The sequence below is a fragment of the Streptomyces sp. KM273126 genome, assembly GCF_004337435.2.
Classification (GTDB): Bacteria; Actinomycetota; Actinomycetes; order Streptomycetales; family Streptomycetaceae; genus Streptomyces; species Streptomyces acidicola.
The window spans coordinates 2353677-2584362 of record NZ_SJXB02000002.1 but is presented as its reverse complement, the minus strand read 5'-3'; the positions used below and the strand labels follow the sequence as shown (position 1 = coordinate 2584362).

The 230686-nt window shown below is 69.9% G+C and carries 197 protein-coding genes and 15 pseudogenes (2 of these 212 only partly in view); 109 read left to right on the top strand and 103 right to left on the bottom strand.

Translation table 11 applies throughout. From position 1 onward, the window contains the following. Positions 1-661: the start of a PQQ-binding-like beta-propeller repeat protein gene (locus tag E0500_RS42075; RefSeq protein ID WP_165935234.1), read on the bottom strand. It extends 1193 nt beyond the left edge of the window; 661 of the gene's 1854 nt are visible here — the first part of the coding sequence; its start codon is at positions 659-661; the stop codon falls past the left edge of the window. Next, positions 655-1239, bottom strand: coding sequence for a hypothetical protein (locus E0500_RS42070; protein WP_181587418.1), 585 nt, complete (start codon positions 1237-1239; stop codon positions 655-657). Before E0500_RS42070 ends, E0500_RS42075 begins: the two co-directional genes overlap by 7 nt. A gap of 614 nt (positions 1240-1853) precedes the next feature. Between E0500_RS42070 and E0500_RS42065 the strand changes: the two genes are divergently transcribed. The 3 genes from E0500_RS42065 (at position 1854) to E0500_RS42055 (ending at position 4570) form a co-directional block, all read left to right on the top strand. Then, positions 1854-2012 (top strand): hypothetical protein, encoded by a 159-nt coding sequence (locus E0500_RS42065; protein WP_165935233.1) that lies wholly within the window; start codon positions 1854-1856, stop codon positions 2010-2012. A 175-nt stretch (positions 2013-2187) separates the two neighbouring features. Next, positions 2188-2682, top strand: a complete 495-nt coding sequence (locus E0500_RS42060; protein ID WP_131571391.1) for a polyketide cyclase — start codon at positions 2188-2190, stop codon at positions 2680-2682. Positions 2683-3556: 874 nt separating this feature from the next. Next, positions 3557-4570, top strand: a complete 1014-nt coding sequence (locus E0500_RS42055) for a hypothetical protein (protein WP_309505317.1) — start codon at positions 3557-3559, stop codon at positions 4568-4570. Positions 4571-4894: 324 nt separating this feature from the next. Here the strand turns inward: E0500_RS42055 and E0500_RS42050 are convergent, their stop codons facing one another. The 3 genes and pseudogenes from E0500_RS42050 to E0500_RS45660 all read right to left on the bottom strand — a co-directional run. Continuing rightward, on the bottom strand, positions 4895-5452 hold the full coding sequence (locus E0500_RS42050; protein ID WP_131560312.1) for a TetR/AcrR family transcriptional regulator: 558 nt from the start codon (positions 5450-5452) through the stop codon (positions 4895-4897). Positions 5453-5462: 10 nt separating this feature from the next. After that, entirely contained in the window at positions 5463-6044 is a 582-nt protein-coding gene (locus E0500_RS42045; RefSeq protein WP_131560310.1) for a sugar O-acetyltransferase, read from the bottom strand. Positions 6045-6188: 144 nt separating this feature from the next. Continuing rightward, positions 6189-6284 (bottom strand): annotated as a pseudogene (locus E0500_RS45660) (fluoride efflux transporter CrcB); the annotation flags it as partial. A gap of 1309 nt (positions 6285-7593) precedes the next feature. Here E0500_RS45660 and E0500_RS42035 point away from each other — a divergent pair. Together E0500_RS42035 and E0500_RS42030 are read left to right on the top strand one after the other, a co-directional pair. Then, a complete protein-coding gene (locus E0500_RS42035; protein ID WP_131560320.1) occupies positions 7594-8475 on the top strand; it encodes a diacylglycerol kinase family protein in 882 nt (293 codons plus the stop codon). A gap of 255 nt (positions 8476-8730) precedes the next feature. Then, positions 8731-9246 (top strand): DUF4232 domain-containing protein, encoded by a 516-nt coding sequence (locus E0500_RS42030; RefSeq protein WP_165934889.1) that lies wholly within the window; start codon positions 8731-8733, stop codon positions 9244-9246. A gap of 274 nt (positions 9247-9520) precedes the next feature. Here E0500_RS42030 and E0500_RS42025 read toward each other — a convergent pair whose 3' ends face one another. Beyond that, positions 9521-9688: a hypothetical protein gene (locus tag E0500_RS42025; RefSeq protein ID WP_165934888.1), complete on the bottom strand. Its 168-nt coding sequence runs from the start codon at positions 9686-9688 to the stop codon at positions 9521-9523. 197 nt (positions 9689-9885) lie between these two features. On the opposite strand from E0500_RS42025, the gene E0500_RS42020 reads away from it, so the two are divergent. Further along, positions 9886-12846: a family 16 glycoside hydrolase gene (locus E0500_RS42020; protein ID WP_399120955.1), complete on the top strand. Its 2961-nt coding sequence runs from the start codon at positions 9886-9888 to the stop codon at positions 12844-12846. Between the two features lie 223 nt (positions 12847-13069). On the opposite strand, the gene E0500_RS42015 is transcribed toward E0500_RS42020, so the two are convergent. Continuing rightward, entirely contained in the window at positions 13070-13750 is a 681-nt protein-coding gene (locus tag E0500_RS42015) for a GntR family transcriptional regulator (protein ID WP_131560302.1), read from the bottom strand. A gap of 109 nt (positions 13751-13859) precedes the next feature. Here E0500_RS42015 and E0500_RS42010 point away from each other — a divergent pair, with 109 nt between their 5' ends. The 7 genes and pseudogenes from E0500_RS42010 (at position 13860) to E0500_RS41980 (ending at position 19926) form a co-directional block, all read left to right on the top strand. After that, the gene (locus E0500_RS42010) at positions 13860-15026 is read left to right on the top strand and encodes a mandelate racemase/muconate lactonizing enzyme family protein (protein ID WP_131560300.1); all 1167 of its coding nucleotides are present in this window, start codon (positions 13860-13862) and stop codon (positions 15024-15026) included. 180 nt (positions 15027-15206) lie between these two features. Next, a complete protein-coding gene (locus E0500_RS42005; protein WP_131560298.1) occupies positions 15207-16547 on the top strand; it encodes a cation:dicarboxylate symporter family transporter in 1341 nt (446 codons plus the stop codon). 118 nt (positions 16548-16665) lie between these two features. Beyond that, positions 16666-16933: pseudogene (locus E0500_RS42000) on the top strand (NAD-dependent malic enzyme); the annotation flags it as partial. 84 nt (positions 16934-17017) lie between these two features. Further along, a complete protein-coding gene (locus E0500_RS41995; protein ID WP_131560296.1) occupies positions 17018-17512 on the top strand; it encodes a GyrI-like domain-containing protein in 495 nt (164 codons plus the stop codon). A 94-nt stretch (positions 17513-17606) separates the two neighbouring features. Continuing rightward, a complete protein-coding gene (locus tag E0500_RS44710) occupies positions 17607-17807 on the top strand; it encodes a hypothetical protein (protein ID WP_399120952.1) in 201 nt (66 codons plus the stop codon). Position 17808: 1 nt separating this feature from the next. Further along, positions 17809-18138 carry an SDR family NAD(P)-dependent oxidoreductase gene (locus tag E0500_RS41985; RefSeq protein ID WP_131560292.1) on the top strand — a complete coding sequence of 110 codons (330 nt, stop codon included), beginning with the start codon at positions 17809-17811 and terminating at the stop codon, positions 18136-18138. A gap of 141 nt (positions 18139-18279) precedes the next feature. Beyond that, entirely contained in the window at positions 18280-19926 is a 1647-nt protein-coding gene (locus tag E0500_RS41980; protein WP_131560290.1) for an APC family permease, read from the top strand. A gap of 135 nt (positions 19927-20061) precedes the next feature. Here E0500_RS41980 and fumC read toward each other — a convergent pair whose 3' ends face one another. Then, on the bottom strand, positions 20062-21543 hold the full coding sequence (gene fumC / locus E0500_RS41975) for a class II fumarate hydratase (protein ID WP_131560288.1): 1482 nt from the start codon (positions 21541-21543) through the stop codon (positions 20062-20064). Then, positions 21540-23213, bottom strand: a complete 1674-nt coding sequence (locus E0500_RS41970) for an NAD-dependent malic enzyme (protein ID WP_131560286.1) — start codon at positions 23211-23213, stop codon at positions 21540-21542. The genes fumC and E0500_RS41970 overlap by 4 nt, the downstream gene beginning before the upstream one ends. An 857-nt stretch (positions 23214-24070) precedes the next feature. Here E0500_RS41970 and E0500_RS41965 point away from each other — a divergent pair. Then, a complete protein-coding gene (locus tag E0500_RS41965; protein ID WP_131560284.1) occupies positions 24071-25198 on the top strand; it encodes a peptidoglycan bridge formation glycyltransferase FemA/FemB family protein in 1128 nt (375 codons plus the stop codon). A gap of 54 nt (positions 25199-25252) precedes the next feature. Here E0500_RS41965 and E0500_RS41960 read toward each other — a convergent pair whose 3' ends face one another. Together E0500_RS41960 and E0500_RS41955 are read right to left on the bottom strand one after the other, a co-directional pair. Continuing rightward, entirely contained in the window at positions 25253-26305 is a 1053-nt protein-coding gene (locus E0500_RS41960) for an alpha/beta fold hydrolase (RefSeq protein ID WP_131560282.1), read from the bottom strand. Between the two features lie 221 nt (positions 26306-26526). Then, a complete protein-coding gene (locus E0500_RS41955) occupies positions 26527-27363 on the bottom strand; it encodes an NmrA/HSCARG family protein (protein WP_131560280.1) in 837 nt (278 codons plus the stop codon). Positions 27364-27999: 636 nt separating this feature from the next. On the opposite strand from E0500_RS41955, the pseudogene E0500_RS41950 reads away from it, so the two are divergent. Further along, positions 28000-28420, top strand: a pseudogene (locus E0500_RS41950) (helix-turn-helix domain-containing protein); the annotation flags it as partial. Between the two features lie 548 nt (positions 28421-28968). Here E0500_RS41950 and E0500_RS41945 read toward each other — a convergent pair. From E0500_RS41945 to E0500_RS41935, 3 genes are all read right to left on the bottom strand, one after another. After that, the gene (locus E0500_RS41945; protein ID WP_131560278.1) at positions 28969-29346 is read right to left on the bottom strand and encodes a hypothetical protein; all 378 of its coding nucleotides are present in this window, start codon (positions 29344-29346) and stop codon (positions 28969-28971) included. Between the two features lie 397 nt (positions 29347-29743). Next, entirely contained in the window at positions 29744-31993 is a 2250-nt protein-coding gene (locus E0500_RS41940; protein ID WP_131560276.1) for a hypothetical protein, read from the bottom strand. A gap of 13 nt (positions 31994-32006) precedes the next feature. Then, a complete protein-coding gene (locus E0500_RS41935) occupies positions 32007-32729 on the bottom strand; it encodes a WXG100 family type VII secretion target (RefSeq protein ID WP_131560274.1) in 723 nt (240 codons plus the stop codon). Between the two features lie 410 nt (positions 32730-33139). Between E0500_RS41935 and E0500_RS41930 the strand changes: the two genes are divergently transcribed. Further along, positions 33140-33967, top strand: coding sequence for an SDR family NAD(P)-dependent oxidoreductase (locus E0500_RS41930; protein WP_131560272.1), 828 nt, complete (start codon positions 33140-33142; stop codon positions 33965-33967). Between the two features lie 59 nt (positions 33968-34026). Here E0500_RS41930 and E0500_RS45655 read toward each other — a convergent pair whose 3' ends face one another. Continuing rightward, the gene (locus tag E0500_RS45655) at positions 34027-34290 is read right to left on the bottom strand and encodes a helix-turn-helix domain-containing protein (protein ID WP_399121071.1); all 264 of its coding nucleotides are present in this window, start codon (positions 34288-34290) and stop codon (positions 34027-34029) included. 102 nt (positions 34291-34392) lie between these two features. On the opposite strand from E0500_RS45655, the pseudogene E0500_RS41925 reads away from it, so the two are divergent. Next, positions 34393-34506 (top strand): annotated as a pseudogene (locus E0500_RS41925) (VOC family protein); the annotation flags it as partial. A gap of 29 nt (positions 34507-34535) precedes the next feature. Here the strand turns inward: E0500_RS41925 and E0500_RS41920 are convergent. Then, complete coding sequence (locus tag E0500_RS41920; protein ID WP_037743720.1) at positions 34536-34925, bottom strand: hypothetical protein; 390 nt, start codon at positions 34923-34925, stop codon at positions 34536-34538. 69 nt (positions 34926-34994) lie between these two features. Between E0500_RS41920 and E0500_RS41915 the strand changes: the two are divergent. Then, positions 34995-35908 (top strand): annotated as a pseudogene (locus E0500_RS41915) (IS982 family transposase). On the opposite strand, the pseudogene E0500_RS45650 reads toward E0500_RS41915, so the two are convergent. Further along, positions 35814-36056, bottom strand: a pseudogene (locus E0500_RS45650) (hypothetical protein); the annotation flags it as partial. The pseudogenes E0500_RS41915 and E0500_RS45650 sit on opposite strands and share 95 nt — an antisense overlap. On the opposite strand from E0500_RS45650, the pseudogene E0500_RS41910 reads away from it, so the two are divergent. The 3 genes and pseudogenes from E0500_RS41910 to E0500_RS41900 all read left to right on the top strand — a co-directional run. Continuing rightward, positions 36050-36536: pseudogene (locus E0500_RS41910) on the top strand (MFS transporter); the annotation flags it as partial. The pseudogenes E0500_RS45650 and E0500_RS41910 overlap by 7 nt on opposite strands. Next, positions 36537-37387: pseudogene (locus E0500_RS41905) on the top strand (IS5 family transposase). It abuts the pseudogene before it with no gap. Between the two features lie 515 nt (positions 37388-37902). Then, positions 37903-38619 carry a hypothetical protein gene (locus E0500_RS41900; protein ID WP_165934887.1) on the top strand — a complete coding sequence of 239 codons (717 nt, stop codon included), beginning with the start codon at positions 37903-37905 and terminating at the stop codon, positions 38617-38619. A gap of 683 nt (positions 38620-39302) precedes the next feature. On the opposite strand, the gene E0500_RS41895 is transcribed toward E0500_RS41900, so the two are convergent. From E0500_RS41895 to E0500_RS41885, 3 genes are all read right to left on the bottom strand, one after another. Then, positions 39303-39773 (bottom strand): DUF3291 domain-containing protein, encoded by a 471-nt coding sequence (locus E0500_RS41895; protein ID WP_131560268.1) that lies wholly within the window; start codon positions 39771-39773, stop codon positions 39303-39305. 32 nt (positions 39774-39805) lie between these two features. Continuing rightward, positions 39806-40444, bottom strand: coding sequence for a metalloregulator ArsR/SmtB family transcription factor (locus E0500_RS41890; protein ID WP_131560266.1), 639 nt, complete (start codon positions 40442-40444; stop codon positions 39806-39808). Between the two features lie 463 nt (positions 40445-40907). After that, a complete protein-coding gene (locus tag E0500_RS41885; protein ID WP_131560264.1) occupies positions 40908-41666 on the bottom strand; it encodes a PIG-L family deacetylase in 759 nt (252 codons plus the stop codon). Positions 41667-41847: 181 nt separating this feature from the next. Here E0500_RS41885 and E0500_RS41880 point away from each other — a divergent pair, with 181 nt between their 5' ends. Both E0500_RS41880 and E0500_RS41875 read left to right on the top strand, forming a co-directional pair. Continuing rightward, positions 41848-42213, top strand: a complete 366-nt coding sequence (locus E0500_RS41880; RefSeq protein WP_165934886.1) for a helix-turn-helix transcriptional regulator — start codon at positions 41848-41850, stop codon at positions 42211-42213. After that, positions 42210-42635, top strand: coding sequence for a VOC family protein (locus E0500_RS41875; RefSeq protein ID WP_131560260.1), 426 nt, complete (start codon positions 42210-42212; stop codon positions 42633-42635). The genes E0500_RS41880 and E0500_RS41875 overlap by 4 nt, the downstream gene beginning before the upstream one ends. A 40-nt stretch (positions 42636-42675) precedes the next feature. Here E0500_RS41875 and E0500_RS41870 read toward each other — a convergent pair whose 3' ends face one another. Next, entirely contained in the window at positions 42676-43599 is a 924-nt protein-coding gene (locus E0500_RS41870; protein ID WP_131560258.1) for an RNA polymerase sigma-70 factor, read from the bottom strand. A 104-nt stretch (positions 43600-43703) separates the two neighbouring features. Beyond that, the gene (locus E0500_RS41865; protein ID WP_131560256.1) at positions 43704-44177 is read right to left on the bottom strand and encodes a carboxymuconolactone decarboxylase family protein; all 474 of its coding nucleotides are present in this window, start codon (positions 44175-44177) and stop codon (positions 43704-43706) included. Between the two features lie 236 nt (positions 44178-44413). On the opposite strand from E0500_RS41865, the gene E0500_RS41860 reads away from it, so the two are divergent. Continuing rightward, on the top strand, positions 44414-44806 hold the full coding sequence (locus tag E0500_RS41860; RefSeq protein ID WP_309505316.1) for a DNA glycosylase AlkZ-like family protein: 393 nt from the start codon (positions 44414-44416) through the stop codon (positions 44804-44806). Positions 44807-45022: 216 nt separating this feature from the next. Here the strand turns inward: E0500_RS41860 and E0500_RS41855 are convergent, their stop codons facing one another. The 3 genes from E0500_RS41855 to E0500_RS41845 all read right to left on the bottom strand — a co-directional run bounded on the left by E0500_RS41855 (position 45023) and on the right by E0500_RS41845 (position 50081). Further along, positions 45023-47449, bottom strand: coding sequence for an endonuclease/exonuclease/phosphatase family protein (locus E0500_RS41855; protein WP_309505315.1), 2427 nt, complete (start codon positions 47447-47449; stop codon positions 45023-45025). Between the two features lie 552 nt (positions 47450-48001). Beyond that, positions 48002-49006: a zinc-binding dehydrogenase gene (locus E0500_RS41850; protein ID WP_131560254.1), complete on the bottom strand. Its 1005-nt coding sequence runs from the start codon at positions 49004-49006 to the stop codon at positions 48002-48004. Positions 49007-49151: 145 nt separating this feature from the next. Then, entirely contained in the window at positions 49152-50081 is a 930-nt protein-coding gene (locus E0500_RS41845; protein ID WP_131560252.1) for an NAD(P)H-binding protein, read from the bottom strand. A 245-nt stretch (positions 50082-50326) separates the two neighbouring features. Between E0500_RS41845 and E0500_RS41840 the strand changes: the two genes are divergently transcribed. Together E0500_RS41840 and E0500_RS41835 are read left to right on the top strand one after the other, a co-directional pair. Then, the gene (locus E0500_RS41840) at positions 50327-50716 is read left to right on the top strand and encodes a RidA family protein (protein ID WP_131560316.1); all 390 of its coding nucleotides are present in this window, start codon (positions 50327-50329) and stop codon (positions 50714-50716) included. Positions 50717-50853: 137 nt separating this feature from the next. Beyond that, a complete protein-coding gene (locus tag E0500_RS41835) occupies positions 50854-51834 on the top strand; it encodes an alpha/beta fold hydrolase (RefSeq protein WP_131560250.1) in 981 nt (326 codons plus the stop codon). Between the two features lie 107 nt (positions 51835-51941). Here the strand turns inward: E0500_RS41835 and E0500_RS41830 are convergent. Further along, positions 51942-52720 (bottom strand): annotated as a pseudogene (locus E0500_RS41830) (STM4014 family protein); the annotation flags it as partial. Between the two features lie 351 nt (positions 52721-53071). Between E0500_RS41830 and E0500_RS41825 the strand changes: the two are divergent. Next, positions 53072-53407, top strand: coding sequence for a hypothetical protein (locus E0500_RS41825; protein WP_131560248.1), 336 nt, complete (start codon positions 53072-53074; stop codon positions 53405-53407). A gap of 2 nt (positions 53408-53409) precedes the next feature. Beyond that, positions 53410-54780, top strand: a complete 1371-nt coding sequence (locus E0500_RS41820) for a transglycosylase SLT domain-containing protein (RefSeq protein ID WP_220141826.1) — start codon at positions 53410-53412, stop codon at positions 54778-54780. Between the two features lie 114 nt (positions 54781-54894). Here the strand turns inward: E0500_RS41820 and E0500_RS41815 are convergent, their stop codons facing one another. Further along, complete coding sequence (locus tag E0500_RS41815; RefSeq protein WP_131560247.1) at positions 54895-55353, bottom strand: ribose-5-phosphate isomerase; 459 nt, start codon at positions 55351-55353, stop codon at positions 54895-54897. A 41-nt stretch (positions 55354-55394) separates the two neighbouring features. Further along, the gene (locus E0500_RS41810; RefSeq protein ID WP_131560245.1) at positions 55395-57131 is read right to left on the bottom strand and encodes a dihydroxyacetone kinase family protein; all 1737 of its coding nucleotides are present in this window, start codon (positions 57129-57131) and stop codon (positions 55395-55397) included. A gap of 88 nt (positions 57132-57219) precedes the next feature. On the opposite strand from E0500_RS41810, the gene E0500_RS41805 reads away from it, so the two are divergent. The 9 genes from E0500_RS41805 to E0500_RS41765 all read left to right on the top strand — a co-directional run bounded on the left by E0500_RS41805 (position 57220) and on the right by E0500_RS41765 (position 65618). Continuing rightward, entirely contained in the window at positions 57220-57921 is a 702-nt protein-coding gene (locus tag E0500_RS41805; protein ID WP_131560244.1) for a GntR family transcriptional regulator, read from the top strand. A 33-nt stretch (positions 57922-57954) separates the two neighbouring features. Next, positions 57955-58773, top strand: a complete 819-nt coding sequence (locus tag E0500_RS41800) for a sugar phosphate isomerase/epimerase (RefSeq protein WP_165934885.1) — start codon at positions 57955-57957, stop codon at positions 58771-58773. Further along, a complete protein-coding gene (locus E0500_RS45250) occupies positions 58770-59642 on the top strand; it encodes an NAD(P)-dependent oxidoreductase (protein ID WP_131560240.1) in 873 nt (290 codons plus the stop codon). The genes E0500_RS41800 and E0500_RS45250 overlap by 4 nt, the downstream gene beginning before the upstream one ends. 1 nt (position 59643) lies before the next feature. Beyond that, entirely contained in the window at positions 59644-60621 is a 978-nt protein-coding gene (locus E0500_RS41790; protein ID WP_181587414.1) for an aldo/keto reductase, read from the top strand. Positions 60622-60757: 136 nt separating this feature from the next. Continuing rightward, positions 60758-62083: an ABC transporter substrate-binding protein gene (locus E0500_RS41785; protein WP_131560059.1), complete on the top strand. Its 1326-nt coding sequence runs from the start codon at positions 60758-60760 to the stop codon at positions 62081-62083. A gap of 2 nt (positions 62084-62085) precedes the next feature. Then, on the top strand, positions 62086-63033 hold the full coding sequence (locus E0500_RS41780) for a carbohydrate ABC transporter permease (RefSeq protein WP_131560133.1): 948 nt from the start codon (positions 62086-62088) through the stop codon (positions 63031-63033). A gap of 9 nt (positions 63034-63042) precedes the next feature. Beyond that, complete coding sequence (locus E0500_RS41775) at positions 63043-63954, top strand: carbohydrate ABC transporter permease (RefSeq protein ID WP_131560060.1); 912 nt, start codon at positions 63043-63045, stop codon at positions 63952-63954. Continuing rightward, on the top strand, positions 63951-64562 hold the full coding sequence (locus E0500_RS41770; RefSeq protein WP_131560062.1) for a DUF624 domain-containing protein: 612 nt from the start codon (positions 63951-63953) through the stop codon (positions 64560-64562). The genes E0500_RS41775 and E0500_RS41770 overlap by 4 nt, the downstream gene beginning before the upstream one ends. 12 nt (positions 64563-64574) lie before the next feature. Continuing rightward, positions 64575-65618, top strand: a complete 1044-nt coding sequence (locus tag E0500_RS41765) for a hypothetical protein (protein WP_131560064.1) — start codon at positions 64575-64577, stop codon at positions 65616-65618. On the opposite strand, the gene E0500_RS41760 is transcribed toward E0500_RS41765, so the two are convergent. Then, positions 65601-66296 carry a GntR family transcriptional regulator gene (locus E0500_RS41760; protein WP_131560066.1) on the bottom strand — a complete coding sequence of 232 codons (696 nt, stop codon included), beginning with the start codon at positions 66294-66296 and terminating at the stop codon, positions 65601-65603. The genes E0500_RS41765 and E0500_RS41760 overlap by 18 nt on opposite strands. 141 nt (positions 66297-66437) lie before the next feature. Between E0500_RS41760 and glnT the strand changes: the two genes are divergently transcribed. The 5 genes from glnT to E0500_RS41735 are packed head-to-tail and all read left to right on the top strand — an operon-like array spanning position 66438 to position 71837. Then, a complete protein-coding gene (glnT, locus tag E0500_RS41755; protein ID WP_309505314.1) occupies positions 66438-67796 on the top strand; it encodes a type III glutamate--ammonia ligase in 1359 nt (452 codons plus the stop codon). A 34-nt stretch (positions 67797-67830) separates the two neighbouring features. Beyond that, the gene (locus E0500_RS41750) at positions 67831-68718 is read left to right on the top strand and encodes a glutamine amidotransferase (RefSeq protein ID WP_131560068.1); all 888 of its coding nucleotides are present in this window, start codon (positions 67831-67833) and stop codon (positions 68716-68718) included. Further along, positions 68706-69398: a glutamate synthase gene (locus tag E0500_RS41745; protein WP_131560070.1), complete on the top strand. Its 693-nt coding sequence runs from the start codon at positions 68706-68708 to the stop codon at positions 69396-69398. The genes E0500_RS41750 and E0500_RS41745 overlap by 13 nt, the downstream gene beginning before the upstream one ends. Before the next feature lie 13 nt (positions 69399-69411). Then, on the top strand, positions 69412-70731 hold the full coding sequence (locus tag E0500_RS41740; protein ID WP_131560072.1) for an FMN-binding glutamate synthase family protein: 1320 nt from the start codon (positions 69412-69414) through the stop codon (positions 70729-70731). Then, entirely contained in the window at positions 70728-71837 is a 1110-nt protein-coding gene (locus E0500_RS41735) for an FAD-dependent oxidoreductase (RefSeq protein ID WP_309505313.1), read from the top strand. Before E0500_RS41740 ends, E0500_RS41735 begins: the two co-directional genes overlap by 4 nt. Before the next feature lie 15 nt (positions 71838-71852). Here E0500_RS41735 and E0500_RS41730 read toward each other — a convergent pair whose 3' ends face one another. After that, complete coding sequence (locus E0500_RS41730) at positions 71853-73121, bottom strand: Nramp family divalent metal transporter (RefSeq protein ID WP_131560073.1); 1269 nt, start codon at positions 73119-73121, stop codon at positions 71853-71855. A gap of 12 nt (positions 73122-73133) precedes the next feature. Beyond that, the gene (locus E0500_RS41725) at positions 73134-73874 is read right to left on the bottom strand and encodes a class II aldolase/adducin family protein (protein WP_131560075.1); all 741 of its coding nucleotides are present in this window, start codon (positions 73872-73874) and stop codon (positions 73134-73136) included. 32 nt (positions 73875-73906) lie between these two features. Between E0500_RS41725 and E0500_RS41720 the strand changes: the two genes are divergently transcribed. The 4 genes from E0500_RS41720 to E0500_RS41705 all read left to right on the top strand — a co-directional run bounded on the left by E0500_RS41720 (position 73907) and on the right by E0500_RS41705 (position 79382). After that, a complete protein-coding gene (locus tag E0500_RS41720; RefSeq protein WP_258573799.1) occupies positions 73907-74563 on the top strand; it encodes an XRE family transcriptional regulator in 657 nt (218 codons plus the stop codon). 288 nt (positions 74564-74851) lie between these two features. Beyond that, a complete protein-coding gene (abc-f, locus tag E0500_RS41715) occupies positions 74852-76486 on the top strand; it encodes a ribosomal protection-like ABC-F family protein (RefSeq protein WP_131560079.1) in 1635 nt (544 codons plus the stop codon). An 80-nt stretch (positions 76487-76566) separates the two neighbouring features. After that, the gene (locus tag E0500_RS41710; RefSeq protein ID WP_131560140.1) at positions 76567-78183 is read left to right on the top strand and encodes an ABC-F family ATP-binding cassette domain-containing protein; all 1617 of its coding nucleotides are present in this window, start codon (positions 76567-76569) and stop codon (positions 78181-78183) included. A gap of 146 nt (positions 78184-78329) precedes the next feature. Next, on the top strand, positions 78330-79382 hold the full coding sequence (locus E0500_RS41705; RefSeq protein WP_131560081.1) for a C40 family peptidase: 1053 nt from the start codon (positions 78330-78332) through the stop codon (positions 79380-79382). A 190-nt stretch (positions 79383-79572) separates the two neighbouring features. Here the strand turns inward: E0500_RS41705 and E0500_RS41700 are convergent, their stop codons facing one another. Then, a complete protein-coding gene (locus tag E0500_RS41700) occupies positions 79573-79803 on the bottom strand; it encodes a lipoprotein (RefSeq protein WP_131560083.1) in 231 nt (76 codons plus the stop codon). Positions 79804-80108: 305 nt separating this feature from the next. On the opposite strand from E0500_RS41700, the gene E0500_RS41695 reads away from it, so the two are divergent. After that, entirely contained in the window at positions 80109-81422 is a 1314-nt protein-coding gene (locus E0500_RS41695) for a phytase (protein WP_131560085.1), read from the top strand. Between the two features lie 89 nt (positions 81423-81511). On the opposite strand, the gene E0500_RS41690 is transcribed toward E0500_RS41695, so the two are convergent. Continuing rightward, positions 81512-82168: a response regulator transcription factor gene (locus E0500_RS41690; protein WP_131560087.1), complete on the bottom strand. Its 657-nt coding sequence runs from the start codon at positions 82166-82168 to the stop codon at positions 81512-81514. After that, positions 82165-83376, bottom strand: coding sequence for a sensor histidine kinase (locus E0500_RS41685; RefSeq protein WP_131560089.1), 1212 nt, complete (start codon positions 83374-83376; stop codon positions 82165-82167). Before E0500_RS41685 ends, E0500_RS41690 begins: the two co-directional genes overlap by 4 nt. Before the next feature lie 142 nt (positions 83377-83518). Here E0500_RS41685 and E0500_RS41680 point away from each other — a divergent pair, with 142 nt between their 5' ends. After that, complete coding sequence (locus E0500_RS41680) at positions 83519-85345, top strand: 2Fe-2S iron-sulfur cluster-binding protein (protein WP_181587412.1); 1827 nt, start codon at positions 83519-83521, stop codon at positions 85343-85345. Positions 85346-85400: 55 nt separating this feature from the next. Here E0500_RS41680 and E0500_RS41675 read toward each other — a convergent pair whose 3' ends face one another. Further along, the gene (locus E0500_RS41675) at positions 85401-85997 is read right to left on the bottom strand and encodes a cadmium resistance transporter (protein WP_131560091.1); all 597 of its coding nucleotides are present in this window, start codon (positions 85995-85997) and stop codon (positions 85401-85403) included. 545 nt (positions 85998-86542) lie between these two features. Between E0500_RS41675 and E0500_RS41670 the strand changes: the two genes are divergently transcribed. Further along, positions 86543-86995 carry a hypothetical protein gene (locus tag E0500_RS41670; protein WP_181587411.1) on the top strand — a complete coding sequence of 151 codons (453 nt, stop codon included), beginning with the start codon at positions 86543-86545 and terminating at the stop codon, positions 86993-86995. A 197-nt stretch (positions 86996-87192) separates the two neighbouring features. Here E0500_RS41670 and E0500_RS41665 read toward each other — a convergent pair whose 3' ends face one another. The 11 genes from E0500_RS41665 to E0500_RS41615 form a co-directional block, all read right to left on the bottom strand. After that, positions 87193-88044, bottom strand: a complete 852-nt coding sequence (locus E0500_RS41665) for an endo alpha-1,4 polygalactosaminidase (RefSeq protein ID WP_131560093.1) — start codon at positions 88042-88044, stop codon at positions 87193-87195. Next, positions 88041-88703 (bottom strand): spherulation-specific family 4 protein, encoded by a 663-nt coding sequence (locus tag E0500_RS41660; RefSeq protein WP_131560095.1) that lies wholly within the window; start codon positions 88701-88703, stop codon positions 88041-88043. Before E0500_RS41660 ends, E0500_RS41665 begins: the two co-directional genes overlap by 4 nt. Continuing rightward, positions 88700-89602: an NAD(P)-dependent oxidoreductase gene (locus E0500_RS41655; protein WP_131560097.1), complete on the bottom strand. Its 903-nt coding sequence runs from the start codon at positions 89600-89602 to the stop codon at positions 88700-88702. Before E0500_RS41655 ends, E0500_RS41660 begins: the two co-directional genes overlap by 4 nt. Before the next feature lie 7 nt (positions 89603-89609). Further along, the gene (locus tag E0500_RS41650) at positions 89610-90323 is read right to left on the bottom strand and encodes a nucleotidyltransferase family protein (RefSeq protein WP_131560099.1); all 714 of its coding nucleotides are present in this window, start codon (positions 90321-90323) and stop codon (positions 89610-89612) included. Between the two features lie 41 nt (positions 90324-90364). Continuing rightward, complete coding sequence (locus E0500_RS41645) at positions 90365-91366, bottom strand: GDP-mannose 4,6-dehydratase (protein ID WP_131560101.1); 1002 nt, start codon at positions 91364-91366, stop codon at positions 90365-90367. A gap of 65 nt (positions 91367-91431) precedes the next feature. Continuing rightward, the gene (locus E0500_RS41640) at positions 91432-92850 is read right to left on the bottom strand and encodes a hypothetical protein (protein WP_131560103.1); all 1419 of its coding nucleotides are present in this window, start codon (positions 92848-92850) and stop codon (positions 91432-91434) included. After that, positions 92847-94367, bottom strand: coding sequence for a GT4 family glycosyltransferase PelF (pelF, locus tag E0500_RS41635; protein WP_131560105.1), 1521 nt, complete (start codon positions 94365-94367; stop codon positions 92847-92849). The genes E0500_RS41640 and pelF overlap by 4 nt, the downstream gene beginning before the upstream one ends. 132 nt (positions 94368-94499) lie before the next feature. After that, positions 94500-96629: a hypothetical protein gene (locus E0500_RS41630; RefSeq protein WP_131560106.1), complete on the bottom strand. Its 2130-nt coding sequence runs from the start codon at positions 96627-96629 to the stop codon at positions 94500-94502. Positions 96630-97038: 409 nt separating this feature from the next. Next, a complete protein-coding gene (locus tag E0500_RS41625; protein ID WP_131560108.1) occupies positions 97039-97566 on the bottom strand; it encodes a hypothetical protein in 528 nt (175 codons plus the stop codon). A 388-nt stretch (positions 97567-97954) separates the two neighbouring features. Further along, the gene (locus E0500_RS41620) at positions 97955-99160 is read right to left on the bottom strand and encodes an MFS transporter (RefSeq protein ID WP_131560143.1); all 1206 of its coding nucleotides are present in this window, start codon (positions 99158-99160) and stop codon (positions 97955-97957) included. Positions 99161-99482: 322 nt separating this feature from the next. Next, positions 99483-100907 carry a DUF11 domain-containing protein gene (locus E0500_RS41615; RefSeq protein WP_258573796.1) on the bottom strand — a complete coding sequence of 475 codons (1425 nt, stop codon included), beginning with the start codon at positions 100905-100907 and terminating at the stop codon, positions 99483-99485. 97 nt (positions 100908-101004) lie between these two features. On the opposite strand from E0500_RS41615, the pseudogene E0500_RS41610 reads away from it, so the two are divergent. Beyond that, positions 101005-101644 (top strand): annotated as a pseudogene (locus tag E0500_RS41610) (glucosamine-6-phosphate deaminase); the annotation flags it as partial. 258 nt (positions 101645-101902) lie between these two features. Here the strand turns inward: E0500_RS41610 and E0500_RS41605 are convergent. Beyond that, the gene (locus E0500_RS41605) at positions 101903-102574 is read right to left on the bottom strand and encodes a phosphatase PAP2 family protein (protein ID WP_258573795.1); all 672 of its coding nucleotides are present in this window, start codon (positions 102572-102574) and stop codon (positions 101903-101905) included. Between the two features lie 314 nt (positions 102575-102888). Further along, positions 102889-103398 (bottom strand): hypothetical protein, encoded by a 510-nt coding sequence (locus tag E0500_RS41600; protein ID WP_131560113.1) that lies wholly within the window; start codon positions 103396-103398, stop codon positions 102889-102891. Between the two features lie 170 nt (positions 103399-103568). On the opposite strand from E0500_RS41600, the gene E0500_RS41595 reads away from it, so the two are divergent. After that, complete coding sequence (locus E0500_RS41595) at positions 103569-104246, top strand: response regulator transcription factor (RefSeq protein ID WP_131560115.1); 678 nt, start codon at positions 103569-103571, stop codon at positions 104244-104246. Positions 104247-104250: 4 nt separating this feature from the next. Then, positions 104251-105810 carry a cell wall metabolism sensor histidine kinase WalK gene (locus E0500_RS41590; protein ID WP_131560117.1) on the top strand — a complete coding sequence of 520 codons (1560 nt, stop codon included), beginning with the start codon at positions 104251-104253 and terminating at the stop codon, positions 105808-105810. Between the two features lie 472 nt (positions 105811-106282). Here E0500_RS41590 and E0500_RS41585 read toward each other — a convergent pair whose 3' ends face one another. From E0500_RS41585 to E0500_RS41560, 6 genes are all read right to left on the bottom strand, one after another. Next, on the bottom strand, positions 106283-107188 hold the full coding sequence (locus tag E0500_RS41585; RefSeq protein WP_220141512.1) for a citryl-CoA lyase: 906 nt from the start codon (positions 107186-107188) through the stop codon (positions 106283-106285). Continuing rightward, a complete protein-coding gene (locus E0500_RS41580; protein ID WP_131560119.1) occupies positions 107185-108390 on the bottom strand; it encodes a CaiB/BaiF CoA-transferase family protein in 1206 nt (401 codons plus the stop codon). Before E0500_RS41580 ends, E0500_RS41585 begins: the two co-directional genes overlap by 4 nt. Further along, on the bottom strand, positions 108390-109148 hold the full coding sequence (locus E0500_RS41575; protein WP_131560121.1) for an IclR family transcriptional regulator: 759 nt from the start codon (positions 109146-109148) through the stop codon (positions 108390-108392). Before E0500_RS41575 ends, E0500_RS41580 begins: the two co-directional genes overlap by 1 nt. A 138-nt stretch (positions 109149-109286) precedes the next feature. Continuing rightward, positions 109287-110198: a hydroxyacid dehydrogenase gene (locus tag E0500_RS41570; RefSeq protein WP_131560123.1), complete on the bottom strand. Its 912-nt coding sequence runs from the start codon at positions 110196-110198 to the stop codon at positions 109287-109289. Then, the gene (locus E0500_RS41565; RefSeq protein ID WP_131560125.1) at positions 110191-110772 is read right to left on the bottom strand and encodes an RraA family protein; all 582 of its coding nucleotides are present in this window, start codon (positions 110770-110772) and stop codon (positions 110191-110193) included. The genes E0500_RS41570 and E0500_RS41565 overlap by 8 nt, the downstream gene beginning before the upstream one ends. A gap of 45 nt (positions 110773-110817) precedes the next feature. Then, positions 110818-111594, bottom strand: coding sequence for an IclR family transcriptional regulator (locus E0500_RS41560; RefSeq protein ID WP_131560128.1), 777 nt, complete (start codon positions 111592-111594; stop codon positions 110818-110820). Positions 111595-111742: 148 nt separating this feature from the next. Here E0500_RS41560 and E0500_RS41555 point away from each other — a divergent pair, with 148 nt between their 5' ends. From E0500_RS41555 to E0500_RS41540, 4 genes are all read left to right on the top strand, one after another. Continuing rightward, positions 111743-112729 (top strand): tripartite tricarboxylate transporter substrate binding protein, encoded by a 987-nt coding sequence (locus E0500_RS41555; protein ID WP_181587410.1) that lies wholly within the window; start codon positions 111743-111745, stop codon positions 112727-112729. Then, on the top strand, positions 112726-113367 hold the full coding sequence (locus E0500_RS41550; protein ID WP_181587409.1) for a tripartite tricarboxylate transporter TctB family protein: 642 nt from the start codon (positions 112726-112728) through the stop codon (positions 113365-113367). The genes E0500_RS41555 and E0500_RS41550 overlap by 4 nt, the downstream gene beginning before the upstream one ends. Then, positions 113367-114890, top strand: a complete 1524-nt coding sequence (locus tag E0500_RS41545; RefSeq protein ID WP_131560130.1) for a tripartite tricarboxylate transporter permease — start codon at positions 113367-113369, stop codon at positions 114888-114890. The genes E0500_RS41550 and E0500_RS41545 overlap by 1 nt, the downstream gene beginning before the upstream one ends. 506 nt (positions 114891-115396) lie before the next feature. Next, on the top strand, positions 115397-116266 hold the full coding sequence (locus E0500_RS41540; protein WP_131560131.1) for an alpha/beta fold hydrolase: 870 nt from the start codon (positions 115397-115399) through the stop codon (positions 116264-116266). A 152-nt stretch (positions 116267-116418) separates the two neighbouring features. Here E0500_RS41540 and E0500_RS41535 read toward each other — a convergent pair whose 3' ends face one another. The 11 genes and pseudogenes from E0500_RS41535 to E0500_RS41480 form a co-directional block, all read right to left on the bottom strand. Beyond that, positions 116419-117459 (bottom strand): sugar phosphate isomerase/epimerase, encoded by a 1041-nt coding sequence (locus tag E0500_RS41535; protein WP_181587408.1) that lies wholly within the window; start codon positions 117457-117459, stop codon positions 116419-116421. Positions 117460-117956: 497 nt separating this feature from the next. Beyond that, positions 117957-118955 carry a sugar phosphate isomerase/epimerase gene (locus tag E0500_RS41530; RefSeq protein ID WP_181587407.1) on the bottom strand — a complete coding sequence of 333 codons (999 nt, stop codon included), beginning with the start codon at positions 118953-118955 and terminating at the stop codon, positions 117957-117959. A gap of 13 nt (positions 118956-118968) precedes the next feature. After that, entirely contained in the window at positions 118969-120162 is a 1194-nt protein-coding gene (locus E0500_RS41525; RefSeq protein WP_131572324.1) for a Gfo/Idh/MocA family protein, read from the bottom strand. 51 nt (positions 120163-120213) lie between these two features. Then, positions 120214-121251 (bottom strand): substrate-binding domain-containing protein, encoded by a 1038-nt coding sequence (locus E0500_RS41520; RefSeq protein WP_181587406.1) that lies wholly within the window; start codon positions 121249-121251, stop codon positions 120214-120216. A 17-nt stretch (positions 121252-121268) separates the two neighbouring features. Continuing rightward, positions 121269-122292: pseudogene (locus tag E0500_RS41515) on the bottom strand (ABC transporter permease). After that, a complete protein-coding gene (locus tag E0500_RS41510; protein WP_131567521.1) occupies positions 122289-123845 on the bottom strand; it encodes a sugar ABC transporter ATP-binding protein in 1557 nt (518 codons plus the stop codon). The pseudogene E0500_RS41515 and the gene E0500_RS41510 overlap by 4 nt, the downstream one beginning before the upstream one ends. A 147-nt stretch (positions 123846-123992) precedes the next feature. Continuing rightward, positions 123993-125174: an ROK family transcriptional regulator gene (locus E0500_RS41505; RefSeq protein WP_131567519.1), complete on the bottom strand. Its 1182-nt coding sequence runs from the start codon at positions 125172-125174 to the stop codon at positions 123993-123995. Between the two features lie 541 nt (positions 125175-125715). Beyond that, a complete protein-coding gene (locus E0500_RS44690; protein ID WP_258573794.1) occupies positions 125716-126213 on the bottom strand; it encodes an SMP-30/gluconolactonase/LRE family protein in 498 nt (165 codons plus the stop codon). Further along, a complete protein-coding gene (locus tag E0500_RS41495) occupies positions 126114-126740 on the bottom strand; it encodes a TetR/AcrR family transcriptional regulator (RefSeq protein ID WP_131567517.1) in 627 nt (208 codons plus the stop codon). Before E0500_RS41495 ends, E0500_RS44690 begins: the two co-directional genes overlap by 100 nt. Then, complete coding sequence (locus E0500_RS41490) at positions 126740-127066, bottom strand: non-heme iron oxygenase ferredoxin subunit (protein WP_131567515.1); 327 nt, start codon at positions 127064-127066, stop codon at positions 126740-126742. The genes E0500_RS41495 and E0500_RS41490 overlap by 1 nt, the downstream gene beginning before the upstream one ends. Positions 127067-127685: 619 nt before the next feature. After that, positions 127686-128075 (bottom strand): signal peptidase I, encoded by a 390-nt coding sequence (locus E0500_RS41480; protein WP_131567512.1) that lies wholly within the window; start codon positions 128073-128075, stop codon positions 127686-127688. 132 nt (positions 128076-128207) lie between these two features. On the opposite strand from E0500_RS41480, the gene E0500_RS41475 reads away from it, so the two are divergent. The 3 genes from E0500_RS41475 to E0500_RS41465 all read left to right on the top strand — a co-directional run bounded on the left by E0500_RS41475 (position 128208) and on the right by E0500_RS41465 (position 131668). Further along, the gene (locus tag E0500_RS41475) at positions 128208-128699 is read left to right on the top strand and encodes a hypothetical protein (protein ID WP_131567510.1); all 492 of its coding nucleotides are present in this window, start codon (positions 128208-128210) and stop codon (positions 128697-128699) included. A gap of 228 nt (positions 128700-128927) precedes the next feature. Further along, positions 128928-129497, top strand: a complete 570-nt coding sequence (locus E0500_RS41470; protein WP_131567508.1) for a hypothetical protein — start codon at positions 128928-128930, stop codon at positions 129495-129497. 287 nt (positions 129498-129784) lie between these two features. After that, positions 129785-131668 (top strand): ATP-binding cassette domain-containing protein, encoded by a 1884-nt coding sequence (locus E0500_RS41465; RefSeq protein WP_131567529.1) that lies wholly within the window; start codon positions 129785-129787, stop codon positions 131666-131668. 106 nt (positions 131669-131774) lie between these two features. Here E0500_RS41465 and E0500_RS41460 read toward each other — a convergent pair. Further along, positions 131775-132157 (bottom strand): annotated as a pseudogene (locus E0500_RS41460) (YbiU family protein). Positions 132158-132578: 421 nt separating this feature from the next. Between E0500_RS41460 and E0500_RS41455 the strand changes: the two are divergent. Both E0500_RS41455 and E0500_RS41450 read left to right on the top strand, forming a co-directional pair. Next, positions 132579-132917 carry a hypothetical protein gene (locus E0500_RS41455; RefSeq protein ID WP_258573793.1) on the top strand — a complete coding sequence of 113 codons (339 nt, stop codon included), beginning with the start codon at positions 132579-132581 and terminating at the stop codon, positions 132915-132917. A gap of 35 nt (positions 132918-132952) precedes the next feature. Beyond that, entirely contained in the window at positions 132953-133867 is a 915-nt protein-coding gene (locus tag E0500_RS41450; RefSeq protein WP_165935110.1) for a phosphotransferase family protein, read from the top strand. Positions 133868-133993: 126 nt separating this feature from the next. Here E0500_RS41450 and E0500_RS41445 read toward each other — a convergent pair whose 3' ends face one another. The 8 genes from E0500_RS41445 to E0500_RS41415 all read right to left on the bottom strand — a co-directional run bounded on the left by E0500_RS41445 (position 133994) and on the right by E0500_RS41415 (position 143616). Next, positions 133994-136555, bottom strand: coding sequence for an FtsX-like permease family protein (locus E0500_RS41445; RefSeq protein WP_131567504.1), 2562 nt, complete (start codon positions 136553-136555; stop codon positions 133994-133996). After that, positions 136552-137277, bottom strand: a complete 726-nt coding sequence (locus E0500_RS44680) for an ABC transporter ATP-binding protein (protein WP_131567527.1) — start codon at positions 137275-137277, stop codon at positions 136552-136554. The genes E0500_RS41445 and E0500_RS44680 overlap by 4 nt, the downstream gene beginning before the upstream one ends. 41 nt (positions 137278-137318) lie before the next feature. Next, complete coding sequence (locus E0500_RS44675; protein WP_258573792.1) at positions 137319-137447, bottom strand: hypothetical protein; 129 nt, start codon at positions 137445-137447, stop codon at positions 137319-137321. A 426-nt stretch (positions 137448-137873) separates the two neighbouring features. Next, positions 137874-138854, bottom strand: coding sequence for a ferric reductase-like transmembrane domain-containing protein (locus E0500_RS41435; RefSeq protein WP_131567502.1), 981 nt, complete (start codon positions 138852-138854; stop codon positions 137874-137876). Positions 138855-139019: 165 nt separating this feature from the next. Next, positions 139020-140276, bottom strand: a complete 1257-nt coding sequence (locus tag E0500_RS41430; RefSeq protein ID WP_131567500.1) for an MFS transporter — start codon at positions 140274-140276, stop codon at positions 139020-139022. Then, positions 140266-141492, bottom strand: coding sequence for an ATP-grasp domain-containing protein (locus tag E0500_RS41425; RefSeq protein ID WP_131567498.1), 1227 nt, complete (start codon positions 141490-141492; stop codon positions 140266-140268). Before E0500_RS41425 ends, E0500_RS41430 begins: the two co-directional genes overlap by 11 nt. After that, positions 141489-142577, bottom strand: coding sequence for a pyridoxal-phosphate dependent enzyme (locus E0500_RS41420; RefSeq protein WP_131567525.1), 1089 nt, complete (start codon positions 142575-142577; stop codon positions 141489-141491). The genes E0500_RS41425 and E0500_RS41420 overlap by 4 nt, the downstream gene beginning before the upstream one ends. A 298-nt stretch (positions 142578-142875) precedes the next feature. Continuing rightward, a complete protein-coding gene (locus tag E0500_RS41415; RefSeq protein ID WP_131568854.1) occupies positions 142876-143616 on the bottom strand; it encodes a class I SAM-dependent methyltransferase in 741 nt (246 codons plus the stop codon). A 368-nt stretch (positions 143617-143984) separates the two neighbouring features. On the opposite strand from E0500_RS41415, the gene E0500_RS41410 reads away from it, so the two are divergent. From E0500_RS41410 to E0500_RS41400, 3 genes are all read left to right on the top strand, one after another. Further along, the gene (locus E0500_RS41410; protein WP_165935153.1) at positions 143985-146717 is read left to right on the top strand and encodes a SpoIIE family protein phosphatase/ATP-binding protein; all 2733 of its coding nucleotides are present in this window, start codon (positions 143985-143987) and stop codon (positions 146715-146717) included. Between the two features lie 116 nt (positions 146718-146833). Next, positions 146834-147040 carry a hypothetical protein gene (locus tag E0500_RS41405; protein WP_131568850.1) on the top strand — a complete coding sequence of 69 codons (207 nt, stop codon included), beginning with the start codon at positions 146834-146836 and terminating at the stop codon, positions 147038-147040. 163 nt (positions 147041-147203) lie between these two features. Continuing rightward, the gene (locus E0500_RS41400; protein ID WP_131568848.1) at positions 147204-148676 is read left to right on the top strand and encodes an NUDIX domain-containing protein; all 1473 of its coding nucleotides are present in this window, start codon (positions 147204-147206) and stop codon (positions 148674-148676) included. Positions 148677-148842: 166 nt separating this feature from the next. On the opposite strand, the gene E0500_RS41395 is transcribed toward E0500_RS41400, so the two are convergent. Continuing rightward, positions 148843-148989, bottom strand: a complete 147-nt coding sequence (locus E0500_RS41395) for a hypothetical protein (protein WP_165935152.1) — start codon at positions 148987-148989, stop codon at positions 148843-148845. 307 nt (positions 148990-149296) lie between these two features. Here E0500_RS41395 and E0500_RS41390 point away from each other — a divergent pair, with 307 nt between their 5' ends. From E0500_RS41390 to E0500_RS41380, 3 genes and pseudogenes are all read left to right on the top strand, one after another. Continuing rightward, entirely contained in the window at positions 149297-150034 is a 738-nt protein-coding gene (locus E0500_RS41390) for a hypothetical protein (protein ID WP_131568846.1), read from the top strand. A 407-nt stretch (positions 150035-150441) separates the two neighbouring features. Beyond that, positions 150442-150864, top strand: coding sequence for a class F sortase (locus E0500_RS41385; protein WP_399120920.1), 423 nt, complete (start codon positions 150442-150444; stop codon positions 150862-150864). Positions 150865-150956: 92 nt separating this feature from the next. Then, positions 150957-152095: pseudogene (locus E0500_RS41380) on the top strand (GDSL-type esterase/lipase family protein). Positions 152096-152115: 20 nt separating this feature from the next. On the opposite strand, the gene E0500_RS41375 reads toward E0500_RS41380, so the two are convergent. Next, positions 152116-153132, bottom strand: a complete 1017-nt coding sequence (locus E0500_RS41375) for a YafY family protein (protein ID WP_131568842.1) — start codon at positions 153130-153132, stop codon at positions 152116-152118. Positions 153133-153256: 124 nt separating this feature from the next. On the opposite strand from E0500_RS41375, the pseudogene E0500_RS41370 reads away from it, so the two are divergent. Beyond that, positions 153257-153454, top strand: a pseudogene (locus tag E0500_RS41370) (DNA glycosylase AlkZ-like family protein); the annotation flags it as partial. A 192-nt stretch (positions 153455-153646) separates the two neighbouring features. On the opposite strand, the gene E0500_RS41365 reads toward E0500_RS41370, so the two are convergent. Beyond that, positions 153647-155098 carry a WGR domain-containing protein gene (locus tag E0500_RS41365; RefSeq protein WP_131568840.1) on the bottom strand — a complete coding sequence of 484 codons (1452 nt, stop codon included), beginning with the start codon at positions 155096-155098 and terminating at the stop codon, positions 153647-153649. A 267-nt stretch (positions 155099-155365) separates the two neighbouring features. Between E0500_RS41365 and E0500_RS41360 the strand changes: the two genes are divergently transcribed. Continuing rightward, a complete protein-coding gene (locus E0500_RS41360) occupies positions 155366-156748 on the top strand; it encodes an SMI1/KNR4 family protein (RefSeq protein WP_131568838.1) in 1383 nt (460 codons plus the stop codon). 127 nt (positions 156749-156875) lie between these two features. Here the strand turns inward: E0500_RS41360 and E0500_RS41355 are convergent, their stop codons facing one another. Next, complete coding sequence (locus E0500_RS41355; protein ID WP_131568836.1) at positions 156876-158000, bottom strand: endonuclease/exonuclease/phosphatase family protein; 1125 nt, start codon at positions 157998-158000, stop codon at positions 156876-156878. A 238-nt stretch (positions 158001-158238) separates the two neighbouring features. On the opposite strand from E0500_RS41355, the gene E0500_RS41350 reads away from it, so the two are divergent. The 4 genes from E0500_RS41350 (at position 158239) to E0500_RS41335 (ending at position 160299) form a co-directional block, all read left to right on the top strand. Then, a complete protein-coding gene (locus E0500_RS41350) occupies positions 158239-158637 on the top strand; it encodes an LPXTG cell wall anchor domain-containing protein (protein ID WP_131568834.1) in 399 nt (132 codons plus the stop codon). After that, entirely contained in the window at positions 158634-159257 is a 624-nt protein-coding gene (locus E0500_RS41345; RefSeq protein WP_131568832.1) for a class F sortase, read from the top strand. The genes E0500_RS41350 and E0500_RS41345 overlap by 4 nt, the downstream gene beginning before the upstream one ends. 108 nt (positions 159258-159365) lie before the next feature. Continuing rightward, positions 159366-159857, top strand: coding sequence for an RNA polymerase sigma factor (locus E0500_RS41340; protein ID WP_131568830.1), 492 nt, complete (start codon positions 159366-159368; stop codon positions 159855-159857). Further along, positions 159841-160299: a hypothetical protein gene (locus E0500_RS41335; protein WP_181587400.1), complete on the top strand. Its 459-nt coding sequence runs from the start codon at positions 159841-159843 to the stop codon at positions 160297-160299. Before E0500_RS41340 ends, E0500_RS41335 begins: the two co-directional genes overlap by 17 nt. 71 nt (positions 160300-160370) lie before the next feature. On the opposite strand, the gene E0500_RS41330 is transcribed toward E0500_RS41335, so the two are convergent. Next, the gene (locus E0500_RS41330) at positions 160371-160661 is read right to left on the bottom strand and encodes a zinc-ribbon domain-containing protein (protein WP_131567676.1); all 291 of its coding nucleotides are present in this window, start codon (positions 160659-160661) and stop codon (positions 160371-160373) included. Between the two features lie 29 nt (positions 160662-160690). Beyond that, entirely contained in the window at positions 160691-161752 is a 1062-nt protein-coding gene (locus E0500_RS41325; RefSeq protein WP_131567673.1) for a protein kinase family protein, read from the bottom strand. 116 nt (positions 161753-161868) lie between these two features. On the opposite strand from E0500_RS41325, the gene E0500_RS41320 reads away from it, so the two are divergent. Both E0500_RS41320 and E0500_RS41315 read left to right on the top strand, forming a co-directional pair. After that, on the top strand, positions 161869-162378 hold the full coding sequence (locus E0500_RS41320) for a GNAT family N-acetyltransferase (protein WP_131567682.1): 510 nt from the start codon (positions 161869-161871) through the stop codon (positions 162376-162378). A gap of 380 nt (positions 162379-162758) precedes the next feature. After that, entirely contained in the window at positions 162759-163625 is an 867-nt protein-coding gene (locus tag E0500_RS41315; protein WP_131567671.1) for a putative RNA methyltransferase, read from the top strand. Between the two features lie 93 nt (positions 163626-163718). Here the strand turns inward: E0500_RS41315 and E0500_RS41310 are convergent, their stop codons facing one another. The 4 genes from E0500_RS41310 to E0500_RS41295 form a co-directional block, all read right to left on the bottom strand. Next, positions 163719-164249, bottom strand: a complete 531-nt coding sequence (locus E0500_RS41310; RefSeq protein WP_131567669.1) for a GNAT family N-acetyltransferase — start codon at positions 164247-164249, stop codon at positions 163719-163721. 134 nt (positions 164250-164383) lie between these two features. Further along, a complete protein-coding gene (locus tag E0500_RS41305) occupies positions 164384-166789 on the bottom strand; it encodes an excinuclease ABC subunit UvrA (protein WP_131567667.1) in 2406 nt (801 codons plus the stop codon). A gap of 313 nt (positions 166790-167102) precedes the next feature. Continuing rightward, the gene (locus E0500_RS41300) at positions 167103-167513 is read right to left on the bottom strand and encodes a VOC family protein (RefSeq protein ID WP_152866038.1); all 411 of its coding nucleotides are present in this window, start codon (positions 167511-167513) and stop codon (positions 167103-167105) included. Between the two features lie 5 nt (positions 167514-167518). After that, positions 167519-167968 carry a helix-turn-helix transcriptional regulator gene (locus E0500_RS41295; protein ID WP_131567663.1) on the bottom strand — a complete coding sequence of 150 codons (450 nt, stop codon included), beginning with the start codon at positions 167966-167968 and terminating at the stop codon, positions 167519-167521. 206 nt (positions 167969-168174) lie between these two features. Here E0500_RS41295 and E0500_RS41290 point away from each other — a divergent pair, with 206 nt between their 5' ends. Beyond that, positions 168175-168807: a GNAT family N-acetyltransferase gene (locus tag E0500_RS41290; protein ID WP_131567661.1), complete on the top strand. Its 633-nt coding sequence runs from the start codon at positions 168175-168177 to the stop codon at positions 168805-168807. 54 nt (positions 168808-168861) lie between these two features. On the opposite strand, the gene lpdA is transcribed toward E0500_RS41290, so the two are convergent. Further along, positions 168862-170274: a dihydrolipoyl dehydrogenase gene (gene lpdA / locus E0500_RS41285; protein WP_131567659.1), complete on the bottom strand. Its 1413-nt coding sequence runs from the start codon at positions 170272-170274 to the stop codon at positions 168862-168864. Between the two features lie 447 nt (positions 170275-170721). Between lpdA and E0500_RS41280 the strand changes: the two genes are divergently transcribed. The 6 genes from E0500_RS41280 (at position 170722) to E0500_RS41255 (ending at position 180195) form a co-directional block, all read left to right on the top strand. Then, the gene (locus tag E0500_RS41280) at positions 170722-173040 is read left to right on the top strand and encodes a M4 family metallopeptidase (RefSeq protein ID WP_399120913.1); all 2319 of its coding nucleotides are present in this window, start codon (positions 170722-170724) and stop codon (positions 173038-173040) included. 208 nt (positions 173041-173248) lie between these two features. Then, positions 173249-173716 (top strand): peroxiredoxin, encoded by a 468-nt coding sequence (locus E0500_RS41275; RefSeq protein ID WP_131567655.1) that lies wholly within the window; start codon positions 173249-173251, stop codon positions 173714-173716. Positions 173717-173800: 84 nt separating this feature from the next. Beyond that, positions 173801-176644 (top strand): SpoIIE family protein phosphatase, encoded by a 2844-nt coding sequence (locus tag E0500_RS41270; protein WP_181587398.1) that lies wholly within the window; start codon positions 173801-173803, stop codon positions 176642-176644. A 72-nt stretch (positions 176645-176716) separates the two neighbouring features. Beyond that, complete coding sequence (locus E0500_RS41265) at positions 176717-177943, top strand: hypothetical protein (protein ID WP_131567653.1); 1227 nt, start codon at positions 176717-176719, stop codon at positions 177941-177943. 127 nt (positions 177944-178070) lie between these two features. Next, positions 178071-179435: an FAD-dependent oxidoreductase gene (locus E0500_RS41260; protein ID WP_131567651.1), complete on the top strand. Its 1365-nt coding sequence runs from the start codon at positions 178071-178073 to the stop codon at positions 179433-179435. 139 nt (positions 179436-179574) lie between these two features. Further along, entirely contained in the window at positions 179575-180195 is a 621-nt protein-coding gene (locus E0500_RS41255) for an L-threonylcarbamoyladenylate synthase (protein WP_165935114.1), read from the top strand. Here E0500_RS41255 and grpE read toward each other — a convergent pair. The 3 genes from grpE to E0500_RS41240 form a co-directional block, all read right to left on the bottom strand. Next, entirely contained in the window at positions 180181-180711 is a 531-nt protein-coding gene (gene grpE / locus E0500_RS41250) for a nucleotide exchange factor GrpE (protein WP_131567648.1), read from the bottom strand. The two genes, E0500_RS41255 and grpE, sit on opposite strands and share 15 nt — an antisense overlap. A gap of 2 nt (positions 180712-180713) precedes the next feature. Then, on the bottom strand, positions 180714-182624 hold the full coding sequence (dnaK, locus tag E0500_RS41245; protein ID WP_181587396.1) for a molecular chaperone DnaK: 1911 nt from the start codon (positions 182622-182624) through the stop codon (positions 180714-180716). A gap of 89 nt (positions 182625-182713) precedes the next feature. Next, positions 182714-183673, bottom strand: coding sequence for a LysR family transcriptional regulator (locus tag E0500_RS41240; protein ID WP_131569218.1), 960 nt, complete (start codon positions 183671-183673; stop codon positions 182714-182716). Between the two features lie 84 nt (positions 183674-183757). Here E0500_RS41240 and E0500_RS41235 point away from each other — a divergent pair, with 84 nt between their 5' ends. Both E0500_RS41235 and E0500_RS41230 read left to right on the top strand, forming a co-directional pair. After that, positions 183758-184522: a sulfite exporter TauE/SafE family protein gene (locus E0500_RS41235; protein WP_131569220.1), complete on the top strand. Its 765-nt coding sequence runs from the start codon at positions 183758-183760 to the stop codon at positions 184520-184522. Position 184523: 1 nt separating this feature from the next. After that, complete coding sequence (locus tag E0500_RS41230; protein ID WP_131569222.1) at positions 184524-185072, top strand: hypothetical protein; 549 nt, start codon at positions 184524-184526, stop codon at positions 185070-185072. A 23-nt stretch (positions 185073-185095) separates the two neighbouring features. Here E0500_RS41230 and E0500_RS41225 read toward each other — a convergent pair whose 3' ends face one another. From E0500_RS41225 to E0500_RS41195, 7 genes are all read right to left on the bottom strand, one after another. After that, positions 185096-187114: a GDSL-type esterase/lipase family protein gene (locus E0500_RS41225; protein ID WP_131569224.1), complete on the bottom strand. Its 2019-nt coding sequence runs from the start codon at positions 187112-187114 to the stop codon at positions 185096-185098. A gap of 161 nt (positions 187115-187275) precedes the next feature. Then, entirely contained in the window at positions 187276-189462 is a 2187-nt protein-coding gene (locus E0500_RS41220; RefSeq protein ID WP_181587394.1) for a glycoside hydrolase family 127 protein, read from the bottom strand. 92 nt (positions 189463-189554) lie between these two features. Next, positions 189555-193700, bottom strand: coding sequence for an Ig-like domain-containing protein (locus E0500_RS45245; protein WP_131569226.1), 4146 nt, complete (start codon positions 193698-193700; stop codon positions 189555-189557). Positions 193701-193723: 23 nt separating this feature from the next. After that, on the bottom strand, positions 193724-195691 hold the full coding sequence (locus E0500_RS41210) for a beta-L-arabinofuranosidase domain-containing protein (RefSeq protein ID WP_131569228.1): 1968 nt from the start codon (positions 195689-195691) through the stop codon (positions 193724-193726). Between the two features lie 54 nt (positions 195692-195745). After that, positions 195746-196567, bottom strand: coding sequence for a carbohydrate ABC transporter permease (locus E0500_RS41205; RefSeq protein ID WP_131569229.1), 822 nt, complete (start codon positions 196565-196567; stop codon positions 195746-195748). Positions 196568-196607: 40 nt separating this feature from the next. Next, positions 196608-197576 (bottom strand): carbohydrate ABC transporter permease, encoded by a 969-nt coding sequence (locus E0500_RS41200; protein WP_131569231.1) that lies wholly within the window; start codon positions 197574-197576, stop codon positions 196608-196610. Positions 197577-197698: 122 nt separating this feature from the next. Beyond that, positions 197699-199015: a sugar ABC transporter substrate-binding protein gene (locus E0500_RS41195; RefSeq protein WP_131569347.1), complete on the bottom strand. Its 1317-nt coding sequence runs from the start codon at positions 199013-199015 to the stop codon at positions 197699-197701. Positions 199016-199380: 365 nt separating this feature from the next. On the opposite strand from E0500_RS41195, the gene E0500_RS41190 reads away from it, so the two are divergent. The 12 genes from E0500_RS41190 (at position 199381) to E0500_RS41135 (ending at position 210492) form a co-directional block, all read left to right on the top strand. Further along, positions 199381-200409, top strand: a complete 1029-nt coding sequence (locus E0500_RS41190; RefSeq protein WP_131569349.1) for a LacI family DNA-binding transcriptional regulator — start codon at positions 199381-199383, stop codon at positions 200407-200409. A gap of 130 nt (positions 200410-200539) precedes the next feature. Beyond that, a complete protein-coding gene (locus tag E0500_RS41185) occupies positions 200540-201871 on the top strand; it encodes a polysaccharide lyase family 1 protein (RefSeq protein ID WP_258573791.1) in 1332 nt (443 codons plus the stop codon). A 219-nt stretch (positions 201872-202090) separates the two neighbouring features. Further along, the gene (locus tag E0500_RS41180) at positions 202091-202762 is read left to right on the top strand and encodes a hypothetical protein (protein ID WP_131569351.1); all 672 of its coding nucleotides are present in this window, start codon (positions 202091-202093) and stop codon (positions 202760-202762) included. A gap of 88 nt (positions 202763-202850) precedes the next feature. Next, positions 202851-203483 (top strand): copper resistance CopC family protein, encoded by a 633-nt coding sequence (locus E0500_RS41175; RefSeq protein ID WP_131569353.1) that lies wholly within the window; start codon positions 202851-202853, stop codon positions 203481-203483. Continuing rightward, the gene (locus E0500_RS41170; RefSeq protein ID WP_165935167.1) at positions 203473-205566 is read left to right on the top strand and encodes a cytochrome c oxidase assembly protein; all 2094 of its coding nucleotides are present in this window, start codon (positions 203473-203475) and stop codon (positions 205564-205566) included. Before E0500_RS41175 ends, E0500_RS41170 begins: the two co-directional genes overlap by 11 nt. Then, a complete protein-coding gene (locus E0500_RS41165) occupies positions 205563-206231 on the top strand; it encodes a thioredoxin domain-containing protein (RefSeq protein WP_131569357.1) in 669 nt (222 codons plus the stop codon). Before E0500_RS41170 ends, E0500_RS41165 begins: the two co-directional genes overlap by 4 nt. Before the next feature lie 106 nt (positions 206232-206337). Further along, entirely contained in the window at positions 206338-206793 is a 456-nt protein-coding gene (locus E0500_RS41160) for a DUF3093 domain-containing protein (protein WP_131569359.1), read from the top strand. A gap of 70 nt (positions 206794-206863) precedes the next feature. Beyond that, positions 206864-207556 (top strand): hypothetical protein, encoded by a 693-nt coding sequence (locus E0500_RS41155; RefSeq protein WP_131569361.1) that lies wholly within the window; start codon positions 206864-206866, stop codon positions 207554-207556. Further along, positions 207538-208278 (top strand): DUF1775 domain-containing protein, encoded by a 741-nt coding sequence (locus E0500_RS41150; protein ID WP_131569363.1) that lies wholly within the window; start codon positions 207538-207540, stop codon positions 208276-208278. The genes E0500_RS41155 and E0500_RS41150 overlap by 19 nt, the downstream gene beginning before the upstream one ends. Before the next feature lie 151 nt (positions 208279-208429). Beyond that, complete coding sequence (locus tag E0500_RS41145) at positions 208430-208876, top strand: hypothetical protein (protein ID WP_131569365.1); 447 nt, start codon at positions 208430-208432, stop codon at positions 208874-208876. Between the two features lie 118 nt (positions 208877-208994). Beyond that, entirely contained in the window at positions 208995-209648 is a 654-nt protein-coding gene (locus E0500_RS41140; RefSeq protein WP_131569367.1) for a DUF3105 domain-containing protein, read from the top strand. A 154-nt stretch (positions 209649-209802) separates the two neighbouring features. Then, on the top strand, positions 209803-210492 hold the full coding sequence (locus tag E0500_RS41135) for a class I SAM-dependent methyltransferase (RefSeq protein ID WP_131569369.1): 690 nt from the start codon (positions 209803-209805) through the stop codon (positions 210490-210492). Positions 210493-210525: 33 nt separating this feature from the next. Here the strand turns inward: E0500_RS41135 and E0500_RS41130 are convergent, their stop codons facing one another. The 3 genes from E0500_RS41130 to E0500_RS41120 form a co-directional block, all read right to left on the bottom strand. Then, positions 210526-210981: a PaaI family thioesterase gene (locus E0500_RS41130; RefSeq protein WP_131569371.1), complete on the bottom strand. Its 456-nt coding sequence runs from the start codon at positions 210979-210981 to the stop codon at positions 210526-210528. A gap of 112 nt (positions 210982-211093) precedes the next feature. Continuing rightward, positions 211094-211765, bottom strand: a complete 672-nt coding sequence (locus E0500_RS41125; protein WP_131569373.1) for an enoyl-CoA hydratase-related protein — start codon at positions 211763-211765, stop codon at positions 211094-211096. 44 nt (positions 211766-211809) lie between these two features. Continuing rightward, positions 211810-212409 (bottom strand): TetR/AcrR family transcriptional regulator, encoded by a 600-nt coding sequence (locus E0500_RS41120; RefSeq protein WP_220141510.1) that lies wholly within the window; start codon positions 212407-212409, stop codon positions 211810-211812. A 267-nt stretch (positions 212410-212676) separates the two neighbouring features. On the opposite strand from E0500_RS41120, the gene E0500_RS41115 reads away from it, so the two are divergent. Together E0500_RS41115 and E0500_RS41110 are read left to right on the top strand one after the other, a co-directional pair. Next, a complete protein-coding gene (locus tag E0500_RS41115; RefSeq protein WP_181587393.1) occupies positions 212677-213438 on the top strand; it encodes a class I SAM-dependent methyltransferase in 762 nt (253 codons plus the stop codon). Beyond that, positions 213435-213581: a hypothetical protein gene (locus E0500_RS41110; RefSeq protein WP_165934910.1), complete on the top strand. Its 147-nt coding sequence runs from the start codon at positions 213435-213437 to the stop codon at positions 213579-213581. The genes E0500_RS41115 and E0500_RS41110 overlap by 4 nt, the downstream gene beginning before the upstream one ends. Positions 213582-213661: 80 nt before the next feature. Here the strand turns inward: E0500_RS41110 and E0500_RS41105 are convergent, their stop codons facing one another. The 3 genes and pseudogenes from E0500_RS41105 to E0500_RS41095 all read right to left on the bottom strand — a co-directional run bounded on the left by E0500_RS41105 (position 213662) and on the right by E0500_RS41095 (position 216930). After that, on the bottom strand, positions 213662-214579 hold the full coding sequence (locus E0500_RS41105; RefSeq protein ID WP_131561006.1) for a 5-dehydro-4-deoxyglucarate dehydratase: 918 nt from the start codon (positions 214577-214579) through the stop codon (positions 213662-213664). Positions 214580-214748: 169 nt separating this feature from the next. Beyond that, positions 214749-215639 (bottom strand): annotated as a pseudogene (locus tag E0500_RS41100) (2-hydroxyacid dehydrogenase); the annotation flags it as partial. Between the two features lie 16 nt (positions 215640-215655). Beyond that, entirely contained in the window at positions 215656-216930 is a 1275-nt protein-coding gene (locus E0500_RS41095; RefSeq protein ID WP_131561002.1) for a glucarate dehydratase family protein, read from the bottom strand. A gap of 171 nt (positions 216931-217101) precedes the next feature. Between E0500_RS41095 and E0500_RS41090 the strand changes: the two genes are divergently transcribed. Next, a complete protein-coding gene (locus E0500_RS41090) occupies positions 217102-217896 on the top strand; it encodes an IclR family transcriptional regulator (protein ID WP_131561000.1) in 795 nt (264 codons plus the stop codon). 35 nt (positions 217897-217931) lie between these two features. Here the strand turns inward: E0500_RS41090 and E0500_RS41085 are convergent, their stop codons facing one another. Beyond that, positions 217932-218912 carry a 2-hydroxyacid dehydrogenase gene (locus E0500_RS41085; RefSeq protein WP_131560999.1) on the bottom strand — a complete coding sequence of 327 codons (981 nt, stop codon included), beginning with the start codon at positions 218910-218912 and terminating at the stop codon, positions 217932-217934. A gap of 328 nt (positions 218913-219240) precedes the next feature. Here E0500_RS41085 and E0500_RS41080 point away from each other — a divergent pair, with 328 nt between their 5' ends. The 5 genes from E0500_RS41080 to E0500_RS41060 are packed head-to-tail and all read left to right on the top strand — an operon-like array spanning position 219241 to position 224748. After that, on the top strand, positions 219241-220758 hold the full coding sequence (locus tag E0500_RS41080; RefSeq protein WP_258573790.1) for an ABC transporter substrate-binding protein: 1518 nt from the start codon (positions 219241-219243) through the stop codon (positions 220756-220758). Position 220759: 1 nt separating this feature from the next. Further along, positions 220760-221689 carry an ABC transporter permease gene (locus tag E0500_RS41075; protein WP_131560995.1) on the top strand — a complete coding sequence of 310 codons (930 nt, stop codon included), beginning with the start codon at positions 220760-220762 and terminating at the stop codon, positions 221687-221689. Positions 221690-221703: 14 nt separating this feature from the next. After that, a complete protein-coding gene (locus E0500_RS41070; RefSeq protein ID WP_131560993.1) occupies positions 221704-222663 on the top strand; it encodes an ABC transporter permease in 960 nt (319 codons plus the stop codon). After that, positions 222660-223673 carry an ABC transporter ATP-binding protein gene (locus E0500_RS41065; RefSeq protein ID WP_131560991.1) on the top strand — a complete coding sequence of 338 codons (1014 nt, stop codon included), beginning with the start codon at positions 222660-222662 and terminating at the stop codon, positions 223671-223673. Before E0500_RS41070 ends, E0500_RS41065 begins: the two co-directional genes overlap by 4 nt. Beyond that, entirely contained in the window at positions 223666-224748 is a 1083-nt protein-coding gene (locus E0500_RS41060) for an ABC transporter ATP-binding protein (RefSeq protein WP_131560990.1), read from the top strand. Before E0500_RS41065 ends, E0500_RS41060 begins: the two co-directional genes overlap by 8 nt. A 471-nt stretch (positions 224749-225219) precedes the next feature. Here the strand turns inward: E0500_RS41060 and E0500_RS41055 are convergent, their stop codons facing one another. Continuing rightward, entirely contained in the window at positions 225220-225858 is a 639-nt protein-coding gene (locus tag E0500_RS41055; protein ID WP_131560986.1) for a hypothetical protein, read from the bottom strand. 475 nt (positions 225859-226333) lie between these two features. On the opposite strand from E0500_RS41055, the gene E0500_RS41050 reads away from it, so the two are divergent. The 5 genes from E0500_RS41050 to E0500_RS41030 all read left to right on the top strand — a co-directional run. Beyond that, a complete protein-coding gene (locus E0500_RS41050) occupies positions 226334-226789 on the top strand; it encodes a PaaI family thioesterase (protein WP_131560984.1) in 456 nt (151 codons plus the stop codon). A 366-nt stretch (positions 226790-227155) separates the two neighbouring features. Next, positions 227156-228175, top strand: a complete 1020-nt coding sequence (locus E0500_RS41045) for a sugar ABC transporter substrate-binding protein (RefSeq protein ID WP_131560982.1) — start codon at positions 227156-227158, stop codon at positions 228173-228175. 136 nt (positions 228176-228311) lie between these two features. Then, positions 228312-229169 (top strand): sugar phosphate isomerase/epimerase, encoded by an 858-nt coding sequence (locus E0500_RS41040; RefSeq protein ID WP_131560980.1) that lies wholly within the window; start codon positions 228312-228314, stop codon positions 229167-229169. A gap of 76 nt (positions 229170-229245) precedes the next feature. Beyond that, the gene (locus tag E0500_RS41035) at positions 229246-230442 is read left to right on the top strand and encodes a Gfo/Idh/MocA family protein (protein WP_131560978.1); all 1197 of its coding nucleotides are present in this window, start codon (positions 229246-229248) and stop codon (positions 230440-230442) included. A 25-nt stretch (positions 230443-230467) separates the two neighbouring features. Next, a protein-coding gene (locus E0500_RS41030) for a sugar phosphate isomerase/epimerase (RefSeq protein ID WP_131560976.1) crosses the window boundary here: on the top strand, positions 230468-230686 show its beginning. Its footprint extends 780 nt past the window's final position; only the first 219 of its 999 coding nucleotides appear in the window; it begins with the start codon at positions 230468-230470; its stop codon lies off the right edge, out of view.

Sequence of the window (230686 nt, the reverse complement as noted above, 5' to 3'; positions counted from 1 at the left end):
AAGGGGAAGGCGGCAAACCGAGATCGTCCGGGTCGGATTGCTCGCACGGCGCGAGCGCGGGCTTCCGTTTGCTCCAGGTGACCGCACCGGTCCGCGGAGCAACTCCCGCCAGTCGGCCATCGGCCAATTCGATCGCAGGTCCCGGATCCAGCAGGAAAGGCGTCTGCCCCAGCCAAGCGTCCTCCCTTCCCTTCCGCAGGGCCGGGCTCGCGGTTTTGTGCCACAGTTTTCGTCCGGTCGCGGGATCGTACGCGTTCAGAACAGTCTCGCCGCCCTGCCCGAACCGCTGTTCCACAGCGAGCATCACGCCACCGGAAAACCCGACGAGCGTGAAACGGTCCGCGGAACTGCGCGCGGTGGAGAGAAATCGGCCGTCGCGTGTGTCCACGACGCTCACTGTCCTGCCCTGCGGAATCGCCAGCATCCTGTCGCTCACCGCCGCCGGCAGTTCCGAAACGTCCAATGCCCGTCCAGAGGTTCGGAACGACCACGCCACGTCCAGCGAGTTGGGGCGTTCGAGTGGCCTGCCTGACGTGCCGCCGTCGCTGACCAACAGCCCTACCAGGCCGATGGTGAGCAGGAATCCGCACCCGGCGCGCCAGACGAGGCGCGCACGCTTCGAAACCATTCCGCTCCCCCGTTCGTCGAGATCGGTCAGCATCCCTGTGATGCAGGCAGCCATGGGCAAGGGCGGGGATCCTCGAGCCGGCGGTAGACGCCACCCGTGGACCCCTCGTACACAACCCCATATCGCGCGGAAAAGCCGGTCACCGCGTACCGTCCCCCTCGTGGGGCGGGAACCGGCACGGTGCCGTCCTTCCCGTTCTGCACGTAACGGATGAGCAGTCCGAATTCCCGAGAGCCCTTCTCCGACAAGAAAGTCGCCGACAGGTTGACCTGCTCTCCAGGCTTGAGCGTGACGACCTTTTCCTTGAAGTACTTCTGTGTGGAGTTCTTCCCCTTGAGGAAGACGGGCTCCGGGCTGTCCATGTCCGCGAACAGCTGGATCTTCGACTCTCCCCCGGCGTTCGGTTCGCACACCAGCGTTCCGGCGAGCGGCTCGACGGCGCGGGGCGACTTCGGCTTGATCTCGATCGACGTGACGGTCAGGGAATTCGCACCTCCCTCAAGCGTGAGACCGACGTTCAGTTCGCCGACCCGCGCGCCCTGGTTACGCCGGATGACGGCGTTCACATCGCCGCCGGTCACGAGTTCCGCGCGGTCCTCCGCCGACGACACCTGACGCGGGAGAGCGGTGCATCCGGCCTCGTTCTCCTGCCTCGCGGTCACGACGAACGGCGCCGCTGAAGGGCTCCCCGAGGACGTACCGGCCCCCGCCGGTGCCGGGCTCGGCTCGGACTCACCGCTCAGGCCGAGCAGTTGGAGGGCAACTGCGGTCAGCACGGCACCGATCACGGGGATGCCCGCACCGAGCCAGAGCACCCTCGCATGCCTCTTCCACCACGGCTCGGGCGTCTCCGGTGGCGTTGGCCGCTGCGTACGAGACCGGCTACGCCCACGCAGCGTGGTCCGGTTCCTCAACTCTCCCCCAGTGAGTGACGAGACGGTTCCGACCGCATGTCAGCTGCAGCCCAGAGAAGGATCAGCGGAGGAGCCGACGCGGGCCGGCACTTTCACCAACCTCACACAGCACTACCGCCCCGGCCGCCAAGCCGACCAAGGCGAACAGCCTCCTGGTTCATGGCTTCAAAGCATCTGCCCGAGGAGCTGCAGACCGTACCCGTCCCGGGCAGCCCCGAGCACACGGACTGGCTGCGCCAAATGGGAGCAGCACATCGCCAGCAGGCTCTGAACGCGGTCGACCACAGCGTCCGCCTCTACACCGTGGGGCCGTGCCTACGCCCTCCGACGAGGCTGCCGAGCCCGAGCCCGAGCTGGTACGGGTGCGGGTCCGGCACGTGCGGCCGGTCGACGGTGTCGACTACGACCAGGTCGTCTGGGCCTACCGCCACCCTGCCAGCACCGCGTCAGGCCCCGAGGGCCGTCCGTAACAGCCCGCCGGCAGATGGCCCAGTCCGTCGCGTGCGAGTCGTCGTACGCCAAAACGATCAGCCTGTGGGCAGATTCCGGCGCGGGAGCGGGCGAACCACCTCGTCCTAGCCGCCAACGTGGGTATCAACCTTCGAACACCGGCTAACGGGGATGATGTTGGTGGAGGATGGACGCATGATCGGTGACCGTTGGGGTGTGAGTGACAGCGAGATCTTGCGGTCCTACCCGTGCGACGACTTCGTCACCTCACCCGCGCTGCAGGCGTGGCGGGGCGTGGGTGTCGAGGCGCCTGCCGAAGCGGTGTGGCCGTGGATAGCACAAGTGAGGCTTGCGCCATATTCGTACGACTGGATCGACAACCTTGGCCGCAGCTCGCCTCGCGAGCTGGTCGGCCTTCCCGAGCCTCAAGTCGGAGACAGGTTCACTACCGCTGGCGGGCGCGAGCTGGGCCGGATCGTCTCGGTCGAACCGGGGAACCAGCTGACGGGCACGGTCATGGGCGCCGTTATGTCCTATGTCCTCGTGCCCCAGAATCACGACACGACGCGCCTGCTGCTCAAGGTCGTCATGCAAACCAGCCGCTGGGCGGCCATCGGCCTGTCGATCGGCGATCTGATCATGGCTCGACGGCAGTTGCTGAACCTGAAGCTGCTCGCCGAGCGGCACTAGCTGTTGCGGGCCAGGAGGCTGTTGACGCGAGAGCGACTGCATAGCTTCGAGTCATTCATTCAAAGCGGTTGACAAGGCTGAGTAGCACGGTGGTGATGGTCGATCGGGCGAGTTCAGGGCTGATCGTTCCACGAGCGGCCGCATGGCCAAGTGCGTCCGCGGCGCCTGCGAATGCGATCGCTGCTTCCTTGTCGAGGTCCGCGGCGCCGTCGGCGACTCGTATGGCTTGTCGGCAGATGTCCATGTACCGGTGTTCAGATTCTCGTGGCTTTCTGGAGGTCTGGTGTGCCGACCAGTGGGGCCACCACTCCACTGAGTTCGCCGCCTTGGGAGACCATGCTCGAAACGTGAGCCGTCGCGATCGCTTCCATCCGCTGCAGACGATGGGCTTGGAGATCCCTGCTCTGCCGGCCAGGTATGCGAGTGTGAGCGCGCGAGCCCGAGTGCGAGTGCACGGCCGGTGGCGACATGGCCCGGAAGCGACATCCGTGGGGCGACGAGGTGGCACGGGCGCTGCGCGATGCGGCAGCAACGTTCAAGTGATGCACTGACGCACCGGCATACGAAAAGGCGCGTCCAGGCGCGTACTGATGCCCCTCACCCGGGACATCGTCGCCCTCGCCGCCTGGGCGGGAAACCGTGGGTGGCGGTGACGCGGTCGAAGTCGCGTACCAGGGGCCTGCGCAACGGCCCGGCCCGGGTCCGGCCACCCTGGCAACGAGGCTGGGCCGGGGATGTGTGAGGGTGGGGCGGTGCCGTCCGGGGCTGTGGCGGCGGTCGTGGTGGGCGGGCTCAGCTGAGCCGCGTAAGCGTGGGGGCTGTTGTGAGCCAGGTACTCTATGGCGAGCGGTCATGGAATCCGCTGGCGCGGACTGTGGAGTTGACCGAAGACGGGCTGCGGGTGGGCGGCAGGATCATGCCGCTCAGCGAGTTGAACCTCGGTGCCATGGCCGAGGCGTTCCAGCGGGGGTGCTGGCTCGGGGGCGGCGGGGCCGAGCGGCCGCTGGGGCGGCTGGCGGACGGGGCCGGGATCGTCCCGGTGACCCGCGTCACCGGGACCGCCAAGCCGGTGACGGTGCGGCAGGCAGCCGGGTTCGCCCGCGCGCTGGGGGAGTTGACGGTACGGCAGTGTGGCGGGCCCCAGCGGGTGGCCGCCTTGGCAGCCCAGGCACAGGCCGAGGGCGTGCCGCTGTGGATCGCGCGGCGGTTCGTACCGGGGCCCGCCGGGCCGGTCGCCGTCGCCGTCGACCGGCGTCTGGTGCGCGTGGATGTGTGGGGGCCGCACGCTCCCGTCGTACGCATCCGGGCACCGCACGGCTTCCGCCGGGATGCCGCCGAACCGTCCAAGGGCCTGCATCTGACCGTCGGCGATGTTCCGGCGGGGCTCAGCCTGAAGAAGAAGCTGCGCAAGTCCAAGAGTTCCGTGGAGGTGCGGCTGTCCGAGCGGCACTGGGTGCTGCGGCGGGAGAGTGCGTTCAGTTCGTGGCTGCTGTGCGGTGAGCGGCGTGTCGCCCTGCTGTCGCGTCCCCCGCGTCGGCCGCATCTCGCGCCGGGCACGGTGCTGCTGCCGCTGGCCGATGTGCGGTACGAGAGCCCCGACCCGCTCGATGCCGTCATGGCACACGTCTTCGCCGTCGCATTCGGGCTCGGGGACGCCACAGGCCTGGCGAGGTTCCGACCGGAACGGCGCCCGACGGCGGACGGAGGTGAGCCGATCGCCACTGACGCGGACTGGGACCGCCCCTGGTTCAGCAACCTCGGCAGCGGCAGCGACGACAACGAGCCCGGTGGCGGTGACGGATGGGGCTCGGACGGCGGCGACGGCGGGAATTCCGGTGGAGGCGACGGCGGGGGCGGTGACGGCGGAGGGGGCGGAGGGGGCGACTGACCAAGCGTTCGATAAGGCGCCAACCACCTGTCCGGGTGCCGGGTCTGTGCGTTCGAGTGGTCGCGTGGGAAAGTAACTGCCGCTGCAGTGGACAGAGTTACGCCTCAGGTCGCTATGTCCCGCAGTTGCGTACCGCGCTCTTCACCAGCGACTGGACGACGTTCCGCTGGGGTGGCGGATGGTCGGCCACGTAGTTCAGCTGGGGCCTCGGTGATCAGGATCATCGAGGAGTTCCCGAGCCCGGTGTTGGGGCCGGTGATCGTCATCCAGTTGGGGAAGGCGGTGGCGGTCGCGCCGCGCAGCGACGCCATGCCGCACGGGCGGTCATCGGGACGGTTCGCCGGGGGCGGTGATGCGGGTGATCGCTTCGAGCGTCAGGGAACGGTCGTGGGGCTGACGTGAGAGGGCGCGGTGCAGCGTCAGTCCCTCGATGAGCGCGTCGAGTTGGCGGGCGGTGTCGGGGTCGAAGTGCTTCTCCAGGTGAACGCGGCTGCGGCGCATCCACTCGTGTGTGAGTTCCCGGTAGTCGGGCCGGCGGGCAGCGAGGGTGTACAGCTCCTGCGCGAGCACAAGGTCACGGGCGTCACCCTCGGACACCGCATGGACGAGATCGGCGACCGCTTGCCGGGCCTGGCCGGGATCGGCCGGGGCTGACAGGTGGGCGTCGAAGACGGTGACGATGTGGTCGGTGAACCGGCCGAAGGCCGCGCGCAGCACGTCGTCCATACCGCTGAAGTGGTAGGTCATCGAGCCGAGCGGGACACCGGCGCGTGCGGCGATCTTCCGGTGGGAGAGGTGGCCGATTCCTTCCTCGGCGATGAGGTCGAGGGCGGCGTCGAGGATGCGTGCCCGGCGCTGGGGGTCGGTGTGTCCGGTGGCCATGAGTGCAGGTTCACAGACTCCGCACCACGCGGGCGGGGTTGCCGACGGCGACGACGTTCGCGGGTACGTCCTTGGTGACGACCGCGCCGGCGCCGATGACGGAGTTGTCGCCGATGGTGACGCCGGGCAGGATGATGGCCCCGCCGCCGATCCATACGTTGTCACCGATGACGATCGGCTGTGCCGCCTCCAGCTTGTCGCGCCGCGGCTGCGGCTCCAGCGGATGAGTCGGGGTCAGCAACTGGACATTGGGGCCGATCTGGCAGTCCTCGCCGATCGTGATGGGCGCGACGTCCAGGGCCGTGAGGTTGTAGTTGACGAAGGTCCGCGCACCGATCGTGATGTTGCTGCCGTAGTCGACGTACAGCGGGGGACGCACGTGCGCCTGTTCCCCCAGGGAGCCCAGCAGCTCCTCCAGCAGCGGCTGCGCGGCCTCGGCGTCCTCGGCGAAGGCGGCCTGGTAGCGGGCGGCCAGGCTCACGGCCCGCTGCAGGCGTCGGGCGATCTCGGGGTCGTCGGCGATGTAGAGGTCGCCCGCCTGCATACGTTCCAGGTTGGTGCGCGGGTCCTGGGCGAAGTAGTTCGTCGGCATGCACAGCACCCTACCCACAGAATGTACGAACGTACACTCTGGGTCGTGCCGGCTACCTCGGCAGTGGCCCCGGTCCATCCGAGCGATGTTGGCCACGGCGAAGAGCGTCGCCCCGGTCGCGGTGAGGCGGACGGTCTCGAAGGAGAAGCTGGAGTAGGTGCTCAGTGTCGCCGGCGGCCCCGGCCCGATGAAGTGCTGGAGTGCGGAGGGCACGGTGGCGGCACTGGTGGCTCCGGTGAGGAAGCCGAGTCCGGTACAGGCGGTGAGGTTGACGGCGAACGTGCCCCAGGGGAAGACGGTGCCGGGCCTGGACGGCGCGGTCGGTCAGGTAGCGCAGCGGAGCACCGATGAGGGCACCGGTGGTCACCATGACCCCCGTTCACGCGCCAGCTCCTTGGCGCGCGACCCCGGGGCACGAGGACCATGCACGATGAGCAGGCCCATGACGGCGCTGCCGGTGACGTTGACCCAGAACGCGGTCCACGGAAACGCGCCCGGAATGGTCGTGGGCGCCGCTCGGGGACCGCGCCACCAGAGGCTGTCCCGCCCTCACACGCCCGCCGTTCGCCCCGCTTGAGACCGACCAGCACACCGGTTCCCGTTGGATGTGCCCGATCAGCATTGACCTCAGCGGCTCGGGAAGCTGCTTGCCATGTGCTGTGGTCCATTCGAGGGAGCTGAAGAGTTGGGCCGCGCCGTTCAAGCTGGACCGGGCTCGGAGCCCGCGTGGTGAACGCGGCAAGGATGAGGTCAGGGTCTTCGGTCAGGAGCTGGCCTTGTACCGCCATGTCGTACCACTTCAGGCCGCCGGTGGGCTCCCTGGAGGGCATCCCGGCCCATGCCAGCAGGACGCGAATCCGCTCGATCCCGTCGGGACAGCAGTGCTGGATGAGAGCGGCGAGCCGATCTTTGGCGTCGCGGAGTTGACGTGACCAGGCTTCATGGTCCGACCCGGTGGGTGAGCCACGTCTGCGGCTGCATCGGACAGCTGTGCCCCTCGAAGAGCGCCCGGACATGTGACTCAACAGCCTCCACGGCCAACAGCCATTGCGTCGCCTTCCTGCACAGGGCGAACTATCAGATTGGGCCCCGGGCGATCGAAGCGTGCAATCGCGGCTCTCAGCAGGGACTCGCCACCTTCCTCCTGGGACAGGTCGAATGCCGGGCCGTCCTGATGCCCCCGAGCAGGGCGTGTATCCCACGACTGCAGGGGAGGCCAGTTACCAGGCCGATGAGCCCGGCCGACACCATCGGGCCGCCACCCTCCTACCTGTAGGCGTGGCCACCGCCGCCCTTCCCCGTGACCCGGCCCTCGGGACGCGCCCGATTCGTGTGCGTCTGTCCGGTAAGTCCGCCTTTTCGAGCGCGCCCTCGTGCCACACGGTCCACAACAGGTCAGCGCAGGTGACGGGCTGACCGGGCAACATGGAATGGACATGTTATGAACTGGAAGGGGCGATCCGGCCGAGGCGGCACCGCGACCGACCCGGCGACCGACCAGCCCGGCGCCGTCACCCCGGACCACCTGCCACCGCCCGGAGGTTCACCGATGCGACAGTTCACGGCCGTCGTCAACCCCACCGCGGGCGGCTCCACCGCAGCGGCGGCGCTGCTGCACGTGGGCCGGCTGCTGCGCGAGGCCGGGGCGGAGTTGGAGATCGAGCACAGCCGAGGTCTGGCCCACGCCCAGGACCTCGCCCGTCGGGCCGGCGAGCGCGGCCGGGTGGTGCTCGCGGTGGGTGGCGACGGCATCGCCGGGTGCGTCGGTGGCGCCCTCGGCGGGACCGGCGCGGTGCTCGGGCTGGTCCCCGCGGGCCGCGGCAACGACTTCGCCCGCGCCCTGGGCCTGCCCACCGACCCTGCCGCGCTGGCCGGGGTGCTGCTTCACAACGCCCCGCGACTTGTCGACACCATCGAGGTGGAGTCGGCCGTCCACCACGGCACCGTGGTACTGGGCAGCGTGTACGCGGGCGTCGACGCGCTCGCCAACCGCCACGCCAACAACGCGCGGCTGCTGCGCGGCGCCGCCTCCTACTACGCCGGCGGACTCCGCGCGGTGACCACCTGGCGCGCGGCGGCCTACCGGGTCACCGTGGACGGTCAGCACCACACCCATCGCGGCTACACCGTGGTGGCCGCCAACTCCGCCTACTACGGCTCCGGTCGGGCCATCGCCCCCGCCGCCCGGGTGGACGACGGGCTGCTCGACATCGTGATGATCCGCGAGGCCCCGCGCCGGCTCTTCTTCGCCCTCATGAACGAACTGTCGACCGGCGCCCACGTCAACCGGCCCGAGGTGCGGGTGCTGCGCGGCCGGGAGATCCGTATCGAGGCCGACCGGCCCATGCCCTACGGCGCCGACGGAGAGGTCGAGGCCACCCTGCCCGTCACGGCCAGGGTGCGGCCCGGCGACCTCGCGGTGCTGTGCTGAGCCCGCAGCCGCGAGCCGCCCCCAACACGTTCTGAAACACCGCCTGGGCGACGCGGCCGGAACGGAATGTGCTGGAACACCTCGCCGGAACAGCTGGTTCGCCGAGCGACCGGACAGCCATGGCGCGAGCACCGACTTCGGCGCGGGCCGCGAGTTCTGACTGTTGAACCGCCAAGCGGTGCAACCTTCCGCCGACTACGCGCATCCAACAAAGTGACACACATCCACCCATTCACCCGACAGGGGTGGTATGGCATGTTTCTTCACTCTCGACACCTCTCCCGGCGCGTCGCAATCGCTTCGGCGACCGCACTTCTCACGGGCGGCGCGGCGGCCGGTGCCGCCTGGGCCACGACCCCGGCATCGACCTCGGCCGGTCCGCGCACCTGCACGGTGAGCGACCTGTATGTGTCCATGGGACGCAAGGAGGGCGCCGCGGGCTCGCTGTACTGGCCGATCCGGTTCACCAACACCAGCACCACCGGCTGCGCCCTGCGCGGCTACCCGGGCGTCAGCGTCCTCGACACCACGCATCACCAGATCGGCGCGGCCGCCACCCGTAACGGAGGGGCCGTGTCGACCGTGACTCTCAGCCCCGCCCACTCTGTGTCCGCGGTCATCCGTACCACCAACGGCCCCATCGGCGGGCCCTGCCAGGCCACCGGAACCTATCTGCGGGTCTATCCACCGGCCTCCCGCACCGCGGTCCTGGTGCCGGCCGCCTGGAAGGTGTGCTCCAACACCTTCCAGGTCGCCCCGGTCACCCCGTAGCACACGACAAGTCACCGATGGCCGGGGGGCGATCACCCGACGGGCCACCGGTCCCTGCGAAGCACAGATCGCTGGAAGGCGCCGAAGGATCTCGCGGCTCGCGGCAGAGGCCGTGCTCGCCGGCCAGCGACTCTTTCCCCGTTTCCGGTCAATGGCACGACCGCTCAGCCTCACGGTCGGGGCTTTCCTCGCCAGCTCAGCAGGCCCGTCCGAACTGGCGGGCCGCTGAACTGGCGGGCCGCTGAACTGCGGTCGGCAGGGGCCCCGGTCTGGGTCACAACGTCGGTTCGGGATCGGCCGTGGCGCCCGGGTTGAGCTCAGCGTTGAACCGCTGGTGCAGCTCCTCCGCTGCCACGAGAAGCCGCTCCACGTCTCTTGCCGCGTACCCGTCGGCCTCCAGCTTCCCGCCGTCCCGTCCACATGCAGTGTTCGCCGGCGGCATGGGAGGCATCCCCGCCACTTTGAACTCTCCGATGACAAAGTGTGGACATGTCAAGCGAAAGTCCTTACCTTGACGGCACAAGTTCCGCGCACCCGCAGCAGACCGGAGCGATATCCGGCACGGTCCGGTCCCCGCCTGATGGAGGACCATTGCGCCTACGTCTGTTCCAGCGTGCCCGAAGACACCTCATCCCGCTCATGGCCGGAGGCATCCTGGTCGGCGGCGGCCTCGGGGCCGCGCCGACGGCTTCCGCCGCTCCCTCCGACATCCCGCCGCAGGAACCCGGCATAACCCTGCGCGTGTTCGACGTTCAGACACCCCTGAGCAAGCTGTGCACCCTGAAGCCCGGTCAGACCCCCAACCACGACAAGCTCATGCCGACGGTCGACTGGTCCTCGGCCGCCGACTTCGGCGGGTTCAGCGACAACTTCGTCAGCGAGGCGTCCGGATACCTGGACGTGCCCCGCGACGGCAGCTACACGTTCCGCCTCACCAGCGACGACGGCTCACGGCTGGCCATCGACGACGAGACAGTGATCGACCACGACGGACTCCACGGTGCGGAGCCCAAGGACGGCACGGTCCATCTCTCCGCCGGCCTGCACCCCCTGCGCATCGACCACTTCGAGCGCGACGGCGATCAGCAACTGCGGCTGGCCTGGAAGCCGCCCGGCGAGGACGACTTCGCGGTCGTACCTCGTGAGGCACTGAGCACCGACGCCGGTGTCGTCCGGGTCACCGCTCCCGGCCGCAAGGAGTGCGAGGCGAGCGGCGACTCCCCCGGGGACGGTCTGCCCCTCACCTCCGTACGACCCGACCTGACACTCACCGACCTGCGCCCGGACGGCTTCGAACCGCAGGTCAGCGGCATGGACTGGCTGCCCGACGGACGCCTCGCGATCACCACGTGGGGCGGCAGCGACAACGTTGCTGGAGAGGTGTACCTGCTGGACAATGTCACCGGCCGGACCAGCCGGGACGAGGTCACCGTCAAGAAGGTGGCGAGCGGCCTCCGCGAACCCATGGGGATCAAGTACGTCGACGGTTCGCTCTATGTGTCGCAGAAGCACGAGCTGACCCGGCTCGTCGACAAGGACGACGACGATGTGACCGACGAGTACCGCACGGTCGCCACGTGGCCGTACGGCAAGAACTTCCACGAGTTCGCCTTCGGTCTGCTCTACCGGGACGGCCACTTCTACGTGAACCTTTCCGTCGCCATCAACCTGGGCGGCGCCACCACGGTTCCGCAGCCCGCGCCCGGCCGCGGAGTGACGTACAAGGTCAGCAAGAAGACGGGGCGGATCAGTCCGGTCGCGGGCGGTCTGCGCACTCCCAACGGCATCGGCTGGGGACCCGACGGCAGCATCTTCGCCACCGACAATCAGGGCGGCTGGCTTCCCTCGTCGAAGCTCGTCCAGATCAAGCAGGACCGCTTCTTCAACCACTACACCGAGCCCTCGGGCCCCTTCGACGACTCCCCCGTCACCGAGCCGGTGCTGTGGCTGCCGCAGAACGAGATCGCCAACTCGCCCTCCACTCCGCTGCTCCTGAACAAGGGCAGGTTCGCCGGCCAGATGCTGTTCGGCGACGTCACCTACGGCGGCCTCCAGCGCGCCTACCTGGAGAAGGTCAACGGCCAGTACCAGGGAGCCGTCTTCCGTTACACCCAAGGCCTCGAAGCCGGCGTCAACCGCATCACCATGGGTCCCGACGGAGCGATCTACGCCGGCGGACTGGGCGCCGACGGCAACTGGGGCCAGGAGGGCAAGCTCAAGTTCGGCCTCCAGAAGCTGACCCCGAACGGCAAGAACACCTTCGACATACAGTCCATGCGCGCCGTGCCCGGCGGCTTCGACCTGACGTACACCCAGCCGGTGTCCGCCACCACCGCCGAAGAACTGGCCAAGCACTACCGCGCCGAGCAATGGCGCTACACACCGACCGAGGACTACGGCGGCCCGAAGATCGCCGAGGAAAGCCTTCCCGTGCGCTCGGCCACGCTCTCGGAGGACGGCCGGACCGTCAGGCTCCGGCTGGACGATCTGAAACCGGGACGCGTGGTGCACGTCCGCTCCCCGCGCCCCTTCACCTCGGCCTCCGGTGAACAGCTGTGGAGCACCGAGGCCTGGTACACACTCAACCGGATACCCGGAAAGCAGCCGCCTCCCGCCACCCGGTACGAGGCCGAAGAGGCACGCCTCACCGGCACGGCGGGCATCGACACCGACCACGCGGCCTACTCGGGCAGCGGCTTCGTCGACCGCTACTCCACCGAGGGCAAGGCGGCCACGACCTTCGACGTGACGGTCCCGAAGGCCGGCACCTACGACGTCAACCTGCGCTACTCCAACGGGCCGAACCCGTTCCAGGGGACCAAGTCCCTTTCCCTGTACGTCAATGGGGCCAAGGACCGGCAGACCAAGCTCGCCTCCACCGGCGACTGGGACACCTGGTCGACGCAGACCGAGAGCCTGGATTTGCGCGCCGGACACAACACCATCTCCTACCGGTTCGGCTCCGGCGACACCGGCCATGTCAACCTCGACCTGATCGCCGTCCATCCGCACGGAACCGAGGTCGACCTCTTCGACGGCACGGCGGCCTCGCAGGCCCAGTGGCAGCACACGGACGGCAGACGCCTGAAGTGGCCCCTCACGGACGAGAAGTCGATGGAGGTGTGCTGCGGCGACATCCGCACCAAGGACGCCTACCAGGACTTCCGGCTGCACGTGGAATTCCGGGTGCCGCTCCTCCCGGACGATGTCACCGGGCAGGACCGCGGGAACAGCGGCATCTTCCTCCAGGACCGCTACGAACTACAGATCCTCGACTCCTACGGTGACACCTCGCCGGCCACCAACGAGGCAGGGGCGTTCTATCTGAAACGGGCACCCGACACGAACGAGGCGACGGCGCCCGAGACCTGGCAGACCTACGACATCGTCTTCCGCGCGGCTCGCTACGAGGACGGCCGCAAGGTCGCGGACGCCCGGGCCACCGTGGTGTGGAACGGAAAGAAGGTCCACGACGACGTGACCCTGGACGGACCCACCGCATCAGGCAGAGCCGAGACCTCCGCCGCCGGAGCGATCCGCCTCCAGGACCACGGCAACAAGGTCAGATTCCGCAACATTCGGATAGAGCCACTGGCCTGAGTTTCAGGGCGTGGGTTGGCCGGTCTCCGAGACCGGCCAACCCACTGCCGCATCCCCGGTCCGCCGAGAGGGGTGACGGTGCGGCCGTCCGCGATGGCAAGGCTGACCCGCCGCGCGGGCCCGGCACACCGTCGTTGAGGAAGCGACCGCCGGCGGACGGCGGCCGACCGTCACCGCCATCGAGCGGCGCCTCGGCATCCAGCACGCCGCTTTTCAACCGCCCCTACGCCGACGTGCCTTCGCGGTCTTCGAGGGCGCTGATGGCGGTTGCGGTGAGGCTGTGTGTGATGTGGTCACGCATGAGCTGTGCGGCCTCGGCCGCTTGGCGATTGACGATGAGTTCGACCAGCTGGTGATGTTCTTCCAGGTCGCGGGTACGGGGCTCGTCCCCGGGCGGCAGTTCGAGGCCGAGGCGGCGGTAACGGTCGGATTTGTCCCAGAGGTCGTCCAGCAGACGGATGAGGACGTCGTTACCTGACGCGTGGTAGACCGTCTGATGGAAGGCCCGGTGCGCGGTGAGCGCTTCCTCGCCCCACTGACGCGTGACGGGCAGCAGGTTGCGGACGGCTGCCCGCATGGCGGCAATGTCCGCATCCGTGCGGCGGGTGGCGGCGAGTTCGGCCGCGGTGGGGTCCAGGGAGAGGCGGACCTCGAAGAGCTGGCGCGCCTCGTCGGAGTTCATGGCGGAGACGCGGACGTCCCGGTGGGTCTCGACGGTGACCAGCCCCTCGCTGCTGAGGCGCCGGATCGCCTCGCGCAGGGGTGTGATGCTCATGTTGAGGGACTCGGCGAGGTCGTACTGCGCGAGCCGTGAGCCGGCGGGCAGGCTGCCGGAGAGGATCTGGCCGCGCAGCTCCGCGTAGGCGAGATCGCTCTTGCTCAGGAACTGACTCGGACCGGTCATCGCCCCTGTAATCCCTTTCCAGGTGCTCACGCCCCTTGACAGCTCCCGTCTCGTCGGCTCAGCCTAACACCCGATACATCTTATAAGATATAAGAAAGAGGCCACCGACGTGAAGATCACTAACGTCTACGAGGGGACCGTCCCGATCAGCTCCTCGATCCGCAACGCGTGGATCGACTTCTCCTCGATGGACTGCTCGATCGTCGCGATCGAGAGCGACGTCATCCGTGACGGCAAGCCGGTCGTGGGGTACGGCTTCAACTCCAACGGCCGCTACAGCGCCGGCGAGATCCTGCGCCGCCGCGTCCTCCCCCGCCTGCTGGACGCGGAACCGACAAGTCTGCTGAACGAGCAGGGCGAACTGGACCCCGCCAGGGCGTGGGACGTCATGATGCGCAACGAGAAGCCCGGCGGGCACGGCGAGCGCTCGGTCGCGGTCGGGGTCGTCGACATGGCGCTGTTCGATCTCGCGTCGAAGATCGCGGGCAGGCCGCTGTACCGGTACCTGTCCGAGCGCTACGGCGACGGCAAGCCCGACGACTCGGTGTTCGTCTACGCCGCCGGCGGCTACTACGCCCCGGGCAAGACCATCGCCGACCTCCAGGACGAGATGCGCGGCTTCCTCGACCTGGGCTACGACGTCGTCAAGATGAAGATCGGCGGCGCCGACCTGGCCGAGGACCTGCGCCGCATCGAGGCCGTCATCGACGTTCTGGGAGGCGACGGCTCCCGGCTGGCCGTCGACGTCAACGGCCGCTTCGACCTGGCCACCGCCCTGGAATACGGGCGGGCCATCGAGCCGTACGGGCTGTTCTGGTACGAGGAGATCGGCGACCCCCTCGACTACCGCCTCAACGCCACGGTCGCCGAGCACTACACCGGCCCCATCGCCACCGGCGAGAACCTCTTCTCGCTCCAGGACGCCCGCAATCTGATCCGCTACGGCGGCCTGCGCCCCGACCGCGACACCATCCAGGTCGACCCGGCCCTCTCCTACGGCCTGGTCGAGTACCTGCGCATCCAGGACATGCTGCGCCGGCACGGCTGGTCCTCCCGGCGCTGCGTCCCGCACGGCGGACACCAGTTCTCCCTGCACATCGCGGCCGCCCTCAAGCTCGGCGGCAACGAGTCCTATCCGGGCGAGTTCCAGCCCACCGGCGGCTTCGCCGACGACGCCGTCGTCGAGAACAGCCGCGTCGGCCTGACCGACATCCCCGGCATCGGGTTCGAGGGCAAAGCCGCCTTCTACAAAGTGCTGCGCGACCTGCACAGCTGACCGGCAGGACGGCCGGCAGGACGGCTCCGCACAGCAGCGGGCCTCCTGCCGCCGACCGACGCAGCTGCGTCCATGCGCCACGTACGTCACCGGGGACGCGGGCCGCGTCGCGCCGCGTCCCCGGACACACCCCCCACGGGACAGGGCTACACACGATCGTCGTGCAAGGGAGCACCAACGATGACATCCACTACCGCCGCCGGCCGCCCGCAGCGGTCGCGGCTGAACCGTCTGATACGCGAACTGTGGTTCCAGGTCGTCCTGGCCGCCCTTCTCGGCATAGCCGTCGGCATCGCCGCGCCGGGATTCGGCGAGGAACTCAAGCCGCTCAATGACTGGTTCATCGCTCTGGTCAAGATGATCGTGGTTCCGGTCGTCTTCTGCGTGGTGACCACCGGCATCGCCTCCATGGACAACCTGCGCAGGGCGGGCCGGATCGGCGTGAAGGCGATCGGCTACTTCCTGGTGCTGTCCCTGGCGTCCATGCTGATCGGGCTGGTGGTCGCCAACATCTTCCACCCCGGAACCGGCCTGAACGTCGATCCCTCGACCCTGAACTCGGACGACGTGCCCGCAACCGCCCAGGAGCACGTCACCTTCACCGGCTTCATCTCGTCGCTGATCCCCTCCTCCCTGCTGGGGGCGATCACCGGTGACGCGATCCTGGCCGCGCTCATGGTGTCCATCGTCTTCGGCGTGGCGCTGAACATGGCCGGCGAGGACGGTGCACCGCTGCAGCGCGGCATCCGGGCGCTGTCGGACGTGGTGTTCAGGATCGTGGGCTGGGTCATGCGTCTGGCACCACTGGGCACCTTCGGAGCTCTGGCCACGGTGGTCGCCACCTACGGCGCCGAGAGCCTCAAACAACTCGCCTACCTGATCATCCTGTTCACCGCGACCTGCGTCGTCTACGTCCTGGTCGTGCTCGGCGCCATCATGCGCGCCTGCCGCTTGAGCCTGTTCGCTCTGATGCGGTTCCTCAAGGCCGAGCTGCTCGTCGCCCTGAGCACCTGCTCCAGTGAGGCCGTCCTGCCTCAGCTCGTGCGCAAGCTGGAGATCCTCGGCATCGGCCGGCCCGTGGTCGGCATCGTCATCCCCTCGGGGTTCTCCTTCAACCTGGACGGCTCCGCGGTCTACCTCACGATGGCCTCTCTGTTCCTGGCCCAGGCCCTCGGCATCGACCTGTCCTGGCAGCAGCAACTCGTGATGGTCGGCGTCATGATGCTCACGAGTAAGGGCACCGCGGGCATCGCCGGCGGCGCGTTCATCGTGCTTGCCAGCACCGTCACCGCGGTCGGCCACATTCCCCTGGCCGCCCTCTCCCTGATCGTCGGCATCGACCGCATCCTCAACGAGGGCCGGGTCTTCATCAACGTCCTGGGCAACGCCGTCGCCACCATCGTGATCGGCAAGTGGGAGAACGACTTCGACGCCGGCCAGGCCCGCTCCGTCCTTCATCCCGGCAGCACACCGCCGCCGTCAGCCGACGTCGGCACGGCCAAGGTCGGCGCCGACACCTGACCTGCCTGCCTCCGCATTTCCACATCCCAGCGGCGGTAGCTGCGTGCCCCACGTTCTGCCGCCGCTCCGAACAGACAGATCGCTTCAGACAGCAGACAGATGGATGAGGACAGTCCGCATGTGCGCGCCCAGCGTCTCCTACTCGATCACCATTCGGCTCGAAGTCCCCGCGAGCGGCACCGCCCTCTCAGAACTGACAGCCACCATGGAGGCCCTGGGCGGCTCAGTGACCGCCCTGGACGTCATCTCCTCTGACGCCGAACACCTCAGCCTCGACGTGACCATCGCGGCCACCTCGTCCGCGCACGCCGACCAGATCGTCCAGCCGCTGCGCCGCATCAAGGGCGTCACCCTCGGCAGGTCTCGGGGACCGTACCTTCCTGATGCAAACGCCGGTGACCGAACGATGAGTTCTCGACGCACGCCAGGTCTACACGTCCTCAGTAGCCGTGAACGTGGATGGGAGCGACATGGGCAATCGTGGATCTGACAGCGAGGCCAGGGCCTCGGAGCCGGAGCTTGTGCATCTGGAACCGGCGACGACAGCGGTCATCCGTGGTGTCGTCCCGATGGCCGACCTGCGGGACTTCTTCGACGCTTCCTTCGGCGCGCTGGCCCGGACGATCGAGGTGCAGCGGATCATCGTGCTGAGCCCCGCCTTCGGTCTGTACCGCGGGTCGCCGGGCGAGACCGTGGACCTGGAGGTCGGGTTCGTCACGGACCAGGTGGTGCGGCCGGAAGCAGGGGTCGTGGTGGGTTCGCTGCCCGGAGGCCGGGTGGCGCGGCTGACGCACCGCGGGTCGTTCGACGGTCTCGGGTCCTCCTGGGAACGGCTGCGCTCCTGGATGGGGGCACGGGGACTTTCCGCCGGAGAGGACAGGTGGGAGACCTACGTCACGCAGCCCTCCCCGAACATGGACCCGCGTGACCTGCGTACCGAGCTCAACTGGCCGGTGACGGACTGATCGGCCCGCCGCAGGGATTCGAGAACGGGCTCCGGTGCTTGGACCCCTGCGGCCACCAATCAAACATGGGATGACCACATGTCCAGCAACTCGGGTGGGGCGCAACACGGTCCGTGAAGCGGTGCGGTCCCTGGTGCAGATGGGGAAGCTGGAAGCCCGGCAGGGAGACGGCACCCATGTCCGTTCCCGCAGCGGTGTCGGTGCCGCTTTCGCGCGCACGCTCCGCCACCGTGAGCTGCTGAAGGTGGAACTGGCCGACACCACCGGCGCTGAGCCCAGGGGCAAGCAAACGTGACATGAGTGACCTCTTCGACCTGTCCGGCACCACGGCCGTCGTCACCGGCTCCAGCCGCGGCGTCGGCCTGGCCATCGCCCGGACACTGCTGGCGCAGGGTGCCCGGGTCCTGATCAACGGCTACGACCGCGCCGGGACCGACACCACCCTCAAGGCGCTGCGCGAGCAGTACCCGCATTCTCCCGATGCGCGGCGCCGCGTGACGAGACTGGCCGGCGACGTCACGGACGTCGCCGTCGCGGGGCGGGCGGTTGGTGCGATGGGCCGAGCACCGCATCCGGGTCATGGCGGCGACACGCCGCTGTCCCGCTTCAGCAGCCGCAGTCCTTGACTGCGCAAAGACCCCGGACTGACAAAGTCCTACTTCAGGACCGCTCCGAGGGAGTCCTGCGACGAGCCGCTTCAAAGGCCGGGTCCGCGTCGCCGTGGCACGATGGTTCATGAGCATCACCCTGCTGAGGGGGTGTGGGGCATGGCCACATCGGACAAGGCACCTGCCTCAGGAACCCACCGGCCGGGACTGAGACGCGAGATCGGCTTCATCGGGCTCATCTGGGCGTCAGAGGGGTCGATCATCGGTTCCGGGTGGCTGTTCGGTGCCCAGGGGGCCCTGGCAGCGGCCGGGCCCGCGGCGATCATCTCCTGGGCCATCGGCGGCCTCGCGATCCTGATCCTTGCGCTGGTGCACGCCGAGCTCGGCGGAATGTATCCGGTCTCCGGCGGCACCGCCCGCTTCCCCCACTACGCATACGGAGGGGCCGCCGGCGCGTCCTTCGGCTGGTTCTCCTGGCTGCAGGCGGCCACGGTGGCACCCATCGAGGTGCTGGCGATGATCACGTACGCCCAGCACTACTCCTGGGCGAGCGGCTGGGAGAAGACCGAAGGCGGCGAGCACGTCCTGACCGGCCCCGGCATCGCCGTCGCGGTCGGGCTGATGGCGGTCATCACGGCCGTCAACTTCCTCAGCATCCGCCTGCTGGCCCGCACCAACAGCACGGCGACCTGGTGGAAGGTCGGCGTCCCCCTGCTGACGATCTTCGTGTTCGCCATCGCCCAGTTCCACAGCAGCAACTTCACCGCGGCCGACGGATTCAATCCCTACGGGGCCAAGGGCATCCTGTCCGCCGTCTCCACCAGCGGCATCATCTTCGCGCTGCTCGGCTTCGAGCAGGCCGACCAGCTCGCAGGCGAGAGCTCCAACCCCAAGCGTGACATCCCGCGAGCGGTGATCGGATCGATCGTCATCGGCATCGCCATCTACATCCTCCTCCAGATCGCCTTCCTGGCCGCGCTGCCCGCCTCCCAGATCGGCAGCCACTGGGCCACCTCCGCGTTCAACGTTCTGACCGGACCGTTCGCCCAGGTCGCCACGCTCATCAGCCTGGGCTGGCTGGCCGCGATCCTCTACCTCGACGCCGTGGTCTCCCCCGCAGGCACCGGCCTGATCTACATCACCGCCTCCTCCCGGGTCTCCTACGGCCTGAGCCGCAACGGCTACGTGCCCTCCGCGTTCGAGGCCACCAACCGTCGCGGCGTTCCGTGGGTCGGCCTCCTCACCGCCTTCGTGATCGGCTGCGTCTGCTTCCTGCCCTTCCCCAGCTGGCGCTCCCTCGTCGGGCTGATCACCAGCGCCAGCGTGCTCATGTACGCGGGCGCCCCGCTCTCCTTCGGCGTGTTCCGCAATCGACTGCCCGACGCCCACCGCCCCTTCCGGCTGCCCGGAGGCAGTTGGATGTCGCCACTGGCCTTCATCGTCGCCAACCTGCTGATCCTGTGGTCCGGGTGGACCACCGACTGGAAGCTCGGCGTCGCCATCCTCATCGGCTACGTCATCCTGATCGCCAACCGGGTGTTCAAAATGAACCCCATCGCACCCCAGCTCGACCTGCGCGCCGCCCAGTGGCTGCCCGCGTATCTCGTCGGAATGGGCCTGATCGTCTACCTCAGCGACTTCGGGCCCCTCAAGCACCCGTGGTTCCCTCTGTGGTGGGACATGGGCGTCACCGCCGCCTTCAGCCTCGCCATCTACTACTGGGCCATGGCAGTCGCCCTCCCAGCCGAACAGATTCAAACAATGATCGACCAAGTCGTCGTCCCGGAGGAACAGGACATCCTGTGACCGCACAGCGCATGCCCGCACCGTCCCCCGCAGTCACGACGCCCTGGCCCCTTTGCCCCCACTCGAACGCGCCCGACTCCTCCGAAAGGAGACGGCGCTGACCGAGTATCTCGACCGCCGGGGCCTGGCTTTGTTCTACGTGTGACCGACCATGGCGGCGGGTCGGACGATGCGGTCGAAGTCTTCGGCACTGATGTAACCGGAGGCCAGTGCTGCCGCGCGCAAGGTGGTGTCCTCGTCGTCGGCCTTGTGGGCGATCTCGGAGGCCTTGTCGTAGCCGATCACGGGCGAGAGAGCGGTGACCAGCATGAGGGACCGGTCGACGTAGCTGTCGATCTGGTCCCGGTTGAGCTGGATGCCTTCGACGCAGTACTCGCGCATCTTGGTGCAGGCGTCGCCGAGGATGGTCGCCGCGTGCAGGAAATTGTTGATGATGACCGGGCGCATGGCGTTGAGCTCGAAGTTGCCCTGTGTGCCGGCGAAGGCGATGGCCTCGTCCTCGGACAGTACTTGTATGCAGACCATGACCATCGCCTCGCACTGGGTCGGGTTGACCTTGCCGGGCATGATCGAGGAACCGGGCTCGTTCGCCGGGAGGATGAGTTCGTCGAGTCCGCAGCGAGGTCCGGAGGCCAGCCAGCGGATGTCGTTGGCGATCTTCATCAGTGGCACGGCCAGGGCCCGCAGTCCGGCAGAGGCGCCGACCATGGCGTCCAGGCCGCCCTGCGCGGCGAATTTGTTCTGCGCGGTGGTGAACGGGTAGCCGGTCGCGTGGGCGATGTCGGCCGCGACCTGCTCGCCGAATCCGGGTGGGGCATTGAGCCCGGTCCCGACCGCGGTGCCGCCCATCGCGAGTTCGTACAGGCCCTCGGCGGACCCGGAGACCCGGTCGACGGCTTGTTGCAACTGGTGAGTGTAGCCGGACCATTCCTGCCCCACCGTGAGCGGGACGGCGTCCTCCAGGTGGGTGCGGCCGATCTTCACCACGCCGTGCCACAGCCGTGCTTTGGTCTCGATGGCGCGCTGCAGCGCCCGCACGCTGGGCAGCAGATGCTCCTGGATCTCCTTGACCGCGGCGATGTGCATGGCGGTGGGGAAGGTGTCGTTGGAGGACTGCCCGAGGTTGACGTGGTCGTTGGGGTGGATCGGGGATTTGCTGCCCAGTTCACCGCCGACCAGTTGGATGGCGCGGTTGCTGATCACCTCGTTGGTGTTCATGTTGGACTGCGTACCAGAGCCTGTCTGCCACACGTACAGCGGGAAGTGATCGTCCAGTTCGCCCTCGATGACTTCGTCGGCCACCCGCTGGATCAGGTCGGCCTTCCAGGCCGGGAGCCGCCCGGCGCGGCCGTTGACGGAGGCGGCAGCCTTCTTGACGTGGCCGTAGGAGTGGTAGACCGCTTTGGGCATCCGGTCGTCCCCGATGGAGAAGTGGATCAGGGACCTTTGTGTCTGAGCGCCCCAGTAGCGGTCTGCGGGAACATCGATGGCTCCCATGGAGTCGGTCTCCCGCCGGGTGCCGGTCGCATGCAGTCCGATGGGGAGGTCGAGGATCTTCGGGGCTTCGTCCTGACCGGCCGAACCGGAACGGTTGGCGGCGGAGTGTTGCGGATTCATGCTGCGGCTCCGTCGGCGTAGACGGGCTGCCACATGGCCTCCCGGACAGCCTCCGCGGTGTCGATCGGCTTGGAGGTGGCCACGCCGTCGTCGAGCGCCGCCTTGACCACCGCAGTCGCAGTGATCGCCGAGGACTCCCGAAGGTTGTCCACGGGCGGCAGCAGGGAGGCGCCCGGCCCCGACGGGTCGGCCTGGTGCGCGACAGCCTGTGCGGCGGCGAGCAGCATGCCCGCGGTCACCTGGGACGCACCGGAGACGATCGTGCCCAGACCCAGTCCCGGGTACAGGAGCGCGTTGTTGGCCTGCCCGATCTGGTAGGTCACGCCGCCGTATTCCACGGGCGGGACCGGTATGCCGGTCGCGACGAGCGCCTTTCCCCTGGACCAGGCGATGACGTCGGCGGGCATGGCCTCGATCCGGGAGGTGGGGTTGGAGATCGGGAAGATGACCGGCTGCTCGGTGCCCTCGGACATGGCTTCGACGACCTCGCGTGTGAACGCGCCCTGCACGGTGGAAGTGCCCAGCAGGATCGTCGGCTTGACCCGACGCACCGTTTCCAGCAGTGAGATCGCTTCATCGCGCCTCACCCAGTCCGCGACCTCGGCCGGATCGCGCGCGTAGGGCTGCTGGAAGTCGCGCAGGTCGGTCATGTCCCTGGTGAGGAGCCCCTGCTTGTCGACGAGCCATACCTGGGCGGCGGCCCGTTCCGGAGCCGCGCCGTCGCGGATCATCGCGTCGCGCAGCTGGTCGGCGATGCCCACCCCGGCGGTCCCGGCGCCGAAGACGACAAGCTTCTGGTCGCGCATCCGCACACCGCTGACTTTGACGGCGGACAGGGCGGCGGCCAGCGTGATGGCTCCGGTGCCCTGCATGTCGTCGTTGAAGATCCGGTAGCGGCCGCCGTACTGCTCGAGGATCCGCCGTGCGTTGCTGGGGCCGAAGTCCTCGAAGTGCAGGAGCGCGTTGGGGAACGCGGACGACGCCGTCTCCAGGTATTTCTCGATGAAAGCGTCGTAGTCGGCGCCGCGGACGCGGGGGTGCCGGTTGCCCAGGTACAGCGGGTCGTCCTGCAGCGTTGTGCGGTCCGTGCCGACGTCCAGCGACACCGGAACGACGCGGCGCGGGTCGATGCCTGCGGCCGCCGTGTACACCGCGAGCTTCCCCACCGAGATCTGTATCCCTCCCACGCCCCAGTCGCCGATGCCCAGGATCTGCTCCGCGTCGGTGCACACGATCAAGTCGACGTCCTCGGGTCCGAGTCGAAGCGTGGCAAAGGCCTTCTCCATGTCGTCGGGCCGGTCGATGGACAGGAAGATGCCGCGCGGGCGCCGGTACTCGTGGGAGTACTTCTCGATCGCCTCGCCCACGGTGGGGTCGTAGATGATCGGCAGCAGCTCGGCGAGGTGCTCGGCGAGAACCTTGAAGTACAGGGTTTCGTTGCGGTCATGCAGCTGTTCCAGATACACGTTCTTGGCCAGGTTGCTGCCCTGGACCTCTATCTGCTGATAGGCACGCTGGGCCTGCCGCTCAAGCGTGAGCACTCCGGAAGGCAGGCGCCCGGTAAGGCCGAGAGCATCCCGTTCCTCCGGTGTGAAGGCCACGCCGCGGTTACGCAGCGGATCCACGAGAGCGCTGGGGGTTGCCGGGGTTCGCGCGTGGCTCTCGGTCATGAGGATCTCCCTCTGTGCGAGTGCCGTGCGGGCTCTGGCCGGGGTGACTGCGTGGACTCGCTCCAAGCCACGGCCGCCGGCAAGTCGAAAAGTGTCGAAGGGCGCCGGGGACGCGGTCGTGCGATGCCGATCATGCACACAGCAGCTGTGAACATCGCCGCAAAGGTCGGAAAAGTCGGAAAGCCAGCGAGAGTGCGGCCTTGATCGGAACCCATGAAGGTGGGGCCGCGAGGCCCGGCTGAACTATGGAGGTGTGAGGCTGGCGTCCAGTGTGGGCGGTCGCTCACAAAGGAACCGCTAAGCCGCTCGACGGGCCCGCCACGCCCAACGCGACAGGCGCCTAATCGGTGCCCGGTATGAATTCAGGCTAACTACCAGCCGACGGGCCGCGCGACTTCACTCGTCGACGCGTCGGATGACCAGCACCGCCACGTCGTCATCAAAAAGCTGTGCCCACCGCGGAGGACCTGGACACCACCGTCACCGCCGCAGCCGCCCTCAGCGGCCCCGCCGTCTGCCAACGGGCGCCGACATGGCGTCCGGGAATCCGCTTCGCCTACCTTCCTCGCCGGCCTCGACAACGACCACATCAAGCCCAGACTGCGAAAGCTGCCGTAAGGCGGAGTTCAGGTGTCCGTCAGCGACAGTTCGCCTGGACTGCCGGCCTGGTACACCGAGCCCGACTGGGATACGCAGAGCGAGCGGGGCATCTTCCATCGCGTCTGTGGCGGACCTGTGGGGCGTCACGCCCAGGAATGGCGGCAAGCAGGTGTGGGCGCAGTTCACTGCCGTGAACTCTTGACCCGTCCGGTGATCCCGGGCCCAGGGTGGCCGCCCCGAACAGGAGTACCCAACCCATGACCAGCCTGTACGTGCGGGAGATCACGCGCAAGGAACATCTGGCCCACCTGCGGCTGTCTCCCGACGCGAGCCATCTCCAGATCCCCGAGTGGGGCGAGGTGAAGCCCGACTGGCTGCCGGAGAGCGTCGGCTGGTTCGAGGGCGAGGCGATAATCGCGACGGCGCTCGTCCTGTACCGCCCGCTGCCCGGGATACGACGCTACCTCGCGTACCTTCCCGACGGACCCGCGATCGACTGGCGGACCCCTCGCCTGGAGAGATGGCTGGACCCGCTCGTCGCCCATCTGAAGCGGATCGGGGCGTTCTCGGTGCGGATCGGGCCACCCCTGGTCGTACGTCACTGGGACGCGGCCACCGTGGCGGCGGGTATCGCCGCCCCCGACGTACGTCATCTGCACGATCTGCCTGCGGCCGGCATCGACGGATACGCGCTCGACGCCGCAGAGCGGCTGCGGCGACTCGGGTGGCGGCCGTGCGCGGAGGACGACGGCAGCGGTTTCGGCCTCGGTCAGCCGCGCTACGGCTGCCACATCCCGTTGGCGGGGCGCTCGGAGGACGACCTTCGCGGCTCCCTGGCACCGCATTGGGAACAGTCCTTGCGCACGGCCGAGACGGCAGGCGTCCGTGTCGCGTGGGGCTCGGCCTCCGACCTGCCCGAGTTCCACCGCCTGTACACCGCGACCGCTGCCCACGACGGCTTCAAGGCCCGTCCGTTGAACTACTTCCGGCGCATGTGGAAGGCCCTCAACGCCGAGGACAACGACCGCCTCCGCCTCTACCTCGCCGAGTACGACGGCGAGGTGCTCTCCGCGGCCCTCATGCTCAGCGTCGGCTCCCGAGTCTGGCACTCTTACGCCGCATCCGGCCCCCGGGGGCGCCAACTGAGGCCCAGCAGCGCGCTGTTGTGGCGCATGCTGTGTGACGCACGGGCTGCGGGCGCCGAGACGTACGATCTGCGCTCCATCACCCCTGCCCTCACTGAGGACCGCCTGCTCGGCCGACTCAGCTTCAAGACGGGGACAGGCGGCCGGGCCGTGGAGTACCTCGGGGAGTGGGAACTACCGGTGGGCAGCCAGGGCAAGGTGCTGCAGCAGGCGTTGGGGGTCTACCTCGGGCGCAGGTGACCCTGGCCGCAGCGGTCGTCGTGCATGCTGATGAGCTCTCCGTATCGAACCCGGTCAGAATCCATCGACTTCTACGACAGCCGCTGCGAAGGCCTTCGGGGCCTCCTGCGGAACGTTGTGTCCTACGTCCAGGGTCCGGTGCGCGTATTTGCCTGTGAACTTCTTACGGTAAGCCGATCCGTTTCCCGGAGGTGTGAACGGATCGTGCGCTCCGTCAATGGTGATCGTCGGCACCGTGATGACCGGCGCAGCAGCGAGGCGCTTTTCCAGGGCCTCGTATCGGCGCTCACCCTTTGCGAGGCCGAGCCGCCAGCGATAATTATCGATCACGATACTGACGTAATCCGGGTTATTGAAGGCCGCTGCCGTGCGATCGAAAGTCGCCGCGCTGAACTTCCATGTCGGCGAGTTGAATCGCCACACCAGTTCGGCCAAATCATGTCGATACTTCTCAAGGCCACGCACGCCCCTTTCGGTGGCGAAATAGTATTGATACCACCATGCCCATTCAGTCTTCGGTGGCGTCGGCATCTTATTGGCTTCGACATTCACGATCAGATAGCCGGTGACAGAGATCAGTGCCTTGCAGCGCTTCGGCCAGAGAGCCGCTATGATGTCGCCCGTCCGCGATCCCCAGTCATAGCCGGCGAGGATGGGCTTATCAATCTTGAGGGCGTCCATCAGCGCGATGATATCCACAGCGAAAGCCGACTGTTGGGCGTTCCTGGGTGTTTTACTTGAAAGAAATCTCGTGGTGCCATGGCCTCGCAGATAAGGGACGATCACCCTGTATCCCTTCGCTGCGAGCAAAGGCGTGACCGCGACGTAGCTGTGAATGTCGTAGGGCCAGCCGTGCAGAAGGATGACCGACTGCCCGTTCGCAGGTCCGGCTTCAACATACCCCACGTTCAGATCCCCGGCATTGATCTGCTTCACCGGCCCAAAGGATGCACGCATCGCAGGGTCAACCGTGGGATAAGCCAGCGGTTCGCCCGATTCTGACTGCGCCGGCGAACTACCCCTCATACCGAACTGGGCCGCCACGGCGGCCGCGGCTGCGGCGCCAAGAAGGCGGCGACGGCTGTGCGTGGGGCCGGGCATTTCCATCGGTGAATCTTCCTTGTTCGAGGCAGCGCAGGCAGGGCACGGATGCCGTGGCATCGAGGGAATGATGCTGCAGTCGAATTTGCCTGATGCTCACGGCCGGGGACCTTCATCGGCTGGACCCGGGCTGGAGTTTCTCCTCCGTCATGGAACACCCGCCGGAGTGACGGTGCAACCGTGCGAACCATGCACGCATTGCGCCGTCTGAGTGACCGGTGCGTGGCTCAGCCGAGCTGCTGAGCCCAGTCGTCGAACGTGGTCCAGGAGATCTCAGGGTATTTCTCGTGCAGTGCCGCGATGTCGACGGCATAGCCCTCCTCATTGAGAAAGGCCCACATGGCAACCATGTCGTCGCTGGACCGGCGCCGTAGGTCAAGTGGAGTTTGCACTGCCTCGACCGGCAACCCCAGCGAGCGGGTGAGGACTGCGGCCATGCGCGTGGGCGAGGGTGCGTCGGAGGCAACCTCGATTCGCCGCCTCAGGTGCGCGCCACGGCTGTTGACTGCTGCGGCGACGACGGCTGCGAGGTCTTGGCGGGCCACCTGCTGAAGCGGACGGTCGACGGGAAACGGCAGGACGAGCCGCCCGGCCCGCAGATTCTCCGCGTCCCCCAGCATGTTGTCGTAGAAGTACGTCGGAGCGACGATTGTCCAGTCGTCGCTCTCCTGCCGCAGGGCCTGCTCGATCCGGTACTTGCTGTCGAAGTGGGGAACCCCGGTAGACCTGTCGGCGGAGGCCACCGAGGAGAACACCAGGTGCGGCAGTTCCACCTCTCGGGCCGCCGCGATGATGGTGAGCCCCTGCTCGACCTCGGCCTGCGGGCCTTCCTCGAACGGCGTGGTCACTGCGAATGCGGCGTCCATGCCGTCAAGTGCGGCAACCAGCGAGGAGACATCCCGCAGATCGCCACGGACCACCTCCACACCCACCTTTTCAAGGGCGTGAGCGCGGGTTCCACCCGGGTTGCGGACCACGCCACGAACATCCTGTCCGGCGTCGAGCAGACTGCTTACCACGGCACTCCCCTGACCACCGGTAGCTCCCAGCACCGCTACACGCATGACATCCACTCTCCTAAGTTCGTTCCATTGCGCCGACGACGGACCCCGTACCGTCTCTCAGCGCGGCCTGGGCCCTTAGCAGCAAGATGACACGCTGACGTCGGTTCGCAAGGCGATCCAGAACGCCCCCTTGGCCGCCAACGCTCTCGTGCGCGTGCGCGTGCGCGTGCGCGTGCGCGAGAGCGCGTGGGGTGAGAAGCGCACGACGGGCGAGGCATACGGGGCGGATCCGAAGCGGCACGGGAAGGATCGTGCAGCCAGGCGGGGTGGGGCCGCACAAGGTCATGCCCGGCTCTTCCCGCGAAATGCCCACGGTGGTGCGTCGTTCAGGCACGGGTCGGTGATGCCGTGCGGGCGGGCCAGGGCTTCGATGTCCCATCCGGCGCGGCGGGCGCCGGCACGCCGGCCGCCAGCGAGAACACCGAGCGGGCTGGTGTAGTTGCTGCACACCAGCTGACCACATCCCATCGCGTCATCCGGATCGACCTGCCGGGGCGGCCCAGGCCACCGCCGGGTCCACCGGCGACCGCGCCTCACGTCGGCAGGCGAGCAACGGCCCATCGCCGTCGTCCACGGTGGACGCGCTCGCCCCGAACTCCAGGACCAGCATCACGGCCGGGTGCGGAACCACCCGCAGGCCGCGTCCGGGTCGACCACCTGGCGGCCGAACTCGGATGGAGCCGCAAGCGTCTGTGGTCCCGGTTCCACTCGCACATCGGCCTTCCGCCCAAACGTGCCGCGAAGCTGGTCCGCTTCGACCATGCGGTGCACCGCATGGTCGCGGGTGAAGGCGCGGCCCGAGTTGCGGCGGACGGCGGCTACTGCGACCAGTCCCATCTGCATCGGGACATCATGGCGTTCACCGGCGCAACGCCGGCGACCGTGGTGGACGAGCCATTTCTGACGGTGGACGACCCCGCATGGTCAACCGTGGAAACACCCGCCCAAGCCCTACGTTTCCAGGGACCTCCGCTCGGTTACCGGTACTGACGTCATCTCACGGGGATCGCCGAGAATCCGACATGTGGTTGAGACTCCAGAGTCCGATACATCGTGAGACTGCCGGAGAAGGCCAGGTCAGAGGAGTGGTTTTGTCGACGGGATCCGAGACAAGCCGCGAGACCCTGCATGTGCGAACCTCTCTTCGGAACAGGCTGCGGAACTACGGGCGTTGGTGGCGGAGCGGCACGTGACGGCGGATGTGGCCCTGCGGGCCCGCATCGTGTTGTGTGCCGCTGCGGACCCGCGACCGGGCGATCGCACTGACCAAGACGAACCCGCCGCCGGAATCAGCCGACAGGCGGTTGCACCGGCACCTCACAGCCGTGAGCCTTGGCGGACCGCTCGTCGAACCGCTGCAACGCCGACTGCTGAAGGGCGGGATCAGGTGACGAGTAGCCCTCTCCGCTGATCAAGGTCTCCGAGGTGAAGAAGGCGGTGCCGCCCTGGGCGGGGCATTCCGCGCTGGCCCAGTAGAGCCCGTCCGCACCGTCCGCCGGTCCTGAGAACCTGCCGCTGTCGCCGCGCTTGTACGTCGCCGCGTACCCGTCGTGGGCGAACGGGCCGTAGTACGCGGCCAGCCGGAAGGCAGGTTTCCCCGCCTTGTCAAGGAGGAGGCAGTCCTCGATGGGGCGAGCGGGTCGGCCTCGGCCTCCCGCGTGCCCGTGGCGATGCCCGCGCAGGTGCGGTGGCCTTGCCGGGTACGGTGGCCCCGGAGCCGTCGTAGGCGGCGGGGAAGGGAGCTGCCACGTCCCGGACAGCCTTGCCGTGCTGGGCGTCGCAGCCCGCCCGTGCGGCGGCGTTCACCGCGGTGTCCGTGGCCAGGCCGGCCAGTTGGGCGCGCTGCTGTGACGTGGCCGCCATCTGAGTGTCGCCCAGGTGGCGGACCGTCAGGTTGACCACGACGCTTCCGACGCTCTGCCCGCCGTCGCCGCAGAGCATCACGATCGCGGCCCGGGTCGTTGAGTCGTCGGCGCGAAGCACCCCGCGCCAGCCGTTGCCGAGGGGGGGACACCACCTGACGTCCAGTCGTCGGACATCTGGCGGCCCAGGCCCATGAGGAGCTCTCGGCTCCCGGCCTTCCGGCTGACGACGACGTCCAGTTCGTCGTAATGCGTCTCCGCCGCCTCGCGCCTTGGTCTGACCGAGCACTCCTGCGGCTCTTGGTCCAGCCGGTCCGTGATCACGTCGTCCGAGGTCAGAGTCTGCCTGCCCAGGAACCTCTCCAACCGGGCCTGGGGCATGAGGCCTTCGCAGAGGGCTGCGGACTTGGTGTCCTGCGAGGCCCCGTCCGGCCCTCCGGTGAAGTAGAGCGCGCCCCCCACCACCCCGAGGGCGGCGAGGGACCCGGCACCCACCCGGAGGGCGACGCTCGCGGCCGTCAGTACTCACCTCGCAGGCTCGCCAGGGCGGAACCGCGGTGGGCCAGGTAGCTGATCTCGGCCTCCTGCTTGAGATCACGCTCGGTGTTCTCGGAGATGTTCGCACCCTGGCTGTTGCGGTCCGCCACCCAGGTGTCGATGAGTGACTTGGTGCCCGCGCTGCCCTTGGCCTTCTCCTCCTCCGTGGCGTGCTTGCCCTGGAGGTCGGCCTCCGCCTTGACGTCCTTCGACCAGTCGTAGGTGTCCTGGTCGAGCATGCGCTGGGCGCCGTCGCCCATGTACGGGATCTGGGTCAGCGGCAGGCCGCCCTGGTGGTAGCGGGCCTTCGCCACGTCGTCCGCCCACTGCTTCTTCTCGTCGCGTTGGTCGAGGTACGCGTCGGAGCCGATCGCGTTGTAGGCGCCGAGGACATTGGCGGCGTCGCGCGCAGGGACGTTCCAGTTCTCGTTGTTCCTGCCCGGGTCGCTGGACGCCCGGTCCATCTGGTCGACGGCGTAGACGCGTTCGGCCTCGCGGATCTGCGTGTAGGCCTCCGGGTCGTCGGAGACACCGCGCAGGACACGAATGACGCTGCCCTCCCGGTTGGCGATGTGCGCGTCGTCGCCGCTGCCCAGGATGGTGTTCCGGCCGCGTTCGTCGTCGTACTCGTCCTTGCTGCCCGCGATGATGTCGTGGGTGTCCGCCGTGTAGTCGGACAGGGCGCGGGCGAGCGGCTGTTGCATGTTCTCGGGGATCGAGTCGCCCTTGGCATGGCCCGTGACCTTGCCGTTCTCGTCGACGTCCGTGTCCAGGTATGTGATGGTGTCCTGCATGACGCGGGCCTGGGCCTCGGTGTGGCCCTTGTAGTCGATCCGCTCTTCGCCGGGCTGCGCACCGGTGGTGGCGGCCTCCAAGACCCGGCCGAATCCGGTGCGGCTGTTGGTGGCGTCCTGGTCGTACTGCTCCAGAACTGCCCCGTCGGTGGGGCCGCCGCGGCCACGCACGGACTCGGTGACATGGACCTCGGGCCAGTGACGGTCCTCGTGCAGGTACCACAGCCGGTTCTTGTCCCCGTCCGCCGCCGGGTCGAGATAGCGCGTGGCGGTGTCCGGGTCCTGGCTCATGATGCCGAGCATGTTGTCGACCGGGTCGACGATCTCCATCGGCTCGGGGTCATCACCGCGCCCGATGCTCTGGGACTCGTCCCAGATCTCCGGGTCGTCCTTCTCGGCCTCGATGATGTCGTCGGTCAGACCCATGGTCATGTGCGGCGGGTACTCGCCCTGGTCACCGTGTTTGAGCAGCTCGGTCAGGGTCTGGTAGCCGTACGGCCCGGACGCGTCGTCCTCCGGGCGCTCGGTGCCGAGTTCCCGCATGTCCGCACGCCACTTGTCGGAGAACTCCTTGTTCTCGTTGGCCGCCCCGATGCTGTTGGCGAGCGAGTTCTGGATGCTGCTGTACTTCTGCCGGTCGTCTCCGCTGCCCGACGAGGCCTCCAGGTCCTGGGCCAGGCGCAACGTGGTCTCGGGTCCGAGGTCGTCGAGAAGCATCCGGCTGAACTGGGGGTCTTTCTGGTTGTGGCTCATCAGCCGGTCGAGCTCGTTGAGTTCGGCAGGGGAAAGCTTCTCTCCCTTCTCGTACTTCTTCAGCAGCTTGGACGCGCGCTGTGACTCGTCCTGGTCGACGGACTTGACGGTCTTGTCGTTGAAGCCCTCGTCGCCGCCCTTCCCGGTGTTGCGCCGCAAGGCGTGCGAGGCGGAGATGTCGGCGTTGTCGGCGGCGGCGAGGACGACCGCGATCCTCCCCTCCCAGAACTCGATCTTCATGCTGTTGGTGCTGGGCGCGCCCGGGATCTGGCGGCCGGGAGCTCCGGGGGCGATCGGCTTGTCGCCGTCCGGGTCCGGCTGGGTCAGCGACACGGCGCCGGTGGCGCTGATGGTGATGTTGTCCTTCTTGGCGTCCTCTTTGAGCTGGTGCAGGTCGTTCTTGTACTTCCTCAGCTCGTCGTAGGCGTCCTGGAGGACGGCGCGGATGCCCTTGGCCTCGGTCACCGCGTCGCTGAACTCCTGGTTCGCCATGACGACCTGGGTCCTTGCGTACACATCGGTGCCGTCCAGGCTGGTCCAGCCGGCCTTGTCGAACTCCTTGACGACCTGCTTGTCGTAGGCCTCATCCATGGCGTCGTAGCGGCGGATGTACTCGCTCCAGGCGGCGATAACGCTCTGGATGCCGTCGAGGTCGAGGTGGTAGAGCTGTTCGTAGGCGATCACTGGGCCGGTCCTGTCAGTTGAAGTCGGAAAGGGAGCTGCGGACGGCGTTCATCTCCTGCTCGTTCGCCGACTCCGTGCGCGTGTAGTTCCCGGCGGTCGTGGTACACCGCGTGCCGATCTCCTGACAGAGCTTCTTCAGCTTCGTGGCCTGTTTGTCCCAGCTCTCCATCGTCTTGCTGAGCTCCACGCCCAACTGTCCGCCCCACAGATCACCGCTCAGGGCGCCGACCGCACCCCACATGCGCTCGTCACTGCCGACGTGTCCGTGGTTCTGTACGACGCCCGCCATCTCCGTGGAGGCCTGACCCGCGCGGTTGAGCGCGGCCGGGTCCTGCACGCCGGACATGCCGTTCGTCTGTACACCGCCGGAGCCGCCCCCGGCCGACATGACCTGGATGCCTCCGCTGTCGTTGCCGCCGCCCGTGGTCGCGCGAGGCGCGGGGTCCAGGTCGCGTACGTCAGTGGGGTTGTCGGGAGTGGCGATGCGATGGCCCTGTACCGCGTCGCCGTCTGCCGCCGGAGTGGCCTGCAAGCCGCCGTAGTTGAAGGCGGGATCGCTGCCGGCGTCGGGCGCGGGATCGAAGTCGCGTACATCGGCCTGCGCGGGCGGGTCCGGCGTCTGGTACGCCGTGCGCGGGTCCGGCCCGGTGGCGGGCGCGGTCGGCGCGGATATACGTGGATCCGGCCCGGTGTTCGGCGCAGAAACCGGACGTATGTCGTCGAAGTCAGAACTCACTGGCTACCCCCGTACCCGATGGGATGCCCGCCACGGGCATCCCTCGCATCAAAAGTGACGTTCCATCAGAGCCTACCGATCGGTATGAGCCGCGATCCAGTGAGGGCCTGTGGCGATGGTGCTGACGGAGCCCTGACGGCGTGGTGACCACCCAGGCCCCTGGCTTTCACTCGACGAAGATGTCAGCCTGCGATCTCAATCTTTCCGTTGGCCTCAGCCGGGGCTGTGGACGCGAGCTGCGCACCGCCGACGCGTTGAGTGATGCCATTCAGCAGCGTCCCTGGAAGCACGTTCCCTGATGGGAAGCCGCCGTATCGACGACACCGAGGCACGGAAGATGGCTTGCGCTACCGTGTGGACCTTTCTCCAAGCCCTGAACGCATCCCCAACCGAGGACCAAGGACACTGACTTGTCGAAAACATTCGTGATCACGGGCGGCACAGACGGAATCGGGGCGGCCGTCGCTCGCGCGCTGCTCTTACGGGGAGACCACGCCGCGGTGATCGGAACGAACCCGGAGAAGGCCGCCCCTCTCATCCGGGAGGCGGCCGACGCGCCGGGGAGCGCGGCCTTCTTTCCGGCCGACCTCAGTCTGGTGGCGGACACCCGGCGTGTGGTCGGTGACCTGCTGAAGGTCTACCCGAAGATCGACGGCCTCGTCATGTGCGCGCGCTTCTTCCGGACGTACCGGAGGACGACCTTCGATGGATTCGAGGACAACTTCGCGCTCTTCTACCTGAGCCGCGTCCTGCTCAGCTACGGGCTGCTCAGCGCCTTCGAACAGGCAGACGGCGCGGTCGTCATGAACGTAGCCGGTCCGGGCCACGACACGCCGATCGAATGGGACGACCTGCAGAGCGCCCGGGACTACGACGGGGTGCGGGCCATGTTCATGACCGGACGACTCAACGATCTCCTCGGAGTCACGTTCGCCGAGCGCCATGGCAAGGACGGGACCACATACGTGCTGTTCCACCCGGGGACGACATCTACGGGCTTCGTCGGCGAGTTCGACCCGCCGACGGCGGCGTACATCGAACAGCAGAAGGCACTGGCGAAACCCGCCACCGCTGTCGTGCCTCCGATCCTCCGGCTGCTCGACGATCCGCCCAAGGAACCGCTCACCGCGTTCAACATGTACGACGAACTGAGCATTCACAGCGGCCTCTTCTCGCCGAAGTCGGCGGCTCGCCTCGCGGGCATCACGGAAGAACTGCTGGGTTCAGACGCGAAATGACATGTGCGCTACCGGCACCTTGGACGGCCCCTTGTCCAGCACCGCGAACAGCGCCGCACTCAGCTTGGGCCCGGACGCCGTCCCCTGGGCTTCAGGACCGGCGGTCCCCCGTGCTCCCCTGCCTGGCGCCACCGCTGTACCGACCGCACACTGACACGTAACTCCTTCGCGACCGCGCCAGTGTCGCTTCCCAGGGCGAACAGCTCGGCCGCCTGCGTCCGCTGTGCTCGCGAAAGGCTCGTCGCTCCGCGGTCAGCCCGCCCCCTTGTGGATACCTCACGCCACCGGCCCAGCGGACAACCACCGCTCGTCAGCCACAACATCACGCCAACAAACTCAGTAGTGGTCGTAGCGACCTATGACTTACCGGACGGGGTGGCGCGGCCTCATAGGCTGAGCCCTCGTCCGCACTGTCTGGAGGAGCCATGACCAGTAGGTTGACCGAGTTGGTTGTCGACTGCCACGATCCGGAGCGGCTCGCGGCCTTCTGGTGCGCGGTCCTGGACTTCAAGGTGATCGACCGGAGCGAGGACAAGGTCGCCCCGGTTGTCGAGGTGGCAGCGGGCGGTCAGGCGTCAGGGTCGACTTCGGGGTGCGTGAACCGCACGGGCTTGCCCAGCGACCGGGCGTAGGCGATTTCGGCTCGGGTGCTGTCTCCGATGTAGTCGCCGACTACGAGCACCTCATCAGCGAGCCGGATCTTCGCCCGGTGCAGATCGTCGAGTCGAACCTTCAGCGCCTCGGCCTCGACAGGATCGGACCAAAGTTCGTGCGGCGACTTCATGTCACAGCCCGGTTTGACGACAATCTTTCCGGCTTTGGTCTCCCGCAGATCGGCCTCGTTCATCTCGGTCATGAAGCGGGTGGAGCCGCAGATCACGACGATACGCGGGAGGCTCAACAGCTTCTTCGCGTCGGCGAGCTTCTCCTCGGGGGTGAGCAGTTGCGGGTATGACACTGGTTGCTCCTGGTGGTGTGGTCCAAGCGGGCCTGCGGAGACGAGAACGAGGGTGTCCAAGATCGTTTTGTGACGAACGACGTGGACACCCTCGCGACAGCACTCTATGCGACGACCGACGACATGCTGAAGGAGCATCCCGACCTGGCGCCGTGGCGCCCGCCGGTCGACATTACGCCCAGCCTGAGCGATGCCGAACTGGTCACCTCGCCACGATGCAGGCCATACTCGGCTACACCTCCGAGGCCAAATGGCTCCGCCATGCCCGTGCCCACCTTCGCCACCTCGTCCCCTACCTGCCCCAGCAGCCCGGCTACAACAAGGGGCTGCGCAAGGCCGCCGGTCTGATGCGAAGCGTCAACCGGATCCTGGCCACCACCACCTCGGTGTGGAGCGACGACGTATGGTTCGTGGACTCCACCCCGGTGGAATGCGGCCGCTACCGCGAGACCGTCAAACGCTCCGACCTGGCGGGTTGGGCCGAATACGGCTACTGCGCCAGCCACAGCCGCTTCTTCTGGGGCCTGCGCCTGCACCTGGTCTGCACCCTTCAGGGTCTGCCCATCGCCTTCGCCCTGACCGGGGCCAAGGCCGACGAACGCGAGCCCCTCCTTGACCTCCTGGCAGCCGAATGCGAGCTTCTGCGAGAGCGCCCCCGACAGACTCTCATCGGCGACAAGAACTACTTCGGCCGTGGTTTCGAACGCGAACTGTCCGCGCATGGAGTCCAGTTGCTGCGGCCTGCCCGTAAAGGTGAACGGGAACGGCCTGGCGCAGCCCTGTTCAAGCCGCTGCGACAGGCCATCGAATCGATCAACGAGACCTTCAAGGGACAGCTTGACCTCGAACGGCACCGAGGGCGCACACCCGAAGGTGTCATAGCCCGCGTCATGCAACGCATCCTCGCGCTGACCGCCGCGATCTGGCACAACGACGCCACCGGACAAACCGTCCTACGCTCACTGATCGCCTACGATCACTGACCCCTTGGACTAGATCATCTAGCCGGTGGTCAGGACTCTCAGGCTGGAGCCACACCTGGTAGTCGACGTCGACCCTTCCGACGGTTGGGTGCTGCAGGCGCATGGTTCCCACGGTGCAGTCCGCGACGTCGCCCTTGGCCCACAGACGGCGACCGGTGCGGCCGACTGAAGCTGCTGATGACCGGCGCGGCGGTGTTCGGTGCCGCCTCGGCAGGAGCGGCGTTCGCCCCCGGGCCGGAACTTCTGATCGCCAGCCGGGCGCTGATGGGCGTGGCCGGGGCCACGCTGCTGCCGTCTGCCATTGCGGTACTCAGCGAATTGTTTCCCGACCCGCGCCAACGGGCGAGGGCGATCGGCATCTTCGCAGCCACCTTTGCTGCGGGCTTCGCGATCGGCCCGATCGTCGGCGGACAGTTGCTGAACAGCTTTTGGTGGGGCTCGGTCTTTCTGATCAATCTCCCCGTCGTCGTGCTGTTCCTCGTCTTGGCACTGGTTCTGCTCCGCGAGGTTCGCGCCACGGGTACCGGGCCGCATCGACGTCCTGAGCGTTCTGCTCTCCGCCACGGGCATCCTACTGACCGTCTACGCGATCAAGCACGCTGCCGCCCAGTGGCTGACCGCGGCCCCGATGGTCAGGTGCTCGGCGATCTTGGTCAGCAGGGTGTCCGAGGTGCGTGCTGATCTTGTTCCTGACGACCTGTGGGAGCGGGTGGCTCCGCTGCTGCCCCCTACTCCCGAGCGGCGCCGTCGCCATTCGGGGCGGTTGGGTGTTCCCGACCGAACGGCGCTCGCCGGCGTCATGTACGTGCTCCGGACCGGTGTCGCCTGGCGTGATGTCCCCGCGGAGACCGTGGGCTGCTCCGGGGTGACGGCCTGGTGCCGACTCCGGGACTGGACCGAGGCCGGTGTCTGGCCCCGCCTGCCCGCCGCCCTACTGGGCGAGCTGCGTCGCGCCGAACTACTGGGCCTGGACGACTGTGCCGTGGACGGCTCGCACATCCGGGCTCTCAAAGGGGGGATCACGTCGGCCCCTCTCCCGTCGACCGCGCCCGTCCCGGCTCCAAGCACCACTTGATTGTCGACCGCCACGGAACCCCCGCTCGCTGTCACGCTCCGCAGCGGCAACCGGCACGATGCCACCCAGCTCCTGCCACTGCTGAACGCGATCCCGTCGATCCGGGGTTTGCGGGGACGCCCTCGCCGTAAGCCCCGGCGGCTGTACGCCGACCGGGGCTACGACTTCGACAAGTACCGCCGCCTGCTGTGGAAGCGTGGCATCAAACCCGTGATCGCCCGACGCGGCGCCGCCCACGGCTCCGGACTGGGCAAGGGCACTGGGTGGTCGAGCGGGCCTTCGCATAGCTCCACCAGTTCAAACTGCTCCGCATCCGCTACGAGCGACGCGCTGCTCTCCACCAGCGCCTGCTCGAACTGGCCTGCAGCCTCATATGCCTCCGCCGCCTGCGAACCTCATTCTGAAACGATCAGCAAGGTGCGCGACGAGCTCGCCGCGCCTGCCGGACGCACCAGTCATCGGCGAATGCGCCTCCGCAGAGCCCGCCGCCCCTGACGCTCCGGCCGCCAGCAAGAGCGGCTGTCCTGCGGCCATCCCGCTCCAGCCGCCGCCGGGCAGCCGGGCATGGCATCTGGCAACGCAGGGCTGGGAACGAGAGCCGGGCGCCCCGCGGCCGCACCGGCGGTTTCGTTGAGCGGGCAACCAACCCAGGTCGTTGAGCGGGCAGCCAACCCGGGGCGGTGTGCGCCCAGATGCGAGCCCACCAGAGCCGGACCACAATGGCCGTAAGGGGCTCCCGCCGCACGGGAGTTACTGGGTTTCAAATCGGGCCGCGCCGGACGACGCGGAGCCTTCACCTTCGGTGACCAATGGCAGCAAGCAGCGCCTTCGATATGAGGAGAGCAGCGCCATGAATCGTCCTCTGAGAACACATTCCGGCCCGCCTCGGTGGCCGAGCTACCGCGGTGTTTCCCACCTGGTGGGAGCCAGCCCCAGCGGGGCGGTGACCGTTTACGTCGACCCCAGCCTCGGGCCGCAGGGCATGCAGAACGCGACCGACCTCCTGAGCGACGCCGACCGCGTGTTCAACCTGAACAACACCATCTTCAACACCACCGGCGCGCCGGTCAGCGCCATCGTCTTCGCCCTCGGCGGCGTCGCCGACGGCTCCGGCGGCGCGGACCACGACGGCTGCACCTTCCAAATCGGCGGCGCCATCGAGGTGGACGCCTCCTTCGGCAACTCCGCCCGGGTATCCGGGCTGTTCGAGGCCGAGCTGAGCGAGTGTGCGATGAACGGCCAGCTGTGCGGGCTGAGCACCGGCGAAGCCCTCTCCCGCTGGTGCGCCGCCGTCGCAAGCAACAACGCCCTGGTCGATTTCGCCACCGCCCCGGACTGGGCCGAGCACGGGGCGCGCAACTTCGTCGACCGGACCGACCCGACCGACCGCAACCCGCTGAGCACCGGCTGCGGGATGGCCTTCATCTCCTGGCTCATCAGCCTGGGTCACAAGCTCCCGCAGATCTCGCAGGAGATGGTCGCCCTCGGGGACACCGGCACCCTCGCGGAGCTCTACGCCAGGCTGACCGGAGAACCCCAAAGCCAGGCATGGCCTGACTTCGAGCAAGCCATCAAAGGACTACCCGACGGCGTCACCAGCGACGACCCCTTCGGAGCCTTCCCGACCGCCATGTGAAGGCCCGGGAACTAGTGGTTGTACCGGCCCGGTGATCGCCGACCGTCGCCCCTGTAGGACGAACATCGCTCCGGCAGCCCAGGACCTCACGATGCCGACCCGGACGGCCGCTACGGCTACGACAACTGTTTCGCTACCGCTCGGGCTGGGCGGCCACCCGGCCTGGGGGGCCGGCCAACCCGTCAGGCCGATCCGTTGCGCATGCGGCACCGACGATGCGCTTCCTGGTCATGATCCCCAGCTGCGAGTGGGGTCCCGCACGCGGGCGCCGCTGCTTCGAGAACGGGTGCAGTCATGGTGGTTCCCCTGCCTTCACGTGCGGATCGTGCCTGCGCCCGGTCGGGACGGGGCCGTCACGGGCGCGTGGGGCTGCCTTCTCTCCCAGCCTGATCCCTGGGCCGGGCCGGCGCACGCCAAGCGTTGCCAGGTCACGCGAGAACAGGCAAGGCGGTGGGGCGCCTCAACGGACTGGGCACAGTGAGATGAGGCGCCATACGCACCGGCGCCCTGGTCGCCACCGCATCCCGTCGATCAGCTGCCGACGGGTCCACGTCGGCGGTCTGCCCTGCTTCTTGCCCCGCGGCAGCAACGGCTCGAGCCACCACACCATTGACTGCTCGTCAGATCTGCACGCCCTACGGTGCCAGATCATCCAGCACCTTGATCAGCCTTCGCACCAGACCCTAGACCTGCGCGGACCTGGCTGGTGCCGGGTAGGGTGCGCGGAAGGTGAACGCGGTTGGTCCGGGACCGTGTTCGCGTACCAACGCGACCCGCTCCATCGCCTCGGCGATGCTCGGGCGGTGACCAGCCGGGATCCACCACAGGGCCTGGTACGCCTCGGCCAAGCGCTGGAACCATTCGCGGCGGCGGCTCAGTACGCGCAGGTGATCAGTGTGGTAGGTGAAGTTCCGCAGGGCTTCAACGGACTCCCAGACCGAACAGTTGATCAGGAGCAGGTCGTCGCTCTCGTCGGGACGGACACCGGTCGCGTCCTCGCCCTCGTCGTCGACCATGCGCCATACGAACCCCGGGCTGCACTCGGCAAGCGCGTTGATCTCCGGCAGTTGGGCGACGAAGTCGGCCAACTCGGGGCTGTCCAGCGGGGCGAGGATGCGGCCGATGTTGACCTGCGCAAGGTGAAAGCCAGTCATGGGCACAGCATGGCCCGACCCCACCTCTATAGTCAATGATCCTTGTTTTTAGAAAGTGCCACGCAACACCCGCCAGGACACGGATCCATCGTCGGCGACCACTGCTCAAGTGCCAGGCCCTTGAGCAGCGCGAGATTCATCCCGCAGATCAGGGCGGGGAACTCCTCGGCCAGCGCGCGGAAGGGACAGTTGTGCAGCCGCAGCGTCTCCCCATCCCAGAAGGGCTGGTAGCCGCGGGCCCGCAGCACCTCGACCAGGTCACCGGCAGCCGCATCCGGGTGTGCCGCACCCGCGGCCTGCGCCGCGGCCTGCAACTCCCGGTCCAGGCCGGCGTTCTCCACGGCCTCCGCGAGCAGCCGACCGGCCGCGTCATAGGACCGAGGCGGGACGGACACGGCGTGCTCACCCTCGGCACGCCGGTAGACCTTCGCCGGCCGCCCCGCCCCGGGGCCGGTGCGCCCGGACAGTCGCCGAAACGACACGGCCAGCAGCCCCGCCTCGACCAGCTTGTCCAAGTGGAAGGCGGCCAGCGATCGGGAAATCCCGACCGCTTCCGCGACCGCATCACGTCCTACCTCACCCGGGGTGGCGGCGACGTGTCGATAGACCCGACGACGCACGGAATCACCCAACACACCCAGCACCGCGAATGCGGAATCTTCAGCAGTCACGCGCCGATCCTATGACCACTGGAAGTATTCAAAACAGCGCCAAGCACTCCTCACGCAGCCACCCGACGACGGCCGCGACCAGGACTTTCGCAACAGGCCCTACAGGGGGTACGGGCCTTTGGCGTGCCCGGAAGGCGGCTGCTCATGGTCGGCGTCTCGGTCGTATAGACGTTCTACCCGGCGCGAGTTCGCTCGACGTGAATTCTGCACCGATCGTCTCGGTGCGGAAGTTCGCGGGCCCGCATGGTCGATCTCGCCCGGCCCGGTTTCGACCTCATCGAAGCCGAGCCGCCCAAGGCCACCGGGCACAGTCGGTTCGGCAGCCGGGCGATGCTCGAACCGGGCACGCCCTGGCCGACGTGATGTTGGCGAGGTCGTGTGGGTCGTCGTCGTTTCATGTGATCAATGCCGACGAGGTTGGGAGTCACGGCCGCCTTCACCGGGGACTGCGTGGGTCCCGTGGTCAGGCGGTCAGTTCCGTCTGGGCCGAGGCCGCAGTCATGGGGGCGTGACGGATGTACCACTCGGTAGCGAACAGCCGCTCCCGTGCATCCGTCGGAAGGCCGGCGATCACCCCCGGTAGGGCCCCGCGCTCCACCTCGGAGCGATGCGCCAGTACTGCGGCGATCTTCTGCTCCATCCAAGGCCCGACATCGACAGTTGCGGTGACCTGTTCGTCCGGAACGCTGTACACCGCCTTTCGCGCACCGATCACGTCTCTCAGCGCCGGCACTGCGGAGCGCGGGTGCGTGGCCAGGTAGAGGGCACGCGGCTGCCAGGGGGCACCGGCGTCCGGGTAGAGCTGCCCAAGTCCGGCCGCTTGGGCAGCGAGCATGGTCACCCGGTGGGTGTGCACGTGATCCGGGTGACCGGGCAGCCCGCCGTAGGCGTCATGGGTGACCATGATGTCCGGGCGGAATTCACGGATGTGCTCCACCAACCGCCGCACCGCCTCGTCCAGCGGCGCATCGCAGAACCGTAGGCAACCCGGGGCCGACTCCGGTACACGCGCATCGGCGTAACCGAGCATCCGCGGCTTGCCTGCTCCGAGAATGTGCAGCGCCTCGGCCAACTCCGCAGCCCGCAGGGTGTCCGCGGCCCAGGTCGCCGTGACAACTGCGGTACGCGCGCCCGCAGCTGCGTGACGGGCAAGCACGCCGCCTGCAGACAACGACTCGTCGTCCGGATGAGCGAAAACCGCGAGCAAGCTCGGCACGGACATGGACCGACCGCCTTCCAGCGCTAAGGGAGCCTGATCGTACGTCCCCCAGGGCGGCGCGCCGCTGACGCTCGTCGTCGCGACGTTCGGGGTGTCGGCGCGTGCCGGTACCGCACGAGCACACGAGCACACGAGCGGCCGATTGTACTTGCAGGCACAACATTCAGCACATAGGCTGAATGTTGTGCCTGAATTCCCGGCAGAAGAGGAACCCACGACCGACGAGCCCACGGGCCGGGCCGACGCCTACGAGGCGGTGTTCAGCGCGTTGGCACACCCGGCACGGCGGCGTGTTCTGCTGACTGTCTACTTCAACGGTGGATCCATGACAGCCGGCGAGATCGCCGCTGTGTTCGCCCACTCCTGGCAGACGACCACCAGACACCTGCAGGTCCTGGAAGTCGCCGGGCTGCTCAGCAGCGAGCGCCAAGGCCGCTCGCGCGTCTACCGGCTCCAGCGAAGCCGTCTGGATCTGGTCACTCAGTGGCTTGCCCACTTTTCCCAGCAGCATGGGCCACCCGATCGCAACCAAGGAGAACCCCTGACATGACCAGCTCGACCACCGGACCAGCAGACCGCGCGGACGTTCCGCAGTTGTTCAGACTGAGCGTGGAAGTCGGTGATCTCGACGAGGCCATCGCCTTCTACGGCAGGCTGCTGGGCCTGGAGGGGCGCAGACAGGCCGGGGCACGCTGCTACTTCCAGTGCGGACCGGTCACCCTCTCCGTCCAGGACGTGTCCGCCCTGGCCGCGCCGCATCCGGCGGCGAAGTCCCTGTACTTCACCGTCACGGACCTCGACGCCGTCTTCGTACGAGCCCAGGCACTCGACTGCCTGTCCACGGAACTGGTCCACGATGCTCCGGCAGGCGCCATCGTCGTCCGCCCCTGGGGCGAGCGATCGTTCTACGTCCAGGACCCCTGGGGCAACCCACTCTGCTTCGTGGAGGACGGCACCGTCTACCCCGGATAAGGGCTGTCCGTTAAGGGCTGTCCCCACACCACGGCTCAGGTCAGTTCATCTGCCTGCGGGTCTGCTTCACCTCGCGGTCGATGGCCCAGGCGTCGGCGACCGGTCCGAGGTGGCCGAGCTTGTCGGGATTGATCACCGAGCGGATGGTCTGGATCTGCCCGTCCAGCATTTCGAGGGCCATAGTGTGCAGGATTTTGCCGTCCCGGTCGCGGAAGATCGCGCCGGGTTCGCCGTTGACCTCGTGCGGCTCGAACGTCACGTCGATCCGTGCCATCCGGGGGAAGACGGAGCCAAGCAGCCGGGCCACCTTCTCGGCCCCGATGACGGCCTTGGCCAGCTGCGGGGCCCTGCCGCCGCCGTCCCCGACCAGTTGGACATCGGCGGCGAGCAGCTTCTGCAACGCGCCCACGTCGCCGTCTTTCAACGCGGAGAAGAACCGTGCCGCCAGCTCCTGACGCTCCTGACCGTTCGCTTCGAACCGTGGCCGCCCGGCCTCCATGTGCCGCCGTGCGCGCACCAGCAGTTGCCTGCACGCCCCCTCTGAACGCCCTACCGCCGCGGCGACCTCGTCGAATCCGAAGGCGAACACCTCCCGCAGCACAAACACCGACCGCTCCAGCGGACTGAGCCGCTCCAGCAACAGCAGCGCCGCCATCGACACCGAGTCGGCCAGCTCCGCCGAGCGCGCCGGATCCTGATACGGATCACTCAGCAGCGGCTCGGGGAACCACGGGCCCACGTACTCCTCTCGCCGCACGCGCGCGGAGCGCAGCACGTCGATCGAGATCCGCGTGACCGTGGCGGACAGAAAGGCCTTGGGCGACGTGGGTGAGGTCGTCGAGCCGTCGAAGCGCAGCCATGTCTCCTGCACGGCGTCCTCGGCCTCACTCACACTGCCCAGAATCCGGTAGGCGATCGAGAACAGCAGCGGCCGCAACTCCAAGAACTCGTCAACCTTGTTCACGTCGAATCCCCTCCCTTCGAGACCCTCTCACCTGGCCGTACCGGACTCGGGGCGCAGCGCCCGCAGCACCCGCAGCAGCGCCCCGAGCCAGTTGCTGATGCCGTTCAGTGGAACTGTCCGGCCTCATAGTTGCCGGCCGGCTGCTGGGTGATGATGTTCAGCCGGTTCGCCAAGTTCATGAAGGAGACCAGGATCACCAGGGCGGTGAGCTGTTCCTCGTCGTAGTGCTTGGCGGCGCGCGCCCACACCTCGTCGCTGACGCCCCTGGCCGCATCCGCGACCCGGGTCCCTTCCTCCGCCAACTCCAGTGCGGCGCGCTCGGCCTCGGTGAAGACCGTGGCCTCCCGCCACGCCGTCACCAGGTTCAGCCGTACCGCGGTCTCGCCGGCAGCGGCGGCCTCCTTGGTGTGCATGTCGATGCAGGCGGCGCAGCCGTTGATCTGGCTCACGCGCAGCGCCACCAGCTCCTGTGTCATGGCCGGCAGCGGCGAGTCCTTGAGTGCCTTGCCCGCCGACATGAAGTACTTGAGGGCCTTGCCGGCGGTCGGGCTGGCGAAGTAGTTCAGTCGCGCGTCCATGGTGTGCTCCTCCGTGGTCGTCAGTGGCTACACCCCCTGAGACGAGATGGCCCGATCCTCTGTGACATGGACGGATGTGACCCGCGTCTCCCTGCCGTCAGCATCCGTCAGCCGACGGGGCACTCGTCTTGCACGGTCGCCCACGGACCTTCTGACCGGGTATCTGGCGATGCCGCACATCAGTCCTGCGCCGGTCGCGGCTCTCGTCGTTGTCGACAATGACTACTGGTTCGTCGGTGGACGTTCAACGGCGGCGCCAAGCACCGGCCGAGGACACCCCGGCGCCGCCGCGGCTGCTGCCGATGTGGGACAGCACGCTGCTGGCCCACGGCGGCCCCGGTCGGCTCGTCCCCGAGGAGTACAGACCCTTGGTCGTCCGCCGCAACGGCGACACACTGCCGTGCCTGCTCGTCGACGGGCAGGTCGCCGGAGTATGGCGTGCAGGCGAGGACGGGCTGGAACTCACCGCCTTCCACAGGCTCGGCAAGGCCGCCTGGCAGGGTCTGACCGAAGAGGCGGAGAGGCTGTCCGCACTGCTCGCCCATCGCGATCCAGCCGTCTACCGGCGCTACGGGCATTGGTGGGACAAGGGGTTTCCCGGCGTCGAGAGCACTACCGTCAAGGGCTGACCGCATCGTCGAAGGGGCAGGTCGCGCTTGACGGATCGGCGCCACAGAGCTGCGCCACGGATCGGCGCCAACGACGATCCGCTCGTTGTGGTCGCGGAGCGCGCCGTCGACCTGCTCAGGGCGGACCCGCTGCGGTGACCGCCCGGTGACGAAAGCACGTTGGGCGTGCACGTGGTCACGTGCACGCCCAACGTGTCGATCAGTGGGCAGGTGTGCTCACTTGATGCGGACGACCTGCGGGTCGTGGTCGCTCGTCTGGTCGGAGAACTCCGAGTTGATGTGGACGACGTCGTACGCCGGCTTCTTGATGGCGGGCGAGACGAGGATGTGGTCCAGCGTCTGCGAGTTGCCGTCGTACACGTAGCTGTACCGCTCGCCCACCGGCAGGGTGTTGATCAGGTCGGTGAGGACACCGCCCGCGGTCAGCGTCTGAAGCGGCTTGGAGAACTGGTAGTCGTTCATGTCTCCGAGGACGACCACCTTGGCCTTCTTGTCCTTGGCCAGGATGCCGGAGACGAAGGAGTTGACCTCCTTGGCCTGGGCCAGGCGCTGGGTCTCGGAGCCGAGCACCGGCGGCTGGACGGCGCCGTGCAGCGGCTTGTCGCCACCCTTCGAGTTGAAGTGGTTGCCGACGACGAAGACCTGCTCGCCACGGAAGACGAACTCACCGACGAGCGGCTTGCGGCTGCTCTTCCAGGCGTCGGAGGTGGGGTTGATCCTGCCCGGCGAGACCGAGAGCTGCACGCCCTTCTTGCCGCTGACGGCCTCCACGGCGGTGGTGGAGTCGCCGCCCGGCCGGTCGACGAAGCTGACGCGCTGGGGGTTGAAGAGGAGGACGTTCCGGATGTTGCCGCCCGGCTCGCCACCGTCCTGGTCGTTGACCGGGTCGACGGAACGCCAGTCGTACGCCGGGCCGCCGGCCGCCTTGATGGCGTCGATGAACTGGGCCATCGTCTTGTCGGCCGCGACCGTGCCGTCGTCCTTGGCGCCGTTGTTGTCCTGGATCTCCTCCAGGCTGATGATGTCCGGTGACGCGAGGTTCTTGACGACACCCTCGGCGAGCCGGTCGAACTTGCTCTGCGGGTCGGTCGGGTCGAGGTTCTCGACGTTGTACGTGGCGACGGAGAGCTCGTCCGACTTGCCCTTCTGCGCCACCTCCGGCTTCAGCCCACCGGACTTGACCGTGCCGAGCGTGGTCGCCTGGACGTTGTAGCCGCCGTAGTTGGCGTAGTCCAGCGGGCCCGCGGTGGTACCGGTGAGGGTGTCGCCGACGTTGGCCTTGAGCTGGTCACCGGTGAGTGAGGCGATCAGCAGGCGGCCCGAGTTGGGGTTGTCGTAGCCCGTCATGACCGTGCCGCCGCGCGGCGTCGGGTTCTGCTGGGGCTTGGTGGTGATCCAGGTCTCGTTGTACTGGTTGGACGCGCCGACCACGCGGGTGTCGCGGATCTCCACCAGCATGCCCTCGTGGGCCTCCAGCCAGTCCAGCGCGTACGTGCCGGGCTCCAGCTGCTGGGACTCGATGTTGCCGCCCTCGACCTTCGGCGCGTAGGCGTCGGGGATCGTGGCCGCGTCGATGACCTCGGCCGCCGGCAGCTTGTTGCCGGAGGACAGCACGCTCGCCGTCGGGCCGGTCAGCTCGGTGACGGACTGCGTGCCGCTGGTCTTGCCGCCGGGGTAGTACTCGCTGATCTTGCCGGAGACGACCACCGAGTCGCCGACCTTGACCAGGGGGGTGGCGGAGCCGGTGAAGACGAAGATGGCCTCGCTGGTGGCCGGGTTGTTGTCGGCGTCCGGGTCCTGGATCCAGTAGCCCTTCGAGCCGGTGCTGCGTACGGCGGTCACCACGCCGGGCACGTTGGTGACGGTCTGGCCGTTCTCCGGGGAGAGCCGGGTCGCGCCCTGGATGTCGTGGATGCGCAGCGGGCCCGGGGTGGTGTCGGTGGGCGTCGGGGTGGGCGTGGGCGACGGGTCGCCGCCACCGCTCTCACCCGTGCTGCTGCTGGGGCTCGGAGCGGAGCCGGTGAAGTCCGCCGAGTTGTCGTCGGTGTCCGTGAACTTGGCGTCGCGGGAGACGGAGGTGGTGTTGCCGGCGCCGGTGGCGGGGCTGCCCTCACGGACCACGGCGGTGCCGAAGCCGACCAGGTCCTTGACGGTGCCGTCGGCCGCGCAGTCGGCGGCGGTCAGGCAGGTGAGCGCGGTGGTCGAGTGGACCAGCGCCACGGTGCCGCTGGCCGCCGACATGGCGATGGTGCCGGTGGCGTCGGGGGTCGGCAGGGCGGTGTCGCCGCCGGCGCCCTTGGCCTCCTGGATGAGGTACTTGCCGCCCGCGGGAACAGCACCGGAGAGCGGGGTGACCTGCCACTTGGAGGTGGAGGTGGGCGAGCCGCTGAGGTACTGCACGGACCAGCCACTGAGGTCGAACGACGCGTTCCCGGCATTGCCCAGCTCGATGAAGTCATGGGTGAGGGACGCACCGGAGTTGCCGCCACCGCCGTAGACCTCGGAGATCACGGCGTCGGAGGACGGGGCCGCCTCGGCGGCGAAGGGGAGGGCGATGAGCGAACCGGTGAGACCGACAGGAAGCGCGATGAGGACGGCCTTGGCGCTTCTGCCACGCAGGGCCGGGGGTATGCGTGAGGACACGTGGAGCTCTCTCTTGCAGAGGGTGTTGTAAAGGGGGTGTGGCTGATATGTGGGAGGAGTGGGACAACCCGGAAGTCGGCTGGAAAGATACGCGCGTAGACACACTCACAGCAAGATGTTGAGCGTTCCATCCGGCAACCGTTTCCCAACCGTTCGCCAGAAGTAACCCCGCTGTCCGCCCTGCCGGCTGGGAACACAGGCACAAGCCCCGCGACGCCCGGGCACGCCAATGGCCGTACGGCAGGCGGCCGTCGGGCTCCCGTCCATCGCGTCGACAGACCGGTATACGAACGTAGAAGTCGGGACGACAGGGGAACCCAACGTTCACTTACGGCACGCCGGGCCATATCGGGGCGAGGCGGCCACCGCCGGGGAAGTGTCAGGGTGTCGCCGCTCGGAGGACGTGCGCGAACTGCCGTGGTCCGCGCCGTCGGCACGGTCCTCGACAGCGGCCGCCGCACCGCCTCGCCCAGGCAGGGCTCCGCGCATCCATTGACGGCTGCCCGCCCGCGCAGTCGGCGGTCACATCAAGCCCCGGCCTTCCGGCGGCTGTCAGGGGCGGACGAGAACGAGGCCGACCTTGCCGGGCCGTACCGCGTGCTCCACCGCGTCGGCCAGCTCGCCAAGACCGTACGTGGCGGCCACCTCGAACTGGTCCTTGAGCGCCAGCGCGATCTGCTTCGCGGTGGCCACGTCGGATGCCCGCCTCTCGGCGGAGGCCTCGGACAGCCACCGGCCGATGCTCCTGCCCCGGAGCGTCAGCGACTTGTTCAGCAGCGTCGACGCGTGCAGCGAGATCGGCTCGTCGGCGATCAGCCCGTAACTGATCAGTTTCCCGCCCGGCGCCAACAGGTCCAGAAGGCTTTCCGCCAGCTTGCCGCCGATCGGGTCGAAGGCCACACTCACCGGTCGGCCGCCGGCCGCCCTGCGGACCTCGTCGGCCCAGCCCTGATGTGCTGTCGACACGACCGGCACGTCGGGGAACCGCTTGCGCAGCTCCGCGGCACCGCGGTCGCTGCGGACGACGTTGACGAGCGCCAGGTTGTGAAACTGGCACACGCCCGTCAGCAGCCGCCCGACCGAGGAGCCCGCGGCGGTCTGCACGAGAAGACCGTCATATCCGACAGCCATGTGCTCCTGCGCCTCACGGCGCAGCATCACCGCGGTGAGCGGGTTCGCCAGCATCTGCGCGGCGACCTCGTCCGACAACTCGTCCGGTACGGCGAAGACCGCCTCGGCGTCCGTCACGATCCACTGGGACCACGCCCCCGGCTGGGGGAAGACCGTTACGCGGCCACCGACCTCGACACCTGGCGCGACGCGCGCTCCCGGGCCGATCGCCTCGACCACGCCGGTGGCCTCCAGGCCGGCCGGAACCGGCTGTGCGGCCTTCCCCGGGTGGGCCTCGACGGCCTGGAGATCACCGGGATGCACCGTGAAGGCCGTGGTGCGGATGAGGACCTGGCCGCGCTCGGGCCCCGCCGGCTCCGGCTCCTCGATGACGGTCAGGACGTCGGCGGGCAACCCGCCCCGGGTGTAGACGACACGACGGTTCATGATTCTCCTCGTGCGCGCTGGTCTGTGCGGGTCCTGGCCCAGGCGGCAGACGATGTCCTGCAGCCCCAGTTACTCTCCGCCGAGTGCACTGCGGAACGAGGGTTTCGTACTGCGTTTCGACCCCGCTTCAGGAGTCGACCCCGCTTCAGGAGCTGAACAGGCTGGGGTTCTGACGGACGTAGTCGGCCACCCCGGTAGGAGGTCGACCGATGACCTGCTCGACCCCTTCCGCCTTGCGGTCGTAGCGATTCTCCGAATGAAGGCGAGCCATGGTGGAGATGTGCTGGAAGACGTGGTCCGGCAGCCCCGACGGCCTGAGATCGTCGTCGATCCATTTCTGCATGGGGACGTCGGTGTAGCTGACCGGTCGGCCGAGAGCTTCGGATACCTCCGACGCCATAGCGGCGATGTCCTCCGAGCGTCGGCCGGTCAGCTCGTAGATCCTGCCGATGTGCGATGCGGGACCGGCCAGGATCTCCTCCACGACCGCGGCGACGTCCCCGGCCGCCACAGGGGAGGTTTTCGCCCGGCCGAAGGGCAGTCTGATACTTCCGGACTTCGCGATCGAGGAGAAGCCGACACGGAACAGCGGGTTCTCCATGAACACAGTGGGCCTGATCTGGACGGTGGGCAGACCTGACCAGCTGAGCACCTGCTCCACCAGCCACTGCTGCCGCTGCTGCACCGACTCGGAGGTGCTCTTGAGGTCCATCTCGGCGACAGTCAGCTGCGACATGTTCACGAACACTTCCAGGCGTCCGTACTCGCGTGCGACGGCCACCGTCGTCAGGGCAGCCTCCAGATACTGAGCGGACACGCCCATGCCGAAGTACATACGTCCGCAACCGGCCAGGGCCTCGTCGACGTCGCCCGCGCGCGTCAGGTCTCCGACGACGACCTCGGCGCCCGTCGCACGCAGCGCATCCGCCCGCTCGTCATCGCGATGCACCATGGCCCGGACGGGCAGGCCCCGTCGCCGAAGGCCCTCGACCACGGATCGTCCGACGCCGCCAACGCTGCCCGCCGCGCCCGTCACCAGGATGGGCAGCACTCTGTCTTCCGGGGTGCGGTCCATGGAAGCAGCCTGCGATGCGTACCGCCGGGCCGCAACTGGAGCCCGACGAGCCGTCTACGCCGCGACAACAGTCGCCGCTCGTGACACAGCTCGCCTGACGACGACCCTCCTGCGGAATCTGTGTTTCGTGAGCTCTACAAATGACTCGATGCCCGAGACACCCTCATGAAACGATCCCGGCGTGAATCCCGACCCCTACAAGCTCATTGAGGAGAACGCCCGTGTCAGATGAGTCCGACGGGACCATGCTCACCCACATTCCGCCTGACGGGGTCGCGCCGGGGAACGGCTACAGCCATGTGGTGGTGGGCGAAGGCCGGCTGGTCGTTGTCTCCGGGCAGGTGGCGCTGGACGAAAAGGGAAACGTGGTCGGGGAGGGCGACGCCGCTGCCCAGGCCCGTCAGGTGTTCGAGAATCTGCGGCGCTGCCTCGCGGCAGGCGGCGCGACGTTCGCCGAGGTCGCCAAGCTCACCTTCTACGTCACCGACGTCGCCATACTGCCGGAGGTACGGGCCGTCCGCGACGCCCACATCGACACCGCGCATCCGCCGGCGAGTACGGCCGTACAGGTGGCCGCGCTCTTCCGACCGGAACTCGTGCTGGAAGTGGAAGCCCTCGCCATCATTCCCTGGTGACTCGGCGCGGGCTTGCTGAATCGGCAAACGAACTCATCCTTTCGGCCGAGTCTTCCGCATGCTCGGCATTGAGCAGGCGGAACGGCGGCAGGGAGCCGTCCTGCCGCACAGCAGACCAGCAGTTCTGGAGGAGTCGTATGTCGCAGCACGTCGCGGAGGTCACGCACCGGTTGGTTTCCTCGCCAGGCGGCCGGATTCATCTCGCGGAGCAGGGAACCGGGCCGCTGGTGCTGCTCGTACACGGCTTCCCGGAGTCCTGGTACTCCTGGCGCCAGCAACTGCCGGTACTCGCGGCGGCGGGGTACCGCGCCGCCGCCGTCGATGTCCGCGGCTACGGCCGCTCCTCCAAACCGGCCGCGACGGATGCGTACCGGATGCTCGACCTGGTGGAGGACAACGTCTCGGTGGTGCATGCCCTGGGCGAGGAGTCTGCTGTCGTCATCGGCCACGACTGGGGCGCGAACATCGCCGCGAACTCCGCCCTGCTCCGGCCGGAGGTCTTCCGCGCAGTGGGACTGCTGAGCGTTCCCTACACCCCGCGCGGCGGGCCCCGCCCCAGCGACATCTTCGCTCAGATGGGAGGGGACGAGGAGTTCTACGTCTCGTACTTTCAGGAGCCGGGTCGCGCCGAGGCCGAGATCGAACCTGATGTACGCGGCTGGCTCGCGGGCTTCTACGCGGCCCTGTCCGCCGACACCATGCCCGCACCCGGCGCTCCCGATCCGCACTTCGTCGGCAGGGCCGGAACGCTGCGTGACCGCTTCCCTCTCGGCCGGCTGCCCGCCTGGCTCAGCGAGAAGGACCTCGACGTCTACGCCGGGGAGTTCGAACGCACCGGCATGACCGGAGCGCTCAACCGCTACCGGAACATGGACCGCGACTGGGAGGACCTCGCCGACTTCGACGGTGCCCCCATCACCCAGCCGTCCCTGTTCATCGGGGGCAGTCTGGACGCTTCCACGACATGGCTGGCTGACGCGATCAAGGCGTACCCGGTTACGCTCCCGGGCCTGGTCTCCTCCCACGTCCTCGACGGCGGCGGCCATTGGATCCAGCAAGAACGCCCCGCCGAGGTCAACCGACTCCTCACCGAGTGGCTTGCCGCCCTGCCTGTCTGACGCCAGTAGAGGGTGACGAGCAGCAGGTCGTGGCTGCCGACTGCCTTGTTCCTGTCCGGTTCAGGCGCGGATTCTTGCGGGTCCTCCCCGTGCGCGGCGTCGCACGTCACGGCCGCGACCTGGGCGGCGTAGGTGTCCATTCCCTCGGCGCCACTGCCCTCCAGGCCGGTCAAGCGCGGCCGCAGATCGCCGAAGGCATTGACCTCGCCGATCGCGAACTGCCGCCATCGGGCGGCGGGCAGCAGATCGATGTGCAGCCCGTCCGGGGCGAGAGCGTCCACGGTCGTGAGATGTCCGCCTCCTTGTCGTACCGGCGCACCCGCAGGGAGTTGAACAGCGTGCCGTCCGGTGTGAGTTCGACGGAGGTGGCCGCACGGAACCGGCCCGGGGCCACGGCCGAGACGGCCGGCACGCCGGACGCCGACGAGCCGTGCGCGAGCTTCACGAACGCGCGCCGCAGCCCGGCGGTGCCGACCAGGGCCGCCGGTACGTCGTCCCAGCCGTCGACCGACGGGGCGCCGGGCCCCGAGGTCGGCGAGGGCGGGACCGTTACCCCGGCCGTGCTCAGCACGCCGGGGCACAACCGCTTGTCGAACATCTCGGCCAGTCCGACCGGGCCGTCCAGCAGGGCCGCGCCGGCCTCCCGCGCCGTCGCAGCAACCTCCCGGACGGCGCCGGTGAACCGGACGTACCAGCGGGCCATGCCCTCCACGCGCCTGGGGTCGCCGGGACCTCGAAGTAGCCGCTCCACCTCCTCGTCCTCGCCCGGCGAATCGATCCGCACGGTCTCGCCGGCCTCGAACCGCGCGCCGTCGCGCAGCACGTCACGCCAGGCCGGCAGCCGGGGCGCGGGTAGCCCGGCCGCCCGTACGGTGGCGGCGAACATCTCCACCCGGCGGTTCCGCGGATTGCCGACCACCGCGAAGCGCGGCTCGCCCGGCTTATCGACTTGGAGGACAGGTCGACCTCGACCCCGCTGCGCTCCAGTGCCTCGCGAATCCGGTGCATGACGATGTCGACCCCAAGATGCAGGACCGACCCAAACGAGCCCTACCAGGACAGAGCGAGGGGAACCCCTCATCCCGCTTGTGGGAGTCGTGAGGGACTGCGACGCACGCCCTGCGAACCCGTCCTTGTGCTCCCCAACTGCTCTTATCCTGCGATGGCACTGAGGTTTCGGTGGCGTACATTCAACCGAGCCGTACCGCCATGGGGCAGTACAGGGGGAGCTGGAACCATGACGTTCGGCGGCTACAGAGCTGCGCCCGATTCGATTGACGGCAGCGCGCACATCCTGCTGGAGGTCGCTGGTCTGCTTGAGCAGGGCCGTCTCGACGGGGATGCCGGCACGATGGCCCGGGCACCGCGTTCGCACCTGGACGTGTCGGAAGCGGTCCACGACTTCGCCGGGTTCGCTGCGGATCAGGGGACCGACTTGGCGGCGCTGCTGACCGCTCTTTCCACCCTGCTCAGGAGCACGGGCAACGCGTACACGTCCACGGAGGCGGCCACGGCGGCGGAACTCAGGAGTTTCGTGGACTCGTCCACCTACGTGCCCGGGAAGCGGGGTTGAGCATGGTGGTGTACTACGCGGACGTGAAGTTCCTGGAGGACTGCGATCCGGTCCTCATCGAGCGCAACGCCCAGGAGTACCGGCGGATGCGCGATCTGCTCGACTCCATCGAGCCGTCCGTGCGCAAGGCGGAGCAGGTGCAGTGGGAGAGCGTGGCCCGGACATCGTACGAGGCCCGTCTGCGCGATGTGCGGGGCGTGGCCCGGGGTCTCTACGACGGCTACGACGCGGCGCAGTCGGCGCTGTTGAAGTACGCGGACGCGGTGGCGGACGCGAAGCCCCACCTGCGCGACGGCAAGGAGGCCCAGGAGCGGCTGAACGGGGTGCTGAGCGGTGAGGGCTTCGCGCTCACCCGCGCCCAGCAGTCAGCGGAGCCGATGCGGCGCTGGGAGGACATGCGGCAAACCACCGGTTTTCTCGACTGGGTCAGTGAACTCGGCGTCGATCGTGACGCGATCAGGGAGGACGCCGAGCGCTATTACGCCCAGGCCGAAGCTGCCTTCGCCCGGGCCTTGAACACCGAGCGGTCTGCCCGTGAGGGCTGTGTGGCGGCGCTGAAGGCGGCGACGGCGCTCATCCCCGATTTCCGCACCACGCACAAGGACGCGGCGGCGCTGCTGTCCAAGGTCAAGGCACTGTCGGCGGAGCGTGCGGAAGCCGCGGACAACCCGCTCACACGTCTTCCGGGCAGTCCATGGGGCAAGGCCGGCACCTTGACGGGGCCGGATGCCACGGTCTCCGTCCTGCTCCGGGACCTGCGCACTCATGCCAAGGGCATGCCGGAGGTGAGGAGTTCGTGGCTCACGGACGCGATCGGCGACAAGAGGGAGTGGGTCCTGGAGAACCGGGCGGCGATCAAGGAGACGGCCAAGGTGTACGGTCTGCCGCCGGACGTGGTCGCGGCGATCGCGATGCAGGAGGTGGGGGGCACGCCCTACGCCATCGACCGGCAGGTGGAAATGTCCCGCGTCGTGGCGGAGAACGTCCTCAGTCCTCTCGTTCCGGAGAACCTGCCCGGCCCTCTGGGCGGAGATCGGGACAACACCTCGTACGGGCCCATGGCGGTCCAGATCCGTCGCGCAGCCGAGACGCTCGGCTACGAGCCCGCCAACCTCACCACCGACCAGCGCGACGAGATCCGCGGAGCGCTCGAGGACCCCACCCAGAACCTGCTGATCGCCACCAAGTACATGGCGGATCTCAAGGCTCAGAGTTCGTTCGCCGACGTTCCCTCTGAGCAGATGACCGATGCCCAGAAAGCAGAGCTCGCGTCCCGCTACAACGGCGGGCCCTACTGGCAGATCCCTCAAGCCCGCGCCTACGCCGACGCGGTGGAGGGGCATCGGGAACGGGTACGGCAGGACTTCAGCTGATCGGCCCCGCCGGGGGGACGGCACCCCGGCGGTCCCGGCTCACAGCCACCGACTGGGAGCTCTGACAACCCCGGGGTGGTTCGTCATCCGGCCTTGAGGCAAGCCTCGACCAGGCTATGAGGCTTCGTAGTTGTGGATCTCGGCGACTTTCGCCATCGACGGGCTGGACTCGTCGAACCGGAGAGCGAGCCACTCCCCGGCCAGTTTCCGGGCGAGTTCGATACCGACCACGCGTTGTCCCATGCACAGGATCTGCGCGTTGTTGGAGAGTACGGACCGCTCGACGGAGTAGCTGTCGTGGGCGGTGACCGCCCGCACACCCTTCACCTTGTTCGCGGCGATGGCCACTCCGAGCCCCGTCCCGCAGACCAGGATCGCCCGGTCGGCCTCCCCGCTCGCGATCATCTCGGCGGCCTGGATGGCCACGGTCGGATAGTGGGTGTGCCCATCGGCGTCGACACCGACGTCCACGACCTCGGCCACGTCAGGGTTGTTCTGGAGATCGGCTTTGATGCGCTGTTTGTACTCGTATCCTGCGTCGTCGGAGCCGACGACGAGACGCCAGGCGGTCATGGTGCGAAGTCCGTTCGTTGAAGGGCTGGTCGGTACGGCGGTCAGCCGACGGTGGAGAACGACTGCTCGACGACCCGGGCGAGGGCCGCGAGGGAGACAGCTCCGGGATCCGGGGTGCCCAGGGACCGTTCGCCGTGGGTTCTGGCCCGGCCGCGGTGAGGGAGCAGGTCGGCGGTCGCCTGGGCTGCGGTCTCCGCGGCGGCGGCCGCCTGTGACCACGCGGCGGTCGGGTCCGTGCCGGCTCCCACGGCAGCGGCGAAGGTGTCCGCGAGCGGCACGAGCGCGTCGACCAGCGTCTTGTCGCCCACTGCGGCCTTGCCGTAGGAGGTGACCTCTTCGACTGCGCGGTTCAGTCCGCGGACGAGGTCCTCCCGGGTGGGCTCCCGGTCGTCGCCCAGTTCGCGTCCGACGGCACGCAGGATGACGGCCCAGATCGCGCCCGACGTGCCACCGGCCTTGTCCGACCAGGCGTCGGCAGCGGCGTGCAGCGTCGTCAGAGCGCCCGCGCCCCGCGCGGCCACCTCCGTCGCGGCGCGGGCCGCCGCGCGGGTGCCGCGCCGCATGCCGACACCGTGGTCGCCGTCACCGGCCACCGCGTCGATGCGGCCGAGTTCCTCGGCCGCGGCGTCGATGGCCGTATGGGAGGCGTCGAGGGTCGTGACGATCCTGGCCGCGAGCCGACGGGAGGCCCGGCTCGACTCCGGCAGTGGCTCACTCCCGCTCTCGGCGTCCGGTGCGATCTGGGCGGGTAGCAGCAGGGAAGTGTCCACACTCCCGGTCCGGAACGCTGGTGCGTCGGCCGGCGCGGACCACAGTCGCTCCAGTTCGTCGTCGAGCCACAGCAGGGTCAAGGAGACCCCCGCCATGTCGAAGCTGGTGCAGTACTCACCGACATGGGGGTCGGCCACGGTCACCCCGGCGGCATCGAGAAGTTCGGCGACGCGTCGGTAGACGACGTACAGCTCCTCGTACTTCACCGAACCGAGGCCGTTGAGCAGGGCGACCACCCGGGCACCGCGCGGTCCGTCCGGTAGCGGCATCTCTTCCGCGGAGAGCAGGCGCTCGACGAACAGCTCGGCGAGGCCGTCCGCGGTCGGCATGTCCACCTCGGCGATGCCCGGTTCTCCGTGAATTCCCAGACCGATGGCCATCCGTCCCTCGGGGACGGTGAACAGCGGCTCGGTGGCGCCCGGCAGCCTGCAACCGGAGAACGCCACACCCATCGACCGGGTGCGCGCGTTCGCCCGCCGAGTCAGGGCCTCCACCGTGTCCATGTCGTGTCCGGCCGCCGCGGCGGCCCCGGCGATCTTGAAGACGGTGAAGTCGCCCGCGATGCCGCGCCGTTGTTCCGCTCGGCCGGCCGGGGCGCTGAAGATGTCGTCGGTCACCCGCACCGTACGGCAGTCGATGCCGTCGGCTCGGACCGCGGCCTCCGCCTCCCCGAAATGCAGGACGTCGCCGGCGTAGTTTCCGTAGCACATCAGGACTCCCCGGCCCTGGTCGGCGGCCCGCGCCACCGACTCGACCTGGCGGGCGGACGGCGAGGAGAACGGATTCCCCACAGCGGCACCGTGTGCCAATCCGGGACCGACGAGCCCCGCGAAGGCCGGGTAGTGGCCCGATCCCCCGCCGACGACCACCGACACCGTCGGCCGCGGGTCCCGCGTCGAGCGCACCACACCACCTGGCACCTGCCGTACCCACCGGCCACTCGCTGCGGTGAAACCGGCGAGCATCTCGTCGGGAAAGTCGTCCGGCGCATTCCACAGACGCGTCACGTACCCCTCATCTCCGTCCGTTCCTCGGCGTTGATGTTTCGTCACCGTAACTGTTGACAAAAAAATGTCAACAGTTACGGTTCTCGCCATGACCAACGGTGTTCAGGCCACACTCGGCCGCGGCACACTGCGGGAGCGCTGCACCGCTTATGTGCGAGAACAGATCATTTCGGGCGTTCTGCGCCCCGGCGAACACATCGTGGAGGTGACGCTCAGCGGCGAGTTGGGGGTGAGCCGCGGAACCCTGCGGGAGTCCCTGCGCCCGCTGGAGGTCGAAGGCCTGATCATCAGCGACGGCCGTGGACACATGCACGTCCGGGAGCTCTCCCGGCAGGAGATCTGCGAGGTCTTCGAAGTCCGCGAGGCGCTGGAAGTGCTGGCCGCGACCAAGCTGACGCAGCGTGCGGACCGTGCCGAGAGCGCCGCCGAACTGCGCGGACTGCTTGAGCCGCTGAAGGGCCCGGGGCTGTCCTTCGGGGCGCAGATCGAACTGGACCTGGCCTTTCACTCAAGGCTCTGCGAGCTGACGGGTAACGACACCCTCAGCGCCGTGTGGGGCCGTCTGATCGGCCAGATCGAGATGATCATCATTGCGGCCGGCCCTGCCCGGGCGACGGACCGGATGCGCTACGCGGACCACGTCGCGATCGTCGACGCGATCGAGACCGGAGATCCCGTACACGTGGCCACGGTCGTCTCGGCGCACATGGCTGACTTCTCCCGCCGCTACGAGGGCGACGCCCAGCCCACTCCGCCGGCACCGGAACAGCTTCCTTCCCCCCGCGACTGAGAGACCGGATGAGTCATGCCGACGTTGCCACCCTTGTCCTGTTCCACCATCACCTTCCGCGACCGTGAACTGCCGCGAGCACTCGACACCATCGCCGGCCTCGGCTTCCGTCAGGTCGATCTGGGCGCCCTTGCCGGACTGTGCGAGCACGTTCCGCCCACCGGCACAGCCGCCGAGCTGTCCGCCGTCGCGGCCCGGGTCCGGGCGGCGTCCCTGACCGTCACCGGCGTCAACGCCGATCCCGGGTCCTTCAACAGCGGTGCCGACCACACGGCGATACGCGAGGCGATGTACCGGCTGCTCGACTTCTGTGCCGACGCGCGAAGTCAACGTCTGGTGCTCACCTGCGGCGAGCCGGAGGACTCCGGAGTGCCGGCCGAGGAGCAGCTGAAACGGGTGGCTGCCGGGCTGGAGCCCGTGCTGGACCGGGCCCGCGAGGTGGCCGTGGAGCTGACCGTCGAGGCGCCCCACTACCTGCGGCTGGTCAACACGATGACGCGCACGGACGAACTGCTGGCCGCACTGGCGCCCGGCATCACCCAGGCCTGGGACGTCTCCCACGTCCGTGCCGCCGGCGAGGACCCCGCAGAGTTGTTCCCCCGGTTCGCCGACCGGGTGTCCACGATCCATCTGCGCGATGCCGTCCCCGGGGACATCAGACGGCCGATGGGCCTGGGCGACATCGACTTCGCCCGCGTCCTGACCGGGGCGACAGCGGTCGGCTACCAGGGGCCGCTCGTCCTGGAGTTGGAGACACACAACAGCCCGTTCTCCTCGAAGGAAGAAGAAGTGGGATCCGCCCTGAACCACCTGGCAGCCGCACTCGCCCCGAAGAACGGGGAGGCCGCGTGAGGGTCGCGTTCGTCGGAGTCGGGGCCATGGGGATGCCGATGGCCAGGCTGGTGATGCGCCGGCATCCCGTGACGGTGTTCGACCCGGACTCCGCCCGCACAGCCGAGCTCGCCGCCGAGGGCGCCTGCGTCGCCGGCAGCGCCGCCGAAGCGGTCCGCGGCGCCGACACGGCCGTCGTGATGGTGGCCACGCCGGCCCAGCTGGAGCAGGCCCTGTTCGGCGAGGACGGCGTCCATGCCGGCCTCGCGGCGCGCACCACCGTGGTACTGATGAGCTCGGTCGGTGTCGACTGCGTGGTCGACGCAGGCCTGCGTCTCGAAGCCCTCGGTGCCCGGGTGGTGGACGCGCCGGTCACCGGGGGAGCCGTCCGGGCCGTGACCGGCGAACTGACCGTGCTCGCGGGCGCCGCGCCCGAGGTACTCGACGAGGTCCGGCCGCTGCTGGAGCTCATGGCCGCGAGGATCGCCCACTGCGGTGACCGGGTCGGCGACGGGCAGGCGGTGAAACTCGTCAACCAGCTGCTGTGTTCCGTGCACCTGGCGGCGGCGGGCGAGGCCCTGCAGTTCGCGCGTGCGCTCGGCCTCGACCCGGAGCAGGTGCTCGCCACGATCGAGTCCGGTGCCGCCTCCTCGTTCATGCTGAGCGACCGCGGGCCGCGGATGCTGAAGGACGGCACCACGCCGGTCCGCAGCGCGATCGACATCTTCGTCAAGGACTCGTCCCTCGTCCTCGCCGCGGCCCGGGAAGCGGGTGCTGTGACTCCCTTGACCGAGCAGGCCGCCGAACTGTTCTCCCGCGCCAGCCACCAGGGGCTGGGCCGCGACGACGATTCCAGCGTCATCCGCATGTTCCAGAAGGAGCCGCACTGACATGAAGTACCTGAAGCTGGGTGCCAGCGGGCTCGAAGTCTCCGCCGTCACTCTCGGCTGCATGAGCTACGGCGACCCCGACCGGGGAGCACACGGGTGGACCCTGCCCGAGGAGCCGAGTCGCGAGTTCATCAAGCGCGCCCTCGACCTCGGGGTCAACACCTTCGACACGGCCAACATCTACTCCCTCGGCCACAGCGAGGAGATCCTCGGCCGCTGCATACGCGACTTCGCACGCCGTGAGGAGGTCGTCATCGCCACCAAGGTCCACGGTGTGATGCGTCCCGGCCCGAACGGCGGCGGGCTCTCCCGCCGGCACATCATGGAACAGATCGACGCCAGCCTTCGCCGCCTGCGGACCGACCATGTCGACCTCTACCAGATCCACCGGTGGGACGACACCGTCCCGATCGAGGAGACGATGGAGGCCCTGCACGATGTCGTCAAGGCAGGCAAGGCCCGCTACATCGGCGCTTCGTCGATGTACGCCTGGCAGTTCGCCAAGGCCCAGTACACCGCCCGGCTCGGCGGCTGGACGCCCTTCGTCTCCATGCAGACCCAGTACAACCTGCTGACGCGGGAAGATGAGCGCGAACTGCACCCGTTCTGCCTGGACCAGGGCGTCGGGCTGCTTCCGTGGAGCCCGCTGGCCCGAGGAAAGCTCACCCGGGCCTGGGACGAGGCCGCCGAAAGGATCAAGACCGACCCCCTCGGCAAGACGTTGTACCAGCAGGCCGAGGCCGAGGACCGGAAGATCAGCGACCAGGTCGCGGCACTCGCCGAGGCCCGAGGCGTCACCCGGGCCCAGATCGCCCTGGCCTGGGTGATGCACCGCCCGGTCGTCACCTCACCGATCGTCGGCGCCACCAAGCCCCACCACCTCGACGACGCCGTGGCGGCCGTCGACCTCACCCTCGACGCCGAAGAGATGAGCACGCTCGAAGCGCACTACGTGCCGCACCGAATGGAAGGCTTCTGAGCCTCGCCTGACCTCGCCGTCCCACCTCCATCTCCTCCCACCACCCCTCCCCCTTCATCTCCCACCACCCCTCGCCCTTCATCTCCCACCACCCCTCCCCGCTCTCCCCCACCTTTCAATGAGGAAAGGCACGCACATGCACGACATCACTCAAGGGCCCTCCCGCCGCTCCTTCCTGGGCCTCGGCGTCGCAGCGGCCGGCGCAGCCACCCTGTCCCTGGCCGGGTGCGGCACCTCCCCCGGCCCGCAGTCCACCTCGGCCACGCCCCAGGGCAACGTCTCGCTGACCATGTCGGCATACGGCTCGAACACGCGGCAGCACAAGCTCCAGCAGGTCTTCAAGCTGTACGCCAAGAAGAACGGCGGCAAAGTCGGCCTGGAACTGCTCGCCAACGAGGCCTACGCGCAGAAGCTGGCCACCCAGATCGCCGGCGGCGCGGCGGCCGACGTCGTGGCGCTGTTCCACAACAGCGTCGCGCAGTACGCGTCGAAGAACGCCCTCGCCCCCCTCGACCGCTACGGCCCCAAGGTCCTGGACCTGTCGCACGTCGACAAGGAGTCCTCCTCCGGCGGTGTCATCGACGGCAAGCGCGTGGCCCTTCCGCTCGGCGACAACGCCTACGGTGTGATCTGGGACAAGACGGCGCTGGCCGATCTCGGAATGTCGCTCCCCGAGCCCGGCCACACCTGGGACGACTTCATCACCTTCGCCAACGACGTCAAGAAGAAGGCGAAGGGCCGCCTCTACGGCACCATCGACAACAGCGCCGACTTCAACGGCTTTCAGGTCTTCGTCCGTCAGCGTGGCAAGGAGCTCTACAAGGACGGCAAGCTCGGCTTCTCGAAGGCCGACCTGGAGGCCTGGTTCGCGATCTGGGCCGAGCTGCGCAAGAGCGGCGCCGCCCCGCCCGGGGACCTCACCGTGCAGACCGCCACCGGCGGCTTCGGCAACTCGCTGCTGGTGACGGGCAAGGCGCCGAACTTCTTCATCTACCCGAACGTCCTCAGCGGTTTCCAGGCCCTGACGAAGAACGAACTCGCCGTCAGCACCATACCGATGGTCAGCGCCTCGAAGTCCGGCCTCTTCGTCCGGGCCTCCAACTGGGCCGCGGTCAACGCCCGCTCCAGCCACCCGGCGGACGCTGCCGCCCTGCTCGGCTTCATGCTGAACGACGAGCAGGCCGCGAGGATCCTCCAGGCCGAGTTCGCTGCGCCGCCCAACCTGGAACTCCGCAAGGTCATCGAGTTCAACAAGGTCGACCGGGTCTTCATCGACTACGTCGAACTCGTCTCCAAGGAGTTCGCCCAGCCGGTCCCCTCCCTCGCGGAGGAGTTCCCGAGCGGTTCCCCCCAGGTCATGACGGCCTTCGTGACGGCCGGCCAGAGCGTCGCCACCGGCCAGCAGTCGATCTCCTCGGGAACCGATAGCTTCTTCTCGCAAGCCGAAGGATTCCTCTCGTGACCATGACGTCCGGGCTCGACCGCAGAGCCCCGACCACCGTGAGGGCCGCCAGAGCAACAGAACGCCGACGCCCCCAGGGCAAGTGGGCACTGCTGTTCCTCAGCCCCTGGATCGTGGGACTCGCGCTGTTGACGGCGGGCCCTCTCCTCGCCTCGCTGTATCTGTCGTTCACCAACTACGACCTGCTCTCCGCACCGCAGTGGGCCGGCGTGGAGAACTACACGAAGATGTTCACCGCTGACCCGCTGTGGCGGCAGTCGGTGCTGGTCACCGGCGTCTACGTGGCCGTCGCGGTGCCGTTGCAACTCACTTTCGCTCTGTTGCTGGCCTCTGTCCTCAACCGCGGTATCAGGGGCATGAGCGTGTGGCGGGCCCTGTACTACCTGCCCAGCCTCTTCGGCTCCAGCGTCGCCATCGCCATCCTGTGGCGGGAGATCTTCGGCGCCAACGGGCTCTTCAACAACATCCTCGGAATGATCGGCATCCACTCCACGACGAGCTGGATCGGCGATCCCGACTGGTCGCTGGGCACGCTGGTCCTGTTGCGGGCCTGGGAATTCGGCTCACCGATGATCATCTTCCTGGCGGGGCTCCGGCAGATTCCCGCGGAGCTGTATGAGTCCGCCTCCCTCGACGGTGCCGGCACCGTGCGGAAGTTCTTCGCCATCACCCTGCCGATGCTGACGCCCATCGTCTTCTTCAACCTGATCCTGCAGATCATCAGCGCGTTCCAGGTGTTCGGCTCGGCCTTCATCATCGGCGGCGGCCAGGGAGGACCGGGCAACTCGATGCTCGTCTACACCCTGTACCTGTACCAGGCCGCGTTCAGCAACTTCCAGATGGGCTATGCAGCCGCCATGGCCTGGGTCCTGCTCGTCATCATCGGGGCGGTGACCGCGGTCAACTTCTGGCTCAGCCGCTACTGGGTCCACTACTCCGATGAACAGTGAGAGTGCGCCATGACAACCATCACTCAACTCGTCGGCAAAGGCACGCCTCCTCCTGAGACGGTGCCCGCGTCCCGTCCCTCAACCGCCGGTCGGCGCGCCACCAGGGCAGTGCTCTACGTCGTGCTCACGGTGGGCGTCGTCGCGATGCTCTATCCCCTGGTGTGGCTGCTGTCGGCGTCCCTGAAGCCCGCCGACGAGATCTTCGGTTCGGTCGGCCTGCTGCCGCGCAGCTGGGACCTCAGCAACTACGTCAACGGCTGGACCAGCGCCGACGGCAGTACCTTCGGGCGTCCGCTGCTGAACTCCGTCGTGGTGAGCCTCGGCGCGGTCGTGGGAAACATCGTCTCCTGCTCCCTTGCCGCGTTCGCCTTCGCCCGCCTGGAATTCAGGTTCAAGCGCACGGCGTTCGCTCTCATGATGGTCACCATCATGCTGCCTGCGCAGGTGACGATCATTCCCCAGTACATCCTGTTCCACTATCTCGGCTGGGTGAACACCTACCTTCCGCTGATCCTGCCGAAGTTCTTCGCCGTCGACGCCTTCTTCATCTTCCTGATGGTGCAGTTCATCCGCGGCATTCCGCGCGACCTGGACGACGCCGCGGCGCTCGACGGGTGCAATCCGGGCAAGATCTATCTGAAGGTGATTCTGCCGCTGCTGACACCGGCGCTGGTCACCACGGCGATCTTCACCTTCCTGTGGACGTACAACGACTTCTTCTCCCAGCTCATCTACATCTCGGAATCACAGCTGTACACGGTGCCCCTGGCCTTGCGTCAGTTCATCGACGGCACCGGGCAGTCGGAGTTCGGCCCCATGTTCGCCATGAGCGTCCTGTCGCTGCTGCCCACCCTCGTCCTGTTCCTGATCTTCCAGCGGCTGATCGTGGACGGCATCTCCACCTCGGGGATGAAGGGATGAACCGGCCGCCCCACCGGGCGTGGTGGTCCGGTCGCGTGTACGAGGCGCTCGACACCATGTGCCGGTACTCGCTGCTGAGTCTGCTGTGGACGGTCGGCACGGCGCTGCTGGTCACGGCGCCGGCCGCCACCGCCGCCCTCGTGGCGACGGTGCGCGGATGGGCCCAGGGTGACGAGGGCCCGGTCTGCTCGACGTTCCTCTCCCACGTACGACGCTCCGCGCGCGCGGGCACCGTGGCCGCCGTGCCCCTCCTGCCGGCCGCCGCGCTGCTGGCGGTGAACCTCGTGATCGTGCCGCACATGGGGGAACAGCGGCCGTACGCCACCGCCGCGCTGGTAGCGGTCGTCGTCCCCTTCCTGGTGTTCACCACGAACGTGATCCCGTCCCTCGCCGACGAGACCACTGGCGTCCGGGAGACCTACCGGCGGACGGTCGAGCGGATCGTCGTACAGCCGGCAGCGGCCGGCCTCACCACTGTCGTCGCCCTGATCGCCGCCTGCTGCGTCTTCGTCCAGCCGGTCAGTGCCCTGCTGATCGCCGCACCCGCCGCGCGCCTGGTCGTCGCGGCCCACGGCCGGCACACCGCCAGGCCGGTCATTTCCGCGTAAGGAGAGACCCACATGACCTCGATCGAGATCCGGGGAACGGACTTCGTCGTCGACGGACGGATCGTCAACCAGGGTCGTACGCTCGACGGTATCCCGCTCGACGGGCTGCTGCTGAACAGCCGCATGATCAACGGAGCGTTCGACGACGCGAACCCCGAGACCGTTCACCGGTGGGCGTACCCCGACACCGGGGTCTGGGACGCGGATCGCAACACCCGCGAGTTCCTCGCCGCCATGCCGCAGTGGAAGGCGGACGGCCTCGACGCCTTCACCATCGGAGTCCAGGGCGGCAGTCCTCAGGGATACAGCACCGAACAGCCCTGGGACAACGCCGGTTTCACGGCGGAGGGCGCCTTGCAGGAGGGGTACCGCGAGCGCCTGGGAAGGATCCTGGAGGAGGCCGACCGGCTCGGACTCGTCGTCATCCTGGACGTCTTCTACCACGGCCAGGATCACCGGCTGCGCGACGAACCGGCCATCCACCGGGCCGTCACCGAAGTCTGCACATGGGTGCTCCGGTCGGGCTGGCGGCATGTACTGCTGGAGATCGCCAACGAGGTGAACTGGCACAAGCACTACCAGCACAGCCTGATCAAGGCCGAGCGCGTCCACGAACTGATCGCACTCGCCAAGTCCGTCACGTACGAGGGCCGCAGGCTGCTCGTGAGCACGAGTTTCCTCGCCCACCCGCCCATCATCACCGAACGGGTCGTGACCGAGGCGGACTTCGTCCTGATCCACGGGAACGGCACCCCGGCACCGGACCGGCTGCGGGAGATGGTGGAGGAGATCAAGGCCACGCCGGGCTACACCCCCAAGCCCATCATGTTCAACGAGGACGACCACTTCGACTTCGACAAGCCGGACAACCACATGAAGGCGGCTCTGGCCGCCGGCGCCTCATGGGGCTACTTCGACCCGGGTTCCGTCACCACCGACCCACCGCAGCCGACGCTCGGTGACTACGAGAACGGCTACCAGGCCGTGCCGGTCAACTGGGGTGTCAGCACCGAAACGAAGAGGGTCTTCTTCGCCACGCTACGAAGCGTGCGCTGAGGCCTCCCCGGTCGTCCGGGCGTGCGCGTCGCCGACGTAACGGCGGGTGAAGTCACCCATGTGGCCGGTGAGCGTCTCCCGGACGGCCTGTGCGTCCCCGGTGCGGATGGCAGCGACGATCGGCAGGTGCTCCTCGTAACGCATCCTGCCGACCGCCCGGTCCGGACCGGCGGCAATGATCATCATGCGGATCTGGCTGGTCAGCTGGAGCCACGACCGACTCAGCGTGCCGTTGCCCGTCAACTCGCACAGCAGAGCGTGGAAGCCGAGGTCGGTCTCGATGCGCTCGCTGAATCCGAGGTCGGGTTCCCGCAGCCGCCCGATCTTCTGCTCCAGCGCGTCCGCGTACTCCGCACGCCGCGGGCTTTCGGCGAGTTTGGTGGCTGCCAGGATCTCCAGCGCCGTACGTACTTCGAAGACCTCGGCGATCTCCTGGGGGCTGAGTTTGCGCACCCGCATGCGCCCGTTGCCCTCGTTGACGAGCAGGCCCTCGGCCTCCAGCGGGCGCAGAGCTTCCCGCAGGGTTCCCCGGCTCACCCCCAGAGTGTCGCTGAGCTGGACCTCCCGGACATGCTCACCGGGTTGCAGCGCCCCCGAAACGATCTGATCGCGTAGGTAGGCAATGCACCGTTCGCGAAGACTGCGCCGATCGAAGGGGCCTGCGTCACGCACACTCATGGGCACAGGATATCGGTCACATGCACAGCAGTAGACGTAGCGCCGTTTACAGGACGGCAACCGGTGCGACACGTCACACGCGTTTACTACAGTGAGACTTTGAGTCATGACAGTAAACGCATCTATGATTCGGGAGCCGTCGTGTCCGTTCCGCTGAAGTCCGCACCGGCCCTCTCCACCACGCAGTCGCTCGCGTCCCTGGCCAAGGCGGACGGCGTGCGGTTCCTCCTCGCCACCTTCACCACCCTGACCGGCAAGCCCTGTGCGAAGCTCGTGCCCGTCGAGGCCGCGGACGCGCTGGAGGGCGAGGGCGTGGGCTTCGCCGGATACGCCGCCGGGGCCATGGGTCAGCGTCCGCGCGACCCGGACGTGGTGGCGATCCCGGACCTCTCGTCCTACGTTCCGCTCACCTTCGTCCGGCCCGGACTGGGCATGGTGCACTGCGATCCGTACGTCGAAGGGCGCCCCTACGCCTTCGCGCCCCGGGTCATCCTGCGCACGCTCGCCGAGAAGGCGGCGGCCCAGGGCACCGGGCTGGTCAGCGGCGCCGAGGTGGAGTACTTCCTCGTGCAGCGCGGCGCCGACGGCACCCTCACCACGGCCGACCGTCTCGACGACGCCGCCCAACCCTGCTACGACGCACGCGGGCTGACCCGGATGTACGAGCACCTGACCGCCGTGTCCGACGCGATGGTGCAGCTCGGCTGGGGGCCGTACGCGAGCGACCACGAGGACGGCAACGGGCAGTTCGAGCAGAACTTCCACCACGCGGACGCGCTGACCACCGCCGACCGTGTGGTGACGCTGCGGTACATCGTGCAGGTGCTGGCCGAACAGCGCGGGATGACGGCCACGTTCATGCCGAAGCCGTTCACCGACCGCACCGGCAGCGGACTGCACCTGCACCTGTCGCTCTGGGACGGTGAGCGTGCGCTGTTCCCGGCGGGGGCCGGTGAGCAGGACGCGTACGGAATGGGGTTCAGCGCGCAGGCCTACGGCTTCACCGCCGGTCTGCTCGCTCACGCGCCCGCACTGCACGCGTTGATCGCGCCCACCGTGAACTCGTACAAGCGCACCGGGGCCACCACGACCGCCTCGGGCGCCACCTGGGCCCCGCGTACGGCGAGTTGGGGCGGCAACGACCGTACGCACTTCCTGCGCGTCCCCGACACCCACCGAGTCGAGCTGCGCGGCGGCGACGGCTCGGCGAACTCCTATCTCGCGGCGGCCGGCGCACTCGCCGCCGGGCTGGACGGGATCGCCAGGGCACTGGAACCGGGTGAGCCGGGCGTCACGAACGGCGGGCCGCGGCTGCCGCGCACGCTCCTGGACGCGGTGCACGCGCTGGAGGGCGACGACGTCGTCCGCGGGGTGCTGGACCTCGTCGACGCGTCGGCCGGAGTCAGCGACTACTACGCGGAGTTGAAACGCGAGGAGTTCTACAGCTGGCACAACACCGTCTCCCCGTGGGAGATCGACCGGTACCTCACGGCCGTCTGACAGCCCCTCTACGTACGTTTTGGAGGTCATGCCCATGTGCGGCATCGCAGGACTCCAGGTGCGCGACCCCTCGCTGGAGCCGAGGCTCGGCGAACTGCTCACCGGAATGCTTCACCAGGCCGCCGAGCGCGGCCCCGACTCGGCCGGCGTCGCCCTGTACGGCGACTCCCGGCTCACGCCGCCCGGGCACGCGACGGTGAGCCTGCTCGCGCCGGACGTGTCCGCCGACGAGGTCGCAGCGCGCGTCGGTCGAGGCTCCGCCGCCGTCACCGTCAGTCAGAGCACCGTCGTCCACTCCCCCGCTCTCACCGTGTCCGACCTGGAACGGGCCGTGCGCGACGCCTTTCCCTCGGCGGTCGTCACCGGGCGCGGCACCGGCCTGGCCGTCCTCAAGGGCGTCGGCCACCCCGACGCGCTGGCCGAGGAGTTCGGCCTGCGGGCGGCGAGCGGACACCAGGGCATCGCCCACACCCGTATGGCCACCGAGTCCGCGGTCACGCCGGAAGGGGCGCACCCGTTCTCCGTCGACGAGAACGTCTGCCTCGTCCACAACGGCTCCTTCGCCAACCACGCCACCATCCGCCGCGAGCTGCGCGCCGAAGGCATCGGCTTCGACAGCGAGAACGACTCCGAGGTGGGCGCCCGCTTCGTCGCGCACCAGCTCGCCCAGGGGCACGACCTGGAGAAGTCGCTGCGGCTGCTGTGCGAGCGGTTCGACGGCTTCTACACCCTGCTGGTGACGACCGGTGACACCTTCGCCGTCGTCCGGGACGCGATCGCCTGCAAGCCCGCCGTGGTCGCCGAGACCGACGCGTGGGTGGCGATGGCCTCCGAGTACCGCTACTTCGCCGGGCTGCCGGGCATCGAGTCCGCCCGCGTCTTCGAGCCCGAGCCCGAGGAGGTCCACACGTGGCAGCGCTGACCACCCCCACCGTCATCGACCTCGCGCACGACTCGGTGCGCGACCTCAACCGCGTCCTGCACCAGGCGGGTCCGGGCACATCGTGGCGGATCGAGCACCCGGACGGCGCCCACAACGTCGCCGTCGGTCTCACCGAGGACCTCGACGTGGTGATCGGCGGTCCGGTGGGCTACTACGGGGCGGGCATGAACCAGCGCGCCACCGTCACCATCCACGGGAACGCCGGTACGGGCGTCGCCGAGAACATGATGTCCGGGACGGTCCGGGTGCGCGGCAGCGCCTCCCAGTCCGCGGGGGCGACGGCCCACGGCGGTCTGCTCGTGATCGACGGGGACGCGTCCGCCCGCTGCGGAATCTCCATGAAGGGCGTGGACATCGTCGTCGGCGGCAACGTGGGACACATGAGCGCCTTCATGGGCCAGGCGGGCCGCCTGGTGGTGTGCGGCGACGCGGGCGACGCGCTCGGCGACTCCCTGTACGAGGCGCGCATCTACGTCAAGGGCAAGGTCAAGTCCCTGGGCGCGGACTGCGTGGAGAAGGAGATGCGGGCCGAACACCTCGCCGAACTGGCCGAGTTGCTGAAGGCCGCCGAGCGGGACGACGCGCCCGCCGACTTCCGACGGTACGGCTCCGCCCGCAACCTGTACCACTTCAAGGTCGACAACTCGACGTCGTACTAAGGGAGTCACTGCCATGGACTTCGCATCCCAGGGCCTGCGCGAGTCGGCGACCTTCGACCGCGCCACCATCCACGCCATCCAGCGCGCCGCCGAGACCGGCATCTACGACATCCGGGGCTGGGGCGCCAAGCGCCGTGTCCCCCACTTCGACGACCTGCTCTTCCTCGGCGCCTCCATGTCCCGCTATCCGCTGGAGGGTTACCGCGAGCGCTGCGGCACCGATGTCGTCCTCGGCAGCCGCAACGCCGCCTGCCCGCTGCGCCTCGACACCCCGGTCACCATCGCGGGCATGAGCTTCGGCGCCCTGTCCGCCCGGGCCAAGGAGGCGCTGGGGCGGGGTGCCTCGGAGGCCGGCACGTCCACGACGACCGGCGACGGCGGCATGACCCCGGAGGAGCGCGGCCAGTCCAAGCACCTCGTCTACCAGTACCTGCCGTCCCGCTACGGCATGAACCCCGACGATCTGCGCGCCGCCGACGCCATCGAGGTCGTGCTCGGTCAGGGCGCCAAGCCGGGTGGCGGAGGCATGCTCCTCGGGCAGAAGATCACCGAACGGGTCGCCGGCATGCGGACGTTGCCCGTCGGCATCGACCAGCGCAGCGCCTGCCGCCACCCCGACTGGACCGGCCCCGACGACCTGGAGATCAAGATCCGGGAGCTGCGGGAGATCACCGACTGGGAGAAGCCGGTCTACGTCAAGATCGGTGCGACGCGCACGTACTACGACGTGAAGCTCGCCGTGCAGGCCGGAGCGGACGTCGTCGTGCTCGACGGCATGCAGGGCGGCACCGCGGCCACCCAGGACGTGTTCATCGAGCACGTCGGCATCCCCACGCTCGCCGCGATCCCCCAGGCCGTGCAGGCGCTGCAGGAGTTGGGCGTACACCGGGAGGTGCAGCTGATCGTCTCCGGCGGGATCCGGGGCGGCGCCGACCTCGCCAAGGCGATGGCGCTGGGTGCGGACGCGGTGGCCATCGGCACGGCGGCGCTGATCGCGCTCGGCGACAACCATCCCCAGTACGACGCCGAGTACCGCGCACTCGGCTCCGCCGCCGGGTACTACGACGACTACCAGGACGGCCGCGACCCGGCCGGCATCACCACCCAGGACCCGGAGCTGTCCACCCGCCTCGACCCCGTCGAAGGCGGCCGCAGGCTCGCCAACTTCATCCGTGTGATGACCATGGAGGCGCAGACCATCGCCCGCGCCTGCGGCAAGGCCCATCTGACGCACCTGGAGCCGGAGGATCTGGTCGCGCTCACCATCGAGGCGGCCGCCATGGCCCGCGTCCCGCTCGCGGGAACCGACTGGATTCCGGGGGCCGTGCGGTGACGGCCGACGTCGACATCGCGGTCGTCGGGGCGGGACTGATGGGGGCGGCGACGGCGTGGGCTGCCACCCGGCGCGGGCAGTCGGTCGTGGTTCTGGAGCAGTTCGGCGCCGGTCACGACAAGGGCAGCTCGCACGGCAGCGCTCGCATCGTGCGCCGCGCCTACCCGGACCCGATGTACGCCCGCATGACCGGACGCGCCATGGAGCTCTGGCGCGAGCTGGAGGCCGACTCCGGTGAGCACCTGCTGCGGATCGTGGGCGGCATCGACCACGGACGGCTGCGCGACCCGGAACGCATCGCCGCCACGCTCGCCGCGGTGGCCGTACCGCACGAGCTGCTCCCGGCCGAGGAGGCGGAGCGGCGGTGGCCCGGGTTGCGTTTCGACGGCCCTGTCCTCTTCCACCCCGAGGCCGGCGCGGTCGACGCGGCCGCAGCCGTGACCGCCTTCGCGGAACGGGCCGCCGCCCGCGGTGCGGACGTCCGGTACCACACGGCCGTACGACGGATCACGCCCCTCGGTGAGGAGCGGGTACGGCTGGAAACGACGGATGGGGACATGGTGACCGCCCGCCGTGCCGTCGTCGCCGCGGGAGCCTGGGTGGCCGACCTGCTCGGCGGCCTCGTCCCGCTGCCCGAACTGACCGTCACCCAGCAGCAGGCCTTCCACTTCCCCCGCCTCGACCCGGCGGCCGCGCCGTGGCCCGTCGTCGTGCACAAGGACGCGCTGTCCACGTACAGTCTGCCCGGCGGGCGCGACGGCGGTCCCCTCGGCGGCCGCAAGATCGCCGAGCACGACGCGGGCCCCACCACGAGCGCGGACACCCGCAGCGGCCGGGTCGATCCCAGGGCGCGTAAGCGGATCACCGCCTATGTACGGGAGTGGCTGCCCGGGCTGGTGCCGGAGCCCTTCAACGAGACGACGTGCCTCTACACCTCCACGCCCGACGAGGACTTCGTCCTCGACCGCCGCGGTGCTCTCGTGATCTGCTCACCCTGCTCGGGCCATGGTGCCAAGTTCGCGCCCCTCATCGGGGAGATGACCACGGACCTGGCCGTGGGCGTCACGGATCCGGAGCCGCGCTTCGCCCTCAGCGGGAGGCGCTGAGTTCCTTCTCGGCCCTCAGCCGCCGGAGCCGAACGCCAGGAGGATCAGCAGGGCGTTGAGGGCGACGAGGACCAGGGTCGCGCCGCCCGCGAGCGCGGTGGTGAGCGGGCGGTTCACCCAGTTGCCCATGACGTCCGGCCGGCGGCTGAGGAGAAGGAGCGGGATCAGTGCGAAGGGGATGCCGAAGGAGAGCGTCACCTGGCTGAGCACCGGGGCTCGGGAAGGGTCCACCCCGAGGGCCAGGACCGCCAGGGCGGGCACAACCGCCAGACTCCTGCGCAGGTACAACGGGATCCTGCGCCGCAGAAAGCCCTGCATGACGACCTGGCCCGTGTAGATGCCGACGCTGGACGAGGCCAGTCCCGAGGCCAGGAGGGCGACGGCGAACAGCGTCGCGACCAGGGGGCCCGCGCCGATGGCGAACTGGGTGTGGGCGCCCTGGAGAGTCGGTTCGGCGCCGGAGCCGTGCAGCATGGTCGCGGCGGCGACCAGCATGGCGATGTTGGCGAGGCCCGCGATCCCCATCGCCAGGACGACGTCCAGCCGCTGGGCGCGGAGCAGCGCTCGCCGGGAGAGACCATGGCCCGTGGCGAAGCGCTCCTGGGTCAGGGCGGAGTGCAGGTAGATGGCGTGCGGCATGACCGTCGCGCCGACGATCCCGGCGGCCAGCAGCAGGCTCGCACTCCCGTCGAAACGGGGTACCAGGCCCGCGGCCAGATCCGCCGGCGGGACATCGGCCTGGAGGGTCTGGTAGAAGAAGGCGCCCGTCACCACGGCCAGCATGGCCGTGATCACCGCCTCGAACCGCCGCTGCCCGGCCGTGCGGACGGCCAGCAGGACGAACGACGCGGCGGCGATCAGCAGACCGCCCTGCAGGGCGGGAACGCCGAAGAGCAGGTTGAGCGCGACGGCACCGCCGATGAGCTCGGCCAGGTCCGTCATGATCACCACGGTCTCCGCCTGGAACCACAGCCCCCAGACGACCGGGCGGGGGTAGTGGTCGCGGCACAGCTCGGGCAGGTTACGGCCCGTGGCCGTGCCCAGCTTGGCGGAGAGGTACTGCAGGAGCATCGCGACCACGTTGGCCGCGAGGACCACCCACAGCAGCAGGAAGCCGAAGCGTGTCCCGCTCTCCACGTTGGTCGCGAAGTTGCCCGGATCGATGTAGGCGACGGCCGCCACGAAGGCGGGGCCGATCACCGTGAGCACCCGCCGTCCGGCGCCGGCCCGGGCGGAAGCGGGCACTGCGCCGGTCGGTGTCGACGTGTGTACGCCTGTGTTCATGGCGGAGCACTCTCATTCCGTGGGGATCGGTGCCTCGGGAGAGAAGCGACCGACCCCTGAGGGGAAGGCCTTTCGGCACAGATAGGCGTATCCGGCGCTGAGCTGCCGGACGGACCAGGTCTCCGCCCGCTTCTGCGCCACCTCGTCGACATCGGACCAGGTCGTCGGCCCGCCCGCCGCCAGCGCGCGCAGCTGGATCGCGCAGGCGCGCTCCAGCAGGACGGCGTGCATCACCGCCGAGGCGAGATCGGACCCGACCGTGACCAGGCCATGACTCACCATCAGGCACCCGGCGCCGTCACCCAACGATGCTGTCAGCCGTGCGCCGAGTCCGCGATCGCTGATGAGCCTCCCCGACGGATGGCGGGGTACGTCCGGATCGACGAAGGGCACGGCGTCATGGGAGAGCGGCAGGAGGGGGACGCCCAGGGAGGCGAACGTCACGGCTGCGGGTCCATGGGTGTGGACCACGGCGCCGACGTCCGGGCGTACGGCCATGATCTCCGTGTGGATGGGGTACTCCAGATGAGGGCGCCCCTGCCCGGCAAGTGCTTCCCCTTCGGGCGAGACGAGAAGAGTGCGCCGCGGTGTGACCTCCTCGAAGCCCCGTCCCGAGGCTTTCATCCAGACGCCGCGACCGTCCGGGTCCCGCAGGGAGAGATGCCCCCAGACGAGGTCGGCCTGCCCGGCCACCCCGAGTGCGCGGGTCGAGGCGCTGAGGGCCGCCGCCCGGCTCGGGTCGTCTCCTGGCAGGAGACGACGTCCAGTGGGGCAGAATGGCTGTCATGGCCATGGATCCGGAACTGCATGCCCGTGCCGCCGCCTTGCCGGACCGCGAGGTGGATCCCGGTGAGGCGGCTCGCAGGCTGGAACTCGAATCCGTCATCGCCCGGCAGGTACGCGAGTACCGCACCGCGGCGGGCCTGTCGGTTGCGGAGATGGCCACGCGCGTCGGCATTTCCAAAGCCATGCTCTCCAAGATCGAGAACGCTCAGACGTCGTGCAGCCTCACCACGCTCGGACGCCTCGCGACCGGGCTCGGCATCCCGGTCTCGGCACTGTTCCGCGGCGTCGACACCGAACGTGAAGCCGTATACGTGCAGGCCGGGCAGGGCGCGCGTATCGCGCGTCGCGGCAGCCGCGTGGGCCACGTCTACGAGCTCCTCGGCGCCCTGCGCGGACCACACAAGCGCATGGAAGCCGTCCTGGTGACTCTTACCGAATCCAGTGAGGTCTTCCCCCTCTTCCAGCACCCCGGCACCGAGCTGATCTACATGCTGGAGGGCGAGATGGTGTACGGACACGGCGAGGCCAGCTACACGATGCGCCCCGGCGACGCCCTCCAGCTCGACGGCGAGGGCACGCACGGCCCACAGGAGCTGGTGGAACTCCCGATCCGCTTCCTGTCCGTCACCGCGTACGGCGACCACAGCCCGAGCTGAGCAGTCACACGGTCCAGCCGCCCGGGGACTTCCGGCCCGCCTCAACAGCCCTCGCGGGCGGCAGGCCCCGCCCGCGAACCTGCTGCTACGCTACGGCGGACGTAATCGTGTACCGAGGAGCGGCAGACATGGTGGGTGACGACGACATCTGCGGGTGATACCCGGATGTGAGCGGCCACCGGCAGGTGCAGAAGAGCACTGCCGAAGTGGCCTCGCCGTCGTTTCCTCTCCCACTCTGCCCGGGGCAGACGTCTCTTCCTGCCCCCTCCCATCACACGAGGTCACCCCATGTCCGATGCTGCCGTCGTCTGCTCGAACATCTCCTTCACCTGGCCCGACGACACACCGGTCTTCCAGGACCTGTCGCTGACCGTGAGCACCGGTCGTACGGGACTGGTGGCTCCGAACGGCTCCGGCAAGAGCACCCTGCTCAAGCTGATCGCCGGCGAGCTCCGGCCCGGCGCCGGGTCCGTCTCGGTGGTCGGCACCCTCGGCCATCTCCCCCAGACCCTCCCCCTCACCGGCGAACTCACGGTGGCCGAGGTACTGGGCGTCGCCGCCGTGATCCGGGCCATCGACGCCGTGGAGTCCGGCGACGTCGACGAGAAACACTTCACGACCATCGGCGACGACTGGGACATCGAGGAACGCACCCGCGCCCAGCTCGACCGCCTCGGCCTGACCGACCTCACCCTGGACCGCAGTCTGAGCACGCTCAGCGGCGGTCAGGTCGTCTCCCTCGGACTCGCGGCCCAACTGCTGAAGCGGCCCGACGTGCTGCTGCTCGACGAGCCCACCAACAATCTCGATCTCGACGCGCGCCACAAGCTCTACGACGTGCTGGAGGACTTCAACGGCTGCCTGCTGCTCGTCAGCCATGACCGGGCCCTGCTCGACCGTATGGAGCGCATCGCCGAACTCGGCAGCGATGAACTGCGTTTCTACGGCGGCAACTTCACCGAGTACGAGGAGGCGGTGCGGGCCGAGCAGGACGTTGCCGAGAAGAACGTCCGCAATGCCGAGCAGGAGCTGAAGCGGGAGAAGCGGGAGATGCAGCAGGCCCGTGAACGCGCCGAGCGCCGCGCCGGGAACGCCGCCCGCAATCTCAAGAGCGCCGGTCTGCCGCGCATCTTCGCGGGCAACATGAAGCGCGGAGCCCAGGAGTCCGCGGGGCGGGCGGGACAGATGCACGCCTCCCGGGTCGGCGAGGCCAAGGCCCGGCTGGACGAGGCGGCGCGTGCGCTGCGCGACGAACAGCGCATCACGCTGGACCTTCCGGACACCGACGTGCCCGCGGGGCGCACCCTCTTCCTCGGCGAGGCCATGCAGGTCCGGCACGGCGGGCGGGCCGTGTTCGCCGGCCAGGGTGTCGATCTGACGATCCGGGGGCCGGAACGCATCGCGCTCACCGGGGCCAACGGAGCGGGCAAGAGCACGCTGCTGCGGCTGATCAACGGCGACCTGACGATGGACAGCGGCGAGATCAAGCGCGCCGACGGGCAGATCGCCTACCTCTCGCAGCGGCTGGACGTGCTGGATCTGAACCGTACGGTCGCGGAGAACTTCGCCGCGTTCGCCCCTGGGCGGCCGGAGGCCGAGCGGATGAACCTGCTCGCCCGATTCCTCTTCCGCGGTGCGCGGGCGCATCTGCCGGTCGGGGTCCTCTCCGGCGGCGAGCGGCTCCGGGCGTCCCTGGCCTGTGTCCTGTGTGCCGAACCGGCCCCCCAGTTGCTGCTCCTTGACGAGCCGACGAACAACCTGGACCTGGTGAGCGCGGGGCAGTTGGAGAGCGCCCTGGGCTCCTACCGGGGGGCTTTCGTGGTGGTGAGCCATGACGAGCGGTTCCTGACGGAGATCGGTGTCGGCCGGTGGCTGCGACTGGCCGATGGCGAACTCACCGAGACGGGAGCACCTCAGCGGTGAAGGGCCGGCACGTTTCGACCGGGCCCGCGCCGAGGTGTGTCACCGGCGGGCCGAGCACCGATCACATGAGACGGATCACCATGCCGCAACCACCCCTGCTCGCCCATGACCTCGTCCGCACCCTCGGCAGCAGGCGGGTGCTCGACGGTGTCTCCCTCGTCGCCTCCCCCGGGCACCGCATCGGGCTGATCGGGGAGAACGGCGTCGGCAAGTCGACTCTGCTGCGTCTGCTCGCCGGGGTGGACGAACCCGATGCCGGGCGGGTCGAGCGCCCGGCCGACCTGGGCTTCCTCCACCAGGAGATGCCGTTCGACGCCGAGGCCGCCATCGCCGACGTCCTGGACGACGCCCTGCGCGAGGCACGCGAGGACCTCGTCGAGCTGGAACGACTCTCCGGGGAACTCGCCCGTACCCCGCAGGACTCCCCCGCCTACGCGGCGTTGCTGGAGGCGTACGGCGGGCGGCTGGAGCAGGCCGAGGAGCGCGAAGCTTGGGACGCCGACCGGCGGGCCGCGCTCGTCCTCGACGGGCTCGGTCTCGGCGCGGTCGCGCACGACCGCACCCTCGGGTCGCTCTCCGGCGGCCAGCGCGGCCGGCTCGCGCTGGCCGCCCTGCTGGTCCGGCGGCCCTCGGCGCTTCTGCTGGACGAGCCGACCAACCACCTCGACGACGATGCCGCCGCCTTCCTGGAGGAGCAGGTGCGCGGATTGCCCGGCGTCGTGGTGCTGGCCAGCCATGACCGGGCCTTTCTCGACGCCGTCTGCACCGACCTGATCGACCTCGACCCGGCCGTGGACGGCCCGGTCCGCTACGGCGGCAACTACAGCGCCTACCTGTCGGAGAAGAACGCCGAACGGGAACGCTGGGAGCGGCGCTACGCCGAGGAGCAGCAGGAGCTCGCTGCGCTGCGCTACTCGGCCGCCGTCACCGCCCATGTCGTCGCCCCGAACCGTGAGCGGAGGGACAACGAGAAGATGGGGTACGGCCACAGGGGCGGCCGGGTGCAGAACCAGATCTCACGCCGGGTGCGCAACGCCACCCGCAGGCTGGAGGAACTGGAGCGCACCCAGGTCGGTGCCCCGCCGGGGCCGCTGTACTTCCAACGCACCGCGCTCGCGAAGGAGTCGGCGGACGGCAACCTGGTCGCGCTGCGCGACGCCCGGGTCCCGGGGCGCCTGGCCGTCGGGCGTCTCGATGTGTCGGCGACGGAACGGCTGCTCGTCACAGGGGGCAACGGGGCAGGGAAATCAACGCTGCTGACCGTGCTCGCCGGGCGGATCGCCGTACAGGGCGAGGTACGGCGGCGGCGCGGGCTGACGGTGGGGCTGCTGGCCCAGGACAGCGTGTTCGACCGGCCGGAGCGAACGGTCCGGGACACCTACGAACTCTCGCTCGGCGCCGAACGGGCGGAGGCCGTGCCGTTGGACTCGCTGGGCCTGATGCACGAGGCGGACCTGGACAAGACAGTCGGTCACCTGTCCGTCGGTCAGCGGCGCCGCCTCGCCCTGGCGCTGCTGGTCGCGCACCCACCCGCGCTCCTGCTGCTCGACGAGCCCACCAACCATCTCTCGCCCCGGCTGTGCGACGAGTTGGAGGAGGCCCTCGGGACCGGCCCCGGCGCGATCGTCGTGGCCAGTCACGACCGGTGGCTGAGGAAACGCTGGCAGGGCCGGGAGCTCCGGCTCGGCCCATGCTGAGGCAGCCAACGCGAGTGCGGCTACGACTCCATTAAACTTTTACAGTCCAAACACAATTTCGGTTGGGTTGGCATACGCCTGCTCAACTGCAATGGCAGTAACAGCGGTGGCAGCACCGACAGCGGAGTGCGGAGGAGAACGTTTCGATGGCGCCGGAGCGAAACATGGAGCTGGCGGGCAGCGAACCCAGCCGTGACGAGGTCAGGCAGCGGGTCAACAGCCTCTACGACCACGCCGAGTCCGCCACCGAGACCTTCAACGCGACCCGCGCCAGGGCCGCAAGGTCATTCGACCGCATCGCTCCGGCCGGCAGGGGGACGCGCCGGGATTCCGCCGCCGGCGTAGACGCCATCACCCAGCAGTGGTTCGACGCCGGCCGCACGTTACTGGGTCCGACCGTTCGAGCCGTCCTGCCGCCCGACCGGATGCCACCGCCGCCGCCCATGACCCCTTCCACGCAACTGACGGAAGGTCGGCCGGCCGGTCCCGCGGTTCCGCCCAAGCAGTTGGAATCCCCCCGCTCCATACCGGAGTTGCCGGCCGCACCCTCACCCGCACCTCAGTCGCCCCTCGCCCCGGCAGGGTCCACCGCGGGACCAACTCTCGCCCTCGATGCCCCACCGGCCGCAACAGCACCAGCGATGTTGACAACGGCGGTGGCGGCGCCGCCTGAGCAGCCGCAGTTCCTCCCTCTCCCGGCGACTGAGCCGCTGTCACAGCAGGGCGTCGGCGGGGCAACACTTCCGGCAGCACCGCCGGCCACACTGCCGCCCGTCAACGTACCCATCAGTGAAGGGGCGCCGACCGAGAGCCTGCTCCCGGAGCCTGTCCCTGCCCCCGGCGGCAGAGGCCTGGCGGCGGTCGCCTTCGCCCGCGCTCAGACCGGCAAGCCCTGCGTCTGGGGTGCGACCGGCCCCGACTCGTACGACTGCTCCAGCCTTACCCAGGCGGCGTGGAGAACCGTCGGCGTCGATCTCCCGCGCGCCGCCCAGGACCAGGCATTTGCCGGGAGACCGGTGTCACTCAGCAGCCTCCTGCCGGGCGATCTGGTCTTCTTCCACGCCGACGCCCACCACGTGGGCCTGTTCACCGGTGACGGGACGGTGATCCATGCACCCGCCCCTGGACGCGTCGTCCGCGAGGAGCCGATCTCGGCCGTTGGGGAGGCGCCCGTCCACAGCGCCGTAAGGCCGGCATAGCAGCGGTACGGCGACCGGCGACGCACGATGGGGGTCACAGGTGCCTGTCTGGTGAGTCTTCCAGGCCCACCGGACACACCAGTGGCGATAGCGAACTGCAACGGGAGTACCAAGCCCTCCGGCGCAATCCAACTCCACGTGCCACGCGCCGTACCGGGTCAAGATTCACCTCACCGCGTAGGGCGCACTCTTAATCGTCGACGCACTTGGGGTACTTCGACCCCCGATTGCAGTCGTGGTAGTCGTACTTGCTGACCCGGAACTTCTTCTCCTCGCCTCCCTTGGCCGGTTCGACAACCAGGTAGAACTTCTTCCCGCTCTTGACCTTGTCGGTAACTCGCCCTTCAGGGCCCTGGTCGAAGTTCTGCGCGCAGCCGGCGAGCGCCAAAGCGGCAACTGCAACAAGAAGGAGGCGTTTCATGTCGTGCTCCGATCACATTGAGGACCAGGGCAGTGTAGGAGAGCCGTTTGACCGGCGAGGACACGGGGGCTTGCTCCCGCGAACGAGAACCTTTTGGTGTTGGAGCAACGGGAAGTGCGCCGTATGCCCACGCCTTCGTCGTCCAACTCAAGCACGAGCGGCATGTCGGTTGCGGGGAAAAGGAGCGGCCTCCCGCACATTCCGCCCGGCGTTCACGATGTCCCCATGGTGTGGCCATCTGTCTGCATGTACTTGTCACTTGCCGACTACAGCATGCTCGATAGCCATCCCCCGGAAAGGCATCCATGTCTCACGCACGCAAGGCATTCCGCAAGCGCTCCCTGACGATCGCGGCAGCCGCGCTCGTGACCACCGTCGTGGCCGCGCCCGCTCAGGCGGACCCCGCGGTCGCCGAGGTCACCGCCAAGGCCGAAACGCCCACCCTGTTCGATGACGCCGCAGGCGGCGAGGCCACCGCGGACGACCCGGCGATCTGGCGCGACTCCGACGACCCGGCCAAGAGCCTGGTGCTCGGCACCGCGAAGGTCGGCGGCCTGCGGGTGTACGACCTCGCGGCACGCGAGGTCCAGTCGCTCCCCGCTCCGCAGGCGCCCGGCGCCGGGGACGAGCCTGGCCGCATCAACAACGTGGACGTCATCGACGGCGCCAACCTTGCCATCGCGACCGACCGCGGCCGCGACAAGCTGGTCATCTACAGCATTGACGGCGACCGCGCGGAGGGCCCCGTCAAGGACGTCACCGCCCAGAAGGCCGCCCCGTACATCTTCTCGGCCGATCAGGACGAGGTGAACGAGCAGGCCACCGCCTACGGACTGGCCTCCTGGAAGGACCGGAAGACCGGCCGCATCTACGCCGTCGTCACCCAGGAGCTGACCAACCAGGTCGCTCTGCTGGAGCTGACGAAGGAAGCGGGCGGCACCTACGGCTACCGCAAGATCCGCACCATCGGCTTCCCCACCACCTTCACCCTGCCGAACGGCAAGACCTGGACCCCCTGCGAGGAGCCGGGCGAGCAGCCCTACCTCGAGGGCATGCGCGTCGACCCCGCGAACGGCATGCTCTACGCGGGCCAGGAGGACGTGGGTGTGTGGCGACTGCGCGCCGATCTCACCGCCGAGCCCACCTTGATCGACAAGGTCAGGGACTACGGTGTCCCCTCCACCTGGGATCCCGAGACCGAAGAGTGCGTACCGGGCGAGGACCCCGGCTTCGGCGGGGACCACCTCACCGCGGACGTCGAGGGAATCACGTTGCTCGACCGGCCGGGCGGCGGTGGCTATGTCGTCGTCTCCAGCCAGGGCGACAGCACCTTCGCGATGTACGACCGCGATCCGGCCAAGGGCAACGCGTATGTGAAGAGCTTCCGGGTCGTCGCGGGCCAGGGCGAGGGCGCGATCGACGGCGTCGAGGGCACCGACAGTCTGGAGATCGTCAACCAGTCGTTCGGGTCGGCGTACCCGCAAGGGCTCGCCGTGATCCAGGACGAGACGGACACCCCCACGGTGACCGGCGACGACGGTGAGCCCCGCGAGGGCACCAACTACAAGTACGTGGACCTGCGGAACGTCGCCACCGCCACCGGGCTCAGCTTCCGCTGACACCGGACGACACCACGGGCGCCCCTCGGTCCGCAGCCTCGTGCCGAGGGGCGCCCGTGTGTCACGGGACGACGGCCGTCCCGTCCGCCTCAGTCGAGCAGGCCCGCGCGGTGGGCGAGGATGGCCGCCTGCACACGGTTGGTGAGGTCCAGCTTGCTGAGGATGCGGCTGACATGGGTCTTCACGGTGGCTTCGCTGACGTACAGATGGGTGGCGATGTCGGTGTTGGACATGCCGCGGGCGAGGGCGACGAGGACCTCGCCTTCCTTGTCCGTCAGGACCTCCAGTCGGCGGCGGGCCTGCGCGGTGCGTCCGGAGCCGGGGTCGGCGTCGGCGAACCGGTCGAGCAGGCGGCGCGTGATTCTGGGCGACAGCATCGCGTCCCCGCTCGCCGCGCTGCGGACCGCGGCGAGCATGTCCGCCGCGGTGGCGTCCTTGAGCAGGAATCCGACAGCTCCGGAGCGCAGGGCGGTGTGCACGTACTCGTCGAGACCGAACGTGGTGAGTACGACGACCTTCGGCGGCGTGGCCAGCGTCCGGAGCCGCTGGGTGGCCGTGAGGCCGTCCGCGCGTGGCATCCGGATGTCCATCAGGACCACGTCCGGACGTTCCGATCGCGCCAGGCTCACCGCTTCCGCGCCGTCGGCCGCCTCACCGATGACGGTGATGTCGTCGGCGGACTCCATGATGGTGCGCAGCATGGACCGCACCATCCATTCGTCATCGACGATGAGGACGCGGATCACCGGCCGTCCTCCCTCTGATCGCGCTGGTCCAAGGGCTCCGAGGGCGCCCTCTGCTCGTCGTGCTCCACGGCGAGTGGCACCACGGCAGTGACGTCGAATCCGCCGTCCGCTGTGGGCCGTGCGGTCAGTTCGCCCCCGACGAGCCGGACCCGCTCGGCGATGCCCAGCAGTCCGTGGCCGCCACTGGGCAGTTGAGGCCCGCCGGGGTTCCGGCCGGGGTGGTTGACGACGGAGAGGCGAAGGCGGTCGGGTTCCTGACGGACGTCGACGTGGGTCGCGGCGTCGCCCGCGTGTTTGCGGACGTTGGTCAGCGCCTCTGCGGCGACCCGGTACATCGCGTGTTCGGCCAGCAGGGGCGGCCGCTCCCCGGTGTCATTGGTCATGTTCAGGGTGACCGGCAGGCCGAGCCCACGGAACCGGGTGACCAGGTCGTCGATGTCGCCCAGGCCCGGCTGCGGGGCCAGCGGCACGTCGCCGTCGTTGCGCAGCACGCCCACGAGGGAGCGCAGTTCGTCGAGCGCCTCCCGTCCGATAGCGCCGATCTGCCGGGCGAAGGTGGTGGCGTCGCGTCCCTCGGCCGCCTCGAGCGCGGTGGCGTGAAGCACCATCAGCGATACGCGGTGGGTGACCACGTCGTGCATGTCCCTGGCGATCTGGGTGCGCTCCTCACTGCGCGCCTGCATGACCCGCAAGTCCCGCTCCCGCTCGGCCCGTTCGACCCGCTCACGCATCCTGCCGACCAGTTCACGCCGGGTGCCGACGTACAGTCCGAGCAGCGCCGGGGCCACGCAGATGGCCGCGCTCAACGGCGTGGCGGCATCGGCCCCGCCGACCCGCCAGAACGGGATGCCCACCACGACGACGGTCGGCAGCGTCGCCGCCGCGGTGACGCGCCAGGACCGGCTGCGTTCGGCCAGGGTGTACTGGGCGAGCACCACCGCGGCGATCCCGGCCACCGCCACCCAGCCTGCCAGCGCCACGAGGACGGCCTGTGCCGGTCGGCGCCGACGCCGCCACAGGGAGGCGCAGACCAGCAGGGCGAGGGCCACGGAGAACCACAGGGGCGGGCGCCAGTCGACGTAGTGGAACACGGGGGACTGCGTCGCCGGGGTGACCGTCGCCGACGCGCAGCCGACTGCCAGGACCGCGTCGGCGATCCGGGCGCGGTGCGCGGCGAACGCCGGGACGTACCGGCCGAACAGGCTCATGCCGAGCAAACTAACCCGTGAAGGAGCACCCGGGCATCAGTGGAAAGTTGTAGGCGTCGGGCCCGGAACATCCGTCCTTCGGCCGCCAGTTCTCGCGACTTGGCCGACGTCCCGGGCCCCCGGCGCCGCCCAGGCTGGCGCCATGACCACTTCTACGACAAGGCCCACCGCTGGATCGCGGATCTCCCCACGGTGGTGGCACACCGGCTACGCGGCCTTCGCCGCAGCCACGGCCGTCCTGATCCTCTCCGACGAGGACCCGGACTTCCCTCTCATCCGGACGCTCGCCGTGATCGCCTACGGCCTGGCGTTGGCCGTCTCGTCCGCCGGCGCCCTCGCACCGTCGCGGCCGGGTGTCCGGCGACTCGTGATCGGCTTCCAACTTGCCTTCGTTCCACTGCAGTTCCCGCTCTGCTGGGCGTCCGAGCTGCCACTGCTCGGCATGCTGCTGTCGGTCCTGACGGTGATCGCGCTCAGGCCCCGCTTCTCACGGCTCGCACCGCGCGCCCGGAAGGTGTGGCTCACGCTGCACGTCGGCCTCAGCGTCGGATGGCTCGGCCTGTCCCTGGCGATGACCGCGCTCTCGGCGGTGGGCCTCTACGCCGGCTCGCACGCCGCACGGCACGGGGCGTACGAGATCTTCCACATCTTCGACCTCACGATCGTCATCCCGAGCATGGCGCTGTCGATCGTCACCGGCGTCGCCATCGCCCTGGGCACTCCCTGGGGGCTCATCAAACACCGGTGGGTGCTGGCCAAGTTCGTGATCTCGCTGGCCATCCCGGTGCTGGCGGGCGTCATGCAGAGTCCCTGGGTCGCCGAACTCGCCGAACGGACCGAGGACCCCGCCGGGCAGCCGGGCGACCTCGGCGTCGCCCTGCTCGCCTCCAACGCCCTCTTCGTGGTGCTGCTGTGGACCGCGACACTCCTGTCGGTCGTCAAACCGGGCGGCCGGACGAGGTGGGGGCGCAAGGACCTGGCGGCCCGCAGGGCCGGGCGGCCGGACCCCACGCACACGGCCGCGCCCGACATCCCGGCCGTGGTCGGCCAGACCTGTCACGTGGCCGACGACACGGTGGCGCTGACCCTGCGGCCCGCCGGCGGCGGTCCACTGCCCGCGTGGGAGCCCGGCGCGCACATCGACGTGGTCCTGCCCTCCGGTCTGGTGCGCCAGTACTCGCTGTACGGGGACCCGGCGGAGCGTGCCGTCCACCGCGTCGCGGTGCTGCGCGAGCCGGGGGGCCGTGGCGGCTCCGTCGAGGCGCACGGGCTGTGCCCCGGCACTCGGCTCGCGGTCCGCTCTCCCCGTAACCACTTCCCGCTGGCGGACGCTCCCGCCCATCTCTTCATCGCGGGCGGCATCGGGATCACTCCCTTCCTGACGATGATCGACAAGATCGCCGGCACGGGGAGCGCGGAATGGCGGCTGGTGTACCGCGGCAGGTCCCTGAGCCGGATGGCCTTCGCGGACCAACTCGCCGCCCGGCACCCGGACCGTGTGACGCTGCTGCCTTCGGACACCCACGCCCGCCCCGACCTCTCCGGTCTCCTGCGACAGGCGAGGCCGGGCACTGCGGTCTACTGTTGCGGACCGGACGAGCTGATCAACGCCGTGGAGGCGGCGATGCCCGTCGCCTGCCCGCACGGCACCCTGCACATCGAGCGCTTCAGCCCACGCGACCGGGCGGACACCACGGCCGACGCGCCCTTCGACGCCGAACTGCGCCGCAGCGGCCGGACGGTGCACGTCCCCGCCGGCCGAAGCCTCCTCGCCGCCATGCACGAGGTCGACCCGTCCCTCCCCGCCTCCTGCACGGACGGCGTCTGCGGCAGCTGCGTCACCCGGGTCCTGGAAGGCACCCCCGACCACCGGGACGACGTACTGCAACCGTACGAGCGCGACCGCCGTGACGTGCTGTATCCGTGCGTGTCCCGGTCCTGCGGGCCGCGCATCGTGCTCGATGCGTGAGATCCGGACGGACGAGGGCCTGTCCGACAGCGGCCCGGTGGCCCAACCACCGTCGCTACAGGCCGAAGGCCCCGCCCTCGACGAGGATGAGCAGGCCGATGGCGATCAGCACGAGCGGGAGCAGGATGTGGCCCCACCGGCTGAGTGCCTTGGCGACGACAGGGCGGGTGGCGAAGAACCTGCCCGCGAAGCACCACACGGCCACCAGGATCAGGAAGACCACGGCGTACACGCTCATCCCGCCGACCCCGGCGGTCGTGAACACGGGAACGTAGACGCCGATGTTGTCGCCGCCGTTGGCGAACGTCACCGCGGCGACCTCCAGTACCCTCGGGCCGGTCTCGGTCACCGCCTGCTCGTCGTCGTCCTCGCCCTGCCGCTGCCACGCCTGCCAAGCCGCCCTGAGACCCAGGGCAAGTGGCAGCAGGCCGAGGTAGGGGATGGCGGCCTCGGGCAGGAAGGTCGCGCCGAACGCGGCGGCCACGGCGACGGCGAGGATGGCGGCGAAACCGAGGTACTGGCCGATCACGACCCGGCGGGCCGAGCCGCGGTGTCCGGCACCCTGGGCGAAGAACAAGGACAGAATCAGGATGTCGTCGATGTTGGTGACGGCGAACAGGCCTATCGCCTGCCCGACAATGCCCGGATTCACAGGTGGGACGACCTCTCGCTCGGGTGCCTGGCGACAGTACCCGGCGCACGCCTGTCCCCGGACACCGAGGTTCACCCATCGCCCGCATGCCCTCTTGGTGTCCCGCCATGAGGGCTGGAAGCCACCTGTGGAAGAACCTGCCCCGTTGATGAGCCGGCGCATCGCCGGTTTCATGACCCTCCCGGCGGTGTTCCACCGCCGGTTCTGATTCTGTGGGGGATGGGGGGACTGTGCTTCAGTCCAGTGCGAGTTGGCGGAGACCGGCAGGGTTATCCAGAGCACGACGAAGCGGTATATCCAGTGCGGCGGCGCTTATGAAGCGACGCCCGCGCTGGTCGAGGGCATCCGGGAGCAGGCACCCGCGGCACGGGACGCGGCGGGCGCGGCACGCGCGTACCTGGCCGCGGAGCAGGACCGCTACCGGATCGCCGACCCGGGGCGCGATCTGAAGCCCGCGGGGACCGTCACGACCTGCGGTCACGAGGTCGTGCGACTGCGGCAGGGGCACCGCGGCGTGCCGGTCCTCGGCGGAGTATGTCGTCCGCATGGAGAAGCGGGACTGCGACCGAGTCGTCACTGGCACCTCGGGCGTCTGGCCGGACGGCATCCAGGAGTTCGGCTCGCCGAACCGGGACACACGCGGCGGGGGCACCTACCACCGGTCCACCTGGCCCTCGGTGAGCGACGGCAAGGTGTTCTACCAGGACAGGAGCCGTGTGCGCGCGGTGTACGAGTCCACCACCCGGGTGATCGACGTGGCGACCGGTGAGGAGAGCGTGATCCGGACGGCCGCCCCGGGGACCGCCCTGGGCGCGACGGCCGTCACCGGCTCGCACGTCTACTGGCTGCTCGACGAGATCGGCCAGAACGGCACGACGGCCCTGCGCCGTGCCGGGCTCGACGGCTCGGGCGTCACGGACCTCAGTCCGGAGACCGGTTCGGGCGCGGGGCGGTGGCGACGGCATGGTCCGAACCCGCGTCTCCTGCAACCGGGGTGAGCAGCTCTCGGCGGCCGCGGTGGCGGGCACCCAGGTGCTCTGGCTCGACGGAACGACGGGCATCAGCAACGTGGTGACCCGAACCCGCCCCGCGGGCACTTGCGCCTGACCTGATCCGCGAAGCGCCCCGGGGGCCTGTCGGAGGAAGTGTCCGGCAGGCCGCCGGGGCGCACCCGGTCATGGGTCGTGTGCGGGCGTCAGCAGGGCTTCCGCCACACCCCGAGTTCCGGTTGTTTCACCATGGACGACAGTCCCAGTCGTCGGGAGGCCGGGCAGAAGCTGCTCCTTGGCTCGGTGTACTCGACGTGGAACACCGCCTTGCCGGCGTCGATGAACGGAGCGAGCCGGTCGCACTCGTCGTACTGTGCGCACTCCTCGTTGACCGCGAAGTCGAAGTCGGCCAGGAGCTGGGGGATCTGGGGGAGGTCGTTCTTCAGCCCCACCGACAGTCCGCGCTCGTGGGCGATGTCCGCGATCATGCGGTTGTACCTGAGCTGGTCCCGCGCGGTGAGCGGGAAGCCGGTGTCGTTGCCGTAGCCCTCCACCAGATCGGGCTCCACCGCGTCGAAGCCCTTGTCGCGGCACATGTCGAAGCGTCGTTCCATGAGGGGGCGCAGGACGGCGAGCCGCCGGATGTCCAGCCATCGTTCGCCCGCCCAGCCGTTGGGCCTCCCGAGGACCGAGCGGGGGAAGGCGTCCTTGTCGGGCCGGAAGTCCTCCCAGGCACCGACGTTGACGTAGCAGATGACCTTGCGGCCGTCCCGGTGAAGTCGGGCCACGTCGGCCGCGGAGTTCTCGAAGCCGTCGATGTCGTAGACGGGTACGTCGGCCGAGGGGTCGGCCTTTCCGTCCAGTTGCCACTGCCAGGCGAGGCCCGGCCGTGGTTTCCAGCGGGCCTCGACGGGGCTTGTCGAAGTGGGAGTGCGCGTGGTGCCGGACGCCGTGGCATGCGCCTCGGCGGGTCGCTCCGGGTCAGCGGAACAGCCTGTCAGCGCCGAGGCCGCCAGGGCGCTTAGCAGGGCCGCCTGTACCAGTGCCGTGTTTCTCATCGCTCCGTCCCGGTCAGTGCGGGCGTCAACCGCGCCCAGGGGTTGGGCGGTTCTCCGGTCACCGGACCGCAGACCGCCGCGCCGCGTTCGTGTGCCGTGCGCACGGCGAGCGGTACGAGCGCCTCGGGCACGCCGTAGACGAGGTGGCACAGGCTCGCGGGCGGATGCCGCACGGTCCAGGCGGGTCGGCTGAACGCCGACACGTAGGTCGACCAGTGCCCCTCGAACGTGACGGTCAGGTCGGCGAGGCGAGCGTATCCGGGCGCCGGATGGGCCCCGGGGTTGAGCACGACGGTCCGGGCACCCAGCCGGCGTACGGTCCGCACCAGCCGGCGGCAGGCGGGCAGGCCCTCCTCAGTCGCGGTCACGCGGTCCAGGAAGCAGCCGTCGGCCGCGTACCAGTCCTGGTGCCGGCGTACGTCGTCGGCGATCTCGGTCCTGTCGCGCACGCCGTAGTCGGTGTCGACGTAGCCGAGGAGCCGTGCCCCGGCCGCGCGCAGGGCACCGGCCGCCGCGGTGAACGCGGGGTCGGGGCCGTCGCCCGGTCCGTTGGCGGGGTTGAGGACGACTCCGTAGGTGCGGGTCGCGGCCGTGATCAGACGGTGCCAGGCACCCGGATCCTCGGCCGGGTGGACGTACAGCGGAATCAGCAGACTCACGGCCCACCGTCGCCTTCCCACAGCGCGGACAGCGCGTCGTCGAGGGTGTGTACCGGTCGCCAGCCCAGAGCCTCCTCGGCGGCGGTGATGTCGGAACACTGCCACGACACCTCCGCCGAGCGGGCCGAGCCGATGACGCCGGCGGCGTTCTCCTCGATCCTCCCCCGGAAGCCCGCCTTGCCTGCCAGGCCCCGCACCAGATCGCGCACGGGGACGGCCCGGCCGCCGCTGATGTTGAGGACAGGTGGCAGCGGGCCGGGTGCCGTGACGGCGCAGGCCACCGCGCGTGCCACGTCGCGTACGTCGACGAAGTCTCGGTACGCGGACAGGTCGCCGAGCCGCAGCACCGCGCCCGAATCCGGGCCGGCCGCGCGCAGCAGTCCGGCGATCCGGCCGGGCAGCCCGCCCGGCGGTGCCCCCGGCCCCACCGGGTTGCCCACCCGCAGGACCACGGTGTCCAGACCGGAGGCGGTCACCGCGACCGTGCCCGCGAGCTTGGTCGCACCGTACGGGCCGGCCGGGCGGGTGGCCGCCGACTCCGGCACCCGGGTGTCCGGGGTACCGGGGCCGTACTCGGCGGCCGAGCCCAGGTGCACCAGGCGTGCGGCGGGGGCCGCCTCGCGCAGTGCCGCGCACAGGACCGCGGGGCCGCGGGCGTTGACCTCGGCGAGGGTGACGGCGTCGCCGCCGGTCGCGCCCGCACAGTTGATCACGGTGTCGGGCGCGGCCGACGCGAGGGTCTTCGCGAGCTGCTCCGGCCGGGCGGACGCGAGGTCGATGCCGTACTCGGCGGCGGGCGAGCGGCCGCCGCCGAGGACCAGCGCGCCCGGCAGGGCACGCAGCCGCTCGACGACGTGGGTGCCGAGGTAGCCGGTGAAGCCCAGGACGAGAATGCGCATGTGGTGCTCAGGCTCCCTTGAGCAGAAGCGACTTGCGGGTGGTGAACTCGGCGTTGGCCCGGTCGTAGTCGTCGGGTCGGCCGATGTCCAGCCAGTAGCCGTCGAACTCGTAGGCGTGCGGCTGGTTCTGAGCGGCCAGCAGGTCCAGGACCAGCTCGTCGAAGCCCAGGGGCAGTCCGGGTGTGTAGCCCTCCAGCGTCGAGCGGGACAGACCGTAGACGCCCATGGAGACGTGGTAGTCCATGCTCGGTTTCTCGGTGAACGCGACGACCTTGCTCGCGTCGGTGGTCAGGACACCGAAGTCGATGTGCACCTTGCGGGCGTACGTCGCGATGGTCAGCGGCGCGCCCGAGGTTCTGTGCCGGTGCAGGACGTCGGCGTAGTCGAGGTCGGTGAGGACGTCGCCGTTCATCACGAGGAATGTCTCGGGCAGGCTGTCGCGCAGGTTGAGCAGCGGGCCCATGGTGCCCAGGGGGCTCTCCTCGGTCGCGTAGTCGACGGTCATGCCCCACTGGGAGCCGTCGCCGACGTAGGCGCGGATGATCTCGCCGAGGTGGCCGATGGCGATGGTGCAGTGGGTGAAGCCGGCCGTGGAGAGCTGGCGCAGCACGATCTCCAGGATGGCGTGCTGGTCGCCGATGGGCACGAGCGGCTTCGGCAGTGCGGTGGTGTAGGGCCGCAGGCGGACGCCCTTGCCTCCCGCCAGGATCACTGCGTGCATGGAGCTCCTCCTTCGAGGACTGCGGGTCGAGCCGGGCGGGGTCAGATGTTGTAGATGCCGGTCTTGTAGCGGGCCAGGTTCGCCGGGTCGCGGAAGAACTCCACGGTGTGCGCGAGGCCCTCCTCCAGGGTGTGGGCGGGCTGCCAGCCGGTGGCCGCGGCGAGCCGGCTCGCGTCCGCGACCAGCCGCATCACCTCGGAGTTCGCGGGCCGGATGCGCGCCGTGTCCTCGCGTACGTCGAGCGCCGTGTCCATCACCTTGCCGATCAGGGCGACCAGGTCGCCGACCGAGATCTCCCCGCCGGTACCGGCGTTGAAGGTGCGGCCGACGACCCGCTCGGCGGGCGCGGTGCCCACCGCGAGGAAGGCCTGCGCGGTGTCCTTGACGAAGGTGAAGTCCCGTGTGGGGCGCAGGTCGCCGAGGGTGATGGTGCGCTCCCCCGCCGCCACCTGGCCGATGACGGTGGGGATCACCGCGCGCATCGACTGGCGTGGTCCGAAGGTGTTGAACGGCCGCAGGGTCACCACCGGGGTGTCGAAACTCGCGTGGTAGCTGTCGGCCAGCCGGTCCCCGCCCGCCTTCGAAGCGGCGTACGGCGACTGGGTGTTGATCGGGTGGTCCTCTCTGATCGGCACGGTCTGCGCGGTGCCGTACGTCTCGCTGGTGGAGGTGTGCACCAGCCGGGGCGTGCCGAGGGCGCGTACTGCTTCGAGCACGTTGAGCGTGCCGGTGACGTTGGTGTCCACGTAGCTGTGGGGCGCCCGGTAGGAGTACGGAATCGCGATCAGAGCGGCCAGATGGTAGGCGGTGTCGGCGCCTTCGAGCAGGCCGCGGACCGAGCCGGGGTCGCGGACGTCGCCGAGGACGATGTCCACGTGGTCGAGGACGTCCGGGTGGAGGGTCTCCAGCCAGCCGTAGGAGGAGAAGGAGTTGTACTGGGCCATGGCTCTGACCCGGTGTCCGGAGGCGACCAGCGCCTCGGTGAGATGGGAGCCGATGAAACCCTCGGCTCCGGTGACGGCGGCGAGCGGTGCGGCGGTCAACTCGTCTTCCTTTCCAGTCAGTTGGTCGTGGGGGTTGATCAGTGTCCGTGGGATGGTCGCGGTGCTCAGGCGTGCGGGGCAGGTCGTCCGAGGAGCCACAGCGCGCACGCCGACAGGCACAGCGCCGCCGCACCGCAGGCCAGTGGCAGCGCCACGGGGCCCGGTGGGAGGCGCAGCACTGCGACCGTCGCGGCGACGCCCGCGGCCACGAGGGAGATCGCGGCCGACGGCCAGGCCGCTCCGAACGCCTGGAGCAGCAGCGCGGTCCACAGGGCGGCCGCGAGCGGCAGCATTGTGACCGGCTCGGCGCCGGTGAGCAGGGCCGCGGGCAGCAGCGGCAGGAGGTAGGCGAGCAGGCAGAGGGCGAGGATGCCGGCCGAGCGCAGCAGGAACCCGGCCGGTGTGGCGGTGGCGCGCAGCGCGGCGACCGACAGCCCGCGGTAGCGGTACAGCAGCCATTCCGCCGGCCCCATGCTGACGGTCAGTACGATCACCGCGTACGGCTCCCGCTGCCCCTCCAACAGCACCAGCACTCCCGCGGCCAGCCCGAACAGCCCGTACGGCAGGGACCACAGCACACGCGGCCGGGCGGCGCCGGACACGGCCGGGACGGCGAGGGCGGTCCGCAGGACCCGGCCGGTGACGGCGAGCGTGGCGAGCAGGGCCAGCAACGGCAGCCCGGTCCGCAGCCACGGGCCCGGCTCCCACCACGGCAGGACGGCACTGCCGGCGGCCAGCGGACTGAGCGCGGCCAGCAGCAGCCGCTCCCTGCCCAGCACCAGCAGCACACCCGCCGCCGCCAGGTACGCCGACTGTGCGGCGGCCACCAGGGTCACCGGGCCGCCGCCCGCGGGCAGCACCGCGGCCGCCGTGGCCACCGTCGCCCCCAGGGGCGCGCCGGCCAGGAGCGTCCGGGCCGCCTCCCGCCGTCCCGTCGCCAGCCGCAGGTGTGCACGATGGCCGAGTGCCTGCCCCCAGGCCCAGGAGACGAGTCCCGCCACGATCAGGGCCGGGGCGTGCCGGCCGGGGTTCCACAGGGGTGCGGTCAGCAGGTAGGCGAGCCCGGGCAGTGCGAACAGCGCACCGCGCAGCAGACAGCGCACGGTGTCCGGGCGCCAGGGGTCGGCCGCCGGCGCGGGCTCGGGGAAGGTTCGCGGCACCCGCTCGTAGAGCGCCGAGGCGAGCGAGAACAGGTTCGGGTGCCCGTACCGTTCCTTGATCACGGAGGCGGACAGGCCCTCCGCCTCCAGCAGCGCGGCCACCTCGTACGGGTGGACGGCAGGACCGACGCGGTCGGCGAGTTCGGCGGCGAGCCGGCTGACCGCCTCCTCGTCCGGGCCCTGCCGTGGCAGCCGGATGGTGAGCGTGGTGTCGTCGTCGAGCGCCCAGCGGGGGCGGCGGCGCGACCTGCGGGTGCCGGCCAACCGGAGCGCCAGCGTGTCCTGTTCGGTGCCCCCGGGTTCGAGTGATATCGGCCCGCTCATCCGGCCAGGCTCCCCGTTCCCGTGCCCACCGGTGCGAGCGTCCGGGCGGGGGTCGGTGCCGTCCCGGGCCGCCGGTCGAGCGTGGGCAGCTCCTGATAGATGGACCGGAAGGTGTCGATGGTCTGCCTCAGGGTGAACTGTTCGATCACCCTGAGCCGCGCCGCCTCCCCCATCGACCGCCGCCGCGCGGGATCGCGCAGCAGCTCCAGCGCGGCCGCGGCCATCGCTTCCGGGTCGCGCGGCGGCACCACGAGTCCCGTGTCGCCGACGGCCTCCCGGACTCCGCCCACGTCGGTGGAGACGGTCGCGCGCCCGCACGACATGGCCTCGATCAGTGTGAAGGGGAAGCCTTCGCTGATGCTGGACAGCATCACTACGTTGCCGGCCGCGTAGGCGTCCTTGATGTCGTCGACGCGCCCCTCGAACGTCACGGCGCCCGCGTGCCCGAGCTCGGCGGCCAGAGCCTCGCACCGCTCCCGGTAGGCCTCCCCGCCCCGTGGTGTCCCGCCGAACAACCGCAGCCGCACGTCCGGGAGCCGGGCCCTGACGAGGGCGGAGGCCCGTATAAGGGTCTCCAGGTCCTTGATGGGGTCGACGCGGCCGGCCCAGCTGAGGGTGAGCGCGTCGGGTTCGGGGCCGGCCGGCGGGAAGGCGGCGGGGTCCACTCCGTTGTAGACCGTACGGATCGACTCCGGATCGGCTCCGCCCTGTTCCTCCCACAGCCGGTTGTAGCGGTTGCCCGGCGTGATCAGGGCGGCCCGGCGGTAGGTCTCCTCCGCCAGCAGCCGGAAGAATCCGAGGACGACGGCCTTCACGGGCCAGCGGTAGGGCGCGGTGCGGTAACCAAGGTAGCGCTCGCGCAGATAGACGCCGTGCTCGGTCAACAGCAGTGGGACACCGTGCCGTTCGAGGGCGGCGAGGCCCGGCAGTACGGCGACGCCGCCGCTGACGGCGTGCGCGACCCCGTTCTCGGGCGGGGGTACGGCCAGCGGGCGCAGGGCGTGTTCCAGCAGGGCGGTCGCGGTGAGCGCGTCGTGCAGGGTCGGCCGTGCCTCACGTACGGCGAGGCCCGGCCTGTTCCACACGGCGGTGAGGAGGGCGATGGCCCGGTCCGAGCGCAGAAAGGGGCTCAGCGTCCCGCCCGCCGCGGCCCGCGCCATCGCGTACAGGGCGGGGGCGAAGCCTGGCTCGGCGTGCGGATCGAGCAGGGCGGTCAGGAACTGCTCGTAGGCGGCGGCGAGTTGGTTGCGGGCGCGGCCCCGGGGCGGACGGCCCTGGGGAGGATCGCCCCACATCGGCACGGACAGCACACGCGAGACGTGCGCGGGCAGGTCCCATACGACGGGTTCGCGTCCGGTGCCGGTGACGGCGATGATGTCGAAGTCGAGGTCGGGCATGCCCTGGACGAGCTGGTCGCACCAGACGCTCACGCCGCCGTGACTGTGCGGATAGGTGCCTTCGGTGAGCAGGGTGACGCGCGTCGCGCCGGGGCGTCGCGCGACGTGGGGAACGGGCATCGATGTGCTCCACGGCCGAGGTGTGGGGTGGTTCGTGCCGGTCCCGGCCGCCGGTGAGCGGCCGGGACCTTCGGTCGGTCCCCGGGGCTGGTCCCTTCGATGGGTCCTTGGGCCGGTCCCCGGGGCGGTGCACTAGTTGTCCGGGGTGTACGGAACCCGCTCGGTCACGCCGACGGGGACGCGGACCTCCGGAGCGGGGTCGGTGGCCGGGGCGGGCCGCTGGGAGGAGTCGGCGGCCGGAGCCTCGGCGGAGGCCGGCAGGGTCAGGCTGAGGGGTGCGCCCGTGGACGGGGTCCAGCCGGACACCGCGCCCGCGTAAGCCTCGCCGAACGCGGCGCCGCCCACTGTGCTCCCGGTGGGCAGGGTCGCGGTGACGGCCAGCCCGGCCTGCGCCTGGACGGTCACGGTGTCGCCGATGCGGTAGGCGGTGACCTCGCCGTCCTGGAGGGCGGCCTGCCAAAGGGCTCTGCGCTGGAGTTCGGCGCCGATGTCCTTCATCCGCAGGTTGACCAGGGGGGTGTTGTCGGCGAACAGCGCCTGGTAGCCGTCGAGGACGCCGTTCAGCACCGGGTAGGCGATGCGGTCCTCGGCCAGGTTCGACTGGTGGATGAAGTGCGGCTTCGGATCGTTGGCCAGGACGTGCCCGAGGGCGATCCGCTGTTCCAGGGGCACGATGACGTCGGCGTATCCCGTGGCGGTGTCCAGCGGTGCCGGCAGGCATGTGGTGGTGGCCGGGTTGTCCTCGCAGATGCCGCTGCCGCCCTGGGCGCGGCTGGTGTAGATCCAGTTGTACTCGTCGACCTGCTCGGCCACGCGCCCCGCGTTGTAGAAGATGTTCATCGGGTAGCGGGGCACGGTCGTGGCCGGGCCGATCCGGCGCTGGGCGGGCTCGCGGGAGTTGTCCGAGGCGAGCCAGGTGATGTCGTTGTCGTCGAGAGCGGGCGCCAGGTTGGGGTTGTCCTCGGTCTGCTGCGGCAGCACCTTCATGCCGGAGTGCTCACCGGTGACCAATTCGCCGTTCTCCAATGCGAGTTGGGCGGTCTCGCCCCACACCCGGTTGCTGGCGATCTCGTCGGCGATGTCGTTCCGGCTCACCCATCGGGTGCTGCCGTCAGCGTTGGTGGCGCACCGCCAGGGCACCACCGTGGTGTCCTGCACACAGCCGAGGAAGGCGTGTGTGTAGGTATGGTTGATCCAGCGGAACTCGTCGCGGTCCGCGATGAGTTTGTCGGCGAGCTCGTCGACGCCGTTGTTGTCCTCGCGGTGGTCGACGCTGCCGGCGCCGTTGTAGGCGAAGTCGAGCGTGAAGTCCTTGCTTTTCTGCCAGGCGATGGCCTGGTCGACGTCGGCGGGCGTCATACGGATCGGGTCGGGGGTGGCGCCCGGGTCCGTGCAGTCGACGTCGCCGGGCGTGCAGTTGAGCTCGGTGTTCCAGCGGTCGTCGGCCGCGAGCATGTCGTCCACGTGCACGGCGAAGTAGTTCCGCGAGGCGCCCAGGTGCACTCCGCCGGTCATCCACTCCACGATGCCGCGGGCGAGCAGCCGGAACTGCTGCTGGTACTGGTTGTACACGAACGTGACGACGAGTTCGCGCCGCCCGTCGTGCCGGTACTCCCCCACCAGCGTGCCCTTCGTCGACCGGCCGGGGATCGTCGCCTCGACGTAGGGGGTGAAGTCGGCGCCCGCCACGGGCCTGGACAGGTAGGCGTAACTCTCGCCCACGGCGGGGTCGTTGTCCTCGAAGGGCACCGCACCGTCGAGGTAGCCGAAGGGGCCCGCCTTCCCGGCGGCGGTCACCTCGGCCCGCACTCCGTCGACGCTCCCGGAGTAGCCACCCTGGGTGGGGTACTGCAGACCGGCCTCCGGACGCGCGTAGGTGTAGGCGTCGACCTGGGGAACGTCGTACGTCTGCTCGTAGGCCGCGAGCGCGGCCATCTCGGCGGAACCTGCCGGGAACGGGTTGTCGTTGGGCAGCACGACGGCCTGGAACCTGGCGCGTGGCCGCCCGTCGACGGTGTCCGCGAGGAATCCGGCGTCGATCACGGGCCGACCGGACCGTGTGAGGTCGATCTCGGTGTACGGCGTGCCGGCCGCGGTCAGTTCGGCGGCGATCGCGTCGGTGGCCGGACCGCCGTCACTCACCACCAGCACCCGCAGGTCGACGCGGGCCGTGGTGTCGGCGTGGGCCGCGCCGGCCGGCAGGCCCAGCGCGGCGATGAGCGCGCCCACCGTGAGCAGGGTGGTGCGTAAGGTCCGCTTCATGCGGTGAAGTCCCCTCCCCGGGCAGGGGTGAGCACGGCTCCCACGGAGCGGACGCACCCCCTCGCGTGACGCCGGCGCCCCCTCAGAAGCCGGTCGTCAACGCATCCGTCGCGTCACATAGTGATGCCTGTGTGTAGCTTTCGTGGCCCTGTTGCGAAACATGACGGAAAAGCGCACGTGTCCAACAGGGCCGACATGGAACCGAATTGGGCTGTGCCCCGTCGCCGGGGAGTGCGACCCGCACCGGCCACGAGGGGCCCGGTGTGCTGGTCCGGGCCCTGTGCGGCGCGGCGGCGGGCCGGTCGGGCACCGCCGACCCGGGCGCCAGTGGTCCATACCGGGACGTGTCCCCGATCAAGGGCCTTTTCAGGTCACCCCCGCCTCGACCATATTTGCCGCCGGCCGGCCGTCAGGCGCACAGCACCCGCGTCTCGGGGGTGTAGACCGGGCCGCCGCTGATGTTCGTGCTGTCGCTGAACTCGGCGTAGAAGTACGAGTAGAAGCCGATGTTGCCGTTGCAGCCGGAGTCGGCGGCGACCTGGAGCGTCAGCGTGACGGTACGGCTCTGGCCGGGCGGGATGGTGGCGCCGTAGTTGGTGCCGAGGTCGGCGGGGCCGGTCCCGGAACAGGGGGTGGAGCCGGCGGCCGTGGCCAGGCTGCAGCCGGTGAAGCCGTACTTCAGGTCGGGGCGCTGGGTGGTCAGCCACGTCGGCTCGATGGTCTGGTACACGAACCAGACGTCGTAGGTCTTGTTGTTGGTGATCGTCATCGACAGGTTCACCCTGCCGCCCGGCGTGGTGGTGGCGCTGTCGGTGGCGAACGTCAGCTCGGCCGGCGCCGGATCGGCCGCGCTCGCGCTGGGGGCCACTCCGAACACGGCGAGGACGAGGGCGAGGGCGGCACTGAGGCCGAGACGTCTCTTCAGTGGTGATCGCATGACCCGGGAGGCTAGGCATGCGGCGAGCGCACCGTCTTCCCCGCTGGGGACGCACTCGACACCGGTCGGCCAGAAGTGTGCGTTGCGTGAAGACGGCGTGTCGAACATATGAGGGCGCGAGGGGTTCGCGTCAACGCACGGTAATGAGGGTGTGACGGGCCGTTGAGCGGGTTGGGTGTTGCTGGACGGTCCCGTGGTGCGGCGAGACGGTATTGGCGCATATCGGCCCCGACGGAACGCCCCTCGAAGGGTGCGCGGGGCGGGGGTTCTCGGCCATGCGGTGATTTCCGGCCCGGCTGGACGGCACGTGGGATGCGGCCGGCCGTTCCGCGGACCGGGCGGCCTTGGGGGTGCCGAACACGTTGCGAACGGTCCGGTTCAGCTCGATTCACATGCTGTGGTCAGTGTGGCGTGCGGGTGACCTGGCGTGATGTGCGGCAACGGCCATGACGATGACGGAGACCAGAGCGATAGCGGCGCCGACGTGGAGCGGCGCCGTGTAGCCGAGGCCCGCGGTGATGGACAGGCCCCCGAGCCAGGCGCCGAGGGCGTTGCCGATGTTGGACGCGGACACATTGGCGCTGGCGGCCAGTGCCGCCCCGTGGGCGAAGTCGGTGACACGGGTGATCATGCCGGGCACGCTGGCGAACCCGGTCACCCCCATCAGAAACACCAGTGTCACCGAGGCGATGGCGCTGCCGGCCAGCAGACCGAACACGGCCAGGGTGATGGTGAGTCCGAGCAAGGCGAGGACCAGGGCGCGGTCACGGTCACGATCGGCCGCTCGCCCGCCGATCAGGTTCCCGACGACCAGTCCGACGCCGTACACCATCAGCAACCAGGCGACATCCGCCGAGGAGAAGCCGCTGACCTCGGTGAGCGTGTAGGCGATATAGCTGAACGCACCGAACATCCCGCCATAGCTGAGCGCGGTGGCCGTCAGCGTCAGCCAGACCTGCCAGGACCGGAACGCACGGAACTGGGCCCGCAAGCCACTGGGCGGTACCGCACCTGCGCGGCCCGTCTCTGCCGGCCGCCGCACCTGGCCCGCCCAGCCGGGAACGAGGGCGACGATTCCCGCCAGGGCCAGTACGCCGATTACGGTGACCGCCCAGAAGGCCGCCCTCCAGCCCCAACGCTCGCCGACCAGCGCGCCGAACGGCACGCCCAGCACATTGGCAACCGTCAGCCCGGCGAACATGACCGCCACCGCGCGGGACTTCCTCTCCGGCGCGACCAGGCTGCGCGCGACCAGCGAGCCGATACCGAAGAACGAGCCGTGGCACAACGCCGCGACGATCCGCCCGAGCAGCATCACGGAATAGCTCGGCGCGACAGCGGACAACAGGTTGCCGATGACGAACAACGCCACCAGCCCGACCAGGACCCCCTTGCGGGGCAGTCGCGCCGTCGCGGCGGTCAGCGCGATCGCGCCGATCGCGACACTCAGCGCGTACCCGGAGATCAGCCAGCCTGCCGCCGCCTCGGACACGCCGAAACTGGACGCCACCTGCGGCAGGAGCCCGGCGATCAGGAACTCGGTCAACCCGATGCCGAAACCGCCGAGTGCCAGCGCGACAAGTCCACTCGGCATCCGTCGCCGTTCGATCGCACGCCCATGCAAAACGAGTCCAGAGTTGCCGTCTCTCATGTGCCTGTCGTGGCCTTTCAGCAGCCGCAGGCCTCCAGGACGTCGCCCCGAGCGCACGATTGCCCACCCCCGACCCTGTACGCCCATGGCCCCACCCTCGGCCCTGGCGGCGGCCCCGTCCATGGACAAAGATCGGCGACGCTTGGACGAAAGTGACGGGTCCGGCCCGCAGGCGGATGACGATGCCCGGAGCCAGACCCGCCAGGAGGCCGCTTGGCACGGCGAGATCGAGGCGGTGCCCACCGCGCCGTGTCAGTTCAGGGCGTCACGAAGACGGTGTCCCGTTCGGTGTCAGGCCCTTGACGACGAGGGCGGCGGAGTTGTTGGCCAGGTTGGGATCGAAGGAGCGGATGGGCGGCTCGTACTGGTCGTTGTTGATGGCCGCCGTGGACCGGAACGTGCCTTCACGGTCGACGCGCAGGTCGAAGGAGAAGGTGTGGGTGGCGCGCTCGTTCAGGTAGATCGGCGTGGTGCAGTAGTAGCGGGGTGCGCCGAGTTGCTCCTCCAGCCACTTGCCGCCCTTGGTCCGTGCGTAGCAGGCCTCGGGTTTGGCGGTGACGGTCGTACCCGAGGGGATGCGAACGTCGACGGTGGCCGCGGGCTCGCCCGCGCCGAGTGAGGCGATCCAGGCCGGGCCGCGGTTCCTGACCGTGACGTCGGCCCGTACGGTGTCGCCGACCGCGCCTTCGATCCGGCTGCCGATCAGCTTGAGGTCGGCGGTGTTCGAAGCGTGGATGATCACGGAACGGTTGTTGTCCTGGGGGTCCAGATCGGGGACGGGGGTCCCGGCGGCGACCGTGGGGCGGGCCTGTGCGGGCTGTGGCTTCAACTCGGCTCCCGTACCCCGCGTGTACGTCCTGCCGGCTCGGGCCGCTTCCAGGGCCTCGTCGGAGTAGGGCTCGACGACGTAGTCGTACCGCTCGTACAGGGCGTTCCTGCCGACCTTCAGCGGGCTGCTGAGTGCGAACGACTGGCCGGGGGCGATCGGCCCGTCGAGCACACACAGTGCCTCGGTTCCTCTTTCCGTGTCCCGGTACTCGCAGTTCGCGGGCCGCTGGGCAAAGGCGAGCCCACGGGAGGCGAACAGGTGCAGCAGGGCGCCGTCCGCGGTCCGGTTGCCGTTGTTGCTGAGGGTGGCGGGGACGGTGGTCCTGGAGCCCGGCGTGACGCCGTCCTGTCGGGGCGACTCACTGAGAGCCAGGTCAGGGCCATTGCCGACGGTCACCCGGGTCTCGCCCTGATGGGACGTCAGGTCATCTGCGACAGCGGTGTAGCGCAGATTGCCTTCCGCGCCCTCCGGAGCGTCCGACAACGCGCTGACCTTGAGCACGGCGGCGGTCACCGGCTCGGTGCCGGTGAGCGCCGGGACGTCGCAGACAGCGGTGGCACCGGTCTCGGGGACGCAGTTGGCGGGCCAGGTGACCTTCGCGAACGCGGCCAGGTCGCCGGCGTCCACGCTGATCCGTCCGGCGCCGACCTGGTTGTCCGCGTTGTCGTGCGTGACCTTGAGTGCGACGGTCCGCTCCGGCGCAGACCCGTCCCCGTCTGCGCCGGGCAGGACCAGCTCATACGGCTCGGAGTACGTCCAGAGCTGGTCGCTGTCGGCGGGCGCGGGCCCTGCCGCGCCCAAGGTCAGCAGTACGGAGGCGGCGAGTGAGGACGCGAGTGCGGCCCGGACAGGTAGGGACATGCGAAGACGTGTCATGCCAAAACCGACTTACGGAGAACTCGATTAGTTGTACGGCTGGTTCTACGGCGTCAGACCCACGAAGCCCCGGTGCCCGCGCAGCGTGGCCACCGGCTCGACCCCGCTGCCCGTCTACGAGGCGCTGGCGGCGAAGGTGCGCTCCGGCGCCGTGGATGTCTCCCGGGCACGGATCGCGCAGCTCGACGAGTACGTGGGGCTGCGGAGCCGCTCGGGATCGCATGGACGCGTTCATGGGGCCCGACGGAACGGCCGAGGACGTGCAGGAGGCGTGCGAGGCGTACGACATGGCGCTGGCCGAGGCCGGCGGGGTGGACCTGCAACTGCTGGGGACCGGGACGGACGGGCACATCGGATTCAACGAGCCCTGCTCGTCGCTGGCCTCGCACACCCGTATCAAGACGCTGACCGAGCAGACCCGGTGGGACAACGCGCGGTTCTTCGACGGGAACATCGACCAGGTGCCGCACCACGTCATCACCCAGGGCATCGGCACGATCCTTCAGGCACGGCACCTGGTGCTGCTCGCGACGAGTGAGGGCAAGGCAGCCATGGTCGCCGTGACCGTGGAGGGGCCTGTCGCCGCGGTGTGTCCCGCCTCGGCTCTCCAGTTGCACCGGCACGCCACGGTCGTGGTCGACGAAGCCGCGGCGTCCGAACTGAAACTCGCCGACTACTTCCGCTACGCCTACATCAACAAGCCCGACTGGCCGCAGGTTTGAAGAGTGTTATGTCCCGGCGGGGTTGACGAGTTTCGGTCCCCCTCCTCACCTTCGCCGCGACGCCCGGCGACCTACCGGCACCGTCGAGGGACCGTCGAGGGACCGCTCACGATCGGTGGTGCCGCTGTTGTTCCGTCGGTGCGGGGGTGTTGGCGCGCGAGGCCCTTTACGGTTCCAGCTTCTTGAGTTGCACGGGGGTGCGCCGCAGATACGGGGCAGTGCTTCGGGCGCCGCCCCGGCCGCCTACCTCGGCCGGGGTCACTGGGGTGTGTCGCCGGTGCCGGGCGGGTCGGAGCGCCGGGCCGGACCCAGCTCACCCTGCGGGCCAGCGAGCACGGAGGGAAAGCGCCACACGGCGACCCAGGCGCACGCACTGAGCCACGCCACACCGAACAGCCAGCCACCGGCCACGTCGGTGAACCAGTGGACGCCCAGGTAGACGCGGGTCAGGCCGACCGCCACACCCCAGCACCCGACGGCGGCGACGAGGGCCGCGCGGCAGGGAGGCGAGCGGAGAACCAGCGCGACGACCAGCAGTCCGGCCGTGACGCAGGCCGCGGTGGTGTGGCCGGAGGGAAAGGCCCACCCCGACGCATGGGCCGCCCAGTCCCGGACCGGCGGACGGGTCCGGGCCATGAGACGCAGCGGCACTTGCCGCAGCGCCTGGGCGCCCAGCAGGCAGCCCAGGCTCACGACCACGCCGAGGATCCGCTGCCGTGCGCCGCGCCCGGCGATCACGCCGGCCAGCGCCGCCAGCGCGTAGACGATGACGCCGGTTCCCGTGGCGGTCACCGCTCGCGCGACGGTGACCGCCACGGCCGAGCGGTGCTCGACGGACCAGGACAGCAGGGCCTCGTCCACGGAGAGCGGCGCACCGCCCCGGGCGGCCACCACCACGGACAGCAGGACGAACCCGGTCAGCGCTGCCAAGCCGACGGCGCCGGCAAACCGCCGGGGTCTCGTGAGCCATGGGCGAGTGCGAGTGACGGATGCAGCCCGGTGGTCCATGGTGCCGACCTTAGTCAGGCGCTTCAGTCATGCGCTTCGCACGAAGTTCGGTCCGTCATATGCGGGTCGTGACATATGCGGGTCGTGACGGGCCTCGCCGCGGCGCTCAGTGGTAGCGGGTCATGTGGCGGCAGCAACGGTCGGCGGCGCACCGCCAGGGCGGCCCTGTGGCCGGGCTGGCCCACGGACGGCTTCGCCGCCCGCCGGGCCCGCCCGGCCTGCTCAGGTGGTGCCGATCACTCTTCTCCGTCGTGCTGATGGTCGGCTGTCTGCGAGGGGTCGGCGTGCCCGCCGGGGCCGTCGGAGGGGCCGTTCTCCGGAGCCTCGCCCTGGCCTTCGGTCTCCTCACCGCCCTGACCCTGGTCCTCAGCCTTGCGCTCGCCTTGGTCCTCAGCACTACCCCGGTCCTCAGCCCTGCCCTTGTCCTGCCCCTCCTCCCGGCCCTGGTCTTGGTCCTCTGCCTGGCCCTGGTCCTCGCCCTTTTCCCTGCCCTGGTCCTCGCCCTTTTCCCGTCCCTGGTCCTGGCCGGTCTGATCGCCCTGCTGAATGTTGTCCCGGTCCGGGCCGCTGGTGTTCTCGCCCGGATCAGTGGGGTCGGACGCCCCGGGGGCGGCCGAAGAAGCGGCAGCAGCCGGGGTGGACGGGGCCGGGGAATGGGACGCGGCCATGGCAGCGCCGGTGGCCCCGGCGGTCGTGAGTACCACCGCGCCGCCCAGCAGTGCGACCCTGCGTCGGATGTTCAGCATGTGCTTCTCCTTGTGCCGGAGGGGTTCGGAGCGATCTCCGAGGACGTCCCCTACGGCCCCCCACCCTGTGACCCGCCTGCTGAGAGGAGGCTGAGAGCGGCAGGTGTGCTCAGCGTCCTCTCAGCAGGCCGGTCTTACGGTCGACGTCGTAGAGTGGCGGAGAGGCGGCCATGCGGGTGCTGGTGATCGAGGACGAGCGCGGGCTCGCCGCGGCGATCGCACGCGGGCTCGCCGAGGAGGGTTTCGCCGTCGATGTCGCCCATGAGGGTGCCGACGGCCTGTGGAAGGCCTGGCACGAGCCGTACGACGCCATCGTGCTCGACATCATGCTTCCCGGACTGTCCGGATACGAGGTGCTCAGACGCCTCCGGGCGGCCGAGGTGTGGACGCCGGTCCTGATGCTGACGGCGAAGGACGGCGAGTACGACGAGGCAGACGCGCTCGACCTCGGAGCCGACGACTACCTGCGGAAGCCCTTCTCCTACGTCGTGCTGGTGGCGCGTCTGCGTGCGCTGCTACGACGCGGCGCCCCCGCGCGCCCCGCCGTCCTCACGGCCGGCGATCTCGCGCTGGACCCGGCGCGGCGCCGGTGCCACCGCGCCGAGACGGAAATCCCTCTGACCGCTCGGGAGTTCACGCTCCTGGAGTTCCTGCTCCGGCGCCAGGACGAGGTGGTCAGCAAGACCGACATCCTGACCCATGTCTGGGACGAGAACTTCGACGGCGACACCAACATCGTCGAGGTCTACATCGGCTACCTGCGGCGCAAGATCGACGCGCCGTTCCACCGCCACACCATCGAGACCGTCCGCGGCGCGGGCTACCGGCTGCTGGCCACGGGGGACTGAGCCGATGGCCGGACGACTCGCGCGCTGGTGGGCCGGGCATTCACTGCGGCTGCGGCTGACCGCGGCTGCGGGGCTGGTGATCGCCGCCGGGCTGGCGGGCGCCGCCCTACTGCTGGTCGCCTGGCTGCACGTCAGCCTCCTGCGCGGCCTCGACCAGACCGCCGCACAACGCGCGCAGTTGATCGCCGCCGCGCTGGACCCGGCCAGACCCGCCCGCGCCGTGAGCGGTTTCGCGGGTGGTGACACGGCGGTGCAGGTCATCGACCGCGGCGGCGCGGTGCGGGCCGCCTCGGGCAACCTCGAAGGGGAAGGCCGGCTCTTCTCGTTCCCTCCCGCCCCGTCCGGACAGCTCAAAGCCCACACCCTGCACCGCCTCCCCCTTCAGGAGGCCGACACCTGGCGTGCCGTCGCGCTGTCCGCCGGTCCACGGCACGGGGATCTCACCGTGTACGTGGCCGTGCCGACGACGGACGTGGACCACGGCCTCGCGGAGCTCACCGCCGCTCTCGCCCTTGGCGTGCCGGTGGTCGTCGGCCTGCTCACGGGCGTGGGGTGGCTCATCCTGGGACGGGCACTGCGGCCCGTCGACGACCTGCGGGCTCAGGCGGCCCGCATCACCGCCTCCGATCCTGGCCGGCGGCTGGACGTGCCGCCGGCCAGGGACGAGCTCCGACGCCTCGCCGAAACGCTCAACGACCTGCTGCGCCGCCTCGACGCGGCGGGGCGGCGGCAGCGGGAGTTCGTCGCGGACGCCGCCCACGAACTGCGCAGCCCCATCGCCGGCCTGCGGGCCCAGCTCGACGTGGCGTTGCGGAATCCGGGAAAGACACAGTGGGAGGCCCTCGGCCCCGAACTCGTCGCGGAGACCGCGCGGCTGTCCCGGCTGGTCGACGACCTCGTCCAGCTGGCCCGTATCGACGCCCGACCCGTCTACCGCAGGGACACCGTCGACCTGGACGACGTCGTCTTCACCGAGGTCAGCCGGGCCCGCCCGGAGACCCCACGGATCGTGGTGGACGAATCAGCCGTGAGCGCGGCCAGGGTCACCGGCGACGCTCACGCGCTCTCGCGCGCCGTACGCAATCTGCTGGACAACGCCACAAGGCACGCGGCCCACCGCGTCGAGGTGAGGCTCAGCGCCGACGGCGGTCGTGCCGAGCTGGTGGTCGCCGACGACGGACCCGGCATCCCCGCCGCCGAGCGCACCAGGGTCTTCGGCCGATTCACCCGGCTCGACGCCGCCCGGGCCCGGGACCAGGGTGGCTCGGGTCTCGGTCTGGCCATCGTCCACGACATCGTCGCCGCCCACCAGGGCACCGTCCACGTCGAGGACAACCACCCCGGCGCCCGATTCGTCGTTCACCTGCCGATCGCCGTATGCGGCTTATCAGGAAGCCGCCCGGCGGCTCTTGCTGGACCACATGGAGACCACCGTACGGACCTGCTCGCGCCGGCCCGGGACGTTTCCCGACACACGCGCTGCCTGCGCCAAGCACCCACATCCACCACATCACGGTGCGGAGCTCGGGTGCCCTGCTCCCGCGGCGACGACGCAGCCAACTGACCGTGCCACCGTTCCTCAAGCCCGGCCAGCAGCGCAGTGATGTCCAGCGGCGCCCGTTCCGGTGACCCCAGCGCCGCCCGCATCGCGGAGCGCGGGTCAGCCGACGGTCCGGTGGCGAGCGAGCTCTCCAGATCCAGACGGGCCCTGGCCGGCGCGGTGCGCAACTGGTGGGAGGCGTCCGCACTGAACGCCCGTTCGCGGTGCGGGAGTCGGTCGAGGCGTTCGGCGGCCCGGTTGAGCGCGGTCGCCACCTAGTCGGCCTCCGGCAGGCCGCAGGCCGTTGCGCCGGGCGGACTGATGCGCCGCTCCCCCGCTGCCTCCGGGATCGCCTGTCTCGCGATGGCCCCGAACGGCCGCCGCCGGTGATGCCACCGGCAACGGCATGCCTGACCGACCCGGAGCAATCACCGATCACCGATCGCCGACCCCTGGCCGCCGCCCAACGACCACCGACCACCGACCGCCCGCTCGGTCAGGTCTTCGACGAGCTCGCGTCCTCGAACGGGACGTGTGGGTCAGGTGTCCGCTCCGGGTGGCGTTTCGGGACGCCGTGGTAGCCCGCGAGCAGTGGCCGTGGCAGTGGCCCCTTGATGCGTGCCCCGCTCTCGGTCTCCTCCCAGGCGTGGGCGAGGATGCCCACGCTGCGGGAAAGGACGAACAGGCCTCGTCCGAGCTCGGACGGGAAGCCGAGTTCCGCGTAGATGATCGCGGTGGCCCCGTCGATGTTCATGGGTACCGGACGGTCCCGGCCCTCGGCGAGCGCGGCCTCCAGCGCGAGTCCGGCCTCCAGAGCCCGGCCGGGGACCTCGCCCGCGTGGACCGCCTCCTGGACCAGCGCGAGCAGGGGGTCCCGCCGGGGGTCGCGGGGATGGAAGCGGTGGCCGAATCCCGGGATGTAGGCGCGGCGTCGGCGGTACTCGGCGATGATCGCGGGGGCCTCCTCGCCGTCGACCACCCGTTGCAGTACCTCCATGCACTGCTGTCCCGCTCCGCCGTGGACGTCGCCCAGCAGGCCCGCGCCGGTCGCGACGGCGCTGTTCAGTCCCACACCGCAGGTGGCCGCCATGCGGGCCGCGGCGATCGACGGGGCCTGTGGACCGTGGTCGACGGCGGCGACCAGCGCGGCCTCCAGAAGGCGGCCCTGACCGGGCGTGGGCAGTTCGCCGCGGAGCATGAGCCAGATCTGTTCGGCGAAGGTGACCCGGCCGATGAGCTCCTCGACGGGGTAGCCGCGCAGCCGGATCTCGCCGGGCTGGATCTCGCTCACCGCCGTGGACCACCAGTCGGTCACGGTGCGCTCGGCGATCATCGCCTCGCCCCCGCCCGTGGTGTCCCGCTCCGGCCCGTCGCCGACCGCCCGTACGGCCGTCCCGCTCATATCGCACCGCCTTCGCGCAGCGCGGTGATCTCCGTCGCGGCGTAACCGAGTTCCGTCAGCACATCGTCGGTGTGTTCCCCCAGCAGCGGCGGCGGAGCAGGGGACGCGGTCGGTTCGCCGTCCACACGCACCGGGCTGCCCAGGACCGGCAGGGGGCGCTCGCGTCCGTCGGGGAAAGGGAGGTCGTGGACGAAGCCGCGTGCGGCCAGGTGGTCCAGGCCCAGGGCGTCCTGTACGGACAGGACACGCGCGGCCGGTACACCCGCGTCGGACAGGATCTCCTCCCACTCCGCCGCCGGCCGGGCGGCCAGACCCGATTCCACCTCGTCGCGCAGGGCGTCGCGGTGCGTCTTGCGGTCGGCGGGGTGGGTGAAGCGCGGGTCGGTCGTCAGGTCCTCGCGCCCGATGAGCCGGCACAGGGTCGTGAACTGCTGCTGCCGGTTGGCGGCGATGTTCAGGTGGCCGTCGGCGGTGCGGAAGGTGCCCGACGGGGCGGCGGTGAAGTTCTCGTTGCCCATGGGGTGGGGCACGCGTCCGCTGATCAGGTAGTTGGACGTGACCCAGCCCATGGCGGTGAGGGCGGACTCCAGCATGGAGACATCGACGAAGGCGCCCTCTCCGGTGCGCCCGCGGCGTACGAGTGCGGCCGCCACCGCGTAGGCGGCCGCCATGCCGCCGAGTGTGTCGGCGACGGGGAACCCGGCCCGCAGCGGTGCCGTCTCCGGGGTGCCGGTGACGCTCATCATGCCGCTGAGGCCCTGGATGATCTGGTCGTACGCCGGTCGGTCCCGCAGTGGGCCCGTCTGCCCGAAACCGGAGATCGCGCAGTAGACGAGCCGGGGGTTCTCGGCGCGCAGCGTCTTCCAGCCGACGCCGAGCCGGTCCATCACACCGGGGCGGAAGTTCTCCAGCAGCACGTCCGCCTCGCGGACCGCGCGCAGGAGTGCCTCTCGCCCGTCGGGATTCTTCAGGTTGAGGGTGAGGGAGCGCTTACCCGCGTTCTGTGCCAGGAAGGAGGCTCCCAGCAGTTCCTCCCCGAGAGCGCGGTCGGCGCCCAACTGACGTGCGAGGTCACCGGATCCGGGCATCTCGACCTTGATGACGTCGGCACCCTGCAGGGCGAGCTGGTAGCCCGCGAAGGGGCCGGCGAGGACGTTGGTCAGATCGAGGATCCGTACGCCCTCCAGGAGGGGGGTCGTCATCAGGCGGTGCCTCCGATGCAGTCGAGTGTGGTGAGGGCTCGTGCGGTGTCCAGCAGGGCGGGGGTGAAACCGGCGACGGCGTCGTCAGTGAAGCGGGTGGTCGGGCCGCCCAGCGCGACCGCCGCGGTCAGGCGGCCAGATGCGGCGAACACGGGGGCCGCGACACCGGAAACACCGGGCTCACGCTCGCCGTGGCTGACGGCGATGCCGTCCGCGGCGGCCTTGCGGGTGTGCTCCCAGAGCCGCTCCTCCCACTCGTCGCCCGGTGCACGAGACGCCACCGCGGCGACCTCGGCGCGGTCCGAGCCGGAGAGGAGTACGTGGCTCGCGGCCCCCGACCACAGCGGCATCTCCGCCCCGACGCGGACGACGTGGCGCAGTATGCGGGTGCCTTCGTGGCGGGCGACGCAGACGCGGGTGTTCTGCTGGCGGACGTAGACCGACACCGTCTCGCCCCCGCTTGCCTCGCTCAGTTCGGCCAGTCGGCGCAGCGCCTCTTCGGGCAACCGCCAGGTCCGGCCGGCCAGTTCCGCCCAGCGCAGGAGGCCGGTGCCGGGGACGAGGTGACCGTCGCCCCGGCTCCAGAGCAGACCGCACTGCTCCAAGGTGTGGACCAGCCGCACCACAGTGGTCTTCGGCAGTCCGGTGGCGTCGACGAGTTCGCGCACGGACCGGCTGGGGTGCTCGGTGTCGAAGAGGGCGAGCAGGTCCACCGCGCGCTGCACACTGCGGACGCCGCCGGCGTCGGGTTCGGGCATGCCGTCTCCTCGTGTCTCGTCGTGTCTCGGCACGCGGCGAGACGGGCCCCCGCCGGTGAGTAGGCCGGCTCATCACATCACGGAACCATTCAGCGGTACAAGCGAACCACCTGGTGGTACCGGCTGGACGGTGCCGGATCAGGTGATGTGGGCGATGATGTGGTCGGCGGCCTCGGTCGCCATGCGGCGCAGCGCCTCGGCTGTCTGCGCACCCGTGTGCGGGGTGATGACGATCGACGGCTCGTCGCGCAACGGGTGGTCGGACGGAAGCGGTTCGACGGCCGTGACGTCGAGACCGGCACCCGCCAGGTGGCCCCGCCGGACGACGTCGAGCAGGGCGGACTCGTCGAGGATGCCCCCGCGCGAGGTGTTGACCACCACCGCGCCCTCGGGCAGTGCCAGGAGTTCCGGCAGGCCGATGAGGTTCCGGGTCTCCTCGACCAGCGGGACGTGCAGGCTGAGGTTCTCCGCCCGGGACAGCAGCGTCGGGAGGTCCGCGGGTTCGGCGCCTGCGTCGGTCATGACGGACGCGGGCACCATCGGGTCGTACGCCAGGACGCGCATGCCGAAGCCCTGGCCGGCGATCGCGGCGACCTCGCGGGCGATGCGGCCGAAGCCGATGAGTCCGAGTGTCGTGCCGGAGAGTTCCCGGCCGCGGATCGCCGCGCGCGTGTCTCCCTCGCCCCGGACCGCGATGCCGATGCCCCGGCGTACGGCGAGCAGCAGCGCCACGGCGTGTTCGGCGACGGACCGGCTGTTGGCCGTCGGGGTGGTGGTGACGGTGATGCCCAGCTCCCGCGCGGTGTCCACGTCCACGGTGTCGAGCCCGACACCGTGCCGGGCCACGATGCGCAGGTTGGGCGCGCGGCGCATCATGGCGCCGTCGACGCGTTCGGTACGCAGCAGGACGGCGGTGACCCGGCCGCTGACCTCGTCGAACGGGACGCCCTCGGCGCCGTACCCCGTGCGCACGTCGGCGTGCGGGCGCAGGCGGACCAGGGCGTCCTCGTGAACCGGCCGGGGAATCCAGACGAGCGGGCGTTCAGTCACGGGGCACCAGCCGCTGGTTGGCCGCCCGGCGCTCGGCCTCGCCCTCGATGAGCCGGCGCGTGTCCGCGACGACGTCGTCGACGCGCCCTGCCGGGACGATCGCCACCCCGTCGTCGTCACCGAGCACCCAGTCCCCGGGGGTGACGGGCACACCGCCGACGGCGATCGACTCGGCTATGCGGTACGGACCGGTCTTCCACGGTCCCGCGGGCGTGACGGCGCGGGCGAACACCGGGACACCCAGCTGCGCCAGCTCGACGACGTCACGGGCGGCGCCGTCGAGGACGATGCCGCCGACCTCCAGCGCCTTCGCCTTCTGCGCCACCAGCTCACCGATCAGCGCGCGGGTCGCGTCCCCGCCTCCGTTGACGACGAGCACCTCCCCGCGCCGGATCGTCTCGAACGCGGCGTGGAGGCCCTTGTTGTCGCCCGGCCGCGTCCACACGGTGAACGCGGGTCCGGACAGGACCGCGCCGGGCCACAGCGAGCGGATGCCGTCGGCGACGCCGAACCGGTCCATCGCGTCGGACACGGTGGCGACGGGGAGCGCCCCGGGGGGCGGATAGTCGTGCACGGTTCTCCTTCGGTCGGTCCGTATAGGTCGGTCCGTATAGGTCGGTCAGTGCAGCGCCGGCGGCAGACCGGTCCGGGCGATGTCCTCCGCGCAGCGGCGGACGGCGTGCACGAAGCCGGGGATCTTGTCCTCGGTGAATCGCACGGTGGGCCCGCCGACGGCGAGCACCGGCGGACGGGCGGGTGCGGCGCCGGCGGGAAACGGAACGGGTACCGCCAGACCGCTGTTGCCCGGTTCGCGCTCGCCGTGGGTGACGCACCACCCCCGCTCCACCGCGGTCCGCGTTCCGGCGCGGATCGCCTCGGCGTCGCCGCCCGACTCCGCGACGATGCGCTCGACGAGCCGGTCCCGTTCCTCGGGCGGTTCGAGGCTGAGCAGCACATAGGCGGCGGATCCCGCGGACATCGTCAGGACGTCGCCCGGCTCGACCACGTGGCGCAGGGTGTTGGGGCTGGGGGCCTGGCCGACCACGACCCGTCGCGTGCCCTCCCGTACGTACAGGCTCACGGTCTCGCCCGTCTCGGCCGCGAGCGCGCGCATCCGTGCCAGTGAGGCGGGAGGGACCGTCCAGGCCGTCTCGGCGAAGGCGGCGAAGGCGATCAGGCTGGTGCCGACCCGGACCCGCCCGTCCGCTCCTGACTCCACCAGCCCTTCCCCGGCCAGTGTCTCCACCAAGCGCAGGACGGTGGTCCTCGGCAGGCCGGTCTCACGAACCAGGTCGCTCAGCGTCAGTGACATGCGCTCCGGGGTGAACGCGCGCAGCACCTGCCACGCCCGGCTCACCGCCCTGATGCCGCCGCCACCGTCGGTCGTCGGGGACATCGGTTCCCTCCTTGATCGTGTCGGTTCCATTGCCTCTCCCCTGAGGGACTGTTTACCATCTGGCGGTCATGAATATCCATCAGGTGGACACTCTGGGGTGACCAGCCACCCCCGGACCAGTTCCGTAGGAGATCACAAGGGAGTGATCGTGCAGAGGAAACGTTTCTTGCTCGGCGTCCTCGGCGCCGTGGGCACCATGGTGCTCGCGGGGGCCGCCGCTGTGGACGCCAGCAACTCCACCTCGGGCGCCACTCCGAGGTCGAAACTGACCATCACGGCCCCCGCCGCTCCCGGCGGTGGCTGGGACCTCGCGTCACGCGAGCTCCAGCAGGCGCTGCGGGCCGACTCGATCGTCGGCAACGTCCAGGTCGTCAACGTGCCGGGCGCCGGCGGCACCATCGGGCTCGGACAGTTCGTCGAACTCGGCGCCGACCCGACGCGGATGATGATGACGGGCACCGTCATGGAAGGCGCCATCACGGTCAACAAGTCGCGCGTGGACCTGGAGAACACCACGCCGATCGCCCGGCTCGCCGAGGACTACGAGGTCTTCATCGTCCCCGCCGACTCCCCGTACCGGACGCTCCAGGACTTCATCGCGGCATGGCGGAAGAACCCGCACAGCCACGCCGTCGGCGGCGGCGGGCTCGGCGGCACCGACCACCTGCTCGCCGGACTCACCGCGAAGGAGGCCGGCATCGATCCCAAGGAGGTCAACTACATCTCCTTCGCGGGCGGTGGCGATGTGCTCAAGGCACTGCTGTCGGACACCGTCGAGATCGGGGTCAGCAGCTACAACGACTTCCGCGACCAGATCGAGGAGGGCAACCTGCGCGCCCTGGCGGTCTCGGCCGACGAGCCGGTGCCGGGCATCGACACCCCGACCTTCATCGAGCAGGGCGTCGACGTGTCGCTGCCCAACTGGCGCGGCCTGGTCGCCCCGCCGGGCATCAGCGACGAGCAGCGACAGGAACTGACCGACATCGTCACCGAGGCGACCCGCACTCCCCAGTGGGAGGACGCCCTCACCCGCAACAAGTGGGTGGAGAGCCTGCTGACCGGTGACGAGTTCGCCGAGTTCATCCGCCAGGACCAGGCGAGGGTGAACGCCATCATCAAGGAGCTGGGTCTGTGACCACCCACCCCGCGCCGGACACGGGCCCGGCCGCCTATCTGCGCCGCCGTACCGGCCTGATCGTTCCGCTGCTGCTGCTCGTCACCGGCATCGTCCTGGGTGCCGGAACGCTCACCATGGAGGTGCCGGCCAACGTCGCCTCGCCGGGACCGCAGTTGTTCCCCACGATGGTCGCCGTCGCGTGCGTCGTGTTCGCCGTCCTCCTGGGCATCGACATACTGCGCCGCCCCGAGCCCGAGCAGGTCGCCGCCCCGACGGACGGGGACCCGGCCATCGACGCCGGCACCGCCGCACGGACCGCCGAGGCAGCCGACGTCACTGCCTCCAGCGCCTCCACGAATGCCTCTGAGACCGCGGCCGGCGACACCGCCGACGCCGGTGCGACGCGGGTTCGCAGCAACCGGCGGGCGGTGGCCGGACTGGTCGGCACGATCGTGGCGTTCATCGTCCTGCTCGTCCCGCTCGGCTGGCTGCTGTCCGGAGCGCTGCTGTTCTGGGGCGTCGCCCGGGCGCTCGGCAGCCGACGCCCGGTGTTCGACATTTTCCTGTCGATCGCCATCTCGTCCATCGTCCAGCTGGCCTTCTCCGCGGGACTGGGCCTCAACCTTCCCCCAGGTGTCCTGGCAGGAGTGCTCTGATGTCATCACTAGGCAACCTCGGTGACGGATTCCTCACGATCCTGACGCCCATGAACATGCTGTGGGTGCTCGTCGGCGCCCTGCTGGGCACGGCCGTCGGCGTGCTGCCCGGTCTCGGTTCGGCGATGGCGGTGGCGCTGCTGCTGCCCGTGACCTTCTCGCTCGACCCGGTCGGCGCGTTCATCATGTTCGCCGGCGTGCTGTTCGGCGGACTGTTCGGTGACTCGACCGCCGGAATCCTGATGAACACCCCCGGGAACAGCACCGCGATCGCCGGGTCCATCGAGGGCCACCGGATGGCGACGTCCGGGCGCGCGGCCCAGGCGCTCGCGACGGCCGCCATCGGCGCGTTCATCGGCGGCATCCTGTCCTCCGCGCTCGTGGTGTTCTTCGCCCCCTCGCTGGCCGAACTCGCCACGCTCTTCGGTCCCGCCGAGTACCTGGCGCTCTCCGTGTTCGCGTTCGTCGCGATCTCGGCCGTGGTGAGCGAGTCGGTGCTCCGCGGTCTGGCCGCCCTGGTGATCGGCCTCGCGATCGCGCTGGTGGGTGTCGACGGCATGTCCGGCACCGCTCGCTTCACCGGAGGGATGCCGGAGCTGTTCGACGGCATCAGCATCGTGGTGATCACCGTGGGCCTGCTCGCCCTCGGCGAGGTCATCGCCGTCGCCGCACGGCGCGGGACCAAGGAGGACCTGCGCGTCATGCCGTCCACCGGCCGGCTGTGGCTGTCGCGCGGGGAGATCCGGCTGGCGATACCCGCGTGGCTCCGCGGCACCGCGATCGGCGTGCCGTTCGGCATCATCCCCGTCGGTGGATCCGAGGTGCCCACGTTCCTGGCCTACGGCACCGAGCGCAGGCTCGGGTCGCGTCGCGCGGACTCCATGTTCGGCAAGGGTGCCATCCAGGGCGTGGCCGGTCCTGAGGCGGCGGGCAACGCCACCGCGGGCACCGCGATGGGTGCCCTGCTCGCACTGGGCCTGCCGACGTCGGCGACGGCCGCCGTCATGCTCGCCGCGTTCCGTCAGTACGGCCTCCAGCCCGGACCTCTGCTCTTCGAGCGGGCGAGTGAGCTGGTGTGGGCCCTGCTGGCCAGCTTCTTCGTGGCCATGGCCGTCCTGCTCGTGCTCAACCTGCCCTTCGCGCCGCTGTGGGCGAAGCTGCTGAAGGTGCCCCGGCACTACCTCTACAGCGGGATCACCGTGTTCGCCATGCTGGGTGTCTACGCGACCAGTAGCAAGATCCTCGACCTCGTCCTCGTACTGGCCATCGGCCTGCTCGGCTTCGCCATGCGCCGCTATGGGCTGCCCGTCGCCCCCGTCCTCATCGCGGTCATCCTCGGCCCGCTCGCCGAGACCGAGTTCCGCCGCGCGATGGCGGTCAGCGAGGGCGATCCGTCGGTGCTGGTGTCGAGTCCGATCACGATCGTCCTCTACCTGGTGCTCGCGCTCGGCGTCACCGGCCTGCTGGTCCAGCGCGCCCGGAACCGCCGCCGGACCATCGCATCGGGGGCGACTCCGTCCTGACCGCCCCGGCCGCGCGCCCGCGGCACGACGGATTCGTTCCCACCGTTCCGTTCGGCGCGCACCCGGCCGCTCCCCTTACCCGTACCCGACGGCGACGACCTCGCCCCACGGCACCCCGGCGCCACCACCGAGCGGCACCGGCCGCCCGGCGCGACACGACCCACCCGCTCCGTACGGACCGTCGTCGGACCGCCCTGGGCGGGGCCCGGCATCACCCGCCCGGCGCGACGGTTGCGGGCGGATACCCGTCAGAGTGGGCATGCCGGGGACGCGCCGGCTCCGACGCTGTAACGGTTCATACCTGCTGGTCCCGACTTGCCGCGGGGCGGTCGCTGAGGTTGGCTTGATGATCAGACGGTCGGCCGGCCGGCGGCAGTCGAGGGTTCCAGCAAGCATCGGATGACCACCGCGTTCGGAGTTCGATCACGCGGACGGCTCACCGCCGCGGCCCCGCTTCCACGTCTCTCCGCCAAGTTCAGGGACAGTGAAACGAAAGGGCCAGAGCGATGGCATACGCCGTGCACCACCGTACCGAGGCCGTCGACGGCCTGGAGGTGTTCTACCGGGAGGCCGGTAACGCGCAGGCACCCGTCGTGCTCCTGCTGCACGGCTTCCCGACGAGCTCGCACATGTTCCGCAATCTGATCCCGGCTCTCTCGGACCGTTACCGGATCATCGCGCCCGATCACATCGGCTTCGGCCAGTCGGCGATGCCGAGCCTCGATGAGTTCCCCTACACCTTTGAAGCCCTCACGGAGATCACCTCGGGGCTGCTCGACCGCCTGGGCGTCGACCGGTTCGCCATGTACGTACAGGACTACGGCGCACCCATCGGGTGGCGGCTCGCGCTGCAGGACCCGCAGCGCATCACCGCGATCATCACGCAAAGCGGTAATGCCTACACCGACGGCTTCGTGAAGCCCTTCTGGGACGGTCTGTTCGCCTACGCCAAGGCGCCGGGTCCGGAAACCGAAGCACCGGTGCGCGGCGCGCTGACCGCCGAGGTCACCCGCTGGCAGTACGTGAACGGCGTGGCCGACCAGAGCCTCGTCAGCCCCGACAACTGGGTCCACGACCAGGCGCTGCTCGACCGGCCGGGCAACAACGAGATCCAGCTCAAGCTCTTCCGCGACTACCCCACCAACGTGGACCTCTACCCGGACGTGCACCAGTACTTCCGCGACTCCCAGGTGCCGCTGCTGGCCGTCTGGGGCGCGAACGACGAGATCTTCGGCCCGGACGGCGCCCACGCCTTCCGCCGGGACCTGCCCAAGGCCGAGATCCACCTGATCGAATCCGGGCACTTCGCCCTGGAGAGCCATCTGGAGACCATCACCCAGAAGATCCGCGACTTCCTCAGCCGCGCCATCGCCTGACGCCGCAACAGGAGGCCGCGGCAATTTCCCTGTCCCACGGAACCCCGCTGCGAGGTCGGCCCGGTGCCGGCCTCTGTGCGTCCCGGCTGGCCGGGGTCCGAGGAACAGGCCCCGGCCAGCCGTCACATCACTGACTCACGCGCGTGCGCCGGTCACCGCTTCTCGCGCAGGGAGTGCAGGTGCGCGCTGGAGCGGCGGGCGAAGGAGAACGAGTCGGTGGGGTTGTCGAACTCGGCCTGCCAGTGGTGGGCGAGGCGTTCGCCCTGGAGGCGGGTGACGCCCGAGATGAATCGCTGGTAGTCGATGTCGCCGTCGCCGACGTCGACCATGCGGTAGCCGTACTGGTTCGACGGGTCATGGACCCCGTCCTTGACGTGGAAGAGCGGGTAGCGGTCCGGCTGCTTGAGGACGTAGTCGATGGGCTCGAAGGGAGCGGCGGTGCCGTCGGGCCGCTTGGAGAAACGGAACTGGGCGACATAGGCCCAGTAGATGTCCATCTCCAAGTAGACCAGGTCGGGGTCGGTCTCGGCGAGCAGCACGTCGTAGAGGCGGACCTTGGGGTTGTCGGTGGCGAAGGAGAACTCTTCGGAGTGGTTGTGCTGGTAGAACTTCATGCCCCGTGCCCTGGCCGCCGCTCCGTAGGTGTTGAACTCCTCGGCGGCGCGCTTCCACGCGTCGACGGTCGAGCCGTAGCGGAACGGGCCGGAAGCGGTACCGATGTGCTTCAGGCCGAGGGCCTGGGCGTCGTCGAGGACCTTGTCCAGATTCTGCGCGAACGTGTACGCGTTGGGGTCGCTGGAGTAGTAGCCGACGTGGCTGCCGATCGGGTTCAGGCCGTGGTTGCGGGCCAGGCGCTTGAGCTGGGCGAGCGTGATGGGACCCGCGGAGCCCTGCGTGTAGCCGGCGAACTCGACCTCGTCGTACCCGTACTTCTCCAGTTCGGCGAAGACAGGCGCGAAACCGAGCGTGGAGACCTTGTCCCGCAGGCTGTACAGCTGGATGCCGAGCCGCCCGGGCGGCAGGACGGGACGGCCCCGGCCCGCGGCCCCGGCCGTGACAGAAGTGGCGGCCGAGGCCGGAGACGCGGCCGCGCCCAGGAGAGCGGCGGCCGTGGCGCCCGCGGCCACGCCGAGCATGCCTCTTCGGCTCAGGCGGTGGGAAAGTTCGGGATCGTGAGGAGTGGTGCGGCTCATGGGGTACCTCTCGTGGGTCGGGAAACTGTTGTGCGTGGTGGGTGGTGGGGGTCCACTCGGCGCAGTCGGAGTCGGTCGGAGGGACTGATTCGCGGCGGGAGTGGGTCGGTGGGCGCCGGTCATGGGTGGCGCGAGGAGCGTTCCGGTGGGGTGCCGGTCGGGCGAGACCGGCGTGAGGGATCTATGGACGCCGCGGTCTTCCGGTGCAGCGACTGCTGCACCGACCCCGGAACGCTGAGATGTGGGCAGGCCCTGCGGGCAACGCGCGTACGAGGAGAGCGAGTCGGCTCGCGGGTGCCTTGAGTGCAGGTCTGCAGGTCGGTGACCGCTGGTTCCGCTTCCACTTCCGGTTGCGGTTGCGGCGGTGCGGTCGTTATCGGGCCGCACACTTCCCGGACAGCGGGTCGGCGGCATGCGTGGGGATGGCGCGTCGGGAAACGTCTTCCCCACTCTCGGAGAAGGAGGCTGGGAGAAAGTGGGATGGAGAAAGTGGGACGTCAGTTTCCGAACGCCGCGTCGAACGAGGCCGTCGGCGGCTCGAAGTCGAACGCCTTGAGACGGGTCAGGGCTTCGGGAGCGCCCTGGAGCCGGTCCATGCCGGCGTCCTCCCACTCGACGGAGACGGGGCCCTGGTAGTCGATGGAGCGCAGCATCCGGAAGACGTCCTCCCAGGGAACGTCACCATGGCCGGCGGAGACGAAGTCCCAGCCGCGTCGCGGGTCGCCCCACGGCAGGTGGGAGCCGAGGCGGCCGTTGCGTCCGTCGAGCCGCTTGCGGGCCTCCTTGCAGTCGACGTGGTAGATCCGGTCGCGGAAGTCCCACAGGAAGCCGACCGGGTCGAGGTCCTGCCACACGAAGTGCGAGGGATCGAAGTTCAGCCCGAACGCGGGGCGGTGGCCCACGGCTTCCAGGGCTCGGTGTGTGGTCCAGTAGTCGTAGGCGATCTCGCTGGGGTGGACCTCGTGGGCGAACCGCACGCCCTGCGCGTCGAAGACGTCGAGGATCGGGTTCCAGCGCGTCGCGAAGTCCTCGTAGCCACGCTCGATCATGGACTCGGGTGCGGGCGGGAACATGGCGACCAGGTGCCAGATCGCCGAGCCGGTGAAGCCGATGACGGTGTCGACGCCGAAGGCCGCGGCGGCCCGTGCGGTGTCGGCGATCTCGGCGGCGGCCCGCTGCCGTACGCCCTCGGCTTCGCCGTCGCCCCAGATGCGGGCGGGCAGGATCGCCCGGTGGCGTTCGTCGATGATGGCGTCGCAGACGGCCTGCCCGACCAGGTGGTTGGAGATCGCCCAGCACTTCAGGCCGTACTTGTCGAGCAACTGGTGCCGCGACGCGATGTACGACGGGTCCGCGAGCGCCTTGTCGACCTCGAAGTGATCGCCCCAGCAGGCGAGTTCGAGCCCGTCGTAACCGAAGTCGCGGGCGAGGCGGCAGACCTCTTCCAGGGGCAGATCGGCCCACTGGCCCGTGAAAAGTGTGAAGGAGCGTGGCATGGCGCTGTTCTTTTCAGTCGATGGGGGTGTAGACGGAGTCCTTCTCGGCACTCTCCTCGACCGCGGAGAGCACCCGCTGGACCTGGAGCCCGTCGGCGAAGGACGGCTCCGGGCGGCGGCCCTCGGCGATGGCGTGGACGAGGTCGCGGGCCTGGTGGATGAAGGTGTGCTCGTAGCCGAGACCGTGGCCCGGCGGCCACCAGCCGTCGAGGTAGGGGTGGTCGGGTTCGGTGACGAGGATGCGGCGGAAACCGGCGTGCTCCCCGGGTTCCGTGGCGTCGTGGTAGGCGAGCTCGTTGAGGCGTTCCAGATCGAACGCCAGGGAGCCGCGCTCGCCGTTCAACTCGACACGCAAGGAGTTCTTGCGGCCTGTGGCGAAGCGGGACGCCTCGAAGGAAGCAACGGCGCCGGAGGCGAAGCGGCCGGTGAACAGGGCGGTGTCGTCGACGGTGACCGGGCCGAGGCTGCCGTCGGCGCTCCCCGGCTCGCTGCCGGGCAGCGGCCGCTCGCGCACGAACGTCCGGGTGAGGCCGGAGACCCCGACGACGGGTTCGCCCGCGAGGTACTGGCCGAGGTCGACGATGTGGGCGCCCAGGTCGCCGAGCGCTCCCGAGCCCGCCATCTCCTTGCGCAGCCGCCAGGTGAGCGGGAAGGTGGGATCGACCAGCCAGTCCTGAAGGTACGTCAACCGCACGTGCCGAAGCGTTCCCAGTCGCCCCTCGGCGATCATCCGCCGCGCCAGTGCGATCGCCGGGACCCGGCGATAGTTGAACCCGACCATCGCCACCTGGCCGCGCTCGTGGGCCAGCTCGGCCGCCTCCACCATGGCCTCGGCCTCGGCGACGGTGTTGGCGAGCGGCTTCTCGCACAGGACATGCTTGCCCGCGGCAAGAGCGGCCAGGGCGATTTCGGCGTGAGTGTTGCCCGGGGTGCAGATGTCGACGAGGTCGATGTCGTCGCGTTCGATCAGGGCCCGCCAGTCGGTCTCGGTCGTGGCCCAGCCGTGCCGGTCGGCCACGGTCCGCACGGCGGCCTCGTCCCGGCCGCAGAGGGCGGCCAGAACAGGGCGGCGGGGCAGGTCGAACATGCGCCCCGCGGTGAGCCAGCCCTGAGTGTGGGCGGCGCCCATGAAGGCATATCCGATCATGCCGACGCGCAATGGCGGTTTCTCTGCCGTCGTCGCGTCTTCGTGGTGCGGCTGGGTCATACGAAGGTCCTCCTCGTCAGGTGGCGCGGTAGGGCTGCGGGGCGGAGCGGATCAGCGGAAGCCCGTGGACATGTACTGGTCGACGTTGTCCTTGTCGACGACGGCCGAGTACACGGTGAGAGAGGCGGGGATCTCGAACTGGGCGAGCCCGCCGACTCCCTTGCCCTGGCCGAGGGCGCGGGCCAGGTCGATGGCGGACGCGGCCATGCTCGGGGGATACAGGACGGTCGCCTTGAGTACGCCGTCGTCCTTCTTGATGGCCTGGAAGGCGGAGAGCGACCCTGCCCCGCCGACCATCAGGAACTCGTCGCGGCCGGCCTGCTCGATGGCCCGCAGCGCGCCCACGCCCTGGTCGTCGTCGTGGTTCCACAGCGCGTCGAACTTCGACTGCGCCTGGAGGAGCTGGGCCATCTTGGCCTGCCCGGACTCCACGGTGAAGTCGGCGGCCTGCCGGGCCACCTTCTTGATGTTCGGGTAGTTCTTCAGCGCGTCGTCGAAGCCCTGGGTGCGCTGCCGGGTCAGCTCCAGGTTGTCGATGCCGGCGAGTTCGATGACCCGGGCGTTCTTCTTGTCCTTGAGCTTCTCGCCGATGTAGTGGCCGGCGTTGAGGCCCATGCCGTAGTTGTCGCCGCCGATCCAGCAGCGGTAGGCCTGCGGGGAGTTGAAGATCCGGTCCAGGTTCACCACGGGGATGCCGGCGCGCATCGCCTTCAGCCCGACCTGAGTGAGGGCCTTGCCGTCCGCCGGCAGGATCACCAGGACGTCGACCTTCTTGTTGATGAGCGTCTCGATCTGGCCGATCTGCTGCGCGGTGTCGTTGGAGCCCTCGGTGATCTCCAGCGTGACGTCCTCGTACTTCTCCGCGCGGCTCTTGGCGTTCTCGTTGATGGCGTTGAGCCAGCCGTGGTCGGCCTGCGGCCCGGCGAAACCGATCGTGACCTCCTTGCCGGGCTTGTCGTCGGCAGCCGGCTGGTCGTTCGTCGCGGGCGCGGCGTTGGTGGCATTGCTGGTGCATGCCGTGAGGAGGGCTCCCGCGGAGACCGCGGCGCTGCCGAAGAGCAACCCTCTGCGACTGGTGAGGTGTGACATGGCGGTGAAACCTTTCCTCAGGTGGTGCTTGTGGTACGTCGCTGGACCAGGACCGCGGCGACGATGATCGCGCCCTTGGCGATCTGCTGGACGTCGCTCTGGAGGTTGTTCAGCGCGAAGATGTTGGTGATCGTGGTGAAGATCAGGACGCCGAGCACGGAGCCCGTGATGGTGCCCCGGCCGCCGCTGAGCAGCGTGCCGCCGATGATCGCGGCCGCGATGGCGTCCAGTTCATAGAGGTTGCCGTTGGTGTTCTGGCCCGAGCCGGACAGCACGATCAGCAGGAACGCGGCGATGCCGCAGCACAGCCCGGACAGCAGGTACAGGTACAGCCGCTGCCGCCGGACGTCGATACCGGCGAGGCGGGCTGCCTCCGCGTTGCCGCCGACGGCGACCGTGCGCCGGCCGAACGTCGTGCGGTTCAGCACCAGCCACCCGATGATCGTCACGACCGCGAAGACCAGGACGAGCGGCGGTATGCCGAGCACGTAGGAGTCGCGGTTGCCCAGGTCCAGGATGCCGTCGACGGTGACGATCTGCGTCTGGCCGCCGGTCATCTGCAGGGCGAGTCCGCGGGCCGAGGCCAGCATGGCGAGGGTCGCGATGAACGGCACCATCCTGCCGTAGGCGATGAGCACTCCGTTCACCAGCCCGCAGCCCACGCCGACGACGACCGCCGTGAACAGGATGCCCGCGAAACCGTAGCTCTGGGTGGCGACCGTGGTCGCCCACACCGAGGCGAGGGCGACGATCGCGCCGACCGACAGGTCGATGCCCCCGGAGGTGATGACGAAGGTCATACCGACGGTGACGACACCGATCACCGACGCCTGGGTGAGGACGAGTTGGAGGTTGCGCGTGTCGAGGAACTGGTCGGGCTTGGTGATACCGCCGATGACGATCAGCGCGGCCAGGACGCCGAGGAGCGAGAGGATACGGACGTCGGCTCGGGCCACGAGGGCGCGCCAAGCGGGGGCGGGGCCGCGGCGGGGGCGCCACCTTGTCGGCGCTGTCTCGCGGCGGGGATATGGGCTGCGTCATGACGCGAGGCTCCCTTCATGGGCCACGGGGCTGCCTTGGCCTGCCTCCGGGCTTGCTTGCATGACGAGGTCGAGTACGCGGTGTTCGTCGAGTTCGCGGGCGGGCGCCGTGTGGACGACGTGTCCCTCGCGCAGGACAAGGACGCGGTCGGCCAGGCCCAGCACCTCGGGCACCTCACTGGAGACGAGGAGTACGGCCAGGCCCTCGTCGGCGAGGCGGCGGATCACCGCGTACAGCTCGGCGCGGGCACCGACGTCGACGCCTCGGGTGGGCTCGTCCAGCAGCAGCACACGACAGCCGCGCAACAGCCATCGGCCCAGGACCGCCTTCTGCTGGTTGCCGCCGGAGAGCGTACGGACCGGGACGTCGGGGTTGTCGGGGCGCAGCGACAGCTCTCGGGTGGTGGCGTGGGCGGCTTCGCGTTCCGCACGTCGGTCGATCAGGCCACCGCGTGAGAAACGGGACAGAGTGGAGACGGACACGTTGCGGGTGACCGACTCCAGCATCAGCAGGGCCTGTGCCTTGCGTTCCTCGGGGGCGAGTCCGAGTCCCGCGCCGACGGCGGCGCGAACGCTGCCCGGTCGCACCTTGCGCCCGTCCACCACGATGTGACCGGTGGTGGGCTTGCGGGCGCCATAGACGGTTTCCAGGATCTCGGAGCGTCCGGAGCCGACGAGTCCGGCGAGGCCGACGATTTCTCCGGGCCGAATCTGAAGGTCGAGTGGGGCGAACTCGCCTTGCCGGGACAGCCCGTGGACCTCCAGGACCGGGGTGCCGCCGGCTTCGGCCGCGGGGCGGTCGGGGAAGACCTGCTCGACCTTCCGTCCGGTCATCAGCGCGACGACGTCGTGGGTCGGCGTGGATTTCGCGGGCAGTCCGCCCGCGACCGAGCGCCCGTCCTTCAGTACGGTGACGCGGTCGCCGATGCGGCGGATCTCCTCCAGCCGGTGCGAGATGTAGACGACGGCCACGCCGTCGGCGGTCAGGTCGGCGACGGTGCGAAAGAGGTTGTCCACCTCGTCCGGGTCGAGCGCGGCGGACGGCTCGTCCATGACGATGAGCCGTACCTCGTGGGAGAGGGCCCGTGCCATGGACACGATCTGTTGCTGGGCCGCCGACAACTCGCCGACCGGCTGCGACGGGTCGATCTCGGGGTGCCCAAGTCTCTTCAGCAGCTGAGCGGTTGACGCGCGGGCGGCCTTGGCCCGGACGACGAAACCTGCGGTCGTGGGTTCATGCCCGAGATGGACGTTCTCGGCCACCGACAGGTGCTCCACCAGGTCGAGTTCCTGGTAGATGGTGGCGATGCCCAGGCGCATGGCGGCGATCGGGGACTTGAGGGTGACGGGTTCGCCGCGCCAGCGGATGATGCCGCCGTCCGGCTGGTGGGCGCCGGCCAGGGTCTTGATGAGGGTGGACTTCCCGGCGCCGTTCTGACCGAGGAGGCAGTGCACTTCACCCGCCCTGACTTCGAGGTCCACCCCGGCGAGGGCCTGAACTCCGGGGAACGACTTGGTGATTCCGGACATGCTGAGTAGAGGTGGTGGTGCCATGTGGGTTCCCCTCGGCGGGAGTGCGGGAGCGTTTTCGCGCAGGGCGGAGCGAGCCAGGGCAGGACAGGGCAGGACAGATCAGGTCACTGCGCAGGTGTCGGTGTGCGGTGGTGGAGCCCGTTGTACGGACTGGATGAGCGCGTCTGGTTACGCGGGCAGGAACAGGTGGTCGCTGATGAGCCGGGCCGCGCCGATCACGCCGGCGGTGGGCCCGAGTTCGCCCAGGACGATGGGCAGGTTGCCGGTCGCGAGTGGCAGCGACTGGCGGTAGACCTGGGTGCGGATCGCGGCGAGCACGTTGTGGCCGAGTCCGGTCACTCCGCCGCCGATCACCACCAGGCCCGGGTTGAAGAACGATACGAGCCCGGCGATGACCTGACCCGTGCGGGTACCGCCCTCCCGGATCAGGTCGAGCGAGGTCGTGTCACCTGCGGCGGCCGCGGCGGCGACGTCGGCGGCTGTCAGGGTGCCGTTCGTCTCCAGGCGCGAGGCCAGCTCCGCGGAGCGACCCCGCTCGGCCGCTTCGAGTGCGTCGCGAGCGAGGGTCGCGCCGCTGAAGTGGGCCTCCAGGCAGCCCCGGTTGCCGCAGGCGCACGGGCGTCCGTCGGGCACGGCCTGGATGTGTCCGATGTCGCCCGCGCTGCCCGTCGTACCGCGGTGGATCTCACCGCCGACGACGATGCCGCAGCCGATGCCCGTGCCGATCTTGACGTAGAGGAAGTCGCCCACGGTGCGTGCGACGCCCGCGTGCTGCTCCCCCATCGCCATCAGGTTCACGTCGTTGTCGACCATGACCGGGCAGCCGAGTTCCTGGCTGAGTGCCTCCCGTACCGGAAAGCCGTCCCAGCCCGGCATGATCGGAGGCGCCACGGGGACGCCCTCCGGGAAGCGGACCGGGCCGGGGATGCCGATGCCGGCGCCGTCGAAGCCCTCGGCCAGGCCGGACGCCTTCAACTTCGCTGCCATGGCGAGGACTTGCTCGAAGACCGCGATGGGGCCCTCGCGTACGTCCATGGGCTGGTTGATGTGCCCGAGGACCTCCAGCTCCGCGTTGGTGACGGCGACGTCGACCGAGGTCGCGCCGATGTCGACACCGAGGAAGCGGAGGTTCGGGGCGAGCCGGACGTTGTGCGAGCGACGGCCGCCGCGCGAGGCAGCGAGTCCGTCGGCCACGATCAGGCCCGTCTCCAGCAGCCGGTCCACCTCGACGGCCAGCTTCGACCGTGACAGATCGATCTGATCGCCCAGTTGCGCACGGGAGTTGGGGCCGCCATCGCGCAACAGCCTCAACAGCCGGGCCTGATGCGTATTGGCGGGTCGCTCTGTCATACGCCTCATGTGCCCCTCACCGCCCCAGTCGGATCTGTCCGTCGGCTTCCGGCCACCCTGCGGCTACCGGGCTTGCTTCGACAGGGACGGTAACAGCTTCCGTCCTACAGAGGAAGAAGTTCTTCTGAAACACGAAGAACTTTATCTACAGCGAGGACAAAGTCCCGTCCGAGCGGCCGTGCTCACCTATGACGGGTGCCTCGTCGCCGTCGATTGCTCGCAGAAATCACCGCGCCGAAGCCCGACTGGCCGGACCGAGCGCTGCCGCCCGCCCCCGCCCGGCTCCTGCCTCAGCGGTCCAGCCACCCTCGCCAGGTCGCCCACCGGAATCCAACGATCTCCGCGAACTGATCACCCTGCTGGCCACCGACACAAGCACCGCCGGGCGTTCCCACACGCACACGGCGAACCTCTCCGGCTGGGATACAAGGTCAACGCGACCACCGTCCGCCGCGTCCTGCGAGCCGCCACGGTTGTGCCCTGGACAATGCCGCCGGCGGGCGCGCCGCGAGTGGACCGCCTCTCACTGGAACGTCGTCGGCTACGCCTGGCGCCAGTGTCCGGTCTCCGGTGCCCGGGCGGGAGCAGGGGCGCTGAGCACCGCGCCCGAAGCCTTCGTCGGATGAGTGAGTCCGTACCGGGCCGTGGTGATCAGGATTCGGAAGTCGGAGGGGTGCACGCACACAGAAGTGGGTTGCGGGGAGGGCACCTTCCGGGTGTGGAGCAGACGGCCGTCGGCCTGGTAACGGCGGATCTCGCCGCCGCCCCAGACCGCGACCCAACTCCGTTTCCGCCCGGTCGCATGATGCGCTCGGCCTGGATCGGCAGCCAGGTCTGGACCGGCCGCGGCGTACGGGCGGGAACTCGCTGCGTGCGTTGGGTGCGGAGTGTCTGACTGCCGCCCGGGCCAGCGGATGTGTCCACCGTTGCCCCCGCGGTTCACACGTGCGAGACGCCGACGGTGAAGGCGTCCGGTCGAGTCATCAGTCGTACCAGGTCCGCCCAGGTGGTCTGGAGGCGCTCGGTGGGGATGTCGCATTCGCCGCCCAGATAGTCCGCCGTCTCGATGGTCGTGAAGGCGAGCAAGGCGTGGGCGAGCATGTCGTGGTCGGCGTCGACTCCCGCTTCCCGCAGGAGGGTCGAGACGTGGCGGTGAAAGGCGCGGCCCGTGGCGGAGGCGTTGCGGTTTCGGAGGCGGAGCTGGCGTGCCAAGGAGGCGCCCAGGTCCGAGACGGCGGCGCTGCGGCTGATCAGCGCGCGGCCGAACGCCGTCAGCCGGTCCGCCGCCGGTGCACCGGGGCCCAGGGGCGGGGGCCCTGAGGTGTACGCCTCGTGAAACTCCGCCTCGGCTTCGTCGAGGAGTGCGACCAGGAGGCCGTCCCGGTCGCCGAACCGGCGGAAGAGGGTGCCCTTTCCCACACCGGCCTCTTTCGCGACCGCTTCCATGGTCACGTGTTCCGCTCCGTGCTCACTGACCAGGCGGCGGGCGGCCTCCAGCAGCCGGGCACGGTTGCGGGCGGCATCGGATCGTTCGGCGTCCGCGGCGGTGCCGTCCGGTGCGCCCATCAGCCTTCTCCGGTCACACGCACGTACACGTTTCCTTCATCGATCCGAACCGGATAGACCGGGACGGGACGTGTCGCCGGGGGATCGAGCGGCTTGCCGGTACGCAGGTCGAACCGGGAGGCGTGCAGCCAGCATTCGATGCTGCAGTCGTCGACCTCCCCCTCGGAGAGGGAAACGGCGCTGTGCGAGCACGTGTCGTGGATCGCGAAGACCTGCTGCTCGGTGAGAACGAGGGTGACAGCGACGCCCTCCACCTCGAAGCGCCGGGGGATGTTCTCTTCCAACACGTCGAGCGTGCAGAGGTGGGTGTAGCCGCTGTCGGGCATCGTTCTCCTGGATGCATGTGAAAGGTGTCGTGCAACGGCAGGACCGCCGTGCTCGTCCCGGACAGCACGGGGGTGGGGCCGATGGCCCAGGCTAGCGGCGTGGGGCGGTGCCGGGATGCGACCCTGGTCCGAGTCCGTATCGGCACATGGAACTAGGGCTTGTGTCGAGAGTGGATCTTGCGCGTGAGACGACCTTGGTTTCGGGTCCGCACCGGCATCCCATGGCGGGACATGCCCGAGCAGTATGGACCGTGGGGTCGGGCGTACGACCCGTTCCGTCGCTGACAGTGGGGCGGCACCTGGTACCGGTTCTTCACAGTCCTCCTTGGGCCCACCAGCACGCCGCCGGAGCACGCAAGGGGGGGGACCTTCGGAAGGAGCCGCCCGGCGGCAAGGCCGACCAGGCCCGCAACCGAAAGAGACGCGGCTCAAGCGGCGGTAGGCCGCCGAAGTTCGACTCCGTCGACTATCGCGAGCGCCACACCGTCGAGTGCGGCATCAACCGTCTCAAAAGACACCGGGCCGTGGTCACGCGCTACGACAAGCTCGCGGTCCGCTACGAGGCGGCCGTCCTTTTCGCTGCGATCAACGAATGGCTATGACCATCGCTCTTTCGTGCTCAGCTCTCCAGTCGCGCCCGACCCTTGTCTGCCACTGCGTAGCCGGGCACGGACGGCCATCGAACAGTCAGCACCACTGACTCTTCCTCTGCGAACCATGAGTGGTCGACTCCGCGCCCCCACACGACGTAATCACCCTGCTCTTCCAGCAGAACACTGCGGCCAGGGAGTTCAACGCGGAAGCGGCCGCTGATGAGGACCAGGAGAGCTGTGCGTTCCTCGCCCGTCACCCACTGCAATCGCTCGTCGCCACGAGGGTGGACGCCCCATTTGATCTCTACGGCCTCGCTGTAGCGCGGATCGCCAACGTTCTTGAAGTGCCCGAGGAGCCATCCCCGGTCCAGTGCCGCATCCTTGCCCGCGTTGCCCACGTACACACTGTCGTTCACGGAGGCGGACGCTAGCAGTTGCTCTTGGGGGCGCAATCAGCACTTCCGGCACACGCCCTAGTGCTTTCTTCCGATGCGCGTTGCGCCAAGAGACCGATTCCCGCCGTTCTTCGCGTCATTACTGTCAGCCACATGAGCGACGAAGCGGAGAAGACCTCCCGCGACCGCGCGATGGACGTTGTCCGGGGCTACGCGGACCACGACGCCATCGCGGTGCAAGACGCGCTGGCCGGTCTGGACGCCGGCAGCTGGATCAAGGTGTATGCCGTCCTGAGTGGTCTGCTGCGCTCCACCATCAGCATCATGGAGTTGACCGGCGAGCGGTGGAAGCTGGACGCCCTGGTTCGGCATGCCGACGAAGTCGCCGCCGCAGCCCCGCCCCACTACGAGTTCACCGTTGCCGAGGCAGCGCGGGCGTGGGCCCGCGGAGACCAGTCGGCCCTGCGCACGTTGTCGGGCCGAGACCTCGCGGGGGCAGTGCACATGACGGCCGTATTCCTCGCCGTTCTGGGTCTCGCGCTCTGGGGCAGGGTCGGATTCCTCGATGTTCTCAGGGCGTTCCACGAGACGGTCACCGCGCTCGTGAACGATCAACCTCTCGGCATCCGACCACTCGACCCGTAACGTCCACAGATCAGAATCCCGCCTCAGACTCTCGTCGGCTTCGTCGTCGATGCCACCTGCCTGCGAAGCCGGCGAGACCCCCTTGTCTCCTGCCGTGTGGCCGAACCCTTCACCCTTGGCCCTTCACAGAAGCGGAGCGTTTCGCGTGTCCAGAGCCGCGCTGAACCCGGCCGTCGCCGTCGAGTTGTTGCCGTGGGATTCGCCGACTCTCGACGCTCAGGAGGCGCCGTGAACTTCCGGACCCCTCTGTCCGCCCTGTTCCCTGGTACGTCCGGCCGGCTCCTCACTGCCCTCGTCGATCACCACACCGCCGATCCAGAGCGGCCGCTGACGCTCAACGAGTTGTCCAAGGCCGCTGCGGTGACGCCCACCCAACTGGAGGCAGCGATCTTCCGCCTCGGCATACTCGGCCTCATCGCCCCCAGAGGCAAAGGAGAAGCCGTACGTCTCGTCGTACGGCACATCGCCTGGGATGCTCTGCGTCAGCTGACAGATCTGCGCGACCGCATCGTCGACGCGGTCAGCGAACAGGCGCAAGCCCACCTCCGCCCAGCACCGGACTTCCTCGCGCTGAACGGCCCCGTGATCGAAGGAACGGCGTCCCACCCTGCCGACGTACTTGAGCTGATCATCGTTCCCCCGGCCGCTGCGCCGGCTGTCTGGGAGGATGGCGTCACCGCCCTCGTCGCACAGCTGTCCCACGATCTGGGGAACCTCGTTGTCCACCGCAGTGCCCATGACACCCAAGAAGCGGAAGCCATGGCCGGGCGGAGCGCCGTACGCGTATGGCCGCCGTAACGGTGTGCAGGACTGGTCTTGTTTGTGGGTGACTCCCGTCGTCACCACGAGTCGATCAACCGCCGGAACCTCATTCGTCACAGGCGTTTCAGACGTCGGCGATTCGGCCAATCCTCATCGCTCGAGGACGGCCCCAGCACGGTGTCCATGCGCTCGCCCCCTTGCGTTTCAAGGACTTCAGCGCGACCGGAATCGAGCGCGTTCGATTCCGGTGCGGGGTCGTTATGCCGTGCATCGCCGAACCATCCAGGTGCGGCACCGGCCCCCAAGGAGGGACGCAGGTGACTGTGACTGACGCCTCGACTGCAAACGCGGAGACGCCTCCTCCACCACCCCCGGCCACCCTCACCTTCGAGGGGAAACACGGCAAGAACCCGCTGGCCGACGTCAGTTTCGGGGCCCTGTGCCGACGCCTTCCCGCCGTACTCGGGCACACAGCGCGGATGGCGTGGGCCGTCGACAAGCCGGGCGTCGTGCTGCTCCTCGTCTGCCAGTTGCTCACCGGCTTCGCGGCCGCCGTCGTCCTCGCTTTCACCGCTCAGGCGATGACACACATCCTCGCCACCGGCACCGTGTCCGAACGCCTGCACACCGCCCTGCCCGCCCTGGCCGTCGTGACGACGGCTGCGGGCATTGGCCGAATCAGCAGTGCCTTGTCCTCGTACGCCGACGGACGAATCACACCTCTGCTGATGACCGAAGCGGACATTGCCCTCGTCGCAGCCGTATGCCGCGTGGAGTCGTCCGCGTACGGCGAAGACGGATTCGCCGACCGACAGGAGGCCGCCGAAGTCGGCGTCACCCGGACCCGGCTGATGGTGCAGGACTCCCAGCGGTTCATGTCCGCCCTGATCCGCATGATCGCCGCGAGCGGGGTCATCACGGCGCTGCACCCGCTGATGTTGCCTCTGCTCCTGCTGGCCGTGCTCCCGGCCGGCGCCGGTGCCGTGCTGTCCGCACGCGTCGACTACGAGACCCATTACCTCAACGTCGGTGACCGCAACGTGCGCTCGATGATGCGCTGGTGGGCCACCTACTCCCGCTACGGCGACGAGGTCCGGGCCAACGGCATGACCGGTTACCTCGTCTACTGGTACCGCGCCCTGTCCGACCGGATCGACCGGCGCACCTTGACCGCGGCCCCGCGAATGCTCCGCATCGTCCTGGCCACCAGCGCCCTGGGCGGGATCTTCTTGCTGGGCACCTGGACCACCCTCGCCTGGCTGGCAACCACCGGCCGGGTCGCCCTGCCCGTCGCGGCCACCGCCGTGGTCGCCGTCCAGACCACACTGGCCGCGCTCTCCCAGTTCGTCATCCATGGCGCCGCCATGTTCCACACCTCGCTCTACCTGGCCGACATGCGGTCCTTCCTCGACATGGCCAGGGAACGCGCCCCCAAGCGCGGGGAATTGACCATTCCGGAACCGGTGGATGAGATCCGCCTCGACGAGGTCGTGTACCAGTACCCCGGCAAGGAAGAACCGGCCGTCTCGGGGGTATCGCTCACGCTCCGCCGCGGCGAGATCCTGGCCATCGTCGGCGAGAACGGCTCGGGCAAGTCCACGCTGGCCAAGCTCATCACCGGCATCCTGCTCGCCGACAAGGGGCGAGTCCTGTGGGACGGCGTCGACCTCGCCCAGGCTGATCCCGACGCCGTGTGGAAACGCACCGCGCTCGTCCCGCAGGGCTTCGCGTGCTGGCCCCTGCGCGCCCGCGAGAACATCACCCTCGGCCAGCCAAAGACGTACGACGACGGACCGGTGTGGGACGTCATCGACGCCGTAGGTATGCGGGAAGCGATCGAGAAACTGCCCCATCAGCTCGACACCCTCCTCGCCAAGGAGCTGTGGGGCGGCGCCGAACTGTCCGGAGGGCAGTGGCAGCGCCTCGTGTGCGGCCGCGCGCTCTACAGGCAGACGCAGCTGCTGATCCTGGATGAGCCGACCTCGCAGATGGACGCCCGCGGTGAGCACGCCATCTTCCTGGAGATCAAACGGATCGCCGCCGAACGCATGACGATCGTCGTCACCCATCAACTTGAGAACACCAAGATCGCGGACAAGGTCCTCGTGATGGAAAACGGCCGGATCACGGAACAGGGCACGTACGACGAACTCGCCGCCGCCCATGGCCTGTTCAGCGAGCTGCTGGCCCTGTCTCAGGACCGCTGACCGCTAACCGCTGACCGTCGCAGGAGGCGAGAAGAGCACGTGGTGCCTGCTGCCCGGGCCGAGCGCGCCGCGCAGCGCCCCCCGGTCCGGCACCCCCGGCCGTCCCTCACCTGCTTCGGCCCCGGCTTGGGCAGCAGCGGACAGGGCCTGCGGGTCCCGTCAGACGAGGTCCAGGCCGCGGCGGCCGGTCTCGTTGAGGTGTCTCGGTCGTGAAACGGTCGGTCCAGGTGCGCTCGTAGTGTTCGGCGGGGAAGTCGCTGGGGCTGGAGCCGGTCACGAAGGCTTCGCGGACTTCTGCGGCGTAGCGCTCGTTGCGGGCGCACCAGGGGCCGCGGGGATGTACATGACGTTGCCCCAGCCCCGCTGGTTTTCGACCGGGGCGACGCTGTGGATCATGTCGCAGTGCCACCGGACCGAGTCGTCGGCCCGCACGTCGGGGATCGGTGTGAGGGCGCGGTAGAGCGTGGGGCGCAGCAGGAGGTAGGCCATGATCTCGGGGATCGGCACAGTGAGCCGGTATCGCTGCGCCAGTGAGTGAGCGGTTTGCCCGAACTCCGCGCCCCATCCCGGTCGTTGCTGCGACCCTCACCAGCCCCGAGTTGGTCGGCGCCCGTGCCCGGGCGGTCGAGGAGTTGCGTTCTCTCATCGTCCGCTCGGCTGCCCCGCTTCCGAGCGATGCGACCTGAACGAAGCAGAACGGCATAGAACGTCGCAGAACGGCGCCGGCGTCGGCATCGGCATCGGCATCGGCATCACCACTCTCTACCGCCACTTCCCCAACCGGGAGGCCATCGTTCGGGCTGTCCTCGACGACATCCTCGAAACCGACCTTCTTCCCCTCATTGAGCGTGCCTCCGACGCACCGCATCCCCGTCAGCCGCTTCAGAGCATCGCCACCCATCTGCTCGACTTGATCGCCCAGGAGAAAGGGCTGGTCAGTTTCGTCGGCTATTTCGCCGACGTCGCGGTGGACGCCCTGCAGCGCTTCAGCGACTCGTTGTACCCGTTGCTTCTGCGCGCTCAGCAACAGGGCGAGATCCGGCCCGATCTCACCGCAGAAGACATTCCGCGCCTCCTCCTCATGGCCATAGCGGGCCTCGCGCTTCCCGGCACCACACCCTCCCTGCGCGCCCACTTCGTCGCCCTGCTCTTCGACGCACTCAACCCCGCCAACGCAACTCCCCTACCCTCGCTGCACCCTGACGGGGACGATTTGCGCGCGGCACTCAGCAACGTGGCACGCACCTGACCGCACGGCCGCTGCCGGCAGGGAGGAACCTCAGCTTGAACACACCCGACGAGTTGCCCGACACGGGGCCCATACAGCTACTCGCCCGCGTCGGGGAGGCGTTGGGGAGTCCGGCCGTTCTGGTCCGCCCTCTTTCCGGGTCGATCGTGAACGTCGTCCACGCCGTCCGGTGTGGAGAGCGCGAACTCATCGTCAAATTCGGAGCCGCCGAAGGCATCAGGCGGGAGGCCGCAGTCCTGACGCTGCTCCGTCAGACCGAGGTGCCGATCCCACACGCCGTTCTGCTGCCGGCGAATCCGACCTTCCCGAACGATCTCCTGCTGATCGACGTCCTGCCCGGCCATGCCGCCGAACTGGACAGCGGGGTTCTGACGGACGCGGGAAGAAAACTCCGGCGTGTGCACGAGGTGGAGTTGCCGGGATTCGGACTGGTCGGCACCGATCACGAGCGGGTGGCGGCCGCCTCCGGCACCTGGTTCGGTTTCCTGGACGCCGTCGTGGCCGCCGCCCGACAGCTCATTCCCGTGAACGTCATGCCCACGGCCGTGCACGACGAGGTCGCCGCGCAGCTGCGGCAGCACCGCACCCGTGCCCATCTGACCGGTGTTGGTCAAGGAGTCCTGCTGCACGGCGACTTGATGCCCAAGCACGTCTGGGACGACCAGGGTCGCCTCGTGGGTCTGATCGACTGGGGAGACGCAATGGCGGGTGACCCTCTTTTCGACCTTGCCCGTTTCTCGATGGCGGGGGACGACGCGTTCCGCCAGTTCCTCCAGGGGTACGGCAGTCCGAATCCACCGGACGCACACGTCCTGGCCCTCTACAGGATGGTCTGGTCCCTGATGGCACTCACAGTGGAGTGCGGCGCGGGAGGTGACTGGGTCGACGGTTACCTCTCGACCGTGCGACGCGAACTTGGCTTTCTGCGCCAGCTCGTGGACCAGGGATGACATGCGTGAGTGGACCACCGCGCCTTGTCGTCATCGGTCAGGGGCACGTCGGCCTGCCCCTCGCGGTCCGGGCTTCGGGGCAGTCGCCCGCCCCGCGCCCGTCCGCGCGGGAAGCGTGTCCTGCTGTCACTCCATGGCTATGGCGCGGAGGACGTTCAGGCGTGCCGCACGCCGGGCCGGGCGCAGTCCTGCCAGGGCACCCGCCGCGAGGCCGACCAGGGCGACCGCAGCGAGGTTGACGGGGGGAAGCGCGAAGGTGAACCCGGTGTCGGAGGCGCCGCCGGCGGAGCGGACGAGTACCCAGCCCAGGAAGGCGCCGAGCAGCAGGCCACCCGCGGTGCCGAAGGCGGCGACCAGGACCGACTCCCAGCGGACCATCGCCCTCAACTGGGGCCGGGTCTGGCCGACGGCCCGCAACAGGCCGAGTTCACGGGTGCGTTCGTGCAGGGCGAGCGTAAGGGTGTTGGCGATGCCGAGCAGGGCGATGAGCACCGCGAGCGCGAGCAGGGCGTAGACGAGGGTGAGCATCATGTCGATGCCGCTCGCCGACGACTCGGCGTACTCGGAGCGGGTCTGCACCGATGGCTTGCCGTACTGCGCGGCGACCCGCTCCACCGCGGCCTTGCCTTCGGCCGTGCTCACTCCGGGGTCGAAGGTGACGGCGACGAGGGTGTCGGAGTCCTGGGTGCGGTGCGGCGCCCAAGCGGAACGGGTGATGACGTAGTCGCCCGCGAGTTCCGACTGGTCGTAAACCGCGCGGACGGTGAAGGACGGCTTGGTGCCGTCGGTGAAGGCGAGCCGGGCGGTGGAGCCGACGGTGAGGTGCTGCTGGTCGGCGGCCTTGCGGCTGACGGCGATGCCGTCGGTGCCGAGGTGCTGGAGCGTGCCGTCGACCGGGCCGAGGTCGAGGACCTTGCCGAGGGTGGCGGGGTCGGTGACGGTGAGCGCCCGTCCGCCGCCGTTGACGTCGGCGACGCCGCTGCCCAGGCCGACGGCGTAGCGCACCCCGGGCTGCTCGGCGATCGCGGGGGCGAGCTTGGGGCTGAGTCCGCTGCCGCCCGCGCCGAACGAGGGCGCGCTGACGGCGACGTCACCCGCGAAGGACCGCGAGACGGTCTGGTCCATGGTGGTCTTCAGCGATGCGGCGAAGACCGTGAAGAGGGAGACGACCGTGACCCCGATCATCAGTGCGCTCGCGGTGGCCGCGGTCCGCCTCGGGCTGCGCAGCGCGTTGCGGCGGGCGAGGCCGCCGGTGATGCCGCGGAGCCGGTCGAGTGGTGCGCCGAGGGCCCGGACCGCCACCCGTGAGGCCACCGGGCCGAGCACGACGAAGGCCGCGAGGGCGAGCAGCGCACCGAGACCGGCGAGCCACAGGGACGGGGTGACCCATACGCCCGTCAGTGTGCTCGCTGCGGCCAGCACGCCGAGCCCGCCGCCCACGACGGCACGTGACCGGGACGTACCCGACTGGTCGACGGCCGTCTCACGCAGCGCGGCCAGCGGCGCGGTGCGCCCGGCCCGCGCCGCGGGCAGCAGTGCGGAGCCCAGGCAGACGACGACCCCGACCGCGAGCGGCAGCAGCAGCGATGTGCCCTTGACCACCAACTCGCCCTCGGGGAAGGGGAATCCGACGGCCGGGAAGAGCGCCTGCAGCCCGGCCGCGATTCCGATGCCGCCGCCGAGGCCGAGCGCGGACGCGGTGAGGGCGACCACGGTCGCCTCCACGAGGGTGGCGGCGGTGACCTGGCCACGCGCGGCGCCCAGGGCCCGCAGCAGGGCGTTCTCGCGGGTGCGTTGGGCGACGACGATCGCGAACGTGTTGTAGATGGAGAAGGTCGCGACGAGGAGCGCGACGCCGGAGAAGACCAGCAGGAAACTGGTGAAGAGGGTGAGGAACTGGCCGGAGACCGTCTCGTTGTTCTCCTGCGCCGACTCCTGGCCGGTGATGGCCTCGATGCCCTTGGGCAGCACGGGTGTCAGCGCGTCGACCAGCTGCCGCTGGCTGACGCCGTCCTCGGCACGTACCTGGATGCTCGCCGCCTCGCCGGGCCGTGCGGTGAGGTATTCCTCGGCGTCGGCCCGGGTCATGCCGGTGTAGGTCGCCTGGCCCATACCGTCCGCGCCGCCGAAGGTGGCAAGGCCCACGATCGTGACCTTGACGGGGTCGGGGGTGCGCAGGGTCGTGGTGTCACCGACCTTCAGGCCGCCCTTCTCGGCGGCGCCCTTGTTCACGACGACCTCGCCGCTGCGGGCCGGGGCCCGTCCTTCGGCGAGCCGGTAGGGGTTGAGCCGCGGGTCCCGGAGCCAGTTGCCCGCGGTGGTGGGCGGGCCCTGGCCGCCGATCGGTGTGCCGTCGGCGCCGACCAGCTGGCCCCGGCCCTGGATGTCGGGTTCGGCGGCGGCCACCTGGGGCACCCGCTCGACGGTCCTGACGAGCGAGGCGTCGACGGGCTGCCTCACGCCTCGGCCCTCGCCGGGGGTGGTGATGGTGTCGGCGCTGCGGACGACCGCGTCGGTGCCGGCGGTGGCGTCGCCGAACAGGCTGCTGAAACTCGCGCGCAGCGTGTCACCCATGACAAGGGTGCCGGCGAGGAAGGCGACGCCCAGGAACACCGAGATGAATGTACCGGCGAAGCGCCTCCTGTGCGCGCGCAGGGAGGACAGGCTGAGGCGCAGGGCCGCGTTCACGACCTCACCTCGAAGGCCTTCATACGGTCGAGGACGGCCTCGGCGGTCGGGGACCCCATGCGGTCCACCAGCCGCCCGTCGGCGAGGAAGACGACCTCGTCGGCGTGGGCCGCCGCGACCGGGTCGTGGGTCACCATGACGACCGTACGGTCCATCTGACGCACCGCCCGACCGAGGAGGTTCAGTACCTCCTCGCCGGAGCGCGAGTCGAGGTTCCCGGTGGGCTCGTCCGCGAAGACGACATCGGGCCGCCCGGCGAACGCCCGTGCCACGGCAACGCGTTGCTGCTGTCCTCCGGAGAGCTGGGCCGGGCGGTGGCGCAGCCGATCCCGCAGACCGACGGTTTCGATGAGGGTGTCGACCCATTCCCGGTCCGCGGTGCGGCCCGCCAGGTCGAGGGGGAGCGTGATGTTCTCCGCCACGGTCAGCGTCGGGACCAGGTTGAACGCCTGGAAGACGAAGCCGACGCGGTCGCGGCGCAGCAGCGTGAGGCGGCGGTCGTCGAGGCCGCTCAGCTCGGAGTCGCCGATGTGGGCGGAGCCGGAGGTGAGCGTGTCGAGGCCCGCCGCGCAGTGCATGAGAGTGGACTTGCCGGACCCCGAGGGCCCCATGATCGCGGTGAAGCGGCCGGCCTGGAAGCCGACGCTCACCCCGTCCAGGGCCCTGACTTCGGTGTCGCCGCTGCCGTACACCTTCACGGCGTGCTCGACCCGGGCGGCCATGCGCAGACCGGTGGCGGAGCCACGGGGGGTGGTCACGACGGTCACAGCGCGCCCTCCTTGTCCGTACGGCCGAACGGCTCCTCCAGGACGGACCCGGCCGCCCGGATGAGCGGAACGAACATCATCCACGGGCCGGGCCCGCCGCCGTCCCAATGCGCCAAGGTCTGCATCGCGCTCTTCTCCTCGCATAGCGGCCGAGTGGCCGGAAGGGGGTTCCGTTGCCGTTTCGAGAATGGCTGCACGAGGGGGTCCGGGGCGTCGTCCGGCCAGCGGCCGTAGGCGTACCTCACGGGGAGTACGCGCAGGCATGACCGCTACTCCTTGGAGGCGCCGTCTCCCCTGCGCCGGGGCATCGCCGGGGCATCGCCGGGGCAATCCCAACCGGCTCCCAGGACCTACCCAGGTCCCGGGAGCCCTTGAGGTCGCAGAGGTGAAAACGCCCGGCATCTCCGGGGATCGGGCATCTCCTCACGGCCGACGGGCTTCTTGTTCACCGCTCGCCGTCCGGCTCGAAACGGCCGCCGCTCCGCATGAGTGTGGTGTGGGGGCGGCGGGACGCCAACTCCGTGGCCTGCCGCCCCGCGGGCGTGGGGGCGTCAGCCGTGTTCGTTGTGGCTGGACGAGGTGTCCTCGGGCGGCATGGTGCGGCCGCCGTCGTTTCCGCTGATGACCGCAGCGAGCAGGGCTGCGATCGTGCCGGCCACTGCGATGCGGCCGCCCAGACGCAGGGCCCAACCCGCCGGTGAGCCGGTGTGGGTACGAGGGCCACGCAGTTTCTCCGAGCGCCGGGCGGGCTGCAGCAGGCGTAGCAGGAGGAGTGCGGCGATGGGGAGTTGGAGCAGCCAGATCGCGGTGCGGAACCAGCCGTCGTACCAGACGTTCGTGCCGTAGAGGAGGGTGTGCCAGACGCTCAGGATGTACACGGCGATGACGAAGCGGTGCAGGATGCGCCAGGTTCTGGGGCCGATGCGGTGCCTGACGTAGAAGAGCAGGCCCAGGGGGATGGCCAGATAGAGGGCGGCCTGCCCGAGAGGGATGGCTAGCTGACCGGTGCCCGAGTCGTAGCCGCCCGGGACGAAGGTCTCCACGAAGGCCGTGCCGATCGCGGAGTACCAGCGTGCGGTGTCGGAGCGCACCAGTTGACCGGCGAACAGCAGCGCGTGCGCGGCGATGAGGGCGATGGTGTTGAGGCTGGTGGTGCGGTGAAGGCGTTCGAGCCGCTGGCCGGGCAGCAGCAACCACGAAGGGCGGGAGCCGGAGAGGAGGAGTCCGAGGACGACGGTGATCCAGGCCCACAGCAGGGCGGACCAGCCGAACGCCTGGCTGAGGAAGTACATCCAGAACTCGCCCTCGTCGGCCATGAACGGCATGACGGAGACGGTCGAGGAGGTCTCGGCGCGGATGCGGGCGTAGAGGAGGGCGAAGACGGCGGCGGTCACGACCAGCGCGATGACGCCGTCGGGTATGGAGGCGCGCAGGTCGGATCGCAGGGTGGGGCGCCGTTGCTGCCGGTCACCGGTGTCGGCGACGGGGGCGTCGGCCGGTTCGGAGGCAGGTTGCGCTGGTAATGACGTCATCGTGCGGCCTTTTCAGTCGCTTGGGCTGGTAAACGGGTGCGCCGGCTTTCCGGCTTTCCAAGCACGGGTGTGTGCAGTCGCGCTGTTGCATGGGTCGGAGAGGGGGACCCGGAAGTTCCCACCGGGATGATGTGGCGTGGGTCACACCTGCAGTGGTCTTGTCTCTCACCCTGTCGACGGCCGCCTCTGCTCCTTCGGCGCCCGTGTGGCGCCAGGTTTGTGGGCGAGGGGGCCGATGCGGCCGCGGCGCACCGCGGCCGTCAGCAGGACGGGGAGAACCAGGGCCTGGAGGCACACGGCGAGCCAGAACCCCCTCGCCGAGCCCATGACTTCCGCCGCCGCGTACACCTGGCCGCCGACCGCTCCACTGCCGAACGCGCCGAGGCCGGCCGCCAGCCGCTGCCGGCCGAACACGGCGGCCGGAGCCGCGCGTGATCGGGCCAGGGCCTCCAGGTCGTTCTTCAGGAAGAGCACGATCTCGCCCAGGCACATCAGAGCGGCTCCCATGCCGATTCCCGCGTACCCGCCGCATGCGATCACCGCGGTCCCGGCCGCCATGCTCCCGAAGCCCACCTTCATGGCGTCCGCGTAGGCGAGTGCGGCGATCCACCGTGACAGCAGCGGCTGCGTGATCACCAGGAGGCAGGCGTAGCCCGTCAGCACCGCGCCGTAGTAGTTCGCCGAGGTGCGCGGGACGGCGTACAGAGCCAGGTAGTGCTGGAAGAACATGAAGATGTACACGCTCAGCACGGTCACGGCGAACGGCGGCGGGCCGTCGTCAGGACGCCGGGGCCGGGCGGCGTTGCCGGTGGCCGCCCGCGCCGCGTAGGCCGCCGGGTGCGCGGCCGGCGGTGGCAGCAGTGCGTGGCCGACACCGACGAGCGCGAACAGCGCGGTGACGCAGGAGAAGAGCACGGTGGGCGAGCCCAGGACGAAGGGTGCCGCGGCCGGTGGGCCGAGGGCGATGCCCGCGTTGAAGGCCGACCCGCTCGCCGACAGCAGCCGCGGGCGGTCGGCGTCGTCGGCGCCGTCCACCAAGTACGCCTTGTTCGCCGGGAGATACAGGGCTGCCCCGCAGGAGACCAGGAACAGGGCGCCGACCGCGAGCACGGGGCTGGCCATGCCCGGGACGAACGCCGCGAACCCTGCCGTCCGCACGGCCAGCGCCGTCAGCATGGTGACCCGCAGGCCGATCCGCTCGGCCAGCACACCGGCGAACACGCCGCCGGAGAACTGCACCAGCGAGGCGACGGCCAGCACGATGCCGACCGTGCCAAGGCCCAGCCCGAGCCGCTGGTGCAGCAGCACCGACATGTACGGCAGGACGGCGAAGCTGCCCAAGGTGATCAGGAACGAGGCGGCCAGCAGGAACGCCTGCGGAGCCGTGACCCGCCGGCCGCCCGGCAGGGGCTTACGGGCCACTGTCGGCGACGACGGGGCACACGCGGGTGGCCGCGCTCCACGCCCGGTGCTGCGCCAGCTCCGCCGTGGCGGCCTCGGCCAGCACGATGCCGGTGCAGCCGCGCTGGTCCCCCACCTGCGGCATGGCGTCTCCGGGTGCCCTGGTCGGGTACCAGCGCACGTTGCCGGGAAAGGCCGCCAACTCGTCGAGCCCGTGCCAGCCCTTGAGGACACCCGGACGGTCCGCGTAGACGAGGACGAACGCGTGCGCGGGGCCGTCGCGGTCGAGCGGTGCGTCCATGAGGCGTGGTCTGCGGCCCAGTGCCTCCTCCATCATGGCGGTGTACACGTTCGTGCCGAGCGAGCGGCACAAGACCTCCCCCACCAGGGCCCCACCGATCCGGCGGTTGATCTCGACCAGCTCCGGTCCCTCGGCGGTGAGGATGAACTCCACATGCGCGAAGCCGCTGTGATGGCCCGCCACGTGCAGGACGTCCCCGACCCATCGCTCGATGCCGCTGAACTCGGCCTGCGGCAGCACTACGGGGAAGGCGGCGGCTTCCTCCCGTACCGCGGGCTGCCGGGATGTCTGCCGGCTGAGGACGCCGAGCAGGCGCGTGGCACCGTCCCAGCTGAGTGTCTCCGCGCTGTAGAGCGGCCCGGCCAGGAACGCCTCGGCGAACAGGTCTCCCATGAACTGCCGGCGGCCGGCTTCGTCGAGAGCGCGGCGCAGTGCTTCCTCGTCGTGGGATATCCACACGTTGCGCGAGGAGGTACCCGAGGAGTCCTTGAGCACCGCGGGCAGGCCGATGGCACGGCGCACCTCTTCGGCGCTGTCCGGGCTCGCCTTGACGCGCACGGCGGCGCTCCGGCTCAGTCCGCGGCGGTGCAGGAGCTCGCGCACCAGATACTTGTCGCGCAGGAGCCGTACTGCGGCCGGGTCCGGGCCGGGGAGTCCGAACTCGGCCGCGAGGTCGGCGGCCGGCACGCTCCAGGTGTCGGTGGTGTTGAGCAGACCGGCCAGGTCGGGCAGGGCGGACAGCGCGCGCCGGGTCGCCGACTCGTCGAAGGTGTCGACATCGATGACGGTCAGCGCGCCGTCCGGCAGGGTGTGGAGTTCGTGCCGGTACACGGACCGGTCCGCGGTGAGCAGGCAGAGCTCGTGGCCGGTTTCCGCGGCCGCCGCGGCCATGTGGCCCAGACCGAAGGACAGGGATTCCAGTGCCGCGATGGTCACGGCGTCACCTCCACGGACGAGACGGGTTCGGCAGTGTCCGTGTCGGGGCGGCGGTCGGGCCGTACGGTCGCCGGATCGGGACGCCGCCCCCACTCCATCACCGACCAGGGCGGACGCAACTCGTCGAGCGCCTGGATGGGCCGGGGCCGGAGCGTGTGCATGTCCTGTGCCTCGGTGTGCCGGGCGAAGACCCGTTCGGCGTAGCGGTGGCCGGTGTCCGCGCCCAGGACGAGGTGGAGACGTTCGGGATCGCGGTCGGCCTCCCAGGAGGCGACCAGATGTGCGGCTCCGGTGGAGAGCCCCGCGAAGATCGCGTGCTCCTGCATGAGGCCGACCGCGCCGGCCATCGCGTGCCGGAAGTCCACCCAGTGCACGGTGTCGTACAGCTCGTGCCGGACGTTCTCGAATGGTATGGAGCTCCCGATTCCCGCGATGATCGCCTCCGGGTCGCTGAAGTGCTCGCTGCCGAAGGTGACGCTGCCGAACGGCTGAATCCCCACCAGACGCACCCCGCGTCCCGTCTCACGCAGGGCCTGCACCAACCCGCCGGTGGACGCCCCCGTACCGACCGCGCCGACGACGGTCAGGGGCGTGTCGGGCAGTGTCCCGGTGACGAGGTCGGCGAACTCCCGGTAGCCGGCGTAGTGGACGGAGTCGTGGTACTGCCGCATCCAGTGGAAGTCGGGGCGGTCGGCCAGCAGTTCGCGGACGCGGTGGACGCGGCGCTCCTGGTCGAGCCTGAGGTTCTGCGACGGAGGCATCTGGTCGACCGTCGCGCCCAGGACCTCCAGTTGGGCCCGCATGACCGCGTCGACCGTCGTGGACGCCACGATGTGGCACCGCAGACCGTAGCGGTGGCAGGCCATGGCCAGCGCCAGTGCGTAGATGCCGCTCGAACTGTCGATGAGTGTCTGCCCCGAAACGACGCGTCCGCGGCGCAGCAGCGCGCGGACGGCGCCGAGCGCCGTGTAGACCTTCATCGTCTCGAAGCGGGCGAGCACGACGTTGCCGCCGAGCCGGACCAGGTCCGGCGCCTTCAAGGCATCGGTGATGTGCTCGTGAACGGATGCGACCGGTGCCCCCATGGCCGTGGGCAGCGGGGGTAAAGCGGCGGTCGCCGTGCGCGCTCCTCCTGGCAGGCTCAGCGGGCCGCGTTGCGACGGGCGGGCTGCTGCGAGGTCGCGGGTGAGGTCTTGGTTCTCGTGGTGGTGCGGTGACATGTCGTACCGGTCCTCCAGGGCTGCGGGGTGCCGAGCAGTTGGCCACGAGCGGGCGGCAGAGGCGTGTGTGCGTACAGCTGCCGTCCGTGCGGGGGCGGGGCGGGGCGGGGCACGCGGAGCGGCACCCGGCCGGGGAACGCTCCGGGGAACGTCACAGGTCGTGTCACTTCTTGCGGCCCCGGACGATCAGCCGTCGCGAGTGGTTGTCGTACGCGGAACCGTCGAAGCCGCCGAAGCACTCCACGTCCGCGAAGCCGGCGGCCACGAACAGATCGTGCAGTTCGGCTGCGCTGTACAGGTAGGACGTCAGGGACGCCGTCCGTGCCGACGTACCCCGGACCAGCGTCCAGTCGGTCCGCAACCTGCGCCAGCTGTCGAAGACGACGTCCCGCTGGACCACGTAGGAACCATCCGGCAGGTCGACGGCCTGGGGACGCCCGATCCAGCCGGCCAGGACTTCCTTGCCCATGACGTCGACGAGGAGCTGTCCGCCGAGGGTGAGGCTCTCCCACGCATTGCGCAGGACCCGGAGGTTGTCGTCGGGGTCGTCGAAGTAGCCGAAGGACGTGAACACGTTCAGGACGACATCGAACGTCTCGGGGGCCGTGTACGTGAGCATGTCCGCCCGCACCAGCCGCACATCGGCTCCGGCCTCCTCGCACGCCTTCCTCGCCCGGTCCAGCATCGGCTCGCTGAGGTCGACGCCCGTGACGTCGAAACCCCGGCCGGCGAGCGGCATCAGGAACAGACCGGGACCGCAGCACAGGTCGAGCACGCGAGCGCCGGGCGGAAAGTCCAGCAGCGGCGACGTGGCCACCAGGCCGGCAACGGACTCCGCACGCTCCGGGGAGAACATCGTGGGAGCGAAGTCCGACCACAGGGAGTCGTCCTCGTACCACTTCATGATGCTCCGCCTCCTCCTGGACCCCACGGGCCCCTGTTGGCATCTGCTGTCACTCACCTTCGTTTCAGTAGTCGGCCGCTTCCGGCAGGTAGTTCCCGGCAGCGGATGCGCGGGGGAGCCTGCGATGACAGCTGGGTGGTGCTGTCGCGCCTTCCGGCAGCAGGTCGGGGGGAGGCCGACGGTTGCGGCGAGTTCGGTCACCCGCTCGGCCGCCTCCAGCATTCTTCGAGGGCGCGACGCGAGACCACTGCCGTGAAATATGACCAATGTCCCATAATGTCTTTATGGGTCTGCGTGGCGTCGTCCGCCGGTGCCGCCGAATCGGGTCATGGTCCCTGCGCAGGGACCATGACCTGCGCGAGGACCGCATGAGCGGCTCCAACGAAGACCGCATGAGCGGTTCCACCGGCAGACCGGCCGGCCGGCGCTCTGCGCTGGTCCCGCGCACCATAGCGGGGCAGATGTTCGCGGTGCTCGGGATGATCGTGCTGCTGCTCGTCGCCGGGGCCGTGGCGTCGGTGGTCACGCTGGCACGGAACGACAGCGAGAACCTGGCCCGGATGCGCGCCCTGGCGGTGGCCGAAACCTTCGCCCACGCCCCAGGCGTGCTCCCCGCGCTGAAGTCTCGCGATCCGAGCGCAGTACTGCAGCCGATCGCACAGGAGACCCAGCGCCGGACCCACGTCGACTACATCGTCGTGACCAATACAAAAGGAGTCCGCTACACCCATCCCAACCCGGCCGAGATCGGCAAGAGCATCACCGGCCCCCTCTGGCCGGCCACGGCAGGCCGGGCGTTCACCGACCGTGTCCCGGGACAGACTCTGCGGTCGCCGTCGATCCGTGCGGTGGTTCCCGTCATGGACGCGAAGGGCACGGTGGTGGGCCTGGTCAACTCGGGGGTCACGATCGCGAGCGTGTCGGGCACGGTCAACCGCCAGCTGCCGATCCTGTTCGGCGCCGCCGCGTGCGCGCTCGCTCTCGCGACGGCGGGCGTGGCCGGGGCCAGCCGGCGGCTACGACGGCAGACACACGGGCTCGGCCCCACCGAGATCACACGGATGTACGAACATCACGACGCCGTTCTGCACGCCGTCCGGGAAGGCGTCCTCATCGTCGACAACAACGGCACGCTGCTGCTGGCCAACGACGAGGCGCGCCGCCTCCTCGACCTGCCCCCCGACGCGCAGCAACGACATGTCGCGGATCTCGGCCTCGCCCCCTCCGTCGCCCGGCTGCTCGCCGAAGGGCGCGTCGCCGCCGACGAGGTCCACCAGTCGGCGGACCGCTTCCTGGCCGTCAACCAGCAGCCCACGCGCTCGCGCGGCCGCACCCTCGGCAGCGTCGCCACGCTGCGGGACACCACCGAGCTGCGGGCCCTGGCCGGCCAGGCCACCAAGTCCCGCGAACGCCTCAAACTGCTCTACGACGCCAGTGTCGTCATCGGCACCACCCTCGATGTGACCCGGACCGCCGAGGAGCTCGCCCAGGCGGCCCTCCCCCGGTTCGCCGACTTCGTCACCGTCGACCTCTTCGACTCGGTGCTGCACGGAGACGAACCGAACCAGGAGAACACCGCGCTGCGCCGGACGGCCTCGGCCTCCGCGCAGGATCAGCGCCCCCTGTACCAGGCAGGACAGCTCGTCAGCTTCTCTCCCTCCGCGCCGCAGGCCCAGAGCCTGACGCTCGGGAAGCCGAGGCTCGAAACAGACCTGGTCCGCGCACCCGAGACGGGGGAGCCCCGGAACCCGGCACACACCCGGTGGATCCTCGAACAGGGTATGCGTTCGCTGATCACGGTCCCGCTCCGTGCCCGGAACACGGTCCTGGGCGTGACGAGCTTCTACCGGAACGGACAGCTCGCACCCTTCGACGAGGACGATGTGTCCACCGCCGAGGAACTGGTGGGCCGTGCCGCGGTCTGCGTCGACAACGCCCGCCGCTACGCCCGCGAGCACGCCATGTCCGCGTCCCTGCAGCGCAGCCTGCTCCCCGGCGACCTGCCGGAGCAGAACGCGGTCGACGCCGCCTACCGGTACGTTCCGGCGCAGTCCGGGGTCGGGGGCGACTGGTTCGACGTCATCCCCCTCTCCGGGGCCCGTGTCGCCCTCGTCGTCGGCGATGTCGTCGGCCACGGCGTACACGCCGCCGCCACCATGGGGCTCCTGCGCACCACCGTCCTCAACTTCTCCGCGCTCGACCTGGCTCCCGACGAACTCCTCACCCACCTCGACGAGCTCGTCATCCGCCTCGGTCAGGACGAGGACCACCGCAGCCATGAGAAGGGCGCGGCGGCCACTGGCGGCACCGGGATCATCGGCGCCACGTGCCTGTACGCGATCTACGACCCCATCTCCCGGCACTGCGCTCTCGCCCGCGCGGGCCACCCCGCCCCCGCACTCGTCCACGCCGACGGCACGGTGCACTTCCCCGAGGTGCCCGGCGGACCACCCCTCGGGCTGGGCGGCTTCCCGTTCGAGACGGTTGACATCCAGCTCTCCGAGAACAGCGAAATCGTCCTCTACACCGACGGCCTCATCGAGAGCCGCCGTGACGACATCGACATCGGCCTGGAACGGCTGTGCCAGGCCCTCGCCCACCCCGGCCGACCACCCGAGCAGACCTGCGACGCCGTACTCGACGCCCTCCTGCCCACCGGCCGCGGCCGGCGCGCCGACGACATCGCCCTGCTCGTCGCCCGCACCCGCGCGCTGGACGCCGCGGCCGTCGTCGTCTGGGACGTGCCCGACGATCCGGCCGCCGTTGCCGACATCCGCGCCAAAGCCACCACTCAGCTCTCCGAATGGGGACTGGATGAAGCGGCCTTCACCACCGAGCTCATCGTCAGCGAACTCATCACCAACGCCATCCGGTACGCGGCTGCCCCCATCCACCTGCGCCTGGTACGTGACCGCACCCTCATCTGCGAAGTCTCCGACGCCAGCAGCACCTCCCCGCACCTGCGCCGCTCCGCCACCAGTGACGAAGGCGGCCGAGGGCTCTTCCTCGTGGCCCAGCTCGCTCAACGCTGGGGCACGCGCTACACGGCCCACGGAAAAACCATCTGGGCCGAACAGCCCCTGCCGTCGGCCGGGTTGTGAGACGTCTCCGGCAACACGGTCAAGTGCCTGATCCCGACCCTCCCGGCCGCTCGGAGCCCTCGAATCCTCGTCCTGCGCAACGGCACGGCGCCTACACGGAGTTGTACTGCGGCGAGATGGGAAACCTCGCTCCCGCCCTGGAGTTCGGCAGGCGCCTCGTCTGCCGGGGCCTGCCGGCCGAGGAGTACGCCAAGGCACTCGCCGACCAAGGTGTACCGAAACCGTTCGCCGACCTTCTGGTCGAGACCCGTCTCTCCATCGCCCGTGGTGACTGGTACACCGAGAGCACCAACATGCGGCAACTCCTCGGCCGACCGGGCTAGGGGGCTTCTGATGGATCTCCGTGGACGGGCGCGGAGATCCATCAGAAGCCCCCTAGCGGCCCCGGCCCGCCGCCGGGAAAGTACGGAAGTGAGCCCTGCCACCTCCGTCCGCTCACACATCGGCTGCCCGCACACCGGCTGCCCCGCTCAGGAAGGCTCCGCAATGCCGCCCGCCCGAACGGACACTCGCGACCTCGTCCACGCCTACCTTGAGCGGCACCCGGCGGAACGTCGCCTGTTGCAGGGCTTGTTGGCATCGCTCGATGCCGCCGAGGACCCCACGAGCCGGTCGGCCATGCCCTGGCACATCACTTCCACGGCTGTCGTCATCGACCGCGACCGGCGCGTGCTGCACATCCACCACAAGGCCGACGGTCTGGTCCTCACCCCCGGCGGCCATGTCGAGACCGGTGACCGCACCCCGCTCACCGCGGCGCTGCGCGTGGTGGCGCAGGAGGCCGGCATCGAGCCCGGCGATCTGTGCCTGACCCCGCAGTTCCTCCGCTCTCCGATCGACATCGACGTCCACGACATCGACGCCGACCACGCCACGGGTGAGCCGGCCCACCAGCACTACGACCTGCGGTTCGTCTTCTACCTGGCCCACAGCCACCCCGAACTCGCCTTGCAGGACCAGGAAACAGGAGGCGTCCGGGCTGAATGGCGCACCTTCGACCAGATCGGTTCCCCCACTCTGCGCGCCAAACTCCTGGGCTCCTCGCTCGACGGTCGGCCGGAACCGGTGAACGCCTCCGCCCTGATCCACGACGGCGCGGGCCGGTACCTGCTGCACCTGCGCGACAACTACCCGGGGATCTGGGAGCCGGGCTCCTTCGCGTTGCTCGGCGGCGGGCGCGAGCCAGGAGACACGTCACTCGAAGCCACGCTCCGCCGCGAGCTCGCCGAGGAGGTGCCTGGTCTCGACGTGTCGGACCTGACGCCGTTCGTCGTGGAGGAGGCCACCGGCATCGACGGTCTCTGCACGCCGATCCAGATCTGGGCCGGGCAGTGGAACGGGGACCCCGACACGCTGGCGTTGACCGAGGGCGTGCTGCTGCGGTGGTTTTCCCCGGCCATGTTGAACCGGTTGCGGCTGAGCCCGGCCACCCGCGACCTGGTGCAGCGGCACGCGGCCCAGCAGGCGTCCCCCAACGGCGGACCGCCCGGCGCGGCGCTCCCGAGTCGCGCGCCGGCCGCCGGTCGCAGTGTGCTGAACGTCATCGGCGTCCACCTCTACCTGGAGGAGGACGGCCGGGTCCTGCTCGGACTGCGGCATCCGGACTCGGCATACGCGGGCGGCTCCTGGCATTTCCTCGCCGGGCACTGCGAACAGGAGAGCGCCATCGGGTGTCTCGTGCGGGAGGCCTTCGAGGAGGCCGGTCTCGTCATCGCCCCCGGCGACGTGGAGCTCGTGCACACGGTGCACGTCGTCGACTCGCCCGGTGGACGGCCGCGAATGCAGCTGGTCTTCCGAGCCCGCCGCTGGAAGGGCGCCCCGAGCCTACGTGAGCCGGACAAGTGCCTCGCCTGGCGGTGGTGGCCGCAGGACGATCTGCCGGAGCCGCTCGTCCCCTACACCCGGGCAGCCCTCGACGGGATCCGCACCGGCCGCCTCTACACCGAGATGGGCTGGTGAGTTCGATGAGCACACCCGACACTGCCAAGCACCGGTTCGCCCGGGGGCTCCGGCCCTTCGTGAGCACACCGGACTCCGTAGTCGCTGTGGACCCCGTGGCCGTGCGTTCGCCGTTGAAGCACCTTGCGACGAGTTCGATGTGGCACACCGTCAGACGCCACTGACGTTACAGGGAAAGGTCGTAGGGAACAGACGCGCCGAAGCCGAGCAGCGGCACCGGCGCGAACGACGCGCGAAGGCAGGAGCGGGCCGGACCGCTGAGGCCTTCGAAGCCGGCCTCGACAGCGACACCGTGCAGAGCCGCCTCATGCACGCGCGTGCCCGCACCCCGGTCGGCACACGATCCCCGCCTTGGCTGCCAGCAGCCAGCAGCCAGCAGCCAGCAGCCAGCGAGGATCTTCGCGCTATACCTCATCGCGGCGCCCCAGTGACGGAACCGGGTGCCGCCAACCGGGTCATCCTTCGGGCTCAACCACTCAAAGAGCCCATGAAGTAACTCGAATGCGGAGTTTTCCGGTGGCGAGGAGCCGTGATGCGACCGAGGGTGATCACGTCGCTACTGCGATTCGTTCGAGCCGGCGCCGTGTCGGCTGCGCAGTCGCGACGAAAGGGGTATTCCCATGCGCATTGCCCGGACAGTGTTCGTCTCCGCCGCGATAACTGCGGCTGTCGCGATCTGCACTCCCGCGGCGAGTGCCGCGACGGCAGCCGAGCCCTGGGCGTCGGTCGGCAACACTTCCTACGGCAACGAGGAGCACGACAAGTTCAAGGACGAAGACCACGGCAAGGAGGAGCGTGGCAAGGAGGAGGAGAAGGAGGAGCACGGCAAGGAGCGCGAAGAGCACGGCAAGGAGAAGCCGAAGGGCGGCATCCACGCCGGCAGCGGCGGCCTGGCCATGAGCCTCCCGAAGGACGGCTTCCGCGACGAGGAAGAGCGCGAGGAGCGTGGCAAGGAAGAGCGCGAAGAGCACGGCAAGGAGCGCGAGGAGCACGGCAAGGAGCGCGAAGAGCACGGCAAGGAGCACTTCGGCAAGGAAAGGCCGAAGGGCGGCATCCACGCCGGCAGCGGCGGCCTGGCCATGAGCCTCGCGAAGGACGGCTTCCGCGACGAGGACGAGGACGAGCGATTCAAGGAAGACCACGGCAAGGAAGATCGGGAGGAGCACGGCAAGGAGCGCGAAGAGCACGGCAAGGAGCACTTCGGCAAGGAAAGGCCGAAGGGCGGCATCCACGCCGGTGGCGGTGGCCTGGCCACGTCCGGAGGCAGCATGACCGCAGGCTCCGTGCTGCTGCTCGGTGGCCTCGGGGCCGGCGCGTACATGCTGCGGCGCCGTAACGCGGCGGACGCCGCGGCCTGATCCCGTTCCCCTCGCAGTTGCTGCGCTGTCGCGGCCGTCGTCCCCTTCGGAGGGCGACGGCCGCGGCCGCGGCGTTTCACCTGCGCCTCACCCCCGTCCCCCTCACGCCTCACCGCCGTCCCCCTCACGAAAGGGCAACGCCCCATGGCAGCCCGCAGCCACACCAACCACACCAGCCACAGACCAAGCCCTCATCCCGCTCCCTCCCCCGCGCTCTGCGGTGGCCCTTGGTGGCAGCGGGACTCGGTGCTCTGCTCATCCACAACTCGATGGAGAGCAGAGCAGATCTCAAGCCCCAGGCTCCGCCTCCGGTGGTCGCCCCCGCAACGCCCAGGGCGACTGCATCTGCCGCTGATCCGGCACTGCCCCGCTCTGTGCCGGAGCGGATCTCGATCCCGCAAATCGGCGTGAACGCGCCGTTCACCGGGCTGTCCATCGGCGCATCCGGACAGCTCAACCCACCCCCCGCCGACGACACCAATCTCGTCGGGTGGTTCCGGGACGGGGCCTCGCCCGGCGAACGGGGCTCATCGATCGTGGTGGGCCACGTCGACACCAAGACGGGCCCGGCCGTGTTCTCTCGGCTTGAGGAACTCCGGTCCGGAAGCACGGTTCGCATCACCCGCGCGGACGGCATCGTCGCGAGCTTCAAGGTCGACTCGGTCAATTCCTTCAGCAAGGCCGACTTCCCCAACAAACGGGTCTACGCCGACGCCTCCTCGCCGGAGCTTCGCCTGATCACCTGCGGCGGCAACTACAACAAGAGCACCCGCGAATATGAGGAGAACGTGGTGGTGTTCGCCCACCTCGTCTCGGCCCGTCGCACCTGAGGGGCTACGGTGGGGCGCTTCTCGGGCACGTACACGTACTCACGTCCGGGCCTGAAGGCGTTCGACCTGTGGCGGGAGCGGTGACGGTGGCGATGCGGGCGGTCGCGCTGGTGGACGGGCCGGTGGAGTTACGCGGTGCGCTGGACCTGGAGATCACGCAGGCAGGGGTGATGCCGCGCCGGTTGCCCGCGTGGACCAAGGAGCAGTACCAGGATCCGTCGGTCCACGGGGTGACCCTGATGCCTTCCGGAGTCCGGTTGGTGTTCCGTACTGATGCGTGTGCACTGGAGTTGGAGGTACTCACCACCACGGGGCAGCTCGACACCGACCCCGAGCCCCGCCCGACCGGGATGCTGGAGCTGGTGGTGGACGGCGTCCTGACCGGGCGTCGACGAGCGCCGGTGGGCAACGTGCTACGAATGGCGGGCCCCGGGGCCGTGCAGAGACTCATCCCGGGCGGGCCCGGGACCGTACGGTTCTCCGGGCTGCCGGCCTGCATGAAGAACGTCGAGCTGTGGCTGCCGCAGCAGACCCCGACGGAACTGGTGGCACTGCGCGCTGACGCTGAGGTGCTGGCGCCCTTGCCGGACGGGCGGCGCCGCTGGGTGCACCACGGCAGTTCCATCAGCCACTGCATCGAGGCCGACGGTCCGACCGGCACCTGGCCAGTGGTGGCCGGCATGCTCGGAGGAGTGGAGGTGATCAACCTCAGCCAGGCGGGCAATGCGGTGCTGGATCCCTATGTCGCGCGAACGATCCGCGACATGCCCGCGGATCTGATCAGCCTGAAGGTGGGCATCAACATCGTGAGCCTGGCCGCCTTCCGGCTGCGGACGTTCGGCCCGGCGGTGCACGGATTCTGGACACGATCCGGGACGGGCACCCTGACACCCCTCTGCTGCTGGTGTCCCCGGTGAGCTGTCCGGCAGTCGAGGAGACTCCCGGCCCGACAGCCGTGGGGCCGGACGGGAAGATCACAGCTCTGGGCGATCCGGCCGCTGTGACCGGCGGGGCGTTGTCGCTGGCGGTGGTCCGTGCCGAGCTGGCCCGGATCGTGGCCGCCCGGCGGGCTCGCGATCCCCACCTCCACTATCTCGACGGACGCGAGCTGCTCGGCCCGGACGAGGCGCACGACCTGGCCGACGGCCTTCACCCCACCGCCGCCGCATACCGCCGGATGGGCAAGCGCTTCGCCACCCACGCCTTCGCGAACGACAGTCCGTTCCACTGAGGCGCTGGCCTGCGCCGGGCTCATTCGTTCGGGGGCGGCGTGGCCGGTGTGTCGGTCGCGGCTTTGGCGAAGCGGCGGGCCAGGTGCGCGAAGGCGTCCTTCAGCTCGGCGGGGCCGACGACCTCGATGTCGGCGTCGAACCTGCCGACGGCGGCGGCCAGGCCGGGCCATGACCATGAGCCCAGGACGAGCCGGCAGCGGTCCGGGCCGAGTTCCTCGACGATCGCGTCGTGGCTGTAGCGGGACACCTCGGCGGCGGGCAGATCGAGGATCACCTCGCCGCGGCAGGGCCAGTCGCCCAAGGCGTCGGAGCCCCGGAACCGGCCGGCCACGAAGGCGGCCACATCGCCTCCCGGCAGTTCGCGCGGAGTGAAGCGGGGTCCAGTGGGGGTGCGCGGGGTGATCCGGTCGGCGCGGAAGGTGCGCCAGTCCTCGCGGAGGAGGTCGAAGGCGACCAGGTACCAGCGCCCGCCCCAGGTGATGAGGTGGTGGGGCTCCACCCGGCGCGGCAGAGTCGCGGCGCGGTCGTCGTCGACTCCCGGTGGGGACACGGGGGCGTAGTCGAAGCGCAGCACTTCGCGGGCGTGCACGGCGGCGCTGAGCATCATGAGCACACGGCTGTCGGCCTGCGGCGCCCGCCGGGCCTCGGACCGCTCTACGGCGGTGACCTCAAGAGTGTCGATACGGCGGCGAAGCCGTGCGGGCATGACCTGCCGAACGGTGGTCAACGCGCGCGCCGCGGCTTCCTCGATGCCGGCACCGGTCGTCGTGGCGATCCGGAGTGCGACAGCCAGGGCGACGGCCTGCTCGTCGTCGAACAGCAGCGGCGGCAGGTCCGCGCCGGGATCGAGCCGGTACCCACCGTCAGGTCCCTTGAAGGCCGTGATGGGGTAGCCGAGTTCTCGCAGACGGTCGACATCACGGCGCACGGTGCGCGGGCTGACCTCCAACCGCTCGGCCAGCAGCGCCCCCGGCCAGTCCCTGCGTGCCTGGAGCAGGGAGAGCAGGGACAGCAGTCGTGCTGATGTCTTCGGCATGGTGCCCATGTTGCCCCTGGTAGCGGCCACACCCTGACCACTACTCCTGCGACGGTTCTCTCGTGCCGGACAACGAGAACGACCAGAAGGACCCGATCACTGTGTGCGGGACCTACCGGCGCTGGGAGTGAGCAACGTGCTGCTCTCGTCATGGCTGGGGCGCGAGATCGCCCCGCCGACGCCGAACGACCCGCCGGCCCCCAACGGCTCCGATCTGGTCCGCGAGGCACTGGTACGGCGCTGTCTGACCGCGTTCGGCCCCGCCGCGACGGCCGACCTGCGCGCCTGGTCCGGCCTCGCCGGACTGCCGGCCGCGGTCGCCGAGCAAGGGCGGGCGCCAGCATTCATCTCCGACGGCGACAGCCATCGCGTGCAGATCGCCGCGTCCGAGTGCTGAGCGCTCCGCCTGCGGGCACCCCGCCCGACCCGGGCGTTCCCTTGTGGCCGGGGTGAAACGCCGGGATCTCGGAGGCTCGTTCTCGTCGAGGGCCCGGCCAGGCTTCGCCCGCCCGGATCACATCAGCCGCCGGATGTCGCCGCGGACCCGGTAGAAGCCGCCGGCAGCGGTGTGCAGGGCGTCCACGACATAGCGCGCGCCGGGCTCGCGTATCGCGCGCGGGAACTGGACGTTCAAGGACTGGTCGTAGCCCTCCGACACCACGTGCACGCGCAGGCGTCCGGCCTCCCGGACACACTCGACGACGACCGTCCCGGCGGGAGCCTGGTCGACGCTCGGCATCGCGGCCGCGGCCGTGGCCGGTGCGTAGGTCGGCAGGGCCGCGGCGAGTTTGACGTCCCGCGCCACCGGCACCGTGCCCTGCTGGGCCGCGGAAATGGCCGCCTCGCCGGCGTCCACGCACACCAGCGAGCCGTCCGTGGTCACCAGGTACAGCCGCTCGTCGCGGTACTGCATCGACAGTGCCGAGCCGCTGCCCGTGCCGAGCTTCCACAGGCGGGTGCCGTCGCGGTCGAAGCAGTAGACGGACGACGCCGCGTCGCCGGCGAACACGAACCGCCCGCTGGGTGAGGTGGCGCACGAGTACACCGCACTGTCGCATGTGTAGGTGGCCTCGACCCTGCCGGTCGTCTTCGACAGCCGCTGCACCAGGCGGTGCGCGGTCGCCGCGTACACGGCGTCGTCCTCCTGCCAGCCGAACAGCACGCCGCCCTTCGTGGGCGTGTGCCACAACTCGCCTCCGCCGTCGGGCGCGTAGGCGGTGACGCCCCGGTGGTGGCCGTGGTACACGGCACAGTCGTCGGCGCGGACCATCCAGGCGTGCTCGCCCTGGCTGCGGCGGGCCCACTGGTGCTCGTCCTCATGGTCGATGACGGTGAGCCGGCCGGCGCGGTCCGAGACGTTCAGGATGCCCTCGTGGATGTCCAGCCAGAAGATGTCGACGTCCGCGGCGATGTCGTACGCCGCGAACGGCAGCTTCGAGGACAGGTCGTAGACCTTGCCGTCGTCGCAGCCGGCGTAGATCCAGAAGTCGTCGGCGACCAGGCACTTCACACCGTCCGGAAGGCTGAAGCGGGCGAGGACGGCACCGTCGTGGTCCAGGGTGTAGACGTCGCCCGCCTGGTTGCCGACCCAGCAGTGCTCGTCGTCGACATGGATGCCGAACGCCGACGAGCCCGTACGGAATCGCCACAGCACGGGCGCCACGGCGCGCGCGGTGGACGCGGCCGACGTCACCTGACGCCGGGTCACCGCCCGCGGGGCCCGCTGCCCGGGGACAGCCGGGGCGTACCCTTTGCGGACCTTCTCCCCCACCTTCTTCGCAGCGGCAGCCCGTGCCTTCTCCGCCGTGGGAAACGTCGTCGTCTGCACCTGTCCGGCGGCGCCGATCCGCCCGTAGCGCACCGTCACCACCAGTCCGTCGACGCCCACCTCATAGAACTTGTGCGCGCCGCCCCCTTCCTGCGACAGCTCCAGATACGTCGTCGACACCGTGGTCCCGGCAGACATGACAGACCCCTCCCCAGGGTGGACCTGCGGCCTTTCCGGCAGGTCCCAGTGCCCAGAACCATAGGAGGACCCACTGACAATCGCCCCGCGTCGACTGATCGCCGGCCTTGGGAGGCCACGGACGGGTCACCTTGTTCTGACCAGTGCGCCGACCGTCGGACCGAGAAACGGACCGAGAATCGGGGTCGGTCCTACGTTGGCCGCAGTGCGGACGCACACCTGATAATCAGCTTCGCTACGTTCACCGCAACGCCCCGGAGGCCACCGTTGTCATCGCTCCATGAGTTCGCGACGTGGGAGCCGCTCCTGCGACTCCTGCGCGCCGACAACGCGAGGAGCCTTGCCGCCCCGGGCGGCCACGTGGCGGGACAGATCAGCCACTACGGGTGGAGCCTGCCTCTGCGGCGGCGGATCCCGCGGCCCGGACAGGCAGCCCAGGTCGAGGACATGCAGGTCGAGTTCGACGCGGTGCAGCGGGTGCAGGGCGCGCTCGCGGAGAGCGGCGCCGACAGCATCTCGTTCACGGCGGAGATCTCGCCGGCCGGGAGGACGGTGCTGTATCTGATCGGTCACGGACCCGCGGTGGAGCCCGGCATCGGCGGTCCGCATCCGGGTTCGCTCATCCTCGTCGAGGACTCCGTCCCCGAGCCCTGGCGCCGTCTGCCCGATCCGGTGCCCGGGGCCGGACCGGCCCCGTCGGTGGATCTGGCGTTGCTGGAGCGGACGCTTCGTGAGCGGATCCCCGGCGCCATCGGCGCCACCGACGCGGAGATCGCCGCCACGGAAGCGCGTCTCGGCGTCGCGTTGCCGGACGAGCTCAAGGTGCTCTACCGGGTGACACGGGCGCGGTGGGAGGACTGGGGCGAGGACTACGTGGTGGCGGAGCGCGTCTTCACTGCGGTCGGCTGCGAGCTCTTCCCCCTGGACGACCTCTACATCGCCGACGCGCCGTCCCGTCCGTGTCCGTGGCGGTTCGCGGCGCTGGAGTCGGTCGTCACTCGGCCCGACGCGGCGGTTCAGGGTCTGGTCGGATCGCCCGGCTGGATCGCCTTCGGCGACAACGGCGGCGGCGACCGGATCGCCGTCGACCTGACTCCGGGCCCGCGCGGACACACCGGGCAGATCATCATGCTCAACCACGAGGACAACATCGGCGCCGGCCGCCTTGCCGACTCCCTCACCAGCCTCGTGCTGAACGGGCCCGGTCCGGGGCATTGCGGCCCTCACGGGGACGACCCGCCGGCAGTGGCGCGGGTCAACATCCGAAGCCTGAGCAGTGTCCAGGCCGCCGCCCACCCCGGCCTGGAGGTCCTGTCCATCGGCGTGTGGGACAGCGAGCCCCTCAGCCTCGCCCCCCTCACCGGGCTTCCCCGCCTGCGGACGCTCACCGCCTACCCCGGTACGCTCGCCGACCCCCTGGAGATCGCCAAACTGACCGGACTGGAGTTCCTGGAACTCGGGCCGGACGACTGGCGCGTCCTCCTCGATGCCGCGGCCGTTCCGCGCAGCCTGTCGGCCGCCGCCATCGAGGTACAGGGTGCTCGGCACCCTCTCACGATCGTGGCTCTCGCCAACGAACTCCTCGCCCTCTGGGACCGCCCCCCGATCACCCGGACCATCCTCGAAGGCCACCTGGCCCCCGGCGCGTAGTCGACGGTGAGGGCCGACGACGGGGCCGAAGGAGCCGGCAGCCGAAGTGCCGACCGAACACCTGCCGGAGACGGCACGGTCCGGGCACGAGGATCAAGTGACGACGGGGGGCGCCGTCCGTGCCCTGTTACGCACCGTTCCCCCTGCCCAGCGTGCGGTGCTGGTCCTGCGCAAGTCTGATGCCGGCGGCGATCGGCAGGTGGTCGCTGCCGGTGGCAGGCAAGGTCCGGATGCTGGTGACGGTGGCCGAGCGGGCCATGATGTGGTCGATCCGGGATACGGGGAAGGCCTCGGGCCAGCTGAAGGCGAAGGCCCGCCCCGCCGAGTCCATCCGCGAGGTGACCGGGGCCAGCCCCCGGTCGTCGAGCGTGCTGTTGAGGTCACCCAACAGGATCATCCTGTCCAGCTTCTCGGCGGCGATGGCGTCGCCCAGCAGTCCGGCGCTCTCGTCCCGCCACCCCGTACTGAAGCCGTTCCCCCGGATGCGGACCGAGGGCAAGTGGGCGACGTACACCGCGATATCGCCCCATGGGGTACGCGCCGTGGACCGCACCCCACGGTTCCAGTCCTCCCGGATCCCCTCAGGCTTGATGTCCAACGGCCGGACGTCCGACAGCGGATATTTGGACCAGAGCCCGACCGTTCCCACGACCGCCCGGAAGGGGTAGTCCGAGGCCAGGGCCTTCTCGTAGACCGGCAACGCGGAGGACGTCAGCTCTTCCAGAGCCACGAGGTCCGGCGCGGCCTCGATCAGGGCAGTCGCGGTTCCCGCCGGGGCGGCGTTCTCGTCACTGACGTTGTGCTGGACCGCCATGATGTCGTGCGCGCCGCGGTCCCCGGCCGGCAGCAGCCCGCCGAAGAGATACCCCCAGACGGCTGCGGGCAGCAGCAGCGCCACCAGCGCGAGGGCCGAGCGGCGCAGCAGTGCCGCCACGAGCAGCAGCGGAACGGCCAGGCCGAGCCACGGCAGGAACGTCTCCAGCAGGCTGCCGAGACGGCCCACGGCGTTGGGCACCGCGGAGTGGAACGCCAGCAGGCCGGCGGTCAGCACGGCAAGCGACGCGAGAACACGCCCGCGCACCCACGGCGACCGGCCTCCTGCGCCCCTGCCCCCGTACAGCCAGCCGATATGACGAAGCCGCCATCGAAGCGCTGCCGCCTTCGCCCCCGACGCCACCGCGCCGCCTGCCCGCTCCACCTGGCCCCACCCATCTACCCCGGACTCGACCCACGCCCCGCATCCGCCCCACATCCATGAGCAAGACGTGCCTGGTACGACGCACAAAGCGGTGATCAGGTTCCGGACCGCACACTCGGTGTGCGGACAGTTGCGCGCCGGGATTCAGCGCGTTCCGCTCACTGCTCACCGACTTCCCGCTGACTTTGCCTTCTCTTTACAACCCGCTCTGCCGCTGCCTCGTCTCTCCGCTCGATCCGTAACGCGACCCGCCGCGCCACCGGGCGGGCGGACCGACGAAAGAGAGCGATTCATGCGCCGAAGCGTCCTCAGTGCCATGGCACTCGCGAGCACCGCTGTGCTGGCGAGCGCGGCACCCGCGCTCGCCGACGAGGCGACCCCGGTCCCCACGGTCCGCGAGGCCACCACGGCCCCGGGCCAGGCCCCGGCCGCCACCGCCGAGCCCTCGAAGCCGGAGGCCACAACCGCTCCGACCCCGGTTCCGACCGTCGAAGCGACCGAGGCGCCGGCCGAGGCGCCGGGCCAGGTCTCCGTCGTGCCCCGTGGCGCACCGGACACCGGTGTGGCGCCGGCATCGGGGGAGTCCGGAAACGAGACCGGGCTGATGGTCGGCGGGAGCGCTGCCGCGGTACTCGCCGCCGGCGGCGCGGCGGTCTTTCTCGTACGTCGCCGGCAGGCAACCAAGGCATGACGTCGCTCTCCAGGCGCGCCTTCGCCACCGCGGCGATGGCTTCGCTGCTCGTGAGCTGCGGCGGCCCCCGTGGCGACGGCCAGGGCACCACCGCGCACCCCGCAAGCACGCCACGGCGCTCGCGGTCCTCGCGGCCTTCCGCGAACGCGGCCCGCTCCCTTGGCCGTTCGGTCCCGGTGAGGTTGCAGATCCCGGCCATCGGGGTCGACACCCCCGTCATCCGGCTGGGGCTGGCCTCTGATGGCACTGTGCAGGTACCCCCGATCACCGAGCACGACCGGGCGGGCTGGTACCGGCACTCGCCGACGCCGGGTCAGATCGGTCCGTCGGTGATCCTCGGTCACGCCACGGTCGGCTCGTACGGGGACGGGGTGTTCCGTCATCTCGCGCGGCTGCGGCGGGGCGAGCGGATCGTGGCGCGCCTGGAGAACGGCACGGCGGCGGTGTTCGCCGTCAGCTCCGTACGGACGGTCGCCAAGGCCGAGTTCCCGGTGGACGCGGTCTACGGGAACGTGGACCGTCCCGAGTTGCGGCTCGTCACCTGCGGCGGCCCTCGCACCGGTGACGGCTACCGCGACAACGTGATCGTCTTCGCCGCGCTGAACTCCGCGAACCCCTGACCCGGCCCGGGATCCGGGCCCCCACGTCCCGGGCCGATGGAACGCTCGCCACCGGCCCGGGCTCTTCCCCCCACGAGTGCCACCCCGACGTCACGACCATGGAGAGCGTTGAAACGGTCCCGCGAGAAGGCAGCGTCCGAGTTGTTCGCCGCCCTCTACCCGCGCCTCGCCGGCTGGTGCCGCCGGCTGGTCGACGACGACGAGACGGCCCACGAGATCGCCTCGGAGGCGTTCACCCGCCTCTGGGCCCGTTGGACAACCGTCGCGGAGCCTCAAGGGTTCCTCTACGTCACCGCGGCCAACCTCGTCCGGGACCACTGGCGCAAGCGCGAGCGCGAGCGCAGAGCCATGCACCGGGCCACCGTGGAAGCCTCCGTCCGCCCACAGACCGAACAGGCCGATCCCTCGGTCCGCCTGCTCGTGCAGTCGCTGCCGGAACGGCTGCGCGTCCCGGTGCTGTTGCACTACTACGCCGACATGCCGATCCGGGAGGTGTCCGTGCTGACCGGGCGCAAGGAAGGAACCATCAAGGCCGACCTCCACGCGGCCCGCGAGCTGCTCCGTGCCCACCTGAGGAGAAGCCTTGATCACACACTCTGACGAGGGCCCGGACTTCGAGCCCGACGACCCCCTCGCGGTCATCCTGCGACCGCCGTCCGACCACCTCGGCCCGCCCCCCGGCCGCTATCACGCGATCCGCCGCGCAGCAGCGCGGCGTCGGCTGCTCCGTGCCGCGGCCGGAGTCGGCGTGTCGTGCGCCGTCGCCGCGCTCGTCGCGCTGCCACTGCGCCTTGCGACAGACGAGGCGCCCGCGCCGCCGTCGGTCCCGCTCGCCCCACCGCCTGCGAGCAGTACGCCGGCCGAGACCACCCCGCCGACGTCCCCCGGGCCCGCCAGCCCCTACCCCTCCGAGCGGTCCTCGGCACCCATCCCGGGCGCCCCGCCCGGTTCTGTCGTCCCCACCCTCGCGCCGTCGGTGACGCCAACGCCGTCCGTCGAACCGTCTGCGGTTCACACCACGTTCGACGGTGGCAACCTGTGACCGGCGCAGCGCTTGTCGCGTGCCTCCGACTTCGAAGCGAGCCGCCGTCAAGGCAGCCTGCCCGCTCCTGCTCAGGACTGGTACGGCTGCTGCTGCGGCTGTCCGTACGCCTGACCACCGTGGCCGCTCGCGGCCTGCGCCTGCAGTTGTTCAGCCTGTTCGCTGGTCACTTTCTGTTCCGCGCCACAGAAGGTGCACTGCGTCGCGTACTTCGTCGAGAACGGGAACAGTGGCACGAAGAACAGGGTGAACTTCGTGACGCGCTTCCTGAGCGTGTGCGCGGAGGGATTGCCGCAGTGGCCGCACACCAGCGTCAGTATCGCGAGTTGGTACAGGTATCCCTTGGTACCAAAAATGATCATGCAGTTGGTCCTTTCCGGGGATTGATGCTTCAGGCCGGCTTGCTTGCGATGATCCGTCGGATCTCGTCCAACGGATACGGGGTGTGCCGGGACTCGTGCCGGAGCTTGCGGATGAATTCGGAGATCACCACGACGAGGGGTGCATAGCGCATCACGATCGCCTGTGCCGCGGCGGGGAGTTCGGCGGGACGTGCTCCACGGGCGCATTCACGCACCAATGCTTCGCGATCGTCCCGTCCGTACCCGCAGAAAGCTGTGACCAGCCAGCTCACCAGATACCAAACCGTGTAGCAACGGTCGTAGGTCTGGTGCCGTTCGAAGAAGCGTGCGTGCTCCGGGGAGAGGTCGAAGCGTGAGGAGAGGGCCAGACCGTAGTCGGTGAAATACAGGCGTCGGCCGTCGGTCAGGATGTTCTCGAAGTGAGCGTCGAAGTGGAGCAGAGCACGGGCGTTCATGAAGGACGTGCCCGCGTGCAGCGCCCTGTCCACGCAGGAACAGGCCCGGTTCGCCGCCTCGTCGCCCGCCTTGATCTCTTCGCCGAGCCATTCGTGGAGGTTCTGCGGGATGTACTCCAGAAAGAGGGTCAGGCTCGCTGAGGCCTGTTCGAGTGCCTCGATCCGGCGGCGCACCTCTGGGCCACCTCCCCAATCGGTCACGGCTCGTTCCACGTCCGCCAGCTCCTCAGGCAGAGGCTGCGCGGTGTCCGGCAGTACGCGCCAGTGGTGCATCAGGGGAAACTGCTGGTCTTCGTTCGCGAGCACCCAGTTCGTGGTCATGGTGTGGACGGCCAGTTCCCGCCAGGCGCCGTAGCCGGGTCCGCCGATTTCGCCTACTCCGTACTGGCAGAAGTCAGGGAGGCCGAAGATGTTCGCGGTCGACCGCACGTTCTCCGGCCGCCTCTCCAGGTCGGTCAGGGGCACCCGTTTGACGAAGACCGGGGTTCCGTCGACATCCAGCAGTGCCGACCGGCCCCCGATCCCCGACCCGAGCGGCGCCGCCGCGCCCACCAGGTCGTGCAATGTGTCGTCACTGCACATGGCCAAGGAAGTGGACACTGCGCTGTGCGCTGCGCGTCGTGCACGACGCGACATGTCAGGGCGCTCCACCGCTGCCTCCCGTCTGGTGCTTCGGCTCATGGTAGGGGCCGCGGCAGTCGGCGTGTCCCCACGGATGGACACTGCTCGGCTCGGTGACGCATGATCACTGGATGATCCGGGCCGCCACTGTGAACGACATCGCCGAGATCCGCGCGATGATCCGCGAACTTGCCGCATACGAACGCGCCGTCGAGCAGGCCCTGGCCACCGAGGAACAGCTCCATCAGGCGCTGTTCGGTGAACACCCCGCGGCGTTCGCTCTGATCGCCGAGGACGACGACACGGGCGGCATCGTGGGCTACGCCCTGTGGTTCCCGCGGTTTTCGACCTGGACCGGCACACGCGGCATGCACCTGGAGGATCTTTACGTACGCCCGCATGCCCGTGGCGCCGGACACGGGAAGGCCCTGCTGGCCGCCCTTGCCGCGATCTGCGAGCAGGAGGGCTACGAGCGCTTCGAGTGGTGGGTTCTGTCCTGGAACGAGCCGGCTATCGACTTCTACAAGTCGCTCGGCACGGAGTTCCTGGAGGAGTGGACGGTGTGCAGGCTGAGCGGTGAGCCCCTCGCCGCGCTCGCTGCCCGGGCTCCGGCTCTCGTGAACCAGTCTCCTGCCCTGTAGGGGCCCCTGTGGTAGGGGGACGACGGTCGACCAGGGTCGGCGCACCTGGCTTCGGGTAGTCTCGCGCCATGGCATGCAAGAGCGTTCCGCACGTTTTCCTCTGACCCGGCGGTCACCGCAGCGGCGTCGGCCCCCGGCCCGGACCGGGAGGGTCTCACGACGCCGCTGTTTCGGCCTGCCCGTGTCGACTTCTGACGTTCCCTTCCGCGCCCCGTCGCGCTCACACAACCGCGGTTCTTCGCCGCGGTAGCGGCCGGGGTGGCAGGCCGCCCTCTGTGCGCGGCCCGGGAACTGGCGCAGTCCACCGAGCAGGCCGACGGCTCTCTCCCACGACCGTCGACCCGCAGCCGCCGCTGCCGCTGCCGCTGCCGAGGAACGCCATGTCCAACTCGTCCCATGCCCGCCATGAGCCCCAGTACAGGCTCCTCGATGTTCTGGTCTGCCCGCTGTGCGGTGACAGTCTCGGACCCGCCGACCGGGCGTTGAGGTGCGACCGCCGGCACACTTTCGATGTCGCCCGGCACGGATACGTCAGCCTTCTGAACGGCGCCATGAGGCCCGCCAGTGCGGACACCGCCCCCATGGTCCAGGCACGCGCGGCCTTCCTGCAGGCCGGCCACTACGCACCACTGGCACGCGTCCTCGCCGACCTCGTCACGACGTTCTGCCCGTCCGACAGCACCGTTCTGGACGCCGGAGCCGGGACCGGCTACTACCTCGCCACCGTCCTGGACGCTCTCCCCGCCGCTGTCGGCTTCGGGCTGGACACCTCCACGTACGCCCTCCGACGGGCAGCCCGGGCCCACATACGGGCGACGGCTGCCGCCTGGGACATCTGGCAGCCGCTGCCTGTGCGAACCCACTCCGTCGATCTCCTGCTCAACGTCTTCGCGCCCCGCAACGGTCCCGAATTCCACCGGGTCCTCCAACCGTCGGGCACCCTGCTGACCGTCACCCCCGAGCCACAGCACCTCGGCGAACTCCGGCAGCACATGGGGCTGTTGTCGGTCGATCCCGCCAAGCAGGCACGACTTCAGCGCACTTTGGACCCGTACTTCCGCCTCGACCACGCCGAGGCCCTGGAGTACTCCGTCACCCTCGCCGCCGAGGACATCGACAGCCTCGCCGGCATGGGCCCCACCGCTCATCACGTCTCCCGTGACGAACTACGCCGACGCACTGCCCCTCTCAAGCCGCCTCTCCCGGTGACCGCTTCGTTCCGTGTGTCGGTGTACCGACCGCGCTGAGCAGCACACCGACTCCGCAGACAGGCGCTGCGGAGCGTACGGCCGTCGCACACCTTCCCGTGCGACGGCCGTACGGTGCCCCGCAGTTCCCTCCTACTGTGCCCACTCCTCGGCGAGCAGGCCGAGGACGACCGTGTCGACGAAGGCTCCGTACACCCAGGCGGAGCGCCGCAGCGTGCCCTCGACGGAGAACCCGACCCTGGTCGCGGCCGCGATCATCGCGTTGTTGTCGACGAGGGTCTCGGCCTGCAGCCGCTGCAGGCCGCGTACGGCGAAGCCGTACTCGCACAGCACCCGGACGACGTCGACGGCCAGCCCACGTCCCCGGAATGCGGGGAGCAGTGAGATCCCCAGGTGGGCCGTTCTGTTGTGCAGGTCGATGCCCCACAGCAGGGCTTCGCCGACCAGCTCCTGGGACTCCAGTTCCACCACGGAGAAGTACGCTTTCTCGGACGAGGGCGCTGCCGCGGCGGCGGGAGAGTCCGCCGCGTCGGCGGGGACGGGCCGCCAGGGGACGGAGTCGGCACGTGATCGCACCACCACGTCCTCGTACAACTCGGCCTGGAGAACCGGAAGATCACTGTCACGTCGAGTCCGCAGCCCGACCTTTTCTCCTCGTATCACGCGTCATTGCTATCCCAGGCGCCATAGTCGATCAAACGGGTTGCCCAACCGGGTTGTCCATTCCCGGTTCGCGGGCATGGGACGAGTCGCAACAGATGAACGAACTCGTCCCACGCTGTCCGCGAGGGCCCCGGTCAGGCGCCGACGTAGGCCGCGAGGTGCTCCCCGGTGAGGGTGGAGCGAGCGGCGACGAGGTCGGCGGGTGTGCCCTCGAAGACGATCCGGCCGCCGTCGTGGCCGGCGCCGGGGCCGAGGTCGATGATCCAGTCGGCGTGCGCCATGACCGCCTGGTGGTGCTCGACGACGATGACCGACTTGCCGGAGTCGACGAGCCGGTCGAGCAGGCCGAGCAACTGCTCGACGTCCGCGAGATGCAGCCCGGCGGTGGGCTCGTCGAGGACGTAGACGCCGCCCTTCTCGGCCATGTGTGTGGCCAGCTTGAGCCGCTGCCGCTCGCCGCCGGACAGCGTGGTGAGCGGCTGGCCGAGGCTGAGGTAGCCGAGCCCGACGTCGGCGAGCCGGGTCAGGATGCGGTGCGCTGCCGGGGTGGCCGCCTCGCCGTCGGCGAAGAACTCCCCGGCCTCGGTCACCGACATCGCCAGCACTTCGCTGATGTCGCGGCCGCCGAGGTAGTACTCCAGCACCGACGGCTGGTACCGCTTGCCCTCGCAGTCCTCGCAGGTGGTGGCGACACCGGCCATCATCGCGAGGTCGGTGTAGATGACGCCCGCCCCGTTGCAAGTGGGGCAGGCGCCCTCGGAGTTGGCGCTGAACAGCGCCGGCTTCACGCCGTTGGCCTTCGCGAACGCCTTGCGGATCGGTTCGAGGAGTCCGGTGTACGTCGCCGGGTTGCTTCGCCTGGAGCCGCGGATCGCGCCCTGGTCGACCGACACCACGCCCGCGCCGGCGGCCCCCGACTGTTGACACAGCGACCCGTGCACGAGCGAGCTCTTGCCGGAGCCGGCGACGCCGGTGACGACGGCGAGCACCCCGAGCGGGATGTCGACGTCGACGCCCTGCAGGTTGTGCGCCGTCGCGCCGCGGACCGGTAGCCGGCCGGTCGGCTTCCGCACGTTCTCCTTGAGGGTCGCGCGGTCGTCGAGATGACGGCCGGTGATGGTGTCGCCGGCCCGCAGCCCCTCGACGGTGCCCTCGAAGCAGACGGTGCCGCCCGCCGTTCCGGCGCCGGGGCCGAGGTCGACGACGTGGTCGGCGATCGCGATCACCTCCGGCTTGTGCTCCACGACGAGCACCGTGTTGCCCTTGTCCCGCAGCCGCAGCAGCAGGTCGTTCATCCGCTGGATGTCGTGGGGGTGCAGGCCGGTGGTGGGCTCGTCGAAGACGTAGGTGACGTCGGTGAGCGAGGAGCCGAGGTGGCGGATCATCTTGACGCGCTGCGCCTCGCCGCCGGAGAGCGTGCCCGACGGCCGGTCGAGGGAGAGGTAGCCGAGCCCGATCTCCACGAACGAGTCGAGGGTGTGCTGCAACGCGGTGAGCAGCGGCGTCACCGACGGCTCGTCGAGGTCACGGACCCATGCGGCCAGGTCACGGATCTCCATCGCGCAGGCGTCGGCGATGCTGACCTTGTTGATCTTCGAGGATCTGGCCCCCTCACTGAGCCGGGTGCCGTCGCAGTCGGGGCAGGTGGTGAAGGTGACCGCCCGCTCCACGAACGCCCGGATGTGCGGCTGCATCGCCTCCTTGTCCTTGGACAGGAACGACTTCTGGATCTTGGGGATCAGCCCCTCGTAGGTGAGGTTGACGCCCTCCACCTTGACCTTGGTCGGCTCGTGGTGGAGGAAGTCCTGCATCTCCTTCTTGGTGAACTCACGGATCGGCTTGTGCGGGTCGAGGAGGCCCGACTCGGCGTAGACCCGCACGGTGAAGAAGCTGTCCGACTTCCAGCCGGGGATGGTGAACGCGCCTTCGGCGAGCGACTTGGAGTCGTCGTAGAGCTGGGTGAGGTCGATGTCGGAGACCGTGCCCCGGCCCTCGCAGCCCGTGCACATGCCGCCGGTGCGGGAGAAGGTCGCCTTCACCGCCTTCTTGGCCCCGCGCTCGACCGTGATCGCACCGCTCGCCCGGACCGAGGCGGTGTTGAAGGAGTACGCGCTGGGCGGGCCGATGTGCGGCTCGCCGAGTCGGCTGAACAGGATGCGGAGCATCGCGTTGGCGTCGGTGGCCGTGCCGACGGTGGAGCGGGGGTCGCCGCCCATCCGCTGCTGGTCGACACTGATCACGGTCGTCAGGCCGTCGAGGACGTCGGCCTCGGGGCGCGCCGGCGTCGGCATGAAGCCCTGCACGAAGGCGCTGTAGGTCTCGTTGATCAGCCGCTGCGACTCCGCGGCGATCGTGTCGAACACTAGTGAGCTCTTGCCCGAGCCGGAGACCCCGGTGAACACCGTCAGGCGGCGCTTCGGGATCTCGATGCTGACGTCCTTGAGGTTGTTCTCACGCGCACCGTGCACGCGGATCAGATCATGGCTGTCGGCGGCGTGCTGCGCAGGCGACTGCGTGCCCGTCCTCGTGGCCTTGCTCATCGTGTCTCCATCTGTCATCTGTTGGGCGGGCTGTCGTCTGCTGGGCAGGCTGTCCGGTGTCGGGCGCGCTGTCAGTTGTCGGGCGGGGCGCCTTCCCGGTCGGCGCCGGCGTCGCCCGGCTCGATCCGAGCAGCGTCGAGCGTACGTCCGGCCCTCCTTCGTCGGCGCGGACGCGGTCATCGTCCACTGTCTGCGTGATCGACGAGCGGGTGCCGGGCAGGCGAGCGCGGCCCGGCCACGCGGCGCGCCCGCCCAAGGCGTCAGACCGGCCCGCGGCCGTCCATACAGGTCGGGGCTGCGCTCGCCGGACCGCTCAGCGCAGTTCCTGGATGCGGACCATGTTGCCCGCGGGATCGCGGAAGGCGCAGTCGCGAACGCCGTACGGCTGCTCGGTCGGCTCCTGGACGACCTCGGCGCCGCTCGCCTGCACCCGCTCGAAGGTGCCGTCGAGGTCACCGGTGGCCAGGAGGATGGCGGCGTAGGTGCCCTTGGCCATCATCTCGACGATGGTGCGGCGCTCGTCGTCGGTGACACCGGGGTCGACGGCCGGAGGCGTCAGGACGATGGACGTGCCGGGCTGGTCGGCGGGGCCGACGGTGATCCAGCGCATCCCGCCGTATCCGACGTCGTTGCGGACCTTGAAGCCGAGGGTGTCGCGGTAGAAGGCCAGGGCGGCCTCCGGGTCGTCGTGCGGAAGGAAGCTTGCGTGAATGGTGATGTCCATGGCCCTCACGCTACGTGCGGTTCGGAAGGCGGCGCTTCTCGATTCCTGACCGGTCTGGTCACCTGTTTCGCCACGCAGGACGGCATCCCCGCCGTCGCGCGTGCCGCCTGGCGCCGATAGACGCTGGGCGGCATCCCGACCAGTTCGGTGAAGCGGCTGCTGAAGGTGCCCAGCGACGAGCAGCCGACCGCGAAACACACCTCGGTGACACTGAGGTCACCACGACGCAGCAGCGCCATCGCACGCTCGATGCGCCGTGTCATGAGGTAGCCGTACGGCGACTCTCCATAGGCGAGCCGGAACTGGCGGCTGAGGTGCCCTGCCGACATGTTCACCCCGCGGGCGAGCGCCTCGACGTCCAGCGGCTGCGCGTACTCCCGGTCGATCCGGTCGCGAACGCGGCGCAGCCGCGCGAGGTCTCCGAGGCGCTGTTCTCCGGCGGATCTGCTGCTCATCTGCGCGATCGTGCCACGTCGCACAGAAACGCTCAAGTGCGTCGATGTGGGGGTATCCGGGGCGATCCCGCCCCGCGGCGACCGGCGCATCTGTCCTGCGCGGATACTCGTGACGGACGTACTCATGACGGACGCCGCCCCCGTCGCCCGACCGACGCGCCGTCTCAACTCTTCTCGGAGCGGTTCCCAACCTGGAGGATGCTGCGATGACCTCGTCTCCCGCCATTCGCCCGTACCGCTCCGACGACCGAGAAGCCCTCGACGACATCTGCATCCGCACCGCGCACAGCGGGCGGGACAGCCGCCCGGTCTACGCCGATCCCGGGATCTTTCCGGTGGTCTTCGCGGCTCCGTACGTGCAGCTGGAGCCCGAGCTGGCCTTCGTGGTGGACGACGGACAGGGGCGGGCGGTCGGCTACATCCTCGGCACGGCGGACACTGCCCGCTTCGCCGAGGACTTCCGCACGAAGTGGCTGCCCCTGGTCGCGGATCGCTATCCGGAGCCCGTCGGGGCGCCGAGCACCCCCGATGAGGCGATCATCCAGCTGTTGCACCGCCCCGAGCGGATGGTCGTCCCCGAGGTCGCCGCGTATCCCGCCCATCTGCACATCGATCTGCTTCCCGAGTGGCAGGGCCGCGGCCACGGTCGTGCGTTGATGCGGACGTTTCTGGGGGCCCTTCAGGACCGCGGTGTGCCGACCGTTCATCTGGCCATGGCGACGGCCAACGCTCCGGCCCGGGCTTTCTACGGCCGTCTGGGCTTCCACGAGATCGAGGTACCGGACTCCGGGCAGACCACGTTCCTCGGGCGGTCCACGAAGGAACTCGACAGGCTGTGACGGCCCCTGCCACAGCCCCTGCTCCGCCCGCCCCCGCCGAGCGCCCGCAGGGCCTCACATGTTGATCATGTGCCCGGCCAGGCCGTGCACCGCCTCCTGGACCGCCTCGCCCAGGGTCGGGTGGGCGTGCACGTTACGGGCCACCTCGTGGACGGTGAGGTCCCACTTCTGGGCCAGGGTCAGCTCGGGCAGGAGTTCGGTGACGTCGGGGCCGATGAGGTGGGCACCGACGATCTCGCCGTACGTCGCGTCGCTGATCAGCTTGACGAAGCCGGTGGTGTCACCCAGGCCGTGCGCCTTGCCGTTCGCGGTGAACGGGAACTTGGCCACCTTGACGTCGAAGCCCCGCTCCCGCGCCTGGGCCTCGGTGTAGCCGAAGCTGGCGATCTGCGGCTGGCAGAACGTGGCGCGCGCGATCATCACGTAGTCGAGCTCCATCGTCTCCGCGTCCGCGATGGTCTCGGCGGCGACCACGCCCATCGCCTCGGCGGCGTGCGCGAGCATGAGCTTGGAGGTGACGTCCCCGATGGCGTAGATGTGCGGCACGGAGGTGCGGCAGCGGCCGTCGACGTCGATCGCACCGCGCTCGGTGACGGTCACGCCGGTGTTCTCCAGGCCGTAGCCGGTGACGTTGGGCGCGAAGCCGATCGCCTGGAGCACCTTGTCGGCCTCCAGGACCTGCTGAGTGCCGTCCTTTCCGGTGACGGTGACACGGACCTGCCGGCCGGACTCGTCGATGGCGTCCACCCGGGTGGAGGCGAGGACGTCGATGCCCAACTTGCGGTACTGGCGGGCCAGTTCGGCGGAGACGTCGACGTCCTCCAGCGGGGCGACCCGGTCCAGGAACTCCACGAGGGTGACCTTCACGCCGTAGTTGTGCAGGATGTACGCGAACTCGACGCCGATGGCGCCGGCGCCCGCGATGATGATCGACTGCGGCAGGTCCTCGGCGAGGATCTGCTCCTCGTACGTCACCACGCGCGACGTACGGCGGGTGCCGGGCAGCAGCTTGGGCGTGGCGCCGGTGGCGATGACGCAGTGGTCGAAGCCGATGGTGCGGGTGTCGCCGTCGTAGCCGGCCACCTGGAGGGTGTGGGGGTCGAGGAACGTGCCGCGGCCGTCGATCTCCGTGATCTTGTTCTTCTTCATCAGGTAGTGGACACCCTTGACCCGGCCGTCCGCGACCCGGCGGCTGCGACGGAAGGCCTCGTCGTAGTCGAAGGAGACCTGCCCGTCGACCTTGATGCCGAAAGTCTTCGCCTCCCGGGTGACGATGTGCGCCAGTTCGGCGTTGCGCAGCAGGGCTTTGGTGGGGATGCAGCCCACGTTCAGGCAGACGCCGCCCCAGTACTTCTCCTCGACGACGGCGACCCGTTTGCCCAGCTGGGCGGCCCGGATGGCGGCCACGTAGCCGCCGGGACCCGCACCGAGTACGACGACGTCGAAGCGCTCGTCCGGCTCGATCATCGAGAGTTCCCTTCTCACGGGGCGGCCCGCCCTCGGACGCCGCCCGGCTGGAGCCCGGTCCCACCACCTTGCCACCGGCAGACGGACCGCGCTTGGACCGTGGCGGGGGACCTCTCATGATTCCCGTCACGCGGAGCGAGGTGTACGCACCGTCCCGCGTGAGCAGGTTCCCCACGAGCCTCGGCAGCGCCTCGGCAGTTGTCCGGAAAGCGGAAGCGTTCCCTCGAAAAACGAACACTTTCCAGCCAATCACTTGACGTGCCCCTGACACAGGACCTTCACATCTGGCACTGTGTGCCCACTCCGCTCACCAGCGGCGCACGCGCACCTGCATCGCAGTCCTGCACCCGCATCGCAGTTCTCCCTGCACGACCCGCGCCCCCATCCGGGTGCCGGGCTCTTCGTTCGGCCGTTCGTCCGACGACGGCCGTAGCACAAGGAGTACGCGTGAGTTCGACCCCCCACAGACCGACCCGCAGATCGGTCTTCAGGTCCACCCGCAGCCGATCCGTGACCACGGCTTCGCTCGTCGCGGCGGCGACCGCCCTGGCGGTCGCGATCCCGGGCGCCCCGGCGAGTGCCCGGAGCGACGCCGCCACCGACGCGTCGCGCACCGTCGCCTCCGCCAAGCCCGACCCCGGGGCGCTGCCCGCGCAGCTGACTCCCGGGCAGCGCGAGACCCTCATCCGTCGGGCCGAGAAGGACGCCGGCGCCACCGGAGACCGCCTCGGCCTGGGCGCCGAGGAGGAGTTGAAGGTACGCGACGTCGTCAAGGACGCCGACGGGACCGTCCACACCCGCTACGAGCGCACCTACGCCGGTCTCCCCGTGCTCGGTGGCGACCTCGTCGTCCACGCGTCGAAGTCCGGGGCCGTCGACAGCGTGACCCGGAGCTACAAGCCCCGGCTGAAGGTGGCGGATCTCAGTGCCGAGGTGAGCCGGGCCGCGGTCGAGCGGCAGGCCGTCGAGGCGGCGCGGGCCGAGGGCTCCACCAAAACCGAGGCGGACAGCACCCGTAAGGTCGTCTGGGCCGCGAAGGGCACTCCGACACTGGCGTACGAGACCCTGGTGAGCGGCCTCCAGGACGACGGCACGCCCAGCGAGCTGCACGTCATCACCGACGCGCAGACCGGCGACACGCTGTACGAGTACGAGGGCGTGCACACCGGCACCGGCAACACGCGCTACAGCGGCACGGTTCCGCTCGGCACCAGCCAGTCGGGGTCGACGTACACGCTCACCGACGTGGAACGCGGCGACCACCGCACGTACAACCTGAACCGCGGCAGCTCCGGCACGGGCACCCTGTTCAGCGGGGCCGACGACGTGTGGGGCGACGGCACCACGGCCGACCCGGAGACCGCGGGCGCGGACGCGCACTACGGGGCTGCGCTGACCTGGGACTACTACAAGAACGTGCACGGCCGCAACGGCCTGCGGGGCGACGGCGTGGCACCGTACAGCCGGGTCCACTACGGCAACAACTACGTCAACGCCTTCTGGCAGGACTCCTGCTTCTGCATGACCTACGGCGACGGCTCGGGCAACGCCAACCCGCTCACCTCGATCGACGTGGCCGCGCACGAGATGACGCACGGTCTCACCTCGGTCACCGCCGGCCTCAACTACAGCGGCGAGTCGGGCGGTCTCAACGAGGCGACCTCCGACATCTTCGCCGCGGCCGTCGAGTTCGCCGCCGACAACCCCGAGGACGCCGGCGACTACCTGGTGGGCGAGAAGATCGACATCAACGGCGACGGCACACCGCTGCGTTACATGGACAAGCCCAGCAAGGACGGCGCCTCGCGCGACAACTGGTCCTCCTCGCTCGGTTCGATCGACGTCCACTACTCCTCCGGTCCGGCCAACCACTGGTTCTACCTGGCCTCGGAGGGCAGCGGCGCGAAGACCGTCAACGGCGTCGACTACGACTCCCCCACCTACGACGGTCTCCCGGTGACACCGATAGGCCGGGCCAACGCCGAGAAGATCTGGTTCCGGGCGCTGACCACGTACATGACGTCCACCACGAACTACGCGGGCGCCCGCACCGCCACCCTGCAGGCCGCCGCCGACCTGTTCGGGCTGGGCTCGGAGACGTACAACAACACCGCCAACGCATGGGCCGCGATCAACGTGGGCTCCCGGATCCTGGACGGCGTGACGGTGGTGCCCCCGGGCAGTCAGTACTCGCTGGTGGGCCAGGAGGTCGGCCTCGACGTGCAGGCGTCGTCGACCAACGCCGGCGCTCTCTCCTACGCGGCCACGGGCCTGCCCGGCGGACTGTCGATCGACGCCTCCACGGGCCGCGTCTCGGGCACGCCGACCGCGGCCGGCAGCTTCACGCCGACGATCACGGTGACGGACGAGGCCGGGGAATCGGGTACGGCGAGCTTCGCCTGGACCGTGGACGTGGAAGGCGACGGCACGGTCTTCGAGAACACCTCGGACTACCAGATCCCCGACAACGACACCGTCGAGTCCCCGATCAACGTGAACCGGTCGGGCGCCTCGTCCAGCGCCCTCAGCGTGGACGTGCGGATCATCCACACCTGGCGCGGTGACCTGGTGATCGACCTGGTCGCCCCGGACGGCACGGCGTACCGCCTGAAGAACGCCGCCTCGGGCGACTCCGCCGACAACGTGATCGCGACGTACAGCGTCGACACCTCGTCGAAGAGGGCCGCGGGCGTGTGGAAGCTGCGTGTGCAGGACGTGGCCAGCCTGGACACCGGCTACATCGACAGCTGGAAGCTCACCTTCTGAGCGCACGGCACGCGGGCTGACGTACTGGTCGGGGGCTTGTCCAGCGGAACAAGCCCCCGATCGGCGTCCTCCTGGGGCCCGACCGGATGAAGCGATCAACGGCCGTCTATTGTGGGGGTGTTGGGGCGCTCCGGACCTGCCCGAGTGCATCCAGGGTGCCGGGATGCCGGGGTGCCGTGTGGCGGCTCAAGGGTCAGGAAGGCCGGTCATGACACGTGGTGTGGATGTCGGCGACAAGGTCGACGACTTCGAGCTGCCGGACGAGACCGGCGCCGGGCGCCGGCTGTCGGAGCTGCTCGACGAGGGGCCGGTGGTGCTGTTCTTCTACCCGGCCGCCCTCAGCCCGGGGTGCACCTCCGAGGCCTGCCACTTCCGTGACCTGGCCGCCGAGTTCACCGCCGCCGGTGCGCGGCCGGTGGGGATCAGCGGGGACGCGGTCGACCGTCAGCAGGAGTTCGCCGGACGCCACACGCTCGGCTTCCCGCTGCTCTCCGACGTCGACGGGACGGTTCGTGAGCGGTTCGGGGTCAAGCGCGGTTTCTCCCTGGCGCCGACCAAGCGGGTCACCTTCGTGATCGCGGAGGACCGGACGGTCCTGGAGGTGGTGCGCAGCGAACTGCGGATGAGCGCCCACGCCGACCGCGCCCTGGCCGCGCTCCGCGACCGCGAGAAGTGATGTCCGGGCGCGTTCGCGACCACTGACTGTCACCATGCGTTACGCCCCTCGCCTCCTGGCCCGGGGCAGTGTAGACATGGGCACATGATCCGACTTTGGGGTCGAGCGCGAGGTCAGTCGGTCCGTCGGCCCGGCGGTCCGCATGGAGGGCGCCGGAGCGGGAGTGCCCGGCGGGTGCACCAGCAGCAGGGGACACAGGACGCCCCACGCGAACCGGTCGATCAGCGGCGGCAGTACGGCCGGCGCGGGTGGGGCCCGGTCGCGGGGCTGCGGTCGGCGCTGGGCGGGCGCAGTGTCGCCGGCCAGGTGTTCCTGCTCCAGGTCGTGATCGTGCTGCTGCTGATCGTGTCGGCCGTGGTGGCTCTGGTGCTGCAGGTGCGGCACGACGGCACCGAGGAGGCCCGCGACCGTTCGCTCGCGGTCGCGGAGACGTTCGCCAACGCTCCGGGCACCCGCGAGGCGCTGGCCGGGCCCGATCCCACCACCGTGCTCCAACCACGGGCTGAGGCCGCCCGCGAGCGGTCGAAGGTGGACTTCATCGTGGTGATGAACACCGACGGGATCCGCTACACCCACCCCAGGCCGGACCGTATCGGCAAGAAGTTCGTCGGGAACATCGGACCCGCGCTGCGGGGTCGCGCCGTCACCGAGGAGATCCGGGGCACCATCGGGCAGCTGGTCCAGGCCGTAGTACCGGTCGAGGCGCCCAACGGTTCGGTCGTGGGCCTCGTGTCGGCCGGCATCACGACCGAGAACGTGGGCGGTGCCGCGGAGCAGCAGCTGCCGCTCCTGCTGGGTTCGGGGGCCGCGGCACTCCTCCTCGCCACGGCGGGCACCGCACTTGTCAGCGGGCGACTGCTGCGCCAGACCCATGGCCTGGGACCGTCCGAGATGACCCGGATGTACGAGCACCACGACGCGGTGCTGCACGCCGTCCGGGAGGGCGTGATCATCCTCGACGGCGAAGGGCGGCTGCTTCTCGCCAACGACGAGGCGCACCGCCTGCTCGATCTGCCCGCCGACGCCGAGGGACGGCACGTCCATGCCCTCGGCCTCGACACGGACACCGCCGAGCTGCTGGCCTCGGGGCGCGTCGCCACGGACGAGGTGCACCTGGTGGACGACCGGCTGCTGGCGATCAACCAGCGCCCCACGGACCTCCAGGGCGCCCCGTCGGGCAGCGTCGCCACACTCCGCGACTCGACCGAGCTGCGCGCGCTGTCCGGCCGTGCCGAGGTGGCACGGGAGCGCCTCAAGCTGCTCTACGACGCCGGAGTGGGCCTCGGTACGACCCTGGACGTGACCCGTACCGCCGAGGAACTGTCCGAGGTGGCCGTCCCCCGGTTCGCGGACTTCGTCACCGTGGACCTTTCCCAGGCCGTGCTGGCCGGCGAGGAGCCCGAGGCGGGTACCACGCTGCGTCGTACGGCGTCCGTCGGGATACGCAAGGACGCTCCCTTGTACCCGGTGGGCGAGGAGATCGTCTTCGTCCCCTCCTCCCCGCAGGCGCGCAGCCTCAGCACCGGTCAGGCCCACCTGGAGCCCGACCTCAGCCGGGCGCCGGGCTGGATGGAGCAGGACCTGGAGCGTTCCGCGCAGGTCGTGGGCTACGGCATCCACTCGCTGATCACCGTCCCGCTGCGGGCGGGCGCCCTGGTGATGGGCGTGGTCAACTTCTGGCGCTCCGAGAAGCCTGAGCCCTTCGACCCGGAGGAGGTGGCCCTCGCCGAGGAACTCGTCGCCCGGGCCGCGGTCTCGATCGACAACGCACGGCGCTACGCACGCGAGCACGCCATGGCGGTCACCCTGCAGCGCAGCCTGCTCCCGCGCAGTCTGCCCGAGCAGAGCGCCCTCGACATCGCCTACCGGTATCTGCCCGCGCAGGCGGGGGTGGGCGGCGACTGGTTCGACGTGCTGCCGCTGTCCGGCACTCGGGTGGCGGTCGTCGTGGGTGACGTCGTCGGCCACGGACTGCACGCGGCGGCCACGATGGGACGGCTGCGGACGGCGGTCCACAACTTCTCCGCGCTGGACCTGCCGCCCGACGAACTCCTGGGTCACCTCGACGAACTGGTGAGCCGTATCGACCAGGACGAGGCGGAGGAGGGCAGTGGTGCCGCGGTCACCGGCGCCACCTGCCTGTACGCGATCTACGACCCGGTCTCGCGGCACTGCACCCTGGCCCGGGCCGGCCATCCGCCGCCGGCAGTGGTCCGCCCGGACGGCAGCGTCGAGTTCCCCGAGGTGCCGGCCGGTCCGCCACTCGGGGTGGGCGGTCTCCCGTTCGAGACGGCCGACCTGGAACTGCCGGAGGGCAGCCGCCTGGTGCTGTACACGGACGGACTCGTCGAGGACCGGGAACGGGACATCGGCTCCGGCCTCGACCTGCTGCGTACCGCGTTGGGCCAGGCAGACCCCGCGGCCCCTCCGGACAGCACCTGTCAGGCGGTCCTGGACGCCCTGCCACCGGGCCGGGCGAGCGACGACATCGCCCTGATCGTCGCCCGCACCCAGGCGCTCGACCCCGGCCGCGTCGCCGGCTGGGAGGTGCCCTCCGAGGCGGCGGCCGTCGGCCAGGTGCGTGCCTCGGTGTCCCGGCAGCTGGCGGAATGGGGGCTTCAGGAGCTGGAGTTCACGACGGAGCTGATCCTCAGTGAACTGGTCACCAACGCCATCCGGTACGGCAGCGGTCCCATCCGGGTGCGCATGCTCTACGACCGCACCCTGGTCTGTGAGGTCTCCGACACCAGCAGCACCTCACCCCACCTGCGCTACGCCGCCGCCACGGACGAGGGGGGCCGTGGCCTGTTCCTGATCGCCCAGCTCACCGAGCGCTGGGGCACCCGGTACACCGCCGAGGGCAAGGTCATCTGGGCCGAACAGTCCGTGACAGGAGGGTTCCAGGGGGACCTACTCTCCGGTGTGTGAATTTCCCGTGCCTGACGTGCGCGGACCATACTGGGTTGTGTCCGCCGACCCCGCACCTGCGCAGAGTGATCCATGGCCAAGTCCCGCACCGCCCCTGCCACGGCTCCCGACACCGTCTGGCTGTCCAGCGGACGCCACGTCGGCTCCGGCGCCGAGGAATCCGTCCGGCAACGGCTGACGGGACTCAAGGACGACGGGGAGATCGACGACCACCTGGAGTACGACGCCCGGCGCGACGACGTGGAACGGCGCGCCTTCGAGGCTCGTTGGCGGGTCGCCGGCGACATCGTGGTGCGGGCGCGTCTGACCATCGGCCCGCCGAGCGGCATGGTCGACTCGCGGGAGTGGACGCTGGTCGCGGAGGCGGACCGGCCCTGGAATCTCGACTGGCCGTCGCCCACCACCATGTTCTGGCCCGAGGACGCCTCGTGGGACCACGACATGGTTCCGGGGCTCCGCCTGCGTGAGTCCAATCCGCTGCCCGCCGAGGACAAGGAGCTCAAGCGCCTGCTCAAGGACTGCGGTCGCCACACCGAGAGCATCCACATCGTCGTCCACGAGGCCATGACACCCGACCAGCTCGGCCGGCGCCCCCTGGCACCGCTGATGCCCGCCAGCCTGCGTCACCGCATCGTGGAGCACCGGGCCACTCCGGACCAGTACCGCATCGTCAACTGGGCGCTCTACGACCTGGGGGTGCGGGTGCCGCGCGGGGGCGCCGTCGTGCTGCCCGGGACACCCGCCCGGCCCGGCTACGAGGACCACGACTTCACGGTACGCAGTGTCTTCCTGGACGGTTCGCAGCCCAAGGACCTCATCGAGACCGTGGTGCGCTACGCCTCTCTGCCCAGGCCGCTGGCCCCCTGGGCCGAGCAGGCCGTGGCCGAACTGCGGGACGAATGGCACCTGTTCACCGTCGACGAGGCACGGGCCCTGGTGGCCCAGTACTCCGAGGCCCTGCAGGCCATGACCAAGTCGCGCGATCTGTACCGCGAGGCCGCCGAACGCGCCCATGAGGCGCTGGCCGCCTTCCGGGAGGGTTCCCCCGCGCCGGCGGTCCCGCCGGCGCGGGGAGAGGAGCCCCGCAAGCCCGCGCGCTTCTCCCTGCGCGCGCTGACGAAACCGCTGGAGCGCGTGGGAGGCGGGGCGAAGCTGCAGCGCCCGGCGAACACCGACGCCGCCGCTCAGGACACGGCTGCTGACGACACGGCCGCCTCGGGCACCGAGGACGACGGGCCGTCCGGCTCCGGCCGCGAGTCCGGGTCCGGGGCCGGGTCCGCGGAGCGCGACTCGCCGTGACCGGGACCCACGTCACGTCATAAGATCGCTTTATGGGGCCATCAACCGGACCCGCGTACCAAGTAAGGCTTGCCTTAGTTTAAGGTTTCCGTCGAGTCGCCTGTCATCGCTCGAAGGGAACCTGATCATGCCCCGCCCCCTGCGGGTAGCCATTGTCGGAGCCGGACCTGCCGGAATCTACGCCGCCGACGCGCTGCTGAAGTCCGACGTGGCCGCCGACCCCGGTGTGTCCATCGACCTCTTCGAGCGGATGCCCGCGCCGTTCGGCCTGATCCGCTACGGCGTCGCCCCCGACCACCCCCGCATCAAGGGCATCATCACGGCCCTGCACCAGGTGCTCGACAAGCCACAGATCCGTCTCTTCGGCAACGTCGACTACCCGCGCGACATCAACCTGGACGACCTGCGTGCCTTCTACGACGCGGTGATCTTCTCCACCGGCGCGATGGCCGACCGGACGCTCGACATACCCGGCATCCAGCTCGACGGCTCCTACGGCGCGGCGGACTTCGTGTCCTGGTACGACGGCCACCCGGACGTGCCGCGGACCTGGCCGCTCCAGGCGGAGAAGGTCGCCGTCCTCGGCGTGGGCAACGTCGCGCTCGACGTGGCGCGCATCCTGGCCAAGACGGCCGACGAACTGCTGCCGACCGAGATCCCGCCGAACGTGTACGACGGTCTGAAGGCCAACAAGGCCCTGGAGATCCACGTGTTCGGCCGACGCGGCCCGGCGCAGGCGAAGTTCAGCCCGATGGAGCTGCGCGAGCTGGACCACTCCCCCACCATCGAGGTCATCGTCGACCCCGAGGACATCGACTACGACGACGGCTCCATCGCCACCCGACGCGGCAACAAGCAGGCCGACATGGTCGCCAAGACCCTGGAGAACTGGGCCATCCGCGATGTCGGCGACCGGCCGCACAAGCTGTTCCTGCACTTCTTCGAGTCGCCGGCCGAGATCCTCGGCGAGGACGGCAGGGTCGTCGGCCTGCGCACCGAGCGCACCGAACTCGACGGCACCGGCAACGTCAAGGGCACCGGCACGTTCAAGGACTGGGACGTCACCGCCGTCTACCGCGCCGTGGGCTACCTGTCCGACAAGCTCCCCAAGCTGCCCTGGGACGTCGACTCGGGCACCGTCCCGGACGAGGGCGGCCGGGTGATCGAGGAGACCGGTGCGCACCTGCAGTCGACGTACGTCACCGGCTGGGTCCGGCGCGGTCCCGTGGGCCTCATCGGCCACACCAAGGGCGATGCCAACGAGACGGTCGCGAATCTGCTCGACGACTTCGCCGGCGGCCGCCTGCACGAGCCCACGTCGCCCGCCCCGGAGTCCGTGGACGCGTTCCTCACCGAGCGGAACGTCCGCTTCACCACCTGGGAGGGCTGGCACCGCCTCGACGCCGCCGAGAAGGCGCTGGGCGAGCCCCAGGGCCGTGAGCGCGTGAAGATCGTGGAGCGCGAGGACATGCTCAGGGAGAGCGGCGCGTAGGGCTCCGCGTAGGGCTCCGCCAGGAGTCCGGTGGGGGACTGCGGGCCGTCTTGAAGCCGCGGGTCGTGTGTGGCTGGGCGCGCAGTTCCCCGCGCCCCTTTTTTGGGGGCGCGCCCCCTACGGGGCATAAGCTCGGCGGATGGCCAAGTACTTCGACGTGCACCCCGACAACCCGCAGCCCCGCGCCATCAGTCAGGTGGCCGACAGCGTCCGCCAGGGTGCCCTCATCGCGTACCCGACGGACTCCTGTTACGCCCTGGGGTGCCAGCTGGGCAGTCGTGACGGCATCGAGCGGATCCGCTCGATCCGGAATCTCGACGACCGCCACCACTTCACCCTCGTCTGCGAGAACTTCGCGCAGCTGGGCCAGTTCGTGCACGTCGACAACGACGTGTTCCGCGCCGTCAAGGCGTCCACGCCCGGGAGTTACACCTTCATCCTCCCCGCCACGAGGGAGGTCCCGCGCAAGCTGATGCACCCGAAGAAACGGACCGTCGGCGTGCGCATCCCGGACCATGCCGTGGTCCGGGCGCTGCTCGCGGAACTCGGCGAACCGCTCGTCTCCAGCACGCTGCTCCTGCCCGACGAGGAGGAGCCGCTGACCCAGGGCTGGGAGATCAAGGAGCGCCTCGACCACGTGGTCGACGCGGTGGTCGACTCCGGCGACTGCGGCACGGAACCGACGACGGTGATCGACTTCTCCGGCGGAGAGGCCGAGATCGTCCGCCGGGGTGCGGGGGACGTCTCACGGTTCGAGTGACAGCGTGTCGTCGCAGCTGATCTCGGTCAGGCGGCACCGGGCCTCCCGGCCCGCGCCGGGCAGGGGTGGCCCGGTGACCTCCACATGGGCCGGGCGGAGGAGCCGGGCGCCGAGCCGGTAGCCGGGGCGGAGGATCGTCGTGCAGGTCAGGCGGTCCGTGTGCGGGGAGACGTGATGGGCCAGGGCGTCGTGGCACGTCGGATCGAAGGGATCGCCCTCCTGCCCGAACGCGCGCAGCCCCAGTGAGCCTGCCTGGCTCTCCAGCGTCGCGGCGATCTCCTTGAGCCCCGGTGTCATCGGTTCGTGGTCGCACGCGCGGTGCACGGCGTCCAGCACGGGCAGGAAGGCGCCCAGGACGTTGACCACCGCGATCTCGCGCACGGCCATACGGTCGCGCCTGACCCGCTTGCGGTAGTTGTCGTAGTCGGCCTTCACCCGCTGCAGGTCCGCGGTCCGCTCCCGCAACTCCTGCGACAGGCGCTGCGCCTCCGTGCTCGGCGGCCGGACGGAATCCATCGTCAGCCCGCCTCCGGCTTGTGGCCCTGGTCGGTCTTGTCGTCGTCGACGATCTCGGCGTCCACCACCTCGTCCTCCGGACCGGAGGTACCCGGACCGCCCGAAGCACTGGCGGCTTCGGAAGCGCCGGCGCTCGTCGCGCCCTCGGCCCGCGACTGCTCGTACAGCGCGGTGCCGATCTTCTGCGCGGCGGCGGCCGCCCTGTCCATGGCCTGCTGGATGCCGGCGGTGTCCTCGGCTCCGTCCTTGCTGCTCCTGAGCTTGTCCTTCAGCTCGGCGAGCGCGGCCTCGGTCTCACTCCTGGCGTCGGCCGGGATCTTCTCCGGGTTGTCCTTAATGATCTTTTCGGTCTGGTAGACGAGCTGTTCGGCCCGGTTTCGGGTCTCGGCGGCCTCACGCCGACGACGGTCCTCCTCGGCGTGCTGCTCGGCCTCGTGGACCATGCGGTCGATGTCGTTCTTCGGGAGGGCCGAGCCGCCGGTGACGGTCATCCTCTGTTCCCTGCCGGTGCCCAGGTCCCGGGCGGTGACGTGCATGATGCCGTTGGCGTCGATGTCGAAGGCGACCTCGATCTGCGGCACACCACGCGGCGCCGGCGGCAGACCCGTCAGCTCGAACATCCCGAGCCTCTTGTTGTACGCCGCGATCTCGCGCTCGCCCTGGTAGACCTGGATCTGCACGGAGGGCTGGTTGTCCTCGGCGGTGGTGAAGATCTCGGACCGCTTGGTCGGGATCGTCGTGTTCCGCTCGATGAGCCTGGTCATGATGCCGCCCTTGGTCTCGATACCGAGGGACAGCGGCGTCACGTCGAGGAGCAGAACGTCCTTGACCTCGCCCTTGAGCACACCGGCCTGGAGCGAGGCGCCCACGGCCACGACCTCGTCCGGGTTGACGCCCTTGTGCGGCTCCTTGCCCGTCAGCTCCCTCACCAGGTCCGTGACGGCGGGCATACGGGTCGAACCGCCCACCAGGATCACGTGGTTGACGTCGGACAGCTTGATCCCGGCGTCCTTGACGGCCCGATGGAAGGGACCCGTGCAGCGCTCCAGCAGATCGGCGGTCAGCTGCTGGAACTGGGCGCGGGTCAGCTTCTCGTCCAGGTGCAGCGGGCCCTCCGCCGAGGCCGTGACGTAGGGCAGGTTGATGTTCGTCTCCGACGAGCTGGACAGCTCGATCTTGGCCCTTTCGGCGGCCTCGCGCAGCCGCTGCACAGCCATCTTGTCCTTGGACAGGTCGACGCCGTACGCGTTCTTGAACTGCTTGACCAGGTGGTCGACGATCCGCTGGTCCCAGTCGTCGCCGCCGAGGCGGGTGTCGCCGTTGGTGGCCTTCACCTCGATGACGCCCTCACCCATCTCAAGCAGCGACACGTCGAAGGTGCCGCCGCCGAGGTCGAAGACCAGGACCGTCTGGTCGTTCTCCTTGTCCAGGCCGTAGGCGAGAGCGGCGGCCGTCGGCTCGTTGATGATCCGCAGGACGTTCAGGCCCGCGATCTCACCGGCCTCCTTGGTCGCCTGCCGCTGGGTGTCGTCGAAGTACGCCGGTACGGTGATCACGGCGTCCGTGACGTCCTCTCCGAGGTAGGCCTCCGCGTCCCGCTTCAGCTTCTGCAGCACACGGGCGGAGATCTCCTGCGCGGTGTACTGCCTGCCGTCGATGCTCCCGCTGTCCGGGAACCGCCAGGCCTTGTCCCCCATGTGCCGTTTGACGGAGCGCGCGGTGCGCTCCACGTTCGTCACGGCCTGCCGTTTGGCGACCTCCCCGACGAGCACCTCACCGTTCTTGGCGAAGGCCACGACGGACGGCGTGGTCCTGGCCCCCTCCGTGTTGGTGACGACGGTGGGTTCGCCGCCTTCGAGGACCGAGACCACCGAATTCGTGGTGCCGAGGTCGATACCGACCGAACGCGTCATCAGGGCTCTCCCTCCTCGTAGTCCTTACTTCTGGAGGCCCTGGTGGTGCATGACCCCCGAAAGATTCCCGTGGGCCCATACAACCTGGTTTACTCCCATTTTTCCTGGTGTGCCGGATCGGTCTTCCCGGAGTCCCCGTGTCCGGCGGGGCCGGCCGGCTCCGACAGTGCCGCCCGCCGCAGGTGTTCGGCGAGCGCCGCGGTGGCCGTCGACGAGGTCCGGTCCTTGACGCCCCAGGCGAGCAGATGGTGGCGGCGCGCCCAGGGGTCGGCCAGTTCGCACACGTCGAGCAGCCGGCCGGGGTCGACGGCGCGGCGCGGTACGAGGGCGAGCCCGACGCCGGCGGCCGCGAGAGCGACGAGGACACCGAGGTCGGCGACCGTGGTGCGGTACCGCACGGCCGGGGCGTGCGGGCCGACGTGCTTCTCGATCCAGCGGCGCAACGAGGAGCCGGGGTCGAGCCCGACGAGTGGGTGTTCGGCCACCTCGCTGTAGGTCAGGGCGGTCCGGCCGGCGAGGATCCCGTCGGCCTGGCCGATCACCACGAGGGAGTCGTCGCCGAGGGGTTCCATGCGCAGGCCGCAGTCGCGGGCCTCGTCGTCGAGGACGACCCCCAGGTCCGCCTCGCCGTCGGTGAGCATCCGCACGGTCTCGGGGGTACGGCTCTCGGACACCGTGACGTCGACGTCCGGGTGCGCCCGCAGGAACGACACCAGGGCCCGCGGGACGAGTCGGTGCATCGCTGAGCCGCCGCTCAACAGGGTCAGCGGAGCGGTCGGTGACCGGGTGTAGCTCGCGACGGCGCTCTCCAGCCGTGCCGTCCGGTCGAGGACTTCGCGGGCGTGCCGCGCCAGAGTCGTCCCCGCCGGAGTGGGCCGCACGCCCCGCCGGCCGCGGATCAGGAGAGCCACACCGGCCTGGTGCTCCAGCGCACGCACCCTGGCACTCGCCGAGGGCAGGCTGAGGTGCATCCGGCGAGCACCGGCCGTGATCGACCCCTCCGCGACGATGTCGAGGAAGAGCCGGAGATCATCCAGGTCATAGCGCACACCGCTCAGCCTATGGCGCAGCCTTAGGCTGGGTATGCCGATTACACATTGTGCGACAGCGGGTCACTGAGTGATGCTCGTCGAGTGTCCGAGACCTTGCTCGTCCTGCTGGCCGGTACCGCCGCCGGAGCGCTGAACGCCGTCGGTGGTGGCGGTACGTTCGTGGCGCTGCCCGCTCTCGTCGCGGTCGGCCTGCCGCCGGTGACGGCGAACGCGGCATCGAGTATCGCCCTCGTCCCCGGGTCGGTGGCCAGCGCCTGGGTCTACCGGCGTGAGCTCGCCCCGGTCGGGTCGACGTCCACGACGGCTCTGACCACGGTCAGTCTCATAGGGGGCGGACTCGGCGCCGGCCTGCTGCTGGCACTGCCGGCGGCGGCGTTCGATGCCGCGGTGCCATGGCTCCTCGCGTTCGCCACGGTGGTCCTCGCCTTCGGGCGGTACCTCTCCCGTGCGGTGAGCACCGCGATGGGCCGCCCGGTCGGCATGAGTTCGCGGGCCGTCCTGATCGGCCAGTTCTTTCTCGCCCTGTACGGCGGATACTTCGGCGGTGCCGTAGGCATCCTGATGCTGGCGCTGTGGAGCGTCGGCCTCGGTCTCGACGCCGCGGCCGGCAATCCGATGCGGGTCACCCAGGTCGCGGCCGTCTATCTCAGCGCGACCGCACTGTTCCTCGTCGCTTCGGAGGCGCTGAGCGCTCCGGTTCTCCTCGTCGGCATGCTGGCCGGTGCGGTGGTCGGCGGATTCGCCGGGGCCCATCTCGCACGCCGCCTTCCCGCACGGCTGCTGCGGGGCGTCATCCTGACCACCGCCGTGACCATGACCGTCCTCTATTTCCTGCGCGCCGGCTGACATGACCGAAGGTGACCCGGGAACAGCCGCCGCACCGTACACGGACGCGGCGCGAGCGCGGCTGGTGGCGGCCTACGAGGCCTGCGAGCTGGCCGAACTCGCCCGCGCCTCCGTGCCGATCGGCGAGCACGAGCTGCATCCCGACGGCACCGTGCGGTCCCCGGGCTCGGTCCTGGCGGATGCCGCGCGAGTGCTCGGTGCCGCCCAGCGGTTCTTCGAGGCCGCCGCCGTGTTCGAGCGGCTGGGTGGTGCGAACTGGGAACTCATCGGTGATGTCCTGGGCGTGTCCGCGCACATCGCGCGGGCACGCTTCACGACGGCCGAGGACCGTTTCCGGAGGGGACTGCTCTCCCCCGCCGAGGCCACCGGGCCGACCGGGCCACCCGGCTCCCCCGGCCCCCTCGGCGAGGTGAGCTGGTGGCGGGCCTACATGGCCCGGGAGCCCCTGGAAGCGGCACTCGACCTCGACGAGTGGGTACTGCGCCACCAGGACGGCGACAGCGGCCTCGGCAGCGCGCCGGTGTCCGGGGGCCTGGCCCGACGGCGCTGATCGCGGCCACGCCCCCGACCGCGTCAGGCGCCGATCCTGGCCGCGATGACCGGCGCGAGGCGGTCCGCGATGACGCGGTGCCCCTGGTCGTTGGGGTGGACCGAGTCCGTGAGGTCGCCCGAGCCGAGCCAGCCCGTCGTGTCGACAAAGGAGACCCGGGAGTCGCCGCCGTCGACGGCCGCCCTGACGGCTGCTTCGGTCTGCGGAACGAACCGCCCGCGGAAGGTCTCCAACGCGAAGATCCAGGCCTGCGGATGGGCCGCGCGGACCTTGCGCAGCAGACTGCTGTACGCCTCCTGGAACTGCGCCGAACTCACCCCGTGCCCGACGTCGTTGGTGCCGAGGTTGATGACGACCGCGTTCGCCCGGTAGCGGGAGAAGTCCCAGTCCGGTGTCGGGGCGTTCGGGTTGAGTTTGGTGAACTGCCGCTCCAGGCCCACGCATCCGTCCGCCGCGGCGACGAGGCAGGCGCCGCCCTGGGCGATCTGTGTGTGCTCGGCACCGAGGCGTTCCCCGATCAGCCAGCCGTAGGCGGTACGGGCGTTCTGCGAGGTCGTCGTGCCCACGGTGATCGAGTCGCCGACGAACTCGATCAGCTTCTCGGGAGCGGGCGGCGGATAGGTCGTGGCGCCGCTGTCGAGGACGAGCCCCTGGAAGACGGCGTCACCGCGGTAGGAGCCCGCGACCACCTGATAGTTGACCTGGAGGGTGTGGTGGCCGGCCGGCAGCGCGGCCGGAGTCAGGTTCACGGTTCCCTTGACGTCGTCGTAGAACGTCACGGGCCCGTCGTCGATCCGCGCCCAGAAGTCGATCGTGCCCCGCTGCTTGAGCTGGACGGTCCTGCCGGTGAAGCCGACGCGGTAGTACGCGCCCGCCCAGTAGGGGGTGTAGGCGGTGGTGGAGCCGGCGGTGTCCCAGCGTCCGACGAACTTGATGTTCGGGTCGCCGGGCTGGCCGGGCGCCGCCGCCTTCACGGAACGGGTCGTGCCGCCGCTCAACGCGGCGCTGACGACGGGGGCCAGGCGGTCCGCGAACTTGGTGTGGCCCGCCTCATTGGGGTGTCCGTCGCCGTCCTCGTAGTCGGTGCCGTCGGTGAGCCAGCCCGTCGTGTCGACGTAGCGCACCTTGCTGTCTCCGGCGGTGTTGCGGGCGTTGACGGCGGCCCTGGTCTCGGTGACGTACCGCTTCTTGAGGGTCTGCACGGCGAAGAGGACCGCGTCCGGGTACCTGGCGCGGATGTCGCGCAGGAACGTGGCGTACGCCGACTGGAACGCCGCCCCGGACACCCCGTGCCCGATGTCGTTGGTGCCGAGGTTGATGACGACCGCGTTCGCCCGGTAGCGAGAGAAGTCCCAGTCCGTGCCACCCGTGCTGGCCGTCTTGAAGAACTGGCTGCTCAGACCGGTGCATCCGGACTGGCCGACGAGGCAGTAGCCGGCGCGGGCGATCTGCGTGTGCCGCATCCCCAGCCGCTCGCCGGTCTTCCAGGCGTACGAGTCGAGCGCCAGCCGGTCGGTGAGGGCGCCGGCGGTGATGGAGTCGCCGACGAACTCGATCAGCCCGGGCTGGGTGTTCGGAGCGACCGTGCGGGCCCCGGAGTCCAGCACCAGCCCCTGGAAGACGGTGTCGCCGGAGCGGTAGGTGATCCGCAGGGTGTGGGTGCCCGTCGGTAACGGCTGTGGGGTGAGGTTCACCGTGCCGCGCACACCCGCGTGGAAGACGTCGGGCCCGCCGTCGATGCTGACGTAGAGGTTGACCGCGTCTCTGGTCCTCACCTTGACCGTGGTGCCGGTGAACGACGTCTGCACGTACGCGCCGGTCCAGTTGGCCACGGCCGTGGTGCCCGAGCTGGTGTCCCAGCGCCCGACGTAGCCGATGTTGGGGTCGGACACCGAGCCGTCTCCCGGAGCGGCGTGCACCTGGGTCACGCCGGCCAGGGACAGGACACCGGCGATGAGAACGGTCGTCAGAACTGCGGTGAGGACGGCCAGTGGTCCGCGTCCGGGTGTGCGAGGTCCGGCCTGGTGGGGGGAGGTCTGCATGGGGATCCTTTCTCACCGGATGTGGGAGCGCTCCCATGAACAGCCTCTCCACGGAAGCAGTGAAACGATTCACCGTCAAGGCGTCCACCACGGTTTTCTGGGAGCCCCGGTACGCCCGGCAGCCCCACCGACTCCGGCGGAGGCTGCCGGACTCCCCTGTCTCAGCGCCTCAGGTCCGCCTCCAGCGCGGCCGCGACGACACGGTCCCGCTCGGCGCGCGTGAAGAACGCCTCGGACAGCCACTGGTCCGCGAGGGTACGTACGGCCTGCACGAAGGGGCCGGAGTTCGTGAAGGGCGCCTGCTGCCAGAGCACGTCGAGGAAGGTCAGGCCGTCGCCGCGGGCCCGGTTGGGGACGCCCGAGTCGGCCGTGCCGAACACGACGACGGGTTCGGAGCGCCGGAAGTAGGCGTGATAGCGGGTGTCGTCCGCGACGAAGAACGGCGCGAGGGTCAGACCGTGCGTGGTGAAGTGCATCGGCCGGCCCTCGGGCCGGATCGCGGTGGCCAGGTCGCCCCGGAGCGTGAAGTCCTTGTAGAAGGAGAAGGTGCGGAAATCCCTTTGCGGGCTCTGGGCGACCAGCAGTACAGGGCCGTGGAACACCGACTGGACGGTGGGGTCGTCCAACGCCCTTTCGATGCGCAGGCGGTACGGGGCCAAGACACGGACCTGGTCGCCACGCCGCCAGGTTCTGCTCAGGGTGAGGTAGCTGCCGGGCTCGGCCGCGGCCCGTTGCCTGACTCCGTTGACCGTGACGGTGAAGCCCCCCGTGGCCCAGGACGGAACCCGGAGTTTCAGATCCAGCCTGCCGCCGCCCTCACGGAACGTCAGGGTGCGCACGCCCTCGGCCGGATAGTCGCTGGTCTGCTCGACGACGAAGCCCCGTTCCGGCCACCGCAGCGTCGAGGCGAGGTAGAGGTTGACGTACAGTGCGCTGCCGTCGGCCGAGCGGAAGTACACCGAGTCCTGGTACTTGGTGTGGTTCTCCATGCCGGTGCCGCCGCAGCAGGTGCCCGTGTTGTCGTACTCGCGCACGACTCCGGGGCCCATGCCGACGAAGTAGGTGACCTCGGGGCTGGTGGTGCTGGGGGCGTCCCGGCGGGAGGCGAGGATGTGGTTGGTCAGGCCCCGCTCGTAGTAGTCCATGTAGGCGGGGTCCGGCTCGTGGAAGAACAGCTGCCGGGTGAGCTTGAGCATGTTGTACGTCGCGCAGGTCTCGGCGTTCTTGTCGTCCAGGGTCGCCGCTATGGCGCCCCGGGCGCGGAACATCTCGCCCTGGCCCGTGCCGCCCAGGCTGTACATGCGGGGTCCCGCGACCATGCCCCAGAAGTTGCGGGCCGCGGCGGCGTACTCCTCCTCCTCGGTGTGGTCGAACAGCCGCAGATAGCCGGTGAACTGCGGGATGTGCTGGTTGGCGTGCCGGCCGTCGAGGATGTCCCGGTCCTCGGCGCATGCGTCCAGCAGCGCCGTGTTGTCGAAGCAGCGGGCGGCCGCCAGGTGCTCCTCGCGGCCGGTGAGGGCGTACAGGTCCGTCATCACCTCGTTCATGCCGCCGTACTCACCGGCGATGTAGATCGACCACATCCGGTCCAGTTGAGCCTTCGGCAGCCGGCCGAGGCGGCTGTGCACCCAGTCGCCCATCGCCGAGGCGATGGTCAGCGCCTGCTCGTTCCCCGCCAGGGTGTGCGCGTCGAGGAGTCCGCGCATGATCTTGTGGCAGGTGTAGTAGGGCGCCCAGATCGTCGGGTAGGTCGTGTAGCTCTCCAGCAGGATGAACTGCGTCTCCGGGTACGCCGCCAGGTAGCCGGGGTGGCTGGGCTTCGGCGAGCCGTTCTCGGCATGTGCCTTCTGGCACTCGCCGAGCGCGCCGACCAGGTAGTCCAGCTTGGACTTGAGGGCGGCCTCACGGGTGTCGGCGTACGCCTGGGCGACGAGAGTGAGGAAGTGGCCGCCGAAGTGGCCGCGCAGATTGCCGTCCGCGGTCTCCCAGCCGCCGGGCGGCCGGGCGCCCCGGGTGTCGAGTCCGGCGTTGGCGCGGAAGACGGCCAGCATGCGGTCGGCCGGGTAGGACCTGGCGTAGTCGAGCATCAGGTCACGCTTGGCCCGGAAGACGCCGTTCCCCAGGGTGACCTGGTCCAGCGGGAAGGGGCGCACCGACCAGGCGGACGGGACGGGCAGCGGGGCCGCGGTGGTCTGCGCGGGCACGCCGGACAGGGCCTGGCCGGGCGTTCCGGAGAAGGTCTGGCCGGCTGCCGCGTGCGCGGCCGAAGTGGTCTGTACGAGCGGGGCGGCGGCCGCGGCCCCGGCGGCGAGACTCAGCAGACGGCGGCGGGTCGGTGGCTGGGACATGCTCTCGGACTCCGATCGTCGGTCCTCGGTGGGCATGGGCGCGGTGGGCATGGGCGCGGTGGGCATGGGCGCGGTGGGTCGGTGACGGGCGGTCATGACGGCCCGGTCACGGTGACGGTGGCCGTGGCGCGATAGGTGGTTCCCGCCACGATCCCCTTCACCTCGAAGGTGCCCGGCTCGGCGTACTGTTCCGGCTTCACCGGGTCCCAGGTGACGGCGGTCCGGCTGTCCTTGGAGCCGTCGTTGTAGGTGGCGACCACGGTGGCCGGGAGCGTGGGCGCCGTGCCGGTCAGGGTGGTGACGTGCTCCTCGGCGATGCTCGTGATCTCCACCGTGTCGGTCTGCCGCACCCACACGGTCGCGGTCACGGGCTGCGCGGCCCGGTCGGTGAGCCCGGTGATCGGTACGCTCGTGCCGCCCTCCGCGACCTGTTCCTCGGTGAGGGCGGGCCAGGCGACGGGCGAGCGCGCCGTGGAGCCGTCCGCGTAGACCAGCGTCACCTGTCCGGGCAGCTCGGGGATCGTGCCGCGTGGGGTGGGGACATGGACCTCGCGCACGGACTCCGGCGTCTCGGCGTACACCTTCCACTCCTGCACGCCGAGGGCCAGGTTCGGGTGACCGGTCAGCCGGGCGCGCAGGGCCGTCGTCGTGACGGGGGCGAAGGTGGTCCTGTTGTAGCGGTCCTCGGCGGTTCCGTAGCCGCTGGGTGAGGCGACCTCGCGCCAGGTGTCGCCGTCGCGGTACTCGATGACCCAGGCCTCCGGCACGCCGACACCGTCGTCGGCGCCCGGTTGCGCATCGCGGAAGAAGTACATGTCGGAGCCGTCCACGCGGACCGGGTCGTCCCAGGTGTACTGGACCCACTGGGTGCCCTTCTGGGGCCAGCTCCCCCAGCGCGGGGCGTCGGAGGACGAGGCGGGTTCGCGGCCGTCGTTGATCGCTGCGAGGGACTCCCAGCCGGAGGTGTAGGACGCGGTGGTTGTGGCGAAGGGTGCCACGTTCACCTGCCCGTCCGCGAGCCCCTCCGCCTTGACCACGACCTTCTTCGACGACTGCGACGCGCCGTCGGTGGCGGTGAGTTCGAGGGTGTAGGTGCCCGCCTTGGTGAACCGTGCGACGGTCGTCGGGGCGCGCGGGTCGTCGAAGATGACGGTGCCGCCCTCGGGTCCGTCCGTCGCCTTCCACGAGGCGGAGAGCTTCCGCTCCGGGAGCCCGTCGTCCTCGACGATCCCTGTCAGCCGGACCTGGCCGGGACGGCTGTACGTGGTGTCTCGCCACGCCTCGACGTACGGGGCGTGGTTCCGGACGGCCGGGGGCCGGACGCCGGTGGCGAACGCCTGGATCTCCTTCAGACCGCTCGTGTGGCCGTCCCGGTGGCGCATGAGCACCCGCAGCTTCTGTGCCGTCACCTTCTCGAAGCTCACCTGGTTGAGGTTGGCTCTCGGGTTGACGGGTGACTTGGCGGGGCGGGCCACGTCCTTCCACTGGCCGTCACCGTCCTGGTACTGCACGGTGTAGAGGGCGGGTTCGGCGTATCCGCCAGGCCGTTTGTCGCTGTAGAAGTAGAGCCGGACGTCGTCCACCGCGCGTTTTCGCCCGAAGTCGAGCTCGTACCAGTCCTCGGTGTTGCCCGAGCCGCGGGCGCCCCAGTACGGCTCGTTGATGGTGAAGCCGTCGACGGCCCCGGACACGCCCCGCTCCTGGGCCTCGTACGAGGCACGGGCCGTGGCACCGTCGGCGAGGTTCTCCTCCGCAGCGCCGGTCAGGTCGCGGCCGGCCTTGGCGAACAGGTCGGTGACGCGGTCCTTCCGGCCGTACTCGACGTCCCTTGGCTCCGGCACAGCGGCACGCAGGCCGGTGACGCGCACCTTGCCGCCTCCGCCGTCGGGGAACGTCACCTCGCGGGTGGCGGGGTCGTAGACGAGGTGGGTGAGGCGGTCGGTGGTGAAGGCGAGTTTCCCGTCGAGGTAGACGGAGTAGCCCTCGGGGACCTGACGACCGTACGGCCGTTTCCCGTCGCCCGGTTCGTCCCACAGCACGGCCACGTCGGTGCCGCGGTAGTTGATGTCGGTGACGGCGAAGTGGGGCCAGTCGACGTCGATCGGCCAGAGCTCGATCTTCCGGTCGTCGCGCGGCCGGAAGCCCATCGCGTCCTCGATCACCGTCCAGTTGGTGGTGCCGAGGATGGTGTGGTGGATCCAGGACCGGTAGCCGATCTTCTGCGGGTCGGCGCTGCCGTCGGCCCAGAACTCGTTCTGGTCGGGCCACCGGTTGTCGCCGTCGACGTAGTGGGCCCAGGCGTTCCAGGACAGCAGCTTCTTGTACCAGGTGCGGTCGATGTACTTGCTCGGGTACTTCCGCAGCACCGAGGAGAGGAAGCGGAAGGTGACGGTGGAGTTGATGACCGAGAAGTTGTTGCTCCCCGGGTGTCCCTGCTCCGCCGCCTCCGCCTTGTCGGCCTGGTTGGCCGTGAAGAACGGGAAGACGGGGTACTGCTCGGCGTCCGCCCACAGCCGTAGCGCTTCGAGGTACTGCGGGTCCTCGTCCGGCGTGGGCATCAGTCCCACGCTGTACGGGTAGTAGTTGTTGATCTCCTTCCAGGGCACCAGGGTGTCGCTGGCCACGTGCCGGTGCTTGACCAGCTTGTCCTTCGGGTCCCACAGGTACTTCAGGACCGCGTCCTTCACTCGTTTCGCGATGCCGCGCATCTCGTCGGCCTTCGCTCCCTCGCCGAGCAGGTCGTAGGCGCGGGCTGCCGCCGTGGCGTTGCTGAAGACGTAGGCCGACTCGGCGCGGTCCAGGTTGCCCGGCTTCCAGTCGAACGACACCGCGTCGGCGTCGTTGCCGGTCATGGCGCCCCAGTCGTACTCGATCAGCCCGTTGCCGTCGTGGTCGTAGTTCTCCAGCTGTCCCTTGACGTCCTTCTCCGCGTACCGCGCCAGGTTGCGCACGACGCCGTCGGGCCCGCCGTGCACCTGGTAGGAGCGCCAGGCCGCCTCGGAGATGTACTGGGTGTAGCTGTTGGACCAGTTCTCCGGATCGCCGGGGTTGTCGGTGTACTTGCTGTTCTTCGACACCTCTCCGGCCGACACCCAGGATCCGTACGCATAGCTCGGGTCGCGCAGGTACTTGAGGTCGTCGACGAACATGCCCACGGTCAGGGCGATGGCGTTGTTGTAGCCGAGCGCGCCCTCCATGGACGTGGGGAACTGGTAGTCGTTGCCCGGGATGTCGGCGTCGAGGTAGTTGTAACGCAGCAGCCACCAGCGGTAGTACAGCGTCTTCTCGATGTTGTCGTCCGGGACGTCGAGGTACGGCAGGTTCTCGGCCCACCAGCGGTTGTACGTCTGCACGTGGTCGCGGAAGGCGGCGGCCGGCGTCGTGATGCGCAACGAGTCGTACTCCGGCCTGGAGCGGGCGATCTCCTCGGTGACGAACCCGAGTTGGACCTTGGTGGTGACGCTGCCGCCGGCGCGCAGAGCGAGAGATCCTGTCAGGGCCTCACCGTCCTGTGTGGGGGCCATGCCGTCGCCGCTGAGCCGTGGGAAGACCGTGGTGAGGTTGTTCTTCGCGGCCACCGCGCCCGTGAGTTCACGGCCTTCGGGGGCCGTGGTGTACGGGGACGAGGCGCGCAGCGTGACCTCGCGGCGGGTGGAACCGGTGTTGGTGAGGGTCAGGTTCGTCACGGCGACGTTCGCGTCGGTGATGAACTTGGTCTGTGTCACCTTCAGCCCGCCGGCCTCGTGGGTGAACTCGCTGCGCCAGTAGCTGGGGGTCTGTGTCCTGGCGCCGGTGTCCTCGCGCAGGGTGAGGTTCTCGCCGTCCAGGGACAAGGTGATGGTGTACGCGGAACGGTTGTCGATGCTCTCCCAGTAGGCGACCCTGCCGCCGAACCCGAGCCGGGACGGGTCGTGCTCCTTCATGAACACCGCCCGGCCCCGCGTGAACAGCCAGTCGCCGGCCGGGTCCTCGCCCTTGCGGGCCAGCATCCGGTCCATCCAGAAGTCGGTGCCGTTCCCGGCATCCCGGTCGGCCTCGTACTGGGCGCGCAGGGTGCGGTGGACGGAGAAGCCCGCGGGCAACTCCGGCACGGGCTCGGCGGATCCGGAGTACACCGGGTAGCCGATGGCCGAGTTGTCCGCCTCGGCCGGGGCGGTGGCGGCGAGCGAGGCCAGCAGCCCGAGAGCCAGCGCTCCGGCCGGGGTTCTGCGACGGTGCCGTCTTCGCGGTCCGTGCACGACTGCCTCCAGGTGAGCGTTGTCTACGGTTCTGTCGTCCTCGGCTCGGCCGTCGGCAGCCAGACGCGCATCGTCGAGGGCCCACGGTTCGCCCAGGAGTGGTAGGGCACCAGAACGATCCCCGTGCGGTCGGCGGCCCTCGCCGTGGGACGGTCGAGCGGTTCGTACGGCCAGGCCGCGTCGTTGCTGCGTTCGGGAGTCGCGCCGATCTCTCCGGCCACGACGACGGTGCCGCCCGCGTCGCCCGGACCGTCCTCCGGCTCCACGGACGGATCCACCCGCACCGCGTCGACCTCCCGCCCGTCCGGCAGGTCCACGGACTCGGCGCAGTACACGAGTGGTCCGCGCTGGACGGCCACCGTGCCGCGTACCGCGTCGACGCGCGGGTCGGCCCGCACCCAGCGCGGTGTCACGGGCAGTTCGAGCCGTACTTCGTCACCGGGCCGGAAGACCCGGGTGACCTCGGCGGTGCCCGGCGGGACGGAGCGGCGTGTCCCGTCCGGGCCGACCAGCGACGCGGTGGCGCCCGCCGCCCATTCGGGGACGCGCAGCGACAGGGTCCAGGGGCGGTCCGGAGACCTGACGACCCGCACGGCCACGGTCCCGCCGGACGGGTAGTCGGTACGGACCCGGAGCGCGACGCCGTGGCCGCCGGCGAGGGAGGTGGCGATCTCCGCGTCGGCGTACTGGTGCAGTTGTACGCCGTGGTCGTCCACCGTCGCCAGGTAGGCGGGCAGTTGGGCCAGGGTCCGCGCCACGTTGGTCGGGCAGCAGGACACCGCGAACCAGGGTGCGCGCAGGCTCGACTCGGCGCGTGGACTGTCGGCGTCCGCGGCGGGCACGGCGCCCCGGGTGCGCCGGTGCAGGGTGTTGGCGTAGAAGAAGGCCCGGCCGTCCGCGGACGGGGACACCGCGACCACGTTGAACAGGGTCCGCTCGGCCAGGTCGGCGAAGCGCGGCTCCCCCGTGGCCAGCAGCAACCGCCAGCTGAGCATGACGGAGGCGACCGCGGCGCAGGTCTCCGAGTAGGCGCGGTCCGGCGGCAGCACGAAGTCGTCACCGAAGGACTCGTCACGGTGGTGCGAGCCCATACCGCCCGTCAGATAGGTCCGCCGGGCGACCGCCGCCTCCCACTGCCGTACGACCGCGTCGAGCAGGCCGTCGTCCCCGGTCTCGACGGCGACGTCGACGGCACCGGCCGCCAGGTAGAGGGCACGCACGGCGTGTCCGCGCAGCACAGTGGCGTCCCGCACGGGTACGTCGTCCTGGTAGTAGGCGCGGCCGAACTCGATGTCGGCGAGCGCCTGGTGTCCGCGGCGGTCGACGAAGAGGGCCGCCTGGTCGAGGTAGCGCTGCTCCCCTGTCAGCCTGGCGAGTTCCACCAGGGCGGTCTCGATCCCCGGATGTCCGCAGACGCCCTCGATGCCTCCCGGGCCGAAGGTGGCGCAGATGTGGTCGGCGGCTCGCCGGGCGATCTTCGTCAGCTCGCCCTCGCCCCGGGCTCTGGCCTGGGCCACACCGGCCTGGATGAGATGTCCGTGGCAGTAGAGCTCGTGGCCCCATTCGAGGTCGCTGTAGCGGGGCTGCTGTCCGGGGCGGCCGAAGGCGGTGTTCAGGTAGCCGTCCGGTTCCTGGGCGGATGCGACGGCCCCGGTGAGCATGGCCGTCTCCGCGTCGAGCGTGGTGGCCGCTGAGCCGCTCCCGGCCTCCCAGGCCATGGCTTCGAGGAGCTTGTAGATCTCGGAGTCGGCGAACTCGCGGCCGCGCCGGTCGCGGTGGATCCGGCCCTCGGCCGCGGCCCGGAAGTTTCCGGTCCAGCCGACGCGTTCCATCCAGTCACGGCAGTGGCCGAGTGTGGCGGTCGCGTTGGTGTGCCTGCGCCGGGCCCAGAAGCCTCCGGTGATCCTGACCTCGTCCAGCCCCAGCGGCCGCAGTCGTCCCCGGGTGGGCGCCACCGGCAGTACGGGCGGCCGCGTCGTGTTCTCCCTCACCAGTTCATGCCTTCGGTTGGTCCCTTCGGTCGTGGATGTGTGCCGTGGCGGACTTCAGCCCTTGAGCGCGCCGGACATGAAGCCCCGTATGTAGTGCCGTTGCAGCAGCAGGAAGAGGAGGAGGCAGGGGACGGCGAGGACCACCACACCCGCCTCGGTGGCGCCGTAGTCGACGGCGCCCATGCTCTGCTGCCGCAGGTTCGCGACAGCCAGGGGCAGCGGCGCCTTCTCGCTGTCCGAGATGAGGATCAAGGGCGCGATGAAATCGTTCCAGGCCGCGAGGAAGGCGAAGAGTCCCACGGTGATCAGTCCCGGTCGCACCGCCGGGAGGAGGACCCGGCGCAGCGCGCCCGCCGTGCCGCAGCCGTCGACCAGTGCCGACTCCTCCAGTTCGCGCGGCACCGCCTCGAAGGAGATCCGCATCATGAAGGTGGCGAACGGCAGCTGGAACATGGCCAGTACGAGGCTCAGTCCGATCAGCGAGTTCTGCAGATGGAGCCTGCCGAGCAGCACGTAGAGCGGGATGAGGAGCGTGGCGTACGGGACCATGAGGATGGCCAGGGTGAGCAGGAACAGCAGGTTCCTGCCGGGGAAGTCGAAGCGGGCGAAGGCGTAGCCGCCGAGCAGCGACACTCCGAGGGTCAGGGCGACGGTCAGTGCCGAGACGACGGTGCTGTTGAGGAGGTACCGCCACAGGCCGGCGTCGTAGTCCAGCAGCGTCCTGTAGTTGCCGAAGCCGTAGCCGGACTCCTGCGCGGTGCCGGGCTGTCCGCTGAACGAGGCCCAGGTGTTCCACAGCAGGGGGAACAGGAAGATGACGGCCAGACCTCCGGCGACGACGTAGTGAGGCGTCCGGCCCAGGGCGCGGGTGAGCACCGTGGTGTCCCTTCTCGTGAGGCGGGTGTCGAGGTGGGGGTCATGACTCGTCGGCGCGGCGCAGACCGCCGAACTGGAGGGCGTTGAGCAGGAGCAGCACGCCCAGCACGGTGATCGAGAGAGCGGCCGCGGTGCCGAGGTTCAGCCGCTGGAAGGCCTCCCGGTAGATCAACTGGACGACGGTCACCGTGCTGTTGTCCGGTCCGCCCTTGGTGAGGATGAAGAACTGGTCGAAGGCGAGCAGGGATCCGGTCACGCAGAGCAGCAGGGTCAGGGCGAGGGACGGCCGCAGCAGCGGCAGTGTGACGGAGCGGAAGATCTGGCCGCGGCCGGCCCCGTCCATCCGGGCGGCCTCGTACACCTCGTGGGGGATGCGCTGGAGACCCACGAGCAGGATCAGCATGTAGAAGCCCGCGAACTTCCAGACGATGAGGAACACCGTCGACAGCAGGGCGGACGTCGGCGAGCCCAGGAACGACACGGGGTCGTCGACGACGCCGAGCTTTTCCAGGACCCGGCTGAGCGGGCCGGTGGTGGGGCTGTACAGACCCCAGAACAGCAGGGAGGCGGAGGCCAGGCCCAGGGCGCTGGGCAGGAAGTAGACCGTGCGGAAGAAGCCCGCGCCCGGGCGGGACTCCTGCACCAGCAGCGCGAGGAGGAGTGCGAGCCCGAGCAGGACGACCGTGACGATCACGGTGTAGAGGAGGGTGAAGCGCACCGCGGGCCAGAAGAGGGCGCTGTCGGTGACGTCGGTGTAGTTCTCCGGCGCGTTGACCCCGCGGTCTCCCGCGAGCAGTGGCCAGTCGCTGAGCGACATCTGTCCGACGAGGAGCAGGGGCAGCACGAAGAAGACCGCGACGAACACGGCCGTGGGCGCCGCGTAGCCCATGCCCTTGACCGTGCGGGACCGCCACCAACGGGGCGCCGCACCGCGGAACGTGCGGTTCCGTCGTTCCGGCCGGGACGACGGACGTTCGGCCGCCGTCCGGTCGGGCGCCTTCACCTGCATGGGTCTCCTCTGCCGTGGGACGTGGGAGGGTGGTGCCGGGGGCGGGGCAGTGCCCGGCGCGGGGTGGCGCCGGGGCATCGGCTGACGGTGCCGTACTCCCCGGGCCTGAACCTCGGAGCCATTCAGTCGGCCAGGGAAGCACTGACTGCGTCGTTGTCCTTGTCGAGTGCCCCCTCGTCGCCGAAGAGGGCGTCGCGCATGAGGGTCAGCCAGGGTCCGTTGGGATCGTTGAAGGTCTGGCCGAACTTCAGCGCGTACGGAGTGCGGCCGTGCGCGACGAGCTGGTTGATCGTCACCAGCCGTGGGTCCGCCTTGGAGTGCTTGTTGGACGCCAGATCGGTACGCGCCACCACGTCCTTGTTCGCGGCGACCACGTCGACCTGGGCCTTGTCGCCCAGGGACCAGGCGAGGAAGTTCCAGGCCTGGTCGGGCGACTTGCTGGTGGCGGAGATGCCGATGGCGTCACCACCGATGAAGGTGGACTTGCCGCCGTCGGGTCCGGGGATGGGCGCGACACCGAGGTCGAGGTTCTTGGGCATCAGCCCCAGGGTGGTCGACGGCATCGGCATCACGCCGACCTTGCCCTTGGGGAAGACTCCGGTCCAGGTCGTGCCCGTCTCGTCGCGTGCGCCGGGGGCCACGATGTCGTCCCGCACCCAGCCGCGGTAGGTCTCGTAGACCTTCTTCGCGGTGTCGGAGGAGAGTTGGGCTTCCGTGCCCTCCTTGTTCAGCACGTCCTCGTCGGCGGCCCAGATCGACGGCCACCAGGTGAAGACGCCGCAGCCGCCGCAGTTGCCGCCGAAGAAGGTGCCGTTGACACCTCCGCCCAGCGCGTCCACGGCCCGGGCCTGCCGGTCCCACTCGCGAAGGCTGGTGGGCGGCTTCTCCGGGTCGAGCTGGGCCCGGCGGTAGAGCTCCTTGTTGTAGAAGAGCACCGACAGATCCAGGGTGTGCGGCACGACGTACTTCCTGCCTTCGTACGTACCGGCCTTGATGTGCGACTGGGCCAGGTGCTTCGCGAACGGCAGGGCGTCGACGCGTTCGGTGATGTCGGCGAAGAGCGCACTGGAGGTGTAGTTCGGTACGAACACCACGTCGGAGGCGAACAGGTCGGGCAGGTCACGGGAGCCGGCTGCGGCACCGACCTTGGCCTGGTAGTCGTCAGTGGGGATGACGGTCAGCTCGATCTTGTTCTTGTGGCTCGCGTTGTACGCCTTGACGAGGGCCTCGCTCTGCGGCCGGGTCGCCGCACGCGTCCACATCGTCAACTTGGCGCCATCGTCGACGCCCTTGGCGTTCGCGGCTCCGCTTCCTCCCCCGCCACCCGAACCGTCCTCCCCCGACCCGCATGCCGTGACCAGACTCGCGGCGGCGAGGAGTGCGATGGCGCCGGTGACGAGGCGGCGTAGGCGTCCGAGCGGTCCGGCCGTGCTCCCCATGGTCGATCCTCCCTCGTGGGCGGCGGGCCCTGGGCGGGCCGGCCGGTCGGGACGATGGATGTGGTGGCACTGAACTCTGCGACGAACAGGCTGTGACGAACTCCGCGACGAAGCGCGGTGACGAAACTCGGTGACGAACTCACTGGCGACAGCGGCGACAGCGGCGATCAAAAGAAACGAACCGAAAAGGCTTTCAGAGACGCTAGGACCCGGCTCATCAACCGTCAATCCCCTTGCAGGAAACGCCTGGAGCCGGATGCCCGAAACCCCTTGGCATGCCGTGACCGAAAGGTTTCCCGTACTGTTTTCCGCGCGGCGTGCCGCGCTCGACGGCGTCGGCACGCGACGCGAGACAGGAGTAGACCATGGCACAGGCCACCGGCCCCTCTCGTTCGCATCCCGCCACGCTCAGCGACGTCGCCCGGCTGGCCGGTGTGTCCGTCGCCACCGCGTCCAAGGCCTTGAACGGCCGCAGCCAGGTGCGCGCGGAGACCAGACAGCGGGTGATCGAGGCGGCGGAGCGGCTGTCGTTCCGGCCCAACCAGGTGGCCCGGGGCCTGCTGGCCGGGCGGACGGGCACCGTCGGTCTGCTCACCAGCGACCTGGAGGGGCGGTTCAGCATCCCGATCCTCATGGGTGCCGAGGACGCGTTCGGTGCGGGCGAGGTCGCGGTGTTCCTCTGCGACGCCCGTGGTGACGCGATCCGTGAGCAGCACCACGTCCGCGCGTTGCTCGGCCGCCGGGTCGACGGCCTGATTGTCGTGGGCAGCCGGACCGACCCGCGCCCCTCCCTGGGACGCGAACTGCCCGTGCCCGTCGTCTACGCCTACGCACCGTCGGACGACGCGGAGGACCTGTCCATCGTCCCCGACAACGTCGGCGCGGGCCGGATCGCGGTGGACCATCTGCTCGCCTGCGGCCGTACCAGGATCGCGCACATCACCGGCGACCCCGGGTATCTCGCGTCGCAGGACCGGGCCGAGGGGGCCCTGGCCGCGCTCGCCGACGCCGGCCTCGCCCTGGTCGGCCAGTCTCGGTTCGGGGCGTGGTCGGAGGGCTGGGGGCGGGCGGCGACCGCGATGCTGCTCGACCAGCACCCGGACGTGGACGCTGTCCTGTGCGGCAGCGATCAGATAGCCCGTGGCGTCATGGACGTCCTGCGTGAGCGCGGCCATCGGGTGCCGGAGGACGTGGCGGTCATGGGCTTCGACAACTGGCGGGTCCTGACCTCCGCCTCCCGCCCGCCGCTGACCAGCGTCGACATGAACCTCGAACAGGTGGGCCGCGCAGCCGCGCACGCCTTGTTCACGGCGATCGGGGGAGCACCGAGGTCAGGAGTCGAGAGCCTGCCCTGCCGGGTGGTGATCAGGGGTTCCACGGCGCCGCTGTCCTGAACCGCACGCTTCCGGCTCGCGATGTCTGTCACGGGTGTTGAACCGGTGAGGCGCCGCTCCTACCGTTGCCCCGGTGACGGTGCCTGAGTCGGTCCACCCTCATTTATGCGGCAGCCGGGTTCGCGGAGCGTTGTCCGCAAGCCAGTTGCTCAGGGCTTTCCTCGTGGCCGCCCTGCTGGTCTGTGCACTGCTGCCGGCGGGATCGGCGAGCTCGTTCGCTTCCGGCCCCGGTGATGCCGGCCCCGTCGGCTGGGCTTCCGCCCGCGGCGGCACCACGGGAGGCGCGGGAGCCGCCCCGGAGTCGACGTGGACGGTCTCGACGCGTGCGGAGCTGAAGGAAGCGCTCGCCAACCACGGTGACCCGAACGCGCCCAAGGTCATCCGGGTCCAAGGAGACATCAACGGCCACGAGGCGGACGACGGCACGCTGCTCGGCGAACAGGACTACGCCCCCGGCTACGACCTGGCGAAGTACATGTCGTGCTTCGGCGAGGACGGCGCCGTCTGGTCCGACACCCGTTACGACTACTGCAAGCTGCAACGGACGCTGCGGCAGACCGGTTCCAACAGGGAGAAGCAGCAGATCCAGCTGACCGTGCCGAGCAACACGACGCTCCTGGGCACGGGAGGCGACGCACGCCTGCTCGGAGTCTTCCTGACCGTCAACACGGGCACCAACATCATCATCCGTAACCTCCTTCTCGAGGCACCTGTCGACCACTTCACCACCTGGTCACCGGACGACGGGGAGCAGGGCAACTGGAACGCCCGCTTCGACGCCCTGACGGTGATCACCGGACGGAACATCTGGATCGACCACTGCACGTTCACCGACGGCCGTTTCCCCGACCGCACGGCGCCGGCCGGCTTCCACGGCGAGCGGGTCCAACGACACGACGGGCTGCTGGACATCGAGGACGGTTCGGACTTCATCACCGTCTCGGACAGCCGGTTCACCGACCATGACAAGGCGATCCTGATCGGCTCCGGCGACGGGCGGGGCGACCGCGACCGCGGGCATTTGAAGGTGACCTTCGTCCGGAACCTCTTCACCGACATCGCCCAGCGTGCGCCGCGCGTCCGCTTCGGCCAGGTCCACGTCGTGAACAACGTCTATCGCGGCCGGGCCCGGGACACCGTCTACGCACTCGGCATCGGCGTCGAGTCCGCGATCGTCTCCGAGCGGAACGTCTTCCTGTACGAGGGCCCCGGCGTCCACCCCTCGGTGCCGGTCGCGATCTACGGGGGCACACGTTTCCGCGACACCGGCTCGTGGCTGAACGGCCGCCCGGCCTCCCTCAACGCGGCAGCCGCCGCCGAGGCAGGCGACGGGTTCACCACCGACACCGGCTGGAACCCGGCCGCCGTCTACGCCTACCGCCCACTGCGGTCGGCGGCCGCCGTGCAGTGGTACGTCCTCCACCACTCGGGGCCTGGTCGCGGCGCGCATCCGGCGCCCTGACGTCGTCCTCCCCTGGCGTCGTCCGTCGGGCCTGGCGAAACCTCCGGTCACGCGCGGGGTGGTGCCCGGGGCACCACCCCGCGCGTGAAGCCACGGGTGGGCCGGTCGGTAGGCTTCCAGGTGCGCGGGACACGTGGTCCGGCGTATCCGACCCGCCCCTGCCCTCCATTGCCGCGACTCCGTTGCCGCGACGGACCGACTCCCGAAAGCCCCGATCAGATGCGCACGCACTGCCTGCGAGGACCCGGCTCGCCGACGTCCGGTGCGCTGCGGGGTCTTCGAGCCGGGGTACTCGCCGTGCTGTGCGTGCTGCTGCCGCTGGCAGGGCACGTGCTGGCGCAGGGCCATGCACCCCAGTGGCTCGTCGTGGCCGCCATGGCGGCCGTGGCGCTGCCCGGTGCGCTGCTGCTGACGCGGCACCGGCTGACAGACACCCAACTGCTGGGCGTGCTCGTCCTCGCCCAGCTCACGTACCACGTCGTCTACTCGCTGCCGGGTGCCTGCGCCGCGGTGACGGGACAGGACGGCTCGGCCGGCGGTCCGCTCCGGTTGATCGAGCACGACGCGACCGCGGGGCCGCCGCCCGGTGTACTGGTCGCCGGTCATCTGGTCTCCCTGCTGCTCGCCGCCCGTCTGTTGGGCGTCACGGAGCGGCTGTTGTGGCAGAGCACGTCACTGCTGGTCGTCGTACGGGGTCTGCTGCTGTTCTTCTGGCCGTTGTTCGGTGGTCGGCACGGGACCGGTCCGCAGGCCGTGGTCCCCGAAAGTTCCTCGCCGTTGATGTCGGCACTTCTCGTGCGGCTGCACGCGGGCAGGGCGCCGCCGCGCCGCGGGCACGGTCCGTTCGTCCTTCTCCGGCCGACACCGCTCGGCGCTCTCCACCCGCCCTGACGGGGGTGATGCGAGGGCCGCCCGGCGGGCCGGTCCTCCTCGTCCCGGCGGCTGGTGCTGCCGGGTGTCCCAGAGAGTTTCGCCCTTCATGTACGTCACTGACCGGCGTGCCGTCCGTACGGCGGCACGTGTCCTCGTTCTGCCCGCCGCTCTGGCGGCCCTGGCCACCGCCGCGCCGCGGGCCGCCGCTCACACCGACCTCGACAGCGCCAGTCCCGCTGCCGACGCCGCGCTCGCCGAACTGCCACCGCGCATCACGCTGACCTTCAGCGACCCGATGACCCAGAAGTACGCCAAGGTCGCGGTCACCGACCCGGACGGGAAGTCCGCTGCTACGGACGAGCCCGAGGTCTCGGGGAAGGAGGTCAGCCTCGCGCTGGATCCCACCTCGCCCGCCGGGCTCTACACGGTGGGCTACCGGGTCGTCTCCGCCGACGGCCATCCGGTCTCGGGCTCGTACTCCTTCACCGTCGAGGCAGCGGCCGACAGTCCCGCCCCGTCTGCGCGAGAGACGGAGTCGGAGGGCGCGGCTGTCCCCCGTGCCGCCGAGGAGACCACCGCGGATGCCGCCGCGGACAGCACCGACGGGGAGTCCTCCGGAGGGGAGTCCTCCGGAGGGACTGTCCCCGTTCTCGTCCTGGTCGGCGCGCTGGCCACGGGGGTCGTGGCAGCCGTGGGCGCGTACGTCGCACGACGGAGGCGAGCCCGTCATGGCGACTGAAACCACGACAGGGACCACCACCAGGGCCGGGCGGCTGCCGCAGCTGCCGCTCGTGCTGGCCGGATCGGTCGGCCTCGCCGTAGCCGTCGCCGCGGTCGCGGTATGGGCCGGTGACGGCACCGCGACCGCGATCCCCGGAATCCCGGATGCCGGTGCGCTGACCGCCTGGGGTCTGCCGGTGGCCCGTACCATCGCCGACGCGGCCGCCACGGCGACCGTGGGCGCGCTGCTGCTGGTCGCCGTGCTGTTGCCGGGCGGCAAGAGGCTCGGCCCGGCCCAACTGCGCTATCTCACCTGGGCCGCCGCGGCTGCCGCGATGTGGGCCGTGGCGTCGGCCGCCACGCTCGCGTTCCTGCTCTCGGACCTGTTCGCCCAGCCCGTCCCCGAGATCCTCTCTCCGGCCGTGCTGGCGGACTTCGTCACCACGGACGCACAAGGCCGCTCGTACGCGCTGATGGCGGGCGCAGCGGGCGTGATCGCGACGCTGGGCGTAGGCATCGGCAGCGCCCGCTGGGCCCGCGTGGCGCTCGTCGTCGCCCTTGCCGGTCTGCTGCCGCCCGCGTTCACCGGACACTCCTCCGCGGCGGGCAACCATGACGCCGCGGTCACCAGCCTCGCCCTGCACCTGCTCGGCGTCGCGGTGTGGGTCGGCGGGCTGGTCTTCGTTCTGATCGTGGCCGCACGCCGTGAGGAGCAGGCGGTGGACGCGGTCCGGCGCTTCAGCCCGCTCGCCGCATGGGCACTGCTCGCGGTCGCCGCCAGCGGCCTCGTGAACGTCGCCGTCCGGCTTCCCTCCCCGGGGGACGTCTTCACCAGCCGGTACGGGTTGATGGTCCTCGCCAAGGCGCTGGCGCTCGCCGCTCTGGGCGGTATCGGCGGGTGGCACCGGCGCCGTACGCTGCCCGCCCTGAAGGGCGGCGAGTGGCGGGGGTTCGTCCGCCTCGCCGTCGGTGAGCTCCTTCTCATGGCGGCAGCGATCGGGCTCGCGGTGGGCCTGTCACGCACCCCTGCTCCCGGCGCCGGTGACGCCTCGGTGTCGCCCACCGAGGAACTGCTGGGCTTCGCCATGCCGCCGCCGCTCGGCGACTTCCCCTGGACGCCGCTGTTCACCCAGTGGCACTTCGACCCGCTGTTCGCGTTCGGTACGGCGGCCGCCGCGCTGCTGTACCTGGCCGGCGTACGGAAGTTGCGCGCCCGGGGCGACAAGTGGCCGGTCGGGCGCACGATTTCGTGGCTGCTGGGCCTGGCGGTGACCGTGCTGGCCACGATGAGCGGCCTCGCGGTCTACGGCAAGGTGCTGTTCAGCGTGCACATGGGTCAGCACATGATCCTCGCGATGACCGTGCCGATCCTGCTCGTCCTCGGAGCCCCCGCCACGCTCGCGCTCCGGGCTCTGCCCGCCGCCCCGAAAGGGGAGCCGGACGGCCCACGGGAAATGCTGCTGAAGCTGCTCCACAGCCGCTACGTCAAAGTCCTCTCGCATCCGGCCGTCGCGAGCGTGCTGTTCATCGGCAGCGCCTTCGCCGTCTACTACAGCTCGCTCTTCGAAACGCTGATGCGCAGCCACCTCGGGCACATGGTCATGCTGGTGCACTTCCTCGCCGCGGGGCTGCTGTTCTTCTGGGTGGTCATCGGCATCGACCCCGGGCCGCGTCGCCCACCGCATCTGGGCAGGCTGTTCGTCCTGATCCTGACGATGCCGTTCCACTCCTGGTTCAGCATTTCGCTGATGAGCTCCACCGACCTGATCGGCGAGGGCTGGTGGTCACTGCTCGACCGGCCCTGGGTCACGGACGCCATGGACGACCAGTACAACGCCGGTGCCATCGCCTGGGCCACCGGCGACATCCCCGTCCTGATCACCACGATCATCCTGGCCGTCCAGTGGGTCCGCTCCGACCAGCGCGAAGCCCGCCGTGTCGACCGGCAGATCGACCGCGGCGACGCGGGTGACCCGCTGGCCGCCTACAACGCCTACCTGGCGAGCCTGCACGCCCGCGACCGGCGTCCCGCCCACCCCACCACGACCGAGCCCAAGGCAAAGACGGCGCCCACGTCCACGTCCACCACCGAGGAATCATGAAGAAGCTGAAGAAACACCTCGTCGTCGCCGCGGTGATCGTGGCCGGCTTCGCCGCCGCCCTCGGCGCCTTCCTGCTGTTCTCCCCCGACGACCGCGACGCCGGCGGTGTGAACGTCCAGCCCGCCGCCGAGGCACTGCCCGTCCGCGACACCAGCCACCGTCTCACCGACCCGAAGAAGAGCGAACTGACGATCGTCGAGTTCCTCGACTTCGAGTGCGAGGCGTGCGGGGCGGTGTACCCGATGGTGGAGCAACTCCGCGAGGAGTACGGCGACCGGGTCACCTTCGTCGCCCGCTACTTCCCGATGCCCGGCCACCGCAACGGCGAACTCGCCGCGCGTACCGCCGAGGCCGCCGCGCGCCAGGGCAGGTTCGAGGACATGTACACCAAGCTCTTCACCACCCAGAAGGAGTGGGGCGAGTCGCAGGAGTGGAAGGAGTCCGTCTTCCGTGGATACGCGAAGGAACTCGGCCTGGACATGGACCAGTTCGACGCCGACCTCGCCGATCCGGAGGTGGCCGGGCGCGTCCAGGACGACCAGCGCGACGGCCTCGGCCTGGGCGTGCAGGGCACCCCGACCTTCTTCGTCGACGGAACCGGGATCCCCACTCCGGGCTCCTACGAGGTGTTCAAGGCGCTCATCGACGACCGGCTGTCCAAGTGACCGTGAGCGGAGACAGCACACAACATCCGCTCGGTGGCCGGGCATGCGCCTGCCGGCCCTGTGAACAGCCCCGCACCACCCCACGTATACGACAAGGTGAAAGCCCGTGACCTCCACCAGCCGGATCATCTACGACGAACGCCTGACCGCCCCCAAATCCTGGTGGGGCATCTCCGCGCTGTTCGGCCTCTCGATGGCCCTGGTCTTCCTTCCCTACGGGCTGATCGCTGCTCTCATCGCCCTGACCGCCGGCACCTGCCTGGCCGGGATGTACGTCAGCGGACAGGGCTCGGCGCGGATCCGGGTCACCTCGGACACGCTGTTCGTGGCGGACGCGTGTATTCCGCTGGCCGCGCTGGGGAAGGCGGAGGTGCTCGACGGCGAGGAGGCCAGGGCCTGGCGGACGTACAAGGCCGATCTGCGGGCGTTCAGCGTGATGCGCAGTTTCATCCCCACCGCGGTGCGTGTCGAGGTGGTAGACCCGGATGACCCCACGCCCTACCTCTACCTCTCCACCCGGACGCCGGACCGGCTCGCCGAAGCGATCAGTGCGTGCGCCTGATCGTGCGGCGTCCGTGACCGGGCGCGGGGAGCATGCCGGGACAGGCCGAGCCAGCCGTGCGGGAACGTGCGTGCGGGCCGGTCTGTTCGCCGTGCTCGGCACCGTGCTCGCGGCCTTCGGCCACCACGCCATCGCCGAAGGCACGGTGCCCTGGCGGCTGATGGGCATGGCGATCGTGGCGCAGTTCGCGGCGGTCTGGCCGCTCGCCCGGCGGCGCTACACGCTCATCGCGACCGTCGCGTCCACGCTGGCGACGCAGGGCATGCTGCATCTCTCCCTGTCCTACGCGGACGGTGACCCACCGGCCGTGACGCCGGGGCACGCGACGCACGCCGGGCATCTCGCGGTCACGCCGGGCGACGGACACGCCTGGCATCACGCCGGAGCGGCGATGACGGCCGTCCACGTGGTCGCCGCGCTGGTCGTGGCCCTGCTGCTGCACCGGGCGGACGCACGGATCACGGTGGCGCTCGGCACGCTGCGCACACTCGCCCGGGCAGTCGTGGCCGCCCTGGGCCAGGTGCTGCCACGACCGGTCGTCGGCACGGGCCCGCTGGCGCTGACGCTCCCCGGGCGGAGACCGGGCACCCGTTTCGAGGTGGCGATCCCGGCACGGGAGGAGGTACTGGAGCATGCGGTGGTGCGCAGGGGACCACCACGGCGGGAGCGGCTTTCCGGTTCTTCACGGTCCCGGCGACTGCGGGACCGGCTCTTCCCGTACCAGCAAGGAGTTTCCCTGTGTCCATGTCCACACACCCGTTGACACTGGCCGGCCGCCGTGTCGCTCTCGCCGGTGCCGCCGCGCTGACGGCGACGCTCGCCCTGGCCGCGCCGGCCGCCGCACACGTGGAGGTCGAGGCCGACACGCCCCAGGCCCTCGCCGAGGACGTCACCCTCACCTTCCTGTCCGAGGCCGAGTCCGACTCGGCGGGCTTCACCGAGCTGCGCGTCGTACTGCCCGAAGGCATCGCTCCCGGGGACGTCACGCTCGACGAGGCGCCCAAGGGCTGGAAGTTCAAGGCCACCAGCGACGGATACACCGTCAGTGGACCTGCTCTGAAGGCGGGCGTCGACGGCGAGCACAAGGTCAAGGTCCGTCAGCTCCCGGACGCCAAGGAGATCGCGTTCAAGACCGTCGAGACCTACGACGACGGCAAGATCTCCCGCTGGATCGAGCTGCCCACCGGCGGCGAGGATTCCGAACAGCCCGCCCCGGTCCTGGAACTGAAGGCCCCGGCCCCGGGCGCCAAGCCGGCCGACCCCAGCCCCAGTTCCAGCCCCACGGAGGCGACACCCAGCCCGACCCCGTCGGCCGCCGAACCGAGCGCTGAGGCCGCGGGCTCCGAGTCCGCCGCCAAGGCCGCCGAGGACGACGAGGGCGGTTCGACGGGCCTGGTCATCGGCGGGGCGGTCGTGGCACTGGCCGTTCTCGGCGGCGGCGCCTGGTGGCTGGTGAAGCGGCGCACCGCGGCATCGCAGAGCTGACCCTCGCCTGCCGTGTCCGGGGGCGGAGCCGCATCCGCCCCCGGACGTGACGCGGACCGGTGAACCGGCCCGGCAGTGGCTCGGCCCTGACCAGTGAGCGTCCGGGCGAAGCCGTCGGCTCACCGGCGACGACCGCCTAAGATCAGCGGTGATGAGGAGTCAGGCTCAGCACACGACCCGCGATGCGTGGCGGCCCACGCGGATCGCGGCGCTCTGTCCTGCCCTGCTGGTACTGCTCACCACGCTTGTCATGTGTCTGGGTTCCGTGTCCCATGGCGACAGCGGCCCAGCCGGCATCACGACGACATCGATGGGGCCGATGGCCACGACGTCCGTGGACGCGCTTCCGGCGGGCGCCCCCACGAGTCACCACGGGACGACGGGCGCGCATCCGGCCGACTGCCCCTACGGCGATGTCTGCTGTGGCCCGGCCGCTGACGGGGTGCCGGCCGTGCTCGCCGCTCCCGTCCAGCCCGTACCGGCGGTCCTGCCCAGCATGCCGAGCGTGCCCACACCGGGGATCTCCTCGCGGTGTGCCGAACCCGCGCCGACCTGCCGCGCCCCCGACCTCCACGTCCTCCAGGTGCAGCGGACGTAGACGACTGTCACAGCGCCGTGCGCTCGCGCGTGCGGCCGACGGCATGCGTCCTTCCACCCCTCCCTGCACCCACCGCCGCGCGTCGACACCGCCCGGCGGAGACGAGGAACTCACTGTCATGAGCAAGACCAGCAAGAAGGCGGCGTCGGCCGCGCGGCGGGCCAAGATCGAGGAGATGCGCCGCGCCGAAAAGGCCCGTGAGCGCCGTAACCGCATCATCACCATCACCCTCAGCACGGTGATCGTCGCCGGACTCGTCGGCTGGGGCGGGTACGCCCTGAACAGCGCCAACGAGAAGGACGAGCAGCAGGCCGCCGAGGCGAAGAAACCCGTACGCGGTGAGAAGTCCTGGGCGAAGAAGGAGCTCACCCAGAACCACGTCCAGGGCGCCGTCGACTACCCGATGAACCCGCCCGTCGGCGGTGACCACAACCAGGCGTGGATGACCTGCGACGGCACCGTCTACACCAAGGCCATAGGCAAGGAGAACGCCGTGCACTCCCTCGAACACGGCGCGGTCTGGATCACGTACAACGACAAGGCCTCCGAGGACGACATCAAGACGTTGAGCGACAAGGTCTCCAAGACGCCGTACACGCTGATGAGCCCGGCCGAGGAGCAGTCCGGTCCCATCATGCTGTCGGCCTGGGGCAAGCAGCTCAGCGTGACCGAGGCGTCCGACTCCCGGGTCGAGCAGTTCCTGTCCAAGTACGTCCAGGGCGCGCAGACACCCGAGCCGGGCGCCGCCTGTACGGGTGGTCTGACCGCCTGATGGGGACACCAGGGCCGCTCCCGGTGATGCGGCCCTGGTCCGTGGGGTTTTCCCGGCACCCGAGGGATCCCGACGCCTGAGGGGTCCCAGCACCCGAGGGTGAGGGATCATGGACAGAGGAGGCTGACAGCCCGCGGAAGTCGATGAGGCAGCCATGCGCGACGCACGAGAACACCCGGATGACGGGCCCGTCGTTGCGGCCCAGCAGGAGCACTGGCAGCGGACCTACGCCCGGCACCCCCTGATGTACGGCATGGAGCCCTCCGAGCCGGCCCGCTACGCCGCCGGACTGTTTCGCGCTTCGGGCTGCCGGACCGTGCTCGAACTCGGCGCCGGGCACGGCCGCGACGCGCTGTTCTTCGCCCGTCAGGGCTTCACCGTGCACGCCACCGACTTCAGTTCCGTCGGGCTGGAACAGCTCGTCGCGGCGGCCCGCGAGGCCGGTGTGGCGGACCGGGTGACCACGGTCGTGCACGACGTACGCGATCCGCTGCCGTTCGCCGACGCCTCCGTGGACGCAGTCTTCGCCCACATGCTGCTGTGCATGGCCCTGTCGACCGAGCACATCCACGGGGCCCTGGCCGAGATCGCCCGCGTCCTGCGCCCCGGCGGCACCCTCGTCCACACCGTCCGCCACACCGGCGACGCACACTACGGAGTGGGAACCGCGCACGGCGACCACATCCACGAGTCCGGCGGATTCGCCGTGCACTTCTTCGACCGGCGCCTCGTCGACAGCCTCGCCTCGGACGACTGGCACCTGAAGCAGGTGCACGCCTTCGAGGAGGGCCAACTCCCGCGCCGGCTCTGGCGGGTCACGCAGGTACGCGATGCCTCCCGTTGAAGGCGCGATCTGTCCGGGCCCGTCGCCGTCGTGTCAGCCGGTGGGCTGGAGGATGATGCAGGTCGTGGTGGCGTGGGCGATCAGTTTCCCCTGTTCGTCCAGCACCTTGCCTTCGGCTGTCGCGGCGCGTCGGCCGACGTGGATGACGGTGCCTTCGGCGGTGAGGGTCTGTCCGTCGGTGCGGGCGGCCCGGATGTAATTGACCTTGAGTTCGAGGGTGGTGTAGCTGACGCCGGCCGGGAGGGTGGTGTGCACCGCGCAGCCCATGACCGAGTCGAGCAGGGTGGCCGCGATACCGCCGTGGACGGTTCCGAGGGGGTTGGCGAAGTCCGGGCGGGTGTCCAGTGAGATGACGATGTGGCCGTGGTCGACCTCGTCGAAGCGCATGCCGAGCAGACGCCCGATGGACGGGAGGTCGGCAGGCCGCTCCCGCTGGATCCAGCGCATCAGTTCGAGGCCCGTCATGGCGGCGAGGTCGGTGGTGGACACAGTCGTTCTCCTGGGTGGTGTTGGTGCTGGGGTGCGTGCGGTCGAGGAGTGTCGCGATACGGGCGGGCTCGTGTGCGCGCCGGGGAATGACTGCAGCGGGGTCGCGCCCGCATCAACCGAGCGGGGCGGTCCCGTCGCGCAAGGCGGCCAGAACGGGCGCGTACATACGGGTCTTGATGGTCCGCAGCGTGTCGCCCGCCTTCTGCAACTGGCCCGAGGCGATCTCCACGGCGGTGGTGCGCACCGCGTCCTCGTCCACGGCGTGGTCGACGACGCCGTCCGCGAGAGCGTCGTGGCCGCCGTACCGGCGGGCGGTGAGCATGGCCTCGTGCGCGGTCCGCGGGGTCAGCCGGGCCTGGATCAGCGCGGACATGCCCGGAGTGAAGGGGATGTTGATGTCCGCCTCGGGAAGGCACCAGTAGCCACGGTCGGCGCGCATCACGCGGAAGTCGTGCGCCAGGGAGAACATCGCGCCCGCGGCGAAGGTGTGCCCCTGCAGGGCGGCCACCGTGATCAACGGCAGGGAGAGCAGCCGCGCGAAGAGCTCGTGGACGGAGACGACGTAGTCCTGCTGCTGGTCGGCGTGGGCGAACAGCCAGTCCAGGTCGAGGCCGTTGGAATAGAACTTGCCTCGCGCGGCGGTCACCAGGGCACGGGGCCCGTCCGTCTTCTCCACCTCGTCGAGAGCGGCGTTGACGGCGGCGATCCAGTCGGGGTGGAAGCGGTTCTCGTCGTCTCCGAGATCGAGGACGAAGACGTTGTCCTGGCGGTCGAGCGCGGGCACGGTGGCTCCCTAGGGGGCTGGTGGTTTCGGGGGTTCTCGGCAGGTCAGGGACTCGGTGCCGGACCTGGGTCGGGCCGGTTGCGCAGGGCCTGGACCAGCAGGTCGTGGATCTCGGCGGCGGCCGCCTCCAGAGGGGCGGTGCTCCGCTCGGCCCGGCACATGATCACCGCGCCTTCGAGTGCGGCGATGACGAACGCGGCCAGCCGCCTGCTCCGTTCCTCCGTCAGGCCGTGCCGGAGGAACGGGACGGCGAGAGCCTGCTGCCAGCGGGCGAACACCGTGGCGGCGGAGAGGGCCAGTTGGGGTGCGTCGTCGTTGGTTTCCACCGCGACCGCCACGACGGGGCAGCCGGTCCTGAAGTCGCTCCGGACGAGCCGGTCACGCCAGAGCGCGAACACGCCGTCGATCGCCTGCACCGGGTCGTCCGTCTGCAGGGCGGCGTCGATCAGTCCCGCGATGAAGTCGCCCGCGAGCGCCACCGCCTCCTCGATCAGCTGCGCCCGCCCGCCGGGAAAGTGGTGGTAGACCGAGCCTCTCGGGGCGCCGCTGTGGGCGAGCACCCGGTCGATGCTCGTGGCGCTCGCCCCGTACTCACGCAGTGACTCCACGGCGCTGAGGACCATCCGCTCACGGCTGCCGGTCATGGCGGGCGCCGCCTTCCTGATGTCCGGGACGGGGAGGTTCTCCAGAGGATTACCGCTCAGTAAGTTATGTTGTATGACATAGAACATGCAAGGGGTTCAGCAGTGCCCCTGAGCTGACCTGAGCAACCCCGAACAAAGGCACGACAGTTGGTGAAATGATCGAGTTTGTCCGTGATGTGGGAGGGGGAGGGCACCGAAAGGCCCGCCTCACCGGCCGAGAGCATCGGCGTGGGCCGCACCGCCACCCACCGCCCGAAAGGCCCTTCCGTGAGCGAATCCCACCCGCCCCTTCCCTGGGACACCACGCAGGCGGCCGACGCCTACCGTGACCGCGACATGAGACTCGCCCGAGAGCTGATCTTCCCGGCGGTGCTGCGGCGCCTCGGCCCCGCCGAGGGCACCGGTCAGGTCATCCTCGACGTCGGCTGCGGCACCGGTGTCCTCGCCGTGCACCTGGCCGAGGCACGCGGGTGCACGGTGCACGGCCTCGACCCCTCCTCCGCCATGCTCGACATCGCCCGCGCCGACCGGCCCCACCCCCGCGTCGGCTACCGGCTCTTCGACGGCAGGTCCCTGCACTGGATCGCGGACGACGACGTCGACGCCGTCGTGTGCTGCCTGGTCTACTGCACCGACCCGGACGACCGCAGACTCGCGGACCTGACCCGCGAGATCCACCGGGTACTGCGCCCGGGCGCGCCTTACGTCCTCGCGGATCTCAACCCCCGGGCGATCGGCGAGGCCTTCTCCACCCTCCGCTACGGCGAACCGGGAACCGTCTACGCCGACGGGGACACCGTCCCCACGACCCTGCGGAGGCTGAGCGGGACGACCGTCACCACAGCCTGCCACTACCGCTCCCTCACTCACTACGAAGCGCTCCTCGCACAGGCCGGCTTCGCCTCGCCCGACCTCGACCTGCCGCTGGCGCCACAGCGTCACGACAGCGGCAACCCAGAGCCCGCGGAGACCCGGGTCGCGCCGTACATGGTCCTCACCACGCGCGCGGGGAAGGGGCCGGGCCGGTGAGGGATCCGGATCCGATCGAGCCCGGCATCTTCGTCGGCGACCGCCGGCGGCCGACCGCCGACGACGGGGGGCCCGGGGCCGAAGGCGAACCGGCCACCGACGCCGAGTGCAGCCAGGGGGCCGGAGTCGGCATCAAGCCGTGACTGGCGTCAGGCCGTGACCGGCATCGAGCCGCTGCCCGTCGCTGAGCAACGCCGCCGTCGCGAGAGGCTGTTCGGGGCGGTCAGCCGGCCGCGGTCAGCGCGCGGCGGCCGTCGGCGATGATGGCCTCCAGCTCCGCGCACTCCTCTGAGGTCAGCGGCACCAGCGGCGGCCGTACCGGGCCCGCGGTTCCCCCTTCCAGGGCCACCCCCGCCTTGACCAGCGACACCGCGTACCCCGGTACGCGCTGGCGGAGCCGGACCAGCGGATGGAAGAAGGTCCGCAGGAGACCGTCCACGAGCTGCCGGTCGTCCTCCTCCAGCGCACGGTGGAACGCCAGTGAGATGTCGGGGGCGAAAGCGAAGGCGGCCGAGGAGTAGAGGTCGACGCCCAGTGCCCGGTAGGCGAGTTGGCTGGCCTCGGCCGTCGGCATCCCGTTGAAGAAGTGGAACTCCTTGCCGGTTCCGGCCAGTTCGGCGCGCACGGCCGGGACAATGCGGGCGATGAGGTCGAGGTCGCCGGTGCCGTCCTTGAAACCGCTGACGGCGGGGATCCGGGCGACCTCCGCGGCCGACGCCTCGTCGAACCTCGCGTTGCCCCGGTTGTAGACGATCAGCGGCAGGCCGGTGGTCTCCGCGACGGCGCGGGTGTACGCGACGAGGCCCGCGCGGGGAGCCTCGACCAGGTAGGGGGGCATCAGCAACAGGCCGTCCGCACCGGCCTCCGCGGCGAGCCGGGCGAAACCGCGGGCCTGGCCGAGGGCGCCGCCGGCTCCCGCATAGACCGGGACGCGGCCGCCCACGACCTCCACGGCGGTCCGCACCACCCGGGCGTACTCCTCGGTCTCCAGGGCGTGGAACTCACCGGTGCCACAGGCGACGAAGACGGCACCGGGGCCGGCGTCCACCCCGGCGCCGATGTGTTTCCTCAGCGCATCGTGGTCGACTTCCCCGGTGGCGGTGAAGGGGGTGACGGGGAAGAACAGAACGCCTTCGAACATGGTCAGGGCTCCTTGTCGGGCGACGGGGCGGCGGCGGGCAGCGGTGCGGGGGCGTGGGGGATTCGCGGCCGGCGAGGACGCCGGGCGCGGCCGGGACCCGGCCGGCGCGCACCACGTTGGTGAGAGGGTTCCCCCACTCCAGGCGGGTGATGTTGGCCGCGATCTCCGTGGCGCGGGCGGTGAAGGTCTCCTCGGTGTGCCCGGAGTTGTGCGGTGTCATCACGACATTGGACAGGGTGTGGAACGGCAGGCGGCTGGGTGCGTGCGGCGGTCCGGCCCACCACACGTCGAGGGCGGCGCCGGCGATGGTGCCGACCGACAGCGCGTCGTACAGGGCCTCCTCCTCGACGACGGGACCGCGGGCGACGTTGATCAGGAAGCAGTGGCGGCCCATCGAGGCCAGTTCGGCCGGTCCGATGAGTCCGCGGGTCGCGGGGCTCAACGGTACGGTGACCACGACGACGTCGGAGTCGGCCAGCAGCTCGGGCAGCCGGTCCGTACCGCCTACCCAGTCCGGCCGCAGTCCGTCCGGCAGGAGGGCCGACGGATCGCGGCGCACGGCCCGTACGCCCAGACCGACCGCCTGGCACAGCCGGGCGATCTCCGTCCCCGTCTCGCCGAATCCGATGATGCCGACGCGCCGCCCCCGCAGGGTGCCCCCGAAGGGCAGCGCGGGGTCGACGGCGACGTTCCGCCACCGGCCGGCACGCAGTTCCTGATCGGCGGTCAGTACACGCCGGGACAGCATCAGCACGCACATCAGGACGTGTTCGGCGATCGACCTGCCGTGGTGGTGGGTGTTGGCCACGGTCACCTCCGGCCGCAGCGCCTCCAGCGGGATGCCGTCGTAGCCCGCGCCGACAACGTGGACGAGCCGCAGCCGCTCCGCTCGCCGCGCGGCGTCCTCGGTGAGGCGCGTGCCCACGTACACATCGATGTCGGCGATGGCGTCGGCGATCCGCTCCGGGTCCCACTCGGAGGCCGCCAGCCACTCGTGCCCGCCCCCGGTCCGTGTCCTCAGCCGCTCGGCGAACCGGCTCAGAATCCGGTGGTTGAGCATGATGCGCATGCCGTGGTCACCACCGGGGCGTCGTGCACTCGAAGGCGGGCTCGAAACGGCGCATGTAGCCGGTGTCGTCGCGGTCGCGCAGCCCGCAGTCGAGGTACTGCTGGTGGAGCCGGGCGAGCGCGTCCCGGTCCAACTCCACACCGAGGCCCGGCGCGGTGGGCACCTCGACGCGTCCCTCGGTGAACCCCAGGACTCCCGGGGCGATCACGTCCTCGTCCGGCCGCTTCCACGGCCAATGGGTGTCGCAGGCGTAGGTCAGCCCGGGGGTGGCGGCGGCCAGGTGGGTCATCGCGGCGAGGCTGATGCCCAGGTGGGAGTTGGAGTGCATGGACAGGCCGAGGCCGAACGTCTCGCAGATGGCCGCCAGTTGGGTGCAGCGACGCAGGCCGCCCCAGAAGTGGTGGTCGGACAGCACGATGCCCACCGCGCCCTGGGCGATGGCGGGGGCGAGGTCGTTGAAGGAGACCACGCACATGTTGGTGGCCAGGGGTGTCTCCGTCTGCTGCGCCACGGCCGCCATGCCGGCGATGCCCGCGGTCGGGTCCTCCAGGTACTGGAGCGTTCCGTCGAGTTCGCGGGCGACGCGGAGCGAGGTCTCCTCGCTCCAGGCGGCGTTGGGGTCCAGCCGCAGGGGCAGGTCGGGGAAGGCGGCCCGCAGAGCGCGTATCGCGGCGATCTCCTCGTCGGGCGGAAAGACACCGCCCTTGAGCTTGATGGAGGAGAACCCGTACTGGTCGATCATGCGGCGGGCCTGTTCCACCAGTCCCTCGGGGTCGAGGGCGGCGCCCCAGTCGTCGTCCCCCTGGCCGGGGTGTCCGGCCCACTTGTAGAAGAGGTAGGCGCTGTAGGGCACGGCGGGGCGCACGGCGCCGCCGAGGAGGTCGCTGACCGGCCGTCCCACCAGCTTGCCCTGGATGTCCAGGCAGGCCACGTCGAACGGGGAGACGACACGGTCCACGGTGCTGCTGCCGGTGACCATGCCGGACATACCGTCGCCGCCGGCCGTGTCCGAGCCGAGGGCTCGGCGGGCGCGCGCCATCAGGTCGTTGAGGCTCCAGACGTCCAGGCCGACGAGTTCCTCGGCGGCCCGGCGCAGCCTCTCCAGGTGCACGGTTCCGCCGTAGCTCTCACCGATGCCGGTGACACCGCTCTCCGTGGTGAGCTCGACGATGGTGCGCAGCGCGTACGGCTCGTGCACTCCCACCGTGTTGAGCAGGGGGTAGTCCCGGAAGGCCACGGGGGTGACCGTGACTTCGGCGATGCGTTCAGCCGTCCCGACCATGACACCATCCTCATATGTAGCTGGCGTCTCCATTTGTAGACAGCATTGCGTGGCACTGTCAATGATCCGGCCGATACCGACGGCGATTCGGCACTAGACTCGACCGGCGCCGCGTCCGCCTCGGGACGACGGCGGACGACCACGCGCGGCGCGAGCAACGGAGAAGGACGCATGCGGGAAAGGAGCGGGCCCGCCGACACGGACAGCGGGGGCGGAGTACGTGAGGTGAAGTCCGCCGCGAGGACCGTCCAGGTGCTGGAAATCCTCGCCAACCGCAGCTCCGACCAGGTACGGCTGCGGGAGCTCTCCGAAGAGACCGGGGTGCCCCGCAGCAGCCTCTACGCCCTGCTCCAGACCTTGGTGGCCTGCGGCTGGGTCCGCACCGACGGCACCGGCTCCCTCTACAGCATCGGCATCCGCGCGCTGCTCACGGACACCCGGTACCTGGACACGGACGCCCGGCTCAGCCTGGCCGGTCCCGTCCTGGACCAGCTCACGGAGGAGCTGGGCGAGACCATCCACTTCGCCCGGCTGGACGGCCCCGACATCGTGTACCTGGCCACCCGCGAGTCCCGCCACTACCTGCGTCCCTTCAGCCGGGTGGGCCGGCGGCTGCCTGCGCAGGCCTCGGCCCTCGGCAAGGCGCTGCTGGCCGAGCAGCCCCCCGAATACCTCGAGCGGGAACTGCCCGCGGTCCTCCCCTCGTACACCGCGCGGACCATCTCCGACCACACCGCCCTGCGGCAACACCTCGGCACCGTCCGGGAGCGGGGCTACGCGATCGACGACGGGGAGCACATCGAGGGCCTGGTCTGCTTCGGTTTCGCGCTGCGCTACAGCAGTCCGGCCGAGGACGCCATCAGCTGCTCCGTTCCCACGGTCCGGCTGAGCGAGGAGCACCGGGAGCGCATCGTGGCCGCGATGTTCCGAGCCCGGAAGGAACTGGAGCGGGCGCATCCGCGGTGACCCCGGCACCGCGGATGCGCCGGCGGGCGGGCCGTTCAGCCCGCCGTACGGGGTACCGGCGCCACCGGTACCGGTGTGACGAGCGTGCCCTCGGTCATGAACTGGTGCAGGTTGCGGAAGGCCAACTCCCCCATGGCCTCGCGCGTCTCATGCGTGGCGCTGGCGATGTGCGGGAGCAGGACGACACTGTCCAGCTCCAGCAGGGCGGGCGGCACCTCGGGCTCATGGGCGAAGACGTCCAGGGCCGCGCCCGCTATCGTGCCCTTCACCAGGGCGGACACCAGGGCCGGTTCGTCGACGACACTGCCCCGTGAGACATTGACCAGATGGCCTTGGGGCCCGAGCGCGTCGAGCACGTCCGCCGAGACCAGGCCCTGGGTGGCGCCGCCTCCGGAGACAGCCACGACCAGCACGTCGCAGGCCGCGGCCAGTGCGGTGGGCGCCGAGAGGTAGGCGTAGTCCACATCCGTGGCGGGTGTGCGCGAGTGGTAGAGGATGTCGGCGCCGAAGCCTTCGAGCCGCCGGGCGATGGCGCGGCCGATCCGGCCCAGTCCGAGGATGCCCACGCGCTTCCCGCTCACCTTGGCCGACAGCGGGAAGGCGGCCGAGGTCCACGCGCCGCGGCGGACGAAGCGGTCGGCGGCCGACAGCCGGCGCATCACATCGATCAGGGCGCCGACGGCAAGGTCGGCCACGCAGTCGGTGAGCACGTCCGGGGTGTTGCTGACGTCGATGCCGCGGGCCCGGGCCCGGGCCACGTCGGTGGTCTCGTAACCGACGCCGAAGTGGACGATCGCGCCGAGCCCGGGCAGGGCGTCCATCAGGCCGTCCGGCACCCCGATCCGGGCACTGGTCACGGCGGCCGCCACCTCGCCGCCGTGGTCCCGCAGATAGCCCTCGGGATCGGGCAGTTCGGCCAGCCGTACGGTGTGGTGGTGCGCGGCCAGCGCGGTCTCCAGGGACGGCAGCAGTGGGCAGACCTGGAGGACGGTGCCGTGGTGCGCTGCCGCGGTCATGCCGCTCCCCCTGCCGGGCGGGGACGGCGGAGGCTGAGTGTCGTACAGAGCATGGGTATCCGCTTCCGTTGTCGTGGGATCGCCGGGAGCCTCGCTCGACCGACGCATTTTGTGAGATCTCTTGACGCCTCACTACCTCGCACTTAGCTTCGGCGTCTACAAATGCAGACCGGGTACGCAAGTATAGACAGCCCTGTGGCGGTCGCGTCTCCGGCGGCAACACGTCAGCACCCTCGGAGATACGCCGACGATGAAGCTCTCCGTACCCTCCCTTCCACGCCCGCGACCACGCCGGGCACACCGACTCCGTACCCTTCTGATCTCGGGCATGACGCTGCTGACCAGCGCGTGCGCCGTGGCGAACAGCGACACCGCGGGTGACGCGGGCAGCGCGGACGGCCGCACCCTGCGGGTGGTCCTCACCCAGGAGCCCCCGACCCTGGAGCCCTGTGAGTCCTCGCTGACCGCGACCGGCGTCGTGGTCCGTTCCAACATCACCGAACCGCTGGTTGAACGGGAGCCCTCCACCGGCAAGCTGGAACCACTGCTCTCGACCGGCTGGCGGCAGACCGAGCCCACCATGTGGACCTTCGACCTCCGCTCGGGCGTGAACTTCCAGAACGGGCAGCCGTTCACGGCCGAGGACGCGGCCTTCTCCATCGACCGCGCCGTCAACTCCGATCTCGCCTGCAACGTGGACGGCTATGTCTTCGGGGACGAGAAGCTCAAGGTACGCGCCGTCAGCCCCACCCGGCTGACCGTCACCACCGAGAAGGCCGACCCCATCCTCCCGCTGCGGCTCAGCTTCGTGGAGGTCGTGCCGCGGACCACCAGCACCAAGGCCAAGGTGCGCATCCCGGTCGGGACCGGCCCCTACGCCGTCACCTCCTGGCAGACCGGGGTCTCGATCTCCCTCGCCCGCAACGAGAAGTACTGGGGCAAGCCCCCTGCCTACCCCCGGGCCCGGTACGTCTGGCGCAGCGACGCCAGTGTCCGCGCCGCCATGATCGACAAGGGTGAGGCCGACATCGCGATGGCTCTGGACCCGATGGACGCCACCGGGGACAACAGCGTCGCCTACCCCAACAACGAGACGACCGCCCTGCGACTCGACGGCCGCGAAGCACCCCTGAACGACATCCGGGTGCGCAAGGCGATCGGCATGGCCATCGACCGCAAGGGCATCGTCGACGCCCTGCTGGGCGGACTGGCCAAGCCCGCCGCACAACTCGTCCCGCCCGGCGTGGTCGGGCACAACGACAACCTCACCCCCACCCCGTACGACGTGTCCGCGGCCCGTGCACTGGTCGAGCAGGCGGCGGCCGACGGTGTCCCCGTCCACCGGCGGATCACCCTCGTCGCGCGCAACGGCCAGTTCGCCGGGATCGCCGAAGTGGCCGAGGCGCTGCAGTACGAGATGGCGAAGGTGGGACTGAACGTGAGGATTCGCATGGCGGACACCGCCACCCACCTCCAGTACCAACTGCGCCCGCTCCCCCGCGGCGTCGGACCGGTGGCGCTGTTGATCATGCACGGCAACCAGGCCGGGGACGCGGCCTTCACCACCAGCCAGTACCTGCTGAGCGACGGCCCCCAGTCCACCTTCGGCACCCAGGAGCTGAACCGGCGCATCGCCGCTGCGGACACCCGCTCCGGCAAGGACCGCCAGAAGGCGTTCGCCTCGGTACTCGCCCACCAGAACACCGAGGTCGCGCAGTACGCCTATCTGGCCCATATGCGCGGACTGCTCGGCCTGTCACCGTCCGTGCGGTACCGGCCGGACTCCGCGACCGGGGACGAGATGCGGCTGTCCGAGGTCCGCCCGGCGACGGCGGGGAGGCACTGACATGGGGTCCTTCCTGCGCAAACGCGTCGTCTCCAGCGCGATCCCCTTGGTCTTCGTGGTGCTGGGCGTGTTCTGCCTGGCCCGGCTGACCGGCAACCCGGTCGACCTCTATCTGCCGCTGAGCGCCACCGCCCAGCAGCGCGCGGAGTTCTCCGCCGCCCACGGCTTCGACGACTCCGTTCCGGTGCAGTTGTGGGACTACCTCGCGGGCGCCGTGCACCTGGACTTCGGCACGTCGCTGCGCACCGGGGAGTCGGCCGGCTCGATGGTGCTCCAGGCGTTCCCCGTCACCCTCCAACTCGCGGGGGTCACGATGCTGTTGGCGATCCTCGGCGCGCTCGTGGTCGGCAGCCTCGCCGCGTACCGGCCCAACTCGCTCGTCGACCGGATCGCCGGTCTGCTGTCGATGACCGCGGCCAGCATCCCCGACTTCTGGTTCGCGATCATGGGGGTGCTGGTGTTCGGCGTGGGCCTGGACCTGCTGCCGACCTCCGGCACCCTGGGCGGCCCCGAGATCTGGGTGCTGCCCATCGCCACCTTGCTGATCCGCCCGTTCGGCGTGCTGGTCCAGGTGGTCCGCGGCAGCATGGTGGGCGCACTGTCCGCGCCGTACGTCAAGGTGGCCCGCAGCAAGGGCGCCGACGCCAAGCGCGTGGTGTTCGGGCACGCGCTGCGCAACTCCGCCACCCCCGTGCTGACCGTCGCCGGTGACCTCACCGTCGGCCTGGTGAACGGCGCGGTGGTGGTGGAGACCATCTTCGGCTGGCCCGGTATCGGCAAGCTCATGATCGATTCGATTCTGCAGCGCGACTTCGCGGTGTTGCAGGCCGCCGTCCTGCTGACCGCGGTGACGATCTTCGCGCTGAACATCCTCGTCGATGTCTGTCACGCCCTGATCGACCCCCGAGTGCGCCAGGCGGTGCCGGCGTGAGCGAAGGACCCACCATGACCGATCTCGCCTCCCGTCCCACCGACGCGGTCACCCCGTCGCGCACCCGTCCGCCCCGCTGGTGGCTGCTGCTCGGCAGAGACCGGGGCGCGGCCGTCGCCGCCGTCGTCCTCGCCCTGGTGTTCCTCGTCGCGGTCTTCGGCCGGCTGTTCATCGGCGACCGGGCCGTACGCCAGGACCTGCGTGCCTCGCTGCGCCCGCCCTCCCTCGACCACGGCTTCTACGGGCTGCTCGGCACGGATGTGCTGGGGCGCAGCGTGCTGGCCCGGTTGGTGGACGCCGCCGGGACGACACTGTCCGTCGCGGTGCCCGCGGTGCTGTGCTCCCTGCTGATCGGCTCCGCTCTGGGGATGTGGGCCGGCTACCACGGAGGGGTGCGCGAGAACGTCGCGATGCGCGTGGCCGATGTGATCCTCAGCTTCCCCTCCCTGCTGATCGCGGTGGTGGTGCTGTACGTCTTCGCGCCCAGCGCGCTGAACATCGTGCTGATCCTGGCCGTGGCGCGCATCCCGGTCTATCTGCGCACCGCCCGTGCGGAGTCGGCCGAGCTCAGGAGCCGTCTGTTCGTCGACGCGGCCCGCACCTTCGGGACGCCGAGCCGGCACATCATCGTCCGCCACATCCTGCCGATCGCGCTGCCGACGCTGCTGACCGTGGCCACGCTCGACTTCTGTTTCGTGATGCTGACCGAGTCCAGCCTGAGCTTCCTCGGCATCGGCATCCAGCCCCCGGATGTGAGTTGGGGCCTGATGGTGGCCCAGGGGCGCCAGTACCTCCAGACGGCGTGGTGGATCGCGGTGCTGCCGGGGGTCGCCATCGTGCTCACCACGGTGTCGGCCACGGTGCTCGCCGCCTGGGTGCGCCTGGCCACCGACCCCGCCCAGCGCTGGCGGCTGACCCTGCCCAGGAAGCGGCGCGGCGACCGAGCCGCTGTACCCCCGGAGATGATCGCGTGAAGCCGTCCACCCTGTCCGGACCCGCCGCGACCGGCCGTCCGGCGCTCGAAGTCGAGGGGCTGTGCGTCGATCTGCACACCCCCTCCGGCACGGTCCGTGCCGTGGACGGCGTCGGCTTCTCCGTGCGCCGGGGGCGCACCCTGGCGCTGCTGGGCGAGTCCGGCTGCGGGAAGTCGATGACCGCGCTGTCCATCGTCGGCCTGCTCGACCCGATGGCCGAGGTGACGGACGGCTCCGTACGGGTGTCCGGCACCGATGTGCTGAGGTTGGGCAGGGCGGGGCGGCGCAAGCTCGCCGGGCCCGTGCTGTCGATCGTCTTCCAGGACGCGCTGGCCGCGCTCAACCCCGTGCAGCCGGTCGGCAGGCAACTCGCCGAGCCGTTCCGGATCCACCGTGGGCTGTCGCGGCGCCGGGCGGAGGAGGAGGCGGTGGAGCTGATGCGCCGGGTCGGCATCCCCGAGCCTCGGCTGCGGGCCCGTTCGTATCCGCACCAGTTCTCCGGCGGTATGCGCCAGCGGCTGCTGATCGCGATGGCCGTCGCCCTGGACCCCGATGTGCTGATCGCCGACGAGCCCACCACCGCGCTCGACGTCACCGTGCAGGCACAGATCATGCGGCTGCTGCGGGACCTGCAGACCGAGCGGAACATGGCGCTCGTGCTGATCACCCACGACCTGGCGGTGGTGGCCCAGCGGGCGGACGACGTGGTGGTGATGTACGGGGGCAACGTGGTGGAGACCGGCCCGGTGGCGGAGGTGTTCGCCCGCCCCCGCCACCCCTACACCAAGGGGTTGCTCGACTCCGTGCCCGAACACGCCGTCAGGGGGCGCCCGTTGCCCGCCGTACCGGGGAGCCCACCGGAGCTCAGCGCGATCCCGTCCGGCTGTGTCTTCCAGGCCAGGTGTCCGATGGCCCGGGAGGTCTGCGTCCGGGAGCGTCCCCGGCAGGTGTCCGTCGGGGCCGGGCGTACGGCCGCCTGCCACTTCTCCGAGGAGCTCGACCATGCCTGAGACCCCCCTGCCCGACGCCACCGCCGCCGACCCGCGCGGCGGGGCGCCGGCCACCGCCCCGCCGCTGCTCGACGTCAGCGGCGTCACCAAGTCGTTCGGCCACGGCCGCCGACGCCTGACCGCGCTGGACGGGGTCGACGTCACTCTCCGGCGCGGGGAAACCCTCGGCCTGGTGGGCGAGTCCGGATGCGGCAAGTCGACCCTGGCCCGGGTGGTCCTCGGGCTGGAGCGGCCGGACTCGGGAACCGTGCGCTTCGACGGCACCGATCCGTTCGCCCTGAAGGGCAAGGAACTGCTGGCGTGGCGGCGGCGGGTGCAGATGGTGTTCCAGGACCCGTTCGCCTCGCTCAACGCCCGGATGTCCGCGGCCGACCTCATCGGCGAGCCGTGGCGCACCCACCGCGACATCGTGCCCAGGGCGCGGGACCGGGAGCGGCGGGTGCGCGAACTGCTGTCCCTGGTCGGACTGCGGGAGAGCGACGCAGACCGCTATCCGAACGAGTTCTCCGGCGGGCAGCGGCAGCGCATCGGCATCGCCCGTGCGCTGGCCCTCGGTCCCGACCTGATCGTGTGTGACGAACCGGTGTCGGCGCTGGACCTGTCGGTGCAGGCCCAAGTGCTCAATGTGCTCTCGGAGTTGCGCGAGCGGCTGGGCGTCTCCTACGTCTTCATCTCCCACGACCTGTCGGTGGTCCGATACATCTCCGACCGGGTGACGGTGATGTACTTGGGCAAGGTCATCGAACACGGCCGCACCGAGGACGTCTTCGACCGGCCGCTGCACCCCTACACCGCCGCCCTGATGTCGGCCGCGCCCGCCCTCGATGTGTCCGGGGCGTCGAACGGGGAGGAGATCCGGCTGCGCGGGGAGATCCCCTCCCCGTTCGACATCCCGTCGGGCTGCCGGTTCCGGACTCGCTGCTGGAAGAGCGAGGAGCGGTGTGCCGAGCACGCTCCCCCGGCAGTCACCCGTGACGGCACGGCGGACACCGGGCAGGAGCCGCACCAGGGACTGTGCCACTTCCCGCTGGGCGCCGGGACCACGGAAGCGGGTGTGCGTCCGAGGGTCGGCTGATCTTGACGAGGCCGGGATTTCCCGCCGCGATCGTCCCGGGCAGGACCGAGTGGACGCGCTCCATGGCCGACTCGTCCGCCTGGACGAGGAGTTGGGTCGGACGGCCGTCGAAGCCGAGGTTGTCACGTGCTTCCGCGGCTCTCTCCCTCACCGCGAAGGGCGCGGCGCAGAGGGAGCGCGTCCTGCTCACCGGTGAGATCCCCTCACCGGCCGACCCGCCCTCCGGGCGCCGGTTCCGGACCCGCTGCCGGCGTGCGGAGGACGGATGCGCCGATGCCGTCCCGGTGGCCCCGCTCGGTGCGCAGCCCCACACGGCGGCGTGTCGCTTTCCGTTGCAGGAGACACCGGCGGTCACCGGAAGCGGCCCAGGAGGACGAAGCGGTTCCACATGACGGGATCACCGCTGCGGGCCGCGTGGGCAGGTCGGCGTGCCCGGGAGCGATCGACGTTCCCGGGCACAGCCCTGAGGGGTCACAAACCGTCACGCACCATGGCGGCGACGATCTGGACGTGACGATCGGCTGCCGTGTTCGAGAACTCGTTGTCGTAGTTCAGGCCGTAGGGCCAGAAGTGCCCTCCACCGGTGGAGATCGTGGCGCCCGAGCCATCGAACTGCTTGACGAGTGCCGTGGCCTGGGAGCCGCTCCAGGTCCCGCCGCCGCCGAGGCGGGACCAGCCCGAACTCGTGCCCACGCCGATGGTGTGGGCGATCTCGTGGAGGGCGGTCCGCTCGGTCATGTAGCTGCGGTTGCCGAAGCGGATGGTCCCGTTGATGTTGCCGTCAGCGGTGGGAACGCTCGGGTCGTAGCGGACGGTGATGCTCTTGCCCAGGTCGCTGAGGTTGTTGTAGCGGGCCACCGCGGCGTTCATGGCCGCCGTGATGAGGTTGTAGGCCGTCTGCTGGTCCTGGGTGGGGTTGCTCGCTCGTTCGAGGGTCCAGGTGATGGTGGCCGCTGCCACCTGTTCCTCGGCCTGCGGGGCGGCCTGCGGGGCGGCTTGTGCGACGCCGGGACCGGCCAGCACGGCGGCTGCCAGCGCGGCCACGACCGCCCTGTTGCGCCAGGGTATGGTCCGTCGCTCAGTGGGCTTCGGCGCCCGTCGTGGACTCATTGAGGAGTTCCTCCTGTGGGGGGTGGGCCGTCGGGTGTGGGGATGACGGCGTGATCAGTCCGCTCGCGAGGGCCGCGGGAATTCAGGACCGTATTTCACCACTTCCTTGTTTCCGAACGTGAGTAGCCCATAGCGGGGGAAAAGCCTTGAGCGGTACGACACGCACTGTTCGAGATATGGAACGGGGGTGGCGCCAGTAAGGGACGGCAGGAATTCAGCCACCTGTCGAACGAACCGTCCATGTGGCTCCGGAAACCCGATGTCCGCAAGTATCCAGCCGCGAAGTGCGGCGTCAAGAGGCCGTGCGCGGACAACTCCCCACCGGAAAGGGCAATTTCATTTCCGCGGCGCACATATCCGTCTGTTTACTGGCGGATCGCACCTGTGCGTTCGAGGTCGCGCGCGCCATGATGATCGCCATTCGGCAAGCGCCCCTGTGCACCAGACCAGCTGAGACGACCGTTCAAGGAGAGCCATGGAAGACCAGAGTCAGCAGGAGCAGGCAAGCCCCGAGGTGCGGGCGCGCGTCCAGGCCGGCTTTGAACGCCAGGGACTGATGACTCATCTCGGTGCACGCATCACGCACATCGCACCGGGCTGTGTACACATCGTGCTACCCGGCCGGCCCGAAGTGACCCAGCAGGACGGCTACTTCCACGCGGGCGCCACCAGTGCCATCGCCGACAGCGCGGGCGGTTACGCGGCCTTCACATTGTTTCCCGAGGACACCTCGGTACTCACGGTCGAATACAAGATCAACCTTCTCGCACCCGCCGTGGGCGACCACATCGAGGCCGTGGGAACGGTACTGAAGTCGGGGCGGACACTGACCGTGTGCCAACTGGAGGTGTTCGGAGTCCTGGGGAACCGGAGGTCACTCGTCGCATCCGGCCAGCAGACGCTGATCCGGCTCTCCGAGAGCGGGCGGTGACTCCGCTCGACCATCGGCCCGGCGCAGGTCGCCGAGTTCTCCGGGACCGGCCCGACGCGGGTCTCCCGCGCGTGAAAGCGGTGGACTCCGCACAGTCCACCATGGTGGCGGCCACGGGACAACAGCCGCCGGTGAGGCCGGCTGTCGCACTCGTCGGTGCACTGACGCACCGTATCGGCGCCCCGCCGGGGGGATGGCTCGCCCGGACCCCCGTCGCCCAGTCGCACCCCCCGGCGGCAATCTCCTCGCGCAACACCCTTGACACGATCACGAAACGAGCCGATAGTACCAGGACTTAAAGCGCTTTAAATTGTCCTGTCGTTCCAACGAAGCCGGCCTTCAGCTGCACAGTGAGGTGCACGAACCATGAACCGCACATCCCTCCCCCGCGCCCGCAGAATCAGCCCCGTCGTGGCCGTGGCCACCGCGGCCGCGCTCACTCTCGTGGGCTGTTCCAGCAGCTCCGGCGGCAAGAAGTCCGAAGAGGGCGGGACCGTGGCGTCGGCCGGAAAGGCCAGTACGCCGCGTATGACCATCGCGATGGTCACCCATGCCCCGGCCGGTGACACCTTCTGGGACATCATCCGCAAGGGCGCCGAGGCGGCCGCGGCCAAGGACAACGTCAAGCTCATCTACTCCAGCGACGAGAGCGCCGCCAACCAGGCGAACCTGGTGCAGAACGCGATCGACCAGAAGGTCGACGGCATCGCGGTCACCCTGGCCAAGCCGGATGCCATGAAGAGCGTCGTGACCAAGGCGGAGAAGGCAGGCATCCCCGTGGTCGGCCTCAACTCAGGCATGGACCAGTGGAAGCAACAGGGCATGCTGGAGTTCTTCGGACAGGACGAGTCCGTCGCCGGCCAGGCCTTCGGCAAGAGGCTCAACGAGACCGGCGCCAAGCACGCCATCTGTGTCGTCCAGGTCCAGGGACACGTCGGCCTGGAGCAGCGCTGCGCGGGCGTGAAGAAGACGTTCGAGGGCAAGACGGAGAACCTCTACGTCAACGGCACGGACATGCCGTCGGTGAAGTCGACGATCACGGCCAAGCTCAAGCAGGACTCCTCCATCGACCAGGTGGTCACGCTGGGTGCCCCGTTCGCGCTGACCGCCGTGCAGTCGCTGTCCGACGCGGGCAGCAAGGCCAAGGTGGCCACGTTCGACCTGAACAAGGACCTCGTCGCCGCGATCAAGGACGGCGACATCGAGTTCGCGGTCGATCAGCAGCCCTACCTGCAGGGTTACCTCGCGGTCGACGCGCTGTGGCTGTACAGGAACAACGGCAACTACATGGGCGGCGGCGAGGCCCCGGTGCTGACCGGTCCGGCTTTCGTGGACAAGTCCAACGTCGAGACGGTCGCGAAGTTCGCCGCGAAGGGCACTCGGTGACGAGCGTGACCCGACAAGCCGAGGCCGCGTGGGCAGTGGAGACACCGCCGGCCTCCGGACCCGAGCGAACCGCCGTGCGGACACGGCGTGATGGTCATCGCTCCGCCCCCAATGACTCACCGGAAGGCACTCTCTCGTGAAGATCGCACTCGACCCGTACATGATCCGGCACGTCCCGCTCCTCGAACTCCCGTCCGTAGTAGCGGAGTTGGGCTACGAATGGATCGAGCTCTCGCCCCGAGAGGACTTCATCCCCTTCTTCCGCCACCCCCGGGTCGACGACGGCACGGTCCGCGAGTTCCGCAAGGCCCTGGACGCGGCGGGCGTCCGGATCTCGTCAATGCTGCCTCTCTTCCGCTGGTCGGGGCCGGACGAGGACGACCGGCAGGCGGCCGTCCGCTACTGGAAGAGGGCCATCCAGATCTGCTCCGACCTCGGCGTGGACAGCATGATCTCCGAGTTCAACGGCCGCCCGGAGGCCGCCGAGCGCAGCGAAGCGCAGTTCTGGCGTTCGATGGAGGAACTGCTCCCGCTCTTCGAACGCGAGGGCATCAAGCTCGCCCTGGAACCCCACCCGGACGACTTCATCGAGGACGGCTACGACGCGGTCAACCTCATCCGCGGCATCAACCACCCCCACGTCACCTTCCTCTACTGCGCCCCGCACACCTTCCACATCGGCAACGACGCCCCCGGCATCGTCCGGTACGCCGGTGACCTGCTCACCCATGTGCACCTGGCCGACGCCTTCGACCACACCGCCTCCTCCGGCAACCGCTACATCCTCAACCCGCCCGGCACCCCCGCCCGCATCCACCAGCACCTCGACATGGGCGAGGGCGAGGTCGACTTCGACGAACTCTTCCGCGAGCTCCGTGCCAACGACTTCGACGGCACCCTCACCGCCTGCGTCTTCGCCTGGGAGGAACGAGCCAAGGAATCCTCCGCGTTCATGCGGAAGAAGATCGACGAATACCTGGCCGGCTGGTCCTGACGGCCGTGGTCATGAGCCCCTTCGGCCTCCCTCAACCCCGTTCGTATCTCTTCGTATCTCTCTGGAAGGCACCGCCATGACCACGTCCGCCAAACCGCTTTCCGTCGCGGTGATCGGAGCCGGTATGGCCGGCCGCAGCCACGCCGCCGGATACCGCAACGTCAACACGGTCTTCGACGCCGGCCTGCCGCCGGTCCGGCTGGCCGCGATCGCCGACGCCAACATCGAACTCGGGGAGGACGCCGCCCGTCGCTATGGGTTCGAGAGGGCGCTGCCGAGCTGGGAGGCCGTCGTCGAGGACCCGACGATCGACGCCGTCAGCATCGTCGTGGGCAACGCGTTGCACCGCCCGATCGCGGAGGCGCTGGTCGCGGCGGGCAAGCACGTGCTGTGCGAGAAGCCACTGGCCGGATCGCTCGAAGACGCGCGTGCGATGGCCGAGTTGGAGCGTACCGCCGACGTGGTGACCGCCGTCGGGTACACCTTTCGCCGTTCCCCCGCCATCGCGGCGATCCGTGATCACGTACAGCGGGGCGAGCTCGGCGATCTCACGCTGTTCAGCGGCCGGTACTGGTGCGACTACGCCACCGACCCGAACGTGCCGCTGAGCTGGCGGTACAAGGGAGGCCCCGGTTCCGGCGCGCTCGGGGACATCGGCGCACACGTGATCGACGCCGCCGAGTACATCGCCGGTCCCATCGCCGCGGTCTCCGGCGCCTCACTGTCGACGCAGATCCCCAAGCGGCCCCTGCCGCTGGGCGCGGTCGTCGGGCACAACGCCGCTCCCGTCTCCGACGAGTTCGGCGAGGTCGAGAACGAGGACACCGCGTCCTTCACCGCTCGCTTCGAGTCCGGCCTGGTGGGCACCATCTCGGTGTCCCGCACCGCGTTCGGCCTGCCCAACGGGCTCTCCTTCGACGTCCTGGGCCTCGGCGGCCGGGCCGCGTTCGACCAGCACCGGCCGGCCGAGTACCTCTTCGACGACGCGCAGCCCGAGGCCCGCACGCGCGGCGCCCGCCAGATCATCGCAGGCCCGCAGTTGCCGTACTTCGCGGGCGGCTACCCGATGGAGGCGCCGGGTGTGGGCGGCGGCAACGCCGAGATGTTCACCTTCCAGGCCCGGGCCTTCCTCGACCGGATCGCGGGCGTCGCCGACCCGCTGCCGGCCTGCGCCACCTTCGCCGACGCGCTGCGGACCATGGAGATCATCCAGGCGGTCGTCGACTCCTCCCTCGGCGGCGGCGCGGCCACCCCCGTTCCGCCCGCCGTCTGACCACCCGCATCCAAGGAGCGATCCCATGCCTCTCAAGCTCGGCGCCTACACCGCCTGCCTGCACGACCGGACCCTCACCGAGGCCCTCGACATCCTCAAGGAGAACGGTCTGACCTCCGTGGAGGTCAACACCGGCGGCTTCATCCCCTCCCCCCACTGCCCGGTCGACCTGCTGCTGTCCTCGGCCACCGCCCGCGAGGAGTACCTTGCGGCCTTCGCCGACCGGGGCATGGAACTGACCGGT

Bases quoted from the DNA above. Each gene is read 5' to 3' on its own strand.
- E0500_RS42050 (WP_131560312.1), bottom strand. From the start codon at position 5,452: ATGGCCACCGGACACACCGACCCCCAGCGCCGGGCACGCATCCTCGAC.
- E0500_RS41535 (WP_181587408.1), bottom strand. From the start codon at position 117,459: ATGAGCCGCACCACTCCTCACGATCCCGAACTTTCCCACCGCCTGAGC.
- E0500_RS41275 (WP_131567655.1), top strand. From the start codon at position 173,249: ATGACACGTGGTGTGGATGTCGGCGACAAGGTCGACGACTTCGAGCTG.
- E0500_RS41060 (WP_131560990.1), top strand. From the start codon at position 223,666: ATGCCTGAGACCCCCCTGCCCGACGCCACCGCCGCCGACCCGCGCGGC.
- E0500_RS41435 (WP_131567502.1), bottom strand. From the start codon at position 138,854: ATGACGTCATTACCAGCGCAACCTGCCTCCGAACCGGCCGACGCCCCC.
- E0500_RS42045 (WP_131560310.1), bottom strand. From the start codon at position 6,044: ATGCCGACGAACTACTTCGCCCAGGACCCGCGCACCAACCTGGAACGT.
- E0500_RS41330 (WP_131567676.1), bottom strand. From the start codon at position 160,661: ATGATCATTTTTGGTACCAAGGGATACCTGTACCAACTCGCGATACTG.
- E0500_RS41980 (WP_131560290.1), top strand. From the start codon at position 18,280: ATGGCCACATCGGACAAGGCACCTGCCTCAGGAACCCACCGGCCGGGA.
- E0500_RS41845 (WP_131560252.1), bottom strand. From the start codon at position 50,081: ATGGACCGCACCCCGGAAGACAGAGTGCTGCCCATCCTGGTGACGGGC.
- E0500_RS41620 (WP_131560143.1), bottom strand. From the start codon at position 99,160: ATGCCGAGTGGACTTGTCGCGCTGGCACTCGGCGGTTTCGGCATCGGG.
- E0500_RS41080 (WP_258573790.1), top strand. From the start codon at position 219,241: ATGACGCTGCTGACCAGCGCGTGCGCCGTGGCGAACAGCGACACCGCG.
- E0500_RS41885 (WP_131560264.1), bottom strand. From the start codon at position 41,666: ATGTCCGTGCCGAGCTTGCTCGCGGTTTTCGCTCATCCGGACGACGAG.
- E0500_RS41790 (WP_181587414.1), top strand. From the start codon at position 59,644: ATGAAGTACCTGAAGCTGGGTGCCAGCGGGCTCGAAGTCTCCGCCGTC.
- E0500_RS41575 (WP_131560121.1), bottom strand. From the start codon at position 109,148: ATGCCCGAACCCGACGCCGGCGGCGTCCGCAGTGTGCAGCGCGCGGTG.
- E0500_RS41780 (WP_131560133.1), top strand. From the start codon at position 62,086: ATGACGTCCGGGCTCGACCGCAGAGCCCCGACCACCGTGAGGGCCGCC.
- E0500_RS41680 (WP_181587412.1), top strand. From the start codon at position 83,519: ATGACCACTTCTACGACAAGGCCCACCGCTGGATCGCGGATCTCCCCA.
- E0500_RS42035 (WP_131560320.1), top strand. From the start codon at position 7,594: ATGCGACAGTTCACGGCCGTCGTCAACCCCACCGCGGGCGGCTCCACC.
- E0500_RS41345 (WP_131568832.1), top strand. From the start codon at position 158,634: ATGACGTCGCTCTCCAGGCGCGCCTTCGCCACCGCGGCGATGGCTTCG.
- E0500_RS42005 (WP_131560298.1), top strand. From the start codon at position 15,207: ATGACATCCACTACCGCCGCCGGCCGCCCGCAGCGGTCGCGGCTGAAC.
- E0500_RS41600 (WP_131560113.1), bottom strand. From the start codon at position 103,398: ATGCTGAACATCCGACGCAGGGTCGCACTGCTGGGCGGCGCGGTGGTA.
- E0500_RS41050 (WP_131560984.1), top strand. From the start codon at position 226,334: ATGGAAGACCAGAGTCAGCAGGAGCAGGCAAGCCCCGAGGTGCGGGCG.
- E0500_RS41355 (WP_131568836.1), bottom strand. From the start codon at position 158,000: ATGTGGGGCGGATGCGGGGCGTGGGTCGAGTCCGGGGTAGATGGGTGG.
- E0500_RS41230 (WP_131569222.1), top strand. From the start codon at position 184,524: ATGACCGAAGGTGACCCGGGAACAGCCGCCGCACCGTACACGGACGCG.
- E0500_RS41375 (WP_131568842.1), bottom strand. From the start codon at position 153,132: ATGCCGAAGACATCAGCACGACTGCTGTCCCTGCTCTCCCTGCTCCAG.
- E0500_RS41305 (WP_131567667.1), bottom strand. From the start codon at position 166,789: ATGAGCAAGGCCACGAGGACGGGCACGCAGTCGCCTGCGCAGCACGCC.
- E0500_RS41665 (WP_131560093.1), bottom strand. From the start codon at position 88,044: ATGAGAAACACGGCACTGGTACAGGCGGCCCTGCTAAGCGCCCTGGCG.
- E0500_RS41965 (WP_131560284.1), top strand. From the start codon at position 24,071: ATGACCAGCCTGTACGTGCGGGAGATCACGCGCAAGGAACATCTGGCC.
- E0500_RS41985 (WP_131560292.1), top strand. From the start codon at position 17,809: ATGAGTGACCTCTTCGACCTGTCCGGCACCACGGCCGTCGTCACCGGC.
- E0500_RS41545 (WP_131560130.1), top strand. From the start codon at position 113,367: ATGTCATCACTAGGCAACCTCGGTGACGGATTCCTCACGATCCTGACG.
- E0500_RS41530 (WP_181587407.1), bottom strand. From the start codon at position 118,955: ATGCCACGCTCCTTCACACTTTTCACGGGCCAGTGGGCCGATCTGCCC.
- E0500_RS41220 (WP_181587394.1), bottom strand. From the start codon at position 189,462: ATGTCCCAGCCACCGACCCGCCGCCGTCTGCTGAGTCTCGCCGCCGGG.
- E0500_RS41710 (WP_131560140.1), top strand. From the start codon at position 76,567: ATGCCGCAACCACCCCTGCTCGCCCATGACCTCGTCCGCACCCTCGGC.
- E0500_RS41325 (WP_131567673.1), bottom strand. From the start codon at position 161,752: ATGTCGCGTCGTGCACGACGCGCAGCGCACAGCGCAGTGTCCACTTCC.
- E0500_RS41365 (WP_131568840.1), bottom strand. From the start codon at position 155,098: ATGTCTGCCGGGACCACGGTGTCGACGACGTATCTGGAGCTGTCGCAG.
- E0500_RS41700 (WP_131560083.1), bottom strand. From the start codon at position 79,803: ATGAAACGCCTCCTTCTTGTTGCAGTTGCCGCTTTGGCGCTCGCCGGC.
- E0500_RS41505 (WP_131567519.1), bottom strand. From the start codon at position 125,174: ATGACAGAGCGACCCGCCAATACGCATCAGGCCCGGCTGTTGAGGCTG.
- grpE (WP_131567648.1), bottom strand. From the start codon at position 180,711: ATGGATTCCGTCCGGCCGCCGAGCACGGAGGCGCAGCGCCTGTCGCAG.
- E0500_RS41315 (WP_131567671.1), top strand. From the start codon at position 162,759: ATGTCCAACTCGTCCCATGCCCGCCATGAGCCCCAGTACAGGCTCCTC.
- E0500_RS41390 (WP_131568846.1), top strand. From the start codon at position 149,297: ATGCGCATTGCCCGGACAGTGTTCGTCTCCGCCGCGATAACTGCGGCT.
- E0500_RS41820 (WP_220141826.1), top strand. From the start codon at position 53,410: ATGGTGGTGTACTACGCGGACGTGAAGTTCCTGGAGGACTGCGATCCG.
- E0500_RS41290 (WP_131567661.1), top strand. From the start codon at position 168,175: ATGACCTCGTCTCCCGCCATTCGCCCGTACCGCTCCGACGACCGAGAA.
- E0500_RS41540 (WP_131560131.1), top strand. From the start codon at position 115,397: ATGGCATACGCCGTGCACCACCGTACCGAGGCCGTCGACGGCCTGGAG.
- E0500_RS41300 (WP_152866038.1), bottom strand. From the start codon at position 167,513: ATGGACATCACCATTCACGCAAGCTTCCTTCCGCACGACGACCCGGAG.
- E0500_RS41475 (WP_131567510.1), top strand. From the start codon at position 128,208: ATGAGCGACGAAGCGGAGAAGACCTCCCGCGACCGCGCGATGGACGTT.
- E0500_RS41785 (WP_131560059.1), top strand. From the start codon at position 60,758: ATGCACGACATCACTCAAGGGCCCTCCCGCCGCTCCTTCCTGGGCCTC.
- E0500_RS41630 (WP_131560106.1), bottom strand. From the start codon at position 96,629: ATGAAGCGGACCTTACGCACCACCCTGCTCACGGTGGGCGCGCTCATC.
- E0500_RS41105 (WP_131561006.1), bottom strand. From the start codon at position 214,579: ATGTTCGAAGGCGTTCTGTTCTTCCCCGTCACCCCCTTCACCGCCACC.
- lpdA (WP_131567659.1), bottom strand. From the start codon at position 170,274: ATGATCGAGCCGGACGAGCGCTTCGACGTCGTCGTACTCGGTGCGGGT.
- E0500_RS41120 (WP_220141510.1), bottom strand. From the start codon at position 212,409: ATGACCGGCAGCCGTGAGCGGATGGTCCTCAGCGCCGTGGAGTCACTG.
- E0500_RS41580 (WP_131560119.1), bottom strand. From the start codon at position 108,390: ATGACGACCCCCCTCCTGGAGGGCGTACGGATCCTCGATCTGACCAAC.
- E0500_RS41190 (WP_131569349.1), top strand. From the start codon at position 199,381: ATGGCACAGGCCACCGGCCCCTCTCGTTCGCATCCCGCCACGCTCAGC.
- E0500_RS41670 (WP_181587411.1), top strand. From the start codon at position 86,543: ATGGAGAAGCGGGACTGCGACCGAGTCGTCACTGGCACCTCGGGCGTC.
- E0500_RS41585 (WP_220141512.1), bottom strand. From the start codon at position 107,188: ATGAGCGGGACGGCCGTACGGGCGGTCGGCGACGGGCCGGAGCGGGAC.
- E0500_RS41655 (WP_131560097.1), bottom strand. From the start codon at position 89,602: ATGCGCATTCTCGTCCTGGGCTTCACCGGCTACCTCGGCACCCACGTC.
- E0500_RS41085 (WP_131560999.1), bottom strand. From the start codon at position 218,912: ATGACCGCGGCAGCGCACCACGGCACCGTCCTCCAGGTCTGCCCACTG.
- E0500_RS41090 (WP_131561000.1), top strand. From the start codon at position 217,102: ATGCGGGAAAGGAGCGGGCCCGCCGACACGGACAGCGGGGGCGGAGTA.
- E0500_RS41175 (WP_131569353.1), top strand. From the start codon at position 202,851: ATGTACGTCACTGACCGGCGTGCCGTCCGTACGGCGGCACGTGTCCTC.
- E0500_RS41805 (WP_131560244.1), top strand. From the start codon at position 57,220: ATGACCAACGGTGTTCAGGCCACACTCGGCCGCGGCACACTGCGGGAG.
- E0500_RS41835 (WP_131560250.1), top strand. From the start codon at position 50,854: ATGTCGCAGCACGTCGCGGAGGTCACGCACCGGTTGGTTTCCTCGCCA.
- pelF (WP_131560105.1), bottom strand. From the start codon at position 94,367: ATGCCCGTTCCCCACGTCGCGCGACGCCCCGGCGCGACGCGCGTCACC.
- E0500_RS41590 (WP_131560117.1), top strand. From the start codon at position 104,251: ATGGCCGGACGACTCGCGCGCTGGTGGGCCGGGCATTCACTGCGGCTG.
- E0500_RS41420 (WP_131567525.1), bottom strand. From the start codon at position 142,577: ATGGGGGCACCGGTCGCATCCGTTCACGAGCACATCACCGATGCCTTG.
- E0500_RS41720 (WP_258573799.1), top strand. From the start codon at position 73,907: ATGGCCATGGATCCGGAACTGCATGCCCGTGCCGCCGCCTTGCCGGAC.
- E0500_RS41520 (WP_181587406.1), bottom strand. From the start codon at position 121,251: ATGTCACACCTCACCAGTCGCAGAGGGTTGCTCTTCGGCAGCGCCGCG.
- E0500_RS41760 (WP_131560066.1), bottom strand. From the start codon at position 66,296: ATGAGTGTGCGTGACGCAGGCCCCTTCGATCGGCGCAGTCTTCGCGAA.
- E0500_RS41955 (WP_131560280.1), bottom strand. From the start codon at position 27,363: ATGCGTGTAGCGGTGCTGGGAGCTACCGGTGGTCAGGGGAGTGCCGTG.
- E0500_RS41770 (WP_131560062.1), top strand. From the start codon at position 63,951: ATGAACCGGCCGCCCCACCGGGCGTGGTGGTCCGGTCGCGTGTACGAG.
- E0500_RS41650 (WP_131560099.1), bottom strand. From the start codon at position 90,323: ATGCACGCAGTGATCCTGGCGGGAGGCAAGGGCGTCCGCCTGCGGCCC.
- E0500_RS41750 (WP_131560068.1), top strand. From the start codon at position 67,831: ATGTGCGGCATCGCAGGACTCCAGGTGCGCGACCCCTCGCTGGAGCCG.
- E0500_RS41840 (WP_131560316.1), top strand. From the start codon at position 50,327: ATGCTCACCCACATTCCGCCTGACGGGGTCGCGCCGGGGAACGGCTAC.
- E0500_RS41640 (WP_131560103.1), bottom strand. From the start codon at position 92,850: ATGAGCGGGCCGATATCACTCGAACCCGGGGGCACCGAACAGGACACG.
- E0500_RS41320 (WP_131567682.1), top strand. From the start codon at position 161,869: ATGATCCGGGCCGCCACTGTGAACGACATCGCCGAGATCCGCGCGATG.
- E0500_RS41970 (WP_131560286.1), bottom strand. From the start codon at position 23,213: ATGACCGAGAGCCACGCGCGAACCCCGGCAACCCCCAGCGCTCTCGTG.
- E0500_RS41510 (WP_131567521.1), bottom strand. From the start codon at position 123,845: ATGGCACCACCACCTCTACTCAGCATGTCCGGAATCACCAAGTCGTTC.
- E0500_RS41775 (WP_131560060.1), top strand. From the start codon at position 63,043: ATGACAACCATCACTCAACTCGTCGGCAAAGGCACGCCTCCTCCTGAG.
- E0500_RS41685 (WP_131560089.1), bottom strand. From the start codon at position 83,376: ATGAGCCTGTTCGGCCGGTACGTCCCGGCGTTCGCCGCGCACCGCGCC.
- E0500_RS41765 (WP_131560064.1), top strand. From the start codon at position 64,575: ATGACCTCGATCGAGATCCGGGGAACGGACTTCGTCGTCGACGGACGG.
- E0500_RS41070 (WP_131560993.1), top strand. From the start codon at position 221,704: ATGACCGATCTCGCCTCCCGTCCCACCGACGCGGTCACCCCGTCGCGC.
- abc-f (WP_131560079.1), top strand. From the start codon at position 74,852: ATGTCCGATGCTGCCGTCGTCTGCTCGAACATCTCCTTCACCTGGCCC.
- E0500_RS41170 (WP_165935167.1), top strand. From the start codon at position 203,473: ATGGCGACTGAAACCACGACAGGGACCACCACCAGGGCCGGGCGGCTG.
- E0500_RS41045 (WP_131560982.1), top strand. From the start codon at position 227,156: ATGAACCGCACATCCCTCCCCCGCGCCCGCAGAATCAGCCCCGTCGTG.
- fumC (WP_131560288.1), bottom strand. From the start codon at position 21,543: ATGAATCCGCAACACTCCGCCGCCAACCGTTCCGGTTCGGCCGGTCAG.
- E0500_RS41265 (WP_131567653.1), top strand. From the start codon at position 176,717: ATGGCCAAGTCCCGCACCGCCCCTGCCACGGCTCCCGACACCGTCTGG.
- E0500_RS41135 (WP_131569369.1), top strand. From the start codon at position 209,803: ATGCGCGACGCACGAGAACACCCGGATGACGGGCCCGTCGTTGCGGCC.
- E0500_RS42020 (WP_399120955.1), top strand. From the start codon at position 9,886: ATGGCCGGAGGCATCCTGGTCGGCGGCGGCCTCGGGGCCGCGCCGACG.
- E0500_RS41730 (WP_131560073.1), bottom strand. From the start codon at position 73,121: ATGAACACAGGCGTACACACGTCGACACCGACCGGCGCAGTGCCCGCT.
- E0500_RS44675 (WP_258573792.1), bottom strand. From the start codon at position 137,447: ATGCAGACCTTGGCGCATTGGGACGGCGGCGGGCCCGGCCCGTGGATG.
- E0500_RS41625 (WP_131560108.1), bottom strand. From the start codon at position 97,566: ATGCGATCACCACTGAAGAGACGTCTCGGCCTCAGTGCCGCCCTCGCC.
- E0500_RS41150 (WP_131569363.1), top strand. From the start codon at position 207,538: ATGTCCACACACCCGTTGACACTGGCCGGCCGCCGTGTCGCTCTCGCC.
- E0500_RS41165 (WP_131569357.1), top strand. From the start codon at position 205,563: ATGAAGAAGCTGAAGAAACACCTCGTCGTCGCCGCGGTGATCGTGGCC.
- E0500_RS41145 (WP_131569365.1), top strand. From the start codon at position 208,430: ATGAGGAGTCAGGCTCAGCACACGACCCGCGATGCGTGGCGGCCCACG.
- E0500_RS41140 (WP_131569367.1), top strand. From the start codon at position 208,995: ATGAGCAAGACCAGCAAGAAGGCGGCGTCGGCCGCGCGGCGGGCCAAG.
- E0500_RS41295 (WP_131567663.1), bottom strand. From the start codon at position 167,968: ATGAGCAGCAGATCCGCCGGAGAACAGCGCCTCGGAGACCTCGCGCGG.
- E0500_RS41195 (WP_131569347.1), bottom strand. From the start codon at position 199,015: ATGGGGAGCACGGCCGGACCGCTCGGACGCCTACGCCGCCTCGTCACC.
- E0500_RS41260 (WP_131567651.1), top strand. From the start codon at position 178,071: ATGCCCCGCCCCCTGCGGGTAGCCATTGTCGGAGCCGGACCTGCCGGA.
- E0500_RS41035 (WP_131560978.1), top strand. From the start codon at position 229,246: ATGACCACGTCCGCCAAACCGCTTTCCGTCGCGGTGATCGGAGCCGGT.
- E0500_RS41255 (WP_165935114.1), top strand. From the start codon at position 179,575: ATGGCCAAGTACTTCGACGTGCACCCCGACAACCCGCAGCCCCGCGCC.
- E0500_RS41825 (WP_131560248.1), top strand. From the start codon at position 53,072: ATGACGTTCGGCGGCTACAGAGCTGCGCCCGATTCGATTGACGGCAGC.
- E0500_RS41595 (WP_131560115.1), top strand. From the start codon at position 103,569: ATGCGGGTGCTGGTGATCGAGGACGAGCGCGGGCTCGCCGCGGCGATC.
- E0500_RS41490 (WP_131567515.1), bottom strand. From the start codon at position 127,066: ATGCCCGACAGCGGCTACACCCACCTCTGCACGCTCGACGTGTTGGAA.
- E0500_RS41895 (WP_131560268.1), bottom strand. From the start codon at position 39,773: ATGACTGGCTTTCACCTTGCGCAGGTCAACATCGGCCGCATCCTCGCC.
- E0500_RS41350 (WP_131568834.1), top strand. From the start codon at position 158,239: ATGCGCCGAAGCGTCCTCAGTGCCATGGCACTCGCGAGCACCGCTGTG.
- E0500_RS42015 (WP_131560302.1), bottom strand. From the start codon at position 13,750: ATGACCGGTCCGAGTCAGTTCCTGAGCAAGAGCGATCTCGCCTACGCG.
- E0500_RS41960 (WP_131560282.1), bottom strand. From the start codon at position 26,305: ATGGAAATGCCCGGCCCCACGCACAGCCGTCGCCGCCTTCTTGGCGCC.
- E0500_RS42030 (WP_165934889.1), top strand. From the start codon at position 8,731: ATGTTTCTTCACTCTCGACACCTCTCCCGGCGCGTCGCAATCGCTTCG.
- E0500_RS41815 (WP_131560247.1), bottom strand. From the start codon at position 55,353: ATGACCGCCTGGCGTCTCGTCGTCGGCTCCGACGACGCAGGATACGAG.
- E0500_RS41180 (WP_131569351.1), top strand. From the start codon at position 202,091: ATGCGCACGCACTGCCTGCGAGGACCCGGCTCGCCGACGTCCGGTGCG.
- E0500_RS41740 (WP_131560072.1), top strand. From the start codon at position 69,412: ATGGACTTCGCATCCCAGGGCCTGCGCGAGTCGGCGACCTTCGACCGC.
- E0500_RS41055 (WP_131560986.1), bottom strand. From the start codon at position 225,858: ATGAGTCCACGACGGGCGCCGAAGCCCACTGAGCGACGGACCATACCC.
- E0500_RS41615 (WP_258573796.1), bottom strand. From the start codon at position 100,907: ATGTCCCTACCTGTCCGGGCCGCACTCGCGTCCTCACTCGCCGCCTCC.
- E0500_RS41225 (WP_131569224.1), bottom strand. From the start codon at position 187,114: ATGCAGACCTCCCCCCACCAGGCCGGACCTCGCACACCCGGACGCGGA.
- E0500_RS42025 (WP_165934888.1), bottom strand. From the start codon at position 9,688: ATGCCGCCGGCGAACACTGCATGTGGACGGGACGGCGGGAAGCTGGAG.
- E0500_RS41400 (WP_131568848.1), top strand. From the start codon at position 147,204: ATGCCGCCCGCCCGAACGGACACTCGCGACCTCGTCCACGCCTACCTT.
- E0500_RS41695 (WP_131560085.1), top strand. From the start codon at position 80,109: ATGTCTCACGCACGCAAGGCATTCCGCAAGCGCTCCCTGACGATCGCG.
- E0500_RS41270 (WP_181587398.1), top strand. From the start codon at position 173,801: ATGATCCGACTTTGGGGTCGAGCGCGAGGTCAGTCGGTCCGTCGGCCC.
- E0500_RS41875 (WP_131560260.1), top strand. From the start codon at position 42,210: ATGACCAGCTCGACCACCGGACCAGCAGACCGCGCGGACGTTCCGCAG.
- E0500_RS41095 (WP_131561002.1), bottom strand. From the start codon at position 216,930: ATGGTCGGGACGGCTGAACGCATCGCCGAAGTCACGGTCACCCCCGTG.
- E0500_RS41200 (WP_131569231.1), bottom strand. From the start codon at position 197,576: ATGCAGGTGAAGGCGCCCGACCGGACGGCGGCCGAACGTCCGTCGTCC.
- E0500_RS41415 (WP_131568854.1), bottom strand. From the start codon at position 143,616: ATGAAGTGGTACGAGGACGACTCCCTGTGGTCGGACTTCGCTCCCACG.
- E0500_RS44690 (WP_258573794.1), bottom strand. From the start codon at position 126,213: ATGCGACATCCCCACCGAGCGCCTCCAGACCACCTGGGCGGACCTGGT.
- E0500_RS42060 (WP_131571391.1), top strand. From the start codon at position 2,188: ATGATCGGTGACCGTTGGGGTGTGAGTGACAGCGAGATCTTGCGGTCC.
- E0500_RS41495 (WP_131567517.1), bottom strand. From the start codon at position 126,740: ATGGGCGCACCGGACGGCACCGCCGCGGACGCCGAACGATCCGATGCC.
- dnaK (WP_181587396.1), bottom strand. From the start codon at position 182,624: ATGACGCGTTCGGTCGGTATCGACCTCGGCACCACGAATTCGGTGGTC.
- E0500_RS41405 (WP_131568850.1), top strand. From the start codon at position 146,834: ATGGGAAACCTCGCTCCCGCCCTGGAGTTCGGCAGGCGCCTCGTCTGC.
- E0500_RS41865 (WP_131560256.1), bottom strand. From the start codon at position 44,177: ATGGACGCGCGACTGAACTACTTCGCCAGCCCGACCGCCGGCAAGGCC.
- E0500_RS41525 (WP_131572324.1), bottom strand. From the start codon at position 120,162: ATGACCCAGCCGCACCACGAAGACGCGACGACGGCAGAGAAACCGCCA.
- E0500_RS41560 (WP_131560128.1), bottom strand. From the start codon at position 111,594: ATGTCCCCGACGACCGACGGTGGCGGCGGCATCAGGGCGGTGAGCCGG.
- E0500_RS41075 (WP_131560995.1), top strand. From the start codon at position 220,760: ATGGGGTCCTTCCTGCGCAAACGCGTCGTCTCCAGCGCGATCCCCTTG.
- E0500_RS44680 (WP_131567527.1), bottom strand. From the start codon at position 137,277: ATGGCCGCCCGGGTCGAGCACGCCGTGAAGGTGTACGGCAGCGGCGAC.
- E0500_RS41410 (WP_165935153.1), top strand. From the start codon at position 143,985: ATGAGCGGCTCCAACGAAGACCGCATGAGCGGTTCCACCGGCAGACCG.
- E0500_RS41705 (WP_131560081.1), top strand. From the start codon at position 78,330: ATGGCGCCGGAGCGAAACATGGAGCTGGCGGGCAGCGAACCCAGCCGT.
- E0500_RS41850 (WP_131560254.1), bottom strand. From the start codon at position 49,006: ATGAACCGTCGTGTCGTCTACACCCGGGGCGGGTTGCCCGCCGACGTC.
- E0500_RS45655 (WP_399121071.1), bottom strand. From the start codon at position 34,290: ATGTTGTGGCTGACGAGCGGTGGTTGTCCGCTGGGCCGGTGGCGTGAG.
- E0500_RS41995 (WP_131560296.1), top strand. From the start codon at position 17,018: ATGGGCAATCGTGGATCTGACAGCGAGGCCAGGGCCTCGGAGCCGGAG.